The organism is Histidinibacterium lentulum, assembly GCF_003789055.1.
Classification (GTDB): domain Bacteria; phylum Pseudomonadota; class Alphaproteobacteria; order Rhodobacterales; family Rhodobacteraceae; genus Oceanicola; species Oceanicola lentulus.
In genome coordinates, this window is record NZ_ML119088.1 from 57,672 (window position 1) to 222,329 (window position 164,658).

The window sequence follows — 164,658 nt, forward strand, 5'->3', positions numbered from 1 at the left end:
TCTACGTGACGTTCCAGAACTTCGGGAACGACCCGCAGTGGCTGATCCTGCTGGCGGTCTTACTGCTGGCGCTGAAACCGGCGGGGGGAGGCGAGGGGCGCAACGGCTTCGGCCTCACGCACAAGGCGGCGCTGGGCGGGGCGGCGGCGGTGTCGCTGGCCTTTGCCGCGCCCTCCTTCTTCAACCTCGCCTGGTCGCCCTTCCGGCACTACACGACCGAGGCGCAGACGTTCGTGCCGGTCCTGCCGCGGGGCGGTATCAATGCGGATCTCCTGACCCTCGAGGCGAGAGCCCTGCGAACCGACATCACCGTTCCGGTCGATGCCCCGGCCCTGGGCCTTGCCGCGTTCCGGGAGGAGGAGCGGCGGGAGCATGCAATCGTCTTTCTTGGCGAGACGCGGGCCTATTGCGAACTGTCGAGCGGACTGGTCGCGGTGTTCGACGCCGTGGCGCGGGATCTCGAGGAGGCGGGCTATGGCGGTCGCCACGTCTTCACGGCCGATCTGTTCAATCCGTACTGGTTGTACGGCGATCTGGCCCCGCTGCCGGGCGGCGCGCCGTGGAACTACGGCAATCTCGCGGGTTTCGAGAGGGCGGAATTCCTGATGGTCCCCACCTGTCCCATCGCGCCACGGATGCAGTCGCCGATCCTCGCGGCGCTGGTGGAGCGCGGAACCGATGACCTGACCGAGGTGCGCCGCACGGCGCTCTATACGCTCTACCGGATCGGTGAGGCGGAGCTGCCACCCTCCGCAGGGCCCCAGGCGGAGGCCATTCCCGATGCCCTTCCTGAAGCCGCGCTTGAAGCCGGGGATGCGGAGGCGGAGGAGGAGATCGACCCCGACGCCGCCCGCGCGATCGATGCGCTGATCGACCGGGCGATCGAGGAGCCGTCGCCGTAGATCAGCCGCGAAGGGCGGTCAGGACAAGATAGGCGCCAAGGGCCGTTCCAAGAGGAAAACCGAAGGGGAAGCGGTGCGTCTCGCTCCAGCTCTTCCAGTGGGGCGTCAGGCGGTGCAGGGGCGAATTCTTCGCGATCCGGTGCACGAGCACGCCCGCGAGACTGGTGGCGGCAAGGATGTAGAACACGAAGGAGAGGTCCGTAACTGCAACGTAGGGCGCCGCTGCCGCAAGGAACTTGGCGTCGCCCGCCCCCATCCCCCCGGCAAGGTTCAGCACCACCCCGATGGTGAGCACGACGACGAGGTGCAGCCAGCGCCAGAGGTAGACGTCGATCGGATAGAGGAGCGCCCCGCCGATGGCGAAGATGACGACGAGAGCCCCCACGGCCTGATTGGTGATCCGCATCTCGCGCAGGTCGGTGAAGGCGACATAGAGGCAAACCGGCAGAACGAAGGGCGCAAACCACGCCGCGGCGGTGGCCTCGACGCTCAAGGCGTCAGTTCGCGACGTTGGCTTCGAGCGCGCGGAGCGAACGGACCGCTTCTTCGAAGTGTTGCGGGTGGGTCGCGATCGCCTCGTTGAGAAGGCCGCGGCCGATGGTCAGGTCGTTCTGCTTGATCGCGGCGAGAGCGAGCGTGTGCAGAAGCTGCGCGCGCTCGGTCTGGGACATGGGCACGACCGGCAGCTCGTAGTTGCGCTGGGCACCGCGGGCCAGCATCAGGTTGTTCTTGGCGGTGAACAGCGTCTCGTCGTTTCGGATCGCCTCGACGAACAGCCGCTCCGCCCCGACGAAGTCGCCGCGCGTCAGCTTCGAATAGCCCCAGTTGTTGAGGACGGAGGCAGGTTTCGTGGTGAGGCCCGCCGCGATCTCGTAGAATGTGTCGGCCTCGGACCAGTCCTCGTTGCTGTCGGCGATCATCGCCTCCAGCCGGTAGCGGCGGTAGGTCTCGTGGGTCGGAGGAATGCTGTCGAGCACGACCTCCGCCTCGTCCCAGCGGTTCGCTCGGATAAGCGCGTCGGCGTGATCGACGCTGTCCTCGGCATTGGCCTCGGGATGGGCGACGACGGCTTCCCATGCGGCGAGCGCCTCGCGCGGACGGTCCGCGCGGATCAGCGATTTCGCAAGGCCGCGCCGGAACTCGAGGCGGTCGGGCTCGCTTGCGGAGGCGCGCGTGAAGTAGGTGACGGCCTCGTTCGGGTCGGCGACGGTCAGCATGACATCGTTTAGGTTCGACTCGTCCACGACGTTCAAGTCCTGAAGCGCCCGGTTGACCTCGGCCTCGCCGGATCGTTCGCAGGCCGACAGTACGACGGCTCCCGCCATCAGGAGTGAAACGACACTCGACTTGCGCATGACGCCTGTACCTCTTGTCTGCTCTGCCCGCTTTCTCGGCCGGACCCGGTCTTGCGCCGGGCTCAGGGATCTTCGCGCGTCAGAAGGAAATCCCCCGTGCCGCGCTGCACCAGCCGAAAGTCGCTGTTCTCGTTGACGTCAGTGTAGCCCGGGTCCGCCAGTTTTGCGAGCGCCAAACGGAGGTTGTCGCGAATCGCGTCGGATTGTCCGTTCGACGTTGCAAAGGCGCGACGGAACATCTGCGCCGCCTCGCCGTTCTGGCCGCTCTCCATGAGCACCACGCCGAGATTGTTCCAGGCTTCGGGGGAGGCATCGTCGGCCTCGACGGCGCGGCGCAGCTGCCGTTCGGCCTGGTTCAGCCGCCCCAGCCTGAGGTTCGCCGACCCGAGCGCCGCGAGGGTTTCGGAGTTGAGACCCCGCTCGCCCGCGGCGCGGGTATAGGCATCGAGCGCCAGTTCGTACTGGCCCGCCGCCATGAGCCTGTCGCCGACGATGAGCTGGTCCTCCGCGGCGCCGCGCGGCGCGAGGCCGGGGGCGAACACCCCGTCGCCGTGACGGCCAGGCAGCTGGTCGCAGGAGGCGGTCATGACCGCCAGCATGAAACAGAGAACCGCTCGCATCGCCTGCCCGTCATGGCCGATCTTGCGGCGAGAATGGCGTGGCGGGGCAGACGGCGCAAGCGCCGGGGCGGGGCGTGTCCGCGGCACTTGCGTTCCTGCCGGCCCCGTGCCCGCGCCACGCGCGCAAGGTCGGCACTACCGGCTCGGGCCGACCATGAGGTTCTCGTAGATCTCGAAGACGGAGGGGCCGATGAGGATGATGAGGAGAGGCGGCACGGTGAGCATCATCGTGGCCAGCGTCATCTTCGTCGGCAGGGTGTTGGCCTTTTCCTCGGCCCTCATGACCCGCTTGTCCCGCATCTCCGAGGCATAGACCCGCAGCGCTTCGGCGATCGAGGTGCCGAACTGCTGCGACTGGATCAGCACGGTGACGAAGGAGTTGATGTCCTGCACCCCGCACCGTTCGGCCATGTCGCGCAGGACCAGCGACTTCTCCTTGCCCGCCTTCATCTCGTAGGCGACGAGCTCGTATTCCCACGAGAGGGCAGGAAAACCGGTCTTGAGCTCTTTTGCCACGCGGATGATCGCCTGGTCGAGGGACTGGCCCGCCTCCACGCAGACGAGCATCATGTCGAGACTGTCGGGGAAGCCGTTCTCGATTTCCTTTGTGCGTTCGCCGTGGCGCTTGTTGACCCAGTATTTGGGGATCATGTAGCCGACCGCGCCCGGGATCAGGATCGACAGGATGATCGCCTGCGTCGTGGGTTCGGCGCCCGCGGCGGCGGTCTGGCTCTGGACCACGGCATAGATCACCCCGCCGAGGAGGCCGAAGAGACCCAGGGCGAACTGCGCGAAATGGTACAGGCGCACCGCGTTCTTGGTGCGGTAGCCGGCCTGCAGGAGCTTCAGCTGGATCGCCGTATACTCGGCCTTGTCCTTGGGCTCGAGGAAGTTCGAGTATTTCTCGAGCTTGTCCTTGCTCTTCTTGTGACGGAGCTTGGTGCCCTCGATCAGGTCCTTGGTGTCGCTCCGCTCGCTGCGCTTGAGCTTGTCGAGCGGGTCCTCCGACTTGCGGAGCATCAACGGCAGGGTCAGCAGGATCAGCAGCAGGCCGAGACCTCCGACCGCCACCAGCGGGCCGAACGGCCCGAGGGCCTCGATCAGGAGGTCGTTGAGGGGGCCGAGAAGCGGGAGGTCCATCGCGGTCTCTCCTCAGACCTGGATATCGACGAGGCGCCGCATCACGAAGATGTTGGCGACGAGAAAGCCCGCGACCACGAGGCAGGCGGGGATGAAGGCCGCCGTTTCCATCACCTCGTCGTAGTAGTTGGGCTGCAGCACGTTGATGCCGACGAGACAGAGGATCGGAAACATCGACAGGAACATGCCCGACCATTTGGCCTCGGCCGTGATCGCCTTGACGCGCCGGAAGAGCCGGAAGCGCGCGCGGATCACCTTGGCAAGGCCGTCGAGGATCTCGGCGAGGTTGCCGCCCGAGGTCTGCTGGATCGTGACGGCCACGGCGAGAAAGCGCATGTCCTGCATGTCCATCCGTTCCGCCATGGCCTTCAGGCTTTCGCCCATGTCCCTGCCATAGGCGGCCTCGTCCGCGATCACGCCCATTTCGGTGCCCAGGGGATCGGGCACCTCGTTCGACACGATGGACACGGCCGAGGAGAAGGGATGACCGACGCGCAGCGAGCGGACCATCAGTTCCACCGCGTCGGGCAGCTGCTCCTCGATCATGCTCATCCGCTTCTTGGCCTTGTTGTTGACCCAGAGGTAGACGCCCGCGACGCCCATCACGACGGAGACCACGGCACGGATCGGCAGGCTGGCGCCCGTGGCGGCGGTGAGGCCGACGAAGGCCACCCCGGCGAGGCCGAACATCAGCATGATCAGCTGCGACGGGGAAAAGGCGATGTTGGCCTTCTGGGCCTTGGTCGCGAGCAGCGAGTAGATCGGGATCTGCTGGCTCTGCATGTGCTGCGACATCTCCTTGCGGAGCTGTTCGAGCACCTTGTCGCGGCTGTCCCCCTTCTCGAGCATGTCGAGGCGGCGGTTCACCCGGCTGTTGAGCGAGATCGATTTCCCGAAGACCGTCAGGTAGATGCCCTCGACCAGAACGAGGACGGCGACGAAGATCAGGCCATAGATGATCGGTTCTGCGGAGAGCGTCATGGCGGCCTATCCCAGGGTCGGTTCGTAGATCGAGGTCGGCAGGTCGTAGCCCCAGAGCTTGAACCGCTCGGAGAAGTGGCTGCGGACGCCGCTGGCCGTGAAGTGCCCGATGATCTTGTTGTCGGGTGTCAGGCCGACGCGCTGATAGCGGAAGATCTCCTGCATCGAGATCACCTCGCCTTCCATGCCGGTGATCTCGGTGATCGAGACCATGCGGCGGGAGCCGTCCTGCAGGCGGCTGGCCTGCACGATCAGGTTGACGGCGCTGGCGATCTGGGAGCGCACGGCCTTCAGCGGCATCTCGATCCCCGCCATCGCCACCATGTTCTCGAGACGGCTGACCGCGTCGCGGGCGGAGTTGGCGTGGATCGTGGTCATCGACCCGTCATGGCCAGTGTTCATGGCCTGAAGCATGTCGATGACCTCCTCGCCGCGGGTCTCGCCCACGATGATCCGGTCGGGGCGCATCCGCAGCGCGTTCTTGAGACAGTCGCGCTGGGTGACCGCTCCGCGGCCCTCGACGTTCGCCGGGCGGCTTTCCATCCGGCCGACATGGGTCTGCTGGAGCTGGAGTTCCGCGGTGTCCTCGATCGTCAGGATGCGTTCGGAGTTGTCGATGAAGGACGACAGCGCGTTGAGCGTCGTCGTCTTGCCCGAGCCGGTCCCGCCCGACACGATCACGTTGAGGCGGGTGGCGACGGCGGCCTGAAGATAGGCGGCCATCTCCTCGGAGAAGGCGCCGAACTTCACCAGTTCGTCGACGCCGAGCTTGTCCTTCTTGAACTTCCGGATCGAGACGAGCGAGCCGTCCACCGCGATGGGAGACACCATCGCGTTGAAGCGCGAGCCGTCGGCGAGGCGGGCGTCGACGTAGGGGTTCGATTCGTCCACGCGCCGGCCCACGGCGGAGACGATCTTGTCGATGATCCGCAGGAGGTGACGCTCGTCCTTGAAGGTCACGTCCGAGAGCATCAGCTTGCCCTTGCGCTCGATGAAGATCTGGTGCGGTCCGTTGATCAGGATGTCGTTGATGTCGTCATCCTTGAGCAGCGGCTCCAGCGGGCCGAGGCCCGTGACCTCGAAGAAGAGGTCCTGGTTGAGCTGCTGCCGCTCCTCCCGGTTGAGGACGACGCCCATGTCCTCCAGCGTCTCGTTGGATATCGAGCTGATTTCGGCGCGCAGGTCCTGTTCCGACGCGTTTTCCAGCGCCGCGAGGTTCAGGTTGTCGAGCAGGGCCTTGTGCAGCTCCAGCTTGATCTCGCCCAGACGCTCCTTGCGTTTCTTCTCCTTGTCGGCAGGCGCAGCACGGCCCTCTGTCCGGGGCATCTCGCGCATGAGCTTCGCCCGTGGCGGGACGTCGTTGGCAGCCGCGGGTGCCTTGTGCCCGGCAGAGGCCTCCGCGCTGACGGAGACAGGGGCACTCTGGACAGCCGGCTTGGCAGAACCGGCCTTCTTGTACTTCGAGAACATGTCTCAGCCTTCGACTTGGTCCTCAGCCCCCCCTGGCTTCGGACTGGTTGACGTCATGCACCTGCGCCGCGAGTTTCGCGATTTCCTTGCGGAGCGGGTTCTTCGGGATACCTTCGCCCATCGGGATGCCATGGTCGGCATTCTGCGCCACGGCCCGGCCCCCGTCGGGAAGCTGGACCTCGATCGAGATGCCGAGCGAATCCGCAAGCCGCCTGACCCGGGACTTGCCATTGAGATCGGTGAAGCGCGGGCCCCGGTTGAGGATGAAGCGCAACTTGTCGAAAGGCAGGTCCTCCGCCTTGAGCGCGCGCTTGATCCGCAGGGTGTTCTGAGCGGAGCGCATGTCCATCTCGATCATCGCGAAATAGACATGGGCGGCCTCGAGCACGGCCTGGGACCATTCGACCATGGTCGTGGGCATGTCGATGACGATGTAATCGAAATTGGCGCGCGCCTCGTTGATGAGCCGGCGCACGTCGTCGGACGACAGAAGGTCGAGGGGGATCATCTCTGTCGGGGCGGTGAGGACATGCAGCTTGTCCTGGTAGGTCATCAGCGCCTGGATGAAGCTGTCGCCGTCCATCGACTCGGTGTCCGAGAGCAGTTCGAACACCGCCTCGCGGCGGGGGAGATCGAGATAGGTCGAGGCCGAGCCGAACTGCAGGTCGAGATCGAGCAGGCAGACGCGCGGCGGAGATTTCGGGTCGAGGCAGGCCAGTTCCCAGGCGAGGTTCACCGCGAAGGTGGTGGCCCCGGTGCCTCCGGCCATGCCGTGGACCGGCAGCACGACGCCGTTGCGGTCGCCCTCGGCGCGGATCGAGGGGCGGTGCGGATCGGACGTCGCGGCGGCGGGCACGGGCGCCGCCGGAGGGGCGAGGACGCGGTCGATCGCCTGCGCAAGCTCGTTCTCCGGCAGCGGGTAGGGGACGAACTCGTTGCCACCCTCGCGCAGCAGCTGGTGCAGCGATGCCGGGCTGACATCCTCGGCCACGATGATGACCTTGATCCCGCGGGCCCGCGCGGCGGCAATGATGTCGACGATCAGGCCCAGATCGGCCTCGTCCTGTTCATCGAGCGCGATGCAGATGAACTGCAGCGACTCCGCTTCCGGTTGTTCGAGAAAGGCGAGCGCGTCGCCGAAACCGAGATCCCCCCAGCTTTCTCCGAGCGTGGCTTCCATGTCCTCGATCAGAAGATCGAAGATCTGCACGTCACGGCTGACGGTGCAGGCGCGGATCGGTTGCGCCTCTGTCTTCAGAACTGCGGTGCTACTCATTGCCTATCGTCCTTCTGGAAAGACCCCGCCCGCCGTCCGTCAGCGCGAGCCCGCAAGCCCCGCTGCCGCCGTCGTGCGGGCAAGCCGACCGGATTTTCCGAGCGGCCTTCCCCATGCCGTCACCCTCTTCGAGGATTCGGGCCTGATTGAGGCAGGACGATCACCATTATGCGGAACTAAAGGACGATCCCCCGCGGACACGCCGGACTTTCCACGTGATGGGAGTGATCGCACGAAACCGTTAAGGCACCGTGTTCAACGGACGGAAACCGGCCTTATTGGCCAGTCGCGAATTCCGATGCGGTAATGCCTGTGATGTTCTGCGGCGCCGTCGCCGACTCCACGTATTCGCGGAAGACGACCTCGGCATACCGGCCGTTGAGGACGGTAGGATGACGCTGGAGGAAGCCCGAGACCTCCGTCACCGTGCGCCGGTTCGCGCGTTCGCGGTTCTGCGTCAGCACCAGCGGCTGGGTCTCGCCGTAGGAAACGAGCGCCTCGAGGCTCGAGCCCGGGACGCCGCGGCTGACGAGGTAATTGACGACGGCGCGGGCCCGGCGTTCGCCCAGGGCGAAATTGTAGCTGTCCGATCCGACGAGGTCGGTATGGCCGTAGACCGAAAAGCGGAGCTCGGGAAACTGGCGCATCCACGAGGCCTGAAGGTCGAGGATGCCGCGGGCCTCGGGTCCCAGTTCGGCCGAGTTGAAGCCGAAGTTGACGGTCGAGGGAACCTCGGCGTCGAACCGCTCGGCGAGGGCCACGGCATAGTCGCGCTGGCCTGACATCACCTCGATGTTGTTCACGGTCGCATTGCCGAAGAAGCCCGAATCGACGATCGCGCCGGCCTCGGCCCGGAAGGTGCGGGGACGCTCGACATCGAAGAGCCCGGGCCCGCCGGCGGTCTGGCCGCAGGCGGAGAGGGTGATCAGCGCGGCGATGGAGGCGGGAAAGGCTTTCATGTCAGGGCGTCCTCAATCCATCACGTAGCCATAGGAGCCCGAGAAGTCCTGCCGGGCGACTTCGGCCGCGGCGCCCTGCTGGGGCGTGCCTCCGGGGCCGGCCTGGGCCGCGACGCGGCCGTAGAGAAAGAGATCGCGCTCCGTCGGCGGGCGCACCCTGTCGGTGGGCAGGGCCAGCGCCTCGCCCCGGGTCGGCGTCACAAGGTGTGGAGTCACGATGATCACCAGCTCGGTCTGTTCGCGCTGGTATTCGGCGGACCGGAACAGCGCGCCGAGGACGGGAATGTCCCCGAGCCACGGCACCTGGCTGTTGAGGTCGTTGAAATCGTCCGACAGGAGTCCCGCGATGGCGAAGCTCTCCCCGTCGCGCATCTCCACGGTGGTGGAGGTCTCGCGGCGGCTGAAGGCGTCGACGGTGAAACCGCCCTGGCTGAAGCCGTTCGAGGGGTCGATGGCGGAGACCGCCGCCTCGAGTTCGAGGTTGATCACGTCGCCGTCCACGACCCGCGGGATGAAGTTCAGCTCCACGCCGAAGGGCTTGTATTCGATGGTGATGGCGCCGTTTTCCTGGCTGACCGGGACCGGGTATTCGCCGCCCGCGAGGAACCGCGCTTCCTGGCCGGACAGGGCGGTCAGATTGGGCTCGGCAAGCGTCCGCACGACGCCGCGGCTTTCGAGCGCCTCGAGCAGGATGCCGATTTCCAGACCGCCCGCGTTGAAGCCGAAGAGCGTGGCGCCATTGTTTGCGCTGCTGCCGGGCAGGGCGCCGGTCAGCGCGCTGCGGGCCGCGCCGTTGCCCGCAAGGGTGTTCGTGCCGGTGACATTGCCCAGGTTGCCGTCGAACAGGGTGCCCGCGACCGACAGGGACGAAGAGAGCGACTTCGAGACCGAGCGCTGCATCTCGGCAAAGCGGACCTTGAGCATCACCTGCTGCACGCCGCCCACGGTCATCAGGTTCGAGACCCGGTCCGGCGCATAGCGCTGCGCCAGTTCCAGAGCCCGGTCGAGCCGGACGATGGAAGAGACATGACCCGAGAGCACGATGCCGTCGTTGGCCGTGCGCACCTCGATCTGTTCGCCCGGCAGGATCTGCTGCAGGCGTTCCTTGAATTCGTCGATGTCGGGGGTGACCTGCACCTCGACATTGGTGATCAGCCGTCCGTCTGCCGCGAGGAGCGTCAGCGTCGTCCGCCCCGGCTCCTTGCCCAGAACGTAGAGCGTGCGGTCCGACAGGGTGGAGATGTCGGCGATCATCGGATTGGCGATGGAGACTTCGGCGAAGGGCGTATCGCTCTCGACCACCACCGCGCGGTTCATGGCCACCTGAAGCGCACCGGAGGGCGAGCCCCGCAGCACGCTCAGGGTCTGCGCCGTGGCCTGGGACGCCGGCACCGCAAGCGTCAGCGCGAGGCCCGCAAGCGCGGCCTTGAGAAATCCGTCATGTTTCATGGTGACCTGCCTCTATGTCACGCTCGACGCGAGCTTTGCGCCCGTCGTTGAGCCCAAGCATTGCCCGGGCGGGCCTTCATTGCAAGAATCAACAGCTTGAGCAGGTGGTCTCATGTGGACATGAGGCAACAGACCAGCCCGTGAACGCAGAACGGGCGCGCCGCGTGGCGCGCCCGTAAGGTTCGAAAAGTGCAAGCCTCAGTTCGTGCAGGGGATCGGGATCTCGGTGACCTGGCCCCCGCGGTTGGTGCGGATCGTGCAGACTTCCTCGGGGGTTTCCTGAACCACCGTCTGCTGCTCGGGAATGCCGAGAAGGCGTCGCTGATCCACCTGGACCGCCTCGGCCACGGTATCGTCCTGAGCCCCGACGAGGCTCAACGACAGCCTGCCGGTGGACTGCGCCTGGGCGAGGGCCGCGACCTGTTGCGGCGTCACCTCGACCGTGACGGTCCTGGCGATCGTGGTAGAGAAGCCCGACCCATCGGATTGCTGGTCCACGGCCACGAGAGTGATGTTGCTCTCGATCAGCTTGGTAACCTCCTCGACGTCGCCGCCGCTGCTCCGCGCGCGACCGGTCCAGTAGATGTCGACCCGGTCGCCGGGCCGCAGGAAGCCCGAGACGCCCGACGAGACATCGACGCTGATGGCGAAGGCGCGCATCCCGCGGCCCAGCCGCGCGGTGATGCCCGCGTCCTCGCCGGGTTCGGTCACCTTCACGGCCAGCACGGGCTCCCTGGGCTCCATGGGGCGCAGGACGAAGCGCAGTTCATCCGGTCCGTTGGGGAAGAGTTCCTCTTCCGTGCGAAACACGCCCTCGGGCAGGTAAGGCTCCGCGTAGCGGATCATCTCGACGTCCTCGCGGGTGATCTGGTCGCCATAGGCGAGCGCCCGGGTCACCGCGAAGACCTCCACGGTGGGAACCGCCTCGGCCGCCTTCGCCGCCGCGGCGCGGGCCTCCGCCTGGGTCTGTTCGAGGTAACCCTGCGCCATGTAGACCGCGAAGCCCGCGAGGCCGATCCCCACGATCAGAACGAGTCCGAAAACAGCTCTCATGCTCTGTCCTTCCGTTTCATGGCTTGGCAAACAGGATTGTGTGGGTTCCCGGGGTCCACCGACCCCGGAAGGATGCGGCTTCGATGCGGCAAGGCCATCCCATGATCGATCATTCGGAGTTCTCGGCATGCTCGGTCAGCGCGTCGCCGACGGACTGAGCGAGGTCCCTGGCGCCCGAGATCGGCCCGATGATCGCGGCCATGGCAAGGCCGACGACCGCCGCAGTGAGCACGACCCAATCGACGGAGACCGCACCGAGGTCGTCCTTGAGGAGCCGTTTGAGCGTTGAGGTCATACTGGATACTCCCAGGCTTGGGGCGATCCCCGTCCCTGGTCATCGACGAAAGACCAGGTCTTCGGCGCGGTGTTGTCAAAAGTCGGGCATTTTCTAGCGAACGATCTCGAGGCTGCGAACTCGCACCGCAGAAAGCATGTCGGGGGGCACGCCAAGACCGCGTGCCCCCCGGGAAAGTCATGTCAGGCCCAAGCAGCTCGACGTCGATCCTCGCCGACGATCAAGCTGTTCGGTTCGTTAGAAGGTCGTGCTGATGTCCTGCACGAGCTCTTCGGAGATGTTGCCCGACATCGTCGAGACGCCGCCGCTGACGGAGGCCAGCACGGCGATGCCGAGGCCGACGATGGCGGCGGTCAGCACGACCCAGTCAACGGTAACCGCGCCGTCTTCGTCGCGGCGGAATTTGGCGAGAAACTTCGTCATGTCTATCCCTCCTCAGGGTATATTGGTCCGGTCTCAGTGCTCCGGGCCGGGTCTTTCGGACCGGCCTCTCAATCGGCCCGTCCCGGTTCGGATGAGGAGATATAGCCCGTGCAATGGGGCGAGAATGGGACGTCATTCGTACATTTTCCCTGTCCTTCCGAGGCAATTTGAAGGTCTTGAATGCGGACTGGAGCCAAGCGGATTAACCTTCGTGACGATTTCCACGCCTTTGGAATCAGGAGAGCGACCCGTCCTGCCGTTGCCAAAAGGACTCGTCCGCATGTCCGTGGCGGGCGGGGTAACGGTGTCACTTTGCCGTAGGGGTATGAATCTGTCATGTTCGGCCCCGAGCCGCCGTCAGAGCGGACCAATGGAACACGAGCAGAGGCAGGACAGGGCGAGATGCGGCATAGCCTCATCGCCACTTTGGCATTGTGGACCGGGGCCGTGACCCCGGCCTGGGCGCAGAGCGATCGCCTGCAGCCAGATTTCACGTTTCGCCGCGTCCCCGCCCCGCCGGCGGGGCAGGTCGGGCGCATCACCGTGCAAATCGATCCGTCCTCGCGGCCGGCCCGGCCTGCCGCGGCGGAGCAGACGCCTCGGCCGGCCGCCGCGGCGCGGCCACCGAGCGACCTCGACTGGTTCTGGACGACTGTCTCTCCGTCGATCCAGGACAGCGGCCCGGGGCGGCTCTTCGCGGGGCTGTCGGCGCTCGACTCGGCGCCGTCCGGTGCGCGTCTCGACGGGCCGCCGCTCCAGAGTCTCGCGGACATCGCCCGTATCCATGGCAGGGACATCCTGCGGGAAACCGTGGGCAAGGACGTGTCTCCGGCCCTCGTGCTCGCCGTCATCTCGGTCGAGAGCGGGGGGCGCGCCCGCGCGGAGAGCGGGGCTGGCGCCCAGGGGCTGATGCAACTCATCCCCGCTACGGCCGAGCGGTTCGGCGTGACCGATTCGTTCGACACGGCCCAGAACATCCGGGGCGGGGTCGCCTATCTCGACTGGCTGATGGGCGAATTCGACGGCGATCCGATCCTCGCCCTCGCGGGCTACAACGCCGGAGAGGGCGCGGTGCGGACCCATGGCGGCGTGCCGCCCTACGCCGAGACGCGGGCCTACGTCCCGAAGGTCCTCGCCGCCTGGAAGGTCGCGCGCGGACTGTGCCTGACGCCGCCCGAACTGATGACGGACGGATGCGTCTTCGCCGTCCAGGGAGACATGCCTTGAACATGACTGCCCCCGTGACATCCGGTGGCGTAATCTCTGAGCGCCCGCTCGTGCTCGATGCCGACGGCACGTTCCTGCGGACCGACATGCTGCTGGAATGCGCCTGGGCCGGGCTGGGGACGAAGCCTGGCGAGACGCTGCGCGCCTTCCGGCACTGGAGGGATAGGGCTCGGCTGAAATCGGAGCTTGCGCAGGTCGCGCCGCTGAGGGTGGACCTGCTGCCGGTGGACCCGGAGGTGAAGGCTCTGGCCGACGAGGCGCTGGCGCAGGGCCGGTCCGTGGCCCTCGCCTCGGCCTCGGACCTGTCGCTGGTGGGGCCCCTGGCGGAGCATCACGGGTTCGACCGCGCCTTCGGCTCGGACGGGCGGGTGAACCTCAAGGGCGCCGAGAAGGCACGCGCGCTCGTCGCGGCCTATGGCGAAGGCGGGTTCGACTATGCCGGGAACGAAGCTGCGGACATGGCTATCTGGGAGAGGGGTGCCGACGCCGTCGTCGTGGGCGACCGCGCCAGCGCCGCGCGGCTCCGGTCGGCGGGACGCCGGGTGACGGAGCTTGCCGGCGGCTGGGCCTGGGCCGATCTCGCCCGCGCGATGCGGCCGCATCAATGGGTCAAGAACATCCTGCTGGTGCTGCCGGTGATCGCGGCCCATGATTTCGCCCTTCCCACGCTCCTGTTGGTGCTGATCGGCATGATCGCCTTTTCGGCGGCGGCCTCCTGCATCTATCTTGTGAACGATCTGCTGGACCTCGAGGCGGACCGGCTCCACCCCAAGAAATGCCACCGGCCCTTTGCCAGCGGCGCGGTTCCGATCAGGGCGGGGATGGCGGCGACGCTGGTCCTCGGCGTGGTGGCCCTGGGGATCGGGGCGGCGCTGGGGCCGGCGTTCCTCGCGGTCGTGGCGCTCTACATGGCGCTGTCGCTGGCCTATTCGCTGAAGCTGAAGCGGATGCGCTGGATCGACATCGCGACGCTGGCCTCCCTCTACACGATCCGTGTGGTGGCGGGCGCGGCGGCCAGCGGGGTCGATGCCTCGTTCTTCATGCTGGTCTTCATCTTCCCGGTCTTCATCACACTGGGCTGCGTCAAGCGCCTGACGGAGCTGACGCTGGCCACCTCGGACGACCGCCTGCCGGGGCGCGGCTATGGCCGGCCCGACCGGGAGGATCTGCTCAACGTGTCGATCCTGGGAATGGTCGGGGCGCTGATGATCTTCTTCGGCTATTCGTTCTCCGAGCAGGGCCGAGCGCTATACCCCGACCGCTGGATCCTGTGGGTGGCGCTGGTGCCGATCGCCTGGTGGCTGTTCCGGATGGTGCGGCTGGGCTGGTACGGCAAGCAGGATTACGACCCGATCGTCTTTGCCCTCAAGGACAAGCGCGGCGTCGGGCTCCTGCTCATCACGCTGAGCCTGATGTTCTACGCGGCCGGTCTCTGGCAGGAGTGGTTCGCGCTCTGGTTCTGAGCGATCAGAAGTTCGTCTTCTTGAAGACCGGTTCGGGTACGGCGCGGATCACGGTCATCACCAGCCGCCAGATGCCGGCGGTGTAGATCACGTTGCGCTTGCGCGTCAGGCCCTTGCGGATCGCCGTTGCCACGGCCTCGGGCGTCGTCATCAGCGGCATCTTCAGGCCCCAGGTCATCGCGGTGTCCACCGGGCCGGGTTTCACTGTCATGACATGGACACCATGGCGCGCCATGCGATTTCGAAAGCCCGAGAGATAGGCCGTGAACCCCGCCTTTGCGGCGCCGTAGACATAATTCGTCACGCGCCCCCGGTCGCCCGCGACCGACGATACGCCCGCCACAGCGCCGCCCCGCACCTCCAGCAGCGGCGCCATTTCGTGGAGAAGGCGCGCCGGGCCGGAGAGGCTGTCGATCACCGTGCCGTCGATCAGGCTGGGGTCGGCGTCGATCTCCGCCTGATCGGGCATTGAGCCCACGAAGACGGCGATGATCAGCGGGCCCTCGGTGCGCTCGGCCGCGACGCGGATCGCGGCGAAGCTTGCCGGGTCGCGGATGTCGAAGGTGACGCGTTCAGCCGACTCTGCCCCGCGGCCGAGGCAATCGGCGGCCATCGCCGCCAGGTCGCCCCCGTCGCGCCCGCAGAGGATCAGCCGCGCGCCGTCCTCGGACAACTGCCGCGCAAGGGACCGGGCTATGGCGGAACTGGCGCCAAGCAGGATCCAGGTCATGCCGCCTCCCTCAATTTAAGTCGGCGTACGAGGTCCGTTGTGTAGATCCCCTCCGGATCGGCCTTCTGCACCTCGTCGAGCCAGGCACCGTGCTCGGGATACATGGCGCGGATGCGTTCGGGGCCCGCGAGCGCGTCCTTTGCGAGGTAGAGTCTGCCTTGCGCCTCGGCAGTCATGGCCTCGAGCGCCGCGATCAGGCGCACGGCGGCGTCGCGGTTGGGGAAATCGACTGCGAGGGTATAGCCCTCCATCGGGAAGGACATCGGCCCCGCGCGCCCCGGGCCCATGCGTTTGAGGACGGCGAGTGGCGATGCCAGGCCCGACCGGGCGATCCGGTCCAGCATCGTGCGGAGCGCCTCCGTCTCCGAGAGGGGGACGACGCACTGGAACTGGTGAAAGCCCCGCTTGCCGTAGAGGCGATTCCAGGCGTGAACCCTATCGAGCGGGAAGAAGAAGCTCTCGATGGGCCGCACGACTGTGCGTCCGGCCTTGGGGACGCGGGAATAGTAGAGTGCATTGAAAGCCTTCACCACGGGCGGCGCGAGGGCGAAGGCGGGCGCGTCGAGCGGGACCGATCTGGCCGCCCTGGGCCGGGGGACGAGGCCGGGCGCGGTCTCCCCCTCCTCGACGATGCCGCGGCCAAGCGCGGCGCCGGTGGCGGTGGCGTCGATCCAGCCCACGACATAGCTCGCCTTCGAGCCGTCGAGGACGGCGAGGTGGTTCTCCCAGTCGGGGGCGCGGCGTTCGGTGACCATCATGATGTCGCCCTCGCGGCGGCTGAGGGCGAGGGTGGCCGAGGCGATGATCCCGGTCTGGCCGAGCCCACCCATGGTGGCGGCGAAGAGCGGATCGTCCGGAGTGAGCCTGCGCGGGCCGTCCGGGCCGATCAACTCGATCTCCGTCACATGCTGGCCGAAGGAACCCGTGCCGTGGTGGTTCTTGCCGTGCACGTCCATGGCGATGGCGCCGCCCACGGTGGCGAATCCGGTTCCCGGCATGACCGGCGGCAGCCAGCCGTGTGGTGCAAAGAGCCGCGCAAGATCGCCCAGCGTGACGCCCGGCTCTGCGCGCAGGAGGCCCGTGTCGGGATCAAAGCCAAGGATGCGGTCGAGGCGGCTGAGGTCGGCGATGCGGCCCCCGTCGTTGAGGGGAGCATCGCCGTAGCTGCGGCGGTTGCCCATGGCCGGCCCGGCCTTGGCGAGTGTGGGCAGGTCGCGGGCGCGTTCGGGGCGGGCGACCTCTCCGGTGGCGCTCAGGGCGCGGCCCCAGCCGGTATAGGTCATCTTCTTCCAGCGCATGTCAGGCGGCTACCTTAAGCGAGGCGCGCTCGGCCATGGGGAAGACGATCAGTCCGATGGCGATGGCGAACCACAGGGTGGTCACACGGATGATCGCTGTTGCGGGGACGGAGACCTCAAGCGGGACGCCCTCCAGCGTCAGCAGCGCGATCATGGACGCCTCTGCGCCGCCAAGGCCGCCGGGCGCGCCGGTCAGCCCGCCCGCGAGCGTGGAAAAGGTGAAGATGGCGACAGCCTTGGCCAGCCCGATGTCGGCGCCCATCCAGACCAGCAGCAGGTGCAGGGCATAGCCCTCGGCGGCCCAGCCGACGAGACTGAGCACCATGGCACCCGTCGCGACGGGCAGAGTGGAGAAGCGGGCCAGCGACCGCGCGGCGCCGCGGGCGCGGGCCATGGACCGGGGCAGGCGGCCTGAGGTGCGGTAGGCGAAGGTGACAAGCGCCACGATCAGCTTCGGCCGGGTCGCGACCCAGGCAGCGAGAAGCGCGACCATCGCGACGGGCAGGGCAAAGGTGATGCCCGAGGCGGCAAAGGCGAGCGCCAGCGCCAGGATCAGAGCCATGGCAGCGAGGTCCGCGGCGCGGTCGACGAGGGCGAGGGGGGCGGTCCGCTCTACCGGCCAGCCGGTCTCGCGCCGGAGCCAGCGCATCCGGATCAGTTCGCCCACCCGAGCTGGCGTGACGGACATGGCGAAGCCGCCGAGGAAGTGACGCAGGTTCTGCCGCAGGCCCGTCGTCAGCCCGAGCCTGCGTGCGAAGAGGTGCCAGCGCAGGCCACGGCCGAGGTAGTTCACCAGCGAGAGCGCGAGCAGGGCCCCGATCTGCATCGGGCCGAGATCCCGAAGCTGGTGCATCACCTCTTCCCAGCCGGTGGCTGCGGCGAGCCCTGCTAGACCGGCCAGGACCAGCGCCGCGAGACCGCCGATCAGGAGCGCGTCCCGCCAGCGACGCCGGGACGGAACCGGAGGCGGCGCGGGCGCGGCGAGAAGGGGGCTGCTCGTGTTCATTACCGCACCGGGTAGCGACGGAATTGGGCAGCATCATGACGCTGTCTCCGGTCGGGAAACAGAACTCCGGCGACCGCCATCAGGTGGAGAAGAGCGGTTCCCATTCGGGGTGGCGCGCGCGCTGGGCGTTGACGAAGGGGCAGAGCGGGACGATGCGGAATCCGTCGCGGCGCGCGTCCTCGAGGAGGTGCTCGAGAAGCGCGCGGGCGTAGCCGCGGCCCTCGAGGGCCCGGGGGACGGAGGTGTGGTCGGCGATGACCAGCGTTGGCGAGAGAATCGAGACGGTGAGTTCGGCGGTGCCCTCCTCCGTCTCGATCACGTAGCGGCCGCGGGAGCCGTCGATCTCCTTGCGGACCGCCGGGCCGGTGTCTGGTGCGGTCATCCGACGATCGTGGCCTCCGTGGCGGCGCGGAGTTGGTCCTCGGTGACCTCGGGAGCGCATTCGACGATCTTCAGCCCGCCCTCGACCACGTCGAGCACGCCGAGGTTGGTGATGATGCGGTTGACGACGCCGGTGCCGGTGAGCGGCAGGGTGCATTCCTTCAGGAGCTTCGACTCGCCGGCCTTGTTCTGGTGGTCCATGACGACCACCACGCGGCGGACGCCGGCGACGAGGTCCATGGCGCCGCCCATGCCCTTCACGAGCTTGCCGGGGATCATCCAGTTCGCGAGGTCGCCGTTCTCGGCCACCTCCATGGCCCCGAGGATCGCCATGGCGATCTTGCCGCCGCGGATCATGCCGAAGCTGGTGGAGCTGTCGAAATAGACGGTGTGGGGCAGTTCGGTGATGGTCTGCTTGCCGGCGTTGATGAGGTCGGGGTCCTCGTCGCCCTCGTAGGGAAAGGGGCCCATGCCGAGCATGCCGTTCTCGGACTGGAGGGTCACGTTCACGCCCTCGGGGATGTAGTTCGGCACCAGGGTGGGGATGCCGATTCCGAGGTTCACGTAGGTGCCGTCCTCGAGTTCCTGCGCGGCGCGGGCGGCCATCTGATTGCGGTCCCAGGGCATGATCCTGCCTCCTGTCTGCGGGGCGTCCACACGTGGACGCCAGTGTAAGTCATTGACTTCAAGCGAAAATCGCTGTGGACATCCGCTTGCGTTAACCTTTCGTGTCGTGCCCGGGGGCGCCTTCGGCCGCCGCGCGGCGTTCGGCCACGGCCGCGTCGAGGAGGGCCGCAAGCGCGGGGTCCTCGACCTCGGCGGGCGTCCGGAGCTTCACATGGCGCAAGGACTTGCCCGTGCCGTCGAGCCGGCCTTGCGGGTCCGGCAGGTGCGCGCCCTGCATGAAGCCGAAGTTCACATGCGCCTTGTGCGGCATGGCCCAGGCGAAGCCGTCCTTCATCTTGTTGCCCCCCATGCCCCACCAGACCGAACCCTCGCGGGCGCTGGCGCTTTCCACGGCACCGGGAGCATGGCGGGCCACGAGCGCCCGGATCGCCTCGAGCAGGGGCCGGTGGGCCGGCACCTTCGCCGCCACGTCCTCGAACGTGCCGAGCCGGGTGTCGAGCACGAAGCCCATCAGGCCGCCGCGGGCCGGGGGCGCGTGGTGCGCTGCTCGATCCGCTTCTCGTGGGTGCCCTGGATCAGGCGGTTCACGTAGATGCCGGGCAGGTGGATGTGGTCGGGATCGAGCGTGCCGGGCTCGACGATCTCCTCGACCTCCATCACGCAGATGCGGCCGCACATGGCGGCGGGCGGATTGAAGTTGCGCGCGGTCTTGCGGAAGATCGCGTTGCCGGTGGTGTCGGCCTTCCAGGCCTTGACGATGGAGAGATCGGCGAAGATGCCCCGCTCGAGCACATACATCTCGCCGTCGAATTCCTTGGTTTCCTTGCCCTCGGCGATCTGCGTGCCGTAGCCGGTCTTGGTGTAGAAGCCCGGAATACCCGCACCGCCCGCGCGCATCCGCTCGGCGAGCGTGCCCTGAGGATTGAATTCGAGCTCGAGTTCCCCGGAGAGATACTGGCGCATGAATTCCGCGTTCTCGCCGACATAGGAGGACATCATCTTGCGGATCTGGCGGGTGTCGAGCAGCTTGCCGAGGCCGAAGCCATCGACGCCGCAGTTGTTGGAGGCCACGGTGAGGTCCTTGACACCGGACTCGACGATGGCGTCGATCAGCAGTTCGGGGATGCCGCAGAGGCCGAAGCCGCCCGCCGCGATGAGCATTCCGTCCTCGAGAAGCCCGTCGAGAGCCTCTGCCGCGCTGCCATAGACCTTCTGCATGCCGTACCCCTGCTGGTATCCCTGCGGTTCATCGCCGCGAACCCTACGGCCCGGAGGCCGGGTGTCAACGCCATGCGGGTCGCGGCCGTGGCGGGAGGCGGGGTGTTAGCGCTCGCGGGCCCGCCCGCCGTCTCGCCCGTGATCACGGACCGAAGGGCTGGGGTGCCGCCGTGTCGTCGGGCCGGGTGCGGGCAATGGCGATGCCGAAGGTCAGGATGCCGAGCCGCCCGGCCGTCATCAGGACGATGACGAGGATCTTGCCCGGCTCGCTGAGAGCGCCGGTCAGACCCATGGACAGGCCCACGGTGCTCATGGCCGAGACCGCCTCGAAGAGGATGTGCTCGAAGGCGGCGCCGGCCTCGGTCGCGGCCAGCAGCCCGGACGCCACGACGAGAAAACCGATGTAGTACGCGAATGTCGCGGTGGCTGTGCGCATCTTCTCCGCTGGCACGCGGTGACCGAAGAGTAGCACGTCGCGCCGCCCACGCAGTGTGCAGCGCACCAGTGCAAAGAGCGTGGCAAAGGCGGTTGTCTTGATGCCGCCGCCCGTTCCGGCAGGCGAGGCGCCGACGACCATAAGCACCAGCAGCACCATGATCGAGGGAACGGCGAGGTTGCCAATGGGAACAGTGTTGAACCCCACAGTGGTGGCCGCGGTCATCGCCTGGAAGAAGGCGGCAAGGAGGCGCGCGTCCCATGGCAGGACCGCCACCGTAGGTTCGAAGAGTGCGAGCAGAACCGTGCCCGCGCCGATCAGCGCCAGGGTGACGGACACGATGATCCGCGTTGTGAACCCGAAGGAGACCCGGCGCCGGAGGAGGGTGCGCCAGATATCGACGGCGATGAGAAACCCCATCGCCCCGAGGATCGAGAGCGCCGCGACGGTCAGCGAGACGCCCGGATGCGCGACGTAGCCTTCGAGGCTGGTCGCGAAGAGCGAGAATCCGGCTGTGCAGAAGGCTGAGACCGAGTGGAAGATCGCCGCCCAGAGGGGGCTTTCGACACCCGCCCTGAGGAACATCGGGTAGAGGATCGCGGCGCCGGCGGCCTCGACCAGGAAGGTGAAGAGGAAGACGGCCCGCAGGAAGGCGCCAATGCTGACCGGCGAGGGAAGCTCGAAGGCGGCGCGCGCCGCGGCCTCGCGGCGGCGCGAGATGCGGTGCTGCACGACGAGGAGCGCGACCGAGCCGATGGTCATGTAGCCGAGACCGCCGAGCTGGATCAGCGCAAGGATCACGATCTCCCCGAAGAACGTGAAGCTGCTGCCCGGATCGACAGTCACGAGTCCCGTCGTGGACACCGCGGACGTCGCGATGAAGAGGGCGTCGAGCGGCGCCACCGGGCCGGACTGCGCGACCGGCAGCATCAGAAGGCCCCAGCCCACCGCCGCATAGAAGAGATACCCGAGGAGAAGGATGCGGGCGGGGCGGTCAGCGATGCGCGCGCGCCATCCGGTGCGCGGCACGGAAAGGCCGCGGCCCGGCTCTGATTTTCTCATCCTGTGTCCCTCGGGGTCAAGCGCCGATGAACGCCGTCACCCCGGGTGCGGTTCCGTGGTCCGCCGCCGGGACACGAGGCGTTGCAGGGATGGGCCGAGACCTGGCCCAGGAACGGGCTCTGGCCCCAGGCCGAGGCCGGCGCGCGGAACCTACTTGCCGGCCGCCGTCTTGCGAGTGGCGGACTTCGACTTGGCCGCCGTCGTCTTCTTCGCCGCGGGTTTCTTGGCCGCGGCCTTCTTTGCCGGGGCCTTCTTGGCGGCGGGCTTCTTCTTGCCGGACTTCGCGGCCTTCTCGGCGATGAGGTCGACCGCCTGCGCCAGCGTCAGGTCTTCGGGCGTGATGCCGTCGGGAAGCGTGGCGTTGACCTTCTCCCACTTGACGTAAGGACCGTAGCGGCCCTCCATGACGTTCACCGGCCCGCCTGCCTCGGGGTGCTCGCCCAGCTCGCGCAGAGGCTTGGCGGCCTGACCACGGCCCCGGCCCGGGTTCGCGCGTTTCTGGGCCAGAAGCTCCACCGCGCGGTTCATGCCGATCTCGAAGACATCGGCGGGGTCCTTGAGGTTGGCGTAGACGGGTTTCTCCTCGTCCGGTCTCTGGTGCATTAGGAACGGGCCGAAGCGGCCGAAATTGGCCTTGATGGGCTGGCCGTCCTCGGGGTGAAGGCCCACCTCGCGCGGGAGCGACAGCAGGAGGAGCGCCTTGTCGAGGTCCATCTCCTCGGCCTTCCAGCCCCTGGGGAGCGAGGCACGGGGCGGCTTCTTGTTGTCCTCGGTGACCTCGCCGCGCTGGACGTAGGGGCCGAAGCGGCCGGAGCGGAGGCTGATCTCGTCGCCATTGTCCTCGCCCAGAATGCGGTCGCCCTGTTCGGCGGCGTCCCCGCCGATGGGGCGGGTGTAGCGGCATTCGGGGTAGCGCGAGCAGCCGACGAAACCGCCGGTGCGGGAGGTCTTGAGGTGCAGGGAGCCCTGGCCGCAGAGCGGACATTCGCGCGGGTCGCGCCCGTCCTCGCGGGGGGGATAGAGCTGCGGGGCGAGGGCGTCGTCGAGGACGTCGAGCACCTCTGCCACGCGCAGTTCGGAGGTGTCCTCGATCGCCTTGTGGAAGTCGCGCCAGAAGCTGGCGAGCAGGTCCTTGTAGTCGCGCCGGCCGCCGGAGACGTCGTCGAGGCTGTCCTCCAGCTGGGCGGTGAAGTCGTAGCCGACGTAGCGGCGGAAGAAGTTCAGGAGGAAGATGGTGACGATCCGGCCCTTGTCCTGGGGGATCAGGCGGTTCTGGTCCTTGCGGACGTAGTCGCGGTCCTGGATCGTCGTCAGCACGCTGGCGTAGGTGGAGGGGCGGCCGATGCCGAGCTCCTCCATCTTCTTGACGAGCGTGGCCTCGGTGTACCGAGGCGGCGGCTGGGTGTGGTGCTGCTGGCCGAGGACGGCGCCGTTGTCGGAGAGGAGGGCGGCGGAGGGCGTTTCGGCGGTGGCCTTTGCGTGGGCGTCGCGCAGGGCGTTTTCCGCGAAGCGGGCGGGCTCGCCCTCGGCGATCTGGGGCAGGCGGTTGCCCTCGTCCTCGGGGTCCTCGTCGCGGCCTTCCTCGTAGACGGCGAGAAAGCCGTCGAAGAGCACGACCTGGCCGGTGGCGCGCAGGCGGACCTGGTCGTCGCGGCTGGCGATCTCCACCGTCGTGCGCTCGAGCCGGGCGGCGGCCATCTGGGAGGCGACGGTGCGCTTCCAGATCAGGTCGTAGAGGCGGCGCTGGTCGGCGTCGGACAGGCGCAGGTCGTCGGGGTGGGTGTCGGTGTCGGTGGGGCGGATGCACTCGTGCGCTTCCTGGGCGTTCTTGGCCTTGTTCTTGTACATCCGAGGGCTGTCGGGGACGTAGTCCTTGCCGAAGCGGGCGGCGATGGTGGCGCGGGCGGCGTGGACGGCCTCGGGGGCCATGTCGATGCCGTCGGTGCGCATGTAGGTGATGAGCCCGGCCTCGTAGAGGCGCTGGGCCGCGGCCATGCATTGCTTGGCGCCCATGGAGAACTTGCGGCTGGCCTCCTGCTGGAGCGTGGAGGTCATGAAGGGCGGGGCGGGGTTGCGGCTGGTGGGTTTCGCCTCGACCGAGGCGACGGAGAGATCGCGGGAGGCGATGGCGGCGACGGCCATCTCGGCCTGCGTCGCATCCTCGAGGCTGTGCCGGTCGATCTTGCGCCCCGCGAGCGACACGAGCCGGGCCTCGAAGGCCTGGCCGCGCGGGGTCTTCAGCATGGCGCGGACGGACCAGTATTCCTGCGGGCGGAAGGCTTCGATCTCCATCTCCCGCTCCACGACGAGGCGCAGGCAGACCGATTGCACGCGGCCCGCCGAGCGGGCGCCGGGCAGCTTGCGCCAGAGCACGGGGGAGAGATTGAAGCCGACGAGATAATCGAGGGCGCGGCGGGCGAGATAGGCCTCGACGAGGTCCCGGTCGACCTGGCGGGGGTTCTTCATCGCCTCGGTCACGGCCTGCTTCGTGATCGCGTTGAAGGTGACGCGGGAGACCTTGGTGTCCTTGCCGATGGCGCGACGCTTGGTCAGGGCCTCCTGGAGGTGCCAGGAGATCGCCTCGCCCTCGCGGTCGGGGTCGGTGGCGAGGATCAGCTCGGGGTCGCTTTTCAGGGAGTCGGCGATGGCGCGGACGTGCTTCTGGCTGTCGCTGCCGACCTCCCATTTCATCTCGAACCCCTGGTCGGGGTCCACGGAGCCGTCCTTGGCGGGCAGGTCCCGCACATGCCCGTAGGAGGCCAGCACGATGTAGTCGGAGCCCAGATACTTGTTGATTGTCTTGGCCTTGGCGGGCGACTCGACGACGACGACGGGCATGGAGGCTCCTTGGGCAGAGGTCCGGACCGCGGGCGATCCGGCTCAAGGCGCCTAGATGTGTCGGGGCGGCGGGCAATGTCAATGCAGGGGCCGGCGGGTCGTCGCTCGCGCGTGCCGCGCATCGCCCCGCCCGCCGTCCCGCGGGGCGCGGGACGGGTGACGGGGCGCGGAGCGGCGGGCGGGGACCCGGCCCGGAAGCGGCAGCGGGTCAGCCCAGGCGCGACAGGAAGCCGCCGGGCGTGCGCGCGATGCGGCCGTCGAGCTCGAGCTCGGTGAGGGCGGGCGTGACCTCTCCGGGGGCTGCGGCGAGATCGCGGATCAGCTGGTCCTCGGCCAGGGGCGACGGACCGAGCCGGTCGAGGATGCGGCGGTGGAGCGCCGCGACATCGCGCAGGAGGGGCCGCCGCTGCGGCGGCGGGGCGGGCGGCATCGCCGCTTGCGCCGGCGCGCCCTGTTCCAGCGGCAGGCGGGCCTGCCGGGGACCCGTATCGGCGGGGGAGAGGAGCGCCAGCACGTCCTCGGCCGAGCGCACGAGGGCCGCGCCGTCCCGGATCAGCCGGTTGCTGCCCGCGGCGCGGCCGTCCATCGGGTGACCGGGCACGGCGGCGACCTCCCGCCCCTGGTCGAGCGCGGTGCGGGCGGTGATGAGGGAGCCCGATCGTTCCGCCGCCTCGACCACGACGACCACCCCGGCGAGCCCCGAGACGATGCGGTTGCGGGCGGGGAAATGTCTGGCCCGAGGCTCCAGCCCCGGGGGCTGTTCGGTGAGAAGCAGTCCCTCCCGGGCGATGCTGTCCGACAGGCCCAGATTCTCGGGCGGATAGACCACGTCGATGCCGCCCGCGAGAACCGCGACCGTCCCGGTCTCGAGCGCCGCGGCATGGGCGGCGGCGTCGATCCCCCGGGCAAGGCCCGAGACCACCGCGATGCCGGCCGCGCCCAGGTCCGCCGCGAGCCGGCGCGCCATGCGCAGGCCGAGGGAGGAGGCGGAGCGCGCGCCCACCAGCGCCACCATCGGCCGGGCGAGGAGCGAGGTCCTGCCCCGGGTCCAGAGGAGCGGGGGCGCATCGACGATCCCCGCGAGGGCGGCGGGATAGTCCGGCGCGCCATGAAACAGCGGGACCGCCCCGGCGCGGCGGGCGGCGCGCAGTTCGGCCCCGGCCACGGCCGCGGGGCAGGGCCGGTAGTCGGGCACGCCCGCCTGGGCCGCGATCCCGGGCAGGGCCTCGAGCGCGGCGGCGGCGCTGCCGTGATCGGCGAGAAGGCGGTGAAAGGTCGTGGGTCCGACCCGGCGGGAGCGCAGCAGGCGGAGCCAGATCAGCCGATCCTCTTCCGTGGCGGGTGGGGTCCGGGGGGAAAGGGAAGAAGTCGGGTCCTCGGTCATCCGTCCGTCCGCCTGCTGCGCCCTCACCCTGGACCGGGAAGGGTTAACGCCCGGTGAACGCGGGTCGGGCCCTCAGGGACGGGGGGCGGGGCTCATGCGCCCGATCCACCCACGGTCAGCCCGCCAATCAGGAGCGAGGGCTGGCCCACGCCCACGGGCACCCACTGGCCGGCCTTGCCGCAGTTTCCGATCCCGGGATCAAGGGCGAAATCGGTGCCGATGCCGCGGATCTTCTGCAGCGCGGTCGCGCCGTCGCCGATCAGCGTGGCGCCCTTCACGGGCGCGCCGACCTTGCCGTCCTTCACGCGGTAGGCCTCGGTGCAGGAGAAGACGAACTTGCCGTTGGTGATGTCGACCTGCCCGCCGCCGAAGCCCACGGCGTAGATGCCGTCCTTGACCTCGGTCAGCAGGTCCGCGGGGTCGGTGGTTCCGGGGCGCATATACGTGTTGGTCATGCGCGGCATGGGGATATGGGCGAAGCTTTCCCGCCGGCCGTTGCCGGTGGTGCCCGTGCCCGTGAGCCGGCCGTTCTGCCGGTCCTGCATGTAGCCGACGAGGATGCCGTCCTCGATCAGCGTGGTGGCACGGGAGGGCGTGCCCTCGTCGTCGATGGAGATGGAGCCGCGGCGGTCCGGCAGGGTGCCGTCGTCGAGCACGGTCACGCCGGGTGCGGCGATGCGCTGGCCCATGAGCCCGGCGAAGGCGGAGGTGCCCTTGCGGTTGAAGTCGCCCTCGAGCCCGTGGCCGATGGCCTCGTGCAGCAGGATGCCGGGCCAGCCGGGGCCGAGGACCACGTCCATCACGCCCGCCGGCGCGGGCTCGGCGGAGAGATTGACGAGGGCGATGCGCAGGGCCTCGCGGACGGCGGCCTGCCAGTGACCGGGCGCGATCAGCCCGGCAAGACCGTGCCGCCCGCCGCCGCCCGCGGTGCCGCCCTCGCGGCGGCCGTCCTGTTCCACGATCACCGACACGTTGAGCCGGGCCATCGGGCGGACATCGGTCACGACGGGACCTTCGGCGCGCAGGATCGCCACCTCCTGATGCGAGGCGGCGAGGGTGGCCGAGACCTGCACCACGCGGGGATCGAGGCCGCGCGCGAAGGCGTCGATCTCGCGCAGGATGTCGACCTTTCCGGGGAAGGTCGCGTCGAGCATCGGGTCGGCGTCGGTATAGAGCCTGCGGTTGGTCGCGGACGGCGCGGCGTCGAGGGTGCCCCCGCCATCGCCCACGGCCAGCCGCGCGGTGGCCACGGCCCGGCGCAGGGCGTGTTCGTCGAGCGTGGTCGAATGGGCGTATCCCGCCGCCTCGCCGCGCACGGCGCGAAGGCCGAATCCCTCTGCGGCGTCGTAGGAGGCGGTGCGCAGTCTACCGTCGTCGAAGGACAGGACCTCGGAGCGCCTCCGTTCGAGGAAGAGCTCGCCGTCGTCGGCGCCGGCCACGGCCTCGCGAACGAGGCTGCGGGCGGTGTCCTCGTCGAGGGCGGTCTCGAAGGGGCGGAAGGGGGTGGCTGCGGTCATGGAGGCTCCGTCTGTCCTTGATCCAGATCAAGGCGATGGTCAGTTTGACGCGGGCGGGTGCGCTTGTCTGGGCCTCCACGATATGGGATGACCCGCGCCGGAGACAACGGCCCGGCAGCCCCGGGTCCCGTGCGCGGCCCCCGGACGGCCCGAGAGGCCCCGGAGCGCGCCGCCCGCAGCGAGAGGGACAGACATGTCGATCACCAGTTTCGCCCGGCGCAGCCTCGCGGCCCTTGCCGCAACCCTTGCCGGAGGCTCCGCCGCCATGGCGCAGGAGGCAGACGCCCTGACCGAGGGCCTGCCGGTCATCGGCATGCCGACGCCGGGGGGCCTCGGTTTCCAGGCCGCGGCGACGGAGCTGGCGCGCGACCTTCAGTGGCTCGACGGGATGCTGCTGGTGATCATCACGGCGATCACGCTCTTCGTGCTGGCGCTGCTGACCTGGGTGATCCTGCGCTACAACGCGGGCCGGAACCCGAACCCGGCGAGCTTCACCCACAATTCGCCGCTGGAGGTGGCCTGGACGGTGGTGCCCATCGTCATCCTCGTCTTCATCGGCGCCTTCTCGCTGCCGGTCCTGTTCAAGCAGCAGGAGATCCCGGAGGGCGACGTCCACATCAAGGTCACCGGCTACCAGTGGTACTGGGGCTACGAATACGTGGACGAGGGCATCTATTTCGACAGTTTCATGATCGGCTACGGCGAGGGCAACCTGAACCCGGAGATCGAGGCGGAGCTGGCGGATTACGGCTATGGCGCGGAGCATTTCCTGCTGGCCACCGACACCGCCGTCGTCGTGCCCGTGGGCGCCACGGTGGTGATGACCGTGACCGGCGGCGACGTGATCCATTCCTGGACGATCCCCGCCTTCGGCGTGAAGCAGGACGCGGTTCCGGGCCGGCTGGCCGAGCTGTGGTTCTCCGCAGACCGCGAGGGCGTCTATTTCGGCCAGTGCTCCGAGCTCTGCGGCAAGGACCATGCCTACATGCCGATCACCGTGAAGGTGGTCAGCCCCGAGGTCTACGAGCAGTGGCTCGAGCTGGCGCGGGTCGAGTACCCGGTGTGACTGTGAGGCCGGGGACGCGGCGGGGCGACGCCCCGCCCTGCGCCCGGATGAACGAAAGAGACGCCGGGTACGTTTGCCCGGCATGATGCGAGACCCGAAGATGAGCGACCTGTCCGCCAGCGAGACCCGGGGCTACGAGCCGACGCTGGGCGATTACTTTGCCCTGCTGAAGCCGCGGGTGATGTCGCTCGTCGTGTTCACGGCCCTTGTCGGCCTCCTGGTGGCGCCGGTGTCGATGCATCCGGTCGAGGCCGCCATCGCGATCCTGTGCATCGCGGTGGGGGCGGGCGCCTCGGGGGCGCTCAACATGTGGTGGGACGCCGATATCGACGCGGCGATGCGGCGCACGGCGAAGCGGCCGATTCCCTCGGGCCGCGTCGCGCCGGGCGAGGCGCTGGGCCTGGGCCTTGCCCTTTCGGGCTTCTCGGTCGTGCTGCTGGGGCTGGCGGCGAACTGGATGGCGGCGGCGATCCTCGCCTTCACGATCTTCTTCTACGCCGTCGTCTATTCGATGTGGCTGAAGCGCTCGACGCCACAGAACATCGTGATCGGCGGCGCCGCGGGGGCATTTCCGCCGCTCTTGGGCTGGGTCTGCGCCACGGGGTCGATGAGCGTCGAGGCCTGGCTGATGTTCGCGCTGATCTTCATGTGGACGCCGCCGCATTTCTGGGCGCTCGCGCTCTTCGTGAAGACCGATTACGGCGACGCGGGCGTGCCGATGCTGACCGAGACACACGGTCGGCGCGTCACGCGCATCCATGTTCTGGGCTACACGCTGCTTCTGGTGCCTGTGGCGGTGGCGATCGGCTTCACCTCCATCGGCGGGCCGCTGTATCTCGCGCTGTCGGTGGTGCTCAACGCGCGGTTCCTGTGGGGCGCGGTGCAGGTCTGGCGCCGGGACGAGGGCGCGGCCGAGGGCGATTCCTACGCAACGGAAAAGGGTCTCTTCCGGCAGAGCCTGTGGTATCTTTTCCTCCACTTCGGGGCGCTCCTCGCCGAGGCGAGCCTCGCCCCCTTCGGCCTTGGAGGCTGGTGACATGACGATACGGGTCGAACACGAACTGCACGACCGCCGCCGCGGGCGGAATACCGGTGTGGGGCTGATCCTCGTCGGGGTCGTGGGAATCGTCTTTGCGCTGACGGTGGTCAAGGTGCTGAACCTCGAGGAGATCGCGCAATTCGAGCGGTTCGACCATGTCGCCCGCCCGCAGATCGACCCGGCGGTTCAGGACGCGATGCGCGCCGCCGCGGAGGCGCGGGCAGCGGAGGAGGCCGTGGAATGAGGCTCTTTCCCGGACTGACGGGACCGAAGAGGACGGCCGCGCAGGGCGCTGCCGTCGTGGTGCTGATGGGCTCGCTTGCCTGGGCCTCGGTGCCCTTCTACGACTGGTTCTGCCGGGTCACGGGCTTCGGCGGGGCGACGAACGTGGCCGAGGCGGCCTCTGACGTGGTTCTGGACGAGACGATCACCGTGCGCTTTGACGCGAGCCGGGAGCGGGGAATGCCCTGGACCTTCACCCCGGTGGAGCGCCAGATGGAGGTGCGGATCGGAGAGATGGGCCTCGCCTTCTACGAGGCGCACAATCCCACGGACCGGCCCGTCGCCGGGCAGGCGAGCTACAACGTGACGCCCTTCCAGGCGGGCGCGTTCTTCGACAAGATCGAGTGTTTCTGCTTCGAACAGCAGGTTCTGCAACCGGGCGAGACTGTGCTGATGCCGGTGAGCTTCTTCGTCGATCCGGTGATCGTCGACGACCGCGAGGGGCAGTACATCCACACGATCACGCTGAGCTACACTTTCTACGAGATCGACCTGCCCGAGGAGTTCGAGCAGGCCGCGCTCGATACCGGGAACTGAGGAGCCCGAGAGGGCAGGGACAGACATGGCGCACGAAAAGAACCACGATTATCACATCCTGAACCCGTCCGTCTGGCCGTTCCTGTCGGCCCTGGGCGCGTTCATCATGCTCTTCGGAGCGGTGCTCTGGATGCACGGCAGCGGGCCCTGGGGGTTCCTCATCGGCTTCGTGCTGGTGCTCTATACGATGTTCGGCTGGTGGGCCGACACGATCCAGGAGAACCAGGCCGGCGATCACACGCCGGTGGTGCGGATCGGCCTGCGCTACGGCTTCATCCTCTTCATCATGTCGGAAGTGATGTTCTTCGCGGCGTGGTTCTGGTCGTTCTTCAAGCACGCCATGTACCCGATGGGCCCCGAGAGCCCGGCGGTGGATGGCGTCTGGCCGCCCGCGGGGATCGAGACCTTCGATCCATGGCACCTGCCGCTGATCAACACGCTGATCCTGCTGTGCTCGGGCGCCGCGGCGACCTGGGCGCACCATGCGCTGGTCCACGAGAACAACCGCGAGGACATGAAGTGGGGCCTCGCACTGGCCGTGGGACTGGGGCTGATCTTCACGGGCTTCCAGGCCTACGAATACCTGCACGCCTCCTTCGGCTTTGCCGGGAACATCTACGGCGCGAACTTCTTCATGGCGACGGGCTTTCACGGCGCGCATGTGATCATCGGGACGATCTTCCTCTTCGTCTGCCTGCTGCGGGTGATGAAGGGGCATTTCACCCCGGAGAACCATGTCGGCTTCGAGGCGGCGGCCTGGTACTGGCATTTCGTCGACGTGGTGTGGCTGTTCCTCTTCGCGGCGATCTACATCTGGGGGAGCTGATCTCCCTGTGTGAACTGGGGCGGTGCGAAGTCGTGCCGCCGGTTTGGCGATGGCCGGGCGGACGCCCGGCCTACGTCGTTGAGGGCTGCCGCATGGCCGCTCCGCAGGCCGGGCCGCGGCCCGGCATATCCCTGACCCGGCAAGGCGAAAGTCCATGAGACGCCTGATCTTTCCCGTTCTTCTCGGCCTCGTCGGCTGCGGCATCCTGATCGCGCTGGGCACCTGGCAGGTGCAGCGGCTGGAGTGGAAGACCGCGATTCTTTCGGACATCGAGGCGCGGATCGCGGCGGCGCCGGTGGCAATCCCGGAGGCGCCAGATCCGGAGGCGGACCGCTACCTGCCCGTCACCGCGCGGGGCGAGGTCGCCGGGCCGGGGCTGCGGGTGCTCGTCTCGGCCGAGGGGCTGGGGCCGGGGTACCGGCGCATCCTGCCGTTCCGGCTGGATGACGGTCGGGAGATCCTGCTCGACGGAGGCTGGACGCCGCTGGACGGCGCGGCGCTGCCGGAGGGGGAGATCGCCGTCACCGGCAACCTGCACTGGCCCGAGGAGGTGGACGGCTGGACGCCCGAGCCCGAGGGCGACCTCTGGTTCGCCCGCGACGTGCCCGCCATGGCCGCGGCGCTGGGCACTTCGTCCGTCCTGCTGATCGCGCGCGACCTGTCCGAACCGGGGGGCCTGCGGCCGCAGCCCGTAGGCACCGAGGGCATTCCGAACAACCATCTGAACTATGCGATCACCTGGTTCTCGCTGGCGGTGGTCTGGGCGGCGATGTCGGTGTATCTGGCGCTCCGCACGATCCGGAGAGAGGCACGCCCATGACCTATATCTCGACCCGCGGCATGGCGCCGACCCTCGGCTTCGAGGAGGCGATGATGACCGGCCTCGCCCGGGACGGTGGGCTTTACGTGCCCGACACCGTGCCGGTCATGGGCCGGGACGAGATCGCGGCGCTGGCGGGGCTGCCCTACGAGGAGGTGGCGTTCCGGGTGATGCGGCCCTTCGTGGGCGAGGCCTTCGACGACGCCACCTTCATGGGGCTGATCGAGGCGGCCTATGCGGGCTTCGGCCATCCGGCGCGGGCGCCGCTGAAGCAGGTGGCGCCGGGGGGTTTTCTGCTGGAACTGTTCCACGGGCCGACGCTGGCGTTCAAGGACTTCGCCATGCAGCTCATCGGGCAGATGTTCGAGGCGGCGCTGACGCGGTCCGGGCGGCGGCTGACGATCGTGGGGGCCACCTCGGGCGATACCGGGTCGGCGGCGATCGAGGCGTTCCGGGGCCTCGACGCGGTCGATGTCTTCATCCTCTACCCCCACGGGCGGGTGAGCGAGGTGCAGCGGCGGCAGATGACGACGCCGGTGGAGGCCAATGTCCACGCGCTCGCGCTCGACGGCGATTTCGACGATTGCCAGGCGCGGGTGAAGGACATGTTCAACGATCTGGCGTTTCGCGACGAGGTGGCGCTGGCGGGCGTGAACTCGATCAACTGGGCGCGGGTGCTGGCGCAGGTGGTCTATTACGTGACCGCTGCCACCAGCCTGGGCGCGCCGCACCGCGAGGTGGATTTCTGCGTGCCCACGGGCAATTTCGGCGACATCTTCGCGGGGTCCGTGGCGCGACGGATGGGGGTGCCGGTGGGGCGGCTCATCGCGGCGACGAACCACAACGACGTGGTGGCGCGGGCCTTGCGGGACGGGGAATACCGCAAGGGCCGGGTGGAGCCGTCGCGGTCTCCGTCCATGGATATCCAGGTCTCCTCGAATTTCGAGCGGGCGCTGTTCGACGCCTATGGGCGGGATGGCGCGGCGGTGGCGCAGCTGATGGACGAGCTGAAGACGGCGGACGGTTTCGCCATCAGCCAGGGCGCGCGGCAGGCGCTGGCGGAGGTCTACGGCGCGGGGCGGGCGAGCGAGGAGCAGACGCTGGCGCGCATCCGGCGCACGCGGGAGGAGACGGGCGAGCTATTGTGCCCGCATACGGCAGTGGGCCTCGAGGTGGCCGAGGGCGCAGTGCGGGACGGCGTGCCGATGGTGACGCTGGCGACGGCGCATCCCGCAAAATTCCCCGATGCGGTGGAGGAGGCCACGGGCGAGAGGCCCCCCCTTCCATCCCGCATGGCGGACCTGTATGAGCGGCCGGAACGGGTGACGCGGGTCGAGAACGACCTTGCCGCCCTCCAGACCCTGATACGGAGCCGCAGGACGTCGTGACCGTCAAGACCCACACGCTCGCCAACGGCTTCCGCATCGTCACCGAGCGGATGCCGTCCCTGCGCTCCGCCTCCATCGGGGTCTGGATCACCGCCGGCGGACGGCACGAGCGGGCCGAGCAGAACGGGATCGCGCATTTCCTCGAGCACATGGCGTTCAAGGGCACCAGAACCCGGACCGCGCTGCAGATCGCCGAGGAGATCGAGGACGTGGGCGGCTACATCAACGCCTATACCAGCCGCGAGATGACGGCCTATTACGCGCGCGTTCTCGAGGACGACATCGCGCTGGGGCTCGACCTGATCGCCGACATCCTGCTGAACCCGGTGTTCGACGACCGCGAGATCGAGGTGGAGCGGGGCGTGATCCTGCAGGAGATCGGGCAGGTTCTCGATACGCCCGACGACATCGTCTTCGACTGGCTGCAGGAGGCCGCCTATCCCGACCAGCCGCTCGGGCGCTCGATCCTCGGGCCGGCGGAGCGTGTGAAGAGCTTCGGCAAGGCCGATCTCGCGCGGTTCGTGGCCGAGCGCTACGGGCCGGACCAGATGATCCTCGCGGCCGCGGGTGCGGTGGATCACGACATGATCGTGCGCGCGGCAGAGGAGCTCTTCGGCGGGCTGAGCAGCGTGGAGACGGCGCCCGCGACCGAACCCGCGGTGTTCACCGGCGGCGAGAAGCGGGTGAAGAAGAAGCTCGAGCAGGTGCATTTCACCCTCGCGCTCGACGGGCCGAACTATTCGGACCCCGAGATCTACACCGCGCAGGTCTACGCGACCGCGCTGGGCGGCGGCATGTCCTCGCGGCTGTTCCAGGAGCTGCGGGAGAACCGCGGGCTCTGCTATACCATCTTCGCGCAGGCGGGGGCCTATGCCGATGCGGGCATGACGACGATCTACGCGGGCACGGCACCCGAGCAGATCGCCGATCTTGCGACCCTCACGGCCGACGAGATTCGGCGTGCCGCGGATTCCTTCTCGAATGCGGAGATCGCGCGGGCGCGGGCGCAGATGAAGGCCGGGATGCTGATGGGACTCGAGAGCCCGTCGAGCCGGGCCGAACGGCTGGCGCGGCTCATCGCGATCTGGGGCCGGGTGCCCACGATCGACGAGACGGTGGAAAAGATCGACGACGTGACCCCCGAGAGGGTGCGCACCTTCGGCGAGCGCATGGCCGGAAAGGCCGGCATGGCGATGGCGCTCTACGGGCCCGAGGGTGGCGCGCCCTCGCTCGAGGCGCTCCGGGACCGTCTCGCGGCCTGACGATGCTGAGGGTCCGCCGGCGGCTCCGGCTCGAGACCGAACGTCTGACGCTCCGCCCGCCGCAGCACGCGGATTTCACGCCCTGGACGTCGCTCCGGCGTGAAAGTGCCGCGTTCCTGAAGCCCTGGGAGCCGGCCTGGGCCGACGATCACCTGAGCCGCAAGGCCTTTACCAACCGCGTCTACTGGGCGCAGCGGGCCATCGCGAACGGCACGGAGATCCCGCTTTTCCTGATCCGGCGCGAGGATCAGCGGCTTGTGGGCGCGATCACCCTGTCGAACATCCGGCGCGGTCCCGCGCAATCGGCCACCACGGGCTACTGGGTGGGCCAGCCCCATGCGCGACAGGGTTACATGCGCGAGGCGCTGATCGCGGTGGTGCATCACGCGTTCCACACCCTCGACCTGAGCCGGATCGAGGCCGGCTGCCTGCCGGAGAACACGCCCTCGCGGCGGCTGCTGGAGAGCTGCGGCTACAAGTACGAGGGCGTCGCGCAGAGCTATCTGCAGATCGCGGGGCGCTGGCGGAACCATGTGCTCTACGCCAATCTTCGGCCGGATCGCCGGGGACGGACGGATACGGGGTAGCGTCCGACGCGGTCCGGTTCGCGCGGATGGGGGGATGGCGGGTCGAAAACCCACCTTGCGCGAAAAGCCGGGCGTGACCTGCGGGCGGTCCGTGCTAAATGCCGCGTCATGCGCTGGCTGATCCCGCTCCTTCTCCTCGCTGCCCTGCCCGCCACGGCGCAGGACCGGCGAGCCTCCCACTGCATCGCGCTGGTTCAGGCACCGGGGCTCGAGGTCATCCCGGCGAGTTTCCGGCAGCCGGTCGCCCAGGACAGCGTACGGCTGAGCTACATCGACCATTCCATGGTCCTGATCCAGACCGAGGACGGCACGGCTGCGGTCACGGATTACAACGGCTATCTCGGTCCCGCCGACTTCACGCCCGATGTCGTGACCATGAACAACGCCCATTCCACCCATTGGACGGCGCTGCCCGATCCCGAGATTCCGCATGTTCTCGAAGGATGGGGCACCGAGGAGAACCCTCAGGAGCACTGGCTCGACCTGGGGTCCATGCTGGTGCGGAACGTGCACACGGACACGCGGTCGGGATTCGGCGAGCCTCGGGTGAACGGCAATTCGATTTTCATCTTCGAGGTGGCGGGTCTGTGCATCGGGCACCTGGGGCATCTGCACCATGTGCCGGATGCGCAGCAGTTCGCCGCCATCGGTCGGCTCGACGTCGTGATGGCGCCGGTGGACGGGGGGCTGACGCTGACCCGGCCCGAGCTGATCGAGACGCTGCAGCGGTTCCGGTCATCCGTGGTCGTCCCGATCCACGCCTTCGGCGCGAGCAACCTCGTGCGGTTTCTCGAAGACATGTCCGGCGATTTCGCGGTGGAGATGGTGGACGGGCCGTCGATCGAGGTCTCGCTGAGGACGCTGCCGGACCGGCCGACGATCATGGTCCTGCCCCCGAGGTTCCTGTCGGACTGATGCTGAACGATGCCGACGACGCCCTGATCGCGCGTCTGCGCGCGGTGCTGCCGCCCGCGGCCTTTCGCGAGACCACGGAGCATTACACGCGCGAGTCGCGGGATCGCTGGCGGGGGAGGGGCCCGGTGGTGGCGCCGGGCTCGACCTCCGAGGTGGCCGAGGTGATGCGCGCCTGCGCAGGGGCGCGGGTGCCGGTGGTGCCCTTCGGCGGCGGCACGGGCCTTGTGGGCGGGCAGTTGAAGGGAGAGGGCGCGGTGCCGGTGATCCTGTCGCTGGAGCGGATGACGGCGATCCGCGATCTCCGGCCCGAGGAGAACGTGCTGGTGGCCGAGGCGGGCGCGGTTCTGGCCGATGTCCAGGCCGCGGCGGAGGCGGCGGGGCGGCTCTTTCCGCTGTCTCTGGCCTCGGAGGGCTCGGCGCGGATCGGCGGGCTGCTGTCGACGAACGCGGGCGGGATCAACGTGATCCGCTACGGCACGGCGCGGGCATTGTGCCTCGGGCTCGAGGTGGTCACCGCGGGCGGCGCGGTCTGGAACGGGCTGTCGCGGCTCCGCAAGGACAACACGGGCTACGATCTGCGCGACCTGATGATCGGCTCGGAAGGGACGCTGGGGATCATCACGGCGGCGAGCCTGCGGCTTTTCCCGCGGCCCGCGGCGGAGGGGACGGCGATGCTGGCGGTGCCGTCGCCCGAGGCGGCGCTGCGGCTTCTGGCGCTGGCGCAGGGGCAGGTGGGGGAGGGCATCTCGGCCTTCGAGCTCATTCACCGTCAGGGGTTCGCGTTCCTAGAGGAGGTGGGACCCGAGGTCACCCTGCCGTTTGCAGAGGCGCCCGATTGGTCGGTGCTGATCGACCTCGGCCTTCCCGCCGGCCTGTCGCCCGATGCCGCGCTCGAGGCGCTGTTCGAGGCGGCGGCGGAGCAGGGTCTCGCCACGGACGGCGTGATCGCGCGGTCGGAGGCGCAGAGGCGGGCGCTCTGGGCGGTGCGCGAGAGCATCCCGGAGGCGAACCGGCGGATCGGATCGGTGTCCTCGCACGACATTTCCGTGCCGGTGGGGGCGGTGCCCGCGTTCATCGCCGCCGCACCGGGGCGGCTGGCCGAGGTCGGCGAGTTCCGGGTCAACTGCTTCGGGCATCTGGGCGACGGGAACCTGCATTACAACGTGTTCCCCCTGCCCGGGAAGACGCGGGAGGACCACGCGGGGCAGCGGGAAGCGGTGAAACGGGCGATCCATGACCTGGTGCACGAGATGGGCGGATCGGTCAGCGCCGAGCATGGCGTGGGGCGGCTGAAGGTGGGCGATCTCGCGCGCTACGGCGATCCGGAGAAGCTGCGGATGATGCGGGCGATCAAGACGGCCCTCGATCCGCTGGGCCTTCTCAATCCGGGTGCCGTCCTGCCGGAATGAGGGCGAGACGCGGGCAACGTTAGCGGTTCGGTTACGCCTTGGGGTATAAGGAGGCCCTGTCCGGCCTCTCGGCGGTCCCGGGCGGTCTCTCGCCGACCCCGTCTCAGGGGGTGGTCCAAAACGGACCGGGGGGGGGCGCCCGGGGCCCGGTGCCACGCCGTGGAGTGGTGGCGGTCCTGCGGGGGCTGAGCGCGGGCGCGCTGCCCTCCTCTGCGTCGGCCCGAGGCCGATGAACCGGGGACACCGTGCCGGGGCGGCTGGGCGATGCCGCAACCGGTCAGCGGTCGGCGCGCGGGTTCCGAGTGGGGCGCCGAAGCAGGAGTCTGTCCCGGCGGCGGGACAGGAGTCCTGAGTGGGGGGCTTCACGCCGTGCGGGCAAGTGAGGTCGTCGAGCGCCGAAACGTTGAGGGGCTCGCGGGGGCGGACGAGCGAGGTCGTCGAGCGCCGGAGCGCGACGCTGCATGCCCCCGGGGACGGGACAGGAGCCTTGGAGGGGAGACTTCGCGCCGTGCCGGGCGAGCGGAACTGTCGAGCGCGGAGGCGGGAGGCTGCGTGCCCCCGCGGACGGGATAGCATTCCTGAACTGGGGACCGTGAGCCGGGGCGGGCGAGCGAGCTTGTCGAACGCCGGGGCGGGGGGGCGGCGCTGCCCGGCGGCGGGACGAAGCCCCCTGAACGGGACACCGCGTGCCTGGGGATGAGCGACCCGGCGGTCGGGGCGTCCTGACGGGGGGGGACGGGCTCCCTTCCAGACCACCCACTCTACACCAACCCCAACAGACAGGGGGGAGGCGGCGGTGAACCGGGGGCGGGGACGGTGGGACAGGGGCCTAGGAGACGGGACCGTCCCGTGTTCAGGGGTCAAGGGTCGCGGGGCGATCATGGGGCAGGCGCGGGTGCCTAGCCCGTGCCGGTCTGCAGGAGCGGGTCGCGGGCGTCGAGCCAGGCGAAGACATCGGCCTCGGCGAGGGGGCGGGAGAGCCAGAAGCCCTGGATCGTGGGGCAGCCCATGGCCCGCAGGCACGCCGCAGCCTCGGCCGACTCGACCCCCTCTGCGACCACGCCGAGGCCGAGATCGTGGCACAGGTCGATGATCGCCCGGGTGATCTTGGCGCTCGTCGTGTCGGTCAGGAGGCCCGCCACCAGCGTCCTGTCGATTTTCACCCCGGTGACCGGCATCCACGCGAGGTGGGCGAGACCCGCATGGCCGGTGCCGAAATCGTCGAGCACCACGTTGAAGCCCGCGGTGGCAAGATCGCCGATCACCCGGCCCTGGGGGCTGTCGGCGGTGAGCGCGCCCAGCATCGTCGTCTCCAGAACCTCGATCGTGATGTCGGCGCGGGGGATGCGGCGACCTTCGACCCCGTGGACGAGGCGGGGAACGAAGTCGGGATGGGTCAGAAGCTCCGTCGAGGCGTTGAAGGCGATGCCGAGGCCGCTGTGGCCCGCGGCGTCCAGGCGGGACTTGAGGTCCAGCGCCATGCCCATGGAGCCGAGATCCGCCGCCGCGAGGAGGCCCAGATCGCCCACGAGGTCGAGAAAGGAGCCGGGAGACATCAGGCCCTCGGTGGGATGACGCCAGCGCATCAGGGTCTCGAACCCGGTAACGCGCCCGGTCACGAGGTCGAGCTTGGGCTGGAAATGGCATTCGAGCTCACCGAACTCGATCGCCTCGCGCAGTTCGAGCGCCCGGCGCTGCTCGGCCATCTGCCGCTCGTGCAGGGTCTCGTCGTAGACGGCCACCCGGCCGCGGCCCCGTCGCTTGGCCTCGTAGAGCGCGAAATCGGCCTGCTGCAGCAGCATGTCGGCGTCGCGCGTTTCGGGCCCGGAGAGGGCCGCGCCGACGCTGGCGCCGACGGGAAGCTGCCGGTCGTTCCAGGCGAGCGGCCGGCGCGCGTTGGCGACCAGCCCGCCCGCGATGCCGCGCAGATCGTCGAGCGTCCGGAGGCCGGGGCAGATGACGACGAATTCGTCGCCGCCGATGCGCGCCACCAGATCGTCCGCGCGCACCCCGTCCTTCAGCAGGCGGGCGACGTGGACCAGCATGCTGTCGCCCGCGGCGTGGCCGTGGGTGTCGTTGATCTCCTTGAACTTGTCGAGGTCGATATGGAGCATCCCCAGCCGGGTGCCGTCCGTGCGGGCCTGGCGCAGCGCCTCGCTGGCCACGCGCATCATCTCCGTTCTGTTGGCGAGACCGGTCATCGTGTCATGGGTCGCGCGGATCCGCAGCTCCTGCGTGGCCTGGTGCAGCCGCTCCTCGCGTTCGATCTGTTCGGTCACGTCGCGGCAAACGAGGATCGCGTTCTCGCGGCCCGTCGCGTCGCGGCGAAAGGAGATGTTGATCTGGTTCCAGAATTCCGTCCCGTCGCTGCGCACGTTCCGGAAAAGCTGGAGCCGCTGCGTGGACGGGTCGCGGGGATGGTAGCGGAAGGCACGGATCGCGGCCTCGTCGGGCCGGTCGCGGGCGGGCACCGCATAGGTCAGCGGATTGCGGCCAACGATCTCGGTGCGCGGCAGGCCCATGATCCGGCAGTAGGCGGGATTCGGCCAGACAACCCTGCCGTCCATCTCCTGGATGACGATGCCGTCGTTGGCATGTTCGGCGGCCATGCGGAAATATTCGGCCTCGCGCAGTTGCCGCACCAGATCGACCCGGGTGCCGTGCAGATCGGCCCTGACCTCGCGCAGCGCGCACCAGAGCCGCCAGGCGAGCGCCGCTGTCGCGGAGGTGACCGCGATGAGGACGAGAAAGGAGATCACCATGAACGACATGCAGGGTCCGGTCCGGCCAGGAGCGCCCGCAGCCTGCCCGCCGCTGCCTTAGGGTCCGGTAAAGCCCGCAGCGAAGACTGTTTCGGGTTTGAGGCAATTGCGCGGAGTCGCCCTTCCGCCGCGCGGTCCGATGTGAAAAAACCCGGGGCAGACAGTTAGTCCGGAGGAGACCCCATGACCTACGTTCCCGCAGAAGACCGCTACGAGCGCATGGTCTACCGCCGCTGCGGCGCCTCGGGGGTCAAGCTTCCGGCGGTCAGCCTCGGACTGTGGCACAATTTCGGACACGATTTTCCCCACCAGGTGAAGCGCGACATCTGCCGCACCGCCTTCGACCTCGGGATCACGCATTTCGACCTCGCCAACAACTACGGCCCGCCCCCGGGATCGGCCGAGGAGGCCTTCGGCGAGATCCTGCGGACGGATTTCGCCGGGCTGAGGGACGAGCTGATCATTTCGTCCAAGGCCGGTTACGACATGTGGCCCGGCCCCTACGGCGAATGGGGCAGCCGCAAGTATCTGATCGCCTCCTGCGACCAGTCGCTGAAGCGGATGGGCCTCGATTACGTGGACATCTTCTACTCCCACCGCTTCGATCCCGACACGCCGCTCGAGGAGACCATGGGCGCGCTCGATCACATCGTCCGCTCGGGTCGCGCGCTCTATGCCGGCATCTCGAGCTACAATTCCGAGCGCACCCGCGCGGCGGTGGCGATCCTGAAGGACCTCGGCACGCCCTGTCTCATTCACCAGCCCGCCTACAACATGCTCAACCGCTGGGTGGAGCGCGACGGGCTGAAGGAGACGCTGGCCGAGCTCGGCGTGGGCTCCATCGCCTTCACGCCGCTGGCGCAGGGGATGCTGACGAGGAAATACCTGGGCGGCATCCCCGGCGACAGCCGCGCCGCGCAGGGCAAGTCGCTCGACCAGCGGATGCTGTCCGAGAAGGCGCTGGGCAACATCCGCAAGCTGAACGAGATCGCCGAGAGCCGGGGCCAGACTCTGGCGCAGATGGCCATTGCCTGGGTGCTCCGGGATGGCGGGATCACCACGGCCCTGATCGGCGCCTCGCGGCCCGAGCAGGTCGTGGACTGCGCCGGCGCGGTGGGCAATCTCGACTTCACCGCCGAGGAGCTGGCCGAGATCGACCGCTATGCCGACGAGGAGCAGATCAACCTCTGGGCGCAATCGGCCGAGCTCGACGGGTGATCAGCGAGCTCTGCCTCTGCGATCTCGGCGGGGAGGTCGAGGTCGTGCTCCGGCACGAGGGGCTGATCGAGGCGCCGAACTGGCACCCGGACGGCTATCTGGTGGTGAATGGTGGCGGCGCGATCTACCGGGTGCCGCTCGAGGCCCCGGCGCTGGAGCGGATCGACACGGGCTTTGCCGTTCGGCTGAACAACGACCACGGGATCTCGCCCTGCGGCCGCTGGCTCGCCATCTCGGACCATACCGAGCCCGGCTCGTCGTGCATCTACCGCCTGCCCGTGGAGGGCGGCACGCCCGAGCGGGTCACCGAGGCCACGCCGTCCTGGTGGCACGGCTGGTCCCCGGACGGGGCGCGGATGGCCTATGCGGGCGCGCGCGGCGACCGGCGGGTGGTGCAGCTCTATACCTGTGCGGCGGAGGGTGGCGACGAACGTCTGCTCACGGGCGCGTTCGACCATGCCGACGGGCCGGATTACGGCGCGGACGGGCAGTGGATCTGGTTCAACGGAGAGCGGGAGGCCCGCGTCGACCTCTGGCGGGTGCGGCCCGACGGAACGGAGCTCGAGCGGATGACCGGGGGGCCGACGGTGGACTGGTTCCCTCATCCCTCGCCCGACGGGCGGAACGTGGTGTTTCTCGCCTATCCGCCGGGCACCGTGGGCCATCCCGGGGGGCGCGACGTGGCGCTGATGCTGATGCCGTCAGAGGGCGGCGCAGCGCGGGTGCTGACGCGGCTTCACGGCGGGCAGGGCACCCTGAACGTGCCCTGCTGGGAGCCCGGGGGCGGGCGGTTCGCCTTCATGCGCTACACGGCCTGAGAGATGGGGACGGCGCGGACCGGGGGCAGGAGCGGCCCATGAGACGCAGCGACATTCCGAAGGCGGTGCCCGGCCAGCGGATCGGGCTTCTGGGCGGGTCCTTCGATCCGCCCCATGCGGGCCATGTGCATATCTCGAAGGCGGCGCTGACCCGCTTCGGGCTGAGCCATGTCTGGTGGCTGGTCTCCCCGGGCAACCCCCTGAAGCGGGAGGGTCCCGCCCCGCTTGGGAAGCGTCTCGCCGCGGCGCGGGCGCTGGTGGATCATCCGCGGATCACCGTCACCGGGATCGAGGCCCGTCTCGGCACGCGCTACACCGCCGAGACCCTGTCCCGTCTGTCGCGGCTTTATCCCGGCGTGCGGTTCACCTGGCTGATGGGCGCGGACAACCTGGCGCAGTTCCACCGCTGGCAGGACTGGCGCGGGATCATGGAGACCGTGCCCGTGGGCGTCCTCGCCCGTCCCGGACAGCGCATTTCGGCGCGGATGTCGAAGGCGGCGCGGGCCTATGCGGCCCACCGCCTGCCGGCCGCGTCCTCCCGGGCTCTGGGCGGGGCGGAGGCGCCGGCATGGTGCTTCGTCAACGTGGCGATGTCGGATGCCTCCTCCACCTCGATCCGTGCGGCGGGGGGCTGGGCGCGCTAGCAGCCCATCGCGTCGCGCCAGTGCCGCCGGCAGAGCGAGACATAGGTCTCGTTGCCGCCGATCTGCACCTGCGCGCCCTCGCGCAGCGCCTGCCCGTCGGGGCCGAGGCGGACCACCATCGTGGCCTTGCGCCCGCAATGGCAGATCGTGCGCACCTCGCGCATCTCGTCCGCGAGCGCGAGCAGCGTGGCCGAGCCGGGAAAGAGCTCGCCCCGGAAATCCACCCGGAGCCCGTAGCACATGACGGGGACCGAGAGGTCGTCCACCGCCCGCGCGAGCTGCCAGACCTGGTCGGGCGTCAGGAACTGCGCCTCGTCCACGAAGACGCAGGCGCAGGGCTGCGCCAGCCGCGCCGCGATCCGCGCGAGAAGGTCGTCGCCGGGGGAGAAGGTCTCGGCGGGCTGGCCGATCCCGATGCGGCTCGCGATCCGGCCTGCCCCCGCGCGATCGTCGAGCCGCGCGGTCATCAGGTAGGTCTGCATGCCGCGCTCGACGTAGTTGTGCGCGGCCTGCAGCAGCACCGTCGACTTGCCGGCGTTCATCGTCGAGTAGTGGAAATAGAGCTTGGCCATGCCGTGCCGAATGCCTCGCCCGGGGGCGCTGACGCAAGTCCTCGCGCGCCCGTCCCCCTCTCATCTGGCCTGAAATACTCAATTTCCGGGGCGGTGCCGCCGCAGGCGGCACCGCCCCGGATCGGCGCGCGCAGCGCGCCGAAACCTCTCAGCCCGCCTGCTCTACCAGCACGGAGCCCACGGAATAGCCCGCCCCGAAGGAACAGATCAGTCCCAGATCCCCTGGCGCCAGACCCTCCCGGGTCTGCGAAAAGGCGATGATCGACCCCGCCGAGGAGGTGTTGGCATAGTCCTGCAGGATGTTCGGCTGTTCGTGCGGCGCGGGCTCCCGGCCCAGCACCTTGCGGCCGATGTAGTCGTTCATCGTCCGGTTCGCCTGGTGCAGCCAGAGCCGCGACAGGTCCCCGGGCGCCACCTGCGCCTCCGACAGGTGCGCCGCGATATGCTCGACCACCAGCGGCAGCACCTCGCGGAAGACCTTGCGGCCGTTCTGCATGAACTGCATGTCCCGGCGGTCCTCCATCTGGTCCCGAGACCGGCGCAGGAAGCCCTCGTTGTTGCGGATGTTGTTGGAATACTGCGTGGCTGCCCGGCAGGACAGCACCCGCCAGTGGGCGCCCGCGGCCTCGTCGGCGCGCTGGAGCAGCACGGCGGTGGCCACGTCTCCGAAGATGAAATGGCAGTCCCGGTCGCGCCATTCGAGATGGGCCGAGGTGATCTCGGGAGAGATCACCAGCGCGGTCCGAACCGAGCCTGCGCGGATCATGTCTGCGGCGGTCTGGATGCCGATGGTGGCCGAGGAACAGGCGACGTTCATGTCGTAGGCGAAGCCCCCCGCGCCGAGGAGCGCCTGGATCTCCACCGCGATGGCGGGATAGGCGCGCTCGTGGTTCGAGGCAGCGCAGAGCACCAGATCGACGGCCCCGGCCTCCACCTGCGCCTCCGCCAGCGCCCGCCGCGCCGCGTCGAGGCCCATCTCCGCCATGAGCGAGGGCGCGTCGTCGGCCCGGGGCGGCAAGCGCGGATACATCCGGTCGGGATCGAGCACGCCCTCGGGTTCCATCACATAGCGCGCCTCGATGCCCGAAGCCTCGAGGATGAAGGTCTCCGAGGAAGGGGCCTTCGGCTCCACCTCGCCCGCGGCGATGGCCTCGGCATGGGCGGCGTTGAAGCGCTCGGCATGGGCGTTGTAGGCCGCCACGAGCCTCGCGTTGTCGATCCGGTGCGGCGGCGTGAAGACGCCGGTGCCGGTGATGGCCGGTTGATGCATGGCGACCCCCTTGGGGGGCAAGGTGGTGGCGCCCGCGCCGCTTGTCCAGCCTTCCACCGTTGCCGCCTCGCAGCCCCCGGCGCGCGGCGACGCGACGTCCCGGTGAGGGGGCGGCACTAGGGTCCGCCGCGCCGGGCGCTGGGCCGGGCTTTGGCGGAGGACATACCAGATGGATCACTTCAAGAGCACGGTACCCGGTCTCGACGCACCGCCCTCGGGTCTTTTCGCGATCACGCCCGACGATGCTGCCGATCTCGCCGTCTTCACCCGGGCGGTCAACGTGACGGTTCCGGGCCATGTGCGGCTGACCGCGGTGGACGGCACCGAGGGCCGCGTCTTCGTCGCCGCGGGCATCCTCTTTGCGGTCCGGGCGCGGCGGATCTGGGCCACGGGCACCGATGCCGCGGGCATCACGGGGCTTTACTGATGCCGGTGATCGGTTGCGGGACCGGGCCCGCCGCGACGCTGACGGGCCTTCTGCCCGCGCTGCCGCCCGCGGCGGGGTTCGAGGCGGCGCTGGCGGCGGTGGCGGGCGCCGCGCCGGGATATCCGGGGGGAAACCTCATCACCGAGGCCCAGGGTACTCTCGCCAGCCTCGCTGGCTGGGAAGTGATCCAGGGGGCGGCCACGCTGGGCCCCGGACAGGTGGCTTTCGCCCGGGATGCCGCGCCCCAGCGGGTGCGGCTGGCGCTGCCTGCGCCGGTGGCGGCGGGAACTCGGGTCCGCGTGCTCTGGCGGCAGGAGGGGGCGGGCGGGCTCGGGGCGGAGATGGGCGGCGTCACGGGCGCCTTTCGCCACGGTGCGGGCTGGCAGGGGACGGACCTGACGCTGGTCGAGGCCGCCGTTGCGCTCGACCTTGTCGCTCAGGCCGGGGCGGACGGGCTGGTCCTGCGCGAGGTCGCCCTTCTGCCGCTGGCGGCGGAGGGGCATGACATCCTGCTGCTCATGGGGGACGAGGGGATCACCGGCGCGCGCTCCGGCGCGGCGTCCGATCCGGTGGCGGAGCGTCCCGGGCCGCGGGTCGATCTCTTCCGGGACGGTGTCGTCGGGCCGGCCCTCGCGCCCGTGTTCCACCGCGAGAGGGGGCGAGGTCTCGGACCGGTCGAGGCCTTCGCCGCGCTATACGCAAGGCGCGCGCTGAGGCCGGGGCGGCGTCTTCTCCTGGTTCCGGCAGGCAGGGCGGGGGCGGCGCTGACCGCTCCTGAGGCGCCCTGGCGGCCCGGGAACGGGCGCGCGGGAGCAGGCGATCTTTTCGGCGCGGCGGTGGCCGATGCGCTGGCCGCGCTGGCCCTGCCCGGCGAGGCGCGGCTGGTGGCGGCCTGGTGGGCGGGCGGTGCCGTCGATCTCGTGGCGGGCGCGGCGCCGGTGGACTACGCCTTGGCGCTGGCGGATCTGGTGGCGGGCCTGCGGGGGGCGCTGGGGGCGGACCTGCCCGTCGTGATCTCGGGGGCGAACCCGGCGGCGGCTCCGGCGGAATGGCTCGCGGCCGAGGCGGCGCTCGACCGGGACAGCGGCGCGCCGGGGGCGGTGCCGGGGGTCATGGTCGTGCCCTGGACCGCGGGCCTCGGGGACGGCACGGCGCCGGGCGAGGCAGCGGCCTTCTCGGGCGGGGCGAACCGGCTGAGAGGTGCCGAGGCCGCGCGGGCGCTGATCGACCGGGAACTGGGCGCAGCGGCGCTCGACGTGATCGGCCCCGGCGACCTGATCACCGAGGATCTGCTGATCGCGGCCTGAGACGCCTCAGCGAACGGGCACGCTGTAAAGGACGTAGCCGTCGCGGCGGGCCACTTCCCGCGCGCCGGTCTCCGTGACGAACACGCCGAGGTTCTCGGCGTCCTCGGGACACCCGACGAGATCCGCCGCGTCGTCGAGGAACTGGTTGGTGTAGGCATCCTCGCCGATGCGCCGGCAGACGTCGCCCTCGGCGCGGTAACCTGTGCCGAAGAACGGCAGCGTCGTGGGCGGAAAGGCGACCGGCTGTCCCGACGGCGGTGAGGCGGGCGGCATCGGCTCGCAGGCCATGAGGCCGAGGGCAGCGGCGGCGAGAAGGGTGGGGCGAAGCATGGCGTGGTCCTCCAGTCCTGCAGGAATGAGCCTAGCACAGAACCGCGCCGCCGTCGCCCCGGTCCCTGCGCGGAAGCTCTGGACCGAGGCGGCACATCGGTGGCCGATGTCCGAGAAGATCAAGCCTGTGCCCGGATCATGTGCCAGGCTGGGGGACCGGGGTCGCGCCATGTTCGAAACCTGCCAGCGCGTCCGGCAGGCTCCGGTCGATCAGCCCTGCAGCGCCCGGACGCGGACCTCGTCTTCCTCCCGCGCGCGGATGGCGAGGGAGGCGGCGTGGGCGCCGGCGGCGGTGGTGTAGTAGGGGATGCGGTCCGCGAGCGTGACCGCGCGCATGGAGCGGCTGTCCTCCACCGCGGCGGCGCCCTCGGTGGTGTTGAAGACGAGGTCCACCTGGCCGTCCTTCAGCAGGTCTAGGATCGTGCGGCCGCCTTCGTAGGCCTTGTTCACGATCTCCGCCTCCACGCCCTGTTCTCCGAGCCAGGCCGCCGTGCCGCGCGTCGCCAGGATCGTGAACCCGAGGCCGGTCAGGATCTCGGCGGCCTCGCGCATGGCCTCCGTCTTGTCGGCGTCGCGGATCGAGATGAAGACCGTGCCGCTTTCGGGCAGGTGGGTGCCCGCGCCCATCTGCGCCTTGAGGAACGCGCGGGCGAAGCTGCGCGCCCAGCCCATCACCTCGCCGGTGGAGCGCATCTCGGGACCGAGAAGCGTGTCGACGCCGGGAAAGCGGTTGAAGGGCATCACCGCCTCCTTGACCGAGAACCAGGGCGTCTTCGGGTCCGCCAGCGTGAAGGGCGCGCCGAGCGGCAGCACCGTCATCGGGTCCTCGGCGGGCGGGTAGGGCGGGCGCAGCGGGAAGTTCGACAGGGGCTCGCCCGCCATCAGCCGCGCGGCGATCCCCGCAACCGCGCTGTCCGTGGCCTTGGCGACGAACGGCACGGTGCGCGAGGCGCGGGGGTTCACCTCGATCAGGTAGACCTCGCCGTCCTTGACCGCGAACTGCACGTTCATCAGCCCGACGACCCCGAGGGCGCGGGCCAGCGCCTCTGTCTGGCGGGTCAGCTCGGCCACGATGTCATCGGGAAGGGTGTGGGGCGGCAGGCAGCAGGCGCTGTCGCCGGAATGCACGCCCGCCTCCTCGATGTGCTGCATGATGCCCGCCACATGGCAGGCGGTGCCGTCCGACAGGCAGTCGACGTCGACCTCGGTCGCGCCGGCGAGGTAGCTGTCGAGCAGCACGGGCGACTTGCCCGACACGACCACGGCGTCGCGGATGTAGCGCTTGAGCCCGTCCATGTCGCGGACGATCTCCATGGCGCGGCCGCCAAGGACGTAGGAGGGCCGGATCACCAGCGGAAAGCCGATCTCCTCGGCGATGGCGAGCGCCTGGGCCTCGGAGGACGCGATGCCGTTGCGGGGCTGCTTCAGCCCCAGCTTCGTCACCAGCGCCTGGAACCGCTCGCGGTCCTCGGCGAGGTCGATGGCGTCGGGCGGCGTGCCGAGGATCGGGATGCCCGCGGCCTCGAGCGCATTGGCGAGCTTGAGCGGGGTCTGGCCGCCGAACTGCACGATCACGCCGTGCAGCGTGCCGTTGTCCTGCTCGACGCGCAGGATTTCCATGACATGCTCGAAGGTCAGCGGCTCGAAATAGAGCCGGTCGGACGTGTCGTAGTCGGTGGAGACGGTCTCGGGATTGCAGTTGACCATGATGGTCTCGTAGCCCTGATCGCCGAGGGCGAAGCAGGCGTGACAGCAGCAATAATCGAACTCGATCCCCTGGCCGATACGGTTCGGGCCGCCGCCGAGGATCACCACCTTCTTGCGCCCCGAAGGCCGGGCCTCGCATTCCGCCTCGCCCATCGCGGGGGTCTCGTAGGTGGAATACATGTAGGGCGTCTGCGCCTCGAACTCGGCGGCGCAGGTGTCGATACGCTTGAACTGCGCCATGACGCCGAGGTTCTCGCGCGCGCGGCGCACCTGGGCCTCGTCGCGGCCGGTCAGATGCGCGAGGCGGGCGTCGGTGAAGCCCATGGATTTCAGCCGGCGCAGGCCGTCCTCGGTCATCGGCAGGCCCTCGCGGCGGATGCGGGCCTCGGTGTCCACGATCTCGCGGATGCGGGCGAGAAACCAGGGGTCATAGGCCGTCGCCGCATGGATCGTGTCGTCGCCGATCCCGTGGCGCATGGCCTGGGCGATGACGCGGATGCGGTCGGGCGTCTGTTTCGCCAGAGCCTTGACGATGGCGGCCTCGTCGGGGGCGCCCTCGATCTCGATCTCGTCGAAGCCCGTGAGGCCGGTCTCCATGGAGGCCAGCGCCTTCTGCATCGACTCGTGGAAGCTGCGGCCGATGGCCATGGCCTCTCCGACGGATTTCATGGCGGTGGTCAGGTGCGGCTCGGCGCCGGGGAACTTCTCGAAAGCGAACCGCGGGATCTTGGTGACCACATAGTCTATCGAGGGTTCGAAGGACGCCGGTGTCACTTTCGTGATGTCGTTGTCGAGCTCGTCCAGCGTGTAGCCCACGGCGAGCTTTGCCGCGATCTTGGCGATGGGAAAGCCCGTCGCCTTCGACGCCAGCGCCGAGGAGCGGCTGACGCGGGGGTTCATCTCGATCACCACCATGCGGCCCGTCTGCGGGTCCACGGCCCATTGCACGTTCGATCCGCCGGTCTCCACCCCGATCTCGCGCAGCACGGCGATCGAGGCGTTGCGCATCGCCTGGTATTCCTTGTCCGTGAGCGTCAGCGCGGGGGCCACGGTGATGGAATCTCCCGTGTGCACGCCCATCGGGTCCACGTTCTCGATGGAACAGACGATGATGGCGTTGTCCGCGCGGTCGCGGACCACCTCCATCTCGAACTCCTTCCAGCCCAGCAGGCTTTCGTCGATCAGGATCTGTCCGGCGGGGGAGGCGTCCATCCCGGTCCGGCAATAGTGCATGTAGTCCTGCCGGTTGTAGGCCACGCCGCCGCCCGTGCCGCCGAGGGTGAAGGCGGGGCGGATGATGGCGGGCAGGCCGATCTCCTCCAGCGCCTCCAGCGCCTCGGCCACGCCCGCGTCGAGGTCGTAGTGGCCGTCGGCCTTTTTCGGGGCGGTCACGATGGTGGCGCGGGGGTTCTCGAGGCCGATCCGGTCCATCGCCTCGCGGAAGAGCTTGCGGTCCTCGGCCATCTCGATGGCCTGGCGGTTGGCGCCGATGAGTTCCACCCCGTACTGGTCGAGCACGCCCATGTCCGCCAGTTTCAGCGCGGTGTTGAGGCCGGTCTGCCCGCCCATGGTGGGCAGCAGCGCGTCGGGCCGTTCGTGGGCGATGATCTTGGCCACGACCTCGGGGGTGATCGGCTCGATATAGGTGGCGTCGGCGAGCGTGGGGTCCGTCATGATCGTGGCGGGGTTCGAATTGACCAGCACGACCCGGTAACCCTCTTCGCGCAGCGCCTTGCAGGCCTGCGCGCCGGAATAGTCGAATTCGCAGGCCTGGCCGATCACGATGGGCCCCGCGCCGATGATCATGATCGACCTGATGTCGGTTCTCTTCGGCATCGCCCGTCCCCCGTCTTGCCGGTGCGCCCGGCCAAATCCGAGGGGGTTATAGAGAGACCGGGCTTGCGCGCAAGGGGCCGCCTGCCGCGTCGCGGCGATGCCGGATGGCGAGGGCGAAAAGGCCCGCCATGGCGAGCACGGTAAGCGAGCCCATCACGGCAGGATCGAAGGGCGACGGCACCAGCGCGATGAGAAGAGTGAAGGCGTGGGGCGTCAGAGGCGCGGCGATCAGGGCGAACATCACCCCGCCGCGGCGCAGTCCGAAACGGTCCAGCAGATGCGGCAGGAAGGCCAGCGCGGGCAGGTAGTAGTAGCCCCAGGCCAGCGGCGAGACGAAGGCCAGCGCGATGAAGAGCACGGGCCAGATCAGGATGTCGGGGTCCCGCCCGGCCCGGCGTGCAAGGCGCGCCGCGGTAAAGGCGAAGGTCAGGATCGTGGCCAGCGCCACCATGGACAGCATCTGCCAGAGCGCGGGCTTCTCGAGCATCTTCCAGCCGCCTTCGGCGTGGGTGATGTCGACGAGATCCTGGAGCCTCAGGTTCCAGGCCATCAGGGCGTCGAGGCCGTAGTTGAACCCGGTGACGATGATGCTCGCGCGGATGGCGTCGATCTCCGAAAGGAAGGCCTCATGCAGCGGCCAGCCCGCAAGCGCTACCGACAGCGCGCCGAGGCCGCCTCCGAAGAGGGCGAACCAGCCGACCGGACGCCATCGCCCAGAGGCGATCCAGACCACGACGAGGAGCGCCGGAAAGAGCTTCAGCGCCGCGGCGAACCCCAGCGCCGCGCCCGCCGCCGCCATCGCCCCGGCGCGCGCCCGTTCCACCGCCAGCACCATGAGGAAGGAGACGAGGATATGGGGCTGGTTCTGCTGGAGCGCGACGATCCCGGGCAGGGTGAAGACCACCACGAGCCCGCCGAGGAAGGTCATCATCTGCACCGACACCTCCCGGTCGTCGACGCAGCGTGCGGCGAGCCAGACCATCCCGACCATCAGGAGCGGGTTGAGAAAGGCCGCGATGCCCTTGAAGAGCCAGTAGGGCATCACCTGGGTCAGGGCGCCGGCCAGCGCGGCCCAGAGCGGCGGATAGACGAAGGGGTAATTCACGCCCTCGAGCCCCTCGGCCGCGGACCAGTCGTCCCAGCTTTCGAGGGCGCGCATGGTGAAATAGCCCTCGTTCCCGGCGTAGATCTGCGAGGGCGCGCCGAGGCTGTAGAAATGCCCGGCGATCCAGGTGGCGCGCAGGTCGGGCGATGGGTCTCCGGCGAAATAGAGCCAGCTGAACGCCGCGAAGGAGAGGAAGATGAGCGGCGTGTACCACGGCGGGTGGGTCATGGGATCGTCCTGCTGTGCCTCCTGCGCCCGTCATGCACCGCGAACGCTTTCCCGATGCTTAACCGAAGGCCGCCCGGCCACCAAGCACCGATGCATCTGTCAACTTCTTCTGATTGATGTATGTCAATCAAACCTGACAGTGCGCGGGCTAGGGTGGCGGAAACCTGCGGGAGAGCGCCATGCGGATTCTGTTCGTCCACCCCAACTACCGCTCCGGCGGGGCCGAGATCGCCGGGTCCTGGCCGCCGGCCTGGGTCGCCTATCTGACCGGCTCCCTGCGGCGCGCGGGCTTCGACGACATCCATTTCATCGACGCGATGACCCACGATCTGGATGACGACGCGGTGCGTGCAAAGATGGTCGAGTTGCAGCCCGACGTGGTGGGGACCACCGCCATCACGCCGTCGATCTACAAGGCCGAGCGGGTGCTGGAGATCGCGAAGGAGACGGTGCCCGGCGCGCTCCGGATGCTGGGCGGGGTCCATGCCACCTTCATGTTCAAGCAGGTCCTCTCGGAGGCGCCCTGGGTCGATGTCATCGTGCGCGGCGAGGGCGAGGAGATCCTGACCGAGCTGATGCTCGCCGTGGAGGACGGGCGCTGGCCCACGGACCGCTACCGGATCAAGGGCCTCGCCTTCCGCGACGGGGAGGAGATCGTGGCGACCGAGGCCGCGCCCACGGTCAAGGATCTCGACGGGCTCGACCCCGACTGGTCGATCCTCGAATGGGACAGCTACACCTACATCCCGCTGAACACCAAGGTCGCCATTCCGAACATGGCGCGCGGCTGCCCCTTCACCTGTTCCTTCTGCTCGCAATGGAAGTTCTGGCGCGACTACCGCGTGCGCGACCCGAAGAAGGTGGTGGACGAGATCGAGAAGCTGGTGACCGAGCACGGCATCGGCTTCTTCATCCTCGCGGACGAGGAGCCGACCATCAACCGCAAGAAATTCGTGGAATTCTGCCAGGAGCTGATCGACCGGGGCCTGCCGGACAAGGTGAAATGGGGCATCAACACCCGCGTCACCGACATCTACCGCGACCGCGAGCTCTTGAAGTTCTACCGCAAGGCGGGGCTCGTGCACGTCTCCCTCGGCACCGAGGCCGCGGCGCAGATGAAGCTCGACATCTTCAACAAGGAGACGAAGGTCGAGGAGAACAAGACGGCGATCCGGCTTTTGCGCGAGGCGGACATCCTCGTGGAGGCGCAGTTCATCGTGGGCCTCGACAACGAGACCGAGGAGACGCTGGAAGAGACCTACCGCATGGCCTGGGACTGGCAGCCCGATCTGGCCAACTGGGCGATGTACACGCCCTGGCCCTTCACCCCGCTGTTCCAGGAGCTGAAGGACAAGGTCGAGATCTTCGATTTCTCGAAATACAACTTCGTCACCCCGATCATGAAGCCGAAGGCGATGGAGCGCGGCGAGCTTCTGAACGGCGTGATGAAGAACTACCGCCGGTTCTACATGAAGAAGGCGCTGTTCCATTACCCCTGGCGCGGGACGGGGTTCCGGCGGCGGTATCTGCTGGGCTGTCTCAAGGCCTTCGCCAAGGCGGGCTTCGCGCGGACCTTCTACGACCTCGGCAAGGCGGGCTACTGGGGGCCGCAGTCCAAGGGATCGGTGGATTTCCACTTCGACGAGACGCGCACCATCGCCGAGGCGCAGATGGCCGACTGGGAGGCTGCGGCCGATCGCGCGGCGCGCGCCAAGGAGCGGCGCGAGGCGGTGAAGGCGCAGATGAAGGGTCGCGCCGCGGAGCGGGCGCTATCGGGCGACGGCGCGCCGGAGCGGACGCACTCCTTCCGGATGCCCAACGGGGCCGAGGTCCGGGCCTGCGGCGGCGGCGATCAGCAGATGGAAGGCGTCTGAGGTGACCGCCGGGCTGATCGGCCCGAACGCCCTGTTGCAGCTGGGGCCGGTGCTGGTGGCCGAGGGCGGCACGGCCCTGCGCGACGAGATCTTCGCGCTGGGCGGGGCCGGGATGCCGCCGGCGGAGGGGATGATGCCCGAGGCCCCGGCGGCACGGGTTCACCAGGCGCTGCGCGCGCGGCTGCCGCACGAGGCGCCGCGCCTTGCGCGGGCGGCGGGCGAGGGGGTGGGGCGCTACATCCTCGCCCACCGCATTCCGCGCGCAGCGCAGGTAGTTCTGAAGGCGCTGCCGCCGCCGCTCGCGGCGCGGATGCTGTCGCGGGCCATCGCGAGGCACGCCTGGACCTTCGCCGGGTCGGGGGTGTTCTCGGCCGCGGGGCCCTGGACGTTCGAGATCGGCGACAATCCCATCGTCCGGGGGGAGGTCAGCGATGTGCCGCTCTGCCACTGGCATGCGGCGGTGTTCGAGACGCTCTACCGGGCGCTGGTGGCGCGCGATGTCCTCTGCCGGGAGACGGCGTGCTGCGCCCAGGGGGCGCCCGCCTGCCGGTTCGAGATCGCGCGGGGCGGGCAGGGCTGAAGCCCGGCCTGAGGGGAGGACCCAGCGACGGACCCTCGTAGGCCGGGCTTCAGCCCGGCACGCCCTTACCTTCCATCACTCCGCCGCGTGGGCGGTCTGCGCATAGGCGGGCGTTCCGTCGGCCGGGTAGAGGTAGTCGCGCGTGATCGGCACGGCGTCGCGCTGGTGGCCGAGCTGGAACTGGAAGACGCAGAGCCGGTCCTGGCGGAAGCCGCTTTCGGCGATGGTCAGGTAATAGCGCCACATGCGGCAGAACCGCTCGTCATAGAGCGCCCGCGCCTCATCGAGCCGCGCCACGAAACGGTCGTGCCAGTGGCGCAGGGTCTCGGCATAATGGAGCCGCCAGACCTCGACGTCGAGCGTCATCATCCCCGACTGCTCGACCGAGGCCAGCGCCTCGGACATGGCGGGAATGTAGCCGCCCGGGAAGATGTACTTGCGGATCCACGAGGAGGTCGCCTGGGGCGGGTCCTGGTTGCCGATGGTGTGGATCAGCGCCCGGCCATCCGGTTTCAGCAGCTTCGCCACCGTGGCGAAATAGGTGTCGAACTCGGGTCGGCCCACATGCTCGAACATCCCCACCGAGACGATGGCATCGAACCGGCCGCGCACCTTGCGGTAGTCCTGCAGGCAGATCTCGACACGGTCCTCGAGCCCCGCCTCGCGGACGCGGGCGGTGGCGACGGCGTGCTGTTCCTCCGAGAGGGTGATCCCGAGGACCTCGGCGCCGTAGTCCCGCGCCAGCGTGATCGCCATGCCGCCCCAGCCGCAGCCGATGTCGAGGACCCTGTCGCCGGGGCGCAGCCGGAGCTTGCGCGCGATGTGCTGTTTCTTGGCCTCCTGCGCCTCGTCGAGCGACATGCCGGGATGGGCGAAATAGGCGCAGGAATACTGCCGGTCGGCGTCGAGGAAGAGGTCGTAGAGCCGGCCCGACAGGTCATAGTGATGGGCCACGTTGCGCCGCGCGGCATGGATCGGGTTGCGGCGGAAATAGCGCTGGACCGGGGCGGCGAGCCTGTGGCTCCAGCGGATCAGGGCGGGGTTGTTGCCGGCGCTGCGGTTCTCGACGGCGAGGTGGATGAAGGCGCGCATGGCGTCGTCCTCGAAGACGATGCCGCCGTCCATGTAACCTTCGCCCAGGGCAAGTTCGGTGTCGAGACAGAGCCTGCGGGGAAGGGAGGGGTCGGTGATCCTGACCCGGATCGGGGCCGCTCCCGGCTCTCCGTATCGCCGGACCTTGCCGGAGGGGTAGGTGATTTCGACGGCGCCGCGCCGGAACAGTCGCGTCAGCGCCCGATCAAGGGCCCATGTCCACATCGCTCGATTCCCGATACGTCATGTTGTCGCACCTCAAGAATAAGGTTTTCCTTGCGGAATTCCAGTCCCGGCCACCCGGCTTGCCCCGAGGCGGGGCGCGGCGCTACCACTTGGGGCGGAACAGCATGGGGAGACTGCCGATGACGCGTCCTGCTGCAGCAGTTGCGGCCTGCGTCCTCGCTCTCGGTCTCGCGGCGGACCGCGCCGCGGCGCAGGTACAGCCGCGGGATTACTGCCCCGAAGACCATTCCGGATATGCCGACGGCAGCGACCTCGGGATCGTGGGTCCCCTCGTCGAGGGGGTCTACACCGAGCTGGCGCGTGGCGTCCGGGTGGCGACCGGCGTGCAGGAAACGCCCGTCGAGGTGACCTATGACGACATGCGCAACCGGCTCTACATCGGCGAGTCGGGCGGCGCGCGGGTGGAATTGCGGATGGTCCGCGACGGCGCGAAGCCCCTGCGCTGGGATTATTCCCGGGGCGAACCGCTGGACCCGTCGGCCTATGTCAATCAGACCATGACGCCTGCGGAGTTCGGTCTGCTGGCGGGATGCGTCTTCGACCGGCCGCCGCAGTTCGAATGGACGATGTCGGGCGGCGGCCGCTCGGCGGGCGGGCTGATCACCTTCCTGGGCGACACGATGGCCGTCGGCGTGAAGTGGAACTCGGCCACGGCGGCACGCGAGACCACCCTGCTGCGCCCTGACGGTTGACTTCGTCCGCGCGGCTTGGTCAATCGGCGCGGGCCGGGCAGGCGCTCGCCGCCCCCTTTCGGGCGCGTCTCGCCGTCGGCCCTGACCGCGCCCTGACCCGAGGACCCAGATGCATCCCTACCGCACCCATACCTGCGCCGCCCTGACGCAATCGAACGTCGGCGAGGCCGTGCGCCTCTCGGGCTGGGTCCACCGCGTGCGCGACCATGGCGGCGTGCTCTTTATCGACCTGCGCGACCACTACGGCATGACGCAGGTCCTGTGCGATCCCGACAGCCCGGTCTTTGCCGAGGTGGAGAAGGTGCGCAGCGAGTGGTGCATCCGCATCGACGGCACGGTGAAGGCCCGCGACGCCAGCCTCGTGAACCCGAAGATCCCCACCGGCGCGATCGAGGTCTACATCCGCGACCTCGAGGTGCTGGGCCGCGCGGCGGAGCTGCCGCTCATGGTCTTCGGCGATCAGGAATACCCCGAGGAGACGCGCCTGCGGTATCGCTATCTCGACCTGCGGCGCGAGGCGATGCAGCGCAACATGACGCTGCGCTCGGACGTTGTCGCCTCCATGCGGCGGCGGATGTGGGACAGCGGCTTCCGCGAGTACCAGACGCCGATCATCACCGCCTCCTCCCCCGAGGGCGCGCGCGACTTCCTCGTGCCCTCGCGCCTGCATCCGGGCAAGTTCTACGCGCTGCCCCAGGCGCCGCAGCTCTTCAAGCAGCTGATCATGGTCTCGGGCTTCGACCGCTATTTCCAGATCGCGCCCTGCTTCCGCGACGAGGACCCGCGGGCGGACCGGTCGCCCACGGATTTCTACCAGCTCGACATGGAGATGTCCTTCGTCACCCAGCAGGACGTCTTCGACACGATCTCGCCGGTGATCGCGGGCGTGTTCGAGGAGTTCGGCGGCGGCAAGACGGTCGATGCGCCGGAGACCTGGCCGCAGATCCCCTATGCCGAGGCGGCGCTGAAATACGGGACCGACAAGCCGGACCTGCGCAACCCGATCGAGATGCAGGTGGTGAGCGCGCATTTCGCGGGCTCGGGCTTCGCGATCTTCGCCAAGCTCCTGGAGCAGGAGGGCACGGAGGTGCGCGCCATTCCCGCGCCGACGGGCGGGTCGCGGAAGTTCTGCGACCGGATGAACGCCTGGGCGCAGAAGGAGGGCCTGCCGGGGATGGGCTACATCTTCTGGCGGGAGGGCAACGAGGGCGCAGGCCCCCTGGCAAAGAACATCGGTCCCGAGCGGACCGAGGCGATCCGGCAGCAGCTGGGCCTCGGCGTGGGCGACGCGGCGTTCTTCCTTGGTGGCAAGCCGGCGAGCTTCGAGCGGATCGCGGGGCGCGCGCGGGATGTGATCGGGGCGGAGCTCGGTCTGGTGGACGAAAACCGGTTCGCCTTCGCCTGGATCGTGGACTTCCCGATCTACGAGAAGGACGAGGAGACGGGCGAGATCGACTTCGAGCACAACCCCTTCTCGATGCCGCAGGGGGGCATGGCGGCGCTGGAGGGCGATCCGCTGGCGGTCAGGGGGTTCCAGTACGACCTCGCCTGCAATGGCTACGAGCTCGTGTCCGGCGCGATCCGGAACCATGTGCCGGAGATCATGTTCAAGGCTTTCGAGATCGCGGGCTATCCGCGCGAGGAGGTGGAGAAGCGGTTCTCGGGTCTCTCGACGGCCTTCCAGTACGGCGCCCCGCCCCACGGCGGCTGCGCGGCCGGGATCGACCGGATCGTGATGCTGCTCGCGGAGGAGGAAAATATCCGCGAGGTCATCATGTTCCCGATGACCCAGCGGGCCGAGGACCTGATGATGGGGGCGCCGAGCCTGCCCACCAACGAGCAGCTCCGGGAGCTGCGGCTCAGGGTGGTCCGGGAGGAGGAGTGAGGGCGTTACACGATGTAACGCGCATTCAACCCCTTGATCTGGATAGATAAAGTCTCCGCATGACCCTGGAGCGACCGACCGGTGGAGCCGATCTGAGCGGCTGGGAGCCTCCTCCGCTCCCGACCCGCCGGGCGATGGACGGGCGCTGGTGCCGCCTTGCGCCCCTTGCGCAGGGCCATCGGGACCGTCTCTTCGCGGCGTTCTCCGAGGACCCGGACGGCGCGATGTGGAGGTATCTCCCCGTCGGACCCTTCGCGGACGCCGAGGCCTACGGGCGCTGGCTGGACGCGGCCTGCGGGGCCGGCGATCCTCTTCATTTCGCGGTGGCGACGGCGGACCGGCACCTCGGAGGCACCCTGAGCCTGATGCGCCAGCAGCCCGAGGCGGGGTCCATCGAGATCGGCTGGGTGACCTTCGCGCCGCGGCTGCAGAGAACCGTCGCGGCGACGGAGGCGCTCTACCTGCCCATGCGCTGGGCATTCGAGGCAGGCTATCGACGCCTCGAATGGAAATGCGACGCGGCCAACGCCGCCAGCCGGCGGGCGGCGCAGCGCCTCGGGTTTTCGTTCGAGGGTGTCCACAGGCAGGCCCGCGTCGTCAAGGGACGCAACCGGGACACGGCCTGGTTCTCGGTGATCGATGGCGAATGGCAGGCGCTGTCGGCGGTCCTCGAGACATGGCTTGACCCGGCGAACTTCGACCCGGACGGGGCGCAGCGCACCCGACTGTCGGATCTGACCTTGCCGCTTCTGGCCGCGCGAGATCCGGCGCTGGAGTGACGGCAGGTCGGGTCCTGCAACAGACGCCGGTCCCGTCGCGTTACCGACACCTCAGCAGAAGGAGACCCGACATGCGACGCATCCTGAAATATGTGGCGATCTGGAAGGTGGCCCAGCGGTTCCTGCGCAAGCGGGGGCGCTGAGGGTGGACCGGCGGGGTGACCCCGCCGGTCCCGACGCTCAGAAGCTGAAGACGTAGTTCAGGCGGACGCCGAGGTCGTCGATGCCCTCGATCTCCTCGCCCGCGTCGATGTCGAGCGAGAGCGTGCCCGGCCCGCCCGTCGTCGAGAAACCCGCGCCGTAGCGGCCCGAGGTCCAGGACTCGTCGTTGCCGAGGCCGTCGTCGACGCGGGAGAAGGCGGCGGCGGCGGAGACGTAGGGCGCGATGCCGCCGAGGTCGCCGAAATCCACGCGCGTGCCGAGGCGGGCGGAGGTCGCGCTGATGTCCCGCGCGGCCTGGCGGGTGCCCCGGATGACGGCGGAGGGGTGGCTCTCGCGCCAGGTGGCGACGCTCGCGAAGGGCGTCAGCGTGACCGCGCCCACGGGCAGGCTGCCGCGCACCGCGGCGCCGCCGAAGAGGCGCTCTGCCTCGTAGTCCGTCGCGCCGAAATCGTACTCCGGCCGGCCGTAGCCCAGGTGGCCGTCGATCACGACCGCCCCGACCCGCGTGGCGACATAGGGGCCGAAGGAGAAGCCCCGGGCCGACACGTCCACGATCCCGTCGTCGAGGTCGAATTGCTCGTGGGCCACGAAGAAGCCCGCGATCGTGTCGCTGCCGCCGACGAACGTGTCGTAGCCCAGCACGAAATCGGTGCGCGCGCCCTCGGCATTGCCGGAGAACTGCCGCGCCTCGACCGAGGCCCAGCCGTTCCACGACATCGTGGCGCCGCCCGGCGTGGACATGGTCGACAGGAACGCGCCGGACTCGGCCATGGAGAAGCCGCCGCCGCCGCTGAGACGGGAACCCGTCGCCCGGGCCACGGCGGTGCCCACGGCGGCGGCCTGGCCGCCGGCGGCGGCGCGCGCGCCGGTGGTCACGGACTGCGCCACCCGGGCCGCGGTCGGGCCGGCCGGGGCGGCATGGGGCTGGTTCGGGCCGGTGGTCGTGGTGGTCGTCCGGCTCTGGTCGGGCTCTTCCTCGGGCTCTTCGGCCACGTCGCCCTCGGCGCAGGTGATCGCGAGCGTCGAGTCGGTCCCGTCGGTGGAGAAGGCCTCGAGGAAATTGTTGTCCGCCGCGCGGCTGAACTGGTAGCCGTCGCAGCTGACCTCTCCGGGGAAGCTCGCATTGCAGGTGCCCGAGTCCGCATCGCCCTGGCCGCCCGGCTCGATCGAGGCGCCGACGCCCGAGGGGTTCGAGGCGGAGATCGTGATGACCTCGCCTTCCTTCAGCGAGAAGGTGAGTCCGAGGTTCTGGGTCGCGCCGACGGGATAGACCTGGTCACCGATATTGGCGCAGGTCAGGGTCGTCGCCTGGGCGAGGCCCGGCAGCAGGATCAGCGCGGCGGCGAGGCGGCGGGCGGAAAGGACAGGGGACTTTTCGGTCATGGGAATCGCTTCGGTCAATGATGGTCCGAGGCGATCTATACGTCCGGGCGACGCGGCGTCACGAGGGGCTGCCTGACGTGGCGGCCGGAATGTGACCGAAGGGCTTCACCGGGAGGAGCACCGCTCCTTCGCGGCAGACCGGCCCTGCGATCCGGGCGGGGATCGCGGGGCCGGGGCCGGGGCGGGTCACTCGCCCGCGATCAGGCCCATGGACTCGAGCTTGAGGATCACCTGATGGGCGCAGTTGTCCACGTCCACGCTTTCGGTCTCCAGCCGCAGTTCGGGGTCCTGCGGCACGTCGTAGGGGTCGGAGATGCCGGTGAATTCCTTGATCTTGCCCTCGCGGGCGAGCTTGTAGAGCCCCTTGCGGTCGCGGCGCTCGCATTCCTCGATGGAGGTGGCGACATGGACCTCGACGAAGGCGCCGAACTGCTCGATCTCCTCGCGCACGGCGCGGCGGGTGGCGGCGTAGGGCGCGATGGGCGCGCAGATGGCGATGCCGCCGTTCTTGGTGATCTCGGAGGCGACATAGCCGATGCGGCGGATGTTGAGGTCGCGGTGCTCCTTGGAGAAGCCGAGCTCGGACGAGAGGTTCTTGCGCACGATGTCTCCGTCGAGCAGCGTCACCGGCCGGCCGCCCATCTCCATCAGCTTGACCATGAGCGCGTTTGCGATGGTCGACTTGCCCGAGCCCGAGAAGCCCGTGAAGAACACGGTGAAGCCCTGGCGCGACCGCGGCGGGCGGGTGCGGCGCAGCTCCTTGACCACCTCGGGGAAGGAGAACCACTCGGGGATCTCGAGCCCCTCCTGCAGGCGGCGGCGCAGTTCGGTGCCGGAGATGTTGAGGATGGTGACGGTGTCGCGGTCCTCGATCTCGTCGGCGGGCTCGTATTGCGCGCGTTCCTGGATGTAGACCATGTGCTTGAAGTCGACCATCTCGATGCCGATTTCGGCCTGGTGCTCGCGGAACAGGTCCTGGGCGTCGTAGGGGCCGTAGAAATCCTCTCCGGCGGAATTCTTGCCGGGGCCTGCGTGGTCGCGGCCGACGATCATGTGGGTGCAGCCGTGGTTGCGGCGGATGATGCCGTGCCAGACCGCCTCGCGCGGGCCAGCCATGCGCATGGCGAGGTTCAGAAGGCTGAGATGCGTGGTGGAGGCCGGGTACTTGTCCAGAACCGCCTCGTAGCAGCGCACGCGGGTGAAATGGTCCACGTCGCCGGGCTTCGTCATGCCGACGACGGGGTGGATCAGCAGGTTCGCCTGCGCCTCCCTGGCGGCGCGGAAGGTCAGTTCCTGGTGCGCGCGGTGCAGCGGGTTGCGGGTCTGGAAGGCGACGACGCGGCGCCAGCCGACCTTGCGGAAATAGGCGCGCAGCTCGTTCGGCGTGTCGCGGCGGGCGCGGAAGTCGTAATGGACGGGCTGCTGGATGCCGGTGACCGGCCCGCCGAGGTAGACGGGGCCGGCGCGGTGGTGGAGGTAGTAGACCGCCGGATGCGCCTCGTCGTTGGCGCCGAAGACCTTCTCCGCCTCGCGGGCCTTGTCGGGGGTCCACTTGTCGGTGACGGTCATGGTGGCGAGGATCACGCCCTCCTGGTCGCGAAGCGCGATGTCCTGGCCCAGCTCGACGGTCTCGGCGAATTTCTCAGACACGTCGAGGGTCACCGGGATCGGCCAGAGCTTGCCGTCGGCGGTGCGCATGGTCTCTACGACGCCGTCGTAATCCTCCTCGGTGAGGAAGCCCTTGAGCGGGAAGAAGCCGCCGTTCATCAGAAGCTCGAGGTCGCAGATCTGCCGCTCGGTCAGGTCCCATGACGTAAGGTTCGCCGCCTCGGCCTTCATCTTCTGCGCGCTCTCGTAGGAGACGTAGAGTTCCGGGATCGGGGCGAGGTTTTCGATGGCCATCTGACTTTCTCGACTTGACTGGAGTTGGCGCGCTCCTAGACCGCCGCCGGGCGCGAGCGCAAGCGTCCGGGGGGCGATTTCCGCCGGGGCATGGCGGACAACCGACAGGTGCATGGCGGTTTGTTGCTGCATTGCAGCAAATCCCTGAGCTGGGTCCGGATTGGCGCCGTTCGGGCGGTGCGGATTGCACGCGGCGCCCGCATCGGCCAGTGTCGGCCCAAGTGCATTTCCCGGAGCGGCGGCATCTTCAGGTGACACCCGAGGACGAGATCGAGGCGCTGATCGCGCGGCTCCCGCTGGGCGATCGGGCGGCCTTCGGACGACTTTATGACCTGACCGGGGCGAAACTCCACGGCGTGTGCCTGCGTGTCCTCAAGGACGGGACGGCGGCGGAGGACGCGGTGCAGGAGACCTATGTGAAGGTGTGGAACGCTGCGGGCCGCTTCGCGCCGGGTGCGGGAAGCGCGATGGGCTGGCTGGTGACGATCGCGCGGAACACCGCGATCGACCGGCTGCGCGCGCGGCGCCGGGGCGAGGTCGGCACCGAGGCGGCCGAGGCGCTTCCCGCGCCGGGCGCGACCCCCGAGGCGGTCGCGGAGGCGCGGTCCGAGGCCGCGCGCATCGTCCTGTGCCTCGACGAGCTGGACCCCGGACACCGCGCGGCGGTGGTGGGCGTCTATCTCGACGGGCTGAGCTACGCCGACCTCGCCGAGCGGCGGGGAATGCCCCTGAACACGGTCCGCACCTGGCTGCGCCGCAGCCTGCAGCGCCTGAAGGAATGCATGGCGAGATGAGCACCGAGCCGCTGACCCCGGAGGACGACGCGCTGGCAGCCGAATACGCGCTGTCCCTGCTCGAGGGTGCCGAGCGGGCGGAGGTCGAGGCGCGTCTGGCGCGGGAGCCCGCGCTGGCGGCGGCGGTGGCGCGCTGGCAGGCGGCGTTCGCGGAGCTGGCGGAGGAGGTGGCGCCGGTACCGGTGCCCGAGCGCGTGCGGCGGCGGCTAGAGGCGCGGCTCTTCGCGCCCCCGCCGGGCGCGCGGACTGCGGCCGGGCCGGGCTGGCTGCGCTGGCTGTCGGGCGTCGCGGTGTCGGGCGCGGTCGTCGTCGCCCTCTTCCTCGTCGCGCCGCTGCCGGGTCTGCGCTTTGCCCCCGCCTTCACCGCCGAGCTGCAGGCGGAGGACAGCGCGCTGGATATCCTTGCCAGCTACGATCCCGGGCGCGGCGAGCTGCGGGTGGAGCGCCGGGCGGGCGGGCCGCCCGCGGGCCGTGTGCTTCAGCTCTGGGCGCTGGCCGGGGATGCCGCGCCGGTCTCGCTGGGCCTTCTCGAAAGCGAGGCGACGCGGCTCGTCCTGCCGCCGGAGCTCGCCCCCGTCGCCGGGGAGCTGACCCTTGCGGTCAGCGAGGAGCCGCCCGGCGGTTCGCCCACGGGCCTGCCCACCGGACAGGTCCTCGCCGCCGCGCCGGTCCAGCCGCTGTAAGGCATCCGGCGCAAGATTAACGCAACGTCATTCTGAAACTCTTCGGCGGTTCCGCTCGTGAGCGGAATGTCCGGCGCAATCGGGCGCCCGATCAACCGAGACCCGAGGGAGATTCCAATGACGAGACTTTCGCTGACCGCCGCAGCCGCCATCGCCGCCCTTGCCGTGGGTGGGACCGCCCATGCGCAGGCCATGATGACCGAGAACCCCATGGTCGGGGGCGCGGCGATGTTCGCCGACCGGACCATCGTGGAGAATGCCGTGAACTCGGCCGACCACACCACGCTCGTCGCGGCGGTGCAGGCGGCGGGTCTCGTCGAGACGCTCTCGGGCCGCGGGCCGTTCACGGTCTTCGCGCCGACCAATGCCGCCTTCGACCAGCTGCCCGCGGGCACCGTGGACACGCTGCTGGAGCCCGGGAACATCGAGATGCTGCGGACCGTGCTGACCTGCCATGTCGCCTCGGCCGAGGCGATGTCCGCCGCGGTCCGCGGCCTGACGGCCGACCCGAGCGGGACCTACGCGGTGCCGACGCTGGGCGGCTGCACCCTGCGGGCCAGCCTCGCGGGCGGCATGGTCCGGCTGGCGGACGAAACCGGCAACGTCGCCATGGTGACGATCCCCAACGTGATGCAGTCGAACGGCGTGATCCACGTCATCGACACCGTGATGCTGCCGGCGATGTAAACCCCCCGTCGGCAGTCTGCTGCCGCCCAGATCCTTTTCGGCAGCAGGGAGGGCCCCGGTATCGTCGCGATGCCGGGGTCCTGCCTTTCGTCGCGCTACTCTGCGGCGTCGACGGGGAGACCGTAGCCCAGCGGCGGGGTCTGGTCCTTGCCCTCGGTCTCGCCCTGTTCGGCGAGGAACCGTTCGGCCTCGAGCGCGGCCATGCAGCCCATGCCCGCGCTGGTCACGGCCTGGCGGTATTTCCAGTCGGTGATGTCGCCCGCGGCGAAGACGCCGGGGATCGTGGTCTCGGTCGAGCCGGGCACGGTCTTCACATAGCCGCCCATGTGGGTCTCGAGCTGGTCCTTCACCAGCTCGCTCGCCGGCGCGTGGCCGATGGCGACGAAGACGCCCTTGGCGGGGATCTCCCGCGTCTCGCCGGTGCGGACATGGCGGACGCGGACGCCGGTGACGCCCCTGGGATCGGTTTCGCCCAGCACCTCGTCGAGTTCATGGTGCCAGAGCGTCTCGATCTTCGGGTTCTTGAACAGGCGGTCCTGCAGGATCTTCTCGGCGCGCAGTTCGTCGCGGCGGTGCACCAGGGTGACCTTGGAGGCGAAGTTGGTCAGGAACAGGGCCTCTTCGACGGCGGTGTTTCCGCCGCCGATCACCACGATCTCTTGCCCGCGGTAGAAGAAGCCGTCGCAGGTCGCGCAGGCGGAGACGCCGAAGCCCTTGTAGGCGTCCTCGGAGGGCAGGCCGAGCCATTTGGCGCGCGCGCCGGTGGCGAGGATCACCGCGTCGGCGGTGTAGACCGTGCCGCTGTCGGACCGGGCGGTGAAGGGCCGGTGCGAGAGGTCGAGCGAAGTGATGATGTCGGAGACGATCTCGGTGCCCATGGCGCGGGCATGGGCCTCCATCCGGACCATGAGGTCCGGGCCCTGCACCTCGGTGTCGCCGGGCCAGTTCTCCACCTCGGTCGTCGTCGTCAGCTGGCCGCCGGGTTCGAGCCCCTGGACGAGGAGCGGCTCGAGCATGGCGCGGCTCGCGTAGACGCCCGCCGTGTAGCCCGCGGGCCCGGAGCCGATGATCAGCAGCTTCGTGTGACGAGTCCCGGCCATGGCCACCCCCTTTGCGTTCCGGTCAGGTGTCGGGATATAGGCCCTCGCTCCGGCTCTTGAAACCCTGCCGGGAAACCGCCAGTTAGTGCAATGATCTTGCGCTTGCGCGAAACATTCTTGCGCAACAGGCGCGCTCAACGTAGAAAACGGAAAAATGGGGAGGGCAGGATGCCGGGCACGCGCCTCGACGCCATCGACCGCATGATTCTGGCCGAGCTCCAGGCCGACGGGCGGATGACCAATGTCGAGCTCGCGCGCCGGGTCGGCATCTCGGCGCCGCCCTGCCTGCGCCGCGTCCGCACGCTGGAGGAGCAGGGCTATATCCGCGGCTATCACGCCGACGTCGACCCGCGGGAGCTGGGCTTCGAGGTTCAGGTCTTCGCCATGGTCGGCCTCGTGAGCCAGGCCGAGGCGGATCTGTCGGCCTTCGAGGCGCGGTGCCGGTCCTGGCCGCTCGTGCGGGAGTGCCACATGCTGAACGGCGAGGTGGATTTCATCCTGAAATGCGTCTCGCCGGACCTGCGCACCTTTCAGACCTTCCTCACGGAATCCCTGACCGCAGCGCCCAACGTCGCAAGCGTGAAGACCTCGCTGGTGATCCGGCAGGCCAAGGGCGAGCCCGGCGTGCCCTTCGAGGTGCTCGAGGAGCGGCTGGCGCGGCAGGCCTGAGCGCGCCGCCGGTCAGGCGACGCCGAGCAGATCGAGGTCCGAGAGCCGCAGGCGGCTGAAGCGCATCGGCCCGAAGGACGCCACGTCCGCCCGGTGCGGAAAGAGCGACATGTAGAGCGCGAGCGCGTCTCCCCGCAGGCCGAGCTCGTGCAGCGTGCCGGGATGGTGGCTTTCGAGCTCCACCCCCTGGGCCACGACGCGGTGATGCCCGGCGAGGCTGATGTGGAACACCTGCACCGGCGAGGGCGGCGTCAGCTCGATCACGTTGCAGCCGTCGATCAGGTCGCGGGCGGGCAGGAAGGCGCCGTCGGCGCGGGTGATGCGCTGCACGGCCTCGGTGCGGTGGTAGATCCGCGCGAGGGGTCCCAGCACGAGGTCGGGCATGGGCCGCGCGATGCCGAGCGCATCGGCCGCGATCCGGGTCAGGGAGCCCATGACCGGCGACTGGCCCTGCGCGCCCGGCACGATCGTCGTGGACCCGCGCCAGAGCACGGGCTGAAAGCCTGCGTCCACGGTGCGCACCCGGTCGCCGGGCAGCAGGTCCTCGATCGCCACGGGCCCCGCCTCGGTGGAGAAGAGCGTGCCGCGGGCGAAGGCGGCGAAGGCGGATTCGAAGGCCGGAAGGGCGGGGGCGACGGTGCTGCGCTCCGCGATGTCGCCCCGAGCGTCCAGCCACATGACCTCGTAGCGCCGCATGAGGGGGCGCGGACGGGCGTCCGGGGCGGAGGGGCGGGCTTTGCGCACGTCGAAACGTGCGCGGGCGGGGGTAATCGTCATGCGAACACCTTGCGGCTGGTCACATCGTCCGTCGGCCCCCACCGACGACGTCAGAGGACGTTTCTGGATGTGGCCTTGTCGCCCCGCGGAGCCCGCCCGGTCAAGCGAGAGGGCCGCGACGTCCGCGAGGCCCGGACAATCGGAGGGAGCCGGAGGGATCGTTCGGGATGGGTCTACAACCCGCGCCACATTCCGGCGGGGCAGGCACGTCCGGGACGAATCGGACGGAGGACGGGCGGTAGGCCGGGAGCCTCCGGACCCGCGCCGCCATCGAAAGAGCGGGAGTCGCGGCCGTCGGGGAGCGGGATCGGCACCTGCGCAGCGCCCTTGCCCGTCCCGGCGGCGCGCCGTGGTCCGGGCGGGACGGGGCCGGTCGCGGGGGCTGACGGAGGGCGCGCGGTCCCGCGGCGGCGCCCTGCGCTCTCAGCGCAGGGCCTGGTCGAGGTCGAAGCGGCGGGCGGCGGCGGCGATGCGGGCGCGGGTCTGCGCGAGGTTCACGATCTCGTCCCGCCGCTGGCGGCGGGCGATCAGGGCGGCGCGCGGCGCGCCGCGTTCGAAGGGCATCCGCAGCTTCAGGCCTGCGGCCTCGTCCTGGATCCGGTCGATCACCCGTGTGCGGTCCTTCATGGCATCCCCCCTTGCGGCGCTGGTCCGGCCCTCGTGCCGGTAACGACCGAGTCACCATGACGGCGCGGCGGAATTTTGACGCCTGAGCGGCAATTATGGGTGAAACCGGCCCGGATTGGCCACGGGAGCGAAACGAGTGCCGCGCCCGCGCGTCACAGACGGATCGCCGAGATCAGACGGCCGTAATCGGCCTCGCGGGCATGGACGGTGCGGCGGTAGCTGAAGAACCGCTCGGGGTCGCCATAGGTGCAGTGGCGCGTCCATTGGGCCTCGCCCACGCCCGCCGCGCGCAGCCGGTGCAGCACGAAGCCGGGCAGGTCGAAGTGCATCCGGTCGCCTTCTCCGTTGGCGAAGAACCGGGCGTTGTCCGCCTCCTCGGCGGTGAAGGTCTCGAAGAACTCGGGTCCCACCTCGTAGGCGCGCTGGCTGATCGTGGGTCCGATCACCGCGCGGATGCCGGCACGGGTGGCGCCGAGCGCCTCCATCGCCTCGACCGTGGCCTCGAGCACGCCCGAGAGCGCGCCGCGCCAGCCGGCATGGGCCGCGCCGATCACCCCGGCGCCCGCGTCCGAGAACAGCACCGGGCCGCAATCGGCGGTCAGCACCGAGAGCGCCACGCCAGGCGTCGCGGTCACCAGCGCATCGGCCTCCTCGCGCGGGGTCTCGGGGGCGGTGACGGTGACGACCCGCGCGGAATGAACCTGGTGCACGCCCACCAGCGCCTCCGCGGGCAGTCCCAGGGCGAGGGCCGCGCGGGTCCGGTTGATCCGCACGACCTCGTGCTGGTCCGACGAGCCGTAGCCGCAGTTCAGCCCCCGGAACACGCCCGAGGAGGCGCCGCCGTCCCGGCCGAAGAAGCCGTGCGGCAGCGGGGCCAGCAGGTCGGAGGTGATGATGTCGAGCGTCATGGCTCCAGACCGGGCAAGGGCGGCGCACCGGGCGGGGTCAGCCCGAGCACCTTGAAGAGGTGGCCCATCTCGGAGGGGTGGGTCAAGCGGCGGTGTGCCGCGAGATGATCCGCGAGGGCCGCCCCGGCGAGACCCTGCGCCAGCTGCCGCGCGCGGTCTGCGATGCCCAGCCGTTCGAGAAAGACGCCCTGCGGGGTGGGCGCGCTGGCCACGGCGGGGTCGGCGGCGCGCGCGAGGGCCTCGAAATCCACATGGGCCGTGAGGTCCGCTGTGCCCGGCGCGGCGAAGGGATCGACGGTCTCGTGCCGGGCGAGCGCCTGCAGCGTGTCCCCGCGCGAGCGCCAGTCGCCGTAGTCGATCACCAGCGCCGCGCCGCCATGGGCGGCGATGCGCCGGCCGATCTCTCCGGCGATGGCCGGCAGGGCCGGGCAAAGCTCGACCATGTGATCCTCGGGCGTGTCGGCGAGGCGGTCGGCGAGGGCGGCGAGCGGCGCGGGGGGCGTGAGGCCGGTGACGAGGCGCTCGCCCTCCGCGCCCACCACGCGCTCGGCCCAGCCGTCGCCCCGGCGCAGGAACTGGCGGATCGGCAGGGCGTCGAAGACCTCGTTGGCGATTAGGAGAAGCGGCGCCTCGGGGAGCGTCTCGACATGGTCGTGCCAGACGGCCCGGCCGATGCGCGCGCGCTGCACGGCGCGCAGGGCGGGCGAGGTCTCGACGAGATGCACCTCGGCGCGCTCGGAAAAGCCCGGCACCCGGCGCAGCGCCCGCAGCGCATCCTGCATCGCCGTGCCGCGCCCGGGGCCGAGTTCGGCCAGCGTCACCGGGCCGGGGGCGCCCTGGTCGAGCCAGGCCTGGCCGAGGGCGAGGCCGACCAGCTCTCCGAACATCTGGCTGATCTCGGGGGCGGTGGTGAAATGCCCGGCCGCGCCCAGGGGATCGGCGGCGGCATAGACGCCGTGGCGGGGATGCCAGAGGCAGAGCGCCATGTAGTCCGCGATCGTCAGGGGGCCGGTCCGGGCGATCTGGCGCAGGATGATCTCCTGCAGCGGCGTCATGCGGGACGGGTCGCCGCGCGGCGGGCGTGGGCGATGGCGAGAAGGCCCGCGAGGATCATCGGCAGGGAGAGGAGCTGGCCCATCGTCAGGCCCCAGGTTCCGAGCTGGAGCGCGTGGCCCACCGGGTTCGTGTCGGTCACGAACTGCGCATCGGGCTGGCGGAACAGCTCCACGACGAAGCGCGCGGCGCCGTAGCCGAGGAAGAAGACCCCCGCCGTGAGCCAGGGCATCCTCAGCCAGCCGCGCCGGTACGCGCCCCAGAAAAGGAGCGCGCCGAGCACCAGCCCCTCGAGGAGCGCCTCGTAGAGCTGGGAGGGATGGCGGGCGCAGAGACCCTCGATGCCGGGGCAGTCCTGCGCCAGCTCGCCGGGGAAGATCACGCCCCAGGGCAGGTCGGTGGGCCGGCCCCAGAGCTCGGCGTTGACGAAATTCGCGGTGCGCCCCAGCAGGAGCGCGGGCGGCGTGGCGAGCGCCAGCAGGTCCGCCATGGTCCCGAGCGGCGCGCCGTACTTGCGCGCGCAGAGCCAGACCGCGGCGACCACGCCCAGAAAGCCGCCGTGAAAGGCCATGCCGCCCTGCCAGACGTAGAGGATCTCCATGGGGTTCGAGAGGTAGTAGCCGGGCTGGTAGAAGAGGACGAATCCGAGCCGCCCGCCGACGATCACGCCGACGATGATCCAGGTGACGAGATCCTCCACCTGGGCGCGGGTCATCGGCGGGCTCTCGCCCCGGAACAGCGCGGGGCGCTCCACGGCGGCGACTACGATGCGCCAGCCGATCAGGATGCCCGCGATATAGGCCAGCGCGTACCAGCGCAGCGCCAGCTCCATGCCGAAGAGCTCGACGGAGAAGAGGACCGGGGAGAGCCAGTCGGGAAAGGGAATGCCGGTGCCGGACATGGTGCCTCCGGATGGGTTCGGGCCCCGGGATTGTCAAGGCGCCGCCTTGAGCGCGGCGGCCGCGGGGACCATATAGGAGTGGAGCATGACCGGAGGCTGACACATGCAGACACGGGGCAAGGTTTTCGACGATCTGTCGCAACTGATGACCAATGCCATGGGCGTGGCCCAGGGCGCACGGGAAGAGGCCGAGACGGCGATGAAGGGCTGGGTCGACCGGTTCCTCGCCGACCGCGACCTCGTGACCCGCGAGGAATTCGAGGCGGTGCGCGCCATGGCCCAGAAGGCGCGCGAGGAGAACGAGGCGCTGAAGGCCCGGATCGCGGCGCTCGAAGGCAAGTGATCCCGCGGTGCGCGCCTGCGGCGCGCGCCGTGTGAGCTCCGCCCCGCCGGTGGCGGGACGGAGCGGAAGGGGGGCGCTGCCCCCCACGGCGAAAGCGGGGGGCTTTCGCCGTCCCCCCCGGGATATTTCCGGCCAGAAAAGAGCAGGGCAGGTGCGCAAGGTCGGGGCCTGCGCACCTGCCCGGGCGGCGCTGCGTTTCGTGCAGTGGCGGAGGGGGCGCGCCGCGTCCGGGCGGCGCGCGGGAGGGTCAGGCGAAGCTGGCGAAATAGGCCGAGAGGATGTCGCGGGCGGCGGCGAGGTCGGTCTTGTCGGCCATCTCGGTCACCGTGTGGATGTAGCGCGTGCCCACGGTGATGCCGATCGCGCGGGCGCCGGCCGCCGCCTGCTGCGCGGCCGCGCCGTCCTGGCCGCCCGCGCGCAGCATGGTGCGCTGGCAGGGGATGCCCTTCTCGGCGGCGAGGGCCTCGATCTCGGTCACCAGCCCCTTGTCGGAGATGAAGCTGCCGTCGCGGATGTGGAGGCCGAAGCCGCGGCCCTGCTCGGTGGTGCGGTCCTGTTCGGGCACGCCGGGCGTGTCGCAGGCGAGGGTCACGTCGATGCCGATGCCGATGTCGGGGCGCACCCTGTAGGCCGCGGTGCGGGCGCCGCGCAGGCCGACCTCCTCCTGGCTGGTGAAGACGACGTGGAGTTCCGCGCCGCGGCCGGCGTCCTTGTCGAGGGCGCGGATGCTCTCGATGCCGAGCCAGCAGGCGATGCGGTTGTCGAGGGCCTTGGAGACGACCTTGTCGCCCATCTCGAGGAAGGGCTCGTCCATCACCACGTAGTCGCCGATCTTCACCTTCTCCCTTGCCGCGGCGCCGAGGCCGGTGTCGACGAAGAAGTCGGCCACCTCGGGCACCTTCTTGCGGTCCTCGGGGGAGGAGATGTGGACGGGCTTGCCGCCGGGGTTCATCACCGCCTTCAGATCGCCGTCCTCGGTGCAGACAAGCACCCGGCGCGAGAAGAGGTTGCGCGGATCGAAGCCGCCCACGGGCTGCAGGTAGAGAAAGCCCTTGTCGGTGATATGGCTGACGAGAAAGCCGATTTCGTCCATGTGGCAGAGCGCCATGACGCGCGGCGCGCCCTCGGTGCGGGCGTGGCGGACGCAGTGGAGCGAGCCCATCACGTCGGTCTCGACCCGGTCGAAGAGGCCCGCGACCTCGGTCTCGATCAGGGCGCGGACGCGCTCCTCGTGGCCGGGGACGCCGGGGGTTTCGCACAGGCGCTTCAGGAGGTCAATGTTCATGGGCAGGCTCTCCGTTCGGGACTGGTCCGAGACCTAGACCGGGGCGGGGCCATGGGCCAGCGGTGCCGCGGGGGCCAGGGAAAATTCACATCTTGTCCACAAGAAATCGCTTTACAGCGCGACCCGCCCGCGTCCACCATATATGGTGAGGAGGCAGGCTATGGACCGCCTCCCTTGAGCAGATAACTAGGAGTTGGGCGCTGCCTATAGCCCCCTGCTAGTTTCACAGGAGGCGAGCCGCATGGCCCTGACCGAGCAGTTTTCCAGCGACGACATCCACCCGATCGACCTCTGCGAGCATATCGCGGAGCACCACGACTGGGAGTTCGACCGCATCGCCGAGGACCAGATCGCCATGGCGGTCGAGGGCCAGTGGCGGACCTACTCGATCACGCTGGCCTGGTCGGCCTATGACGAGACGCTGCGGCTGATCTGCACCTTCGAGATGGAGCCGCCCGAGCACCGGGAGGCCGCGCTCTACGAGGTGCTGAACCGCGCCAACGACCTGGTGTGGTCGGGCGCCTTCACCTGGTGGGCCGAGCAGAAGATGATGGTCTGGCGCTACGGCCTCGTCCTTTCCGGAGAGCAGCTGCCCGGGCCGGAGCAGATCGACACCCTGATCGGCGCGGCGGTCATGGCCTCGGAACGCTTCTACCCCGCGTTCCAGCTTGTGACCTGGGCCGAGAAGGCGCCCAAGGACGCCATCGAGGTGGCCATCGCCGAGGCCTACGGGACGGCCTGAGTCTCCGCGGGCGCGGGTCGGAGGGGTGTTGCGCTTTGCCGCGCCCTTGGGGATGGTGCGCCCATGACGGGACTTCAGGATATCGCGGATCGCGGCCTCGTGCTTCTGGGCTGCGGCAAGATGGGATCGGCCATGCTCGCGGGCTGGCTCGACCGGGGCGTGCCGCCGGAGGCGGTGCATGTGATCGAGCCCGCGCCCTCGGACTGGCTCAGGGGCAGTGGGGTCGGGATCGGCGGCGATCTGCCGGAGCGGCCGGCGGTGCTCCTGGTGGCGGTCAAGCCGCAGATGATGGAGGAGGCCCTGCCGGGAGCCGCGGGCTTCGGCGGGGGCGGCACGCTGGTGATCTCGGTCGCGGCGGGCACGCCGCTGGCGCGCTTCGAGGCCGCTTTCGGGCCCGGCACGCCGGTCGTGCGGGCGATGCCCAACACGCCCGCGGCCGTGGGGCGGGGGATCACCGCCATCGTGGGGAATGCCGCGGCGGGGGCGGGGCATCTCGATCTTGCCGAGGCGCTCCTGAAGGCGGTGGGGCAGGTGGTCCGGCTCGAGGGCGAGGGGCAGATGGACGCGGTCACCGCCGTTTCGGGCTCGGGGCCGGCCTATGTCTTTCACCTGATCGAGACGCTGGCCGCGGCCGGCGAGGCCGAAGGCCTGTCCCCGGAGCTTGCCATGGCGCTGGCGCGGGCCACGGTGGGCGGCGCGGGCCAGCTCGCCGAGGATGCGGCGGAGGACCCGGGGCAGCTGCGGCGCAACGTGACCTCGCCGAACGGGACGACCCAGGCGGCGCTCGAGGTGCTGATGGACGCGGAGAGCGGCTTTCCGGCGCTGTTGCGGCGGGCGGTCCATGCCGCGGCGGAGCGGTCGCGGGAGCTGGGGCGTGGCTGAGCGGGCGCCGGAGATCGGCTTCGACGACTTCCTCAAGGTCGATATCCGGGTGGGCCGGGTGACGCGCGCGGAGCCCTTTCCCGAGGCGAGAAAGCCCGCGATCCGGCTCTGGGTCGATTTCGGGCCCGAGATCGGGGAGAAGAAGAGCTCCGCCCAGATCACGGCGCATTACACGCCCGAGGCCCTCGTGGGTCGGCAGGTGCTGGCGGTGGTCAACTTTCCGCCGCGCCAGATCGGGCCCATGGTGTCGGAGGTTCTGGTGCTGGGCGTGACGGGGGAGGCCGGGGGGATCGTGCTGATCGGCCCCGACAGGGATGTGCCCGAGGGGGAGAGACTGCATTGAAGAAGCGCTGCCTGATCACCCGGGAGCAGCTCGAGCCGGTGCTCGACGCCCTGCGCGAGACATTCGACCTGACGGTGGGGCGCGATCCGCTCGACGAGGCGGCGGCGGCGGCGGCGCTGCGCGACTATGACGCCATCGTGCCGACGCTGGGGGACAGGTTCACCGCCGCGGCCTTCGAGGCGGCGGGGGAGATCCGCTGCGGCGTGCTGGCGAATGTCGGGGTGGGCTACAACCATATCGACGTGGAGGCCGCGCGCGCCCATGGCGTGGCGGTCTCGAACACGCCGGACGTGCTGACGGACGCCACGGCCGATATCGGGCTCTTGCTGATGCTGGGCGCGGCGCGGCGGGCGAGCGAGGGCGAGCGGCTGGTGCGGGCCGGGGAGTGGAAGGGCTTCGGGCCGAAGACGATGCTCGGGACGGACGTGTCGGGCAAGGTGCTGGGGGTCGCGGGCTTCGGCCGGATCGGGCAGGCGGTGGCGCGGCGCGGTCATCTCGGGTTCGGGATGGAGGTGCTCTACTGGAACCGGTCCGCGAAGGATCCCGGGTTTCCCGCCCGGAAGGTGGAGACGCTGGAGGAGCTGGCGGCGCGGGTCGATTTCCTTGTCGTGTGCCTGCCGGGCGGCAAGGAGACCGTGGGGGTCGTGGGCGCGGGGGTCTTTGCGGCGATGAAACCCGAGTCGATCTTCGTCAACATCGCGCGGGGCGAGATCGTGGACGAGGCGGCGCTGATCGAGGCGCTGGAGAGCGGCGCCATCGCGGGGGCGGGGCTCGATGTCTATGCGCAGGAGCCCTTCGTGCCGGAGCGGCTGAGGGCCTGCGAGCGATGCTTCCTGCTGCCGCATCTGGGCTCGGCCACGGTGGAGACGCGGATCGCCATGGGGATGGTGGCGGTCAGGAACGCGCGGGCCTGGGCCGATGGGAAGGCGCTGCCGCAGGCGGTCTGAGGCGTGGCGGCTCTTCCGCCCTTGCGGGCGGTCTCGCGGGGGCCGGGATGCCGGGCCGAGGCCCTGCCTACGGGTGCGTGGGGATCGGTTCGGCGGCGAGGGGCAGGCCGCCGATGCGGGCGAGGTGCCCGATCACGTCCTCGAGCCCCCGGCCATGGCGCAGGGCGGTGAAGACCGTGGGGCGGTCGCCGCGCATCCGTTTCGCGTCGCGGTCCATCACCTCGAGCGAGGCGCCCACATGGGGGGCGAGGTCGGTCTTGTTGATCACCAGGAGATCCGAGCGGGTGATGGCGGGGCCGCCCTTGCGGGGGATCTCCTCGCCGGCCGCCACGTCGATGACATAGAGCGTCACGTCCGCCAGTTCCGGGGAGAAGGTGGCGGAGAGATTGTCGCCGCCCGACTCGATCAGGATCAGGTCGAGATCGGGGTGCCGCGCGCGCATCCGCTCGACGGCGGCGAGGTTGATCGAGGCGTCCTCGCGGATCGCGGTATGGGGGCAGCCGCCGGTCTCCACGCCCATCACCCGGTCGGCGGGGAGGATCTGCATGCGCATCAGCGCCTCGGCATCCTCCTGGGTGTAGATGTCGTTGGTGATCACGGCGAGGCTGAGGCGGTCCTTCAGGGCCTGAGCCAGCCGGGCGGTCAGCGTGGTCTTGCCGGCGCCGACCGGGCCGCCGATGCCGACGCGGAGCGGGCCGTGGGGGGAGAAGGTCATGGTCGGGTCTCCTTGGCGGGCGATGAGTGGGGCCGCTCCACTCCCGGTGAGGGTCGGACGGGAAGGCCGGTCAGGAGCGGAAGATCCGCGGTTCGAGCGTCTCGGCCCGCATGGCGGCGGCGTCGAGGGCGGGGGTGAAGAGGGCGATGTCGTCAGGCGTCAGGGGCAGGGTCGCGGCCACATGGCCGGGGACCAGCGCGGTGAGCCGGGCGAGAAGCCGCTGGGCCCCCGTCTGTCCGAGCGGCATCAGCCGCTGGGCGGCCTGCAGGAGCGTCGTCAGCATCGTCTGCAGGTAGAGCCGCGCGGCGGGGGCCAGGGGCTCGCCCGTGAGGGCCGTCGCCCGGCCGACGGCGACGGGCAGGGCCATGTCGGGGATCTCGAGGGTCCAGACCTCGCGCAGGGTGCGGGCGAAGGCGGCGCCCTGTTCCAGCGTCTCGGCGCGGCGGTCGGCCGAGGGCGCGAGGGCGAGGGCGAGGTCCGCCAGATCGGCGAGGGCTGCGGTGTCGGGCGCGCGATGGGCGGCGGCGAGGAGGATCGTGTCGGACTGGCCCGCGCCGTGACGCAGGACCGCCTCGGCCCAGTCGGCGAGGCTCTCCGCATCCGACACCGCCCCGTCGGCGACAGCCTGTTCGAGCCCGTGCGACCAGGCGAAGCCGCCCGTGGGAAAGGCGGGCGAGAGCCATTGCGTCAGGCGGAGGCCCGCGCCGGGCAGGGTGTCGGGCTCAGGGGCTGTCATGGGCGTGACGGTGACCCCGGGGGCCGCGGTCCGGATCGTGGTCATGGCCGGGATGACCCGTGTCGCGGCCCTCGGGAGATTGTCCATGGCCGTGCTCTCCATGATCCCGGTGCGCGGCTCCGTGGTCATGCCCGTGGCCGTGGCTGTGTCCCATGGTGCGGCCCGTGCCGTAGGCCCCGCCTTCGGGGGCGAAGGGCTCGGAGACCTCGGTCACCTCGGCCCCGAGGCCTTCGAGCATCCGGCGCAGTACCGGGTCGCGGCGGATCAGGATCCGTGCCGGCAGCTCCGCGCCGGAGGGCGTCACGGCGCCGGGGTCGAACACCGCCGGGGTGTGGCGGTTGCCGATGTGCCAGGCGAGGCGCGGCAGGGCGGCGGCGGGGGCGGTGACCTGCAGCAGCGCCTCCTCGGCCGCGATCACCTCGATCTGGCGGCCGTCGGCGAGAAGGAACCGGTCGCCCTGGTTCACCGAGGTGGCGTGCGGCAGGTCGACGAGAAAGCCTTCGTCGTGGACGGTCACGAGGCGCCTGCGGCGCAGCAACCGCGCGTCATAGTCCAGCGTCACGCAATCGTGGCAGGGCGCGCCCGCGGCCTCGGCCGCCTTCAGCACCCGGCGGGCGGGCGGCAGGTCGGTCATGGCAGGAAGATCCGCACCGGACGATACGCGTCCTGGCCGAATTCGTCGTCGTAGGCCGTCAGGACGCTGAACGACAGGTCGGTGAGGAGCGTGTAGACCTCCACCTCGTTCACGAGGTCGCCATAGACCACCTCGACGTCGATGGCCGCGTAGCTGCAGCCGCCGATGTCGAGGTCATAGGCCGGCCCGAAGCTGTAGGTCTGGGTCTCGGTGAAGATGCCGCCGCTGTCGAGGCCGATGACGTCGAGCGTCACGGTGCTGTCCGGCTCCGGCGCGGGCATCTCGGCCGCCGGGTCGGCGAAGCTGTAGGTCGCCCGGCTGGAGGGATCGGGCGACCCGTCGTAGATGTCGAGGTAGACGAGCGTGTAGAGGCCCCGGGCCAGATCGACGATGTAGCCGTCGTCGGCGTCGCCGGGATAGGAGCCTGTCACCCGGATGATGTCGGGCCCGAGACGGGTCGCGGTCTCGAACGTGCCGTCGTCCATCTCGATCACGATGCCGCGGCCGTCGAGGTCGGCGGCGGTCGGGCAGGCCTCCTGCGCGGCGGCCTGGGCCGCCGCGGCAAGGGCCAGGATTCCGCTCAGAAGGCGGTGCGATCCCGGAAGACGTGGCGCACGATATCCTCGCGCCGCAGGCCCTTGCGGGCCAGGTCCGCGTCGCTCAGCGCCTGCAGGCGCTCGATCTGGTCGGTGCGCGCGAGACGGTTCATCCAGGTCTCGAACAGGTTGCGGCGCGGCCGCGCGGCCTGCGCCATGTGGTGCATCGTCGTATCGGCCATCGGAAACCTCCATCGGTCGGTCGGTCGGTTTCCTCCCCTGGGAAGACAGATAGAACATGGGCGTCATGGCGGCACCTCCTGTCGATGCAAGGCCGGGTTGCATGTGGGTGGATACTGGGCGCTCGGGGCGGGCTAGAAAAGGAAATACCGCTGCGCCATGGGCAGGACCTCTGCGGGTTCGCAGGTCAGCAGCACGCCGTCTGCGCGGACCTCGTAGGTCTCGGGGTTCACCTCCACCTCGGGCGTCGCGGTGTTGTGCATGAGATCGGCCTTGGTCACCTCGCGGATGTTCCTCACGGCGAGCGTCTGTTTCGCGATCCCCAGTTTCTCGCGCAGGCCGCTGTCGTGGGCGGCCTGGCTGACGAAGGTCACGGCGGAGTGCTCCACGGCGCGGCCCATGGCCCCGAACATGGGGCGCGAATGCACCGGCTGGGGCGTGGGGATCGAGGCGTTGGGATCGCCCATCTGCGCCAGCACGATGGTGCCGCCCATGAGCACCATCTCGGGCTTCACGCCGAAGAAGGCGGGGGACCACAGCACCAGATCGGCGCGCTTGCCGACCTCGATGGAGCCGATCTCGTGGGCGACGCCATGGGCGAGGGCGGGATTGATCGTGTATTTCGCGATGTAGCGGCGCACGCGCATGTTGTCGTTGTCGCCGGTCTCCTCGGGGAGCGGGCCGCGCTGCTTCTTCATCTTGTCGGCGGTCTGCCAGGTGCGGATGATCACCTCCCCGACGCGGCCCATGGCCTGGCTGTCGGAGGCGATGATCGAGAAGGCGCCCATGTCGTGGAGGATGTCCTCGGCGGCGATGGTCTCGCGCCGGATGCGGCTTTCGGCGAAGGCCACGTCCTCGGGGATCGATTTCGACAGGTGGTGGCAGACCATGAGCATGTCGAGATGCTCGTCGATCGTGTTCACCGTGAAGGGCCGCGTGGGGTTGGTGGAGGAGGGCAGGACGTGGGAGAGGCCGCAGATCTTGATGATGTCCGGCGCATGGCCGCCGCCCGCGCCCTCGGTGTGGAAGGCGTGGATGGTCCGGCCCTTCATCGCCGCCACGGTGTTCTCGACGAAGCCCGATTCGTTGAGCGTGTCGGTGTGGATCATCACCTGCACGTCCATCTCGTCGGCCACCGAGAGGCAGCAGTCGATGGCGGCTGGGGTGGTGCCCCAGTCCTCGTGCAGTTTCAGCGCGCAGGCGCCGCCCTCGATCTGCTCGCGCAGGGCGTCGGGGCGGGAGGCGTTGCCCTTGCCGGCAAAACCGATGTTCATGGGCACGCCGTCCACGGCCTGGATCATCCGGCCGATGTGCCAGGGCCCGGGGGTGCAGGTGGTCGCCAGCGTGCCGTGGGCGGGGCCGGTGCCGCCGCCGAGCATCGTCGTCAGTCCCGAATGCAGCGCGTCGTCGATCTGCTGCGGGCAGATGAAGTGGATGTGGCTGTCGAAGCCCCCCGCCGTCAGGATCTTGCCCTCGCCCGCGATCACCTCGGTCCCGGGGCCGACGACGATGTCGACGCCGGGCTGGATGTCGGGGTTGCCGGCCTTGCCGATGGCGGCGATGCGCCCGCCCTTCAGGCCCACGTCGGCCTTGTAGATGCCGGTCACGTCCACGATCAGCGCGTTGGTGATGACGGTGTCCATGGCGCCCTCGGCGCGGGTGGCCTGGCTCTGGCCCATGCCGTCGCGGATCACCTTGCCGCCGCCGAACTTCACCTCCTCGCCGTAGGTGGTGCGGTCAGCCTCCACCTCGATGATCAGGTCGGTGTCGGCGAGGCGCACCCTGTCGCCCGTGGTGGGGCCGAACATGGCGGCGTAATCGGCGCGGGAGATCGTGGCGGGCATGGGCGGGGCTCCTTTCGGGGGCGGATCAGGGGGCGGGGGGCCGGGGCGGAGTCACGCGCGACCCCGTCGCAGCCGGGCGGCGTTGCCGCTGGTATGGGCCTGAAGGCGGGTCATCGCGGCGGTGGCGATCTGGTCGGGTCGGTGCCCGGCCATGGCGGCGCCCGTGGCGGCCAGCGTCGCCTCGACGAAGGCGCCGGGCTTCTCGGCCATCGCGCGGGCAAGCTCGGACGGGGGACGCCCGCGCAGGCCCGCGGCGTCGATCAGCCGGTAGGCGATCACGGTCTGGCTCTCGCTGGCGAGCCGCCACCAGAGCGTCGAGAGCCGGACGTAGTCGGCCGGTCCCATCATGGCGCGGCGTCCTTTCCGGCCGGAACGGACAGGCGGGCAGGGGTCATGGGCTACTGCCCCCGCTTCGTGTCGATGACGGCCACGGACGACAGGACATCGGCCGCCGCGGCCTCTGCGCCGGGCGCCGGCAGGAGCAGCGCCAGAACCAGCGCAAGCGGGCCCATGACCCTGCCGTTGAAGCCGAACACCTTTCGCGCGCCCCGCAGAGGGATCAGCTGCACCTCCCGGCGCTGGCCCGGCTCGAACCGCACGGCGGTGCCCGCCGCGATGTCGAGCCGCATCCCCCGCGCCGCCTCCCGGTCGAAGTCGAGCGCGGGGTTCGTCTCGTGGAAATGGTAGTGGCTGCCGACCTGCACCGGGCGGTCGCCGGTATTGGCCACCATCAGCGTGATCGGCTCCAGCCCCTCGTTGAGGGTGATGTCGCCGGGGGCGGTGAGGATTTCGCCGGGGATCATGGTCGTCTCTCCTGCTGGGCGGGACCGAGGCTGTGTCCACGGTGTCGGGCGGGCGTCATGCGTGCGAGCCGATCTTCTGCATCGCCTCGGTGGCGACCGCGTCGAAGGCGGCCTCGAGCCGGGGCGACACGCCGCGGCAGGCATCGACCACCTCCTCGGCGCCGGCGATGTAGCTTTCGGCCTGGTCGCGCGACCAGGCGCCGGGATCGCGGGCGATGTCGCCGAGGTTGCTCAGCTGGTCCGCGATCTTGATGCGCCGGGCCTCGGCGGGGGCCTTGGGCATGTGGGCGGCCTGCCGGGCCTTGCGCTCGGGCCGGGGCAGGTCGGCCCAGTCGGGCGCATCGGTGAGCGCCGCCACCAGCTCCGCGACCTCGTCGCCGTATTCGACCGCGATCTCGCAGGCGGTCAGGTCGCTGTCCTCGACCGTGTCATGCAGCAGCGCCGCGATCACCGCATCGGCGGTCGCCCCGTCCCTCGCGACCAGATGGGCCACCTCGAGCGGGTGCATGATGTAGGGGAGCTGGTCGCGTCCCTTGCGCGTCTGACCTGCATGGGCGCGGGCCGCGGTCAGGGCCGCCCGGGTCACCATCTCGATATCCGCGGCGCCGTCAGCGAATGGGCTCATGGACCGTCACCAGTTTCGTTCCATCGGGGAAGGTCGCCTCGACCTGCACCTCCGGGATCATCTCCGCCACGCCCTCCATGACGTCGGCCCGGGTGAGCACCTGCGCGCCGGCCTGCATCAGGTCGGCCACGGACCGGCCGTCGCGGGCACCCTCGACCACGGCCTCGGTGATCAGGGCGATCGCCTCGGGATGGTTCAGCGGGACGCCGCGGGCGCGGCGCTTGCGCGCCACCTCTGCGGCCATCGCCACGAGGAGCTTGTCCTTCTCGCGGGGGGTAAGCTGCATCTTGACTCAGAGCCTCCAGACTTTGGGAACGGGTGCACGGGTAAGCCGCTCGACGAGCGGAACGAGAGAGGCGCGCAAAAGGTGGCCGTCCTCGGCCAGTAGCCGGACGACGAGAAGCCCCTCCGACGGCAGCGCGGCGCCCGAGGGGAAGGGGAGCATGGCGCGGACCTGGCGCAGGCGGGCGGCGGCGTCGGGGGCGGCGTGGACCAGCGTCGCCATCGCCCCCGCGCCGCGCGCGCCGAAGGGGGAGGCGAGCCGGGCTGCCACGTCGCCCGAGAGCCGCAGCCCGTCGGCAAAGAGCCTCCGCCCGTCGCGGCGGATGTCCCAGCGGTCGTGGAGCGAGGCGCGGGTCAGCCGCTCGCCCATGGCGCGGCGGCCGAAGACCAGGGTCTCGAGCCCGGTGAACCGCGCGTCGGGCGCCAGATCGGCCCGGAGCCTGCGGTCGAGGGCGCAGGCCTCGTAGAGGATCGTCTCCTGCGGCAGCCAGTGCAGCACCGCGCCCTCCTCCGCCGTCAGGCGGGTCTCGACCCGCGCGGGGTCGGGGTCGGACGAGCCATAGGCGCGCTCGGCGGCCTGGGTGGAGAGCACGAGCGCCGCGCCGGGCCCCGCATGGGCGGTGAAGCGGAGCCGGTCGCCGCCCGTAAGCCCGCCCGAGGTGTTCAGCGTCACCGCCTCCAGCGCCGGGGCGGGCCGGCCGGGAAAGAGCACCTTCAGCGAGCCGTCCATGTAGAGATCGGCGAGCCGCGTGTTGGGTCCCGCCCGCCGGACGGTCACGAGACCCGCGCCGCGTGTGCGGGGCGGGCGCCTCAGGTCGATGGCGGTGGGGGCGTTCACGTCTGCAAGGGGCCCGGGTTAGTTCCGGCCCGATCCTGCCCCCGATCCATGCGCGGAATCCAGTCTCATGTTGACGCACGGATCAGGTCCTTGGAATTCTGCCCGAAATTTCGGCAATCATGGGTGCGGCGCCGGGCCGGCCCCGCGGTTCGCGCGGGGGGATGGGGACATCTCCCGTCCTCCCGCCGTGGGCGCTCATCCGGCCGCTCCTGCGGCATACCGACTTTTTCAAGGCACCCGGGACCGAGGCGATGGCCCTCTCAGGCCTCACCGATTATCCTCACCGATTATGAGGAGATCATGGCCTTCCCGCCCGAACAGGGCGCGAAGGCGCTGATCCTGACCCCGGGGGTGGACGGAGCCATGTATCGAGAGAGCGCGGGCACCCGGATCGACCTGGTCGGCATCTGCGGCTGCGGCGAGTGTGTCGACGCGGGCGTCGCCACGGGCCCGCATCCGGGCGCGTCTGACGTGGAGTGCGTCATGCAGGGGCAGGCGGCCTCGGCGCAGAACGCCACGGGCCTCGGCTCGCAGGCGGGCGTGCGGGACCTCGAGGCGACGCGGCGGTTCATGGCGCAGACGAAGACGCGGGCCCATGTCGCGGCGTGATCCCCAGGGCGCGCTGCCGGGCCATGGCGCCCTGCCGGGGCTCGGCACGCTCGCCATGCCGCTCCGGGACCTGCTGCGCGGCGTGACCAGCGTCGCCGCGGCCGCCGAGCCCTCGCGCCTGCTGCCCGAGCCGCTGCGCTCGCGCGTGCACCGGGTGTTCGAGAGCTTCGGCGAGGCGGGCACCCAGTTCGCCCAGCCCCATGCCGACCACGAGGATATCCGCCGCGCCGCGCGCTTCGTGGAGGGGACAGAGACCGAAGCCGCCGCCGCGCAGGCCTGCGCGCGCGTGCTCGTCTTCGCCCTCGACCGGCTGCGCAAGACCCGGCCCGAAAGCGGGCTGCCGGTGAGCGAGACGCTGACCGCGATGCGGCTGCAGCAGGTCTCGCCGGAGGCGCGCAGCGACCGGCCCGGCGCGCAGATGCTGGCCACGCGCCCGCCCCCGGCCTGGTCGGAGATCGCGGGCCATGGCGGCGAGGAGGCGGACCTCGCGCTCTTCACCGTCTTCGCCTGGCTGATGGCCGCCCGCGCCGAGAGCCTGCCCGCCGAGGAGCGGCTCCTCGGCCTCGCCTTCGCCCTGACGCTGGCGCTGCGGGAGGAGGTTCTGGCGGGACCCCTCGACCGGGGGGACCTGTCGGCCAAGCTTCACAACCTCTCGCGCGATCTCTAGGCTTTCTCCATGGCGACACAGATGGCCCACCGGGACGACGATCCGCCGCTCCACAAGAGCGCGCAGCGGATGCGCTGGTTCATCGGCGCCTTCGAGGACCAGATCGCGCGCACCTCCCGCGAGACCGGAACCCGCTACCGCGTGGACCAGATCTGCCTCGCCGAGGTCTTCGCCGACTGGCTGAAGGCCTTCCGCGCGCAGAAGCCCGCCAATTCCGCCGACAACCCCTCTTATGTCGGCTTTGCCGCGGGGCTGATGCTGAAGACGCTGATCCGGAAGAAACCCGTGACGGTGGAGGCCCTGCCCGAGGACGCGGACCGCTCGAACCCCGCCTATTTCTGGCCCGAGGGTTATCTCTACGTGGCCTTCTGCCTCAACGTGCGGGGTCTCGTCATCGCCACCGACTACCATGGCGAGCAGCATCCGGGCGCGGAACTGTCGGACCTTCGGACCTGGTGGACCTTCAGGGAGAACACGGAGAGGGACGCGGGCCTCGCCATCGCCTTTCTCGATCTCTTCGCCGGCGAGGAACCGGAATGGACCATGCCCGAGATCTTCCGCTCCGGCCGCATGCGGCAGGTGGTAGGCCGGTTCTACACGCCGGAGATCGGGGACCCGGACGGGCGATGACACGACGTGACTGACGGCATGTCCCAATTGCGCCAGCCGGTGGGGGTGGCCGCGCTGATCGTGGCGGCGGGACGCGGCACCCGCATGGGCGGCGCGATCCCCAAGCAATACGCCCCGCTCAACGGCGCCTGCGCCCTGCGCCGGTCGGTGGAGGCCTTCCTGCGCATCCGCAGGATCGACGCGGTGCGCGTGGTGATCCATCCCGCGGACCGCCCGCTTTACGACGAGGCGCTGGCGGGCCTCCGCGATCCGCGGGTCCTGCCACCCCAGGACGGGGGCAGCAGCCGCGCCCATTCGGTGCATCTGGGGCTTGAATCCCTGGCGCCCGCTCAGCCCGACCGGGTGTTGATCCACGACGCGGCGCGGCCGTTCGTGCCCGCCGCGGTGATCGACGGGGTGATCGACGCGCTCGACCGCTGCGAGGGCGCCTGCGCCGCGCTGCCGCTCGTGGATGCGCTCTGGCAGACGGAGAACGGCCACGCGACGACCTCGGTCCCGCGCGAGGGGCTCTGGCGCGCCCAGACGCCCCAGGGTTTCGCCTTTCGGCGCCTGCTCGATGCGCACCGCCGGGGCGACGGCAGCGCCGCCGACGACGTGGCGGTGGCGCGCGCCGACGGGATGGGCGTGATGCTGGTCGAGGGCGCGGAGTGCAACTACAAGATCACCACCGCCGCGGACTATGCCCGCGCGCTGGCGGAGACCGCCGCGCAGGGCCGCAGCCCGCTGCGGCTGGTGGAGGAGGGCGGGCGGGGCTGAGCCATGGTCTCGCGCCGCCCCGGGGACACCCGCCTGTCGCCCCCACTTTTCTGGCCTGAAATATCCCGGAGGGGTCTGGGGAGGCAGAGCCTCCCCGGCGGGTCGGCGCCGAAGGCGCCGAAACCCGCAGGCGAACCGCCCCTCAGCCCGCCTCGGCCAGCCGGGCGACGTAGCGGGCGAGCGTGTCGATCTCCAGGTTGACGCGGTCGCCCGCCCGGATGCGGCCCCAGGTCGTGACCTCCTTCGTATGGGGAATGAGGTTCACGCCGAAGGTGTCGCCCTCCACCTCGTTCACCGTCAGCGACGTGCCGTCGAGCGCCACCGATCCCTTCGGCGCGATGAACCGCGCGAGGCCCGCGGGCGCGCGGAAGACGATGCGCGTGCTGTCCCCCTCGTCCGCCACCGAGCGCACCTCGGCCACGCCGTCCACATGGCCCGACACGATATGCCCGCCCAGCTCGTCGCCCACGCGCAGCGCGCGCTCGAGGTTCACCTGCCGGCCCTCCGTCCAGGCGTCGAGGGTGCTCTTCGAGACCGTCTCCGCCGAGACGTCGACGTCGAACCACGGGACCGGCTCGGCGCCCTTGGCCACCACCGTCAGGCAGACCCCGTCGCAGGCGATGGAGGCGCCCACGGCGATGCTCGCCGGATCGTAGCTCGTGGCGATGCGCGCGCGCAGGTCGCCGCGCTTCTCGGTGGCGACGATCTCGCCGATGTCGGTGACGATCCCGGTGAACATGCCCTTCGCTCCTGTCCTCTGCGGTGCTGACCGTCGCTCTAGCAGGCGGAGAGGGGGCGGGACAGCCCCGGCGGCCGATGCGCAACGCCCGACAATGAGGCGAAAATGGCCGCAATCTCGCCGCGCACTTCCCTTAGGACTTTTCCACGTTGCGAGAGGCCGCTAGCCCATGACGATGCCACAGGCGCGCCGATTTCTGTTCCTGCAGGGTCCGCACGGGCCCTTCTTCTTCCGGCTCGGGGTGATGCTCGAGCGGGCGGGGGCCGAGGTCTGGCGCGTGGGCTTCAACGGCGGCGACCGCGCCTTCTGGTTCGCCTTTCACAACTACATCCCCTTCCGCGACGACCCCGGGACCTGGCCCGATACCTTCCGCCGCCTCGTCGCCGAGAAGGGGATCACCGACATCGCCCTCTACGGCGATGTGCGCCCCGTCCATGCCGAGGCCGTGGCCATCGCGCGCGACCTCGGGCTGACGGTGCATGTCTTCGAGGAAGGCTACATGCGGCCCTACTGGGTCACCTACGAGAGGGGCGGCTCCAACGGCCATTCGCGGCTGATGGACATGACCATCCGCGAGATGCGCCATGCGCTCGAGATGTCGGACCTCGACGTGCCGGAACCTCCCGCGCGCTGGGGCGACATGAAGAGCCACATGCTCTACGGCGCGCTCTATCACTGGTTCCTGCTGTTCCGCTCTCTGGAATACCGCAACTTCCGCCGCCACCGCGATCTGCCGGTGCTGGCCGAGGCGCTGCTCTATACCCGCCGTCTGATCCTGATGCCCTTCGTGGCGCTGGACCGGATGCTGGCGACCGCGCGGATCCGGCTCGGCGGCTTTCCCTATCACCTCGTCCTGATGCAGCTCGAGCATGACGCGAGCTTCCGCGCCCATTCGCCCTTCACCCGGATGGAGGAGTTCGTCGCGCTGGTGGTCAAGGGCTTCGCGACAGGCGCGCCGCGGCATCATCACCTCGTCTTCAAGGCCCATCCGCTGGAAACGGGCCGCGCGCCGCTGCGCCGGATCATCCGCCGCCTTGCGCGGGAGCATGGCGTCACGGGCCGGGTGCATTACGTGCGCGGCGGCAAGCTCGCGCGGCTGCTGGACCATGCCCGGACCGCCGTGACCGTCAACAGCACCGCGGCACAGCAGGTGCTCTGGCGGGCGATCCCGCTCAAGGTCTTCGGGCGTGCGGTCTATTCGAAGCCCGAGTTCGTCTCCGCCCAGCCCCTGCCGGAGTTCTTCGCCCAGCCCCTGCGGCCCGATGCGCGGGCCTACAAGGACTATCGGCGGTTCCTCCTCGAGACGAGCCAGGTCGCTGGCAGCTTCTATTCCGGCGTCGGCCGGCGGCAGCTCCTGCGGCAGGTCGTGGACATGATGCTGGCCGAGGAAGACCCCTACGATGCGCTCAAGGCCGGCAAGGCCGGCCCGCGTCAGCGTCCGCTCAGCGTGGTGCAGTAGCGGTCAGGCGAGCCGGGCCAGCCGGCGCGGCGCCAGCAGGAAGGGCGCCACCACGCCGCAGGTATCGGCCAGCGGCAGGAGGGTTTCGGGCAGGTCGAACCCCATCCCGCCCATGAAGGTGCGCCGCCGCTCGATGCGGGCGGCCACGAGGGGATGCGTCTCCTCCAGCGCCGCGCGCAGGTCCGCGTCGGCGATGACATAGCCGTCCTCCATCCGGGTCGAGGCGTAGACAGGATGATCCGGGATCACGTCCATCTGCATCGCCATGCCGGACCGGATCGGCAGGTCGGAGCCCGGAAAGATGGGCGAGGAGACCCATTCGTCCGTCCCGATCAGGTGCCCCGGGTTCAGCGCGACGCCGAAACCCGGCAGGGCCCGGTCCATGGCCGCCTGCACCTCTCCGCCCGTCACGCCGGGGCGCATCAGCCCGCACCAGAGGCTCATGGCCTCGAGGTAGGGGCCGACGAAGGCGTCGAGGTAGTCCCGCGCGGCCTCGGGCAGGTCGTCGGGGCCTTCGGCGAGCCAGCCCGCGCGGCAGATGTTCGATCCCCAGTGGCAGATGTTGAACGAGATGGGCCGCCCGCGTTCCAGAACCGTGCCCGACGGCCCCGAGAGGCCGAAGGGCCGCGCCCCGGTCGCGAAGGTGGCGTGACAGCCCAAGGGCAGGCCGCCAACGCCCGCCGCCTCGAACGCCGCGAAATCTGTCATCCCCTCGCGCAGGGCGAAGACCATCCGCCTGAGCGCAGCCGCCGCCATGTGGTTGGCGAATTCGAGCCGGGGGATCTCGTCCAGCGTCACCACGCTGCGCAGGCCCGTGCCCGGATGCATGAAGAGCGCCGTGGCGTTCACCACTTCGCCTGCCCGCGCACGCAGAAGGTCCGCCAGCACCGAGGGAATCTCGAGCGCGTGCTCGGGATCGCCCACTTCCTCCGCGGTCCAGTATTTCCAGCCCGCGGTGCCGATCCGCCCGCCGCGCTCCAGCGCGCGGTCGAGCAGGACCTCGATCCGGTCGCTGTCCCGGGGCTGGGACAGGAGCGAGTAGGAGGCGCAGAGCACCGCCTCGATATCCCCCGCCGCCACCGCGGGAGAGGCGCCGGTCCAGTCGAGGCTCTCGTTTCCGGCCATCAGGAGCGGCGCGCCCTCGGGGCGCACCACCATCACCGCCTCCTCGAAGCGCGGATCGAAGCCCGAGGCCCAGAGGAGGTTCGCGGAATGCTCCCGGTCGCCGTAGATCACCAGCGCGTCGAGCCCGGCCTCCGCCATCGCCGCGCGGATCAGCACCAGACGCGCCGCAAGCTCCGCCCGCGAGACCGGCGCGGGCACGTCGGGAGCCCCGAAATCGGGCCAGTCCATCTGGGTGAGGGTGACGGTCATGGGCTTTGCTCCTTGCCTGCGCGCCGACCCTAGCCCCGGGCGGCGCGGGTGTCATCGCCCCTCGCGGACTGCTGCCCCGCCGCCTCATGTGGTCATGCCCGCGCCGATGCCCGCAACATCTTGGTACGCGCGGCAGTCCCGCAACAGGGCCGATTCGCTCCGGACCTGACCTCTAGGCAGGCTGGGGCCAACCCGCTAATCTCAAAAAAAATACTTGAGGCAGACATAGGTCGAGGAGACCGCGCAGTGACATCCATCGCAAGCCGCATGGCGCGCGCCGCGATCGCCGTGGCCGTCCTATCCCTGGTGGCCGGGTGCAGCCTTCTGCCCCGCTCGGGACCCACCCGCGGACAGATCTTCGACGGGTCCGTCCTGCGCGAGGGCGACGCCTTCGTTCTCGTGGTCACCGACCGCGTGAACGCCATCGCCTCCGTGGCGCCGGCGCTGGGCTTCACCTCCGATTTCCTCAACGCGGGCGTGCTCGGCTCCGACGTGATCGCCCCCGGCGACACGCTGGGCCTGACGATCTGGGAGAACGTGGCGGAGGGTCTTCTCGTGCCGCAGGGCCAGAACGCCACGATCCTCGACGAGGTGCAGGTGGGCGGCGACGGCTTCATCTTCGTGCCCTACGCGGGCCGGGTCAGGGCCGCGGGCAACACGCCCGAACGGGTGCGCGAGATCATCACCGAGCGTCTCGGCGACCAGACGCCCGACCCGCAGGTGCAGGTGCGGCGGCTTGCGGGCGACGGCACGACCGTGTCGGTCGTGGGCGCCGTGGGTGCGCCGGGCATCTACGCGATCGAGCGGCCCACGCGGACCCTGAGCCAGATGCTCGCCCGCGCGGGCGGCACGCCGGTGCCTCCCGACATCGCGCGGGTCACGGTCACCCGGGGCGGCCATACGGGTCAGGTCTGGTTCGAGGATGTCTATGCGCCGCACAACGACATCGCCCTGCGCGGCGGCGACAAGATCCTCGTGGAGGCCGACACCCGGTCCTTCACCGCGCTGGGCGCGACGGGCGCGCAGTCGCGCGTGCCCTTCGAGACCCAGACGATCTCCGCCATCGAGGCCATCGCCCAGGTGGGCGGTCTCAACCCCAACCTCGCGGACCCGACGGGCGTGTTCGTGCTGCGCAACGAGCCCGAGGACATCGCCGAGGCGCTGGTGGGCGAGGAGCTGACCGGGACCCAGCGGGTCATCTACCTGCTGGACCTGACGCGGCCCAACGGGCTCTTCTTCGCGCGGGATTTCGCGATCCGCGACGGCGATCTGGTCTATGTGACCGAAGCGCCGATCGTCCAGCTCAACAAGGCGGTCGGCGCGCTCACCGGCACGCTGAACTCGGTGGGGGCGGTCACGCAGCTCGGGGCCGGCAACTGACATGACCCGGGGCCCTGTGCGGCTCTGTGTCTACAACGGCGGTTTTCTGACCCAGTCCCGGGTGCGGCGCATCCTTTCGCTCTCGGGCTACGAGGTGCGGCTGGGACGGCCGGGTCCGGACGACCTCGTGGGGGTCTGGGGCCGCTCGCCCACCGCCCACCGGGGCGAGGCCGTGGCCGCCCGCCATGGGGTGCCGATCCTGCGGGTGGAGGACGCCTTCCTGCGCTCGGTCCTGCCGGGCCGCGCCGGCGGCGGGGCGCCGCTCGGGCTCCATCTCGACCGGAGCGGCGTGCATTTCGACCCCTCCACGCCTTCCGATCTCGAAACCCTGCTCGCCACGGCGCCGCTCGACGACACGGCACTCCTCGACCGCGCGCGCGGCGCGATGGCGGAGCTCCGGCGGCTCCACCTGTCGAAATACACGGCCTTCCTGCCCGAGACGCCGGTGCCGGACCCGGGCTATACCCTGGTCATCGACCAGACCGCAGGGGACGCGAGCCTCGCGGCGAACGCTGCGGGCCGGAACAGCTTTCTCGAGGCGCTGATGCTGGCGCGGGAGGAGCATCCCGGCGCGCGGATCGTGGTCAAGAGCCATCCGGAGACCGCCTCGGGCCACCGCCGCGGGCACATCGGGGCAGGGGACCTGCGACCGGGAGAGACGCTGCTGACCGGGCCGGTCTCGCCCTGGGCGCTGCTCGAGGGGGCGGTGGGCGTCTATACCGTCTCCTCGCATATGGGGTTCGAGGCGATCCTCGCCGGGCACCGGCCCGTGGTGCTGGGTCGGCCCTTCTACATGGGCTGGGGGCTGACCGACGACCGCGCGCCGCTGGACCGGCGCCAGCGCAGGCTCACCCGGGCGCAGCTCTTCGCCGGGGCGATGATCCTCTATCCGCGCTGGTACGACCCCTGCCGCGACCGGCTGTGTTCGCTGGAAGAGGCCGTCGCCACCCTCGCCGCCGAGACCCGCGCCTGGCGCGAGGATCACCGCGGCTGGGTCGCGACCGGCATGCGCCTGTGGAAGCGCAAGCCCCTGTCGGATGTGTTCGGCCGCCGGCGCGGTGCGCCGGGCCTCGAGTTCGTCTCCGACCCCGCCCGGGCCGCGGACCGGGCCCGCAGGAGCGGGCGGCGGCTGATGGTCTGGGCGGGGAAGACCACCCCGGAGCTCGAGGCCGCGGGGGCGGTGCGGGTGGAGGACGGGTTCCTGCGCTCCCGGGGGCTCGGGGCCGATCTGGTGCCGCCGCTCAGTCTGGTGCTCGACGATCTCGGCATCTACTACGACCCCGGCCGCGACAGCCGTCTGGAGCGGCTGATCGCCGCGGCCGCCGGTCTGCCGCCCTCCGCGCGGCTGCGGGCAGAGCGGCTGGTGCGGCAGCTCGTCGAGGCGGGCTTGTCGAAATACAACCTCGATGCCGCCGGATTGCCCGCGGATCTGCCCCAGGGTTTCACGATCCTGATACCGGGCCAGGTGGAGGACGATGCCTCGATCCGCCTCGGCGCGGGCGAGGTCCGCACCAACCGCGCCCTGATCGAGGCCGCCCGCGCCGCCCATCCCGAGGCGGTCCTGCTCTACAAGCCGCATCCCGACGTGGAGAGCGGCCTGCGCCCCGGTGCCGTCCCGGACGCCGGGACGCTGGCCGATGCCGTCCTCGCCCAGACCGATCCCGTGGCGGCGCTGGCGGCCGCGGATGCGGTCTGGACCATGACCTCCACGCTGGGGTTCGAGGCGCTCCTGCGCGGCACGCCCGTCACCTGCCTCGGCGCGCCGTTCTATGCGGGCTGGGGGCTGACCACCGATCTGGGCCCGGCCCTGCCGCGGCGGACCGCGCGGCCCGACCTGGCGGCGCTCGCCCATGCCTGCCTGATCGACTACCCGCGCTACCACGACCCGCTGACCGGCCGCCCTTGTCCGCCGGAGGTGGCGGCCGAGCGGCTCGCCAGCGGGCGCATTCCCCGCCCGTCGCCCGCGAACCGCCTGCTGGCCAAGGCCCAGGGCGCGCTCTCGGGCCATGCCTGGCTCTGGCGCTGAGCTGGCGGGGCGGTGCCCGGTAACCGGCGCGGCGCGCGGCCCGTGGCAGTCATTCGCGGCGATCGGGCATCGTCACTAGTTGTCTTTGGACGTCCAGCCTTCTAAGGCCCCGTCCGACCCGGTATGATCGCGCTGGGTCCGGTGACGCCTCGCGAGGCGCGCGGACGCCGGTCCGCATCCGTGGCCCGGCGCCCCGGGCGCGAGACGACGAAAGGATGACGAGTGCTAGACCTGCCCCAGTTGCGCGAGGGCGCGCCGACCCCCCTCTGGCTTCAGCTCAAACACGCGCTGCGCGACCACATCACCTTCCATCTCTCGCCCGGCGCGCGCATACCGTCCGAGACGGAGCTCTGCCGTCACTACGGGCTGGCGCGGATGACGGTGCGCCAGGCGATCACGGCGCTGGTCAACGAGGGCCTCGTGGGCCGGCAGCAGGGGCGCGGCAGCTTCGTGCTTCCGACCCGGCTCGCGATTCCGCCGAGCACGGGCGCGCATTTCCTCGACGACGGCTTCGAGGCGGGCGACGACCTGAAGGTGCAGGTTGTCGATACCGCCCTCGCGGTGCCCCCGCGCTGGATCAGCACGCGGCTGGGCCTCGCCGAGGAGGAGCGCGCCCACAAGGTCCGCGTGACCCTGTCGCGGCAGGCGGACGTGCTGGCCTCGCGGACGCTCTACGTCCCCGAACACGTCGCGCCGAGCCTGCAGGAGGCCGAACTGACCGAGCCGATCCATCGCATCCTGGAGGATCGCTTCGGGCTCGAGCTGGCCACGGCCGAGGAGACGATGCGGATGATCCATGCCGACCAGCTCCGGGCGACGACGCTCCGGATCGCGCCGGAAACGCCGCTGATCCTGCTTGAGCGGATGGTCTTCGTCGAGACCGGCGAGCCGGTGGAATACGCGCGGACCTATTACCGGGCCGAGCATTACCGCTTCGAGCACAAGCTGGCCCGACCGGCCGGCGACGATGCCGCGGAGGTCGCCGCCAACGGGCGCCGGCACCATGTGGGCGCTCCCGATGCCGCCGGCGGAGCGGACCCTGACCCCGAGCTGTCGGGGGAGGCGGGAGACGGGACGCACGGGGCCGCGTCGGCGCGCCGGAGGGCCTGAGGCGGCCCGCCGGCGCCGGCAGGTCAGAGCCGTTTCGCCGTCGCGTGCTCCTCGTCGATGCTCTGCTCGACGCCGGTCTCCACCATGGTGCGCGTGGCGTTCACATCGGCGTAGATCCAGAAGATCCGCATCGGACCGTCGCTCTCGTTCAGGAAGCGGTGGGGCACGTTCTTCGGAATCCAGGTGGTGTCGCCCGCCTTCAGCGCGTGGCGCACGCCGTCGATCTCGGCGATGGCCTCGCCCTCGAGGATCATCACGCTTTCCTCGCAATTGTGGAAATGCACGCCGATCTTCGCGCCGGGGTCGAAGGCGGTGATGCCGTTGATCACGCTGGTCGAGCCGCATTTGCGCGTCACCAGCGGGATGGTGCGGGCGCCGTTGCCGCGGTCGTTCACGGGCAGTTCGTCCGGTCTCAGGATGGCTGGTTCCATAGGTCCTCCTCAGGCCCGCGCGGGGCCGATCCAGATGGTCTTGATATTGGTGAATTCGCGGATGCCGTACGAGCCGAGTTCGCGCCCGTAGCCGGATTTCTTGATCCCGCCGAAGGGCAGGCGCGGGTCCGAGGCGACCATGCCGTTGATGAAGACGGCTCCGGCCTCGATCCGGCGCGCCAGCGCCCGCGCCCGGCCGATGTCCGCGGTCCAGATCGCGCAGCCGAGCCCGAAGTCGGAGTCGTTGGCCAGCGCGACGGCGTGCTCCGCGTCCCGGGCGCGGATGATCGAGGCCACCGGCCCGAAGAGCTCCTCCCGGAAGGCGACATGCCCCGGCTCTACCCCGTCGAGCAGCGTGGGCGCATAGTAGCAGCCCGGTCCCTCGAGCGGCGCGGCCCCGGTCACCGCGCGGGCGCCGCCCTCGATCGAGCGCCGCACCTGGTCGTGCAGATCGTCGCGCAGGTTCGCCCGCGCCATCGGGCCGATCTGCGTGTCGGGGTCCATCGGATCGCCGATCCTCAGCGCCGCGATGCCCTCGCGGAACAGCGCCGCGAAACGGTCCGCGACGCTCTCCTCCACGATGAACCGCTTGGCGTTGACGCAGGACTGGCCCACGTTGATGAAGCGCGCCCGGACCGCCGTCTCCGCGGCGGCCTCGAGGTCGGCGTCGGCGAGGACGATGAAGGCGTCGGACCCGCCCAGTTCCAGCACCTGCTTCTTGAGTGCGGCGCCGGCCTGGCTCGCGACGATGGCGCCCACCTCGGTCGATCCGGTCAGGGTCACCGCGGCGATCCGGTCGTCCGCGATGAGCGCGCCCACGTCGCCGCCCCGGATGTAGAGATTGCGCAGAAGCCCGGCGCGCGCGCCCGCCCGCGCGACGAGGGCCTCGATCTCGGCGGCGCAGCCCGGGACGTTGGAGGCGTGTTTCAGGATGATCCCGTTGCCGGCGGCCAGCGCCGGCGCGGCGAAGCGGAAGACCTGCCAGAACGGATAGTTCCAGGGCATCACCGCGAGCACCACGCCCAGCGGGTCGAACACGACGCCCGATTCGGTCGCGTTCGACCCGATGCTCTCGTCGGCGAGAAAGCGCGGCGCGGCCTCGGCGTAGAAATCGCAGGTGACGGCGCATTTCTCGATCTCGCCCGCGGCCTCGGCGACAGGTTTGCCCATCTCCTCGGTGATCAGCCGGGCGAAGCGGTCGCGGCCCGCGCGAAGTTCGGCGGCCACGGCCCGCAGGAGCGCCATGCGATCGCCTATCGGAACCCGGGCCCAGTCCGCCTGCGCGGCCGCCGCCCCTGCCAGCGCGGCTTCGATCTCCTCGGGGCCGTGCAGGGCATACTCGGCGATCACCGTCCCCGTCGCCGGGTTCATGGATCGGATCACGGTCTCTCTCCCTCGCCTGCGCGGGCCCGCTGACCTGGGTCGCCGAATCGCGGGGATGCCCGCGATCTGACCACTTCCGGCAGGTCATGCCCACATTTGTGGCTTGCTTTGTATCGGGCAACATTTAAGATGTCTATAGATGTATAGGTGCTTGGAGGAGGCCTCTACGTCGCGGAAAAGCTTTTGTTTTCAGGGAGGAAAACGATGCTGTCTCAGATACCGATGACTGATTCAGGGGTCGGCCGCCGGTCTGGCCGCTTGCGGGCGCGGACCGCCCTGCCGCTCGTCGCCGCGCTGTCCGCGACGACCTTCGCGGCCGCCCCCGCGATGGCGCAGGAGGACCAGGACGTGACCGAACTGTCGGTCTGGTTCGCCCGCGAATACACCGTCCCGTCGCGCGCGCAGCTCGAGGCCTTCGAGGCCGAGACCGGCATCACCCTCACCGTCGACGTGCAGCCGAACGACAACCTCTTCTCGCAGCTGATCCGGATGCGGGACGCGGGTCTCCAGCTTCCCGACGTGGTGCATCTCGACGGCTTCCTCGGCCCGGTGGTGGCCACCGCCGGAGTTGTCGTGCCGATCCAGGACATCGTCGACGCCTGGGCGGCCGACGATCCCGAGGGCTTCGCCGAGATCTACGACTCGACCTGGTCCGACGGGACCTGGGAGGGCGAACTCTACGGAATGGCCAACACCGCCTCCATGGAAGAGGTCTATTTCCGCTCCGACTGGCTGGCGGAGGTCGGTGTCACCGGCGCGCCCGCGACCTGGGACGAGGTGCTCGACTTCGCCCGCGCCACCAAGGAAGCGCGCCCCGACGCGGTGGCCTTCGGCTGGTGGGCGCAGCGCGGCAACGGCGCCAATGCCATGTACTCGATGATGGCGGCGATGGGCGTGCCCTTCGACGGATCGGTGCCGGACCTGCAGAGCGAGGCCGGTCTCTACATGATCGACTTCCTGCAGACCCTCGCGCGTGAAGAGCTGGTCAGCTCGGACGTCACCGCCTGGAACGACGACAACATGCGCGGGGGCTATGTCGCCTCGAACATCGGGATGATGCTCGATTCGGCGCCCACCTCGGGCGATCTTGCCGATGCCGGGCTCGTGGCCGGCGAGAACTTCCGCATCGTGCCCATGCCCACCAGCCGGACAGGAGAGTCCGAGGACGGGGTTCTCGTGTCGCCCGCGCGGACCTTCTTCGTGACCGCGGGCGCGGTCGAGCGCGGTGCCAAGGACGAGGCGGGGCTCGTGCTGCGCTTCCTGATGGACCCGGAGGTCGCTCTCGAGGTGATGCTGGCGGGGACCGACCCGCACCGGACCGACGCCGTGCTGGGCGATCCCGAGGCCGTGGCGCAGTGGATGCCGGTCTGGGAAGAGGCCAATATCGAGGCCTTCCGCAACCAGGGCAGCTTCCCGGTGGACCTCGATTTCCCCTCCGCCGAGGACGTCGTCGAACGGTTCAACGAGTTCGTCATGTCGAACCCGGAGATGGACCCCGCGGCCATCGCCGAGGAGTGGCAGGCCAATTTCGAGGCCATCCGCGACTGACGCCCCCCGCCCGAGCGCGATTGCCTCCTGCGGGGGGGCAATCGACGGGCCGCGCCGCGCCCGGCGTCCTGCCGCGCGGCGTGGTCCCCGCGACCCTCGCGGCGCCCCCCAGGACATGACGACAGGAAGGACAAGGACAGATGGCGGAGGGCAATCCGACCCCCGATGCGGCCACGGCGACACGGATCGTCGGCTGGCAGCATCCGCTGATCGCCTACATCAGCTCGGCTCCGGCGATGATCATCGTCGCCGTGTTCCTCGCATTCCCGGTGCTTTACGCGGCCTGGCAGAGCCTCTTCGCGATCACGCCCCTGTCGCGCGAGACGCCCTTCGTGGGCTTCGGCAACTACATCGCGGTGTTCAACGACCCGGCCTTCTGGTCGTCGCTCGGACGGACGGCGATCTTCGTGGCCGGGACCATCGCGCTGGGCCTCACGCTCAGCATCATCTTCGCCTTCGCGCTCAACCGGATCGTGTCGGGTTTGCGGTTCATCCGCGGCCTTGCGATCCTGCCCTACATCGTCTCGAGCGTCGCCGCCGCGCTGATGTTCCGGACGCTGTTCAACAGCGATTTCGGCTTTCCCAACCAGGTGCTGGAGTTCCTCGGCTTCGAGGGCATCGCCTGGCTGTCGAACGGGTTCTACGCGATGATCGTGGTGATCCTCGCGCAGGTCTGGACCGATCTGCCGCTGGCGCTGCTCTTCATCCTCGGCGGCCTTCAGACCATCGACAAGCAGCTCACCGAGGCCGCGCTGGTCGATGGCGCCACCGGCCTGCGGAGCGCGATCCACATTTCCCTGCCGCTGATCGTGCCGCAGATCACGCTGGCGACCGTCTGGTTCAGCTTCAAGGCCGTGACCTCCCTCGGGACGGTGCTGGCGCTGACCGGCGGCGGACCGGGCGACTCGACCCAGCTTCTGACCCTCGAGATGGTCCGGCTGGGGTTCGACGAATACGACACGGGCACGGCGATGGCGCTGGTGATCATCATCTTCCTGCTCAACGCGGGCCTGACCCTCTTCTACCTGTCGCTCCAGCGCAAGTTCGGGATGAAATGACCATGGCCGTCACCCAGGATCACGGGCCCGCCGCCGCCGCCGCGCGCCCCGCCATGCCCCGCACGCGCCGCCGCCGGTCGCTTCTGGGAGGGCCGCTGCGCCGGGCCGCGATCTGGCTGCCGCTGGCCGCCCTCGTCGTCTGGACCCTCGGGCCGTTCCTCATCTCCGTGTCGGTCTCGTTCAAGGCGCCGGCCCAGGTCTTCGCGGACCCCGGCCTCATTCCCGACGAGCCGACCCTCGACGCCTACAAGCGGGTGATCGACCGGCCCGGCTTCCGGTCCGCGCTCTGGAACAGCGTGGTGATCGGTTTCGGCAGCCTGATCCTGACCCTGCTGATCGGCGTGCCCGCGGCCTATGCCTTTGCCCGGTTCCGGTTCCGCGGCCGGCACCTGATGCTCCTCTTCGCGCTTCTGCCGATGCTGGTGCCGAAGGTGGGGCTGATGTTTCCGCTGTTCCTCGTGGCGGTCGAGCTGAAGGCCTTCGATTCGCGCCTCTTCCTGATCCTCGTCTTCACCGGGATGCTGCTGCCGCTGGCGGTCTGGCTGCTGATCGGCTTCTTCCAGGCGATCCCGCGGGAGCTCGAGGAGGCGGCGGCCGTGGACGGGGCCTCGCAGCTCAGGATGCTCTTCCATGTGGTCCTGCCGCTGTCGATCCCGGCGCTGCTGACGGTGGCCGTCCTCGCGTTCCGGGAGGCGTGGAACGAGTTCGAGCTGGTGCTGGCGCTGACCCAGACCTCCGCCTCGCGGACGCTGCCCTACGAGCTCTACCTCATGCAGAGCGCCACGGGCATCGCCGACTACCCGCTGCAGAACGCCTTCGCGCTCCTGACCATCCTCCCGCTGATCCTCGTGTACCTGCGCATCGAGCGGTACGTCGCCGAGGGCCTCCTGAGCGGCGCGGTGAAATAGGCCGCGCCGATGATCCCCCACATCAAACAGACATCCGCCCGGAGTGCACCGATGCAAGTCCCCAGCCACAGCCGCCCGAATGCCCGGAAGCCCGGAGTGCGTCATGGGTGAAGTGACCTTCCACAACGTGATGAAGACCTACGGCGCGGGCACCGTCGCGGTGAACAACCTCAACCTGAAGATCGAGGAAGGCGAGTTCATCGTCCTCGTCGGCCCCTCGGGCTGCGGCAAGTCCACCTCCCTGCGCATGGTGGCGGGCCTCGAGGAGATCTCCTCCGGCGAGATCGCGATCAACGGCGAGGTGGTCAACGACCTCTCCCCGCGGGAGCGGGACATCGCCATGGTGTTCCAGTCCTATGCGCTCTATCCGCACATGACGGTGGAGCAGAACATGGGCTTTCCGCTCCGCATGGCGAAGCTGCCCGCGTCGGAGAAGAGCCAGCGCGTCAGCCGCGCCGCCGACATTCTCGACATCACCAACCTTCTCGGCCGCTATCCGCGCGAGCTGTCGGGCGGCCAGCGCCAGCGCGTCGCCATGGGCCGCGCCATCGTGCGCTCGCCCCGGGTCTTCCTGATGGACGAGCCGCTCTCGAACCTCGACGCCAAGCTCCGGGTGCAGATGCGCGGCGAGATCGCCCATCTTCAGCGGGAGCTGAAGACGACGACGATCTACGTCACCCACGACCAGGTCGAGGCGATGACCCTCGGCGATCGCGTCGCGGTCATGTACGACGGCGTCCTGCAGCAGCTCGCGGCCCCCACCGACCTCTACGCCTCGCCCGAGACCGTCTTCGTCGCGGGCTTCATCGGCTCGCCGCCGATGAACCTCTGCGAGGCGCGGATCGAGCAGGGGGCCCACGGTCTCGAGGTGCGTTTCGGGGACATGAGCCTGACCATCGACCCGGCCTGCCTGCGGAAGTATCCGGGGGTGGAGCAGAGCGTGGGGAAGGACGTGGTGCTCGGCACGCGGCCGGAATGCTTCTTCCCGGCCGATGCCGAGACGCCCGAGGGCCAGCGCATCCGCGCGAAGGTCGATCTGGTGGAACTCCTCGGCGCGGAGGTCCTCGTCTACCTCGAATCCGACGCGAAGACGGTCACCGCGAAATCCATCGCCAATCCCGCGGCAGGGGACCCGCAGATCCGGTCCCGCAACGGGCGGTCGACCTCCACCGTGGCACGGATCACGCCGCGCAGCCCGCCGCGGCCCGGCGAGGTGGTGGACCTGCGCTACGAGACCGACTCCCTGCATTTCTTCGACCTCAGGACCGGCCACGCCCTGCGCTGACGGACCAGGAGGGGCCGCCCCGCGCGACGGCCGCGCCCCTCCCGCGATCACGGGCGGCCCCGCGCCGGGACCGCCGCAACCCAAGGAAGGAGGACAGATCATGTCCAGACGTGAAGAAGTACTCGACATGGCCGTCCACGCCCTCACGGCGCTGATGAACCGCGACAGGCAGGCCGAGGCGACGGATCTCTTCGACGAGGCCGTGACGATCGGCGAGAAGCTCGTCGACAAGGTCGAGGAGACCGTGGCCGCGGGCGGCACGCCGCCGCGCGACGAGATGGTGGACATGGGCATCCATGCCCTCTCGGCGCTTCTCAACGGCCGCCAGCCCGCGAACGTGGATGCGGTGCTCGACGAGAGCATGGCGGCGGCGAAGGCCATCGTCGCGCGGGTGGATGCCGAACTGGGCGAGGGGGCGGACGACGACGCGCGCGAGGAGCTGCTCGACGTGGCCGTCCATGTGCAGACCGCGCTGCTGAACGCCCGCCCGCAGATGCCCGCCGAGGAGCTGAGCGACCGCTGCGTGAGCGTCGCCAAGGCCTTGCTGGCGCGGATCGACGCCGGCCCGGCCTGACCCGGGACGCGGTCGGGAGAGGCACAGGACACCAGCGAGGGAGCGCCATGAGGATCATCGCGATCGAGGAGCATTTCTGGAGCCGCGACTTCGCGGAGGCCTTCGCGGGCCCCCGCGCCGAACGCTCGCCCGAGCTGATGCGCCGGCTCGAGGACGTGGCGGAGCTGCGGCTCGGCGACATGGACGCGGCGGGCATCGACCTGCAGGTGATCTCCCACGCGCCGCCGGGTGGCCAGCGGCTGAAGCCCGAGACAGCCGTCTCCGCCTGCCGTTCCGTGAACGACGCGCTCGCCGCCATCGTGACCACGGCGCCCGACCGCTTCGCCGGCTTCGCCACGCTGCCGCAGATCCGGCCCGAGCAGGCCGCGGACGAGTTGCAGCGCTGCGTGGAGGAGCTGGGGTTCTGCGGCGGGATGGTCTTCGGCATCACCGACGGGCGGTTTCTCGACGAGCCGGTCTTCTGGCCGATCCACGAGCGGGCGGCCCGGCTCGGCGTGCCGCTCTACCTGCATCCGTCGATGCCGCATCCCCAGGTGCGCGATCTCTACTACGGCACCTATGCCGAGTCCCATCCCGCCCTGACGGGAGCGGCCTGGGGCTTCGGCGTCGAGACGGGGACGCTGGGCATCCGCATGGTCCTGAGCGGGGTCTTCGAGGCCTATCCGGACCTTCAGGTGATCCTCGGCCATCTGGGCGAAGGCATCACCTTCCAGCTTGCGCGGATCGACGAGGCGCTGTCCCGGCCCGGAAACCGGCCCTCGGATTTCGCCGCCACCTTTCGCCGCAACGTGCACCTGACGACGAGCGGCTTCTTCTCCGACTCCGCCCTGAGGCTCTGCCTCGATGAGATGGGCGCCGACCGCATCCTCTTCGCCGTCGACTGGCCCTTCGTCTCCAACACCGAGGGGACGGACTGGATCCGCGCCTTTCCGACCGATCCGGACACACGGGCGAGGATCCTGTCGGGCAATGCCGAACGCCTTCTGGGGCTCTGACACCGACCGGGAGAGGGATGCGACATGACTTTGACACTTCCGATGATGGGACCGACACGATGACCGAGAGATTTGGGCGGCTCGCGCTGCACACCTGGACGATCGACACCACGCCGCTCGGCGAGGCGCTCGAGGCGATCAAGTCGGCCGGCTACGACGCGGCGGAGCTGCGCCGGACCGATTTCAAGCGCTGCTACGAGGCCGGCCTGTCGAACGACGAGGTGCTCGAGATGATCCGGGCCAGCGGGGTCAGGGTCGCCGTGCTCGGGGTCGAATACGGCTTCCTCTTCGCCACCGGCGCCGAGAGCAAGCGCATCTTCGAGGATCTTCACGTCTCCTGCCGGAATGCCGTGGCGCTGGGCTGCCCGCAGCTGATGTCCGCCCCCGGCCCCTTTACCGGCTCGCTGAAGGATGCCGTGGGCCACCTGCGGACGGCAGCGGACATCGTGGCGGACTACGGGCTGAAGCTGTCGATCGAGTTCAATTCCCAGCACGCCAACCTCAACTCGGTGGAGACCCAGCGCGAGCTCGTGACCGCGGCCGGAAAGCCGAACGTGGGCCTGCTGCTCGACGCCTATCACCTCGCCCGGAGCGGCCGGCCGGGGCGGACCTTCGAGGATGTCCCGGGCGAGGACATCATGCATTTCCAGTATTCCGATCTCTCTCCGAATCCCGTGACCGGGGTCAAGCGGCCCACCGACCGGCTCATGCCCGGCAAGGGCGTGATCCTGTGGACGGAGGTTTTCCAGCTCCTGCGCGAGAAGGGCTATACCGGCCATCTCAGCTTCGAGGCGCCGAACCCCGCGCAATGGGAGCGTCCCCCCGCAGAGGTCTGCCGCGAGGGCGTGGAGCTGACCGAAGACCTGCTGCGCGCCGCCGTCCCCGATCCCGCGTCCTGACCGGCGCGGGTGCCAACCCGATCCATTCCAGAAAGGAAGGCCAGACACCATGACCGCACCCCTCTTCCAGGGCCTCTTCGACAAGAGCATCACCGACATCCCCGCCGCCGCCGACAAGCAGCGCTACATGACCAGCGTGGCCCCCGCGGCGAAGAACCAGGGCCGCTGGATCGAACAGCCGCGCCTGCCGCATCCGGTGGGCGAGATGGGCGTGACCGAATGCCAGGGCCGCATCCACGTCTTCGGCGGCTATTCGAACCGCCGCGTCGACGGGAACTACCACCAGGTCTTCGATCCCGCCTCCGGCGAATGGAGCCTGAAGGCGGAGTTCCCGCACCGCTGCAACCACAATTCCGCCGCCGCCATCGGCGGGCGGATCTACAGCTTCGGCGGCTTCGTCGAGCAGAACCGCTGCCCGCATTCGAAATGCTTCGTCTACGACACGGCCAGCGACACCTGGGAGTCCATCGCGCCGATCTCCCGACCGCGCGGCGCGATCTTCGCCATCGTCCTGAACGACAGGATCCACCTCCTCGGCGGCCGCGACGTGCGGTCCGTCGAATGGCACGAGGTCTACGACCCCGAGACCGACAGCTACACCGATCTCGGCCCGATGATGGGCTCGACCAAGACCCAGCCCTACGCGGGCCAGCGCGACCACATGGGCGTCGTCGTGGTGGACGGGAAGATCCACGCCATCGGCGGGCGGATGGACAGCTACGACTTCAACACCGGCCTGCACGGCGTCTATGACCCGCAATCCGACAGCTGGTCCTTCCGCGCGCCCCTGCCGGTGCCCCGCAGCGGGCCGTCGGCCGCCTATGTCAACGGCCGGATCGTTGTGTTCGGCGGCGAGGCCACCGGCAAGGTCTTCGGCACCAACGAGGCCTACGACCCCGAGACGGACAGCTGGGAGGCGCTGGCGCCCATGCCCGTGCCGCGCCACGGCCTGCACGGCGCCACCGTCGCGGTGATCGGCGACATGGTCCACGTCCCCGGCGGCGGTCCCGTCCCCGGCGGCAGCGTCCAGGGCGCCTATCACGACGCCTTCACCCTGGCCTGACCTGCCGGCCCGGCGCACCGCGCCGGGCCGCGCGCCCCTCCCGCCCCCAAAGGAGACCGCCATGACCACGACCCGTGTCGCGCTGCCGGACGGCGTGTCGCTCGCCACCCGCCTCGACGGGCCCGAGGACGCGCCCGTCATCATCCTGTCGAACTCGCTCGGCGCGAACCTCGCCATGTGGGACGGCCAGATCGACCTCCTGACCCGCAAGTACCGCGTCCTGCGCTACGACCAGCGCGGCCACGGCGGCAGCGACGCGCCGCCCGGCGCCTACGGCTTCGACATGCTCGTGGCCGACGTGGTGGCGCTGATGGATCACCACGGCATCGAGCGGGCCGATTTCATGGGCCTCTCCATGGGCGCCATGACCGGCATGGGCCTCGCCCTCGCCCATCCGGACCGGTTCGGCCGCATGGTGCTTGCCGACGCGAAATCCGTGGCCACCGACGCCTACAAGGCGATGTGGGACGGCCGGATCGAGACGATCCGCACCGAGGGCATCGGCAAGGTCGCGGAGGCCTCGCTCGGCCTGTGGTTCACCGAGGACTTCCGCGCCGCCCATCCCGATGCCACAGAGGCGGCCCGCCGGATGATCGCCGCCACCGATCCCGATGGCTACATCTCGAGCTGCCACGCCCTGCGGGAGCTCGACTATCTGAAGGATCTCCCCCGGATCGCCCTGCCGGTGCTCTATCTCTGCGGCGGCGAGGACAAGGGCGCGCCGCCCGACGAGATGCGGCACATGGCCGAGGTCACGCCGGGCGCGCGCTATGTGGAGATCCCCGCAGCGGGCCATGTCTCGAACATCAACCGGCCCGAGGCCTTCAACGCGGCGGTGGCGGAGTTCCTGGGCCTCTGACCGGCTTTGCAGCGCCCAGCCGCCCGGCCTGCAAGAAGTGCCCGACCCCCGGACCTCGGCTCAGAACCGCCAGGTCGCGCCGATGAGGGGGCCGCTCAGGTAGCCCTCGAACCGGGTCCCGCCGTCGCGGTAGTCGAGATAGAGATGCCGCCAGCCCGCGGAGAGATAGAGGTTGTCGGTGGCCTGGTAGTTCGCGGTGACGACGCCTTGCCAGGTGCTCTCCGATCCGACGCCGAAGCCGCCGACATCGGCATAGCCGATCAGCGACCAGCGCGGGGCGACCTCGGTGTTGACGCGCAGCGCGAGGATCGGGTCGGTGAAGGTCACCTCGCGCTCGGCGCGGACACCGGCCAGCGGCACCTCCACGAGACCGTTCAGCCGCCAGTGACGGAACCCGCCCAGCAGATCGACCGTGGTTCCGGCGGCGGGCCGGAAGCGCTGGCCGGCGGCCAGCGTGACGGAGGTGATGTCCACCTCCCCCGCTGCCGGAACCCCGGGCGGCACCAGCCCGTCCCGCGAGGAGGCGCTGTAGGTGAAATCTCCCACCACCACGAAATCGCCCCGGCGCACGAGGCCGGTGGCGAAGAAGGCGCCGTCGAGATCCTCGAGAACCTCGCTCAGGGACTTGTCGAAGGAGAGGGTGGGCGCCCCGGTGAAGGGCGTGAGATCGCCGCCGACGCCTGCGCCCCAGCCATAGAGGGTGACCTGTCCGGACCAGTCGGACGCGCCGGTCTGGGCCTCGGCGGTCGCGGGCAGGCCGACCGTCCCGAAGGCGAGCAGCGCCACGGCGGCAAGGGACCGGGCGGGGGCGGGCAGGGTCATCGGCATCAGAGGGTCTCCTTGAAGACGCGCCCGTCCTTCATGACGAGCCTGAGGGTGGAGTCGGGATCGCCGAGGAAGGCGAGATCGGTTTCCGGATCGCCGTCCCAGACGAGGAGGTCGGCCAGGGCGCCTTCGGCGATCACCCCCAGCCGCCCGTCATAGGGCGCGCGGGGCCCCGAGAGCGCCAGCAGGTCGCCCGCGGCCCCGGTGGCCATGCGCAGCGCCTCCAGCGGCGACATGAAGCGCGCAAGTTTCGCAAGCTGGCGGCCCTGGCTGGACGACCCGCCGGGGTTCATCAGGATGTCGGTCCCGAAGGCCATGTTCACGCCCTCGGCCCGGCCTTCCTCGAAGGCGCGCACGGTGCCCTCGGCCACTTCGAGCTGCTTCGCGCGCTGGATCGGGTCGGTGCGGGGGTTGGCGTCCTCGTCGGCGAGGAAGGGCTGGATCGACCACCAGGCGCCTTCCTCGCGCATCATGCGGATCGTCTCGGTATCGGCGAGCTGGCCGTGCTCGATGGATTTGACGCCCGCGCGCAGCGACCGCCGGATGCCCTCGGGGGTGTAGACATGGGCGCAGACATAGGTGCCCCAGTCGGCGGCTGCGCGCACGGCGGCCTCCATCTCCTCCTCGAGGAACTGCGCCGTGTCGAGCGGATCGTAGAGCGACGACACCCCGCCGCCGGCCATGATCTTGATCTGACTCGCGCCCCTCATCAGCTGCTCGCGGGTGCGGCGCAGCACCTCGTCGCGCCCGTCCGCGATGGCGGCGACGCCGGTGCGCTCGGTGTAATCCGCGGGATCGGCGTCCATCCGGGGCAGGCTGCTCAGCAGCCGGAAGTCGCCGTGACCCGAGGTCTGGGAGATCATCGCGCCCGAAGGGAAGATGCGCGGACCGGCCACCACGCCGCGGTCCACGGCCATCTTGAGGCCGAACACGGGACCACCGGTGTCGCGCACGGTGGTGAAGCCGCGCATCAGCGTGGCGCCCGCCTCCTGGCCGGAGACCAGGTGGACGAAGGCGATGTCCTGGGTCAGCGCCACGATCTGGCTCACGCTCACGAGGGTCGCGTGCCAGTGGCAGTCGATCAGGCCCGGCGTGACCGCCCGGCCGCCGCAGTCGATCACCTCGGCCTCAGCCGGCCCGGTGCCCGCCGCGGGCAGGGCGGTGATGCGGCTGCCCTCGATCAGGATATCGCGCCCGGTCTGCATCGCGAGCGTCGTGCCGTCGAAATAGCGCAGGTTGGTCAGAAGCTTCGGCCGCCCCGGCGTCTGTGCCCGAAGCTCGGTCGGCGCAAGGCCGAAGCCCGCGAAAAGGCCCACGACAGCGGCGCTGCCGCCGAGGAACTCCCGCCGGGAGATATCCGCCTCGATCCGGGCCATGGCCCTCCGTGTCTCCGGTGCGCCGCAGAGACAGGGGTTGATGGCGTCGGCGCCGCTCTCGGCGCTCTGGCAGCAGGTGTAACACATCGTCTCGCCCCTCGAAGACCGACGCTGCGCGAACGACGGTATCACCTCCACTTGACAAAGAGGCTACGGCCCAGCCGACGTGGGGTCAATTCACGAAGCGCGACCCCCGAAGAGCGGGAAGGCAGCGGACGAAATCTCTGGGAAGTCAGGATATTTCCATGATATCAATATCTTGAAGGGGCGTTTCATCGTGAAACGTTACTCTGCGTCGATCTCGACGGTCTGGATCAGCGCCCCCGAGGCGCGCGAGAAGACGAAGATCCGGTCGTCCGACCCCACCACGGCGATCCAGTCCGCTCCTTGCGTGAAGGCCCGCGCCTCCACCCCCTCGGGCAGCGAAATCCGCTCTGGCAAGGGCAGCGGGTCCGCGCTAAGTCGCAGGACGAGGGCGGCGATCAGGATCGTGAAGCCCGCGATCATCACGACCGTCAGCACCGTGACGAGCCTCATCAGGAGGCGCAGGTGCGGCGGCAGCCTGGGATCGCCCTCTGCCTCGCGATCTTCGTCCGGAGAGTTCCCCGCCGCCAATGCCGCCCTCCGTCGTCACCTTCCGGATCGCCCCCGATCCCCCGCCGCGCCTTGATAAGGCGCTGGCCCGCGATGTGCCAGAGGAGGCCGCCCTCAGCCGCTCGCGCCTCGCCCGGATCATCCCCGAGGGCGCGGTGCGCGTGAACGGCGTGGTGGTGACCTCTCCCAAGGCCCGCGTGGGCGTCGGCGACGCCGTCGAGATCGCCCTCGATCTCGAGCAGGACAGCCACATGGGCGCCGAGGCGATCCCGCTCGACATCCGCTACGAGGACGACGAGATCATCGTGGTGATGAAACCCCCCGGCCTCGTCGTCCACCCCGCGCCCGGCACCCCCGACGGGACGCTGGTGAACGCCCTGATCCATCACTGCGGCACGAGCCTGTCCGGCGTCGGCGGAGAGCGGCGGCCCGGGATCGTGCACCGGCTCGACAAGGACACGTCGGGGCTGATGGTCGCCGCCAAGACCGACCGCGCCCACCACGCGCTGCAGGTCCAGTTCGAGGCCCGCGAGGTGGAGAGGCTCTACCGCGCGGTCTGCTTCGGCGTGCCGGACGCCGCCGATCCGCGTCTCGCCGGCATCCGCGGCACGAGCTTCGAGGCGGGCGGCGTGCTGAAGATCGACGCGCCGCTCGCCCGCCACCGCACCGACCGCCAGCGCCAGGCGGTGACCTGGTCCGGCGGCCGCCATGCCGTGACGCGGGTCCGCGTGATCGAGACCTTCGGCCACCCCGCCGCCGCCGCGCTCGTCGAATGCCGGCTGGAGACCGGGCGCACGCACCAGATCCGCGTCCACATGGCCCATGTCGGCCACGGCCTGATCGGCGATCCCGTCTACGGCGGCCGCCGACGCCTGTCCGCCCGGTCCGTGCCGGCGGAGGGCCGCGCGGCGGCGGAAGGCTTTCCCCGCCAGGCCCTCCATGCGGCCACGCTGGGGTTCCGGCACCCCGCCTCGGGCAAGTTCCTGCGCTTCTCCGCTGACCTGCCGCCCGATCTCCGGGCGCTTGTCGAGGCCCTGCGACCGGCGTGATACGCGCAGACGGAGTTGAAACGCCCCTCACATGTGCGAGAACGCACGGCAATCGGGTTGGAACTATTGCCTTGTTGAGGTCATCTTTTCTTAGGAGATGGCCGTTACGCAGGGTTGACCGCCGCTGTTACCGCCACCATATCCATGTTAAGCCCATATACATTGGGAGGGGCAGACATGTCGACTTACGCAAATCTTCCGGCGCCCTCGCCGGAGCAGGGCCTGAACCGGTACCTGCAGGAAATCCGACGGTTCCCGATGCTGGAGCCCGAAGAGGAATACATGCTGGCGAAACGCTGGGTGGAGGCCGAGGATACCGAGGCCGCCCACAAGCTGGTGACCAGCCACCTGCGGCTCGCCGCGAAGATCGCCATGGGCTATCGCGGCTACGGCCTGCCGCAGGCGGAGGTCATCTCCGAGGCGAACGTGGGCCTGATGCAGGCGGTGAAGCGGTTCGACCCGGAAAAGGGTTTCCGCCTCGCGACCTACGCCATGTGGTGGATCCGCGCCTCGATCCAGGAATACATCCTGCGGTCCTGGAGCCTGGTGAAGCTGGGGACCACCTCGGCGCAGAAGAAACTGTTCTTCAACCTGCGCAAGGCCAAGGCCCGGATCGGCGCGCTGGAAGAGGGCGACCTGCGGCCCGAGAACGTCGCGCGGATCGCCCATGACCTCGGCGTGACGGAGCAGGAGGTCGTGTCGATGAACCGGCGCCTGTCCGGCGGCGACGCCTCGCTCAACGCCCAGGTGGGCCGCGAGGACGACGGGACCGCCCAGTGGCAGGACTGGCTCGAGGACGAGGACGCGGACCAGGCCACCGCCTACGAGGAGCGCGACGAGCTCGAATCCCGGCGAGAGTTGCTGGCGGCGGCGATGGATGTGCTGAACGACCGCGAGCGGGATATCCTCGTCCAGCGCCGCCTCAAGGACGAGGTGGTGACACTGGAGGAGCTGTCGGCCCAGTACGACGTGAGCCGCGAGCGGATCCGCCAGATCGAGGTGCGGGCCTTCGAGAAGCTGCAGAAGCGGATGCAGGAACTGGCGCGCGAGAAGGGCATGCTGACCCCCGCCTGACGCGGTCGAGGTCGGTGACTTCGGGCCTCCGGCGGCGACATCATGCCGCCGGGGCGCAGCCGTCGGTGCCGATGGCGTGACGGACGGGCATCCCCGGCGGGATCAATGGATCGCAACCGACATGGAGAGGCCTTGCCATCCCGGCATGGGTCCGGTCTGGTGCCGCGCGGGAGGACCAGAGACATGACCGATCCGATCCGTTGGGGCGTCCTCGGCGCCGCGAATTTCGCGCGGAACCACATGGCGCCGGCGATCCACGCGGCGCGCGGTGCCGAGTTGTCCGCGCTCGCCACCTCGTCGGAGGACAAGGCGGCGCCGTTCCGGGAGTTCGCACCGGGCCTGAAGGTTCATGGCAGCTACGAGGCGCTTCTTGCGGATCCGGAGATCGACGCGGTCTATGTGCCGCTGCCGAACCATCTGCATTGCGAATGGGCGCTGAAGGCGCTGGAGGCGGGCAAGCATGTCCTCGTCGAGAAGCCGATGGGCCTGAAGGCCACGGACTTCGATCCGGTGATCGCGGCGCGGGACCGGACGGGCCTTCTGGCGGCCGAGGCCTTCATGATCGTGCACCACCCGCAGTTCCGGCGCGCGCGCGAGCTGGTGCAGGGCGGGGCGATCGGGCCGCTGGTGCAGGTCGACTGCGTGTTTTCCTTCATGAACCGCGACGGCGAGAACATCCGCAACCGGCCCGAAACGGGCGGCGGCGCCATGGGCGATATCGGCGTCTATGCGCTGGGCTCGGCGCGGTTCGTCACCGGCGCGGAGCCCGACGCGGTGGACCATGCCGATATCGTGCGCGAGAACGGGGTCGACGTGACAGCGCGGATCGCAGCGCGGTTCCCGGGCTTCATTTACTCGGGAACGGTGTCGATGCGGGCCTTTCCTCGGCAATACATCGCGTTTCACGGGGAGGACGGCGTGCTGACGCTCACCTGTCCGTTCAACGCGGGCGTCTTCGACCAGGCGGAGCTGCGGCTTGAGCGCGGGGCCGGGCGGGTCGAGGTCGAGAGATGGCCCGGCGTGAACCAGTATGTGCTGCAGGTGGAGGCATGCGGCCATTCCGTGCGCGACGGGGCGGCCTATCCCTGCCCGCTGGAGTTCAGCCGCGGCACCCAGACGATGATCGACATGGTCTTTGCCGCTGCCGAAGGGTAAATTGCCACCGATGGACAGGGACGACGATCAGAAGACCATGGGCCGGATCACCGGCGAGCAGGTCGAGCCGGAGGGGCGTGAGGGGCTGCTGATGCGGCTCGTCCACATGATCCTGATCGGGATCATGCTGTCCTTTGCCGGCACCGCGCTGACGATCATGGCTGTCATCCAGTTCGTGATCATGCTGATCAACCGCGGCGAGCCGAACGAGCGGCTTGCCGAGCTGGGCACGGATCTGGGGATCTGGATGGCCAAGGCCGCCCGCTACCAGACGGCGGCGAGCGACGTGAAGCCCTGGCCCTGGACGGAGCTCGACTGAGGCTCAGTCCTCCATCCGCTCCAGCTCGTCGATGAAGCCCTCGATCATGCCGAGGCCCTTGTCCCAGAACGCCGGATCGGCGGCATCAAGGCCGAAGGGGGCGAGAAGCTCCTTGTGGTGCATGGACCCGCCGGCGCGCAGCATGGCGAAATACTTGTCGTGGAAACCCTCGGGCGCATCGCGGTAGACCGCGTAGAGCGCGTTCACCAGCCCGTCGCCGAAGGCATAGGCATAGACGTAGAAGGGCGAGTGGACGAAGTGCGGGATATAGGACCAGAAGCTCTCGTAGCCCGGCGCGAAGTCGAAGACGGGGCCGAGGCTTTCGGCCTGAACGGACATCCAGAGGGCGTCTATGTCGTCGGGTGTCAGTTCGCCGGCGCGGCGGGCGTCGTGGAGCTTGCACTCGAAATCGTAGAAGGCGATCTGCCGGACCACGGTGTTGATCATGTCCTCCACCTTGCCGGCGAGGAGAACCTTGCGTTCCGTGGCCGAGGGGGCCTCCGACAGCAGTTTCTGGAAGGTCAGCATCTCGCCGAAGACCGAGGCAGTTTCCGCGAGCGTCAGGGGGGTCGAGGCGAGAAGCTCTCCCTGGCCGGCGGCGAGGACCTGGTGGACGCCGTGGCCAAGTTCATGGGCGAGGGTCATCACGTCGCGCGGTTTGCCGAGGTAGTTCAGCAGGACGTAAGGATGCGCCTCGGTCACCGTGGGATGGGCAAAGGCGCCGGGGGCCTTGCCCGGCTTCACCGCGGCGTCGATCCAGCCTTTCGAGAAGAAGGGCTCGGCGAGGTCGGCCATGCGGGGGTCGAAGGCCGAATAGGCGGTCATCACCGTGTCGCGTGCCTCGGGCCAGGCGATTGTGCGGTCGCTGTCCATGGGCAGGGGCGCGTTGCGGTCCCAGACCTGGAGTCGGTCGAGGCCGAGCCAGCGGGCCTTGAGCGCGTAATAGCGGTGGGAGAGGCGGGGGTAGGCGGCCACCACGGCGTTGCGCAGCGCCTCGACCACTTCGGGCTCGACGTGGTTGGCGAGGTGGCGGCCGGTCTGGGGCGTGGGCATTCCGCGCCAGCGGTCCTCGATCTCCTTTTCCTTGGCGAGCGTGTTGTGGACGCGGGCGAAGGTGCGCAGGTTGTCCTTGAAGACGCTTGAGAGGGCGTGGAAGCCTGCCTCGCGGCGGCTGCGGTCGGTATCCTGCAGGAGGTTGAGCGTGGCCTCGATGCCGAGATCCTCGCCGTCCACGGGGAAGGTGAGCCCGGCGATGGTCTCGTCGAAGAGCTTGTTCCAGGCGGAGGCGCCGACGGTGGACTGGTCGTGGAGGAACTTCTCCAGTTCGTCGGACAGCTGGTAGGGGCGTATGGCGCGCATCCGGTCGAAGACCGGCCGGTATCGGGCAAGATCCGCGTTCGCGGACCAGAGCGCCTCCACATGCTCGTCCGAGAGGCGGTTGAATTCGAGCGACCAGAACACGAGCGGCGTCGTGAAGGTGGTGATGCGGTCCTGGCAGTCGGAGAGGAACTTCGCCCGGTGCGCATCGGTCGTCTGCTGGTAGTAGCGCAGGCCCGCGTAGGACATCAGGCGGCCGGCCACCACGTCGATCTTCTCGTAGCGCAGCACGGCCTCGAGCATGGCGGCGGCGTCGAGCCCGGCGAGCTTGCCCTCGTAGTCGCGGGCGAAATCGGCGCAGGACGCCTCAAGCCAGTCGAGATCGCGTTTCACCTCGGGCGCGTCGGGCGCGGTGTAGAGATCGGTCAGGTCCCACTCGGGCAGGTCGCCGAGGTCGGGACCCTTCTGGTGGTTCTCGGTGTCGAAGACGGGCGTCGGAAACATGGTCACCTCAATAGGGGATGTCACGGCCGTCCCAGGTCTGGAAACAGCCGGTGGTCTGAAGGGTCAGCGCGTCGATGCGGTCGAGAAGGCCGCGCGCCGCCTCTTCGGGCGAGATGTCGGCGCCGGGTCCGCCCATTTCGGTACGGACCCAGCCCGGGTGATAGGCACCGACCGCGATCCCGCGGGGAGCGAGGTCGATGGCGAGGTTGTGCGCGAGATTTGCACTTGCGGCCTTCGAGGCGCGGTAGGCGTAGCTGCCGCCCGAACCCGACCGGGAGGAGCCCATGCGGGAGGACAGGATCGCCACCTTGCCACCTGCCGCCTCGAGCCGGGGGAGGGCGGCGGCGATGCAGAGGAACGTGCCGGTCACGTTGACGGCAAGGGTCTCCGCCCAGTCCTCTGCGGTGTAATCCTCGATGTCGTGACGCCTGTCGACGAAGACGCCCGCATTGCACACCAGCAGGTCGAGGGGCGCGTCGGTTGCGGTCAGGGTGGTCCGGACGGCTTCGGGATCGCGCAGGTCGAGGGGCAGCAGGCCGTCCCCGCCCGACGTGGAAGTCCCCGCCACCTCGATCCCGCGCGCCGCGAGGGCATGACGAAGCGCCGCGCCGATGCCACGGCTCGCGCCGGTGACCAGCGCGCGGGTCACTGGGTCGACCGGCGGGACAGGAAGGGCAGGGGGAGGACCGGGATGCCGTCCTCGAGAAGCTTCTTCGCCTCGCCCAGCCTTGCCTCGCCATGGATCTGGCGTCTGGGCAGTTCGCCTTCGTGCATCCGGCGGGCTTCGTCGGCGAAGCGGTCGCCGACGTAGGTGCTGTCCGTCTCGATCTTGCGCCGGAGTTCCGCCAGCGCCTGTTCCGCCGGGTTCGTCGGCTGGCTGAGGGGTCGGGCGGGCGTCCTGGCTTCGGGAGAGACGCTGGGGCTCATCAGGTCCTTCGCCACCTCGCCTCCGCCGCAGACCGAGCAGGCGACATGCCCCGCATCCGCGAGCCGGTCATAGGCCGAGGCGGACTGGAACCAGCTTTCGAAGCGGTGGCCTCGGGCGCATTTCAGGGCGTATCGGATCATCGGGGCCAGCGGTTTCGACTGTGGTCCGCCATAGTTAGCCGCTGATCCGCGGGATGCAACGGGCGCGGCTCAGCGTGGCAGGCTGCGCGGGTCGAAACGCCGGACGATGTGGGCGAGTTCGGGTTCGTCGAGCCGGGCGGCGGCCTTCTTCGGCGACAGCCACTTGCGCTTGCGCTCGGCCCGTTCGGGAAAGCTCGAGGCGCTGGCGGCGACCTGCATGCCGTAGAGGATGGCGATGACCGGGAATTCGGTCTCTTCGAACCGCTTGCGCGTCGCGTAGATCCCGATGGGTCTGGGCGAGACGCGGCCCTTGAGGCCCGCCTCTTCCCAGGCTTCGACCGCGGCAGCCTCTGCCGGGCTCATGTCGTCCATGGGCCAGCCCTTCGGGATGATCCACCGGCCGGTTCCGCGGGATGTGACGAGGCACACGCGCAGCTTGCCCTTGTCGACCCGCCACGGCAGCACCGCGAACTGCGTCCGCGCCTCCGTCTTGTCGGCGCGCAGCCTCAGGGGGCGGGACAGGCTGCTGTGCAGGGACATCGGTCTCCTTGTCTGTCGGCGGGTCCGCGATAGGTCGCTCCATTGTAATGCTCTAGGATGGGGTAACAATTGGTTTCTCGCCCTTTCGGGACAATACTTTGTGGTCCGGTGGCCGCGCCCCCACGTTATGCGCGGCGTCTTGCCCCCTCGGAGACCCGGCTTGACCGCTGAGACGGCGGGGCCGCTCTATATCGGGTCCGAGATCTACCGCCATTCGTCCTACGGGGCGTGGCACCCGCTTCGCATTCCGCGGGTGTCGACGGTCACCGATCTCGCCCGCGCTCTCGGCTGGCTGCCGGCGGAGCGGTTCGTGCAGTCGCCGCGGGCGAAGCCTTCGGCGCTCCATGCCTTTCACCGGCCGGACTACGTCGCGGCCCTGCTGGAGGCGGAGCGGACCCAGAGCGTGACGGCGGAGGTGCGGGACACCTATGCGCTCGGCACGACGGCGAACCCGGTCTACCCGGAGATGTACCGCAGGCCCGCGACGGCGGTAGGGGGCTCGATCCTGGCGGGCGAGCTCGTGGCGGCGGGAGGGATCGTCTACAACCCGGCGGGCGGGACGCACCACGGGATGCCCGCCCGCGCCAACGGGTTCTGCTATCTCAACGATCCCGTGTTCGCGATCCTGTCGCTGCGGCGGAACGGAGCGAAGCGTGTCGTCTACGTGGATATCGACGCGCATCATTGCGACGGGGTGGAGGCGGCCTTCGGGAGCGAGCCGGAGGTCGCTCTGGTCTCGGTGCACGAGGAGAACCGCTGGCCGAGGACCGGCGCGCTGGAGGACCGGGGCAGGGGGCAGGTCTGGAACCTGCCGGTGCCGCGCGGCATGGGCGACGGCGAGATGGCGCTGATCCGCGACCGGCTGATCCTGCCGGTCATCGCCGCGCACCGGCCCGACGCGATCGTGCTGCAATGCGCGGCGGATGCGGTGCTGGAGGATCCGCAATCACGGCTCGAGCTGTCGAACAACGCGCATTTCGCGGTCGTGCGGGCGGTGATGGGGATGGCGCCGCGGCTGATCGTGCTGGGCGGCGGCGGTTACAATCCCTGGACGGTGGGCCGGCTGTGGTGCGGGGTCTGGGGCGTGCTGACCGGGCAGGATCTGCCCGAGCGATTGCCGGAGGCGGCGCAGGGGGTCCTGCGGGCTCTGCGCTGGCAGGGGCCGCGGCGGGAGATCCTGCCGGAGGCCCATTGGCTCGAGACGCTGCGGGATCAGCCCCGGCCCGGGACGGTTCGGGATGTCGTGCGCCAGCGGGTTGAGGCCTTGGAGGGACGGCTCAGCGCCTGGGTCTGAGGGCCCTGTCGATCGCGTCGAGCACCTCGCCCGCGTCCTCGGGATGCAGGACCGCGCGCGCGCGGTCCGGGAGGGGCGATCCCGCCACATGCGCGAGCCATTCCCGGGCGAGGCTCTCCGCATCGGTGACCCGGGCGGCTCCGTCGTGGCCGAGGCGCTCATAGGCGTCGGCGAAGTTGGCGGTATCGGGGCCGTGAAGGATCGCGCAACCGTGGGCGGCGGGCTCATAGGGCGTATGGCCGCCGTGACCGGATAGCGACCCGCCGACGAAGGCCGCACCGGCGAGGCGGTACCAGGTCGCCATCTCGCCCATCGTGTCGGCGAGGTAGACCGGACGGTCGGGCGGATCGCCCGCCGAACGCCGTGCCACGGGGAGGCCGCGGGCACCGGCGAGGGCGAGGATCTCCCCGGCGCGGCGGGGATGGCGCGGGGCGATGATGAGCCTGAGATCGGACCGCCGGGCGCGGGCGAGAAGGAAGGCGTCGAGGGCGGTCTCCTCTTCGGGCGCGTGGGTCGAGGCGGCAAGGAGCGTGCTGTCCTTCGGAAAGGCGGCGGCGAGGACCGGGTCGGGGGGCGTGATGTGCGGGCGATAGAGGGACTTCAGCTGGACCGGCGGCAACAGGCGGTCATGCGCCAGGCCGAGATCGTGGAACCGTTCGGCGCTGAGCGCATCCTGCGGCGCGACGAGGGTGAGGCGGTCCATCATGGCACGGGCGAGCGGCAGGCGCCTCTGCCAGCGGGCGTGGCTGCGCTCCGACAGGCGCGCGCCCGCGAGGATCACCGGCAGGCCGCGCGCCGCTGCACCGGCGATCCGGTTCGGCCAGAGCTCGCTTTCCACGAGGATCAGCGCGGAGACGTGCCGCAACGGCCGGACGAGAGAAAGACGCAGGTCGAAAGGGGCGATGCGCGCGCGGATGCGGGGATCGGACCAGCCGCGGGCCGCCTCGCGCCCCGTGAGCGTGTTGGCGGTCACGAGGAACTGGCGGCGGGGGTCGGCCTCCATGAGGCGGTCAAGCAGCGCGCGCGCCGAGGCCAGTTCCCCGTTCGAGGCGCCATGGAGCCAGATCGCGCCGGGGGCCGCGGGCGGGCCGGTTAGCCGGTCGGAGAGCGCCTCGAGATCCTCGCGCCCAGTGACCGCACGGTAGAGCGCGGCCCCGGCCAGCGCCGGGGCGAGGGCGGTCAGGAGGGCGCGGTAGACGAACATGGCCTTGTCCCGCGTCGAAGGGGTGTTGCGTGAGAGCCCCTGTCGGTGTCGGGCGCGCGGGTCCGTGGGTCCGGCAGGGCGCGCGTCAGTCGAAATCCTGGCTCGACAGGATGCGGTGGATTTCGCGGCGGACGAGCTTGCGGACATTGCGCGTGATCCGCTCGCCGAGGACACCCTGCAGTTCTTCCCGGACGATCTGGCCGACGAGGTCGCGCAGAGCCTCCTCGTCGATCACGCTTTCATCCTCGAGATAGGCGGCGAGGTCGGCGTCGTCGTCGAGATCGGGCCGGGCGGCGATGTGCGAGTCCTGCGGGGCGGGCTGCGGTTCGGTGTCACGCGGCGGCGCGGAGCCAGGATAGACGCGGAAGCGCGGGACGTGGTTCGGTTGCGGAGGCGGGTCCGCGGTCTGCGGATCCGCGGCGCGATGGTCCCGGGGTGGGTCGGGTTCCGATGCGGGCGGGGCCTCTGGCCGGTCGGATTCGTCGGGATCGAGATCACCGGTGACGACGAGATGAAGCCGCCCCGAGCCGTGGGAGGCGATGCCGGTGTCGGGCTCGTCCGCCTCGAAATCCTGGGCGGAGAATGTCACGGCAGCCTCGAGTTCGGCGATGGTGGCTTCAAGGCTGGACCGGCGGGCGGCGTCGTCCCTCGGTTCGGAGGGCCGGGCTGTGACGCGATCCTGGGGGTCCGTCGCGGGTTCGGAAGGATCGGCGGCGGCCGAGCGGGAGGAGTGCCACAGGGCTGTCGCTTCCGCAGGTTCGTCCGACACCGCGTCGGAGGGATCGGATTCGGCGCTGTCCCTGACCTCGTCCTCCGCCGCATGGTCGTCACCGTCCGCGACGTCCGGGTGCCATTCGGCGGCGCCCGACGGGTCTTCCTCGACATCCTCCCAGTCGAGCGCCCGGTCGGGGTGTCCTTCTTCCTCGGACTCCGAGCCGTGGGCGTCGTCGGCGGCGCGCGGGGAGAGGGGAAGTGTGGTGGCCATGGCCTTTTCGAGGAGGCGATCGAGATCCACCTCTTCGCCGATCGGGGCCGTCTCGTCATGGGGCGTGTCCGGGACTTCGCCGTGTGTCGCCGCGATCTCCCCTGCATCGGGTGTGGCCGCTTCGGGCTCGGGCTCCGGCTGAGCCGCCTCTTCGGTTGCCGCCTCCGGCGTCTCAACGGCATCGGGCGCGTCAGGCTCGAGGCGGGCCGACTCGTCCTCGCACGGCTCGGGGTCCCTGGCGTCGGCGCTGTCGAGCGGGGAGTCGACCCGGAAGGCCGGGGTGAGCACCAGCCGGTCCTGCCGATTCTGCGAACGACGAGCGGAGACGGGCGCCACCGGATCCTCCGCCGCGATCAGCAGGCGGATGGATTCGAGGACGTCCTCGATCTCGACGTTCGTCACCGGATCAGACATGCGATTCCTGCTTTTGCCTCGAAAGTCAGCGTAGACGCACCTCTGTCCGCGGGCAACAGATACAGCGAATCCGGCAGATTTCGCGACGGGTTGCGGCACCGGGGCCGCGGGTCGGAGCTAGTCTCCGATTGCCCGCAGAACCCGGTCGAGCGCCCGTCCCCGGTCGGACAGGCCCAGCGGCGCATCCTCCACGAGGGTGTAGTAGGCGGCGGGATCGTAGACCTGAACGCCGAGGTTGAGGGAGCCCACCGTGAGCAGCCCCATGGAGGCGAGGACCCGGTAGCTCGCCAGCGCCTCGTCGATCTGGGACGAAATGCGGTTGGCGCGGGCGTCGAGGAGATCCTGTTCCGCATCCAGCACCTCGAGCGTGGTGCGCGCGCCGAGCCGGGCTTCCTCGCGGACCCCGTCGAAGGCGACGGAGGCCGCGCGGACCTCGCGTTCGGAGGCATCGAGGCTCGCGCGGGCCACGGCGAGCAGGGCATAGGCGTTGCCCACCTGCTGCTCGATCTGGAGGCCGGTGATGTGGAGACCCGCCCGCGCGGCGTCCCGCTGGGCCATGGCCCGGCGGATGGTGGCGGCAAGCCGCCCGCCCTGGGAGATCGGGCCGGAGATGCCGAGCGTCACGCTCTGGCTGCTCTCGAAATCGTCGTCGAAGGCGACGCGCCCCGAGAGGTTCACCGTGGGTTTCAGGGCGGCCTCCGCCCGGCGGATGCCGAGTTCGGCCGCGGTCACGTTGTGGCGCGCGGCGATGACCGAAGGATGGTTGCGGACCGCGAAGTCCTTCGCGGCCTCGACGCCGAGGTCGAGCGGGGCGGGGGCGACCTCCACCAGGTTGCCGGGGGCCATGCCGACGGCGGCGCGGTATTCCTCGACGGCTTGGGCGAGATCGCCCTGGGCGGAGGCGAGGGCGGAGCGCGCCGAGGCGAGACGGGCCTCGGCGAGGCTGACGTCGGTGCGCGTGACCTCGCCCACCTCGAAGCGGTCCTGCGCCGCGCGCAGTTCCTGGGTGATCAGCCGCACGTTGTTCTCGCGCAGCTGGATGAAGGCGAAGGCCCGGCGGATCGCAAGATGCGCCTCGACGGCGCGCAGCAGCACATCCTGCTCGATCGACAGCAGCTCCTGTCGGGTCGACAGGACGGTTTCCTTCTGCGCCTCGATGGCAAGATCGGTGGCGCCGAAATCGTAGATCAGAAGCTCCGCAGAGAGCTGCAGGTTGGTCACGATCAGATCGGTCTGCCGGGGATTGGACTGATCCGGGGGCCGGGGATCGGAGATCGTGGCTCCCGCCGACCATGTCAGGATCGGCGCGAGCGCCGCCGTGGCGATGGCGACATCCTCGTCCGCGGCCCGCAGAAGCGCGCGGTTCTGTTCGAGCAGGCCCGAGTTCTCGTAAGCCGAGACGAGCGTATCGGCGAGGGTCGTCGCCCCGGCCGGGGCGGCGAGACAGGCGCCGGCGAACAGGGCCGCGAGTGTCCGTCTGATCGTTCTCATCGCGTCACTCCCGGAGCCAGTCCACATCACGATTTCAGAAAGCAAACGTCTCTTGCCGTTCGAACCCGGCGAGCACCGGAGCCGCGGCGTTGAAGGCATAGCGCCAGGTCACCGAGCCGTCGATGTTGTAGCCGATGCGCACGGTTCCGAGCCCGCCTTCCATGAAGACGGCGGCGATGCGTCCGCCCTCCTTCAGCTGGTCGGTGAGCGTGGCGGGGACGGTTTCCGCGCCGCCCTCGAGCAGGATCACATCGTAGGGCGCGCTGTCGCGCCAGCCCTCGGCGAGCGGGCCCTCGACGATGCCGGCGTTGTCGATTCCGCGCTCGGATAGCAGGCCCTGGGCCTCGGCGGCGCGATCGGCGTCGTCCTCGACACCCACGACGAAGTCGGCAAGCCGCGACAGGACCGCGGTGGAATAGCCGTAGCCGCAGCCGACATCGAGCACGAGGTCGGATGGGCCGACGTCGAGCCCGTCGAGCATCTTGGCGAAGGTCCGCGGCTCGAGCAGCACGCGCCCGCCGCCGAGGTCGAGGTTCTCCCCGACATAGGCCGCCTCGCGCAGGTCGTCGGGCACGAAAAGCTCCCTCGGTACGGTCAGCATGGCCTGAATGATGGGGAATTTCGTGACATCGGACGGTCGGACCTGGGTGTCGACCATGGCGGTCCGGCGTTTGTCATAATCGGCCACGACGGTCACGTCTCCGGCTGGTTGCAGGACTGGTGGTCCGGTGATGCCATAGCGGCCCGGACCGGGCAACTGACGATTGCCCGATCCCGCGGCCTTGCGGCGGATGCGGCACTCGGCTATGCGATATTGGCTCTGGCGAGTTGGCGGAGTGGTTACGCAGCGGATTGCAAATCCCGTTGTTTTTCCACCGAAAACAGGGCGCAAGACGGAAATCGTTATCAGGACAGACCGGGAACGGTCAGTGAACATGATAACCGATCTTCGGGCCACAAATCGCGCCCCGCACTCGCCCGCCATATCCGGCCAGATCACAAGCGCATGTCCCGGGTTCTGGGCTACTCGTTGACGCTGGGGACGGCCGACGCATGGGCAGACTTCGCCACTCTGGCGGCCGTGCGGCTGTCCGAGCGCGAGCTGGCAGGGATTGCTTGGGCCGCGATGTGCGCATTGCCCCGCCGCCTTTCCGAAGAGGTGGCACGTCTGGCGCTTCGCGGCGCTGGTGCGCCCTTGCCCCCGTTCCTGGGCGGCATGGCGGACGCCCGCTTCTGGGCATCGAGGGCAAGCCCTGCTGAGCGCAAGGCATACGCCCTCGCCGCCTACGAGGCGATGAGCCCTTCCGACCAAGCCGCCCTTTTTCGACACATCAGCGAATTGAAGGTGCCGGGATGAACGAACATGAGCTTGACGAGCTGCTTACCTTTCACTGGCCGCGCGTGGTGCGGCGCGTGATGGGCGGGGATGCGGACGACTGGTGCAAGGGGTTTGTCCGCTCCATCGCCCACCAAGGCAAGCGGCGGAACTGGACCCCGAGCGCAAAGCAGGCGGCTTTGATGCGCCGCCTCGTGGCTGAGCTGGGCAGGGATGAGACGACGAACGGCGAGGTGGTGGAGGGATAAAAAGTAAAGCCCGCCGGTGAGGCGGCGGGCTTAGGCGGCGTTCGGCTTTCACGGGTTAGCCGGGGACGACGCCTCAACGTGCTACCGGGAAACGGGCCACAGCACAAGGGCAGCTATTCCGCGCAAGCGGTCTCCCCACGCCCTAAGGCCCCGCTGCCACCCTCAAGGCGGCGAACATGGGGGAGCGGACCGAGCCGAGGGAAAGGCAGGTCTGGCCTAAGCGGCGGCCCGGCTCCGGTGAGCAGGCAAGATCGCGGCGGTCAGGGCGGGAGGCGGGTTTTCAACCCCGCTACAGTAACCCGCTTTCTGACCGTCACAACGACCCTCACCAATGAGCAGGGACAGAGAAGAGCAACGACTGAGCCGAGAGATACGCGCGAGAGGAATTTGAGATGCGACCGAACACACGAACACACGAGCACGGCGCGAGGCGAGAGCCGCCAGCACGCGGCCTGCGTGATCGCCTGGACGACCTCGCCCGCCGCGTCTCGTCTCTCTCGCCCTGTCGTCACGATCCGGAACGCTACCACGCGGAGAAGAGCGAGATTGCCTTCGAGCTGCGCAGCCTCGCCCGCCATGCCCACGCCACACCCGAAAGGATGCCGCGATGACCACGAAGGCCGAACTGTCCGAGCACGCCGCCGAAGCCGTTGGCGCCATGCTTCTCAGGTTTCAATCGCGCAGCGGGATGCCGCTCGATGTGCTGCTGGCCGGTGCCCATGCCCAGATTGTCTCGATGATGCTGACCACGCACGGGGCGGAGACTGCCGCCGAGTGCTGCGAGCAGGTCGCCGCCCGCCTTCGTTCCCTTCCCAGCTTGGCCGACGCGGAGGTAGCCGGCCGCTGCTGACGCGGGTCCTTCCTGACGCGCCGTATACGGGGGCGCTAGGCCCGACGTGTCGGGCGGTGCAAAAAATCACGTAAGGGTAAAAGATGATGAGGATTTTTTCCGAACTGCCCATGGAAGGCACCGCCGTGCACCGGATCGGCGGGAAAGACCTCTGCGACCTTCTCAACCTGACCTCCGGGGCGCTGACCGACCTGAAGAAGCGCGAGATCGCCGTCCACCTTGGCCGCGACTCTTATGACCTCGAAGAGACCGTCCGCCGCTATGTCACCCACCTTCGCAGCACCGCCGCGCGCTGGGGCGATCCCGAGCAGGTTCCCCAGCTGACGGCGGAGAAGGCGAGGCTTGCCAAGGAACAGGCCGACGCCCAGGCGCTGAAGAATGCCAAGATGCGCGGCGAGCTGGTGGAGGCATCCGAGGTGGAGAACACGTGGGCGGACGTTCTGCGCCAGCTGCGCGCCCGGCTGCTGGCGATCCCGTCACGCCTCCGGGCCGATCTTCCCGGCCTCGATGCCGCGACCGTGGCCGCGATTGACCGGGCCTTGCGGGACACCCTCTCGGAGATCGCCGCCGATGACCACGCTTGAAGCCGTCCGGGTCCGGGCGCTGCGCGCGCTGATCCCGCCGCCCAGGCTGCGCCTGTCGGAGTGGATCGAGTCCAGCGTGATCCTTCCCGAGGGCGTGAGCGCGCAGCCCGGCCCTGTCCGCCTCTGGCCCTTCCAGCGTGAGATTGCCGACGCCATCGGAGACCCCACCATCGAGCGTGTTACCCTGGTCAAGCCGGTGCGCGTCGGCTTCACCACGCTGTTGACCTCCGCCGTCGCATCCTTCGTGGCAAACGAGCCCGCGCCGATCCTCTGCCTTCTACCGGCGGAGGCGGACTGCCGTGACTACATCGTGAGCGACGTGGAGCCGATCTTCTCCGCCTCGCCCGCCGTGGCCGATGCCCTGGGCGACGACCGCGAAGAGGGGGGGCGAAACACGCTGCTTTCCCGGCGCTTCCCTGGAGGATCGCTGAAGGTGGTGGCGGCCCGCGCGCCCCGGAACCTGCGAAGGCACAACGTCCGCGTCCTTTTCATCGACGAGGCGGACGGCATGGAAGCCACGGCGGAGGGAAGCCCGATCCTGCTGGCCGAACGCCGCACCCTGTCTTTCCCGGACAGGAAGATCGTCCTGGGAAGCACCCCCGTCCACGAGGACACGAGCCACGTCTTGCGGGCCTATGCGCAGTCCGACGCGCGCATCTTCGAGGTGCCTTGCCCCGAGTGCGGCGCCTTCTCGGAGATCCTTTGGGAAGCCATCGTCTGGGATGATCGGCGCCCCGAGACGGCGCGATGGGCCTGTCCACATTGCCGGGCGGAGATCGAAGAGCGCCACAAGCCCGGCATCGTGGCAAGGGGTGCGTGGCGCGCGACCCGTCCAGAGGTGCAGGGGCACGCGGGCTTCCGGCTGAATGCCCTGGTTAGCCTGCACACGAACGCGAGCTGGGCGAAGCTGGCCGCCGAATTCATCGCCGCAAAGGACGACACAAGCACCCTTCAGACCTTCGTCAACACGATTCTCGGACAAGCCTGGAAGGGCGGCGGCGAGGAACTGGACGAAAGCGCGCTTGCCGCTCGTGGCGAGGACTGGGGCCTGAATGCGGTGCCGCAAGAGGTGCTGGCCCTGACCGCCGGGTGCGACGTGCAACACGACCGGATCGAGGCCACGCTGATCGGCTGGGGCGAGGACGGCACCGCCTTCATTCTGGGGCATCGCATCGTCTGGGGTGCCTGGGATGACGAGGGCACCTGGACGGAACTCGACGCCCTGCTGAAACAGACATACCCGCACACCCTGGGCGGGCGGATCGGCCTCGATGCCGTGGCCATCGACGCGGGCGACGGCACGACCATGCACGCGGTCACGGCTTTTGCGATGCCGCGCGCCCGTCGCAAGGTGGTGGCGATCAAGGGCGCTCCCGGCAACCGGCCACTGATCGAGCGCGCGGGCTCGAAGACGAAGACCGGGGCGCGCCTCTGGATCGTGGGGGCGGACACCGGCAAGGCCCTGATCTATGGCCGCCTGTCCCGCGGCGCATCCGTCCGCCTCTCCGCCGATCTTCCGCCGGTATGGCTGGAACAGCTGGCAAGCGAACGGGTGGTGCTGCGCTACCGGCGCGGGCAGCCCGTGCGAAGCTTCGAGCGCATCCCCGGCCGCCGGGCGGAGGCCCTGGACTGCGCCGTCTATGGCTTCGCCGCGCGCAACATCGTGAACCCCGACTGGGAACGCCGCCGGGCCGAGCTGTCGCTGAAGCACGCCCCAGACACCCGACTGGCGCCGAAACTGGCCTCCGACTGGATGAAGCGATGACGAAAGGGCAGGGCCGCGCCCGTCTCTCCGACGAAGCGGCCCCCGTTACTCGGAGAGTGGGCAAACCCCGAGACCGCGCGGCTCCACTTGGCGGGGCGCGGCGCGGATCAATTCCAGCTAAGGACCGCCTGCGCCAATCCCTCGCAAATTGGCCCCGCCATGCGCGGTTCACAGGTATAGACCCCGCCCGGCCCGGGCGGCCCGACTTGCTCCTCGAACCACTGCACCGCGGCTTCGCTGATCGGGTGCAGCATCACAATTGTCCCATGGTCCGCGACCTCGACGTGATCGCTGAGGGTTTCCGTCATGTCCGGTCCCGCAACCGCACCCCAGGCCCGCCGCCGTTCGGCTCGATGAACTGAACCCCGGCGGCTTCGAGGGCGGCGCGGATTGCTGAAAGTGCCGCAGGAGACGGCGACGGCGAGCCCGAACCCTCAGCCCGCTTCACGGTCATAGAGGAGACCGTGGCAGCTTCCGCCAGCTTGGACTGCGACCATCCGAGCAACGCGCGGGCGGCCCTAAGCTGACTTTCCGAAATTGGCTCTTGTTCCAAAATAGAACATTCCCTATGTTCCCTTTTAGACCATACCACAACCGGAGATCGCGACAATGGCCAAGCTTCCACCCCTTGAGGTGCCCCAGATGGAAGGCATCAATTATCCCGATCCGATCTTCGACACGGCGATCCGGGGCGATTCCGACCACGCCCTTTTCCAGATTCTTCGTCTCGCCCGGATCGGGACGGCTGCCTCGATGACAGAGGCGAATATCAAGCTGACGCCTGACGACTTCGGCGCGCTCTGCGACGCAATGGGCCGCATTGCCGCGAACGGTCTTCTGCACTGGGGAGGCACAAGGCAATGAGCGCAGCCCTGACTGCCCGTCGCGCCAAGCTGTTCTGCGTGAACCTCAACAGGCGCTGCGCCCCGCGCCTCTCGTGGCGCGGCCGTAAGCCGATCCGGTTTCGGGCTAACTGAGGGGATTCACTTGACACCCCGCATTCGTGCGGTGCAGGGTGTCGGATGATACCCAAGGGGGCCAGTCATGCGTCGATCCCACCTTCTGCTTTGTGCCGATATTGAACTCGCAAGGTTCAAGGTTCTGCGGACACGGGGGCAGCTGCCCCTCATGAGTGGCTGCGTCGATGATGCGGATTCGCGTGGAGCAACCTACAGTCTCGATGACGCCTTTCGGCTTCGCTTGCTTCTCGACGTCATTGGGCAGGATGACGACCTGCCGGCCGTCCCCCCCGCGAAAGCCGCTGGTCTAATCGACAATGCGCTGACGTGGATCGTTGGCAATGGCTTGCCGCACCCGCTGGAAGCGCGGGAAGGGCCGGACCTTTGGGTCGGGGTGGCCGTGATCGAAAGCGGGCAGTCGGATGCTCGCTACCGCTTCAGCAATTGGTTTGCGGGCAGCCTCACAGAACTCCCTGTTTTCATCGAGCGCGCCGAGTCCGAGGCGTTCGGGGATGCGGCTGTTCGGATCGTGATCGTCAATGCATCGCGCGCGGCGCGCCTTGTGCGCAAGCGGGCGCTCCGCCTCGGACTGCCTGAGGCCGAAGAATGAGCTGGCCCTTCGCCCCGTTCCAGCGCCTCGCCCGGAGGATCGCCCGCCCCACCGGCAAGCGATCCGGCATCGAGGCCGGAGCCCCCGGTCGGCGGTGGACCGGGGCTTCCACTGTCACCGACCCCCGGAATTCCACCCTCGTCGCCCGTGGCCCAGCTGCGGCCCGTGCGACTGCGGCGGTTCTGAACTCGCCCCAGGGCGCGCGCATCGAGGAAGCCTGGGCATCGGCCCTCGTGGGCAAGGGCTGGCAGGCCCGATCCCGGCATCCTGACGCGGACACCGCGCGCACCCTCTCCGCCGCCTTCGAGCTGGTGGTCGCGCAGCACCTCGTCACCCTCGCCCGCGCCGTGGTCAGAGACGGCGAGGCTTTCGCCCGCCTGCGGATCGGCCCGGACGACCGAATGCGGCTTCAGCTGATCCCGGCGGAACAGGTGGACCCCACCTTGACCCGTGACCTGGGCAACGGCGCGCGCATCGTGTCGGGCATCGAATTCGACGCGGACGGCGAGGTTGTCGCCTATCATGTCCTTCCCGAGGCCCCGGGCACGCCTTTCACCGCCTATCTCGCCGCCGTGCGGGTGCCCGCCCGCGACATGCTCCACGTCTTCGATCCGCTGTTTCCGGGGCAGGTGAGGGGCCTGTCGTGGCTTGCGCCGGTCCTGCTGAAGATGCGCGACCGTGACGGCGCCTCCGACGCCCTGCTGATGCAGCTGAAGACCGCAAGCCTGCTTACCGGCTTTATCCGCGACCCGGACGGCACCTTCGCCGGCTTCGAAGGCGAGGCCCAGGGGAACGCGCTCAACGTGGCGCTGGAACCGGGCGCCATGCGCATCCTACCGCAAGGCGCGGACGTGACCTTCTCGACGCCCGGCTCCGGCCTCGCCCAGGCGGTGGAATTCATGCGCGCGCAGGACCGCGAGATCGCAGCGGGCGCCGGGCTGACCTATGAGCAGCTGACCGGCGACCTCTCCGAGGCGAACTATTCGAGTGCCCGCGTCGGGCTTCTCGAATTCCGCCGCCGGGCCGAGATGCTCCAGAAGACGCTGATCGAGGGGCAATTCCTCGCCCCGCTCTGGCGCCGGTGGATCGAGGTGGAGGCGCTGGCCGGACGGATCGAGGCAACGGGCGCCGCCCGTGACGATTTCATGGCCGTCCGCTTCGTCGCCCCAGGCTGGCAATGGGTAGACCCCGCGAAAGAGGTGGCCGCTGACGTGGCCGCCATCGAGGCCGGACTGAAGAGCCGGGAAGAGGTGGTCGCGGGACGTGGCCGGGACATTGACGAGCTGGACGCGGAACGCGCCCGCGATGCAGGAGGCGAAGCGGCATGACGGTGCATCTTCGGGCGCTGACGACGACGCCCTCGACAGTGAACATGGAAGCCCGGACGGTGGAAGCCATCGTCTCGACCGGCGCAGACGTGGTGCGTCCCGGCTATATCGAGCGCCTCGACCCTGCGGCGGCCGAGCTGGGGCGGATGATCGGCGCCCCCGTGCTCGACGCCCACCGCACCGCCTCGACCCGAGATCAACTGGGAGTGATCGAAGCGGCCGAGCTGCGCCCCGAGGGTATCTGGGTGCGCATCCGCTTTCGCAGCAACGAAGCCGCAGGCGCCGTGCTGGCCGACATCGCGGAGGGGACGCTTCGCGGCCTGTCCATCGGCTACTCGGTGGCCGAGTGGAAAGAGCAGACCGAGAGCGGGCAGCGCGTCCGCATCGCCAAACGGTGGACGCCGCTTGAGGTGTCTGTCGTCCCTGTCCCGGCCGATCCGGGCGCACACTTCCGAGCAGGAGAAACGAGCATGGAAGCCGAAACGCAGACGGCGGGAACGACCGCCGCCACCCCCGGCGCGACCCGCGCCCAGATCAACGTTGAAATCCGCCAGCTGGCCGAGACCGCCGGCCTGACGCGCGACTGGGCGGACGAGCAGATCGACGCGGACGCCACGGTCGAAGCCGCCCGCGCTGCGGCCTTCGAGGCCATGCGGCAGCGCAGCGCCGCCCCCACCCGCACCACGCGGACGCAGATCACGGTGGATCACACCGACCCGGCGGTGATCGCCCAGCGGGCAGGGGAGGCACTCTACGCGCGGTCCCACCCGGAACACCAGCTGTCCGAGCCCGCGCGGCCCTTTGCGCACATGTCCACGCGCGACCTCGCCCAGGACTGCCTCCGCCGCGCCGGCATCCCGACCACCGGGCTTGCCTCCGATACGATCATCACGCGGGCGCTGCACACCACGTCCGACTTCTCCCTGATCCTGGGCGATGCTGTCGGCCGCGAGCTGCGCCGCGCCTATGACGCGGCCCCCGCCGAAATCATGCGGGTCGCCCGCGAGACGACGCACCGGGACTTCCGGCCTAAGCGGGCGCTGCAATTCGGAGAAGGCACCGGCTTCGAGGAGGTTCCCGAGGGCGGCGAATTCAAGCACGGCACCTTCGGGGAGTCGGAGGAAAGCTTTGCGCTGAAGAGCTACGGGAAGATCTTCAGCATCACGCGGCAGGCCCTCGTCAACGACGACCTGAGCGCCTTTTCCCAGGTGCCCGCGAAGCTGGGTGACGAGGCGCGGCGCTTCATGGCCGGGGCGATTGCCGCCAAGCTCGAAGCCAACCCCGCCATGGCGGACGGCGATGCTGTCTTCCACGCCAATCACGGCAACCTCGCCGGCACCGGCGCCACCCTGTCGCTGACTTCCCTGTCCGGCGCCCGCCTCGCCATGCGGCGCCAGACTGGCATCGACGGCGAGCTGATCGGCGTCACGCCCCGTTTCGTCGTGGTCTCGCCCGAACTCGAGACGACCGCAGAACAGGTTCTGGCCGAGCTGGCCGCCACCACATCCGAGAACGTGAACCCCTTCAGCTTCCTCGAGCTGGTGGTGGAGCCGCGCCTGACCGACCCCGACGCCTGGTATGTCGCCGCCGACCCCGCCCGTATCGACGGGCTGGAATACGCCTACCTCGAAGGCGCCCCCGGCCCGCAGATCGAAACCCGGCAGGGCTTCGAGGTGGACGGGGTGCAGATGAAGGCGCGCCTCGACTTCGGGTGCGGCTGGGTGGAGCACCGCGGCTGGTTCAAGAACGAAGGCCCGGCTGAGTAATGGCCCTCGACCTTTCCGAGCTGGAGACCCTGCGCGATGCCCTCCTGAGGGCGCGCGCCAAGGGCGTGCGAACCGTCGGCATCGGGGACAAGCGCGTCGAATACAGCACGGACGCGGAAATGGCCGCCGCGATCGCAGACCTGGAGGCGCGCATCCGTCGCGCCTCCGCCACCCGCCCCAGCCGGATCAACTTCACCACGAGCAAGGGCTTCTGACATGCCTTCGCCTGCCCCTCTCTTCGCAGACGACAAGACCGCCGCGCAGCTCTTCTGCATGAAGCCGAAGGACTTTCGCCGCCTTGTCGAAGAGGGCCATCTTCCCGGCCCGCGCGACCTTGGGGGGCTTGAGCGTTGGGACGTGGAGGAGCTGCGCCGGATCGCAAGCGGCGAGGCGATGGACAACCGGGGGATGGACTGGTGAGCAAGTGGGGCGGAAAGCGCTACTTGATCGAGACGAAGCCCGGTTTCGTCTACGTCCGGAAGGCCGGGAAATACCTGGGCCGCATCGAGGCGCCTTATCCCAGCGCCGAATTCGACCGCCAGTATTGGGACGTCCTGACCGGCCGCGCTGGCGAAGCCTCGACCTCATGGCGGGCGCTGATCGTGTCATATCGCAAGTCTGATCGGTGGACCCGCCTCAAGCCGCGCACCCGGCAGGATTACGAGAAGGCGCTTCTCTACATCGAGGAGAAGAATGGCGCCCGCGACATGACCCGGCTGCAACGCCGGGACGTCCTCGCCATGATGGAGAAGAACACCCACCGGACCCGGTTCGCGAACTACGTGGCACAAGTCATGTCGGTTCTCTGCGAGCACGCTATCGACCTGGGGTGGATCAAAGCGAACCCGGTCAAGGGTGTTCGGCTCAAGAAGACCCCGACCGAGCGTGAGCAGCCGCATGTTCCCTGGACGAACGCGGCGGTGGAGCGGTGGCGGGCCGAAGCCGCCCCGCTGCCCCGACTGATCTTCGAGATCGGCGTCGGCAGCGTCCAGCGCCCAGGAGATTGGCCGGGCTTCACCTGGGGCGACTATGACGGCGAGTCCCTGAGGCTGACCCAGGGCAAGACCGGCAAGGCCCTTGCGCTTCCCTGCACCCCTGAGCTGCGCACCGCCCTTGAGGCCGCCAAGCGGGAGCTGGGCGCAGCGCCACACCCCTCGCGCCATATCCTCGCCCGGAAGGACGGGACGGCGATGCTCTATCGGGACGTGTCCCGGGTGATGCTGAAGGAGCGCAAGCGGCTGCACCTGACCGGCTTCGACCTGCATGCGCTTCGCTACCGTGGCGTGATGGAGCTGGCCTGGGCGGGCTGCGATGATGACGAGATCGCCAGCTTCAGCGGGCATTCCAGCAAGGACATGATCCGAAAGTATGCGGGCATCGCCCGGCAGATCATGCGCGCCAGCACGGCAGCCGAGAAGCGCAAGCTATGGGCATCGCTATGAACAGAACAAGCACAGAACAAGAACCTGATAACCGGACTGATAACCCCTTGCAGCCCTCCGCCCGGTTCTCTAAGGAAACAAGGGCTCTGGCGAGTTGGCGGAGTGGTTACGCAGCGGATTGCAAATCCGTGTACACCGGTTCGATTCCGGTACTCGCCTCCAATATTTTGAATGGGTTGCGTGACCTTTGGCGCGTGGCCCTATAGGTGTTCACAGACGCGTTTGCCTGGTTCGATCCTTTCGGTCCCTGCCCCGGAGGATGACGATTTTCGCGGATTGGCGCTTTCGAGGCGTCCCGCGCCTTGATGACGGAAGGTCCCTTGGCCGTACCTCGGATCGTCATGGTTCTGCTCGTCCGGGACGAGGCAGACGTCATCGCGGACAACCTGCGCTGGCATCTGGGGCAGGGCGTGGACCATGTGATCGCCATGGACAACGGGTCCGTCGACGGCACCACGGACATCCTCGAGGATTTCGCCGCCACGGGCGCGCTGACGCTGATCCATCAGCCCTCGGACGCCTTCCTTCAGGAGCGTTGGGCGAGCGAGATGGCGCGGATGGCGCGGGACCGGCTGGGGGCGGACTGGGTGCTGCCGCTCGACGCGGACGAGTTCTGGACGGTTCCTGACGGCCAGACGCTGGGCGAGGTGGTGGCGCAGTTCGACGGGGAAGCCGACATGGTGCGCTGTGCGCGGCGCAACCTGATGGCCGCGCGCGAGGATCTGGAGGCGATGTCGTGGCACGAGGCGCTCGTCTGGCATGCAGATCCGCCGGTGCCGCTGCCTGCCGGGCGGAGGGACGATCCGACGCCGCTCGATCCGCCGTTGCTCTATTGCCGGCTGCCTCCGAAGGTGGCGGTGCATGTCGCCCGGTTCGAGAGGTTCCTGCCGGGCAACCATGATGCCGTGATCGCGGGCGACCCGGTGGTGCGTGCCTCGGAGGAGATCATGATCTACCACGCGATGATCCGCGACCGGGCCGAGTTCCTGAGATCGAACGCCCGGGTCGCCGAGGCGCGGGAGCGGGATCCGGCCGTGGCGCCCAGCACGTCGTGGAAATCGCGGCGCTGGTGGCGCATGGATCCCGACGCCGCCTATGCCGAGGCGCTGCCCGACGCGGCGCGGCTGCGGGCGGATGTTGCGGCGGGGCGGGTCAGGCGCGATACGCGCCTGCGCGATCTCATCGCGGCGGGCCGGAACGCGGCGCGCGGGGCGGCTGCGGCCGAAGGTGGGGATGTGGTCGGATAGGCCTGCGGGGTGGAGTGGATCGGATGGCGGTGACACCTGAGGACGATGGCGGTCGGGAGCGGCGGCTTGCTGCGCTGAAGGAGGAGATCGCGGCGCGGACCGGCGAGCTGGAGGCGTCCGAGACGAAGCGGCGGGAGCTGGAGGCGGAGCTTGCGGAGGCCCAGGCCGGGCGGCTGCGGGCGGAGAGCGAGCTGCGTGTGGCGCGGGCGGCGCGGCTGCGGCTGGAGGCGGATATCGCGGAGGCGCGAGCCGAGGCGGAGCGGCTGGGTGCCGCTCTCGCGGAGGCGGAGGCGGCGCGGGGCGAGTTGACCGCGCGGATCGCCGAGGTGCTGGCAAGCACGAGTTGGCGGCTCACGGCGCCCCTGCGACAGGGCGTCGAGAGGCTGCGCCGGGGCAGGGGCGGCCGGGCCTGAGGAACGCCGGGGCCTACAGGATCGCGGGCTCGGCCATGAAGGCGCGGGCGTTCTCGATGATCCGGAGACCCGTTTCCGAGAGCTGTCCCGACTCGCGGATCACCGCATCGCCCGCCGCGAAGTTGCGGCGGTCGGCGGCGGCGGCCTCCTCCGCGGCGATGCGTTCCTCGGGGGTGAGCACGCCCGAGGCGGCAAGCCGCTCCATCGCCCAGGCCATGCGGGCCGAGACGAAGGTCGCGTGATAGATGCCGTCCATCGGCCGGGGATCGGCCCGGAGCGGTGACTTGAAGCGCTCCTCGTCGGGATTCAGCGTCAGGGGCTCGTGGATCGTGAGGCCGAAGAGCAGCGAGTGACCGGCCTCGTGGGCCAGAACCTCGGCCACGGCGACGGGCGTCTTGTGGAAGGTCGGGTTGAGCAGCAGCAGGCCCCAGAACTGGTAGTGCGAGGCGCCGTCGAACTGCATCGTGGCGCCTTCGGGGGCCTGAGCGAGGAGCACCACCCGGACCAACTGCCGGATCTCGGCATGGAGATCGGGAGTCCCGCGCTCGAGCAGGTCGAGACCCCGTGTCAGGCGCCCGGCGAACTCGGCGCGCATCTCCTCGGTGATTGGGGCAAAGCTGCCGGCCCCGTCGCCCATGCGCGTGTCGAAACAGTGGTCGATCCGCGCGGCCTCTTCGGAGCCGCGGGCGAGGACGGGCATCCCGGCCGGACGGCGGTCGATGGCGGCGATCACCTCCGCGATCTCCGCGGCGCGGTCGATGTCTCCGGTGGTTGCCCGTTCCACCAGCTCGTAATAGGCGCCGAACGCCTCGGGCGGCAGGCGGTCTCCGGCTTCGATCCGGTGGACGGCCCGTTTCAGCGGGCCACAGAGGTCGGGCAATTCCGCCGCAGCCTCGGCGACATGCCCGAGGCTGCTGGCAAGTTCGTCATGCATCCGGTCGTCGAGGCGGGTTGCCCGCGCCCCGCTCGGTGCGAAGACGAGCAGATCGCTGTCGGTCATGCCGGGAGCTGGATGTCCAGGCCTTTCCGGCCTTCCTTGTTGCCGATCTTGGCGCCGGCGGCGCTGTCGATGCGGAAGCCGAGAAGCTTCGAATGGTCTAGGGTCAATCCGGTCATGACGTTACCTTTCGATGGGTCCGTTGTCGTTGCCCTTCATCCCGGGCTTGTTTCCGATCTTGACGCCCGCGGCGCTGTCGATCCGGAAGCCGAGAAGTCGGGAGTAATCGAGAGCAAGTCTGGTCATCTGAACACCGTGCAAGGAGAGAGACGCGTCTCGGTCGAAAGAGTATCAGAAGCCGCCCGGCGGCGGTCCGCCCTTGATGCCCACGGTGATCAGGCCCTTGCCGCCCATCTTGAGGCCGGTCGACGTTGCTTCGGTCGCGCCCTGTTTGAGGCCGGTGAAGGCCGACTCCGCCGATCCCTCGAGGCGGAAGCCCAGCAGTCTCGAGTGGTCCAGTTTCGTGAGGTCCATGATGTGCGTCCTGGTTGCCGTCAGAATTTCAGTGGTTGCCGGAAGAGCCTGCCCATGACCACGACCGGAAGAGTACGCTGGTTCCAGTGATCAGGAACGCAGCGTCATCGTCAAGCCTGTCCTTCGGGCAGAAGACTGTCCGGGAACCGGCTCATTGGGGGAGGATCGGCGGCCCCAGCGGGATCTCTATGATGCCCTTGTCGCCCTTCTTGAGGCCCGTGGTCTCGGCGGCCGCCGTGCCTTGCAGGCGGAAGCCGAGCAGCTTGGTCAGGTCCAGTGTCGTGCCGTCCATCGAATGCTCCTCGATGTGGGTGGGTCGGATGGGTCGTCTGGGGGGCGCTCACGCCAAAGCGCGCGGTCCCGGCGTATCTGATGCCCGTCGCGACAGCCGTTCATGAGGCCTGCCGCGACGGACGAGTGTGTCACCTGATCTCGAAGGTGACCGGCGGGGGCTGATTCCCCTTGTCGCCCTTCTTGAGGCCCGTGGTCTCGGCACCCGCCGTGTCCTGCAGGCGAAAGCCGAGAAGCTTGGTGTGGTCCAGTTTCGTGAAATCCATGCGTCGTCTCCAGCCTCTCTGTCCGACCGGCCCGTAAGGACCGGCCCTGCGCCATGCGTCGCCCGGGATCACCTGACGGTCTGACCGGGGTCCTTCAGCACGCCGTTGTCATAGCCCTTGTCGCCGACCTTTGCGTCGGTGGCGGCAGGGCTCGCGAGACGGAAGCCGAGAAGCTGCCTGAGGTCGAGATTAACGATTTCCATGGGACAAACGCTCCATCTATACCGGCACCGTGATGAAGCCGATGACCCTCGCCCCCGTCAAGCGCCGCGTGATCCATTTCGTGACACTGCGCGAACACGGATACACCTTTGCCAATGCCATGGAGGCGCTGGATGCGCGCGGGGTGCATGCCGTCCATGTGCCCTGGGATACGGTCTTCGCCAGCGAGACGCTGGCGCACGGGACCTGGGTGCTCGCGGATTTCGAGCGGCTCCCGCCGGGCGCGCTCGTCGCCGCGGGCAAGGTCTATCGGGCGTTGAAGGCGGCCGGGTGCCGGGTGCTCAACGATCCGGCGCGGTGGCTGCCGCGGGCGGACCTGATGCGCGCCCTCGAGGTCGAGGGGGTGAACTCCTACAGATGCTGGCGCCCGGCGGTGCAGGAGTGGCCTGACCGCTGGCCCGTGTTCCTGCGGCGTGCAAGCGGCCATACCGGGGCGGCGAGCGGTCTGCTCGGGAACCTCGACGAAGCCCGCGCGGCGCTGGAAGCGGCGCTCGACGAGGGCCTGCCGATCTCGGACCTGATCTTCGTCGAATACGCGGCCGAGCCGGTGCCGGGCCGGACGTATTTCCGCAAGTCCGCCGCCTTCCGCGTGGGGCCGCAGGTGCTCCGGGCCATCTCGGTGCACGGGGACGACTGGCTTCTGAAGCGCGGAACCTCCGAGCACGCGACCGAGTCCGACTATGCCGAGGAACGGGCCGAGATGACCGTTTATCCCCACGAGGATTTCGTCTGGAAGGTCTTCGAGATCGCCGGAGTGGAGTTCGGGCGCGTCGATTTCGGCCTGCGCGCCGGGCGTCTCGAGGTCTGGGAGGTCAACACGGCGCCGAACGTACGTCCGCCCTACGAGCACGCCAATCCCGACCGCACCGAGACGGTGCGCCTCGCATTCGAAGGTCTGGTCACGGCGCTTCATGGTCTCGCCCGCACGCCCGGGGAGCCGGTCTCCATCGCGGGCGCCTTCCGGAGGCATCGCGCGAAGGGCACCGGGCACGCGATGCTGCATCACCTGTGACGAGGGGCGTTGCATCCGCGTCCGGGCTCCGCCTGCCCGGGGGTGCCGGTCCGCAGGACGGGGCCGGGACGGATGCCGTTCGTCCTGGCGCGAGCGGAGGCTGAGCGAGATGGCCGGCATCATGCGCCCCATGAGGCTCGACCCGGTGAGCCGCCGCGCGATTTATTTCGTGACCCTGCGCGAGCATGGCTACACCTTCGCGCATGTCATCCGGGCGCTCGAGAGCCGCGGCGTTCATGCCCGGCATGTGCCCTGGGACACGGTCTTCGCCAGCGAGACCCTCGCGCATGGAACCTGGGTGCTCTCGGATTTCGAGCGCCTTCCGCCGGGGGCGCTGATGGCCGCGGGCAAGGTCCATCGTGCGTTGAAGGCGGCCGGGTGCCGCGTGCTCAACGATCCGGCGCGCTGGCTGCCGCGGGCGGATTTCCTGCGCAACCTGCAGCTTGCGGGGGTGAACAGCTTCGGGTGCTGGCGGCCGGCCGCGCGGGAATGGCCCGACCGCTGGCCGGTCTTCCTGCGCCGGGCCAGCGGGCACACCGGTAGCCGGACCGAACTCCTGGAGACGCCCGAGGCGGCGAGGGCGGCGCTGACCGAAGCGCTCGACGAGGGCCTGCCGCTGAGCGATCTCCTGTTTGTCGAATACGCGGGCGAGCCGGTTCCGGGTCAGACCTATTTCCGCAAGCACGCGGCCTTTCGCATCGGCCCGGAGGTGAGCCGCGAGGTCTCGGTGAACGACACGACCTGGCTGGCCAAGGTCGGAGTCTCGGGGCTCGCCACCGATGAAGACTATGCCGCCGAGCGGGCCGAGATGGACGCCTATCCGCACGAGGATTTCGTCTGGAAGGTCTTCGAGATCGTCGGACTGGAGTACGGCCGCGTCGATTTCGGCACGCGGGCCGAGCGGTTCGAGGTCTGGGAGGTGAACTCCAACCCCACGCTCTATGCCCCCCACGAGCACCGCAATGCCGACCGCGCCGAGACGATCCGCCTGTCCTTCGAGCGGCTGGTGACGGCGTTCTGGGGTCTCGCCCGGACACCCGGGGAGCCCGTATCGATCAAGGAGTGCTTCCGTCGCTACCGGTCGGAAGAGACCGGGATGGTGGCCCTGAGCAACCGGTGAGGCGGGGCGGTCTGCCCCGATCCGGCAGACGATCTGGAGGGGCCTCGCCGGGACCTTGTTCACCCCCCGGGTGAGGGTGAACAATACGCACCCGCGTGTTCGGCTCGCTTGAACCTGGTCCGACAGGCCAGGGCTGGGCCGCCGACAGAACCTGCTCCGCCTGGGTCAGCCGTAGACAAGCTCGGGGAGGATCACCTCCCAGGTCTTCCGCCGATAGTGGTGGCTGAAGGCCTCGTCTCCGTCTTCGGCCCGCCATTCGAGGATCATCGCGATCTCGCCCCGGGCGAACTGCATGCGCCCGGGAGGGCAGAAGTTGCGGGACATGCGGCCGAGAACACTGCCGGACTGGTCCTCAAGCACCCAGCGGTCCCTCTCGCGGCGGAGCGAGACCGGATCGCCGACCTGCGCCTGGGAGATGGCGGCGAGCGATCCGTGGCCGTGGGCGAGCCGTCCGGCAAAGGAAAGGTCCACGAGCTTCGGGTCGGGGGAAACGTACCGCACGCGGGCGCCGCGCAGGACGGATGATCCGGAGGTCACCCGCCGGTTGAGGATCGACGGATGCGGTGTCGGCACAATCGGGTGATGTCCTGAAGTCAGCAGCGTCAGGCTGGTCCTCGCGCGGGTCATGGCGACGTAGAAGAGACGGCGCGGCGCGTCGGCGTCCTCGCCTCGGGAAGTCCGGTCCCAGCCGCCGTCCAGGATTGCCACATGGTCGAATTCGAGGCCCTTGGCGCGGTGCGCCGTCAGGAGGAGCAGTCCGCGCTGTTCGGCCCGCGCCTCTCGCGCCCATTCGCCGAACCATTCCACCAGTTCGGGCACTGGTGCTGCCTTTTCCGAAAGCTCGCGGGCGAGGGTCCCGATGCCTTCGCCGATGAGGTCGGTCCAGCGGGAGACGGGCAGGGCGTTCAACGCGAGGGTCAGGTCGGCGATCGTCATCATGCGGGTCCGGTCTGCGAGCAGCGCGCGCACGAAGGCCTGCATCTCGCGCAGTCGCCAGATGCTCGGCAGGGCGTCGCTGGCGAGTTCGACGGGAAGTCCCTTCTCCTCGGCATAGGCGCGCACGGGCTCCAGCCTGCGCCATTCCCGCGCGATGATCGCGGTGCGGCGCCACTGCCAATCAGGATCGAGGCGGCTGAGCCGGATCAGCTCGTCCACGGCGGCCGCGGCCTGCGCCTCGTCGCCCGGGGGACAGGTCAGCAGGGAGACCCGGCCTTGCGCCACGGGGTCGTGGGCAGCCATCGCGCCTCCGAGGTTGGCCCTGCTGCGGGCGCGGTCGGGGGTGATGTCGTGATCGGCCTTCATCCGGCTGACCGCGGGCGCGATCACGCTGTTGGAGGCCGCGATGATATAGGCGGTGGAGCGGTAGTTCTCGGTCAGGAACACCGGCCGGGCGGCGTAGTCGGTCTCGAAGCGGCGGATGTACTCGATGGAGGCTCCGTTGAAGGCGTAGATGTTCTGGTCGTCGTCGCCCACGGCGAAGAGGCTGAGACGCAGGTCGGGATCCTCGAGCGAGCGGCCTGCCACGGCGGCGATGAGATCGTATTCCTCGGGTCCAATGTCCTGGTATTCGTCGACGAGGATCCAGCGGTAGCCCTGGATCAGCGTGTCGCGCAGCGCTTCGGCCTCGGATTTCGACAGACCGTCGCCGCGCAGGAGCCGGATCGCCTCGCGCATGATCCCGTCGAAGTCGCGCGCGCCGTCCTGCAGGCCGGCGAAGCTTGCGCCCACAAGGCGCATGGCAAGCGCGTGGCAGGTCGAGACCGTGACGAGGGTGGCGTCCTTGCCGATCAGGAGGCGCAGGCGTTCGCGGATCTGGGCGGCCGCGTGCCGGTTGTAGGAGAGCACGAGGATGCCGCGGGGGTCCTCGCGGCGCACGCGCACGAGATAGGCGATGCGGTGGACGAGGACGCGTGTCTTGCCCGATCCCGGGCCCGCGAGGACGAGCACGTTCGTCTGCTCCCGGTCGTCGCGGACGATCTGTTCCTGCACCGGGTTGCCCAAGGCCTCCACGATGGCCTTCCACGACGCGCCGGTGGTCTGACGGCGCAGCTCCGTGCCGCGGCCGGGAAGCCAGCGGCGCAGAAAGGTGTCGCGGTCGAGGACGAAATAGTCCGCCGAAAGTCTCAGTGCATCGGAGATGTTCTGAAGGCCCCTTTCGGCATAGGCGCTCATCACATGGGTCTGGATCGTCTGCTCGGCATAATGCTCTTCGAGCGGCTGGAAGTTCTCGACGGTGAAGAGACCGCCTTTCGTGTCCAGTCTGACGGTCATCGCGGGGCGAAAGACCGTGAGGCCGCGGCCGAGGGTGGCCACGCCCTGTTCGTGCAGCCACAGGAGGGCGCGGTCCATGAGGCGGTTCATGTCGCGGACCTGCGTGCCGAGAAACGCGTCGCCCTTGAGTGCCGCGAGCATGTTGCCGAGGGTCGTCTGGACCTGGAGGTCCTTTCCCTTCGTGCCCCTCGGCACACGCCCGACGAGATGGGAGAGCAGCAGCTGGGCGCCCTCGCGCCTCAGCCTGGCGGTCCCGTCGACGACCTCCCACGAGCGTTGCAGGCGGACCCAGAGGATATTCCGGTTGGCCTTGCGCAGGTTCAGGTTCCCGCGTCCGCCGTCCTGATCGCGGCCGTCCTGGGCCATGCCGCGCAGCAGGCCCTCGACGATATCGGGGCGGATCGCGCTGTGGCCCTTCTCGCGCAGCATCTGGCAGGTTTCGGCAAGGTGCAGAGGGAGGGCTTCGTCGCCATAGGCATCGGGCGCCGTCTCCCGCAGGAGGGCGATCAGATCCTCCTCGAGCCGGGCGGCGAGGTCGAAGCGGCGTTGCGAGCTGTCCTCGACGGACACGTGCACGAAGACGGTGACGGCCGTGTCGTCGCTGGCGATGCCCAGCGCCTCGAGATCGGTCAGAGCCCGGCGCAGCGCCGACCCGGTGAGGCGGCACGCGCCGGTCAGCTCGTCGGTGGAAATGCCGCGGTCGGGCTCGGCGTTCATGACGTGCCGCACGAGGTCAAGGAGGTCGCGGCGGCGCGCGCCGGTGATCGCGGCGCGATCGAGGATCTTCGCCGCCTCGTCGAGGGTCCGGATGCGCAGCGAGGACGGGAAGAGCTGGACCCTGTTCTCCTCGCGGGTCAGGAGCCTGGCCTCCTCCAGCCAGGCGACGGCGGTCTTCACGCGGGTGTCGTCGGTGGCGCTGTCGCGTTCGAATTCCTGGTCCTTTTCCTCTCGGACGATCTCTCCGGGCGTGACCACGACCTCGCCACTCTTCTTAGTGCGGCCGTCGAGGCGGCGGAGCGCCTTCAGGATCGCGCCGATCTCGTGCCGGGCGAGGCGGGAGCGGGCGGAGAGGCTGAATTGCCGCTCGACGTCGTCGGGGCTGAACAGAAGCACGCAATTGGCGGGGGCGCGGTCGCGGCCGGCGCGGCCGGCCTCCTGGAGATAGTTCTCGAGCGATCCCGGGATATCGCCGTGGACGACGAGGCGGATATCGGGCTTGTCGATCCCCATGCCGAAGGCGTTGGTCGCGGCTATGATCCGCAGGTCGCCGGTCCGGAACCGTTCCTGTATCTCGCTTTTCTCGTCCGGCGGCAGGCCGGCGTGGAACCTCTCGGCGGCCAGCCCCCGGGCCTTCAGGAATTCCGCGACCCGTTCCGTGGCGCGTCGGGTGGCGCAGTAGATCACGGCGCCCGAAACGCCCTCCTCGGGCAGGTTGGCCTCGATCGCCGTCAGGATGTCCGCAAGCTTCGTCTGACTGTCGGTGGGCAGGACCTCGAAGCTGAGGTTGGTGCGGCTGGCCCCGCCGTCGAGCAGGATCAGCTCCACCCCGAGCCGGGTCGAGAAGTGATCGCGGATATCGCGCACGACCTCGGGTTTCGCGGTGGCGGTCAGGCAGAGCACGGGGGGAGGGTCGCGGTCTCCCAGCGACTCGCGGATGAAGCGGCTGACATAGCGGTAGTCGGGGCGGAAATCGTGGCCCCATTTGGAGACGCAATGGGCCTCGTCCAGCACCCAGAGCCCCACCTCGCGCTGCGCGAGGACCGAGCGCACGGAGATGGCGCGCAACTGTTCGGGCGCGATCAGCAAGATCGACGCGTCGCCCATCCGCACCTTCTCGAGCGCGTCATGGCGTTCGGGCAGCGACAGCATGCCGTTCACCGTCACGGCGGAGGAAATGCCGGCCCGCGCGAGCCCCTGCACCTGGTCGGCCATCAGTGCGACGAGGGGCGAGATCACGACGGTCAGCCCGCCCGTCCGCTCGAAGGTGGTGAGCGCGGGGATCTGGTAGCAGACGGACTTCCCCGTCCCGGTCGGCAGGATGCCGAGAACGCTCTGGCCCGACATCGCCTCGGCGACGATGCGCTCCTGCATCGGGCGCCCGGTCTCGTCCGCCGGTTCGGGCCGGAAGGCGGGAAAGCCGAACCAGCGCGTGAGGGCGCTGGCGGGATCGGTCATCTCGGCGCACCAGGCACAGGCCGGGTCGCCGCAGGACGCGCCGCCCCGCAGGTCGCGGACAAGCTGCGAGGCCTCGGCGAACTGCGCCCTGACCCAGGGCGGCATGACCGACTCGCCGCCCGCCACGGTGATCCAGGAGAGCGCATAGGCCAGCGGCCAGCCGAGCTGCGGGTTGCCCAGCCGGTCCAGGGTCCGGTCCAGCATGTCCTTGCAGGATTGCCCTGCCAGAAGACGCCGGATCGCGGCCTCGGTCTCCGCGATGCCCGGTGCGGGGGCCGAGCGCAGGAGCTTGAAGACGTCGTCGAACCCGGCCGAGGCCTCCGCGCGGGTGGTCAGGTAGTGGTAGGCGGTCAGCGCGTCCGGTCTCTCCCGCGCCAGCGTCTCGAACGCGTCGACCTGGTTGCGGAAGACCTCGAAGACGAGCCGTGCGTCGAGTTCGGGGTCGTTCACATGCCCGGCCTGAAGCCGCCCGTCCACATGGTGCTTGACGAGGTGGTGGTAGGGGTTGCGCGGAAAGGCGAGGGGGTTGAGCCAGAGCGTGTCGATGGCCGCCTCGGCGAGGCTAGCGAGGCGTGGTCTGTTCGCCACGAGATGCGGCAGGTCATGGCGCAGGATGTTGTGGCCGATGACGTGATCGGCCCCGGCGCAGAACCGGTCGAGCTGTTCGAGGGCCTCGCCGAGAGAGCCCTTGCCGTGGACCAGTGCCGGGCCGCCTTCGCCCCTGACCGCTGCGAAGGCGAAGATCCGCGCCGTCGCTGGGTTCACCTCCAGATCGACGGAGACGCAACGGTCAAGAAATCCGGAAGGGATTGGCAAGCGGAACGGGCCTTTACGCGGTCTTCTTCACCTTTTCGAGACTATTGTCCGATTGGACAGAGGGAAAGTGGGGATTGCCGGGCTCTGTTCGGATTTGCCGCCGGGCGGAATTGGTCCTTGAGAGGTCGCCGTGCGGGCAGGCCGCTAAGGCAGGGATCGGCGCGTCAGCTTGTCGAGCACGGCATCCGTCCGCTCCTGTGGGACGAGGGCGTAGCGTTCGATCTCGTTGCCCGCGTGGCGGCCCAGAAGTTCGGCCCGCCGCGCCAGGCATAGAAATGCCAGCGGTCGCCGGAGAGGGTCTGGCGGCGCACGCGGTGGGTGCCCTTGGGCAGGGGTGGAGACGGGGGGTTCGTGCGCCTCCCGGTCACGGCCGGCTTTTGAACTGGCCTGAGGGCGGAGAGGCGTCACTCATCGTGGTCAGCCTTTGCCGACGGATCGGCCGGGATGGTCTGAACGATCACCTCCAGGGCGGCACCGGTGATGGCAGTCGACCGGCGGATCGCCGAGGCGGGCAGGGGAGGTGTGGGGGGCTCGGGCGCGAAGGTCGGACCGATTGCGACTGGGGCGGCTTCCGGGATTGGCCTCTGCCGCTCGGTGAGGTGTTCGCCACGGCTTGCCCAAAGAATGAGCAATTTCTCTTAAGTCTGTTACGCAGTCCTCGTATGTGTTGCCTGCTGCACCGCGGCAGGAGACACAGAGCTTGCGACTCGCAAGGCCTCTCGCTAGCCGTTCAACCATGAACGCACCGTTCCATCGGGCGAGGACACCGCGGCGAGGCCCGGTGCGGTAGCCGTGGCAGGGCGTGTTCCAGAGATGACTGACGATACGTTCTCAGAGCGGGACACGGTGCTGCTGCGCGCCCTTGATGCTGGTCCTGACCTGAGCCAGCGCGACCTCGCGCGCCAAACCGGCATCAGTCTGGGAGCAGTGAACTTTTGCCTGCGGGCTCTGGCCGAGAAGGGTCTGGTCAAGGTCCGGAACTTCCAGGCATCGGACAGGAAACTGCGCTACGCCTACGTGCTCACGCCCGCGGGGATCGAGGCCAAGACGCGGCTGACGGCGCGATTCCTGAAGCGCAAGATCGCGGAGTATGAGCGGTTGCAGGCCGAGATCGCAGAGCTCGAGGCGGAGCTGCGGGGCAGGGATGTGCGGGGAGAGGATGGCTGAGAGTTTGTGTTATCGGGGTTTTTTGTGTGAAGATACCTGTTGGTATCAGGGGTTTGTTGACCCGCGATATTCACTGCGCTCCCTCTCGACAAGTCGAGACGGGTTACGCAGGCGTCATCGATGGTGTGAGCGGGTAACGTAGACTGCGCGGTTGTGGTCACTTCAGCGACATCGGCCGGCGCCCGCCCTCCGGGCTCATCTTCGGATGGCGCGCGTCGATCAGCGCAAAAAAGCCAGGTCCACAGCACTTCTGCCTCCATCCCGGCAAGGAATTTCTCCCGCCGCGTCTGCTTCTTCTTAATAAAGTGGTGGAGACGAGGAAAGGGGGGCATCCTTCGTGGTCATACACAGTCTATCTCAAGTCGCTCCACGGGCGAGGTTTTTCAGACATTCCATGATGTGGGGTGTCGTATCAAATGGCGATTTTGGCCGCTCTGGTCGAGAAACTTGCCGAAATGGCTCGGAAATCCACCCGCGGCGCCTCACTTAGGTCACGTCTGACGGAAAATTGGCAAAGCCAGAGCGATAAGGTCGGCGCCCTTAAGTGCCGATAGATAATGGAATGAAAATAGTTGCTTTGGCTGCCGAAGCATGGGGTGGGCGCGGCGGTATCGCGCAATCCACTCGCGATCTGCTGGGCGTGTGGGTTGAGCAGCCCGGAATCGCCAAGATCGAGGTGCTGCCGCGGCTGGCGGCGGAGGCCACGCCGGCTCTTCCGGCAGGCATCGTGCAGCACCCGCCCAGCATGGGCCGGCTGACCTACATGCGCCGCGCGCTGTGGCTGACCGCGACACGCCAGCCTGACATCGTCTATTGCGGCCACGCCTTCATGGCGCCGCTGGCGCAGCTTGCCGCGCGGGCCGTCGGGGCGAAGCTGGTGGCGCATGTGCACGGGCTGGAGGTGTGGCAGCCGCTGAGCCCCGCGGCGCGGCGCGGTCTCGCCGGTGCCGACCGGGTGCTTTGTGTGAGCCGCCACACGGTGTCGAAGGTGGTCGAGATCGCCGGTGTCGACCCGTCGCGCTGCACGGCGATCTTCAACACCGTCGACGACCGCTTCGTGCCCGGAGACCGGGCCGCAGCGCGGGCGCGGTTCGACCTGCCCGCCGACGCGACCGTGCTATCCACCGTGGCCCGGCTGGATCCGCGGCAGCGCCACAAGGGCCATGACCGGGTGATCCCGCTGCTGGCGGATCTGGCGCGCGACGTGCCGGGGCTCACCTACCTGGTCGCCGGCACCGGCAGCGACCTTGACCGGCTGGAGGCGCTCGCCCGCAAGACCGGGGCGGAGGGCATCGTGCGCTTCCTGGGCTTCGTGGGCGACGAGGCGCTGCCCGATCTGTACCGCGCCTCGGATCTTTACGTCATGCCGTCCCACGGCGAGGGCTTCGGGATCGCCTTCGTGGAGGCGATGTGCTGCGGCACCCCGGCGCTGGGGCTGGATGCCGGTGGTGCCGGAGACGGTCTGCGCGACGGCGAGCTCGGCCGCGCGGTGCCGGAAGCCGAGTTTCCGGCTGCCCTGCGCGCCGCGGTGCTGGCGCCCGCGTCCGACTGCGCCGACCTAGCCGCACGCACCCGCGCCGCCTTCGGCCGTCCCGCCTTTGCCGCACGGCTGGTGCAGGCCATCGCGCCGCTGTCGGCCGGGCAGGCCCTTCCACAGAAAGCGTTTTCGCAATGAAGGAAATGGCCCTGCCCGCTGCCACCTTGGACCCGGCCGCCCGGCCGACCTACCGCGTCGCCTTCGTCAACACGCATCCGATCCAGTATTTCGCGCCGCTCTATGCTTACATGACACGCAGCTGCGGGATCGAGACCACCGGGCTCTATTTGTCGGATTTCTCGCTCAAGGGCGGGCGCGACCCGGGCTTCGGCCGCGCGGTGACCTGGGACGTGGATCTTCTCGATGGCTACGAGGCCCGCTTCATGGGCGGCGATAAAGCCAGCAAGCGGCGAATCGGCGGCTTTTTCTCGATGGTGGCGCCACAACTCTGGGGCGAGATCCGGCGCGGGCGGTTTGATGCGGTGATTATCCACGGCCACAACTTGGCCGCGCATCACGTCGCATGGGCCGCCTGCGTGGCGTCGGGCACGCCGGCCTTCGCGCGGGGCGACACCAATCCGCGCATCGGCCGCCGCGGCTGGAAGGCGGCGCTTCGCCGGCCGCTGATGCGGCAGCACTACCGCGGCATGGCCGGCGTGATGGCCGTGGGCACGGCCAACGCGGCCTACTACCGCTCTATGGGCGTGCCCGAAAGCCGCATCTTCCTGACGCCCTACGCGGTGGACAATGACCGCTTCGCCGCTGCCGCCGAGGTCGGCCGTGCCCGGCGTACGGAGACGCGTGCCGCGCTCGGCATGGATCCCGACCTGCCGGCGATCCTCTTCGCCGCCAAGTTCATCGCGAGGAAACGCCCCGACGACCTACTGGCCGCATTCGCGCGGCTGCGGGTGCAGGGCGTGGCTGCACAGCTGGTCATGGTTGGCACCGGGGAGCGGGAAACCGCGCTGAAAGCCCGCGTCGTCGCCGAGGCAATCCCGAACGTGGTGTTCGCCGGTTTCGTCAATCAAACGGATCTGCCGGCTGTCTATGCGGCATCGGACCTGTTTGTCCTGCCTTCGGTGAACGAGCCCTGGGGGCTGTCGGTCAACGAGGCGATGTGCGCGGGGCTTCCCGTCGTGGCTTCGGCCGGGATCGGCTGCGCCGACGATCTGGTACAGGACGGCGTGAACGGCGCGACCTTCACCGCCGGCGACGTGGCGGGGCTGGCCGATGCGCTGCGCCCGATCCTGACCGATGCCGAGCGCCGCGCGGCTTATGGGTCGGCGAGCCTTGACCGGATCGGACACTGGAGCTACGCGGATTGCGCTGCCGGGATCCGCGCCGCGATCGAAGCCGAGCGCGCGCGCCGCGGCGCCGGCGGAACCGGGACTTCCTGAGAATGCGTCTGCGCCATGCCCATCGCCGAATCCGACATCTCCATCCTGATCCCGACCTATCGCTACCGCGAGAAGGTGGGCCGCGCCGTGGACGCCGCGCTGGCCTCCGGCGCAGGGGAAATCATCGTTACCGACGACCGCAGCGGCGACGGCACCATAGAGCTTCTGGCCGGCTACGACGATCCGCGGCTGCGGGTCTACGAGAACGCACGCAATCTTGGGCTTTGGGAAAACCACCTCGCGGCGCTGGGGTATGCCACCAAACCGTGGATTAAGTTCATACAGGCCGACGATTACCTGCTGCCGGGCGGGTTGTCGCACTATGCCGCGGCCGCTGACGCGGCGGTCAGCGTCGTGTGGTCGAACCCGCTGGTGATCGAGGACGCGACCGGTGCGACGCGACAAAACCACAAGGTCACGCAGCCATGGCGGCTCGACGGCGAAGCCTATCTGGACCTGGCCATACGAAGCTGCTGGGTGCTGGGCTCGCCGAGCCAGGTCTTGGTGCGCGCCGACGCGTTGCCGCGGGACCCGGCTGCGTGGATCACCGAGATCTCGGCCGACGTGGTGTTCGGCGCGATCGCGGCGAGCCGCGGCGATGTCGTGCTGCTGCCGACAGGCGGCGTGGTTCACACCGAACATGCCGGTCAGGACAGCAACACCCAGGGCACTCTTCGCGGCTTGCGCCGCCTGGTGGCGACCGTGCGCTACCTGCGGGACCGGCCGGAGCCGGCCGTGCGTCGCTTCGGCACGCTCTGGGCGGCGGCTCTGCGCCGCACGACCTGGCGGACGGCGCTGTCGGGCATCCTGCGGAGCGACATGGGTCCGGCGGAGGCGCTGGGGCTTGCATTGCGGGCCGAGCGGTGCGGCCTTGGCAGCCTTGCCGATCCCCGGGATCGGCGGCGGATACGGGAAGGTCGCGCTTTTCGACGGCACGACCGGCAGCCGCACGATATCGACGCGATCCTGACTCGGGCCGGCATCGCGCCGGCCCGATCGGCCGCGGAATAATCGAAAGATCCATCGCGCCCCCATCGGCCACCGCGTGATCGGCCGCCGCGTGGCGGATCGCGGCATCCGACCGGCTAGATCCGCATGCGGCGAGTCTTCGACCCGGCGCCCGCAAACCCGTTACGGTCTGCACAACGGCGGCCAAAGATTGGATGTAACCTTGACGGATCAGGATCGAAACACCCGCTTCGCGGCACCATACGTCAATGCCGGCAACGATGTCGTGCTGTCTCTCGTTCCGGCGGGCGTGCGGCGCATCCTCGACGTGGGCTGTGGCGGTGGCGACAACGCCCGCGAACTGCGCGCGACGCATCTCGGGGTCGAGATCGTGGGCCTAACTCACAGTGATGAGGAAGTTGCCATCGCTCGCCCGCATCTCGATGCGATCCATGTCGTTGACCTGGACCGCGGTCTCACCGACGCGGCGCTCGAGGCCTGGGGGGCGCCTTTCGACCTGCTGCTGTTCTCGCACGTGCTCGAGCACATGATCGACCCGCTGGCGGTCCTGCGCCGCTGCCTGACGCGATTGCAGCCCGGCGGGTACGTGGTGATCGCGGTGCCCAACGTGCTGGAATGGCGCACACGGGCGAAGTTCCTGGGCGGCAGCTTCGTCTATACCGAGCACGGCATCCTCGACCGCACGCACATGCGCTTCTTCACCTACGAAACCGCTCCGGACGAACTGGTCGCCCCGATCGCTGGGCTGACGCTGCTGGAGCGGCGGCCGCGCGGCTCGGTGCCGCTGGGACCGTTGCGCCGGGTCGTCGCGGCGCGCGGGCTGTGGTCGGCGATCGACCGGGCGGGGCTGCGCTGGCGTCCCAACCTGTTCTCGCGCGAAGCGGCGATGCTGGCGCGTTGGGACGGAGCGTCCGCACAATGAAAATCCTCGTTATCGGACGCTTCTTCGAGGAAGGGATCGCGCTATTCGTCGCCGAGGAACTGGCGCACATGGGCCACGCGGTGCTGAGGTACGACCCCGGACCGATCGTCAAGCCCTATGGCAACCGCCCGACATTCTACTGGGGCCGGCTGCGCCGTGAAGCGCTGCAGATAATGCAGCAGGTGCGCACCGCGGCGGGGCGCGAAGTGCACGGGCCGGGATTGCGCAAGGCGCTCGGCGAAGCAGGTGGCGTCGACCTTGTCTTTTCGACCCACGACTATCTGTCCCCAGCGGATGCAGAAGCGATAAAGGTGCAGACGCGCGCGCCGTTGATCCTGTGGTATCCCGATCCGGTCTGGAGCTTCCGGCGCCACATGTTCCTGAACGCAGCCTACGACATGGTGTTTTTCAAGGACCCCTACCTGGTCCACGTGATCCGGTCCAAGCTAGGCAAACGCGTGTTCTACATGCCGGAATGCTACAGCCCGCATTCGGTGGATCCGTCGATGGCCGAGGACCCGGCCGATCCGGTCTGGCAGACCGATATCTGCATCGCGGGCAACCTCTATGCCTATCGGGTTGCGCTGTTCGGGCAGCTCGCCGAAACGTACGACATGAAGATCTGGGGGCTGCCGGCGCCACGCTGGATGCGCACCGGCGCGCTGGAGCCCAAGCTGCAGAACCGCTTTGTCGCGCATGCCGACAAGGTGCGTGCCTTCCGGGGCGCCAAAATTGTGCTGAACACGCTGAACCCGTCCGAGATCTGGGGCACCAACGTGCGCACCTTTGAGGCCTGCGGCGCGGGCGCCTTCCAGATCGTCGACTGGCGGCCTGGGCTGGGCCAGCTTTTCGAGATCGGCACCGAGGTCGAGGTCTTCACCGACTTTGACGACCTGCGCCGCAAGGTGGACCGCTACCTGGCCGCGCCGGAAAAGCGCGCCGCGATTGCTGCAGCCGGTCATGCCCGTGCCCAACGGGATCACACCTACGCAATCCGCCTGCAACAGATCCTCGACACGGTATCCGGGGGGCGGACCGGCTATCCCGAGCCTGCCCCTGCATGGTCCCCACCAAGAGATTAACCGAATGGCTGTCGCTGACATCGACATACAGACCGTCAAGACGAGCTCGCAGCTGAGACATGCCGTGAAGCGCGTCGTCGTGGGCATCTTCAGCCTCGTCGCCCTGGTCAATCTTCTGGCGCTGGTGCTGGGCGATTCCCCCTATTTCGTCGCGCACCTCGCCGCGATCATGCTGGCGGCATATCTGGCTTTCGAGGCCGTGCTCTACCTGCGTCGAACCGACGCGCTGGGAATGCTCTCTCCGGTGTTTCTGGCGCTAATCGCGCATTTCCTGTTAGCCTACTTGGCCGCCATCAGCATCGCGCCTTTTGACCCTTGGGCGATCCGCCGTTTCGAAGTCTTTCTGCCCGACCTCGATACCGATCTGGCCGAGACGCTGCTCTTGGCCATGCTGGGCGCGTTCTGCATGCTGCGCAGCTACTACCTCTTTCAATCCGCGGCGCGCCGCTTGCGGCGGCGGGCACAGTCCTCGTCCGCGCTGCGGCGCGAGTTCCGGCCAGCCTTCACGTGTGCCGTGATCCTGCAATTCGCTTTCGTCGGGCTGGTCGCGCTGGCGCTGACCCTGGGCGTCTACGGCGTGGTTGGAACAGGCGAAGCCCGCCAACGCCATTCCGACGTGCTCGAAATCCTACGGCTCGCCACCGCTGCGGGAACGCTGTCCTATTTCCTAATCCTGTTGCGGTACTACCACCTGCGCGCGACCGGACGGGCGTCGTGGCTGTTCGGTGTGTTCTGCGCTGCGCTCGTCGTATTACATCTATGTGCGGGAATCCTGTCCGGGTTCAAGAGCCAGATGGTGGCGCCCTTCATCATTGCGGGGCTTGCCTATTTCCTGGCCACCCGGCGTCTTCCCAAGACCTTTATCGTTATGGGTTTTTTTGCGCTTGTTATCTCCTACTCGATCATCGAACCGTTCCGCGCCTATCTCGGCGCTGCGGACCAGCGGCCGCGCGGCATGATCGAGACCGTCGAAGCCGTGGCCACCGCGGTGCGTCTGCGCGAACACTACCAACGTCACACCGACATTTCTCGCGGTGAGCAGATCACGTCGCGCTTCGATCTCGCAGGGATGAGCACGGTCGGGCTGGACTACGTTCGGCGCGGCGATCTGCAGACCGAGTTCCGCCAAGGTCTGCAGGACAGCATCCTGCTGTCTCCGATCCTAGCTTATGTCCCCCGCGCGATCTGGCGAGACAAGCCTTTCTTCGGTACGGGGATCTGGTTTAACGTGACCGTCCTGGGGCGATCCCCCGACGCGAGAACGTCGGTCGCCATGGGCCCGATCGCCTTTCTGTACATGGCCGGCGGCGTGGCTTGGGTCTGCCTTGGCTTCGCCTTGTGGGGCGCGATAGGGGCGCTGCTCTTCGACGGGCTGGCTCGCTCCGGCGCCGGCGGGACGATCGTCTTTCTCAGCGTGGCATCCACCCTGATATTCATTCCGACCACGATCGGTCCCAATCTTACGGGCATCCTGCGGATGCTGCCGGTCGCTTTCGTCGCGCAACTGATCCTTCTGCGCCCCCGTTCGAGGCCGGTCTTCCGGTGAAGGTCCTGCATGTGGGTATGGGCAAGACGGCGACGACGTCGCTGCAGGTCCACGTGTTTCCGCGACTGGCTGCGCACGAGGCCGTCGGGGCCTACAACCCGCAGACTCTGCACCTCGGTCTCGACGCGGCGGTCAACGGCCATGGCGACGAGGCCCGGCTGATACCGCTTGCCGCCGCGCAGGAATGCATGTTGATCTCGAACGAGACTCTTCTGGAATGGGATCCCGTCCTGTGGGAACCATCGGCCGATCGCCTTTTGCGGGTGTTCGGCGGCGAAGTCACGATCCTGATCACGCTGCGAGATCCAGCCTCCTATCTGCGCAGCCTGTTCCAGCAGATGCTGCACCACAACAAGGTGCGCCCGCCTGAGGATTTCCTCCTGCCCGCCGATGTCTATCGCGGTGTCCGCCGCTTCGTCCGTCCCGGCGAGCTCGATGCGATCGACGTCGATGCCTTCGACATGGTGTACATGGCATCGCTCTATGCGGAACGCTTCGCCTCGGTTGTGCTGGTGCCCTTCGAGGAGATTGGCACTCTGCGGTTTCTTTCGGCGATCTGGACCATTCCAGACGATTTTCGTGACGCGCTCGCACGCGATTTCGTAGCTGCGCCGCGGGTCAATACCTCCTACAGCGCAGCGGCCGTGCGCCTGACGCTCGGCCGGGAACGTGCGCTGGCCGCCTTGGGGCTGCGGTCGCGGTCGGCATCGGATCGCCAGTTGCGCAAGACGTTGTCCCACATGCGCGGCACGCCCTTCACTCCGGACCGCTCGCCGCTGCCGTCCTGGCACCGGCTGATGGGACTGCTCAGCCGCTACGGTCCGAAGGCCGCCTACCGACTGCCGAATGGGGCTTATCTGGGCCGGCACATGGCGCGCAATGCGGCCTTTTACGCCGCGCTGCGCGCCGCTCCGGAAGGTTATGTGCGCCTGATCGACGGCGTGACCCCATCGGGACTCACACCGGCGGCCCTAGCGCAAGAGGCAGGGCCGGCATGTTCGTGAGCGACGATTTCGTTTTCCTGCACTTGCAGAAGTCGGCGGGCACTTACGTGATCGACCGTCTCGCCCAGGTCCTGCCCGGTGCCGTGACCGGGGGCCACGCGCCGCTTCGCGCAGGCCCCAGGGGGCGCGTGGTCGCCGCCGCGATTCGCGACCCGTGGGATTGGTACGTGTCTCTCTGGTCCTATGGCTGCATGGGCGAAGGCGAAGTACGGGGCCGTCTGACGGCCCCGCATGGCCGGATCCTGCGGCAGACGGTTCGCGCCACACTGGCCCGCCGCCTTGGGCCGCGCGCCGCATGGGCGCGGCTGCGGACCGAGCACGAGCGCAATCCCGCCTTCTGGTGCGATCTCTACGCCTCGGCCGACGACCCGGAGCGATTCCGTCGCTGGCTGCGCGCGGTGATGACGCTGCCGGGCTGTCGCCACCTTCCCGACCGGTACCCGCTGCTGCCGCTGCGCGGGCAAGTGGGCTTCATGACGTTCCGGGTTCTGGGACTTTTCACCGACTGGTCGGCTTGGCACGCGGGCGCGCACCGCATCCACGGCCCCGCGGACGCACTGGACTTCTACCGCCGACATTGCATAGTCAATCACGTCCTGCGCACGGAGCGGGCTGAGGCTGACCTAGAGGCGCTGCTGGGGTCATTGGGGATTGCAGCACCGGCAGTCGAACAGGCACAAGCACCGGCCAGAAGCAACCGATCGAAACGCTGCCGGCACGCGGACTACTATGATGCCGATACGATCGCCCTGGTGGCCGAGAAGGACCGCATGGTCGTCGAGCTTTTCGGGTATACGCCCCCGGAGCCTGCCGCATGACCGTGCGCCGGACATCGACGCTCGTCAATATCGTTGCCATGCTGGTCTACACCGTGGTGCGACGGTTCCTGGGGCTGATCGGCATGGCAAGCCTCGCGCGAATGTTGTCACCGGGTGACCTGGGCGCCTATGCCTTCACGCAGACCACCGGGCAGACCTTCGTGGGCCTGTTCCGCTTTGGCGCGCTGCAGGGGCTGCACGTCTCGCTTGGGCGGCGGATGGCCGACGACGACGCCGATGATGCCGGCGCGCTGATCGGCGGCGGGATCATGATCGTGTCCACCATCGCGATCCTCGGCAGCGCGGCGATGGTGCTGCTGGCCGATCCGATCGCGCGCGATCTGTTCGGCGCGCCGGATCTTGCGCCCTACGTCACGGCGTCGGCCGCGTGTTTCACGGGGCAGTTCCTGTCGCGGGCGGCCTATGTCGGCTTCGCGGGCCTCGGCCGCTTCGTGGACTACACCTACTGGTCGACGGCCATCGGGATCGCCACGGTGGCGGCGACGATCCTGGGCGCCGTGCTCTACGGCGTGCAAGGGGCGGTCTGGGGCTTTGCCGGCACGACGCTCGCAGGCGTGCCGATCTTCGTCCTGGGCCTGCTGCGCGCCCTGAAGCGAGTCGAGCTCCGGATCCGGTGGCAGCTGAGCCTTGGTCATCTGAAGGAGATCTTTTCCATCGGCCTGCCATTCTACGGCGCGGGGGTCTTCATGATCCTGGCCGGGTTCGTGGCGCAAGGGGCGGTCAGCCGCTTCGGCAGCGTGCAGGAACTCGCCGATCTGAGGATCGTCCTGACGCTGATGGCAGTCGTGCAGATGATCCCGCAGTCGATCTCCGGGCCCATCATCTCCCTTTTCGCTGAACGCGAAGGCCGGGAGACAGGATCGGGTTCGGTCTCTGCCTTTGAACACATGCGATGGCTCTGGATCTTTGCACTTATCACGAGCACAGTGCTGGCCGCGATCTGGCCGCTGACCGTACTTGTCGTGTTTGGCACTGGCTATCCGCAGGCCGCGCAGATCGGACAGCTGGCGATCGCTGCCTTCATCCCCACCATCGTCGGCACGGCCCTTTCGGCCGGCATCCTCGTCGGCGGGCGTACGCTGCCGCTTCTGGTCGTGGGCGCGCTGCAGGGCGCGGCGATGTCCGGGGTTGCGCTGACGCTGGTGCCCGCGATCGGGTTGACGGGGTTCTTCGCCGCGCAGGCCGCCGCCAGCACGACTGCGGCGGTGCTCTGGCTTCTGGCGCTGGGGTGGCTGACCCGCAACGCGCCGCTGCGCCCCTGGATGGGCCCGTTGCTGGCGGCGACGCTGGTGCTCTGTGCCGGGCTGATCCTCGATGCGCGGATCGACGAGACGCCGCTGCAGCGCATCCTGGTCGCGGCGGGCGTCGTGCCGGCGATGATCCTGTGGGTCGCCTTCACGGCGCTGTCGGGAGCCGACCGGCGGATGCTGCGCGGGCGCGCCCGGCACGAGGCCGGCAAGCTGCAGTCCTGGCTGCGGATGCGTAAAGGGGCGGAGCGAACATGACCGGCGGCGTTCGGGTTCGCCGTCCCGCAAGGCAGGAGACGGATCGATGAAAGCTTTGGTTCTCGACCATGCACCGATCGGACTTGGCCGCGGCAACACCGATCTGGCTTACATGAAGCGGCTGAGCCGCTTGGCCGGGCAGGCTCCGATCGAGATCCAGTTTCCCGAAAGCCTTGTCTGCGACATGGTGGAAACGCTGCGATACGCCGATCGGGCACTCAGGGGTCGACTCGGTCTGCCACCGGGCTCCGGGGCGAGTTTCCTGACGCCGCTGCAGGAACGCGCGCTGCGCGCCCGGCGGCAGCGGTTCGGCTGGGACGTGTTCTACAGCAACGGGCGCGTGCCGCGGGGCGAGGGGCTTGGCCCGGTGGTGCTGTTCGACTACATTCATGCGCCCGCTGAGACCGAGAACCCCGACGCCTTCGCCCGCGATGTCGCGGCCAAAACCGCGGTGGCCGAACGCTGCGCCGCGGTACAGGTCTCCACCGAAGCGCAGCGCGCGCTGTTCACCCGTCTGGACATTGCCGCGGACCGACTGCACGTGGTGCCGTTCTTCATGCCCGATCTCGTCGCGGCCGAAGAAAGCGCGGTGCGTGCCAGGCAGGCAGCCGACGGCGATCTGCACATTGCCTTCGTCGGCCATCAGGCGCGGCGCAAGGGGCTGCCGGCCCTGCTCGCGGCGCTGCAGGATTCGGCTCTGGCGGGCGTGCCGCTGAAGCTGACCATCGTGTCGCGCTTCCTCGACTGCGAGGTGCCGTTGCCGGATGACCCCCGGATCACGCGGCACGTGGAGCTTCCCCATGCTGCGGTGCAGGCGCTATTTGCCTCGGCGCAGGTGCTCGCGGTTCCCAGCCATCGGGAGACGTTCGGGCTGGTCTACATGGAAGGCATGGCCGCCGGCTGTGCCTGCGTCATGGCTGCCGGACCACAACAGCGCGATATTTCGGACGATGGGCGCTGCGGGCTGCCGGTGGGACCGGACCCGCAGGCGCTGGCCGAGGTACTCGCACGACTGCAGGCCGAGCCCGAGATGCGCGTCACTCTTGCGCTGGCCGGGTTGGAGCGGTTCTGCACGGTCTACGCGCCCGAGCGCGTCGCGGGCGGCTATGCCGAGATGTTTCGGGCCGTGAGGGCCCGCGCATGACCTCTGCCGCTCTGCCGGCGATCCGCCAGATCGTTGCATCGATCGACGACGAGGCGGCGGGACCGAGCTATTCCGTCACCGCGTTGTCCGCGGCCTTGCGGCGGCAGGGCCATGACAGCGCGGTGATAGCAGTTGGCCGACTCGCACCCCAGCCCGGGCTGGAGATCCACGCCTGGGATTTCGCGCGCCTGCCGGTGGTCAACCGGTTGATGGTTTCGCGCGGACTGGCACGCGCGGTCGAGGCCGCTGCAGCGCAGGGCGCGGTGCTGCACGTCCACGGGCTTTGGCTCCTGCCGAACATTGTACCGGCGCGGGCCGCGCGACGGCACGGCGTGCCGCTATTGATGGCGCCCCGGGGAATGCTGGGGGCGGAGGCGCTGGCCTTCTCGCCGCGCCGCAAGAAACTGGTCTGGACGCTGGGACAGCGCCGCGCGCTCGAGGCGACCGCGTGTTTCCATGCCACCAGCGAGACAGAGCGCGACGACATCCGCCTTATGGGTCTGACCGCACCAGTGGCCGTGATCCCCAACGGCATCGACATCCCCGAAGGCGATCCGGATGCTGCCGCGCGCACCGTTCTGCATCTGGGCCGACTTCATCCCAAGAAGGGCATCGACCGGCTGGTCGCCGCCTGGGCGCGGGTGGCAGACCGCCACCCCGGCTGGCGGCTGCGCATCGTGGGCCCGTCGGAGATCGGCTGCCGACAAGCGCTGGAGCGGCAGGTGCACGAGTTGCACGCCCCGCGGGTGACCTTCGACGGGCCGCTCTATGGCGCCGACAAGCGGGGTGCCTACCGGCAGGCGGGACTGTTCGTGCTGCCCACGCTGAACGAGAATTTTGGCATGGTGGTGGCCGAGGCGCTGGCGTCGGGCATTCCCGCCATCAGCACGAAGGGCGCGCCTTGGGCGGGGCTGGAGGCCGAGCGCTGTGGCTGGTGGGTCGATCACGGTCCCGATGCGATGGCGGCCGCTCTCGACGACGCGCTCGCCCTGCCCGATGCCGAGCGGGCGGCCATGGGCACGCGGGGCCGCGCCTGGATGGCGCGCGATTTCGGCTGGGACGGCATCGCGGCGCGCATGGCGCAGGTCTATGCCTGGTGCGAGGGACGGGGCGACCAGCCCGACTGCGTGGTGACAGCATGAGCGCGTCCGGACTCGACGTGACCGCCAACCGGGCCTCCCAGAAATGGACGCGGCGCGAGCAGGGGGGCCGGGTGCTGTGGGCGCTGGCCGCGCCGCTCTTCCGGCTGTCGCCGCGGCCGCTCTGGGGCTTGCGGCGGTCGATGCTGCGGGCCTTCGGTGCGACTGTGGGGCGCGACGTGCATGTCTACCCCACCGCGCGCATCACGATCCCGTGGAACCTGACGCTTGGCGACGGCTGCGCCGTGGGCAATCATGCTATCCTATACGCGCTGGGTCCGATCACGCTGGGCCCGCGCGCGACGGTGTCGCAATACGCCCATATCTGCGCCGGCAGCCACGATTGGCGCGACCCGGCTATGCCGCTGACCAAGCCGCCGATCGCCATCGGTGCCGATGTCTGGGTCTGTGCCGACGTCTTCGTGGGCCCCGGTGTGGCCGTGGGCGAAGGCGCCATCCTGGGCGCCCGCGCCGTGGTGGTGGGGGATGTGGCACCCCGCGCCATTGTCGTTGGTAACCCGGCGCGCGCGGTGGGTACACGGTAGCATGTCGTGAAACTCGGGAGTCCCTACATGTACCACGAGACGAAAACGATACTGGTCACAGGCGGTGCCGGCTATATCGGCAGCCATACCTGCAAAGCGCTTGCGCAGGCCGGCTACACTCCGGTGGTCTATGACAGCCTATGTCGCGGCAACCCATGGGCGGTGAAGTGGGGGCCGCTTGAAATCGGCGACCTGATGGACGGCGAACGGCTGCGCGATGTGCTGCGCGCGCATCGTCCCGTGGGCGTGATCCATTTCGCCGCCTTTGCCTATATCGCCGAAAGCATGTCGGATCCCTTGTTTTACTACCGCAACAATGTGGGGGGCACGATGTCGCTGCTGCGCGCGATGGCCGCCGAGGGGGTGAAGCAGCTGGTCTTTTCGTCGACTTGTGCCACCTACGGGACGCCGGCATCGAACCCGATCCGCGAAGACATGCCACAGAACCCGATCAACCCTTATGGACAAAGCAAACTGATGGTCGAACAGGTGCTGCGCGACTGTACCCGTTCGGGGGGCCTGAAAGCGGTGGCGCTGCGCTATTTCAACGCGGCGGGCGCCGATGCGGACTGCGAGATCGGCGAGGCCCACGACCCGGAAACGCACCTGATCCCGCTGGCGCTGGGTGCCGCAAAGGGTACTGCGCCAGCGCTGACCGTGTTCGGCGATGATCACGACACGCCCGATGGCACCTGCATCCGCGACTACATCCACGTGGCCGATCTGGCCGACGCGCATGTGCGCGCCCTGGGCCATACAGGCGGCAACGACGGCTTCGCAGCGTTCAATCTAGGCACCGGAACCGGCGTATCGATCAAGAATCTGATCACCGCGGTCGAAGAGGTCACGGGGTGCAGGGTACCGTTTTCCTACGGTCCGCGGCGCGACGGCGACCCGGCGGCGCTGGTAGCCGATCCGACGTGCGCTTCCGAGGCGTTGGGCTGGAAGGCGACTCAGTCGGATCTACAAACTATCCTGCGCAACGCCTGGGCGTGGATGGAGCGCAAGGCATGAAGGCGTCGGTCCTGATCCTCACCTACAACGAAGAGATCAACATTCGCCGTTGCCTCGAGTCGCTCGAAGGCTTCGACGACGTGGTGGTGATCGATTCCGGCAGCATGGACGCGACTTGCGCGATCGCTAACGGCATGGGCGCACGCATCCTGACGCGCCCCTTCGACAATTTCGCCAATCAGCGCAATTTCGGGCTGGATGAAGGCGGCTTCGTCCACGAGTGGGTGCTGCACCTCGATGCGGACGAGGTGCTGACGCCGGCGTTTCGCACCGCGCTGGCAGCACTGCCTCCGACCGACGCGCTGGATGGCTGGCGAGTGCCGTCGAAGACGATGTTGAACGGCAAGTGGCTGCAACACGCTGGGATGTATCCAACCTACCAAGCCCGGCTGGGCCATCGCGATCGGCTGCGGTTCCGCCAGGTGGGCCATGGTCAGCGCGAGGATGTGCCCCCCGACCGTCTCGGCACCTTTCCCGAACCCTACCTGCACTACAGCTTTTCGCACGGCTTGGCGAAATGGTTTGCCAAGCATGTCCGCTATGCTGAAGACGAGGCCCGCCAGCTGGCGCAGGATGCGACCCACCCCGCTGCCAGAGGGCGGCTTCTGTCGGGAAATGCGACCGAAAGGCGGCGCGCCCTCAAGGCGATGGTGGGGCGTCTGCCGGTCTGGCTGCGTCCACCACTCCGCTTCTTCCACGTCCTTGTGCTGCGCCGCGGGATTCTGGACGGCCGCGCCGGTGTGCAATACGCGCTCATGCTGTCGGCCTACGAGGCGATGATCGGTGCGTTCAGCTTCCGCCGACCCGGCGATCAAGAAACGCTGTAACGGTTCAAAATGCTGTAACAGTTCAAAGGACTTTTCGATGGCACGGCTCTACGACTCCCGCAAACGCATCCTCGTCACCGGCGGCGCCGGATTTCTCGGCTCGCACCTGATCGACCGGCTGCTGGAACAGGGGCACGAGATCCTGTGCCTCGACAATCTCTTCACCGGGACGAAGCGCAATATCGACCATCTGCACAACCATCCGCGCTTCGAATTCCTGCGCCACGACGTGACATTTCCGCTTTATGTCGAGGTGGATGAAATCTACAACCTAGCCTGCCCGGCGAGCCCCATCCATTACCAGCACGATCCCGTGCAGACCACCAAGACATCGGTGCATGGCGCGATCAACATGCTGGGGCTGGCCAAACGATTGAAGTGCAAGATCTTCCAGGCCTCGACCTCCGAGGTCTATGGCGATCCGTCGGTGCATCCGCAGCCGGAGGAATACTGGGGCAACGTCAACCCGATCGGGCCGCGATCGTGCTACGACGAAGGCAAGCGCTGCGCCGAGACGCTGTTCTTCGACTACCACCGCCAGCACGGTCTGGAGATCAAGGTGGCACGGATCTTCAACACCTACGGGCCGCGCATGCATCATGCTGACGGGCGCGTGGTGTCGAACTTCATCGTGCAGGCGCTGCAGAGCAAGGATATCACCGTCTACGGAGACGGCAGCCAGACACGGTCCTTCTGCTATGTCGACGACCTCGTGGAGGGCTTCATAAGCCTGATGGAAAGCCCGACCGAAGTGACCGGGCCGATCAATCTGGGCAATCCCGGTGAATTCACGATCCGCGAACTGGCTGAAAAGGTGGTGGCGATGACCGGATCGAAATCTCAGATCGCGTATCGCGCCCTGCCGCAGGACGACCCGAAGCAGCGCCGCCCCGACATCGACCGCGCCAAGGCGTTGCTGGACTGGGAACCGACTGTGCCGTTGGAAAAGGGACTGGACAGCACCATCGCGTATTTCTCCAACCTGTCGCAGGCAACAGTGATCTGACAGACCGACGGCGCCGATGCGCATCGGACGGACAGGTCAGTTACAATGCGCTCGGGAAAGATGGTCGTAACGAATAGGGGAGAGTCTGAAAAACCTCGCGCCCTGAGCGTGTTGGTATCGGCTGAGCGGGACGCAGAAGGATGTCCGCCGATGCCCAAGCAGCCTGCCATTCCCGGCCTCCGCCACGCGATGAAGAAGAAGCAGACGCGGCGGGAGAAGTTCCTGGCCGAGATGGACGAGGTGGTTCCGTGGACGCGCTTGATGGCGCTGATCGAGCCGCATTATCCGAAACGTGGCACGCGCGGAGGGCGTCCGCCGATGCCACTGGAGACGATGCTGCGGGTCTATTTTCTCCAGCAATGGTATGCGCTCAGCGATCCCATGGCCGAGGAGATGCTCTACGACAGCGAGGCCATGCGCCGGTTCGCAGGCATCGAACTCGGTGATGATCGCATCCCGGATGAGACGACCATCCTGAACTTCCGACATCTGCTGGAGAAGCACGCGCTGACGGAGCGGTTGTTCGTCGAAGTGAACAAGCATCTGGCCGATCAGGGCATCACCCTGCGCTCGGGCACGCTGGTAGATGCGACGATCATCGACGCGCCGTCCTCGACCAAGAACGAAGCCAAGGCGCGCGATCCGGAGATGTCGTCGACGAAGAAGGGCAACGACTGGTTCTTCGGCATGAAGGCGCATGTCGGCGTCGATGCCGACAGCGGCATCGTGCACAGCCTGGAGACCACGACAGCGAAGGTGCATGACAGCCGGGTCTGGGACGACCTCCTGCATGGGCGGGAGACATCGGTGTGGGCGGACAAGGGCTATGTCAGCGCTGCGCGCGAGGCGGCGTTCTCCGGCCCCGGCAAGTTCTGGGGCGTCATGCGGAAGGCCCCCAAGGGCGGCGCCCTCGACCCCATCGACGTGGACATCAACCGCATCATCGCCATGGTCCGTGCCCGGGTCGAGCATCCGTTCCGCGTGCTCAAGCGCCAGTTCGGTTATCTGAAGACCCGCTATCGGGGGCTGGCCAAAAACCGCGCGCAACTCTTCACGCTGTTCGCCCTTGGCAACCTGTTCCTCGTGCGACGGAAGCTGATGGCATGAGGCGGAGTCTGTCCGAAGACCCCGTTTCGGCCCCTCAGGGGCGCCAGATCTGGCGAAATCCATCGCGCTTGGGACGCGCGCGCCGCTTTCACAGCCCAAGTGACCGACCCTCGGCGAAGCCGGAGCCGTAGTTCAGACTCTCCTAAACTTGCCCGAATTGTCCCAAGAGGTGGCTGGCGTTTGGTCAAGTGGGCCGCAAAGATCGACGGCGGGTTGTCGACCATGCGTGCCGATATCGCCGACGTGCCCATACCGATATACCTCGACCTGCGCGACGAGGCGCAGATCTCCCTGTTCCTGCGCGGAGACGGAAAGGGAAGCAAGAAGATCCGGGCGGCCTTGAAATCCTTTCTGAGAAACGGCGACGTCTTTTTCGATGTCGGTGCCAATTACGGACTCGTCAGCGCAGTGGCGGCCGAATGTGTCGGATCGTCCGGGCGAGTCCTGGCCATTGAGCCAAACCCACCCGTAGTGGAAAAGCTAGAATTGACGTTTCAGACTGTCCCCACTGTCAAAATCTGCGCCTGCTCCGTTTCCAACCAGGACGGCGTCGCCCGTTTTTTCGTTCATGAGCGATCCGGTCTGTCAGGCTTGACCAACGATCCGGCCGCCACCGAGATCCAAGTCCCGGCGCACCGACTGGACACACTCGTAGACCGCCATGGCATTCCGACCGTCCTGAAGGTCGATGTGGAAGGCCATGAAGAGATGGTGTTCCGAAGTGCACCATTTCTATTCCGGGGAGACGGCTGCCCGATTGTTTTCTTCGAAGCGCATGACCCGGCGTCCCTCGAAAAATGTCGACATACACTCGGTGAATTGCACGGCGGGGAGGCATTAGTGTACAACATAGGCGCGAAAGGCCACCTTGTTTCGCTGAAGAAACAACCCGAGTCATCCGACTACGTATTCGTCCCGCAACATTGTCGACATCGCTTTTCCGATATCTGATGCGTCAGGCGATCGCAATGGCGCCAGTTCAACCCTAAGCCGAGAGAAGGCTAAATGCATGCTCAGGCAGATTCGCTTCATTCTGAGACACCCTCTTGGAAGGCGCGCACCGGTCACGTGTCTTGGAAATCTGATCCTTTGGCAAATACGCAGCAGATTGAGCACCGAGAAACTGGCGATGCCGTGGATCGACGGATCTGTGCTTCTTGCATCAAAGGGCATGACGGGTGCCACGGGGAATATCTATGTCGGCCTTCACGAGTTTGCTGATATGGAATTCGCGCTCCATTTCCTGAAACCTCAGGATATATTTCTGGATGTCGGCGCGAATATCGGCAGTTATACGATCCTGGCATCCAAAGTCGTCGGGGCGCACACTATCGCGTTCGAGCCGGATCCGGACACGGCACGGCACTTGTCCGACAACATCCGGACCAACAGGATTGAAGACAAGGTTTCGATTCAGACGGTCGCATTGGGACGGGAAAAAGGGGAGATACACTTCACGATTGGCCGCGATACGACGAACCGTGTCGCAACCGATCTGGACACGAACACTCGGGTTGTGCCCGTGCGCAGGCTGGATGATGTCGAAGGTGCCCGCAATGCCACGTTTCTCAAGCTCGACACCGAAGGTTTCGAGAAGGAAGTGCTGGGCGGCGCAACAGACCTGCTAAACTCCGGAAACATTCTCGCGATCGCGACCGAGCTCGACGATGGTGGTGTCGAACAGATCATGTTGGATTGTGGATTCCGGAGGTATTTTTATGCACCGTCTTCGCGCACGCTTTCCGAGCGGCCAGCCGCGACCGAAGCGCAATCGAACGCGATCTACATCCGGAACAAGGCAGCGGTTGAAGAAAGACTGGCGTCTGCGCCCGTCCGAAAATGGCGGGGGTTGCCCATCTGACCGCTCGAAGGAATTGTTGCGCGAGATTGATGTCAAAACCGAGGGAATGTCCGAAAATTGTGTTGGCGCGATCTCATCTTACTACAATGGGCGCTTAACGCGTTGTCTCCCGCGTAGCAGGAGGATTTCTGGTGCTTCACCAAGACCAAGGTTTCATCGACGCCCTGTTGGCCTCGATTGCGGCAATTCCACTCCGCCGTAGCGCAGAAGCTGATGCCGCGTTGGCGACCGCCCGGCGGCGGGCTGAGGCTGTCATCGAGATCGACGCCGCGGGCGCAGAGCAGCGTTGCCCGGGGTGCCGCAGCAATAAGCGCGTCTCTTGGGGCTCATCGCGGGCAGGCGCGCGGCGATGGCGGTGCAAGGCGTGCGGCAAGACCTGGACTGGCGGGACTGCAGCACTTCTTGCCCGGCTTGGCGGTGTCAGCAAACCGTGTTGGTTCGCACTTTGTTCTGATGCGTCAGTGAGGTATGCTGAGGCTTCCGAGGCCCGAGGAGATCCGCCGTGCCCCGCTTTGATCCGGCCGAATTCAGCCGCCTGCTTGCCCGCCTGAGCCCGCAGGAGCTGCGGCAGGCCGAGGGCCTCGTTGCTGATGCGCGCAAGCGTGCCGAGGCCGTCATTGAGATCGACGCGCGGGCCGATGCTGGTGGCCCGGCGGCGTCCTGTCCCCGCTGCGGGGGCGATGCGCGCACCCGGTGGGGTCGGACCAGAACGGGAGCACAGCGATGGAACTGCTCGGGATGCGGCGCGACGTGGTCAGGCCGTAGCGGCACTCCGCTGGCCCGGGTTCACCGCCCTGACCTGGTGGTCACACTGGCACGTGACATGATCGAGGCGCCACAGCCGATGTCCTGCCGCCGCGGGGCCGAGGTGCTGGGTGCGTCGCGTCACAGTATCTGGCGCTGGCGGATGGCGATCATCGGCGCCCTGACGCCTTGCCGGCATCGTCGAAGCCGACGAAGCCCACCAACGCGAGAGCCGAAAGGGGTCGAGGGAGTGGGTCCGGCACCAGCGTGACCCTGCGAATAACCCGGCACCGCCGCGCCTGAGGTGGCGGGCCTATCGGCGGCGGGGCGGTTCGGCGACAGCGCCTCCGGGCGGCTGGCGGGCGTGGGAGAAGAAGCTCCTCGCGGCAACCGATCGCGCCGGCCACCGGGCGCTCGAGGCCATCGCCGACGCGGGCCAGGCGGCGATCTCCGGTGCGCTGCTGCCCGTGATGGCGCCGGACGCGGTGCTCTGCACGGACGGATTCGCGACCTACGAGCAGATCGCGAAGGACGAACGCATCCCGCATTTCGCGCTCAACGCCGGCCGACGCTCGAAGCGCACCCCGCGCAGCCACCACATCAACACCGTGAACGCCCTGATCGGCCGGTTCCGCGCCTTCATGCAACCCTTCTGCGGCCCCGCGTCAAAGAACCTTGCCGCCTACGGCCGCTGGCATGCCGCGCGGAACAACGCGGAGCGCTCCTACCTCGATGCACTCAGGCTGCTGCTCGCTTCAGGCCCTCGCGCCAACACGATTTGCTGACACGGCCCGTTGGATGGTGGCGCGGCGGGGTGGTCATGGATTAGCCACTTTCATAGCGATGTTGGTCTGATCATCTACCAACACGACTTGAACACATTGCCAAAACCGATGGCTGAACCCAGCACTTTGGGAATCCACGGCGAAAGCGAGGTCCATCTTGGGCTGACACCTTCTGCCGCTTCTCATCGGGCTGCGATGTGGCCTGAACAATTGACCTTCGTGAGATCGGCGCAAATTGGGGCGTCAGACGGTTCTTTTCTGAACGCTTCCACAGAAAGGCACTCCATGAGAAAAGTGTTCGGCATAGGTCTTTCCAAGAGCGGCACCACGTCTTTGACCGTGATGCTACAAGGCCTTGGCTATTCCGTATGCACAGAAAATCTGGGTGATCATGAAGAGTTGACAAGCGGCGCGCTTGTCCAGCGGATGGATGAGGCCGCCGCGCGCTTCGATGCATTTCAGGACTCGCCCTGGTGCCGCTATTACCAGCGGTATGCCAAAATGCATCCCGATGCGCAATTCATCCTGACGCTACGCCCGCTAGAAAAGTGGATGAACAGCATGAGCAACTTCGGCTCTACGGACGTGCCCATATGGCAGCATGTCTACGGCAAGCGGACTTTCCGCGGGAACGAAGATCACTTCAAGTCACTTTACAACTCTCACACAAAAGAGGCGATCGAATATTTCTCTGGTTCGCCGGGCCGTCTTCTGATCCTGGATATTGAGGCCGATCCCAAGGTTTCGGCCCGTGCGGTAGAGGCGTTCCTTGGCTTGAGGCCCACGGACCTGTCCTTTCCGAAAGTCAATGTAAGTCGCAGGAGTGGCGTCAAATGGTTGTTGCGCGGATGGTTTTGAGCCCGCATGTGTTGGATGTGACTGAGAACTGACCCGGCATTGTCACCGAGATCTGACCCGTCCGGTCGTTATGTTTGCTGGCTCATGACGCAGTCAATGGTGCTGTCTGCTTCTGTTTCTTTTTCGCTGTCTCGGAACTGGCCTTGAGGCGGTAGCTGTCGTTGCCGGTCTCAAGGATATGGCAGCGGTGGATGAGGCGATCGAGGAGCGCGGTCGTCATCTTGGCGTCGCCGAAGACGCTCGCCCACTCGCTGAAGCTCAGGTTGGTGGTGATCACAACGCTTGTGCGCTCGTATAGTTTGCTGAGAAGATGGAACAGCAGAGCGTAAGCGGCGTCTGCTGCCCACGAGGCGTTTCAGCTTGACGGCTTGAAGTTCCAGGGCAGCAGATCGTCGATGGCGGACTGAGGGTGACCGTTGGCGATCGCTTCGAGCGTGGCCTTGAGATACGCG

The 164,658-nt window shown here is 69.0% G+C and carries 167 protein-coding genes, 1 tRNA gene and 2 pseudogenes (1 of these 170 cut by a window edge); 95 read left to right on the plus strand and 75 right to left on the minus strand.

Features of this window, described 5'->3' with window-relative positions; translation table 11 throughout:
- Positions 1 to 902, plus strand: the 3' portion of a protein-coding gene (locus tag EAT49_RS15170; protein WP_123643144.1) for a hypothetical protein. The gene continues 892 nt to the left of window position 1, outside the view; the window shows 902 of its 1,794 coding nt (coding positions 893–1,794); its start codon lies beyond the left edge, outside the window; its stop codon occupies positions 900 to 902.
- Between the two features lies 1 nt (position 903).
- Here the strand turns inward: EAT49_RS15170 and EAT49_RS15175 are convergent, their stop codons facing one another.
- The 12 genes from EAT49_RS15175 to EAT49_RS15230 all read right to left on the minus strand — a co-directional run bounded on the left by EAT49_RS15175 (position 904) and on the right by EAT49_RS15230 (position 11,923).
- The gene (locus EAT49_RS15175) at positions 904 to 1,395 is read right to left on the minus strand and encodes an A24 family peptidase (protein ID WP_123643145.1); all 492 of its coding nucleotides are present in this window, start codon (positions 1,393 to 1,395) and stop codon (positions 904 to 906) included.
- Positions 1,396 to 1,399: 4 nt separating this feature from the next.
- Positions 1,400 to 2,257, minus strand: coding sequence for a tetratricopeptide repeat protein (locus tag EAT49_RS15180; RefSeq protein WP_123643146.1), 858 nt, complete (start codon positions 2,255 to 2,257; stop codon positions 1,400 to 1,402).
- Positions 2,258 to 2,319: 62 nt separating this feature from the next.
- Complete coding sequence (locus EAT49_RS15185; protein ID WP_425459532.1) at positions 2,320 to 2,877, minus strand: tetratricopeptide repeat protein; 558 nt, start codon at positions 2,875 to 2,877, stop codon at positions 2,320 to 2,322.
- Between the two features lie 135 nt (positions 2,878 to 3,012).
- Entirely contained in the window at positions 3,013 to 4,017 is a 1,005-nt protein-coding gene (locus EAT49_RS15190; RefSeq protein WP_123643147.1) for a type II secretion system F family protein, read from the minus strand.
- 12 nt (positions 4,018 to 4,029) lie between these two features.
- Complete coding sequence (locus EAT49_RS15195; RefSeq protein ID WP_123643148.1) at positions 4,030 to 4,998, minus strand: type II secretion system F family protein; 969 nt, start codon at positions 4,996 to 4,998, stop codon at positions 4,030 to 4,032.
- A 6-nt stretch (positions 4,999 to 5,004) separates the two neighbouring features.
- Positions 5,005 to 6,468: a TadA family conjugal transfer-associated ATPase gene (locus EAT49_RS15200; protein WP_123643149.1), complete on the minus strand. Its 1,464-nt coding sequence runs from the start codon at positions 6,466 to 6,468 to the stop codon at positions 5,005 to 5,007.
- A 22-nt stretch (positions 6,469 to 6,490) separates the two neighbouring features.
- On the minus strand, positions 6,491 to 7,744 hold the full coding sequence (locus tag EAT49_RS15205) for a CpaE/TadZ family protein (RefSeq protein WP_123643150.1): 1,254 nt from the start codon (positions 7,742 to 7,744) through the stop codon (positions 6,491 to 6,493).
- A gap of 275 nt (positions 7,745 to 8,019) precedes the next feature.
- Positions 8,020 to 8,703, minus strand: coding sequence for an OmpA family protein (locus EAT49_RS15210; RefSeq protein ID WP_123643151.1), 684 nt, complete (start codon positions 8,701 to 8,703; stop codon positions 8,020 to 8,022).
- A gap of 12 nt (positions 8,704 to 8,715) precedes the next feature.
- Positions 8,716 to 10,152, minus strand: a complete 1,437-nt coding sequence (locus EAT49_RS15215; RefSeq protein ID WP_123643152.1) for a type II and III secretion system protein family protein — start codon at positions 10,150 to 10,152, stop codon at positions 8,716 to 8,718.
- Positions 10,153 to 10,350: 198 nt separating this feature from the next.
- On the minus strand, positions 10,351 to 11,205 hold the full coding sequence (cpaB, locus tag EAT49_RS15220) for a Flp pilus assembly protein CpaB (RefSeq protein ID WP_123643153.1): 855 nt from the start codon (positions 11,203 to 11,205) through the stop codon (positions 10,351 to 10,353).
- A 109-nt stretch (positions 11,206 to 11,314) separates the two neighbouring features.
- The gene (locus EAT49_RS15225; RefSeq protein WP_123643154.1) at positions 11,315 to 11,500 is read right to left on the minus strand and encodes a hypothetical protein; all 186 of its coding nucleotides are present in this window, start codon (positions 11,498 to 11,500) and stop codon (positions 11,315 to 11,317) included.
- 237 nt (positions 11,501 to 11,737) lie between these two features.
- Entirely contained in the window at positions 11,738 to 11,923 is a 186-nt protein-coding gene (locus tag EAT49_RS15230) for a Flp family type IVb pilin (protein ID WP_123643155.1), read from the minus strand.
- 402 nt (positions 11,924 to 12,325) lie between these two features.
- Here EAT49_RS15230 and EAT49_RS15235 point away from each other — a divergent pair, with 402 nt between their 5' ends.
- Both EAT49_RS15235 and EAT49_RS15240 read left to right on the plus strand, forming a co-directional pair.
- The gene (locus EAT49_RS15235) at positions 12,326 to 13,150 is read left to right on the plus strand and encodes a lytic transglycosylase domain-containing protein (RefSeq protein WP_123643156.1); all 825 of its coding nucleotides are present in this window, start codon (positions 12,326 to 12,328) and stop codon (positions 13,148 to 13,150) included.
- Positions 13,151 to 13,152: 2 nt separating this feature from the next.
- On the plus strand, positions 13,153 to 14,613 hold the full coding sequence (locus EAT49_RS15240; protein WP_123643300.1) for a UbiA family prenyltransferase: 1,461 nt from the start codon (positions 13,153 to 13,155) through the stop codon (positions 14,611 to 14,613).
- Between the two features lie 4 nt (positions 14,614 to 14,617).
- Here EAT49_RS15240 and EAT49_RS15245 read toward each other — a convergent pair whose 3' ends face one another.
- From EAT49_RS15245 to EAT49_RS15295, 11 genes are all read right to left on the minus strand, one after another.
- On the minus strand, positions 14,618 to 15,343 hold the full coding sequence (locus EAT49_RS15245; RefSeq protein ID WP_123643157.1) for an SDR family NAD(P)-dependent oxidoreductase: 726 nt from the start codon (positions 15,341 to 15,343) through the stop codon (positions 14,618 to 14,620).
- The gene (locus EAT49_RS15250; RefSeq protein WP_123643158.1) at positions 15,340 to 16,641 is read right to left on the minus strand and encodes an FAD-binding oxidoreductase; all 1,302 of its coding nucleotides are present in this window, start codon (positions 16,639 to 16,641) and stop codon (positions 15,340 to 15,342) included. The genes EAT49_RS15245 and EAT49_RS15250 overlap by 4 nt, the downstream gene beginning before the upstream one ends.
- Before the next feature lies 1 nt (position 16,642).
- Positions 16,643 to 17,647 (minus strand): lysylphosphatidylglycerol synthase transmembrane domain-containing protein, encoded by a 1,005-nt coding sequence (locus tag EAT49_RS15255; RefSeq protein WP_123643159.1) that lies wholly within the window; start codon positions 17,645 to 17,647, stop codon positions 16,643 to 16,645.
- 79 nt (positions 17,648 to 17,726) lie between these two features.
- On the minus strand, positions 17,727 to 18,029 hold the full coding sequence (locus EAT49_RS15260; protein ID WP_123643160.1) for a GNAT family N-acetyltransferase: 303 nt from the start codon (positions 18,027 to 18,029) through the stop codon (positions 17,727 to 17,729).
- A complete protein-coding gene (locus EAT49_RS15265) occupies positions 18,026 to 18,655 on the minus strand; it encodes a CoA transferase subunit B (RefSeq protein WP_123643161.1) in 630 nt (209 codons plus the stop codon). The genes EAT49_RS15260 and EAT49_RS15265 overlap by 4 nt, the downstream gene beginning before the upstream one ends.
- Positions 18,656 to 18,746: 91 nt before the next feature.
- Positions 18,747 to 19,166: a DUF1801 domain-containing protein gene (locus EAT49_RS15270; protein ID WP_123643162.1), complete on the minus strand. Its 420-nt coding sequence runs from the start codon at positions 19,164 to 19,166 to the stop codon at positions 18,747 to 18,749.
- On the minus strand, positions 19,166 to 19,873 hold the full coding sequence (locus EAT49_RS15275) for a CoA transferase subunit A (RefSeq protein ID WP_123643163.1): 708 nt from the start codon (positions 19,871 to 19,873) through the stop codon (positions 19,166 to 19,168). Before EAT49_RS15275 ends, EAT49_RS15270 begins: the two co-directional genes overlap by 1 nt.
- Positions 19,874 to 20,015: 142 nt before the next feature.
- Complete coding sequence (locus EAT49_RS15280) at positions 20,016 to 21,371, minus strand: TrkH family potassium uptake protein (protein WP_123643164.1); 1,356 nt, start codon at positions 21,369 to 21,371, stop codon at positions 20,016 to 20,018.
- Positions 21,372 to 21,521: 150 nt separating this feature from the next.
- A complete protein-coding gene (topA, locus tag EAT49_RS15285) occupies positions 21,522 to 24,209 on the minus strand; it encodes a type I DNA topoisomerase (protein ID WP_123643165.1) in 2,688 nt (895 codons plus the stop codon).
- A gap of 208 nt (positions 24,210 to 24,417) precedes the next feature.
- The gene (gene dprA / locus EAT49_RS15290) at positions 24,418 to 25,593 is read right to left on the minus strand and encodes a DNA-processing protein DprA (RefSeq protein WP_123643166.1); all 1,176 of its coding nucleotides are present in this window, start codon (positions 25,591 to 25,593) and stop codon (positions 24,418 to 24,420) included.
- A 92-nt stretch (positions 25,594 to 25,685) separates the two neighbouring features.
- On the minus strand, positions 25,686 to 27,110 hold the full coding sequence (locus tag EAT49_RS15295; RefSeq protein ID WP_123643167.1) for a TldD/PmbA family protein: 1,425 nt from the start codon (positions 27,108 to 27,110) through the stop codon (positions 25,686 to 25,688).
- A gap of 193 nt (positions 27,111 to 27,303) precedes the next feature.
- Between EAT49_RS15295 and coxB the strand changes: the two genes are divergently transcribed.
- From coxB to EAT49_RS15350, 11 genes are all read left to right on the plus strand, one after another.
- Positions 27,304 to 28,176, plus strand: coding sequence for a cytochrome c oxidase subunit II (gene coxB / locus EAT49_RS15300; RefSeq protein ID WP_123643168.1), 873 nt, complete (start codon positions 27,304 to 27,306; stop codon positions 28,174 to 28,176).
- A gap of 100 nt (positions 28,177 to 28,276) precedes the next feature.
- Positions 28,277 to 29,212 (plus strand): heme o synthase, encoded by a 936-nt coding sequence (gene cyoE / locus EAT49_RS15305; RefSeq protein WP_123643169.1) that lies wholly within the window; start codon positions 28,277 to 28,279, stop codon positions 29,210 to 29,212.
- A gap of 1 nt (position 29,213) precedes the next feature.
- The gene (locus tag EAT49_RS15310) at positions 29,214 to 29,459 is read left to right on the plus strand and encodes a hypothetical protein (RefSeq protein ID WP_123643170.1); all 246 of its coding nucleotides are present in this window, start codon (positions 29,214 to 29,216) and stop codon (positions 29,457 to 29,459) included.
- Positions 29,456 to 30,034, plus strand: a complete 579-nt coding sequence (locus EAT49_RS15315; RefSeq protein WP_123643171.1) for a cytochrome c oxidase assembly protein — start codon at positions 29,456 to 29,458, stop codon at positions 30,032 to 30,034. The genes EAT49_RS15310 and EAT49_RS15315 overlap by 4 nt, the downstream gene beginning before the upstream one ends.
- 25 nt (positions 30,035 to 30,059) lie before the next feature.
- Entirely contained in the window at positions 30,060 to 30,860 is an 801-nt protein-coding gene (locus EAT49_RS15320) for a cytochrome c oxidase subunit 3 (protein WP_123643172.1), read from the plus strand.
- 154 nt (positions 30,861 to 31,014) lie between these two features.
- Positions 31,015 to 31,680, plus strand: a complete 666-nt coding sequence (locus tag EAT49_RS15325) for an SURF1 family protein (protein WP_123643173.1) — start codon at positions 31,015 to 31,017, stop codon at positions 31,678 to 31,680.
- Positions 31,677 to 33,068 (plus strand): threonine synthase, encoded by a 1,392-nt coding sequence (gene thrC, locus EAT49_RS15330; RefSeq protein ID WP_123643174.1) that lies wholly within the window; start codon positions 31,677 to 31,679, stop codon positions 33,066 to 33,068. The genes EAT49_RS15325 and thrC overlap by 4 nt, the downstream gene beginning before the upstream one ends.
- The gene (locus EAT49_RS15335; RefSeq protein WP_123643175.1) at positions 33,065 to 34,330 is read left to right on the plus strand and encodes a M16 family metallopeptidase; all 1,266 of its coding nucleotides are present in this window, start codon (positions 33,065 to 33,067) and stop codon (positions 34,328 to 34,330) included. Before thrC ends, EAT49_RS15335 begins: the two co-directional genes overlap by 4 nt.
- A 2-nt stretch (positions 34,331 to 34,332) precedes the next feature.
- Positions 34,333 to 34,917: a GNAT family N-acetyltransferase gene (locus tag EAT49_RS15340; protein ID WP_123643176.1), complete on the plus strand. Its 585-nt coding sequence runs from the start codon at positions 34,333 to 34,335 to the stop codon at positions 34,915 to 34,917.
- 108 nt (positions 34,918 to 35,025) lie between these two features.
- The gene (locus EAT49_RS15345; RefSeq protein WP_123643177.1) at positions 35,026 to 35,832 is read left to right on the plus strand and encodes an MBL fold metallo-hydrolase; all 807 of its coding nucleotides are present in this window, start codon (positions 35,026 to 35,028) and stop codon (positions 35,830 to 35,832) included.
- Positions 35,832 to 37,241 (plus strand): FAD-binding oxidoreductase, encoded by a 1,410-nt coding sequence (locus EAT49_RS15350; protein ID WP_123643178.1) that lies wholly within the window; start codon positions 35,832 to 35,834, stop codon positions 37,239 to 37,241. Before EAT49_RS15345 ends, EAT49_RS15350 begins: the two co-directional genes overlap by 1 nt.
- Before the next feature lie 899 nt (positions 37,242 to 38,140).
- On the opposite strand, the gene EAT49_RS15355 is transcribed toward EAT49_RS15350, so the two are convergent.
- On the minus strand, positions 38,141 to 40,012 hold the full coding sequence (locus EAT49_RS15355) for a putative bifunctional diguanylate cyclase/phosphodiesterase (protein ID WP_123643179.1): 1,872 nt from the start codon (positions 40,010 to 40,012) through the stop codon (positions 38,141 to 38,143).
- Between the two features lie 174 nt (positions 40,013 to 40,186).
- On the opposite strand from EAT49_RS15355, the gene mgrA reads away from it, so the two are divergent.
- The 3 genes from mgrA to EAT49_RS15370 are packed head-to-tail and all read left to right on the plus strand — an operon-like array spanning position 40,187 to position 42,683.
- A complete protein-coding gene (gene mgrA / locus EAT49_RS15360) occupies positions 40,187 to 41,221 on the plus strand; it encodes an L-glyceraldehyde 3-phosphate reductase (protein ID WP_123643180.1) in 1,035 nt (344 codons plus the stop codon).
- A complete protein-coding gene (locus EAT49_RS15365; RefSeq protein WP_123643181.1) occupies positions 41,218 to 42,039 on the plus strand; it encodes a TolB family protein in 822 nt (273 codons plus the stop codon). Before mgrA ends, EAT49_RS15365 begins: the two co-directional genes overlap by 4 nt.
- Before the next feature lie 38 nt (positions 42,040 to 42,077).
- On the plus strand, positions 42,078 to 42,683 hold the full coding sequence (locus EAT49_RS15370) for a nicotinate-nucleotide adenylyltransferase (protein WP_123643182.1): 606 nt from the start codon (positions 42,078 to 42,080) through the stop codon (positions 42,681 to 42,683).
- On the opposite strand, the gene EAT49_RS15375 is transcribed toward EAT49_RS15370, so the two are convergent.
- Together EAT49_RS15375 and EAT49_RS15380 are read right to left on the minus strand one after the other, a co-directional pair.
- Positions 42,680 to 43,255 (minus strand): thymidine kinase, encoded by a 576-nt coding sequence (locus EAT49_RS15375; protein WP_123643183.1) that lies wholly within the window; start codon positions 43,253 to 43,255, stop codon positions 42,680 to 42,682. The genes EAT49_RS15370 and EAT49_RS15375 overlap by 4 nt on opposite strands.
- Before the next feature lie 148 nt (positions 43,256 to 43,403).
- Positions 43,404 to 44,525, minus strand: coding sequence for a beta-ketoacyl-ACP synthase III (locus EAT49_RS15380; RefSeq protein WP_123643184.1), 1,122 nt, complete (start codon positions 44,523 to 44,525; stop codon positions 43,404 to 43,406).
- Between the two features lie 169 nt (positions 44,526 to 44,694).
- On the opposite strand from EAT49_RS15380, the gene EAT49_RS15385 reads away from it, so the two are divergent.
- Both EAT49_RS15385 and EAT49_RS21270 read left to right on the plus strand, forming a co-directional pair.
- Complete coding sequence (locus EAT49_RS15385) at positions 44,695 to 44,952, plus strand: spike base protein, RCAP_Rcc01079 family (protein ID WP_123643185.1); 258 nt, start codon at positions 44,695 to 44,697, stop codon at positions 44,950 to 44,952.
- Complete coding sequence (locus tag EAT49_RS21270; protein WP_123643186.1) at positions 44,952 to 46,259, plus strand: hypothetical protein; 1,308 nt, start codon at positions 44,952 to 44,954, stop codon at positions 46,257 to 46,259. The genes EAT49_RS15385 and EAT49_RS21270 overlap by 1 nt, the downstream gene beginning before the upstream one ends.
- Positions 46,260 to 46,265: 6 nt before the next feature.
- On the opposite strand, the gene EAT49_RS15395 is transcribed toward EAT49_RS21270, so the two are convergent.
- The 3 genes from EAT49_RS15395 to EAT49_RS15405 form a co-directional block, all read right to left on the minus strand.
- Complete coding sequence (locus tag EAT49_RS15395; RefSeq protein WP_123643187.1) at positions 46,266 to 46,589, minus strand: hypothetical protein; 324 nt, start codon at positions 46,587 to 46,589, stop codon at positions 46,266 to 46,268.
- A gap of 210 nt (positions 46,590 to 46,799) precedes the next feature.
- A complete protein-coding gene (gene carB / locus EAT49_RS15400; RefSeq protein ID WP_123643188.1) occupies positions 46,800 to 50,132 on the minus strand; it encodes a carbamoyl-phosphate synthase large subunit in 3,333 nt (1,110 codons plus the stop codon).
- A gap of 46 nt (positions 50,133 to 50,178) precedes the next feature.
- Complete coding sequence (locus tag EAT49_RS15405; protein ID WP_123643189.1) at positions 50,179 to 51,465, minus strand: glycosyltransferase family 87 protein; 1,287 nt, start codon at positions 51,463 to 51,465, stop codon at positions 50,179 to 50,181.
- 179 nt (positions 51,466 to 51,644) lie between these two features.
- Between EAT49_RS15405 and bchE the strand changes: the two genes are divergently transcribed.
- Both bchE and bchJ read left to right on the plus strand, forming a co-directional pair.
- Complete coding sequence (gene bchE / locus EAT49_RS15410) at positions 51,645 to 53,339, plus strand: magnesium-protoporphyrin IX monomethyl ester anaerobic oxidative cyclase (protein ID WP_123643190.1); 1,695 nt, start codon at positions 51,645 to 51,647, stop codon at positions 53,337 to 53,339.
- Between the two features lies 1 nt (position 53,340).
- Positions 53,341 to 53,919: a bacteriochlorophyll 4-vinyl reductase gene (gene bchJ / locus EAT49_RS15415; RefSeq protein ID WP_246003871.1), complete on the plus strand. Its 579-nt coding sequence runs from the start codon at positions 53,341 to 53,343 to the stop codon at positions 53,917 to 53,919.
- 75 nt (positions 53,920 to 53,994) lie between these two features.
- Here bchJ and EAT49_RS15420 read toward each other — a convergent pair whose 3' ends face one another.
- Positions 53,995 to 55,236 (minus strand): SAM-dependent methyltransferase, encoded by a 1,242-nt coding sequence (locus EAT49_RS15420; protein WP_123643192.1) that lies wholly within the window; start codon positions 55,234 to 55,236, stop codon positions 53,995 to 53,997.
- A gap of 140 nt (positions 55,237 to 55,376) precedes the next feature.
- Between EAT49_RS15420 and EAT49_RS15425 the strand changes: the two genes are divergently transcribed.
- From EAT49_RS15425 to EAT49_RS15435, 3 genes are all read left to right on the plus strand, one after another.
- Complete coding sequence (locus EAT49_RS15425; protein ID WP_123643193.1) at positions 55,377 to 55,949, plus strand: hypothetical protein; 573 nt, start codon at positions 55,377 to 55,379, stop codon at positions 55,947 to 55,949.
- 109 nt (positions 55,950 to 56,058) lie between these two features.
- Positions 56,059 to 57,834: an aspartate--tRNA ligase gene (gene aspS / locus EAT49_RS15430; protein ID WP_123643194.1), complete on the plus strand. Its 1,776-nt coding sequence runs from the start codon at positions 56,059 to 56,061 to the stop codon at positions 57,832 to 57,834.
- A gap of 59 nt (positions 57,835 to 57,893) precedes the next feature.
- Positions 57,894 to 58,613: a GNAT family N-acetyltransferase gene (locus tag EAT49_RS15435; RefSeq protein ID WP_246003872.1), complete on the plus strand. Its 720-nt coding sequence runs from the start codon at positions 57,894 to 57,896 to the stop codon at positions 58,611 to 58,613.
- Between the two features lie 180 nt (positions 58,614 to 58,793).
- Here EAT49_RS15435 and EAT49_RS21275 read toward each other — a convergent pair whose 3' ends face one another.
- A complete protein-coding gene (locus tag EAT49_RS21275) occupies positions 58,794 to 60,158 on the minus strand; it encodes a hypothetical protein (RefSeq protein WP_185020777.1) in 1,365 nt (454 codons plus the stop codon).
- Between the two features lie 186 nt (positions 60,159 to 60,344).
- On the minus strand, positions 60,345 to 62,060 hold the full coding sequence (locus EAT49_RS15445) for a bifunctional sulfate adenylyltransferase/adenylylsulfate kinase (RefSeq protein ID WP_123643195.1): 1,716 nt from the start codon (positions 62,058 to 62,060) through the stop codon (positions 60,345 to 60,347).
- A gap of 209 nt (positions 62,061 to 62,269) precedes the next feature.
- Here EAT49_RS15445 and EAT49_RS15450 point away from each other — a divergent pair, with 209 nt between their 5' ends.
- The 3 genes from EAT49_RS15450 to EAT49_RS15460 all read left to right on the plus strand — a co-directional run bounded on the left by EAT49_RS15450 (position 62,270) and on the right by EAT49_RS15460 (position 64,224).
- Entirely contained in the window at positions 62,270 to 62,854 is a 585-nt protein-coding gene (locus EAT49_RS15450) for a sigma-70 family RNA polymerase sigma factor (protein ID WP_246003873.1), read from the plus strand.
- On the plus strand, positions 62,851 to 63,537 hold the full coding sequence (locus tag EAT49_RS15455; protein WP_123643197.1) for an anti-sigma factor: 687 nt from the start codon (positions 62,851 to 62,853) through the stop codon (positions 63,535 to 63,537). The genes EAT49_RS15450 and EAT49_RS15455 overlap by 4 nt, the downstream gene beginning before the upstream one ends.
- A 117-nt stretch (positions 63,538 to 63,654) precedes the next feature.
- Positions 63,655 to 64,224 carry a fasciclin domain-containing protein gene (locus EAT49_RS15460; protein WP_123643198.1) on the plus strand — a complete coding sequence of 190 codons (570 nt, stop codon included), beginning with the start codon at positions 63,655 to 63,657 and terminating at the stop codon, positions 64,222 to 64,224.
- Between the two features lie 95 nt (positions 64,225 to 64,319).
- Here EAT49_RS15460 and trxB read toward each other — a convergent pair whose 3' ends face one another.
- Positions 64,320 to 65,324, minus strand: coding sequence for a thioredoxin-disulfide reductase (gene trxB / locus EAT49_RS15465; RefSeq protein WP_123643199.1), 1,005 nt, complete (start codon positions 65,322 to 65,324; stop codon positions 64,320 to 64,322).
- Positions 65,325 to 65,492: 168 nt separating this feature from the next.
- On the opposite strand from trxB, the gene EAT49_RS15470 reads away from it, so the two are divergent.
- Complete coding sequence (locus EAT49_RS15470) at positions 65,493 to 65,993, plus strand: Lrp/AsnC family transcriptional regulator (protein ID WP_123643200.1); 501 nt, start codon at positions 65,493 to 65,495, stop codon at positions 65,991 to 65,993.
- A gap of 12 nt (positions 65,994 to 66,005) precedes the next feature.
- On the opposite strand, the gene EAT49_RS15475 is transcribed toward EAT49_RS15470, so the two are convergent.
- The 5 genes from EAT49_RS15475 to lgt form a co-directional block, all read right to left on the minus strand.
- Positions 66,006 to 66,770 carry a Hint domain-containing protein gene (locus tag EAT49_RS15475; RefSeq protein ID WP_246003874.1) on the minus strand — a complete coding sequence of 255 codons (765 nt, stop codon included), beginning with the start codon at positions 66,768 to 66,770 and terminating at the stop codon, positions 66,006 to 66,008.
- Between the two features lie 423 nt (positions 66,771 to 67,193).
- Positions 67,194 to 67,397, minus strand: coding sequence for a hypothetical protein (locus EAT49_RS15480; protein ID WP_123643201.1), 204 nt, complete (start codon positions 67,395 to 67,397; stop codon positions 67,194 to 67,196).
- Between the two features lie 152 nt (positions 67,398 to 67,549).
- Entirely contained in the window at positions 67,550 to 68,305 is a 756-nt protein-coding gene (pgeF, locus tag EAT49_RS15485; protein ID WP_123643202.1) for a peptidoglycan editing factor PgeF, read from the minus strand.
- Complete coding sequence (locus EAT49_RS15490) at positions 68,302 to 69,360, minus strand: class I SAM-dependent methyltransferase (protein ID WP_123643203.1); 1,059 nt, start codon at positions 69,358 to 69,360, stop codon at positions 68,302 to 68,304. The genes pgeF and EAT49_RS15490 overlap by 4 nt, the downstream gene beginning before the upstream one ends.
- A complete protein-coding gene (lgt, locus tag EAT49_RS15495; protein ID WP_123643204.1) occupies positions 69,357 to 70,259 on the minus strand; it encodes a prolipoprotein diacylglyceryl transferase in 903 nt (300 codons plus the stop codon). Before lgt ends, EAT49_RS15490 begins: the two co-directional genes overlap by 4 nt.
- Before the next feature lie 103 nt (positions 70,260 to 70,362).
- Between lgt and EAT49_RS15500 the strand changes: the two genes are divergently transcribed.
- Entirely contained in the window at positions 70,363 to 70,602 is a 240-nt protein-coding gene (locus EAT49_RS15500) for an accessory factor UbiK family protein (protein WP_123643205.1), read from the plus strand.
- Between the two features lie 247 nt (positions 70,603 to 70,849).
- Here the strand turns inward: EAT49_RS15500 and EAT49_RS15505 are convergent, their stop codons facing one another.
- Positions 70,850 to 71,887: a M42 family metallopeptidase gene (locus tag EAT49_RS15505; RefSeq protein ID WP_123643206.1), complete on the minus strand. Its 1,038-nt coding sequence runs from the start codon at positions 71,885 to 71,887 to the stop codon at positions 70,850 to 70,852.
- 241 nt (positions 71,888 to 72,128) lie between these two features.
- Between EAT49_RS15505 and EAT49_RS15510 the strand changes: the two genes are divergently transcribed.
- The 4 genes from EAT49_RS15510 (at position 72,129) to EAT49_RS15525 (ending at position 74,801) form a co-directional block, all read left to right on the plus strand.
- Positions 72,129 to 72,629: a type III secretion system chaperone family protein gene (locus EAT49_RS15510; RefSeq protein ID WP_123643207.1), complete on the plus strand. Its 501-nt coding sequence runs from the start codon at positions 72,129 to 72,131 to the stop codon at positions 72,627 to 72,629.
- Between the two features lie 63 nt (positions 72,630 to 72,692).
- Positions 72,693 to 73,511 (plus strand): pyrroline-5-carboxylate reductase, encoded by an 819-nt coding sequence (proC, locus tag EAT49_RS15515; RefSeq protein WP_123643208.1) that lies wholly within the window; start codon positions 72,693 to 72,695, stop codon positions 73,509 to 73,511.
- The gene (locus EAT49_RS15520; protein WP_246003875.1) at positions 73,504 to 73,854 is read left to right on the plus strand and encodes a tRNA-binding protein; all 351 of its coding nucleotides are present in this window, start codon (positions 73,504 to 73,506) and stop codon (positions 73,852 to 73,854) included. The genes proC and EAT49_RS15520 overlap by 8 nt, the downstream gene beginning before the upstream one ends.
- Positions 73,851 to 74,801, plus strand: a complete 951-nt coding sequence (locus EAT49_RS15525) for a 2-hydroxyacid dehydrogenase (RefSeq protein WP_123643210.1) — start codon at positions 73,851 to 73,853, stop codon at positions 74,799 to 74,801. Before EAT49_RS15520 ends, EAT49_RS15525 begins: the two co-directional genes overlap by 4 nt.
- A gap of 67 nt (positions 74,802 to 74,868) precedes the next feature.
- Here the strand turns inward: EAT49_RS15525 and ureG are convergent, their stop codons facing one another.
- The 11 genes and pseudogenes from ureG to EAT49_RS15580 all read right to left on the minus strand — a co-directional run bounded on the left by ureG (position 74,869) and on the right by EAT49_RS15580 (position 82,054).
- Positions 74,869 to 75,516, minus strand: a complete 648-nt coding sequence (gene ureG, locus EAT49_RS15530) for an urease accessory protein UreG (protein ID WP_123643211.1) — start codon at positions 75,514 to 75,516, stop codon at positions 74,869 to 74,871.
- 70 nt (positions 75,517 to 75,586) lie between these two features.
- Positions 75,587 to 76,297 carry an urease accessory protein UreF gene (locus EAT49_RS15535; protein ID WP_246003876.1) on the minus strand — a complete coding sequence of 237 codons (711 nt, stop codon included), beginning with the start codon at positions 76,295 to 76,297 and terminating at the stop codon, positions 75,587 to 75,589.
- Complete coding sequence (locus EAT49_RS15540) at positions 76,239 to 76,886, minus strand: urease accessory protein UreE (RefSeq protein ID WP_123643213.1); 648 nt, start codon at positions 76,884 to 76,886, stop codon at positions 76,239 to 76,241. The genes EAT49_RS15535 and EAT49_RS15540 overlap by 59 nt, the downstream gene beginning before the upstream one ends.
- A complete protein-coding gene (locus EAT49_RS15545; protein WP_185020778.1) occupies positions 76,883 to 77,371 on the minus strand; it encodes a hypothetical protein in 489 nt (162 codons plus the stop codon). The genes EAT49_RS15540 and EAT49_RS15545 overlap by 4 nt, the downstream gene beginning before the upstream one ends.
- A 95-nt stretch (positions 77,372 to 77,466) precedes the next feature.
- Positions 77,467 to 77,664 carry a DUF1127 domain-containing protein gene (locus tag EAT49_RS15550; RefSeq protein WP_246003877.1) on the minus strand — a complete coding sequence of 66 codons (198 nt, stop codon included), beginning with the start codon at positions 77,662 to 77,664 and terminating at the stop codon, positions 77,467 to 77,469.
- A gap of 132 nt (positions 77,665 to 77,796) precedes the next feature.
- Complete coding sequence (ureC, locus tag EAT49_RS15555; protein ID WP_123643215.1) at positions 77,797 to 79,506, minus strand: urease subunit alpha; 1,710 nt, start codon at positions 79,504 to 79,506, stop codon at positions 77,797 to 77,799.
- Between the two features lie 51 nt (positions 79,507 to 79,557).
- Positions 79,558 to 79,854 (minus strand): antifreeze protein, encoded by a 297-nt coding sequence (locus EAT49_RS15560; RefSeq protein WP_123643216.1) that lies wholly within the window; start codon positions 79,852 to 79,854, stop codon positions 79,558 to 79,560.
- 152 nt (positions 79,855 to 80,006) lie between these two features.
- A pseudogene (locus EAT49_RS15565) lies at positions 80,007 to 80,309 on the minus strand (urease subunit beta); the annotation flags it as partial.
- Between the two features lie 55 nt (positions 80,310 to 80,364).
- A complete protein-coding gene (locus tag EAT49_RS15570; RefSeq protein WP_123643218.1) occupies positions 80,365 to 80,934 on the minus strand; it encodes an HD domain-containing protein in 570 nt (189 codons plus the stop codon).
- Complete coding sequence (locus EAT49_RS15575; protein WP_123643219.1) at positions 80,918 to 81,220, minus strand: urease subunit gamma; 303 nt, start codon at positions 81,218 to 81,220, stop codon at positions 80,918 to 80,920. The genes EAT49_RS15570 and EAT49_RS15575 overlap by 17 nt, the downstream gene beginning before the upstream one ends.
- Positions 81,221 to 81,226: 6 nt before the next feature.
- Entirely contained in the window at positions 81,227 to 82,054 is an 828-nt protein-coding gene (locus EAT49_RS15580) for an urease accessory protein UreD (RefSeq protein WP_246003878.1), read from the minus strand.
- A gap of 300 nt (positions 82,055 to 82,354) precedes the next feature.
- Here EAT49_RS15580 and EAT49_RS15585 point away from each other — a divergent pair, with 300 nt between their 5' ends.
- The 4 genes from EAT49_RS15585 to ispD are packed head-to-tail and all read left to right on the plus strand — an operon-like array spanning position 82,355 to position 84,716.
- Positions 82,355 to 82,663 carry a hypothetical protein gene (locus EAT49_RS15585; protein WP_123643220.1) on the plus strand — a complete coding sequence of 103 codons (309 nt, stop codon included), beginning with the start codon at positions 82,355 to 82,357 and terminating at the stop codon, positions 82,661 to 82,663.
- Entirely contained in the window at positions 82,650 to 83,330 is a 681-nt protein-coding gene (locus EAT49_RS15590) for a hypothetical protein (protein ID WP_123643221.1), read from the plus strand. The genes EAT49_RS15585 and EAT49_RS15590 overlap by 14 nt, the downstream gene beginning before the upstream one ends.
- Positions 83,331 to 83,339: 9 nt before the next feature.
- Positions 83,340 to 83,960, plus strand: coding sequence for a hypothetical protein (locus EAT49_RS15595; protein WP_123643222.1), 621 nt, complete (start codon positions 83,340 to 83,342; stop codon positions 83,958 to 83,960).
- 6 nt (positions 83,961 to 83,966) lie between these two features.
- Entirely contained in the window at positions 83,967 to 84,716 is a 750-nt protein-coding gene (gene ispD, locus EAT49_RS15600) for a 2-C-methyl-D-erythritol 4-phosphate cytidylyltransferase (protein WP_221181471.1), read from the plus strand.
- A gap of 142 nt (positions 84,717 to 84,858) precedes the next feature.
- Here the strand turns inward: ispD and EAT49_RS15605 are convergent, their stop codons facing one another.
- Positions 84,859 to 85,455: a riboflavin synthase gene (locus EAT49_RS15605; protein ID WP_123643224.1), complete on the minus strand. Its 597-nt coding sequence runs from the start codon at positions 85,453 to 85,455 to the stop codon at positions 84,859 to 84,861.
- Between the two features lie 169 nt (positions 85,456 to 85,624).
- On the opposite strand from EAT49_RS15605, the gene EAT49_RS15610 reads away from it, so the two are divergent.
- The gene (locus tag EAT49_RS15610; RefSeq protein WP_425459533.1) at positions 85,625 to 86,914 is read left to right on the plus strand and encodes a capsule biosynthesis protein; all 1,290 of its coding nucleotides are present in this window, start codon (positions 85,625 to 85,627) and stop codon (positions 86,912 to 86,914) included.
- 3 nt (positions 86,915 to 86,917) lie between these two features.
- Here the strand turns inward: EAT49_RS15610 and EAT49_RS15615 are convergent, their stop codons facing one another.
- Complete coding sequence (locus tag EAT49_RS15615) at positions 86,918 to 88,288, minus strand: M24 family metallopeptidase (RefSeq protein ID WP_123643225.1); 1,371 nt, start codon at positions 88,286 to 88,288, stop codon at positions 86,918 to 86,920.
- Between the two features lie 246 nt (positions 88,289 to 88,534).
- On the opposite strand from EAT49_RS15615, the gene EAT49_RS15620 reads away from it, so the two are divergent.
- The 3 genes from EAT49_RS15620 to EAT49_RS15630 all read left to right on the plus strand — a co-directional run bounded on the left by EAT49_RS15620 (position 88,535) and on the right by EAT49_RS15630 (position 92,804).
- A complete protein-coding gene (locus EAT49_RS15620; protein WP_484132182.1) occupies positions 88,535 to 89,668 on the plus strand; it encodes a polysaccharide biosynthesis/export family protein in 1,134 nt (377 codons plus the stop codon).
- 1 nt (position 89,669) lies between these two features.
- Positions 89,670 to 91,694, plus strand: coding sequence for a capsular polysaccharide biosynthesis protein (locus EAT49_RS15625; protein ID WP_123643226.1), 2,025 nt, complete (start codon positions 89,670 to 89,672; stop codon positions 91,692 to 91,694).
- Positions 91,695 to 91,916: 222 nt separating this feature from the next.
- Entirely contained in the window at positions 91,917 to 92,804 is an 888-nt protein-coding gene (locus EAT49_RS15630) for a GntR family transcriptional regulator (RefSeq protein WP_123643227.1), read from the plus strand.
- Positions 92,805 to 92,827: 23 nt separating this feature from the next.
- Here the strand turns inward: EAT49_RS15630 and EAT49_RS15635 are convergent, their stop codons facing one another.
- Both EAT49_RS15635 and EAT49_RS15640 read right to left on the minus strand, forming a co-directional pair.
- On the minus strand, positions 92,828 to 93,235 hold the full coding sequence (locus EAT49_RS15635; RefSeq protein ID WP_123643228.1) for a cupin domain-containing protein: 408 nt from the start codon (positions 93,233 to 93,235) through the stop codon (positions 92,828 to 92,830).
- Positions 93,236 to 93,244: 9 nt separating this feature from the next.
- Positions 93,245 to 94,618 carry an NAD-dependent succinate-semialdehyde dehydrogenase gene (locus EAT49_RS15640; RefSeq protein WP_123643229.1) on the minus strand — a complete coding sequence of 458 codons (1,374 nt, stop codon included), beginning with the start codon at positions 94,616 to 94,618 and terminating at the stop codon, positions 93,245 to 93,247.
- Between the two features lie 204 nt (positions 94,619 to 94,822).
- Between EAT49_RS15640 and EAT49_RS15645 the strand changes: the two genes are divergently transcribed.
- From EAT49_RS15645 to pcaD, 9 genes are all read left to right on the plus strand, one after another.
- Positions 94,823 to 96,166 carry an ABC transporter substrate-binding protein gene (locus tag EAT49_RS15645; protein WP_123643230.1) on the plus strand — a complete coding sequence of 448 codons (1,344 nt, stop codon included), beginning with the start codon at positions 94,823 to 94,825 and terminating at the stop codon, positions 96,164 to 96,166.
- A gap of 140 nt (positions 96,167 to 96,306) precedes the next feature.
- Complete coding sequence (locus EAT49_RS15650; RefSeq protein WP_123643231.1) at positions 96,307 to 97,224, plus strand: carbohydrate ABC transporter permease; 918 nt, start codon at positions 96,307 to 96,309, stop codon at positions 97,222 to 97,224.
- 2 nt (positions 97,225 to 97,226) lie between these two features.
- Positions 97,227 to 98,132: a carbohydrate ABC transporter permease gene (locus EAT49_RS15655; protein ID WP_185020779.1), complete on the plus strand. Its 906-nt coding sequence runs from the start codon at positions 97,227 to 97,229 to the stop codon at positions 98,130 to 98,132.
- 103 nt (positions 98,133 to 98,235) lie between these two features.
- Positions 98,236 to 99,417: an ABC transporter ATP-binding protein gene (locus tag EAT49_RS15660; protein WP_123643233.1), complete on the plus strand. Its 1,182-nt coding sequence runs from the start codon at positions 98,236 to 98,238 to the stop codon at positions 99,415 to 99,417.
- Between the two features lie 100 nt (positions 99,418 to 99,517).
- Positions 99,518 to 99,991: a hypothetical protein gene (locus EAT49_RS15665; protein ID WP_123643234.1), complete on the plus strand. Its 474-nt coding sequence runs from the start codon at positions 99,518 to 99,520 to the stop codon at positions 99,989 to 99,991.
- 47 nt (positions 99,992 to 100,038) lie between these two features.
- A complete protein-coding gene (locus EAT49_RS15670) occupies positions 100,039 to 100,986 on the plus strand; it encodes an amidohydrolase family protein (RefSeq protein ID WP_123643235.1) in 948 nt (315 codons plus the stop codon).
- Positions 100,987 to 101,045: 59 nt separating this feature from the next.
- Complete coding sequence (locus EAT49_RS15675) at positions 101,046 to 101,885, plus strand: sugar phosphate isomerase/epimerase family protein (protein ID WP_185020780.1); 840 nt, start codon at positions 101,046 to 101,048, stop codon at positions 101,883 to 101,885.
- A 49-nt stretch (positions 101,886 to 101,934) separates the two neighbouring features.
- Positions 101,935 to 102,948, plus strand: a complete 1,014-nt coding sequence (locus EAT49_RS15680; RefSeq protein ID WP_123643237.1) for a Kelch repeat-containing protein — start codon at positions 101,935 to 101,937, stop codon at positions 102,946 to 102,948.
- Positions 102,949 to 103,009: 61 nt separating this feature from the next.
- Positions 103,010 to 103,807: a 3-oxoadipate enol-lactonase gene (pcaD, locus tag EAT49_RS15685; protein WP_123643238.1), complete on the plus strand. Its 798-nt coding sequence runs from the start codon at positions 103,010 to 103,012 to the stop codon at positions 103,805 to 103,807.
- Positions 103,808 to 103,867: 60 nt separating this feature from the next.
- Here pcaD and EAT49_RS15690 read toward each other — a convergent pair whose 3' ends face one another.
- From EAT49_RS15690 to EAT49_RS15700, 3 genes are all read right to left on the minus strand, one after another.
- Positions 103,868 to 104,635, minus strand: coding sequence for a hypothetical protein (locus tag EAT49_RS15690; protein WP_246003879.1), 768 nt, complete (start codon positions 104,633 to 104,635; stop codon positions 103,868 to 103,870).
- Positions 104,635 to 106,095, minus strand: coding sequence for a metal-dependent hydrolase family protein (locus EAT49_RS15695; protein WP_123643239.1), 1,461 nt, complete (start codon positions 106,093 to 106,095; stop codon positions 104,635 to 104,637). The genes EAT49_RS15690 and EAT49_RS15695 overlap by 1 nt, the downstream gene beginning before the upstream one ends.
- Before the next feature lie 198 nt (positions 106,096 to 106,293).
- Positions 106,294 to 106,623, minus strand: coding sequence for a DUF6476 family protein (locus EAT49_RS15700; protein WP_246003880.1), 330 nt, complete (start codon positions 106,621 to 106,623; stop codon positions 106,294 to 106,296).
- Between EAT49_RS15700 and EAT49_RS15705 the strand changes: the two genes are divergently transcribed.
- From EAT49_RS15705 to EAT49_RS15720, 4 genes are all read left to right on the plus strand, one after another.
- On the plus strand, positions 106,623 to 107,651 hold the full coding sequence (locus EAT49_RS15705) for an RluA family pseudouridine synthase (RefSeq protein ID WP_123643240.1): 1,029 nt from the start codon (positions 106,623 to 106,625) through the stop codon (positions 107,649 to 107,651). The genes EAT49_RS15700 and EAT49_RS15705 overlap by 1 nt on opposite strands.
- A 177-nt stretch (positions 107,652 to 107,828) precedes the next feature.
- Positions 107,829 to 108,725, plus strand: coding sequence for an RNA polymerase sigma factor RpoH (gene rpoH, locus EAT49_RS15710; RefSeq protein WP_123643241.1), 897 nt, complete (start codon positions 107,829 to 107,831; stop codon positions 108,723 to 108,725).
- 183 nt (positions 108,726 to 108,908) lie between these two features.
- The gene (locus EAT49_RS15715) at positions 108,909 to 109,880 is read left to right on the plus strand and encodes a Gfo/Idh/MocA family protein (RefSeq protein WP_123643242.1); all 972 of its coding nucleotides are present in this window, start codon (positions 108,909 to 108,911) and stop codon (positions 109,878 to 109,880) included.
- A 10-nt stretch (positions 109,881 to 109,890) separates the two neighbouring features.
- Entirely contained in the window at positions 109,891 to 110,199 is a 309-nt protein-coding gene (locus EAT49_RS15720) for a DUF4389 domain-containing protein (RefSeq protein ID WP_123643243.1), read from the plus strand.
- 3 nt (positions 110,200 to 110,202) lie between these two features.
- Here EAT49_RS15720 and EAT49_RS15725 read toward each other — a convergent pair whose 3' ends face one another.
- The 4 genes from EAT49_RS15725 to EAT49_RS15740 form a co-directional block, all read right to left on the minus strand.
- Positions 110,203 to 112,020: a M3 family oligoendopeptidase gene (locus tag EAT49_RS15725; RefSeq protein WP_123643244.1), complete on the minus strand. Its 1,818-nt coding sequence runs from the start codon at positions 112,018 to 112,020 to the stop codon at positions 110,203 to 110,205.
- A 7-nt stretch (positions 112,021 to 112,027) separates the two neighbouring features.
- On the minus strand, positions 112,028 to 112,669 hold the full coding sequence (locus tag EAT49_RS15730; RefSeq protein ID WP_185020781.1) for an SDR family NAD(P)-dependent oxidoreductase: 642 nt from the start codon (positions 112,667 to 112,669) through the stop codon (positions 112,028 to 112,030).
- On the minus strand, positions 112,666 to 113,088 hold the full coding sequence (locus EAT49_RS15735) for a DUF1178 family protein (protein ID WP_123643245.1): 423 nt from the start codon (positions 113,086 to 113,088) through the stop codon (positions 112,666 to 112,668). Before EAT49_RS15735 ends, EAT49_RS15730 begins: the two co-directional genes overlap by 4 nt.
- 69 nt (positions 113,089 to 113,157) lie before the next feature.
- Positions 113,158 to 113,628: an NUDIX hydrolase gene (locus EAT49_RS15740; RefSeq protein WP_123643246.1), complete on the minus strand. Its 471-nt coding sequence runs from the start codon at positions 113,626 to 113,628 to the stop codon at positions 113,158 to 113,160.
- Between the two features lie 127 nt (positions 113,629 to 113,755).
- Here EAT49_RS15740 and EAT49_RS15745 point away from each other — a divergent pair, with 127 nt between their 5' ends.
- Entirely contained in the window at positions 113,756 to 114,922 is a 1,167-nt protein-coding gene (locus EAT49_RS15745) for an acetoin utilization protein AcuC (RefSeq protein WP_123643247.1), read from the plus strand.
- On the opposite strand, the gene EAT49_RS15750 is transcribed toward EAT49_RS15745, so the two are convergent.
- The 4 genes from EAT49_RS15750 to EAT49_RS15765 all read right to left on the minus strand — a co-directional run bounded on the left by EAT49_RS15750 (position 114,906) and on the right by EAT49_RS15765 (position 119,704).
- A complete protein-coding gene (locus EAT49_RS15750) occupies positions 114,906 to 116,126 on the minus strand; it encodes a 3-deoxy-D-manno-octulosonic acid transferase (RefSeq protein WP_185020782.1) in 1,221 nt (406 codons plus the stop codon). The two genes, EAT49_RS15745 and EAT49_RS15750, sit on opposite strands and share 17 nt — an antisense overlap.
- Positions 116,127 to 116,211: 85 nt before the next feature.
- Positions 116,212 to 117,525, minus strand: coding sequence for a hypothetical protein (locus EAT49_RS15755; protein WP_123643249.1), 1,314 nt, complete (start codon positions 117,523 to 117,525; stop codon positions 116,212 to 116,214).
- A gap of 117 nt (positions 117,526 to 117,642) precedes the next feature.
- Positions 117,643 to 119,016 carry a TolC family outer membrane protein gene (locus EAT49_RS15760; RefSeq protein WP_123643250.1) on the minus strand — a complete coding sequence of 458 codons (1,374 nt, stop codon included), beginning with the start codon at positions 119,014 to 119,016 and terminating at the stop codon, positions 117,643 to 117,645.
- A 34-nt stretch (positions 119,017 to 119,050) separates the two neighbouring features.
- Entirely contained in the window at positions 119,051 to 119,704 is a 654-nt protein-coding gene (locus tag EAT49_RS15765; RefSeq protein WP_123643251.1) for a protein-L-isoaspartate O-methyltransferase family protein, read from the minus strand.
- Positions 119,705 to 120,022: 318 nt separating this feature from the next.
- Here EAT49_RS15765 and EAT49_RS15770 point away from each other — a divergent pair, with 318 nt between their 5' ends.
- The 5 genes from EAT49_RS15770 (at position 120,023) to EAT49_RS15795 (ending at position 123,799) form a co-directional block, all read left to right on the plus strand.
- On the plus strand, positions 120,023 to 120,373 hold the full coding sequence (locus EAT49_RS15770; protein ID WP_123643252.1) for a hypothetical protein: 351 nt from the start codon (positions 120,023 to 120,025) through the stop codon (positions 120,371 to 120,373).
- Positions 120,370 to 120,600 carry a hypothetical protein gene (locus EAT49_RS15775; RefSeq protein ID WP_123643253.1) on the plus strand — a complete coding sequence of 77 codons (231 nt, stop codon included), beginning with the start codon at positions 120,370 to 120,372 and terminating at the stop codon, positions 120,598 to 120,600. The genes EAT49_RS15770 and EAT49_RS15775 overlap by 4 nt, the downstream gene beginning before the upstream one ends.
- Positions 120,601 to 121,207: 607 nt before the next feature.
- The gene (locus EAT49_RS15785) at positions 121,208 to 121,450 is read left to right on the plus strand and encodes a hypothetical protein (protein WP_123643255.1); all 243 of its coding nucleotides are present in this window, start codon (positions 121,208 to 121,210) and stop codon (positions 121,448 to 121,450) included.
- 86 nt (positions 121,451 to 121,536) lie between these two features.
- On the plus strand, positions 121,537 to 122,034 hold the full coding sequence (locus EAT49_RS15790) for a terminase small subunit (protein ID WP_123643256.1): 498 nt from the start codon (positions 121,537 to 121,539) through the stop codon (positions 122,032 to 122,034).
- The gene (locus EAT49_RS15795) at positions 122,021 to 123,799 is read left to right on the plus strand and encodes a phage terminase large subunit family protein (protein ID WP_123643257.1); all 1,779 of its coding nucleotides are present in this window, start codon (positions 122,021 to 122,023) and stop codon (positions 123,797 to 123,799) included. The genes EAT49_RS15790 and EAT49_RS15795 overlap by 14 nt, the downstream gene beginning before the upstream one ends.
- Positions 123,800 to 123,906: 107 nt before the next feature.
- Here EAT49_RS15795 and EAT49_RS15800 read toward each other — a convergent pair whose 3' ends face one another.
- Positions 123,907 to 124,107 (minus strand): hypothetical protein, encoded by a 201-nt coding sequence (locus tag EAT49_RS15800; protein WP_123643258.1) that lies wholly within the window; start codon positions 124,105 to 124,107, stop codon positions 123,907 to 123,909.
- A gap of 301 nt (positions 124,108 to 124,408) precedes the next feature.
- Here EAT49_RS15800 and EAT49_RS15810 point away from each other — a divergent pair, with 301 nt between their 5' ends.
- The 10 genes from EAT49_RS15810 to EAT49_RS15855 all read left to right on the plus strand — a co-directional run bounded on the left by EAT49_RS15810 (position 124,409) and on the right by EAT49_RS15855 (position 131,564).
- A complete protein-coding gene (locus EAT49_RS15810; RefSeq protein WP_123643259.1) occupies positions 124,409 to 124,663 on the plus strand; it encodes a hypothetical protein in 255 nt (84 codons plus the stop codon).
- A 180-nt stretch (positions 124,664 to 124,843) separates the two neighbouring features.
- Complete coding sequence (locus tag EAT49_RS15815) at positions 124,844 to 125,368, plus strand: hypothetical protein (RefSeq protein WP_123643260.1); 525 nt, start codon at positions 124,844 to 124,846, stop codon at positions 125,366 to 125,368.
- Positions 125,365 to 126,696: a phage portal protein gene (locus EAT49_RS15820; RefSeq protein WP_123643261.1), complete on the plus strand. Its 1,332-nt coding sequence runs from the start codon at positions 125,365 to 125,367 to the stop codon at positions 126,694 to 126,696. The genes EAT49_RS15815 and EAT49_RS15820 overlap by 4 nt, the downstream gene beginning before the upstream one ends.
- On the plus strand, positions 126,693 to 128,462 hold the full coding sequence (locus tag EAT49_RS15825; protein WP_123643262.1) for a prohead protease/major capsid protein fusion protein: 1,770 nt from the start codon (positions 126,693 to 126,695) through the stop codon (positions 128,460 to 128,462). Before EAT49_RS15820 ends, EAT49_RS15825 begins: the two co-directional genes overlap by 4 nt.
- Complete coding sequence (locus tag EAT49_RS15830; protein ID WP_123643263.1) at positions 128,462 to 128,677, plus strand: phage head-tail joining protein; 216 nt, start codon at positions 128,462 to 128,464, stop codon at positions 128,675 to 128,677. Before EAT49_RS15825 ends, EAT49_RS15830 begins: the two co-directional genes overlap by 1 nt.
- Before the next feature lies 1 nt (position 128,678).
- Positions 128,679 to 128,882 (plus strand): hypothetical protein, encoded by a 204-nt coding sequence (locus EAT49_RS15835; protein WP_123643264.1) that lies wholly within the window; start codon positions 128,679 to 128,681, stop codon positions 128,880 to 128,882.
- Between the two features lie 23 nt (positions 128,883 to 128,905).
- Positions 128,906 to 129,904, plus strand: coding sequence for a tyrosine-type recombinase/integrase (locus EAT49_RS15840; protein ID WP_246003882.1), 999 nt, complete (start codon positions 128,906 to 128,908; stop codon positions 129,902 to 129,904).
- Between the two features lie 88 nt (positions 129,905 to 129,992).
- Positions 129,993 to 130,066 (plus strand) — tRNA-Cys (locus EAT49_RS15845).
- 179 nt (positions 130,067 to 130,245) lie between these two features.
- Positions 130,246 to 131,151 carry a glycosyltransferase family 2 protein gene (locus EAT49_RS15850; RefSeq protein WP_185020784.1) on the plus strand — a complete coding sequence of 302 codons (906 nt, stop codon included), beginning with the start codon at positions 130,246 to 130,248 and terminating at the stop codon, positions 131,149 to 131,151.
- Between the two features lie 23 nt (positions 131,152 to 131,174).
- Positions 131,175 to 131,564, plus strand: a complete 390-nt coding sequence (locus tag EAT49_RS15855) for a hypothetical protein (RefSeq protein ID WP_123643266.1) — start codon at positions 131,175 to 131,177, stop codon at positions 131,562 to 131,564.
- A gap of 13 nt (positions 131,565 to 131,577) precedes the next feature.
- Here the strand turns inward: EAT49_RS15855 and EAT49_RS15860 are convergent, their stop codons facing one another.
- From EAT49_RS15860 to EAT49_RS21740, 6 genes are all read right to left on the minus strand, one after another.
- Positions 131,578 to 132,564 (minus strand): aKG-HExxH-type peptide beta-hydroxylase, encoded by a 987-nt coding sequence (locus EAT49_RS15860; RefSeq protein ID WP_123643267.1) that lies wholly within the window; start codon positions 132,562 to 132,564, stop codon positions 131,578 to 131,580.
- Positions 132,565 to 132,684: 120 nt separating this feature from the next.
- Complete coding sequence (locus EAT49_RS21730) at positions 132,685 to 132,807, minus strand: hypothetical protein (RefSeq protein ID WP_281274737.1); 123 nt, start codon at positions 132,805 to 132,807, stop codon at positions 132,685 to 132,687.
- A 45-nt stretch (positions 132,808 to 132,852) separates the two neighbouring features.
- Entirely contained in the window at positions 132,853 to 133,035 is a 183-nt protein-coding gene (locus EAT49_RS15865) for a hypothetical protein (protein WP_123643268.1), read from the minus strand.
- A 151-nt stretch (positions 133,036 to 133,186) separates the two neighbouring features.
- On the minus strand, positions 133,187 to 133,327 hold the full coding sequence (locus tag EAT49_RS21280; RefSeq protein WP_185020785.1) for a hypothetical protein: 141 nt from the start codon (positions 133,325 to 133,327) through the stop codon (positions 133,187 to 133,189).
- Between the two features lie 130 nt (positions 133,328 to 133,457).
- The gene (locus EAT49_RS21735) at positions 133,458 to 133,592 is read right to left on the minus strand and encodes a hypothetical protein (RefSeq protein ID WP_281274738.1); all 135 of its coding nucleotides are present in this window, start codon (positions 133,590 to 133,592) and stop codon (positions 133,458 to 133,460) included.
- A gap of 68 nt (positions 133,593 to 133,660) precedes the next feature.
- Positions 133,661 to 133,795, minus strand: coding sequence for a hypothetical protein (locus EAT49_RS21740; protein ID WP_281274739.1), 135 nt, complete (start codon positions 133,793 to 133,795; stop codon positions 133,661 to 133,663).
- 41 nt (positions 133,796 to 133,836) lie between these two features.
- On the opposite strand from EAT49_RS21740, the gene EAT49_RS15870 reads away from it, so the two are divergent.
- Positions 133,837 to 134,826, plus strand: a complete 990-nt coding sequence (locus EAT49_RS15870; RefSeq protein WP_148078742.1) for an ATP-grasp domain-containing protein — start codon at positions 133,837 to 133,839, stop codon at positions 134,824 to 134,826.
- A 109-nt stretch (positions 134,827 to 134,935) separates the two neighbouring features.
- A complete protein-coding gene (locus EAT49_RS15875) occupies positions 134,936 to 135,946 on the plus strand; it encodes a hypothetical protein (RefSeq protein WP_148078743.1) in 1,011 nt (336 codons plus the stop codon).
- A 165-nt stretch (positions 135,947 to 136,111) separates the two neighbouring features.
- Here EAT49_RS15875 and EAT49_RS15880 read toward each other — a convergent pair whose 3' ends face one another.
- Positions 136,112 to 141,157 (minus strand): RecQ family ATP-dependent DNA helicase, encoded by a 5,046-nt coding sequence (locus tag EAT49_RS15880; protein ID WP_246003883.1) that lies wholly within the window; start codon positions 141,155 to 141,157, stop codon positions 136,112 to 136,114.
- An 864-nt stretch (positions 141,158 to 142,021) separates the two neighbouring features.
- On the opposite strand from EAT49_RS15880, the gene EAT49_RS15890 reads away from it, so the two are divergent.
- From EAT49_RS15890 to EAT49_RS15990, 23 genes are all read left to right on the plus strand, one after another.
- Positions 142,022 to 142,375: a MarR family EPS-associated transcriptional regulator gene (locus EAT49_RS15890; protein WP_123643273.1), complete on the plus strand. Its 354-nt coding sequence runs from the start codon at positions 142,022 to 142,024 to the stop codon at positions 142,373 to 142,375.
- A gap of 562 nt (positions 142,376 to 142,937) precedes the next feature.
- The gene (locus EAT49_RS15895; RefSeq protein ID WP_123643274.1) at positions 142,938 to 144,050 is read left to right on the plus strand and encodes a glycosyltransferase family 4 protein; all 1,113 of its coding nucleotides are present in this window, start codon (positions 142,938 to 142,940) and stop codon (positions 144,048 to 144,050) included.
- Complete coding sequence (locus tag EAT49_RS15900) at positions 144,047 to 145,309, plus strand: glycosyltransferase family 4 protein (RefSeq protein WP_123643275.1); 1,263 nt, start codon at positions 144,047 to 144,049, stop codon at positions 145,307 to 145,309. Before EAT49_RS15895 ends, EAT49_RS15900 begins: the two co-directional genes overlap by 4 nt.
- 15 nt (positions 145,310 to 145,324) lie before the next feature.
- Positions 145,325 to 146,320, plus strand: a complete 996-nt coding sequence (locus tag EAT49_RS15905) for a glycosyltransferase family 2 protein (RefSeq protein ID WP_123643276.1) — start codon at positions 145,325 to 145,327, stop codon at positions 146,318 to 146,320.
- A 160-nt stretch (positions 146,321 to 146,480) separates the two neighbouring features.
- A complete protein-coding gene (locus tag EAT49_RS15910) occupies positions 146,481 to 147,200 on the plus strand; it encodes a class I SAM-dependent methyltransferase (RefSeq protein WP_185020786.1) in 720 nt (239 codons plus the stop codon).
- Positions 147,197 to 148,282 carry a CgeB family protein gene (locus EAT49_RS15915; protein WP_185020787.1) on the plus strand — a complete coding sequence of 362 codons (1,086 nt, stop codon included), beginning with the start codon at positions 147,197 to 147,199 and terminating at the stop codon, positions 148,280 to 148,282. The genes EAT49_RS15910 and EAT49_RS15915 overlap by 4 nt, the downstream gene beginning before the upstream one ends.
- Positions 148,283 to 148,286: 4 nt before the next feature.
- Positions 148,287 to 149,828: a hypothetical protein gene (locus EAT49_RS15920; protein WP_123643279.1), complete on the plus strand. Its 1,542-nt coding sequence runs from the start codon at positions 148,287 to 148,289 to the stop codon at positions 149,826 to 149,828.
- A complete protein-coding gene (locus EAT49_RS15925) occupies positions 149,825 to 150,832 on the plus strand; it encodes a hypothetical protein (protein ID WP_123643280.1) in 1,008 nt (335 codons plus the stop codon). Before EAT49_RS15920 ends, EAT49_RS15925 begins: the two co-directional genes overlap by 4 nt.
- Positions 150,823 to 151,650, plus strand: coding sequence for a hypothetical protein (locus tag EAT49_RS15930; protein ID WP_123643281.1), 828 nt, complete (start codon positions 150,823 to 150,825; stop codon positions 151,648 to 151,650). The genes EAT49_RS15925 and EAT49_RS15930 overlap by 10 nt, the downstream gene beginning before the upstream one ends.
- Positions 151,647 to 153,176 carry an oligosaccharide flippase family protein gene (locus tag EAT49_RS15935; RefSeq protein ID WP_123643282.1) on the plus strand — a complete coding sequence of 510 codons (1,530 nt, stop codon included), beginning with the start codon at positions 151,647 to 151,649 and terminating at the stop codon, positions 153,174 to 153,176. Before EAT49_RS15930 ends, EAT49_RS15935 begins: the two co-directional genes overlap by 4 nt.
- A 46-nt stretch (positions 153,177 to 153,222) precedes the next feature.
- Positions 153,223 to 154,320 (plus strand): glycosyltransferase family 4 protein, encoded by a 1,098-nt coding sequence (locus EAT49_RS15940; RefSeq protein WP_123643283.1) that lies wholly within the window; start codon positions 153,223 to 153,225, stop codon positions 154,318 to 154,320.
- Positions 154,317 to 155,462 carry a glycosyltransferase gene (locus EAT49_RS15945; RefSeq protein ID WP_123643284.1) on the plus strand — a complete coding sequence of 382 codons (1,146 nt, stop codon included), beginning with the start codon at positions 154,317 to 154,319 and terminating at the stop codon, positions 155,460 to 155,462. The genes EAT49_RS15940 and EAT49_RS15945 overlap by 4 nt, the downstream gene beginning before the upstream one ends.
- On the plus strand, positions 155,459 to 156,004 hold the full coding sequence (locus EAT49_RS15950; protein WP_123643285.1) for an LbetaH domain-containing protein: 546 nt from the start codon (positions 155,459 to 155,461) through the stop codon (positions 156,002 to 156,004). Before EAT49_RS15945 ends, EAT49_RS15950 begins: the two co-directional genes overlap by 4 nt.
- 27 nt (positions 156,005 to 156,031) lie before the next feature.
- A complete protein-coding gene (galE, locus tag EAT49_RS15955; protein ID WP_123643286.1) occupies positions 156,032 to 157,018 on the plus strand; it encodes a UDP-glucose 4-epimerase GalE in 987 nt (328 codons plus the stop codon).
- Entirely contained in the window at positions 157,015 to 157,845 is an 831-nt protein-coding gene (locus EAT49_RS15960; protein ID WP_123643287.1) for a glycosyltransferase family 2 protein, read from the plus strand. Before galE ends, EAT49_RS15960 begins: the two co-directional genes overlap by 4 nt.
- A 37-nt stretch (positions 157,846 to 157,882) precedes the next feature.
- The gene (locus tag EAT49_RS15965) at positions 157,883 to 158,851 is read left to right on the plus strand and encodes a UDP-glucuronic acid decarboxylase family protein (RefSeq protein ID WP_123643288.1); all 969 of its coding nucleotides are present in this window, start codon (positions 157,883 to 157,885) and stop codon (positions 158,849 to 158,851) included.
- A 150-nt stretch (positions 158,852 to 159,001) separates the two neighbouring features.
- Positions 159,002 to 159,958, plus strand: a complete 957-nt coding sequence (locus tag EAT49_RS15970; protein WP_123643289.1) for an IS5 family transposase — start codon at positions 159,002 to 159,004, stop codon at positions 159,956 to 159,958.
- 180 nt (positions 159,959 to 160,138) lie between these two features.
- A complete protein-coding gene (locus tag EAT49_RS15975) occupies positions 160,139 to 160,909 on the plus strand; it encodes an FkbM family methyltransferase (protein ID WP_185020788.1) in 771 nt (256 codons plus the stop codon).
- A gap of 178 nt (positions 160,910 to 161,087) precedes the next feature.
- The gene (locus EAT49_RS15980; protein WP_185020789.1) at positions 161,088 to 161,819 is read left to right on the plus strand and encodes an FkbM family methyltransferase; all 732 of its coding nucleotides are present in this window, start codon (positions 161,088 to 161,090) and stop codon (positions 161,817 to 161,819) included.
- Positions 161,820 to 161,950: 131 nt separating this feature from the next.
- Entirely contained in the window at positions 161,951 to 162,370 is a 420-nt protein-coding gene (locus EAT49_RS21825; protein ID WP_425459534.1) for an IS1/IS1595 family N-terminal zinc-binding domain-containing protein, read from the plus strand.
- A complete protein-coding gene (locus EAT49_RS21830; protein WP_425459535.1) occupies positions 162,322 to 162,834 on the plus strand; it encodes a transposase-like zinc-binding domain-containing protein in 513 nt (170 codons plus the stop codon). The genes EAT49_RS21825 and EAT49_RS21830 overlap by 49 nt, the downstream gene beginning before the upstream one ends.
- A complete protein-coding gene (locus tag EAT49_RS15985) occupies positions 162,761 to 163,348 on the plus strand; it encodes an IS1595 family transposase (protein ID WP_123643292.1) in 588 nt (195 codons plus the stop codon). Before EAT49_RS21830 ends, EAT49_RS15985 begins: the two co-directional genes overlap by 74 nt.
- Positions 163,349 to 163,633: 285 nt before the next feature.
- Entirely contained in the window at positions 163,634 to 164,206 is a 573-nt protein-coding gene (locus EAT49_RS15990; protein WP_185020790.1) for a sulfotransferase, read from the plus strand.
- 82 nt (positions 164,207 to 164,288) lie between these two features.
- On the opposite strand, the pseudogene EAT49_RS15995 reads toward EAT49_RS15990, so the two are convergent.
- Positions 164,289 to 164,531 (minus strand): annotated as a pseudogene (locus EAT49_RS15995) (ATP-binding protein); the annotation flags it as partial.
- Positions 164,532 to 164,561: 30 nt separating this feature from the next.
- A partial coding sequence (locus tag EAT49_RS16000) for a transposase domain-containing protein (protein ID WP_148078744.1) occupies positions 164,562 to 164,658 on the minus strand: 97 nt, incomplete at its 5' end.

Coding starts and splice junctions, on each gene's coding strand:
- EAT49_RS15180 (WP_123643146.1), bottom strand. CDS start 2,257: ATGCGCAAGTCGAGTGTCGTTTCACTCCTGATGGCGGGAGCCGTCGTA.
- EAT49_RS15185 (WP_425459532.1), bottom strand. CDS start 2,877: ATGCGAGCGGTTCTCTGTTTCATGCTGGCGGTCATGACCGCCTCCTGC.
- EAT49_RS15190 (WP_123643147.1), bottom strand. CDS start 4,017: ATGGACCTCCCGCTTCTCGGCCCCCTCAACGACCTCCTGATCGAGGCC.
- EAT49_RS15195 (WP_123643148.1), bottom strand. CDS start 4,998: ATGACGCTCTCCGCAGAACCGATCATCTATGGCCTGATCTTCGTCGCC.
- EAT49_RS15200 (WP_123643149.1), bottom strand. CDS start 6,468: ATGTTCTCGAAGTACAAGAAGGCCGGTTCTGCCAAGCCGGCTGTCCAG.
- EAT49_RS15205 (WP_123643150.1), bottom strand. CDS start 7,744: ATGAGTAGCACCGCAGTTCTGAAGACAGAGGCGCAACCGATCCGCGCC.
- EAT49_RS15210 (WP_123643151.1), bottom strand. CDS start 8,703: ATGAAAGCCTTTCCCGCCTCCATCGCCGCGCTGATCACCCTCTCCGCC.
- EAT49_RS15215 (WP_123643152.1), bottom strand. CDS start 10,152: ATGAAACATGACGGATTTCTCAAGGCCGCGCTTGCGGGCCTCGCGCTG.
- cpaB (WP_123643153.1), bottom strand. CDS start 11,205: ATGAGAGCTGTTTTCGGACTCGTTCTGATCGTGGGGATCGGCCTCGCG.
- EAT49_RS15225 (WP_123643154.1), bottom strand. CDS start 11,500: ATGACCTCAACGCTCAAACGGCTCCTCAAGGACGACCTCGGTGCGGTC.
- EAT49_RS15230 (WP_123643155.1), bottom strand. CDS start 11,923: ATGACGAAGTTTCTCGCCAAATTCCGCCGCGACGAAGACGGCGCGGTT.
- EAT49_RS15235 (WP_123643156.1), top strand. CDS start 12,326: ATGCGGCATAGCCTCATCGCCACTTTGGCATTGTGGACCGGGGCCGTG.
- EAT49_RS15240 (WP_123643300.1), top strand. CDS start 13,153: ATGACTGCCCCCGTGACATCCGGTGGCGTAATCTCTGAGCGCCCGCTC.
- EAT49_RS15245 (WP_123643157.1), bottom strand. CDS start 15,343: ATGACCTGGATCCTGCTTGGCGCCAGTTCCGCCATAGCCCGGTCCCTT.
- EAT49_RS15250 (WP_123643158.1), bottom strand. CDS start 16,641: ATGCGCTGGAAGAAGATGACCTATACCGGCTGGGGCCGCGCCCTGAGC.
- EAT49_RS15255 (WP_123643159.1), bottom strand. CDS start 17,647: ATGAACACGAGCAGCCCCCTTCTCGCCGCGCCCGCGCCGCCTCCGGTT.
- EAT49_RS15260 (WP_123643160.1), bottom strand. CDS start 18,029: ATGACCGCACCAGACACCGGCCCGGCGGTCCGCAAGGAGATCGACGGC.
- EAT49_RS15265 (WP_123643161.1), bottom strand. CDS start 18,655: ATGCCCTGGGACCGCAATCAGATGGCCGCCCGCGCCGCGCAGGAACTC.
- EAT49_RS15270 (WP_123643162.1), bottom strand. CDS start 19,166: ATGGGCTTCGTGCTCGACACCCGGCTCGGCACGTTCGAGGACGTGGCG.
- EAT49_RS15275 (WP_123643163.1), bottom strand. CDS start 19,873: ATGCAGAAGGTCTATGGCAGCGCGGCAGAGGCTCTCGACGGGCTTCTC.
- EAT49_RS15280 (WP_123643164.1), bottom strand. CDS start 21,371: ATGAGAAAATCAGAGCCGGGCCGCGGCCTTTCCGTGCCGCGCACCGGA.
- topA (WP_123643165.1), bottom strand. CDS start 24,209: ATGCCCGTCGTCGTCGTCGAGTCGCCCGCCAAGGCCAAGACAATCAAC.
- dprA (WP_123643166.1), bottom strand. CDS start 25,593: ATGACCGAGGACCCGACTTCTTCCCTTTCCCCCCGGACCCCACCCGCC.
- EAT49_RS15295 (WP_123643167.1), bottom strand. CDS start 27,110: ATGACCGCAGCCACCCCCTTCCGCCCCTTCGAGACCGCCCTCGACGAG.
- coxB (WP_123643168.1), top strand. CDS start 27,304: ATGTCGATCACCAGTTTCGCCCGGCGCAGCCTCGCGGCCCTTGCCGCA.
- cyoE (WP_123643169.1), top strand. CDS start 28,277: ATGAGCGACCTGTCCGCCAGCGAGACCCGGGGCTACGAGCCGACGCTG.
- EAT49_RS15310 (WP_123643170.1), top strand. CDS start 29,214: ATGACGATACGGGTCGAACACGAACTGCACGACCGCCGCCGCGGGCGG.
- EAT49_RS15315 (WP_123643171.1), top strand. CDS start 29,456: ATGAGGCTCTTTCCCGGACTGACGGGACCGAAGAGGACGGCCGCGCAG.
- EAT49_RS15320 (WP_123643172.1), top strand. CDS start 30,060: ATGGCGCACGAAAAGAACCACGATTATCACATCCTGAACCCGTCCGTC.
- EAT49_RS15325 (WP_123643173.1), top strand. CDS start 31,015: ATGAGACGCCTGATCTTTCCCGTTCTTCTCGGCCTCGTCGGCTGCGGC.
- thrC (WP_123643174.1), top strand. CDS start 31,677: ATGACCTATATCTCGACCCGCGGCATGGCGCCGACCCTCGGCTTCGAG.
- EAT49_RS15340 (WP_123643176.1), top strand. CDS start 34,333: ATGCTGAGGGTCCGCCGGCGGCTCCGGCTCGAGACCGAACGTCTGACG.
- EAT49_RS15345 (WP_123643177.1), top strand. CDS start 35,026: ATGCGCTGGCTGATCCCGCTCCTTCTCCTCGCTGCCCTGCCCGCCACG.
- EAT49_RS15350 (WP_123643178.1), top strand. CDS start 35,832: ATGCTGAACGATGCCGACGACGCCCTGATCGCGCGTCTGCGCGCGGTG.
- EAT49_RS15355 (WP_123643179.1), bottom strand. CDS start 40,012: ATGTCGTTCATGGTGATCTCCTTTCTCGTCCTCATCGCGGTCACCTCC.
- mgrA (WP_123643180.1), top strand. CDS start 40,187: ATGACCTACGTTCCCGCAGAAGACCGCTACGAGCGCATGGTCTACCGC.
- EAT49_RS15370 (WP_123643182.1), top strand. CDS start 42,078: ATGAGACGCAGCGACATTCCGAAGGCGGTGCCCGGCCAGCGGATCGGG.
- EAT49_RS15375 (WP_123643183.1), bottom strand. CDS start 43,255: ATGGCCAAGCTCTATTTCCACTACTCGACGATGAACGCCGGCAAGTCG.
- EAT49_RS15380 (WP_123643184.1), bottom strand. CDS start 44,525: ATGCATCAACCGGCCATCACCGGCACCGGCGTCTTCACGCCGCCGCAC.
- EAT49_RS15385 (WP_123643185.1), top strand. CDS start 44,695: ATGGATCACTTCAAGAGCACGGTACCCGGTCTCGACGCACCGCCCTCG.
- EAT49_RS21270 (WP_123643186.1), top strand. CDS start 44,952: ATGCCGGTGATCGGTTGCGGGACCGGGCCCGCCGCGACGCTGACGGGC.
- EAT49_RS15395 (WP_123643187.1), bottom strand. CDS start 46,589: ATGCTTCGCCCCACCCTTCTCGCCGCCGCTGCCCTCGGCCTCATGGCC.
- carB (WP_123643188.1), bottom strand. CDS start 50,132: ATGCCGAAGAGAACCGACATCAGGTCGATCATGATCATCGGCGCGGGG.
- EAT49_RS15405 (WP_123643189.1), bottom strand. CDS start 51,465: ATGACCCACCCGCCGTGGTACACGCCGCTCATCTTCCTCTCCTTCGCG.
- bchE (WP_123643190.1), top strand. CDS start 51,645: ATGCGGATTCTGTTCGTCCACCCCAACTACCGCTCCGGCGGGGCCGAG.
- EAT49_RS15420 (WP_123643192.1), bottom strand. CDS start 55,236: ATGTGGACATGGGCCCTTGATCGGGCGCTGACGCGACTGTTCCGGCGC.
- EAT49_RS15425 (WP_123643193.1), top strand. CDS start 55,377: ATGACGCGTCCTGCTGCAGCAGTTGCGGCCTGCGTCCTCGCTCTCGGT.
- aspS (WP_123643194.1), top strand. CDS start 56,059: ATGCATCCCTACCGCACCCATACCTGCGCCGCCCTGACGCAATCGAAC.
- EAT49_RS15435 (WP_246003872.1), top strand. CDS start 57,894: ATGACCCTGGAGCGACCGACCGGTGGAGCCGATCTGAGCGGCTGGGAG.
- EAT49_RS21275 (WP_185020777.1), bottom strand. CDS start 60,158: ATGACCGAAAAGTCCCCTGTCCTTTCCGCCCGCCGCCTCGCCGCCGCG.
- EAT49_RS15445 (WP_123643195.1), bottom strand. CDS start 62,060: ATGGCCATCGAAAACCTCGCCCCGATCCCGGAACTCTACGTCTCCTAC.
- EAT49_RS15455 (WP_123643197.1), top strand. CDS start 62,851: ATGAGCACCGAGCCGCTGACCCCGGAGGACGACGCGCTGGCAGCCGAA.
- EAT49_RS15460 (WP_123643198.1), top strand. CDS start 63,655: ATGACGAGACTTTCGCTGACCGCCGCAGCCGCCATCGCCGCCCTTGCC.
- trxB (WP_123643199.1), bottom strand. CDS start 65,324: ATGGCCGGGACTCGTCACACGAAGCTGCTGATCATCGGCTCCGGGCCC.
- EAT49_RS15470 (WP_123643200.1), top strand. CDS start 65,493: ATGCCGGGCACGCGCCTCGACGCCATCGACCGCATGATTCTGGCCGAG.
- EAT49_RS15475 (WP_246003874.1), bottom strand. CDS start 66,770: ATGACGATTACCCCCGCCCGCGCACGTTTCGACGTGCGCAAAGCCCGC.
- EAT49_RS15480 (WP_123643201.1), bottom strand. CDS start 67,397: ATGAAGGACCGCACACGGGTGATCGACCGGATCCAGGACGAGGCCGCA.
- pgeF (WP_123643202.1), bottom strand. CDS start 68,305: ATGACGCTCGACATCATCACCTCCGACCTGCTGGCCCCGCTGCCGCAC.
- EAT49_RS15490 (WP_123643203.1), bottom strand. CDS start 69,360: ATGACGCCGCTGCAGGAGATCATCCTGCGCCAGATCGCCCGGACCGGC.
- lgt (WP_123643204.1), bottom strand. CDS start 70,259: ATGTCCGGCACCGGCATTCCCTTTCCCGACTGGCTCTCCCCGGTCCTC.
- EAT49_RS15500 (WP_123643205.1), top strand. CDS start 70,363: ATGCAGACACGGGGCAAGGTTTTCGACGATCTGTCGCAACTGATGACC.
- EAT49_RS15505 (WP_123643206.1), bottom strand. CDS start 71,887: ATGAACATTGACCTCCTGAAGCGCCTGTGCGAAACCCCCGGCGTCCCC.
- EAT49_RS15510 (WP_123643207.1), top strand. CDS start 72,129: ATGGCCCTGACCGAGCAGTTTTCCAGCGACGACATCCACCCGATCGAC.
- proC (WP_123643208.1), top strand. CDS start 72,693: ATGACGGGACTTCAGGATATCGCGGATCGCGGCCTCGTGCTTCTGGGC.
- ureG (WP_123643211.1), bottom strand. CDS start 75,516: ATGACCTTCTCCCCCCACGGCCCGCTCCGCGTCGGCATCGGCGGCCCG.
- EAT49_RS15535 (WP_246003876.1), bottom strand. CDS start 76,297: ATGACCACGATCCGGACCGCGGCCCCCGGGGTCACCGTCACGCCCATG.
- EAT49_RS15540 (WP_123643213.1), bottom strand. CDS start 76,886: ATGACCGACCTGCCGCCCGCCCGCCGGGTGCTGAAGGCGGCCGAGGCC.
- EAT49_RS15545 (WP_185020778.1), bottom strand. CDS start 77,371: ATGGACGACGGCACGTTCGAGACCGCGACCCGTCTCGGGCCCGACATC.
- EAT49_RS15550 (WP_246003877.1), bottom strand. CDS start 77,664: ATGGCCGATACGACGATGCACCACATGGCGCAGGCCGCGCGGCCGCGC.
- ureC (WP_123643215.1), bottom strand. CDS start 79,506: ATGCCCGCCACGATCTCCCGCGCCGATTACGCCGCCATGTTCGGCCCC.
- EAT49_RS15560 (WP_123643216.1), bottom strand. CDS start 79,854: ATGATGGGACCGGCCGACTACGTCCGGCTCTCGACGCTCTGGTGGCGG.
- EAT49_RS15570 (WP_123643218.1), bottom strand. CDS start 80,934: ATGAGCCCATTCGCTGACGGCGCCGCGGATATCGAGATGGTGACCCGG.
- EAT49_RS15575 (WP_123643219.1), bottom strand. CDS start 81,220: ATGCAGCTTACCCCCCGCGAGAAGGACAAGCTCCTCGTGGCGATGGCC.
- EAT49_RS15585 (WP_123643220.1), top strand. CDS start 82,355: ATGGCCTTCCCGCCCGAACAGGGCGCGAAGGCGCTGATCCTGACCCCG.
- EAT49_RS15590 (WP_123643221.1), top strand. CDS start 82,650: ATGTCGCGGCGTGATCCCCAGGGCGCGCTGCCGGGCCATGGCGCCCTG.
- EAT49_RS15595 (WP_123643222.1), top strand. CDS start 83,340: ATGGCGACACAGATGGCCCACCGGGACGACGATCCGCCGCTCCACAAG.
- EAT49_RS15605 (WP_123643224.1), bottom strand. CDS start 85,455: ATGTTCACCGGGATCGTCACCGACATCGGCGAGATCGTCGCCACCGAG.
- EAT49_RS15610 (WP_425459533.1), top strand. CDS start 85,625: ATGACGATGCCACAGGCGCGCCGATTTCTGTTCCTGCAGGGTCCGCAC.
- EAT49_RS15615 (WP_123643225.1), bottom strand. CDS start 88,288: ATGACCGTCACCCTCACCCAGATGGACTGGCCCGATTTCGGGGCTCCC.
- EAT49_RS15625 (WP_123643226.1), top strand. CDS start 89,670: ATGACCCGGGGCCCTGTGCGGCTCTGTGTCTACAACGGCGGTTTTCTG.
- EAT49_RS15635 (WP_123643228.1), bottom strand. CDS start 93,235: ATGGAACCAGCCATCCTGAGACCGGACGAACTGCCCGTGAACGACCGC.
- EAT49_RS15645 (WP_123643230.1), top strand. CDS start 94,823: ATGCTGTCTCAGATACCGATGACTGATTCAGGGGTCGGCCGCCGGTCT.
- EAT49_RS15650 (WP_123643231.1), top strand. CDS start 96,307: ATGGCGGAGGGCAATCCGACCCCCGATGCGGCCACGGCGACACGGATC.
- EAT49_RS15655 (WP_185020779.1), top strand. CDS start 97,227: ATGGCCGTCACCCAGGATCACGGGCCCGCCGCCGCCGCCGCGCGCCCC.
- EAT49_RS15660 (WP_123643233.1), top strand. CDS start 98,236: ATGGGTGAAGTGACCTTCCACAACGTGATGAAGACCTACGGCGCGGGC.
- EAT49_RS15665 (WP_123643234.1), top strand. CDS start 99,518: ATGTCCAGACGTGAAGAAGTACTCGACATGGCCGTCCACGCCCTCACG.
- EAT49_RS15670 (WP_123643235.1), top strand. CDS start 100,039: ATGAGGATCATCGCGATCGAGGAGCATTTCTGGAGCCGCGACTTCGCG.
- EAT49_RS15675 (WP_185020780.1), top strand. CDS start 101,046: ATGACCGAGAGATTTGGGCGGCTCGCGCTGCACACCTGGACGATCGAC.
- EAT49_RS15680 (WP_123643237.1), top strand. CDS start 101,935: ATGACCGCACCCCTCTTCCAGGGCCTCTTCGACAAGAGCATCACCGAC.
- pcaD (WP_123643238.1), top strand. CDS start 103,010: ATGACCACGACCCGTGTCGCGCTGCCGGACGGCGTGTCGCTCGCCACC.
- EAT49_RS15690 (WP_246003879.1), bottom strand. CDS start 104,635: ATGCCGATGACCCTGCCCGCCCCCGCCCGGTCCCTTGCCGCCGTGGCG.
- EAT49_RS15695 (WP_123643239.1), bottom strand. CDS start 106,095: ATGTGTTACACCTGCTGCCAGAGCGCCGAGAGCGGCGCCGACGCCATC.
- EAT49_RS15705 (WP_123643240.1), top strand. CDS start 106,623: ATGCCGCCCTCCGTCGTCACCTTCCGGATCGCCCCCGATCCCCCGCCG.
- rpoH (WP_123643241.1), top strand. CDS start 107,829: ATGTCGACTTACGCAAATCTTCCGGCGCCCTCGCCGGAGCAGGGCCTG.
- EAT49_RS15715 (WP_123643242.1), top strand. CDS start 108,909: ATGACCGATCCGATCCGTTGGGGCGTCCTCGGCGCCGCGAATTTCGCG.
- EAT49_RS15720 (WP_123643243.1), top strand. CDS start 109,891: ATGGACAGGGACGACGATCAGAAGACCATGGGCCGGATCACCGGCGAG.
- EAT49_RS15725 (WP_123643244.1), bottom strand. CDS start 112,020: ATGTTTCCGACGCCCGTCTTCGACACCGAGAACCACCAGAAGGGTCCC.
- EAT49_RS15735 (WP_123643245.1), bottom strand. CDS start 113,088: ATGATCCGATACGCCCTGAAATGCGCCCGAGGCCACCGCTTCGAAAGC.
- EAT49_RS15740 (WP_123643246.1), bottom strand. CDS start 113,628: ATGTCCCTGCACAGCAGCCTGTCCCGCCCCCTGAGGCTGCGCGCCGAC.
- EAT49_RS15745 (WP_123643247.1), top strand. CDS start 113,756: ATGCGCGGCGTCTTGCCCCCTCGGAGACCCGGCTTGACCGCTGAGACG.
- EAT49_RS15750 (WP_185020782.1), bottom strand. CDS start 116,126: ATGTTCGTCTACCGCGCCCTCCTGACCGCCCTCGCCCCGGCGCTGGCC.
- EAT49_RS15755 (WP_123643249.1), bottom strand. CDS start 117,525: ATGTCTGATCCGGTGACGAACGTCGAGATCGAGGACGTCCTCGAATCC.
- EAT49_RS15760 (WP_123643250.1), bottom strand. CDS start 119,016: ATGAGAACGATCAGACGGACACTCGCGGCCCTGTTCGCCGGCGCCTGT.
- EAT49_RS15770 (WP_123643252.1), top strand. CDS start 120,023: ATGTCCCGGGTTCTGGGCTACTCGTTGACGCTGGGGACGGCCGACGCA.
- EAT49_RS15775 (WP_123643253.1), top strand. CDS start 120,370: ATGAACGAACATGAGCTTGACGAGCTGCTTACCTTTCACTGGCCGCGC.
- EAT49_RS15785 (WP_123643255.1), top strand. CDS start 121,208: ATGACCACGAAGGCCGAACTGTCCGAGCACGCCGCCGAAGCCGTTGGC.
- EAT49_RS15790 (WP_123643256.1), top strand. CDS start 121,537: ATGAGGATTTTTTCCGAACTGCCCATGGAAGGCACCGCCGTGCACCGG.
- EAT49_RS15795 (WP_123643257.1), top strand. CDS start 122,021: ATGACCACGCTTGAAGCCGTCCGGGTCCGGGCGCTGCGCGCGCTGATC.
- EAT49_RS15800 (WP_123643258.1), bottom strand. CDS start 124,107: ATGACGGAAACCCTCAGCGATCACGTCGAGGTCGCGGACCATGGGACA.
- EAT49_RS15810 (WP_123643259.1), top strand. CDS start 124,409: ATGGCCAAGCTTCCACCCCTTGAGGTGCCCCAGATGGAAGGCATCAAT.
- EAT49_RS15815 (WP_123643260.1), top strand. CDS start 124,844: ATGCGTCGATCCCACCTTCTGCTTTGTGCCGATATTGAACTCGCAAGG.
- EAT49_RS15820 (WP_123643261.1), top strand. CDS start 125,365: ATGAGCTGGCCCTTCGCCCCGTTCCAGCGCCTCGCCCGGAGGATCGCC.
- EAT49_RS15825 (WP_123643262.1), top strand. CDS start 126,693: ATGACGGTGCATCTTCGGGCGCTGACGACGACGCCCTCGACAGTGAAC.
- EAT49_RS15830 (WP_123643263.1), top strand. CDS start 128,462: ATGGCCCTCGACCTTTCCGAGCTGGAGACCCTGCGCGATGCCCTCCTG.
- EAT49_RS15835 (WP_123643264.1), top strand. CDS start 128,679: ATGCCTTCGCCTGCCCCTCTCTTCGCAGACGACAAGACCGCCGCGCAG.
- EAT49_RS15850 (WP_185020784.1), top strand. CDS start 130,246: ATGGTTCTGCTCGTCCGGGACGAGGCAGACGTCATCGCGGACAACCTG.
- EAT49_RS15855 (WP_123643266.1), top strand. CDS start 131,175: ATGGCGGTGACACCTGAGGACGATGGCGGTCGGGAGCGGCGGCTTGCT.
- EAT49_RS15860 (WP_123643267.1), bottom strand. CDS start 132,564: ATGACCGACAGCGATCTGCTCGTCTTCGCACCGAGCGGGGCGCGGGCA.
- EAT49_RS21730 (WP_281274737.1), bottom strand. CDS start 132,807: ATGACCAGACTTGCTCTCGATTACTCCCGACTTCTCGGCTTCCGGATC.
- EAT49_RS15865 (WP_123643268.1), bottom strand. CDS start 133,035: ATGGACCTCACGAAACTGGACCACTCGAGACTGCTGGGCTTCCGCCTC.
- EAT49_RS21280 (WP_185020785.1), bottom strand. CDS start 133,327: ATGGACGGCACGACACTGGACCTGACCAAGCTGCTCGGCTTCCGCCTG.
- EAT49_RS21735 (WP_281274738.1), bottom strand. CDS start 133,592: ATGGATTTCACGAAACTGGACCACACCAAGCTTCTCGGCTTTCGCCTG.
- EAT49_RS21740 (WP_281274739.1), bottom strand. CDS start 133,795: ATGGAAATCGTTAATCTCGACCTCAGGCAGCTTCTCGGCTTCCGTCTC.
- EAT49_RS15870 (WP_148078742.1), top strand. CDS start 133,837: ATGACCCTCGCCCCCGTCAAGCGCCGCGTGATCCATTTCGTGACACTG.
- EAT49_RS15875 (WP_148078743.1), top strand. CDS start 134,936: ATGGCCGGCATCATGCGCCCCATGAGGCTCGACCCGGTGAGCCGCCGC.
- EAT49_RS15890 (WP_123643273.1), top strand. CDS start 142,022: ATGACTGACGATACGTTCTCAGAGCGGGACACGGTGCTGCTGCGCGCC.
- EAT49_RS15895 (WP_123643274.1), top strand. CDS start 142,938: ATGAAAATAGTTGCTTTGGCTGCCGAAGCATGGGGTGGGCGCGGCGGT.
- EAT49_RS15900 (WP_123643275.1), top strand. CDS start 144,047: ATGAAGGAAATGGCCCTGCCCGCTGCCACCTTGGACCCGGCCGCCCGG.
- EAT49_RS15905 (WP_123643276.1), top strand. CDS start 145,325: ATGCCCATCGCCGAATCCGACATCTCCATCCTGATCCCGACCTATCGC.
- EAT49_RS15915 (WP_185020787.1), top strand. CDS start 147,197: ATGAAAATCCTCGTTATCGGACGCTTCTTCGAGGAAGGGATCGCGCTA.
- EAT49_RS15920 (WP_123643279.1), top strand. CDS start 148,287: ATGGCTGTCGCTGACATCGACATACAGACCGTCAAGACGAGCTCGCAG.
- EAT49_RS15930 (WP_123643281.1), top strand. CDS start 150,823: ATGTTCGTGAGCGACGATTTCGTTTTCCTGCACTTGCAGAAGTCGGCG.
- EAT49_RS15935 (WP_123643282.1), top strand. CDS start 151,647: ATGACCGTGCGCCGGACATCGACGCTCGTCAATATCGTTGCCATGCTG.
- EAT49_RS15940 (WP_123643283.1), top strand. CDS start 153,223: ATGAAAGCTTTGGTTCTCGACCATGCACCGATCGGACTTGGCCGCGGC.
- EAT49_RS15945 (WP_123643284.1), top strand. CDS start 154,317: ATGACCTCTGCCGCTCTGCCGGCGATCCGCCAGATCGTTGCATCGATC.
- EAT49_RS15950 (WP_123643285.1), top strand. CDS start 155,459: ATGAGCGCGTCCGGACTCGACGTGACCGCCAACCGGGCCTCCCAGAAA.
- galE (WP_123643286.1), top strand. CDS start 156,032: ATGTACCACGAGACGAAAACGATACTGGTCACAGGCGGTGCCGGCTAT.
- EAT49_RS15960 (WP_123643287.1), top strand. CDS start 157,015: ATGAAGGCGTCGGTCCTGATCCTCACCTACAACGAAGAGATCAACATT.
- EAT49_RS15965 (WP_123643288.1), top strand. CDS start 157,883: ATGGCACGGCTCTACGACTCCCGCAAACGCATCCTCGTCACCGGCGGC.
- EAT49_RS15970 (WP_123643289.1), top strand. CDS start 159,002: ATGCCCAAGCAGCCTGCCATTCCCGGCCTCCGCCACGCGATGAAGAAG.
- EAT49_RS15980 (WP_185020789.1), top strand. CDS start 161,088: ATGCCGTGGATCGACGGATCTGTGCTTCTTGCATCAAAGGGCATGACG.
- EAT49_RS15990 (WP_185020790.1), top strand. CDS start 163,634: ATGAGAAAAGTGTTCGGCATAGGTCTTTCCAAGAGCGGCACCACGTCT.